Source organism: Enterobacter sp. K510, assembly GCF_055804875.1.
In genome coordinates this window covers 115,344-346,029 of record NZ_JBNRLQ010000002.1, presented here as the reverse complement: position 1 = coordinate 346,029, position 230,686 = coordinate 115,344, and the positions used below count along the sequence as shown (strand labels likewise).

At 54.4% G+C, this 230,686-nt stretch carries 208 protein-coding genes, 5 tRNA genes, 4 pseudogenes, 1 riboswitch and 1 other annotated feature (2 of these 219 only partly in view); of the genes and pseudogenes, 97 read left to right on the top strand and 120 right to left on the bottom strand.

Annotated elements, in window-relative coordinates; all coding sequences use genetic code 11:
- The 4 genes in view from ACQUTD_RS04140 to ACQUTD_RS04125 are tightly spaced (at most 3 nt apart) and all read left to right on the top strand, a layout consistent with a single transcriptional unit that may run on beyond the window.
- On the top strand, nt 1-853 hold the 3' portion of the coding sequence (locus ACQUTD_RS04140; protein ID WP_473273825.1) for a transketolase C-terminal domain-containing protein. It extends 110 nt beyond the left edge of the window; the window shows 853 of its 963 coding nt (coding positions 111-963); its start codon lies off the left edge, out of view; it ends in the stop codon at nt 851-853.
- Nucleotides 854-856: 3 nt separating this feature from the next.
- A complete protein-coding gene (locus ACQUTD_RS04135) occupies nt 857-2,236 on the top strand; it encodes an AMP-binding protein (RefSeq protein ID WP_473273823.1) in 1,380 nt (459 codons plus the stop codon).
- Nucleotides 2,220-3,305, top strand: coding sequence for a LuxE/PaaK family acyltransferase (locus ACQUTD_RS04130; protein ID WP_473273822.1), 1,086 nt, complete (start codon nt 2,220-2,222; stop codon nt 3,303-3,305). The genes ACQUTD_RS04135 and ACQUTD_RS04130 overlap by 17 nt, the downstream gene beginning before the upstream one ends.
- Nucleotides 3,289-4,485: an acyl-CoA reductase gene (locus ACQUTD_RS04125; protein WP_473273821.1), complete on the top strand. Its 1,197-nt coding sequence runs from the start codon at nt 3,289-3,291 to the stop codon at nt 4,483-4,485. The genes ACQUTD_RS04130 and ACQUTD_RS04125 overlap by 17 nt, the downstream gene beginning before the upstream one ends.
- A 4-nt stretch (nt 4,486-4,489) precedes the next feature.
- Here the strand turns inward: ACQUTD_RS04125 and ACQUTD_RS04120 are convergent, their stop codons facing one another.
- On the bottom strand, nt 4,490-5,641 hold the full coding sequence (locus tag ACQUTD_RS04120) for an aminotransferase class I/II-fold pyridoxal phosphate-dependent enzyme (protein WP_473273820.1): 1,152 nt from the start codon (nt 5,639-5,641) through the stop codon (nt 4,490-4,492).
- Between the two features lie 215 nt (nt 5,642-5,856).
- Here ACQUTD_RS04120 and ACQUTD_RS04115 point away from each other — a divergent pair, with 215 nt between their 5' ends.
- A complete protein-coding gene (locus ACQUTD_RS04115) occupies nt 5,857-9,423 on the top strand; it encodes a glycosyltransferase (RefSeq protein ID WP_473273819.1) in 3,567 nt (1,188 codons plus the stop codon).
- 39 nt (nt 9,424-9,462) lie between these two features.
- On the opposite strand, the gene ACQUTD_RS04110 is transcribed toward ACQUTD_RS04115, so the two are convergent.
- Nucleotides 9,463-13,119: a glycosyltransferase gene (locus ACQUTD_RS04110; RefSeq protein WP_473273817.1), complete on the bottom strand. Its 3,657-nt coding sequence runs from the start codon at nt 13,117-13,119 to the stop codon at nt 9,463-9,465.
- Between the two features lie 310 nt (nt 13,120-13,429).
- Here ACQUTD_RS04110 and ACQUTD_RS04105 point away from each other — a divergent pair, with 310 nt between their 5' ends.
- Nucleotides 13,430-14,572 (top strand): GT99 family glycosyltransferase N-terminal domain-containing protein, encoded by a 1,143-nt coding sequence (locus ACQUTD_RS04105; protein WP_473273816.1) that lies wholly within the window; start codon nt 13,430-13,432, stop codon nt 14,570-14,572.
- 101 nt (nt 14,573-14,673) lie between these two features.
- Here ACQUTD_RS04105 and ACQUTD_RS04100 read toward each other — a convergent pair whose 3' ends face one another.
- Together ACQUTD_RS04100 and ACQUTD_RS04095 are read right to left on the bottom strand one after the other, a co-directional pair.
- Nucleotides 14,674-15,615, bottom strand: a complete 942-nt coding sequence (locus tag ACQUTD_RS04100) for a flagellin N-terminal helical domain-containing protein (protein ID WP_473273815.1) — start codon at nt 15,613-15,615, stop codon at nt 14,674-14,676.
- Nucleotides 15,616-15,807: 192 nt separating this feature from the next.
- Nucleotides 15,808-16,749, bottom strand: coding sequence for a flagellin N-terminal helical domain-containing protein (locus ACQUTD_RS04095; RefSeq protein ID WP_473273814.1), 942 nt, complete (start codon nt 16,747-16,749; stop codon nt 15,808-15,810).
- Between the two features lie 242 nt (nt 16,750-16,991).
- Here ACQUTD_RS04095 and fliD point away from each other — a divergent pair, with 242 nt between their 5' ends.
- From fliD to amyA, 4 genes are all read left to right on the top strand, one after another.
- A complete protein-coding gene (gene fliD, locus ACQUTD_RS04090; RefSeq protein WP_318364688.1) occupies nt 16,992-18,404 on the top strand; it encodes a flagellar filament capping protein FliD in 1,413 nt (470 codons plus the stop codon).
- Nucleotides 18,405-18,424: 20 nt separating this feature from the next.
- Complete coding sequence (fliS, locus tag ACQUTD_RS04085; protein ID WP_072568913.1) at nt 18,425-18,835, top strand: flagellar export chaperone FliS; 411 nt, start codon at nt 18,425-18,427, stop codon at nt 18,833-18,835.
- Nucleotides 18,835-19,194 (top strand): flagella biosynthesis regulatory protein FliT, encoded by a 360-nt coding sequence (gene fliT, locus ACQUTD_RS04080; protein ID WP_072568914.1) that lies wholly within the window; start codon nt 18,835-18,837, stop codon nt 19,192-19,194. Before fliS ends, fliT begins: the two co-directional genes overlap by 1 nt.
- Before the next feature lie 102 nt (nt 19,195-19,296).
- Nucleotides 19,297-20,784, top strand: coding sequence for an alpha-amylase (amyA, locus tag ACQUTD_RS04075; RefSeq protein ID WP_473273813.1), 1,488 nt, complete (start codon nt 19,297-19,299; stop codon nt 20,782-20,784).
- Between the two features lie 41 nt (nt 20,785-20,825).
- Here the strand turns inward: amyA and yedD are convergent, their stop codons facing one another.
- Nucleotides 20,826-21,239, bottom strand: a complete 414-nt coding sequence (gene yedD, locus ACQUTD_RS04070) for a lipoprotein YedD (protein WP_072568916.1) — start codon at nt 21,237-21,239, stop codon at nt 20,826-20,828.
- A gap of 187 nt (nt 21,240-21,426) precedes the next feature.
- Here yedD and yedE point away from each other — a divergent pair, with 187 nt between their 5' ends.
- Both yedE and yedF read left to right on the top strand, forming a co-directional pair.
- Nucleotides 21,427-22,632: a selenium metabolism membrane protein YedE/FdhT gene (gene yedE, locus ACQUTD_RS04065; RefSeq protein WP_318376186.1), complete on the top strand. Its 1,206-nt coding sequence runs from the start codon at nt 21,427-21,429 to the stop codon at nt 22,630-22,632.
- Nucleotides 22,629-22,862 carry a sulfurtransferase-like selenium metabolism protein YedF gene (yedF, locus tag ACQUTD_RS04060; protein ID WP_072568918.1) on the top strand — a complete coding sequence of 78 codons (234 nt, stop codon included), beginning with the start codon at nt 22,629-22,631 and terminating at the stop codon, nt 22,860-22,862. The genes yedE and yedF overlap by 4 nt, the downstream gene beginning before the upstream one ends.
- Nucleotides 22,863-22,901: 39 nt before the next feature.
- On the opposite strand, the gene ACQUTD_RS04055 is transcribed toward yedF, so the two are convergent.
- From ACQUTD_RS04055 to fliE, 3 genes are all read right to left on the bottom strand, one after another.
- The gene (locus ACQUTD_RS04055) at nt 22,902-24,161 is read right to left on the bottom strand and encodes a HipA domain-containing protein (RefSeq protein WP_473273812.1); all 1,260 of its coding nucleotides are present in this window, start codon (nt 24,159-24,161) and stop codon (nt 22,902-22,904) included.
- Nucleotides 24,154-24,471, bottom strand: coding sequence for a helix-turn-helix domain-containing protein (locus ACQUTD_RS04050; protein WP_072568920.1), 318 nt, complete (start codon nt 24,469-24,471; stop codon nt 24,154-24,156). Before ACQUTD_RS04050 ends, ACQUTD_RS04055 begins: the two co-directional genes overlap by 8 nt.
- A gap of 148 nt (nt 24,472-24,619) precedes the next feature.
- Nucleotides 24,620-24,931, bottom strand: coding sequence for a flagellar hook-basal body complex protein FliE (gene fliE / locus ACQUTD_RS04045; protein WP_072569474.1), 312 nt, complete (start codon nt 24,929-24,931; stop codon nt 24,620-24,622).
- Between the two features lie 227 nt (nt 24,932-25,158).
- On the opposite strand from fliE, the gene fliF reads away from it, so the two are divergent.
- The 14 genes from fliF to rcsA all read left to right on the top strand — a co-directional run bounded on the left by fliF (nt 25,159) and on the right by rcsA (nt 36,733).
- A complete protein-coding gene (gene fliF / locus ACQUTD_RS04040) occupies nt 25,159-26,844 on the top strand; it encodes a flagellar basal-body MS-ring/collar protein FliF (protein ID WP_072568921.1) in 1,686 nt (561 codons plus the stop codon).
- Nucleotides 26,837-27,832 carry a flagellar motor switch protein FliG gene (gene fliG / locus ACQUTD_RS04035; protein WP_072568922.1) on the top strand — a complete coding sequence of 332 codons (996 nt, stop codon included), beginning with the start codon at nt 26,837-26,839 and terminating at the stop codon, nt 27,830-27,832. The genes fliF and fliG overlap by 8 nt, the downstream gene beginning before the upstream one ends.
- A complete protein-coding gene (fliH, locus tag ACQUTD_RS04030; RefSeq protein ID WP_473273811.1) occupies nt 27,825-28,538 on the top strand; it encodes a flagellar assembly protein FliH in 714 nt (237 codons plus the stop codon). The genes fliG and fliH overlap by 8 nt, the downstream gene beginning before the upstream one ends.
- A complete protein-coding gene (fliI, locus tag ACQUTD_RS04025; RefSeq protein ID WP_072568924.1) occupies nt 28,538-29,908 on the top strand; it encodes a flagellar protein export ATPase FliI in 1,371 nt (456 codons plus the stop codon). Before fliH ends, fliI begins: the two co-directional genes overlap by 1 nt.
- Before the next feature lie 18 nt (nt 29,909-29,926).
- Complete coding sequence (fliJ, locus tag ACQUTD_RS04020; RefSeq protein WP_072568925.1) at nt 29,927-30,370, top strand: flagellar export protein FliJ; 444 nt, start codon at nt 29,927-29,929, stop codon at nt 30,368-30,370.
- On the top strand, nt 30,367-31,629 hold the full coding sequence (gene fliK / locus ACQUTD_RS04015; protein ID WP_473273810.1) for a flagellar hook length control protein FliK: 1,263 nt from the start codon (nt 30,367-30,369) through the stop codon (nt 31,627-31,629). Before fliJ ends, fliK begins: the two co-directional genes overlap by 4 nt.
- 105 nt (nt 31,630-31,734) lie before the next feature.
- Nucleotides 31,735-32,205 carry a flagellar basal body-associated protein FliL gene (gene fliL, locus ACQUTD_RS04010; RefSeq protein ID WP_072568927.1) on the top strand — a complete coding sequence of 157 codons (471 nt, stop codon included), beginning with the start codon at nt 31,735-31,737 and terminating at the stop codon, nt 32,203-32,205.
- A 4-nt stretch (nt 32,206-32,209) separates the two neighbouring features.
- Nucleotides 32,210-33,214, top strand: coding sequence for a flagellar motor switch protein FliM (gene fliM, locus ACQUTD_RS04005; protein WP_072568928.1), 1,005 nt, complete (start codon nt 32,210-32,212; stop codon nt 33,212-33,214).
- Nucleotides 33,211-33,627, top strand: coding sequence for a flagellar motor switch protein FliN (fliN, locus tag ACQUTD_RS04000; protein ID WP_072568929.1), 417 nt, complete (start codon nt 33,211-33,213; stop codon nt 33,625-33,627). The genes fliM and fliN overlap by 4 nt, the downstream gene beginning before the upstream one ends.
- A gap of 2 nt (nt 33,628-33,629) precedes the next feature.
- Nucleotides 33,630-34,004 carry a flagellar biosynthetic protein FliO gene (gene fliO, locus ACQUTD_RS03995; protein WP_072568930.1) on the top strand — a complete coding sequence of 125 codons (375 nt, stop codon included), beginning with the start codon at nt 33,630-33,632 and terminating at the stop codon, nt 34,002-34,004.
- Nucleotides 34,004-34,741: a flagellar type III secretion system pore protein FliP gene (gene fliP, locus ACQUTD_RS03990; protein ID WP_318376190.1), complete on the top strand. Its 738-nt coding sequence runs from the start codon at nt 34,004-34,006 to the stop codon at nt 34,739-34,741. Before fliO ends, fliP begins: the two co-directional genes overlap by 1 nt.
- Nucleotides 34,742-34,752: 11 nt before the next feature.
- Nucleotides 34,753-35,022, top strand: coding sequence for a flagellar biosynthesis protein FliQ (gene fliQ, locus ACQUTD_RS03985; protein ID WP_072568932.1), 270 nt, complete (start codon nt 34,753-34,755; stop codon nt 35,020-35,022).
- 8 nt (nt 35,023-35,030) lie between these two features.
- Nucleotides 35,031-35,825 carry a flagellar biosynthetic protein FliR gene (gene fliR / locus ACQUTD_RS03980; protein ID WP_072568933.1) on the top strand — a complete coding sequence of 265 codons (795 nt, stop codon included), beginning with the start codon at nt 35,031-35,033 and terminating at the stop codon, nt 35,823-35,825.
- 284 nt (nt 35,826-36,109) lie between these two features.
- Nucleotides 36,110-36,733 carry a transcriptional regulator RcsA gene (gene rcsA, locus ACQUTD_RS03975; RefSeq protein WP_318376191.1) on the top strand — a complete coding sequence of 208 codons (624 nt, stop codon included), beginning with the start codon at nt 36,110-36,112 and terminating at the stop codon, nt 36,731-36,733.
- Nucleotides 36,734-36,770: 37 nt separating this feature from the next.
- Here rcsA and dsrB read toward each other — a convergent pair whose 3' ends face one another.
- The gene (gene dsrB, locus ACQUTD_RS03970; protein ID WP_199775934.1) at nt 36,771-36,962 is read right to left on the bottom strand and encodes a protein DsrB; all 192 of its coding nucleotides are present in this window, start codon (nt 36,960-36,962) and stop codon (nt 36,771-36,773) included.
- 128 nt (nt 36,963-37,090) lie between these two features.
- On the opposite strand from dsrB, the gene ACQUTD_RS03965 reads away from it, so the two are divergent.
- Both ACQUTD_RS03965 and ACQUTD_RS03960 read left to right on the top strand, forming a co-directional pair.
- Complete coding sequence (locus ACQUTD_RS03965) at nt 37,091-37,315, top strand: DUF2525 domain-containing protein (protein ID WP_473273809.1); 225 nt, start codon at nt 37,091-37,093, stop codon at nt 37,313-37,315.
- A 313-nt stretch (nt 37,316-37,628) separates the two neighbouring features.
- Nucleotides 37,629-38,444 (top strand): mannosyl-3-phosphoglycerate phosphatase-related protein, encoded by an 816-nt coding sequence (locus tag ACQUTD_RS03960; RefSeq protein ID WP_473273807.1) that lies wholly within the window; start codon nt 37,629-37,631, stop codon nt 38,442-38,444.
- On the opposite strand, the gene dgcQ is transcribed toward ACQUTD_RS03960, so the two are convergent.
- Together dgcQ and ACQUTD_RS03950 are read right to left on the bottom strand one after the other, a co-directional pair.
- Entirely contained in the window at nt 38,423-40,093 is a 1,671-nt protein-coding gene (gene dgcQ, locus ACQUTD_RS03955) for a cellulose biosynthesis regulator diguanylate cyclase DgcQ (RefSeq protein ID WP_473273806.1), read from the bottom strand. The two genes, ACQUTD_RS03960 and dgcQ, sit on opposite strands and share 22 nt — an antisense overlap.
- Nucleotides 40,094-40,159: 66 nt before the next feature.
- A complete protein-coding gene (locus ACQUTD_RS03950) occupies nt 40,160-41,071 on the bottom strand; it encodes a DUF808 family protein (RefSeq protein ID WP_318364700.1) in 912 nt (303 codons plus the stop codon).
- A gap of 179 nt (nt 41,072-41,250) precedes the next feature.
- Between ACQUTD_RS03950 and yedA the strand changes: the two genes are divergently transcribed.
- On the top strand, nt 41,251-42,162 hold the full coding sequence (yedA, locus tag ACQUTD_RS03945; protein WP_473273804.1) for a drug/metabolite exporter YedA: 912 nt from the start codon (nt 41,251-41,253) through the stop codon (nt 42,160-42,162).
- Here the strand turns inward: yedA and ACQUTD_RS03940 are convergent.
- Nucleotides 42,152-42,622 carry a DNA mismatch endonuclease Vsr gene (locus ACQUTD_RS03940; protein WP_473273803.1) on the bottom strand — a complete coding sequence of 157 codons (471 nt, stop codon included), beginning with the start codon at nt 42,620-42,622 and terminating at the stop codon, nt 42,152-42,154. The genes yedA and ACQUTD_RS03940 overlap by 11 nt on opposite strands.
- A gap of 516 nt (nt 42,623-43,138) precedes the next feature.
- Here ACQUTD_RS03940 and ompC point away from each other — a divergent pair.
- Nucleotides 43,139-44,302, top strand: coding sequence for a porin OmpC (gene ompC / locus ACQUTD_RS03935; RefSeq protein WP_473273801.1), 1,164 nt, complete (start codon nt 43,139-43,141; stop codon nt 44,300-44,302).
- Between the two features lie 173 nt (nt 44,303-44,475).
- Here the strand turns inward: ompC and ACQUTD_RS03930 are convergent.
- Nucleotides 44,476-44,565 (bottom strand) — tRNA-Ser (locus ACQUTD_RS03930).
- A 93-nt stretch (nt 44,566-44,658) separates the two neighbouring features.
- On the opposite strand from ACQUTD_RS03930, the gene mtfA reads away from it, so the two are divergent.
- From mtfA to ACQUTD_RS03915, 3 genes are all read left to right on the top strand, one after another.
- The gene (gene mtfA, locus ACQUTD_RS03925; protein WP_072568943.1) at nt 44,659-45,456 is read left to right on the top strand and encodes a DgsA anti-repressor MtfA; all 798 of its coding nucleotides are present in this window, start codon (nt 44,659-44,661) and stop codon (nt 45,454-45,456) included.
- A 100-nt stretch (nt 45,457-45,556) separates the two neighbouring features.
- A tRNA-Asn gene (locus tag ACQUTD_RS03920) sits at nt 45,557-45,632 on the top strand.
- Nucleotides 45,633-45,894: 262 nt separating this feature from the next.
- Nucleotides 45,895-48,090 carry a TonB-dependent siderophore receptor gene (locus tag ACQUTD_RS03915; protein ID WP_473273800.1) on the top strand — a complete coding sequence of 732 codons (2,196 nt, stop codon included), beginning with the start codon at nt 45,895-45,897 and terminating at the stop codon, nt 48,088-48,090.
- A gap of 45 nt (nt 48,091-48,135) precedes the next feature.
- Here ACQUTD_RS03915 and cbl read toward each other — a convergent pair whose 3' ends face one another.
- Entirely contained in the window at nt 48,136-49,086 is a 951-nt protein-coding gene (gene cbl, locus ACQUTD_RS03910; RefSeq protein WP_072568945.1) for an HTH-type transcriptional regulator Cbl, read from the bottom strand.
- A gap of 99 nt (nt 49,087-49,185) precedes the next feature.
- Nucleotides 49,186-50,103 carry a nitrogen assimilation transcriptional regulator NAC gene (gene nac, locus ACQUTD_RS03905; protein WP_072569475.1) on the bottom strand — a complete coding sequence of 306 codons (918 nt, stop codon included), beginning with the start codon at nt 50,101-50,103 and terminating at the stop codon, nt 49,186-49,188.
- Between the two features lie 331 nt (nt 50,104-50,434).
- Here nac and ACQUTD_RS03900 point away from each other — a divergent pair.
- Both ACQUTD_RS03900 and ACQUTD_RS03895 read left to right on the top strand, forming a co-directional pair.
- A tRNA-Asn gene (locus ACQUTD_RS03900) sits at nt 50,435-50,510 on the top strand.
- A 161-nt stretch (nt 50,511-50,671) separates the two neighbouring features.
- A complete protein-coding gene (locus ACQUTD_RS03895; RefSeq protein WP_473273798.1) occupies nt 50,672-51,934 on the top strand; it encodes an integrase arm-type DNA-binding domain-containing protein in 1,263 nt (420 codons plus the stop codon).
- Nucleotides 51,935-52,398: 464 nt separating this feature from the next.
- Here ACQUTD_RS03895 and ACQUTD_RS03890 read toward each other — a convergent pair whose 3' ends face one another.
- From ACQUTD_RS03890 to ACQUTD_RS03880, 3 genes are all read right to left on the bottom strand, one after another.
- Entirely contained in the window at nt 52,399-53,283 is an 885-nt protein-coding gene (locus ACQUTD_RS03890) for an integrase domain-containing protein (RefSeq protein WP_473273797.1), read from the bottom strand.
- A gap of 827 nt (nt 53,284-54,110) precedes the next feature.
- Nucleotides 54,111-54,332 (bottom strand): helix-turn-helix domain-containing protein, encoded by a 222-nt coding sequence (locus ACQUTD_RS03885; RefSeq protein WP_473273795.1) that lies wholly within the window; start codon nt 54,330-54,332, stop codon nt 54,111-54,113.
- Nucleotides 54,329-54,790, bottom strand: coding sequence for a hypothetical protein (locus ACQUTD_RS03880; RefSeq protein WP_473273793.1), 462 nt, complete (start codon nt 54,788-54,790; stop codon nt 54,329-54,331). Before ACQUTD_RS03880 ends, ACQUTD_RS03885 begins: the two co-directional genes overlap by 4 nt.
- A gap of 377 nt (nt 54,791-55,167) precedes the next feature.
- Between ACQUTD_RS03880 and ACQUTD_RS03875 the strand changes: the two genes are divergently transcribed.
- The 3 genes from ACQUTD_RS03875 (at nt 55,168) to ACQUTD_RS03865 (ending at nt 63,621) form a co-directional block, all read left to right on the top strand.
- Nucleotides 55,168-57,114: a hypothetical protein gene (locus ACQUTD_RS03875; protein WP_473385608.1), complete on the top strand. Its 1,947-nt coding sequence runs from the start codon at nt 55,168-55,170 to the stop codon at nt 57,112-57,114.
- Between the two features lie 226 nt (nt 57,115-57,340).
- Nucleotides 57,341-62,197 (top strand): NACHT domain-containing protein, encoded by a 4,857-nt coding sequence (locus tag ACQUTD_RS03870; protein ID WP_473273790.1) that lies wholly within the window; start codon nt 57,341-57,343, stop codon nt 62,195-62,197.
- Entirely contained in the window at nt 62,194-63,621 is a 1,428-nt protein-coding gene (locus ACQUTD_RS03865) for a hypothetical protein (RefSeq protein WP_473273789.1), read from the top strand. Before ACQUTD_RS03870 ends, ACQUTD_RS03865 begins: the two co-directional genes overlap by 4 nt.
- Nucleotides 63,622-63,634: 13 nt before the next feature.
- Here ACQUTD_RS03865 and ACQUTD_RS03860 read toward each other — a convergent pair whose 3' ends face one another.
- The 5 genes from ACQUTD_RS03860 to ACQUTD_RS03840 form a co-directional block, all read right to left on the bottom strand.
- Nucleotides 63,635-67,477, bottom strand: a complete 3,843-nt coding sequence (locus tag ACQUTD_RS03860; RefSeq protein ID WP_473273788.1) for a hypothetical protein — start codon at nt 67,475-67,477, stop codon at nt 63,635-63,637.
- Between the two features lie 261 nt (nt 67,478-67,738).
- A complete protein-coding gene (locus tag ACQUTD_RS03855; RefSeq protein ID WP_473273787.1) occupies nt 67,739-68,071 on the bottom strand; it encodes a type II toxin-antitoxin system PemK/MazF family toxin in 333 nt (110 codons plus the stop codon).
- The gene (locus ACQUTD_RS03850) at nt 68,072-68,329 is read right to left on the bottom strand and encodes an AbrB/MazE/SpoVT family DNA-binding domain-containing protein (RefSeq protein WP_473273948.1); all 258 of its coding nucleotides are present in this window, start codon (nt 68,327-68,329) and stop codon (nt 68,072-68,074) included.
- A gap of 188 nt (nt 68,330-68,517) precedes the next feature.
- Complete coding sequence (locus ACQUTD_RS03845; protein WP_473273786.1) at nt 68,518-68,802, bottom strand: DUF2938 family protein; 285 nt, start codon at nt 68,800-68,802, stop codon at nt 68,518-68,520.
- 78 nt (nt 68,803-68,880) lie between these two features.
- On the bottom strand, nt 68,881-70,263 hold the full coding sequence (locus ACQUTD_RS03840) for a glycosyl hydrolase family 28 protein (RefSeq protein ID WP_473273785.1): 1,383 nt from the start codon (nt 70,261-70,263) through the stop codon (nt 68,881-68,883).
- Nucleotides 70,264-70,475: 212 nt separating this feature from the next.
- On the opposite strand from ACQUTD_RS03840, the gene ACQUTD_RS03835 reads away from it, so the two are divergent.
- The 3 genes from ACQUTD_RS03835 to ACQUTD_RS03825 all read left to right on the top strand — a co-directional run bounded on the left by ACQUTD_RS03835 (nt 70,476) and on the right by ACQUTD_RS03825 (nt 72,754).
- On the top strand, nt 70,476-71,651 hold the full coding sequence (locus tag ACQUTD_RS03835; protein ID WP_473273783.1) for an alpha/beta hydrolase-fold protein: 1,176 nt from the start codon (nt 70,476-70,478) through the stop codon (nt 71,649-71,651).
- Between the two features lie 55 nt (nt 71,652-71,706).
- Nucleotides 71,707-72,117 (top strand): ASCH domain-containing protein, encoded by a 411-nt coding sequence (locus tag ACQUTD_RS03830; protein WP_473273781.1) that lies wholly within the window; start codon nt 71,707-71,709, stop codon nt 72,115-72,117.
- A gap of 163 nt (nt 72,118-72,280) precedes the next feature.
- Entirely contained in the window at nt 72,281-72,754 is a 474-nt protein-coding gene (locus tag ACQUTD_RS03825; RefSeq protein ID WP_473273780.1) for a hypothetical protein, read from the top strand.
- Between the two features lie 123 nt (nt 72,755-72,877).
- On the opposite strand, the gene ACQUTD_RS03820 is transcribed toward ACQUTD_RS03825, so the two are convergent.
- A complete protein-coding gene (locus ACQUTD_RS03820) occupies nt 72,878-74,086 on the bottom strand; it encodes an MFS transporter (protein ID WP_473273779.1) in 1,209 nt (402 codons plus the stop codon).
- On the bottom strand, nt 74,083-74,610 hold the full coding sequence (locus ACQUTD_RS03815; protein ID WP_473273778.1) for a GNAT family N-acetyltransferase: 528 nt from the start codon (nt 74,608-74,610) through the stop codon (nt 74,083-74,085). Before ACQUTD_RS03815 ends, ACQUTD_RS03820 begins: the two co-directional genes overlap by 4 nt.
- A 98-nt stretch (nt 74,611-74,708) precedes the next feature.
- On the opposite strand from ACQUTD_RS03815, the gene ACQUTD_RS03810 reads away from it, so the two are divergent.
- Entirely contained in the window at nt 74,709-75,599 is an 891-nt protein-coding gene (locus ACQUTD_RS03810; protein WP_473273777.1) for a LysR substrate-binding domain-containing protein, read from the top strand.
- Nucleotides 75,600-75,742: 143 nt separating this feature from the next.
- Nucleotides 75,743-76,018, top strand: coding sequence for a hypothetical protein (locus ACQUTD_RS03805; RefSeq protein ID WP_473273775.1), 276 nt, complete (start codon nt 75,743-75,745; stop codon nt 76,016-76,018).
- A 174-nt stretch (nt 76,019-76,192) separates the two neighbouring features.
- On the opposite strand, the gene ACQUTD_RS03800 is transcribed toward ACQUTD_RS03805, so the two are convergent.
- From ACQUTD_RS03800 to ACQUTD_RS03780, 5 genes are all read right to left on the bottom strand, one after another.
- Entirely contained in the window at nt 76,193-76,639 is a 447-nt protein-coding gene (locus tag ACQUTD_RS03800; protein ID WP_318364712.1) for a GNAT family N-acetyltransferase, read from the bottom strand.
- Nucleotides 76,640-76,772: 133 nt separating this feature from the next.
- Nucleotides 76,773-77,234, bottom strand: a complete 462-nt coding sequence (locus tag ACQUTD_RS03795; protein ID WP_473273774.1) for a hypothetical protein — start codon at nt 77,232-77,234, stop codon at nt 76,773-76,775.
- A gap of 214 nt (nt 77,235-77,448) precedes the next feature.
- Nucleotides 77,449-78,198 carry a hypothetical protein gene (locus tag ACQUTD_RS03790; protein ID WP_473273773.1) on the bottom strand — a complete coding sequence of 250 codons (750 nt, stop codon included), beginning with the start codon at nt 78,196-78,198 and terminating at the stop codon, nt 77,449-77,451.
- Between the two features lie 187 nt (nt 78,199-78,385).
- Nucleotides 78,386-81,451, bottom strand: a complete 3,066-nt coding sequence (locus ACQUTD_RS03785; RefSeq protein WP_473273772.1) for an efflux RND transporter permease subunit — start codon at nt 81,449-81,451, stop codon at nt 78,386-78,388.
- Nucleotides 81,448-82,545 carry an efflux RND transporter periplasmic adaptor subunit gene (locus ACQUTD_RS03780; protein WP_473273770.1) on the bottom strand — a complete coding sequence of 366 codons (1,098 nt, stop codon included), beginning with the start codon at nt 82,543-82,545 and terminating at the stop codon, nt 81,448-81,450. Before ACQUTD_RS03780 ends, ACQUTD_RS03785 begins: the two co-directional genes overlap by 4 nt.
- A gap of 174 nt (nt 82,546-82,719) precedes the next feature.
- Here ACQUTD_RS03780 and ACQUTD_RS03775 point away from each other — a divergent pair, with 174 nt between their 5' ends.
- On the top strand, nt 82,720-83,046 hold the full coding sequence (locus ACQUTD_RS03775) for a hypothetical protein (protein ID WP_072568957.1): 327 nt from the start codon (nt 82,720-82,722) through the stop codon (nt 83,044-83,046).
- Here the strand turns inward: ACQUTD_RS03775 and ACQUTD_RS03770 are convergent.
- The gene (locus tag ACQUTD_RS03770) at nt 83,010-84,167 is read right to left on the bottom strand and encodes an MFS transporter (RefSeq protein ID WP_473273768.1); all 1,158 of its coding nucleotides are present in this window, start codon (nt 84,165-84,167) and stop codon (nt 83,010-83,012) included. The two genes, ACQUTD_RS03775 and ACQUTD_RS03770, sit on opposite strands and share 37 nt — an antisense overlap.
- Nucleotides 84,164-84,688 carry a TetR family transcriptional regulator gene (locus tag ACQUTD_RS03765; protein ID WP_473273767.1) on the bottom strand — a complete coding sequence of 175 codons (525 nt, stop codon included), beginning with the start codon at nt 84,686-84,688 and terminating at the stop codon, nt 84,164-84,166. Before ACQUTD_RS03765 ends, ACQUTD_RS03770 begins: the two co-directional genes overlap by 4 nt.
- Nucleotides 84,689-84,849: 161 nt before the next feature.
- Between ACQUTD_RS03765 and ACQUTD_RS03760 the strand changes: the two genes are divergently transcribed.
- Nucleotides 84,850-86,301 carry an AMP nucleosidase gene (locus ACQUTD_RS03760; RefSeq protein ID WP_072568960.1) on the top strand — a complete coding sequence of 484 codons (1,452 nt, stop codon included), beginning with the start codon at nt 84,850-84,852 and terminating at the stop codon, nt 86,299-86,301.
- Nucleotides 86,302-86,346: 45 nt separating this feature from the next.
- On the opposite strand, the gene ACQUTD_RS03755 is transcribed toward ACQUTD_RS03760, so the two are convergent.
- Both ACQUTD_RS03755 and ACQUTD_RS03750 read right to left on the bottom strand, forming a co-directional pair.
- Nucleotides 86,347-86,422 (bottom strand) — tRNA-Asn (locus tag ACQUTD_RS03755).
- 121 nt (nt 86,423-86,543) lie between these two features.
- A complete protein-coding gene (locus ACQUTD_RS03750) occupies nt 86,544-87,980 on the bottom strand; it encodes an EmmdR/YeeO family multidrug/toxin efflux MATE transporter (protein WP_099458771.1) in 1,437 nt (478 codons plus the stop codon).
- A 187-nt stretch (nt 87,981-88,167) separates the two neighbouring features.
- Between ACQUTD_RS03750 and ACQUTD_RS03745 the strand changes: the two genes are divergently transcribed.
- A tRNA-Asn gene (locus ACQUTD_RS03745) sits at nt 88,168-88,243 on the top strand.
- Nucleotides 88,244-88,298: 55 nt separating this feature from the next.
- Here ACQUTD_RS03745 and ACQUTD_RS03740 read toward each other — a convergent pair.
- Nucleotides 88,299-88,544, bottom strand: a complete 246-nt coding sequence (locus ACQUTD_RS03740; RefSeq protein ID WP_473273766.1) for a DUF2543 family protein — start codon at nt 88,542-88,544, stop codon at nt 88,299-88,301.
- Between the two features lie 86 nt (nt 88,545-88,630).
- On the bottom strand, nt 88,631-89,380 hold the full coding sequence (locus ACQUTD_RS03735) for a DeoR family transcriptional regulator (protein ID WP_473273765.1): 750 nt from the start codon (nt 89,378-89,380) through the stop codon (nt 88,631-88,633).
- An 84-nt stretch (nt 89,381-89,464) separates the two neighbouring features.
- Here ACQUTD_RS03735 and ACQUTD_RS03730 point away from each other — a divergent pair, with 84 nt between their 5' ends.
- Nucleotides 89,465-90,052 carry a GDP-mannose pyrophosphatase gene (locus tag ACQUTD_RS03730; RefSeq protein WP_473273764.1) on the top strand — a complete coding sequence of 196 codons (588 nt, stop codon included), beginning with the start codon at nt 89,465-89,467 and terminating at the stop codon, nt 90,050-90,052.
- Between the two features lie 43 nt (nt 90,053-90,095).
- Here ACQUTD_RS03730 and ACQUTD_RS03725 read toward each other — a convergent pair whose 3' ends face one another.
- Nucleotides 90,096-90,854 carry an SDR family oxidoreductase gene (locus ACQUTD_RS03725; protein WP_473273763.1) on the bottom strand — a complete coding sequence of 253 codons (759 nt, stop codon included), beginning with the start codon at nt 90,852-90,854 and terminating at the stop codon, nt 90,096-90,098.
- Between the two features lie 151 nt (nt 90,855-91,005).
- Here ACQUTD_RS03725 and ACQUTD_RS03720 point away from each other — a divergent pair, with 151 nt between their 5' ends.
- Nucleotides 91,006-91,890, top strand: a complete 885-nt coding sequence (locus ACQUTD_RS03720; protein WP_473273762.1) for an AraC family transcriptional regulator N-terminal domain-containing protein — start codon at nt 91,006-91,008, stop codon at nt 91,888-91,890.
- A 7-nt stretch (nt 91,891-91,897) separates the two neighbouring features.
- Here ACQUTD_RS03720 and ACQUTD_RS03715 read toward each other — a convergent pair whose 3' ends face one another.
- Both ACQUTD_RS03715 and ACQUTD_RS03710 read right to left on the bottom strand, forming a co-directional pair.
- Nucleotides 91,898-92,788: an oxidoreductase gene (locus tag ACQUTD_RS03715; protein WP_473273947.1), complete on the bottom strand. Its 891-nt coding sequence runs from the start codon at nt 92,786-92,788 to the stop codon at nt 91,898-91,900.
- A 73-nt stretch (nt 92,789-92,861) separates the two neighbouring features.
- Nucleotides 92,862-93,641, bottom strand: coding sequence for an SDR family NAD(P)-dependent oxidoreductase (locus ACQUTD_RS03710; protein ID WP_473273761.1), 780 nt, complete (start codon nt 93,639-93,641; stop codon nt 92,862-92,864).
- A 156-nt stretch (nt 93,642-93,797) separates the two neighbouring features.
- Here ACQUTD_RS03710 and ACQUTD_RS03705 point away from each other — a divergent pair, with 156 nt between their 5' ends.
- Entirely contained in the window at nt 93,798-94,358 is a 561-nt protein-coding gene (locus ACQUTD_RS03705) for a TetR family transcriptional regulator (RefSeq protein WP_473273760.1), read from the top strand.
- A gap of 20 nt (nt 94,359-94,378) precedes the next feature.
- Here ACQUTD_RS03705 and ACQUTD_RS03700 read toward each other — a convergent pair whose 3' ends face one another.
- Both ACQUTD_RS03700 and ACQUTD_RS03695 read right to left on the bottom strand, forming a co-directional pair.
- Nucleotides 94,379-94,765: a DUF4440 domain-containing protein gene (locus ACQUTD_RS03700; protein ID WP_473273759.1), complete on the bottom strand. Its 387-nt coding sequence runs from the start codon at nt 94,763-94,765 to the stop codon at nt 94,379-94,381.
- A complete protein-coding gene (locus ACQUTD_RS03695) occupies nt 94,762-96,141 on the bottom strand; it encodes an MFS transporter (RefSeq protein ID WP_473273758.1) in 1,380 nt (459 codons plus the stop codon). The genes ACQUTD_RS03700 and ACQUTD_RS03695 overlap by 4 nt, the downstream gene beginning before the upstream one ends.
- Nucleotides 96,142-96,265: 124 nt before the next feature.
- Here ACQUTD_RS03695 and ACQUTD_RS03690 point away from each other — a divergent pair, with 124 nt between their 5' ends.
- Nucleotides 96,266-97,165, top strand: coding sequence for a LysR substrate-binding domain-containing protein (locus ACQUTD_RS03690; protein WP_473273757.1), 900 nt, complete (start codon nt 96,266-96,268; stop codon nt 97,163-97,165).
- Here the strand turns inward: ACQUTD_RS03690 and ACQUTD_RS03685 are convergent.
- From ACQUTD_RS03685 to ACQUTD_RS03660, 6 genes are all read right to left on the bottom strand, one after another.
- Nucleotides 97,142-97,771, bottom strand: coding sequence for a transporter (locus ACQUTD_RS03685; protein WP_473273756.1), 630 nt, complete (start codon nt 97,769-97,771; stop codon nt 97,142-97,144). The two genes, ACQUTD_RS03690 and ACQUTD_RS03685, sit on opposite strands and share 24 nt — an antisense overlap.
- 298 nt (nt 97,772-98,069) lie before the next feature.
- Nucleotides 98,070-98,366: a 4-fold beta flower protein gene (locus ACQUTD_RS03680; protein ID WP_473273755.1), complete on the bottom strand. Its 297-nt coding sequence runs from the start codon at nt 98,364-98,366 to the stop codon at nt 98,070-98,072.
- A gap of 57 nt (nt 98,367-98,423) precedes the next feature.
- Nucleotides 98,424-99,911: a P-loop ATPase, Sll1717 family gene (locus tag ACQUTD_RS03675; protein ID WP_473273754.1), complete on the bottom strand. Its 1,488-nt coding sequence runs from the start codon at nt 99,909-99,911 to the stop codon at nt 98,424-98,426.
- A gap of 286 nt (nt 99,912-100,197) precedes the next feature.
- A complete protein-coding gene (locus tag ACQUTD_RS03670; RefSeq protein ID WP_473273753.1) occupies nt 100,198-100,659 on the bottom strand; it encodes a hypothetical protein in 462 nt (153 codons plus the stop codon).
- Nucleotides 100,610-100,798 carry an ash family protein gene (locus ACQUTD_RS03665; protein WP_473273946.1) on the bottom strand — a complete coding sequence of 63 codons (189 nt, stop codon included), beginning with the start codon at nt 100,796-100,798 and terminating at the stop codon, nt 100,610-100,612. Before ACQUTD_RS03665 ends, ACQUTD_RS03670 begins: the two co-directional genes overlap by 50 nt.
- A gap of 184 nt (nt 100,799-100,982) precedes the next feature.
- A complete protein-coding gene (locus tag ACQUTD_RS03660) occupies nt 100,983-101,867 on the bottom strand; it encodes a LysR substrate-binding domain-containing protein (protein ID WP_473273752.1) in 885 nt (294 codons plus the stop codon).
- A 99-nt stretch (nt 101,868-101,966) separates the two neighbouring features.
- On the opposite strand from ACQUTD_RS03660, the gene ACQUTD_RS03655 reads away from it, so the two are divergent.
- Nucleotides 101,967-102,692, top strand: coding sequence for an SDR family NAD(P)-dependent oxidoreductase (locus ACQUTD_RS03655; protein WP_473273751.1), 726 nt, complete (start codon nt 101,967-101,969; stop codon nt 102,690-102,692).
- Between the two features lie 36 nt (nt 102,693-102,728).
- Here the strand turns inward: ACQUTD_RS03655 and ACQUTD_RS03650 are convergent, their stop codons facing one another.
- The 3 genes from ACQUTD_RS03650 to ACQUTD_RS03640 all read right to left on the bottom strand — a co-directional run bounded on the left by ACQUTD_RS03650 (nt 102,729) and on the right by ACQUTD_RS03640 (nt 104,926).
- Complete coding sequence (locus ACQUTD_RS03650; protein WP_473273945.1) at nt 102,729-103,403, bottom strand: hypothetical protein; 675 nt, start codon at nt 103,401-103,403, stop codon at nt 102,729-102,731.
- Between the two features lie 235 nt (nt 103,404-103,638).
- Nucleotides 103,639-104,286, bottom strand: a complete 648-nt coding sequence (locus ACQUTD_RS03645; RefSeq protein ID WP_072568975.1) for an EcsC family protein — start codon at nt 104,284-104,286, stop codon at nt 103,639-103,641.
- Between the two features lie 193 nt (nt 104,287-104,479).
- Entirely contained in the window at nt 104,480-104,926 is a 447-nt protein-coding gene (locus ACQUTD_RS03640) for a winged helix-turn-helix transcriptional regulator (RefSeq protein WP_318363931.1), read from the bottom strand.
- 101 nt (nt 104,927-105,027) lie between these two features.
- Between ACQUTD_RS03640 and ACQUTD_RS03635 the strand changes: the two genes are divergently transcribed.
- Entirely contained in the window at nt 105,028-106,233 is a 1,206-nt protein-coding gene (locus ACQUTD_RS03635) for an MFS transporter (protein ID WP_473273750.1), read from the top strand.
- A 16-nt stretch (nt 106,234-106,249) separates the two neighbouring features.
- On the opposite strand, the gene ACQUTD_RS03630 is transcribed toward ACQUTD_RS03635, so the two are convergent.
- The 5 genes from ACQUTD_RS03630 to ACQUTD_RS03610 form a co-directional block, all read right to left on the bottom strand.
- Nucleotides 106,250-107,218, bottom strand: coding sequence for a helix-turn-helix domain-containing protein (locus ACQUTD_RS03630; protein WP_473273749.1), 969 nt, complete (start codon nt 107,216-107,218; stop codon nt 106,250-106,252).
- Nucleotides 107,219-107,234: 16 nt separating this feature from the next.
- Nucleotides 107,235-108,014, bottom strand: a complete 780-nt coding sequence (locus ACQUTD_RS03625; protein ID WP_473273747.1) for an MBL fold metallo-hydrolase — start codon at nt 108,012-108,014, stop codon at nt 107,235-107,237.
- Between the two features lie 120 nt (nt 108,015-108,134).
- Nucleotides 108,135-109,343, bottom strand: coding sequence for an MFS transporter (locus ACQUTD_RS03620; RefSeq protein WP_473273745.1), 1,209 nt, complete (start codon nt 109,341-109,343; stop codon nt 108,135-108,137).
- A 102-nt stretch (nt 109,344-109,445) separates the two neighbouring features.
- The gene (locus tag ACQUTD_RS03615) at nt 109,446-110,570 is read right to left on the bottom strand and encodes an MFS transporter (protein WP_473273944.1); all 1,125 of its coding nucleotides are present in this window, start codon (nt 110,568-110,570) and stop codon (nt 109,446-109,448) included.
- A 161-nt stretch (nt 110,571-110,731) separates the two neighbouring features.
- Nucleotides 110,732-111,868, bottom strand: a complete 1,137-nt coding sequence (locus tag ACQUTD_RS03610) for an alpha/beta hydrolase (protein ID WP_473273744.1) — start codon at nt 111,866-111,868, stop codon at nt 110,732-110,734.
- A 169-nt stretch (nt 111,869-112,037) separates the two neighbouring features.
- Between ACQUTD_RS03610 and ACQUTD_RS03605 the strand changes: the two genes are divergently transcribed.
- Nucleotides 112,038-112,922 carry a LysR substrate-binding domain-containing protein gene (locus ACQUTD_RS03605; protein WP_473273743.1) on the top strand — a complete coding sequence of 295 codons (885 nt, stop codon included), beginning with the start codon at nt 112,038-112,040 and terminating at the stop codon, nt 112,920-112,922.
- A 63-nt stretch (nt 112,923-112,985) separates the two neighbouring features.
- Here ACQUTD_RS03605 and ACQUTD_RS03600 read toward each other — a convergent pair whose 3' ends face one another.
- Nucleotides 112,986-113,474, bottom strand: coding sequence for a heme-binding protein (locus tag ACQUTD_RS03600; RefSeq protein ID WP_473273742.1), 489 nt, complete (start codon nt 113,472-113,474; stop codon nt 112,986-112,988).
- 6 nt (nt 113,475-113,480) lie between these two features.
- Nucleotides 113,481-113,891, bottom strand: a complete 411-nt coding sequence (gene uraH, locus ACQUTD_RS03595) for a hydroxyisourate hydrolase (RefSeq protein WP_473273741.1) — start codon at nt 113,889-113,891, stop codon at nt 113,481-113,483.
- A gap of 133 nt (nt 113,892-114,024) precedes the next feature.
- Between uraH and hprR the strand changes: the two genes are divergently transcribed.
- The 3 genes from hprR to ACQUTD_RS03580 all read left to right on the top strand — a co-directional run bounded on the left by hprR (nt 114,025) and on the right by ACQUTD_RS03580 (nt 116,575).
- Nucleotides 114,025-114,705 (top strand): response regulator transcription factor HprR, encoded by a 681-nt coding sequence (gene hprR, locus ACQUTD_RS03590; protein WP_473273740.1) that lies wholly within the window; start codon nt 114,025-114,027, stop codon nt 114,703-114,705.
- Entirely contained in the window at nt 114,698-116,053 is a 1,356-nt protein-coding gene (locus ACQUTD_RS03585; protein ID WP_473273739.1) for a heavy metal sensor histidine kinase, read from the top strand. The genes hprR and ACQUTD_RS03585 overlap by 8 nt, the downstream gene beginning before the upstream one ends.
- Before the next feature lie 66 nt (nt 116,054-116,119).
- Nucleotides 116,120-116,575 carry a GNAT family N-acetyltransferase gene (locus tag ACQUTD_RS03580; protein ID WP_473273738.1) on the top strand — a complete coding sequence of 152 codons (456 nt, stop codon included), beginning with the start codon at nt 116,120-116,122 and terminating at the stop codon, nt 116,573-116,575.
- Nucleotides 116,576-116,696: 121 nt separating this feature from the next.
- On the opposite strand, the gene ACQUTD_RS03575 is transcribed toward ACQUTD_RS03580, so the two are convergent.
- On the bottom strand, nt 116,697-116,876 hold the full coding sequence (locus ACQUTD_RS03575; RefSeq protein WP_199775936.1) for a VOC family protein: 180 nt from the start codon (nt 116,874-116,876) through the stop codon (nt 116,697-116,699).
- A gap of 350 nt (nt 116,877-117,226) precedes the next feature.
- Here ACQUTD_RS03575 and ACQUTD_RS03570 point away from each other — a divergent pair, with 350 nt between their 5' ends.
- From ACQUTD_RS03570 to ACQUTD_RS03560, 3 genes and pseudogenes are all read left to right on the top strand, one after another.
- On the top strand, nt 117,227-117,448 hold the full coding sequence (locus ACQUTD_RS03570; RefSeq protein WP_072568988.1) for a hypothetical protein: 222 nt from the start codon (nt 117,227-117,229) through the stop codon (nt 117,446-117,448).
- Nucleotides 117,449-117,519: 71 nt separating this feature from the next.
- Complete coding sequence (locus tag ACQUTD_RS03565) at nt 117,520-118,065, top strand: Imm42 family immunity protein (RefSeq protein ID WP_473273737.1); 546 nt, start codon at nt 117,520-117,522, stop codon at nt 118,063-118,065.
- 397 nt (nt 118,066-118,462) lie between these two features.
- Nucleotides 118,463-118,806: pseudogene (locus ACQUTD_RS03560) on the top strand (cupin domain-containing protein).
- 148 nt (nt 118,807-118,954) lie between these two features.
- Here ACQUTD_RS03560 and ACQUTD_RS03555 read toward each other — a convergent pair.
- Nucleotides 118,955-119,845: a LysR substrate-binding domain-containing protein gene (locus ACQUTD_RS03555; RefSeq protein WP_473273736.1), complete on the bottom strand. Its 891-nt coding sequence runs from the start codon at nt 119,843-119,845 to the stop codon at nt 118,955-118,957.
- Nucleotides 119,846-119,942: 97 nt separating this feature from the next.
- On the opposite strand from ACQUTD_RS03555, the gene ACQUTD_RS03550 reads away from it, so the two are divergent.
- On the top strand, nt 119,943-120,449 hold the full coding sequence (locus ACQUTD_RS03550; RefSeq protein WP_318363944.1) for a phenolic acid decarboxylase: 507 nt from the start codon (nt 119,943-119,945) through the stop codon (nt 120,447-120,449).
- Between the two features lie 117 nt (nt 120,450-120,566).
- Here ACQUTD_RS03550 and ACQUTD_RS03545 read toward each other — a convergent pair whose 3' ends face one another.
- Nucleotides 120,567-121,511 carry a LysR substrate-binding domain-containing protein gene (locus tag ACQUTD_RS03545; protein WP_473273735.1) on the bottom strand — a complete coding sequence of 315 codons (945 nt, stop codon included), beginning with the start codon at nt 121,509-121,511 and terminating at the stop codon, nt 120,567-120,569.
- 123 nt (nt 121,512-121,634) lie between these two features.
- Between ACQUTD_RS03545 and ACQUTD_RS03540 the strand changes: the two genes are divergently transcribed.
- Nucleotides 121,635-122,360: an SDR family NAD(P)-dependent oxidoreductase gene (locus tag ACQUTD_RS03540; protein WP_473273733.1), complete on the top strand. Its 726-nt coding sequence runs from the start codon at nt 121,635-121,637 to the stop codon at nt 122,358-122,360.
- Between the two features lie 30 nt (nt 122,361-122,390).
- Here ACQUTD_RS03540 and ACQUTD_RS03535 read toward each other — a convergent pair whose 3' ends face one another.
- From ACQUTD_RS03535 to fusA, 5 genes are all read right to left on the bottom strand, one after another.
- On the bottom strand, nt 122,391-123,014 hold the full coding sequence (locus ACQUTD_RS03535; RefSeq protein WP_473273732.1) for a glutathione S-transferase N-terminal domain-containing protein: 624 nt from the start codon (nt 123,012-123,014) through the stop codon (nt 122,391-122,393).
- A 35-nt stretch (nt 123,015-123,049) separates the two neighbouring features.
- Nucleotides 123,050-123,319 carry a hypothetical protein gene (locus ACQUTD_RS03530; protein WP_473273731.1) on the bottom strand — a complete coding sequence of 90 codons (270 nt, stop codon included), beginning with the start codon at nt 123,317-123,319 and terminating at the stop codon, nt 123,050-123,052.
- Between the two features lie 71 nt (nt 123,320-123,390).
- Nucleotides 123,391-123,825: a GFA family protein gene (locus ACQUTD_RS03525; RefSeq protein ID WP_318363948.1), complete on the bottom strand. Its 435-nt coding sequence runs from the start codon at nt 123,823-123,825 to the stop codon at nt 123,391-123,393.
- Between the two features lie 329 nt (nt 123,826-124,154).
- On the bottom strand, nt 124,155-126,041 hold the full coding sequence (locus ACQUTD_RS03520) for a hypothetical protein (protein WP_473273730.1): 1,887 nt from the start codon (nt 126,039-126,041) through the stop codon (nt 124,155-124,157).
- A gap of 162 nt (nt 126,042-126,203) precedes the next feature.
- Nucleotides 126,204-128,303 carry an elongation factor G gene (fusA, locus tag ACQUTD_RS03515; RefSeq protein WP_473273729.1) on the bottom strand — a complete coding sequence of 700 codons (2,100 nt, stop codon included), beginning with the start codon at nt 128,301-128,303 and terminating at the stop codon, nt 126,204-126,206.
- A 210-nt stretch (nt 128,304-128,513) separates the two neighbouring features.
- On the opposite strand from fusA, the gene ACQUTD_RS03510 reads away from it, so the two are divergent.
- Nucleotides 128,514-128,819 (top strand): ArsR/SmtB family transcription factor, encoded by a 306-nt coding sequence (locus ACQUTD_RS03510; RefSeq protein WP_072568998.1) that lies wholly within the window; start codon nt 128,514-128,516, stop codon nt 128,817-128,819.
- Between the two features lie 41 nt (nt 128,820-128,860).
- Here the strand turns inward: ACQUTD_RS03510 and ACQUTD_RS03505 are convergent, their stop codons facing one another.
- From ACQUTD_RS03505 to dacD, 11 genes are all read right to left on the bottom strand, one after another.
- Nucleotides 128,861-129,163 (bottom strand): helix-turn-helix domain-containing protein, encoded by a 303-nt coding sequence (locus ACQUTD_RS03505; RefSeq protein WP_321987706.1) that lies wholly within the window; start codon nt 129,161-129,163, stop codon nt 128,861-128,863.
- Nucleotides 129,164-129,167: 4 nt separating this feature from the next.
- On the bottom strand, nt 129,168-129,521 hold the full coding sequence (locus tag ACQUTD_RS03500; RefSeq protein ID WP_473273728.1) for a type II toxin-antitoxin system RelE/ParE family toxin: 354 nt from the start codon (nt 129,519-129,521) through the stop codon (nt 129,168-129,170).
- 209 nt (nt 129,522-129,730) lie between these two features.
- On the bottom strand, nt 129,731-130,786 hold the full coding sequence (gene cobT, locus ACQUTD_RS03495) for a nicotinate-nucleotide--dimethylbenzimidazole phosphoribosyltransferase (protein ID WP_473273727.1): 1,056 nt from the start codon (nt 130,784-130,786) through the stop codon (nt 129,731-129,733).
- Between the two features lie 20 nt (nt 130,787-130,806).
- Nucleotides 130,807-131,547, bottom strand: a complete 741-nt coding sequence (gene cobS, locus ACQUTD_RS03490; protein ID WP_473273725.1) for an adenosylcobinamide-GDP ribazoletransferase — start codon at nt 131,545-131,547, stop codon at nt 130,807-130,809.
- Nucleotides 131,544-132,089, bottom strand: coding sequence for a bifunctional adenosylcobinamide kinase/adenosylcobinamide-phosphate guanylyltransferase (cobU, locus tag ACQUTD_RS03485; protein ID WP_473273724.1), 546 nt, complete (start codon nt 132,087-132,089; stop codon nt 131,544-131,546). The genes cobS and cobU overlap by 4 nt, the downstream gene beginning before the upstream one ends.
- The gene (locus ACQUTD_RS03480) at nt 132,086-133,621 is read right to left on the bottom strand and encodes a cobyric acid synthase (RefSeq protein WP_473273723.1); all 1,536 of its coding nucleotides are present in this window, start codon (nt 133,619-133,621) and stop codon (nt 132,086-132,088) included. The genes cobU and ACQUTD_RS03480 overlap by 4 nt, the downstream gene beginning before the upstream one ends.
- The gene (gene cbiB / locus ACQUTD_RS03475) at nt 133,618-134,580 is read right to left on the bottom strand and encodes an adenosylcobinamide-phosphate synthase CbiB (RefSeq protein WP_473273722.1); all 963 of its coding nucleotides are present in this window, start codon (nt 134,578-134,580) and stop codon (nt 133,618-133,620) included. Before cbiB ends, ACQUTD_RS03480 begins: the two co-directional genes overlap by 4 nt.
- Nucleotides 134,581-134,712: 132 nt before the next feature.
- Nucleotides 134,713-135,048 carry a DUF496 family protein gene (locus ACQUTD_RS03470; protein WP_072569006.1) on the bottom strand — a complete coding sequence of 112 codons (336 nt, stop codon included), beginning with the start codon at nt 135,046-135,048 and terminating at the stop codon, nt 134,713-134,715.
- A 166-nt stretch (nt 135,049-135,214) separates the two neighbouring features.
- Nucleotides 135,215-136,273 (bottom strand): FUSC family protein, encoded by a 1,059-nt coding sequence (locus ACQUTD_RS03465; protein WP_473273721.1) that lies wholly within the window; start codon nt 136,271-136,273, stop codon nt 135,215-135,217.
- Between the two features lie 159 nt (nt 136,274-136,432).
- Nucleotides 136,433-136,906 carry a DNA gyrase inhibitor SbmC gene (gene sbmC / locus ACQUTD_RS03460; RefSeq protein WP_072569008.1) on the bottom strand — a complete coding sequence of 158 codons (474 nt, stop codon included), beginning with the start codon at nt 136,904-136,906 and terminating at the stop codon, nt 136,433-136,435.
- A 129-nt stretch (nt 136,907-137,035) separates the two neighbouring features.
- Complete coding sequence (dacD, locus tag ACQUTD_RS03455) at nt 137,036-138,193, bottom strand: serine-type D-Ala-D-Ala carboxypeptidase DacD (RefSeq protein ID WP_473273720.1); 1,158 nt, start codon at nt 138,191-138,193, stop codon at nt 137,036-137,038.
- Nucleotides 138,194-138,389: 196 nt separating this feature from the next.
- Here dacD and sbcB point away from each other — a divergent pair, with 196 nt between their 5' ends.
- Nucleotides 138,390-139,826: an exodeoxyribonuclease I gene (gene sbcB / locus ACQUTD_RS03450; RefSeq protein ID WP_473273719.1), complete on the top strand. Its 1,437-nt coding sequence runs from the start codon at nt 138,390-138,392 to the stop codon at nt 139,824-139,826.
- 89 nt (nt 139,827-139,915) lie between these two features.
- Here the strand turns inward: sbcB and ACQUTD_RS03445 are convergent, their stop codons facing one another.
- The 3 genes and pseudogenes from ACQUTD_RS03445 to ACQUTD_RS03435 form a co-directional block, all read right to left on the bottom strand.
- Nucleotides 139,916-141,277 (bottom strand): APC family permease, encoded by a 1,362-nt coding sequence (locus ACQUTD_RS03445; RefSeq protein WP_072569010.1) that lies wholly within the window; start codon nt 141,275-141,277, stop codon nt 139,916-139,918.
- Nucleotides 141,278-141,566: 289 nt separating this feature from the next.
- A pseudogene (locus tag ACQUTD_RS03440) lies at nt 141,567-142,454 on the bottom strand (LysR substrate-binding domain-containing protein); the annotation flags it as partial.
- A gap of 27 nt (nt 142,455-142,481) precedes the next feature.
- Entirely contained in the window at nt 142,482-143,324 is an 843-nt protein-coding gene (locus ACQUTD_RS03435) for an SDR family oxidoreductase (RefSeq protein WP_072569012.1), read from the bottom strand.
- Between the two features lie 174 nt (nt 143,325-143,498).
- On the opposite strand from ACQUTD_RS03435, the gene hisL reads away from it, so the two are divergent.
- The 9 genes from hisL (at nt 143,499) to hisIE (ending at nt 150,702) form a co-directional block, all read left to right on the top strand.
- Nucleotides 143,499-143,546, top strand: coding sequence for a his operon leader peptide (gene hisL, locus ACQUTD_RS03430; RefSeq protein ID WP_100396937.1), 48 nt, complete (start codon nt 143,499-143,501; stop codon nt 143,544-143,546).
- Nucleotides 143,522-143,645, top strand: a sequence feature (His leader region). Its footprint overlaps the gene before it by 25 nt.
- A 35-nt stretch (nt 143,646-143,680) precedes the next feature.
- Nucleotides 143,681-144,580, top strand: coding sequence for an ATP phosphoribosyltransferase (gene hisG, locus ACQUTD_RS03425; protein ID WP_072569013.1), 900 nt, complete (start codon nt 143,681-143,683; stop codon nt 144,578-144,580).
- A 5-nt stretch (nt 144,581-144,585) separates the two neighbouring features.
- The gene (hisD, locus tag ACQUTD_RS03420) at nt 144,586-145,890 is read left to right on the top strand and encodes a histidinol dehydrogenase (RefSeq protein ID WP_473273718.1); all 1,305 of its coding nucleotides are present in this window, start codon (nt 144,586-144,588) and stop codon (nt 145,888-145,890) included.
- Nucleotides 145,887-146,948 (top strand): histidinol-phosphate transaminase, encoded by a 1,062-nt coding sequence (gene hisC / locus ACQUTD_RS03415; protein WP_072569015.1) that lies wholly within the window; start codon nt 145,887-145,889, stop codon nt 146,946-146,948. The genes hisD and hisC overlap by 4 nt, the downstream gene beginning before the upstream one ends.
- Entirely contained in the window at nt 146,945-148,012 is a 1,068-nt protein-coding gene (hisB, locus tag ACQUTD_RS03410) for a bifunctional histidinol-phosphatase/imidazoleglycerol-phosphate dehydratase HisB (protein WP_473273717.1), read from the top strand. Before hisC ends, hisB begins: the two co-directional genes overlap by 4 nt.
- Nucleotides 148,012-148,602 (top strand): imidazole glycerol phosphate synthase subunit HisH, encoded by a 591-nt coding sequence (hisH, locus tag ACQUTD_RS03405; RefSeq protein ID WP_072569017.1) that lies wholly within the window; start codon nt 148,012-148,014, stop codon nt 148,600-148,602. The genes hisB and hisH overlap by 1 nt, the downstream gene beginning before the upstream one ends.
- On the top strand, nt 148,602-149,339 hold the full coding sequence (hisA, locus tag ACQUTD_RS03400; protein WP_321987718.1) for a 1-(5-phosphoribosyl)-5-[(5-phosphoribosylamino)methylideneamino]imidazole-4-carboxamide isomerase: 738 nt from the start codon (nt 148,602-148,604) through the stop codon (nt 149,337-149,339). Before hisH ends, hisA begins: the two co-directional genes overlap by 1 nt.
- Nucleotides 149,321-150,097, top strand: a complete 777-nt coding sequence (gene hisF, locus ACQUTD_RS03395; protein WP_072569019.1) for an imidazole glycerol phosphate synthase subunit HisF — start codon at nt 149,321-149,323, stop codon at nt 150,095-150,097. The genes hisA and hisF overlap by 19 nt, the downstream gene beginning before the upstream one ends.
- Nucleotides 150,091-150,702: a bifunctional phosphoribosyl-AMP cyclohydrolase/phosphoribosyl-ATP diphosphatase HisIE gene (gene hisIE, locus ACQUTD_RS03390; protein ID WP_473273716.1), complete on the top strand. Its 612-nt coding sequence runs from the start codon at nt 150,091-150,093 to the stop codon at nt 150,700-150,702. Before hisF ends, hisIE begins: the two co-directional genes overlap by 7 nt.
- Before the next feature lie 50 nt (nt 150,703-150,752).
- Here the strand turns inward: hisIE and wzzB are convergent, their stop codons facing one another.
- Complete coding sequence (gene wzzB, locus ACQUTD_RS03385; protein WP_473273715.1) at nt 150,753-151,733, bottom strand: LPS O-antigen chain length determinant protein WzzB; 981 nt, start codon at nt 151,731-151,733, stop codon at nt 150,753-150,755.
- Nucleotides 151,734-151,933: 200 nt separating this feature from the next.
- Between wzzB and ACQUTD_RS03380 the strand changes: the two genes are divergently transcribed.
- Nucleotides 151,934-152,938, top strand: coding sequence for an NAD-dependent epimerase/dehydratase family protein (locus tag ACQUTD_RS03380; protein WP_473273714.1), 1,005 nt, complete (start codon nt 151,934-151,936; stop codon nt 152,936-152,938).
- Between the two features lie 33 nt (nt 152,939-152,971).
- On the opposite strand, the pseudogene ACQUTD_RS03375 reads toward ACQUTD_RS03380, so the two are convergent.
- The 24 genes and pseudogenes from ACQUTD_RS03375 to fcl all read right to left on the bottom strand — a co-directional run bounded on the left by ACQUTD_RS03375 (nt 152,972) and on the right by fcl (nt 180,898).
- Nucleotides 152,972-154,288: pseudogene (locus tag ACQUTD_RS03375) on the bottom strand (IS4 family transposase).
- A gap of 105 nt (nt 154,289-154,393) precedes the next feature.
- A complete protein-coding gene (gene ugd / locus ACQUTD_RS03370) occupies nt 154,394-155,560 on the bottom strand; it encodes a UDP-glucose 6-dehydrogenase (protein WP_473273713.1) in 1,167 nt (388 codons plus the stop codon).
- Nucleotides 155,561-155,819: 259 nt separating this feature from the next.
- Nucleotides 155,820-157,226 carry an NADP-dependent phosphogluconate dehydrogenase gene (gene gndA, locus ACQUTD_RS03365; protein WP_072569024.1) on the bottom strand — a complete coding sequence of 469 codons (1,407 nt, stop codon included), beginning with the start codon at nt 157,224-157,226 and terminating at the stop codon, nt 155,820-155,822.
- Between the two features lie 94 nt (nt 157,227-157,320).
- On the bottom strand, nt 157,321-158,109 hold the full coding sequence (locus ACQUTD_RS03360; RefSeq protein WP_473385606.1) for a galactosyltransferase-related protein: 789 nt from the start codon (nt 158,107-158,109) through the stop codon (nt 157,321-157,323).
- 42 nt (nt 158,110-158,151) lie between these two features.
- A complete protein-coding gene (locus ACQUTD_RS03355) occupies nt 158,152-159,465 on the bottom strand; it encodes a glycosyltransferase family protein (RefSeq protein ID WP_473273711.1) in 1,314 nt (437 codons plus the stop codon).
- Nucleotides 159,462-160,250: a glycosyltransferase family 2 protein gene (locus ACQUTD_RS03350; RefSeq protein ID WP_473273710.1), complete on the bottom strand. Its 789-nt coding sequence runs from the start codon at nt 160,248-160,250 to the stop codon at nt 159,462-159,464. Before ACQUTD_RS03350 ends, ACQUTD_RS03355 begins: the two co-directional genes overlap by 4 nt.
- On the bottom strand, nt 160,250-161,251 hold the full coding sequence (locus ACQUTD_RS03345; protein WP_473273708.1) for an EpsG family protein: 1,002 nt from the start codon (nt 161,249-161,251) through the stop codon (nt 160,250-160,252). Before ACQUTD_RS03345 ends, ACQUTD_RS03350 begins: the two co-directional genes overlap by 1 nt.
- Nucleotides 161,252-161,268: 17 nt before the next feature.
- Nucleotides 161,269-162,519: an oligosaccharide flippase family protein gene (locus ACQUTD_RS03340; protein WP_473273706.1), complete on the bottom strand. Its 1,251-nt coding sequence runs from the start codon at nt 162,517-162,519 to the stop codon at nt 161,269-161,271.
- Between the two features lie 7 nt (nt 162,520-162,526).
- On the bottom strand, nt 162,527-163,405 hold the full coding sequence (locus ACQUTD_RS03335) for a glycosyltransferase (protein WP_473273705.1): 879 nt from the start codon (nt 163,403-163,405) through the stop codon (nt 162,527-162,529).
- Between the two features lie 7 nt (nt 163,406-163,412).
- Nucleotides 163,413-163,964 (bottom strand): dTDP-4-dehydrorhamnose 3,5-epimerase, encoded by a 552-nt coding sequence (rfbC, locus tag ACQUTD_RS03330; RefSeq protein ID WP_473273704.1) that lies wholly within the window; start codon nt 163,962-163,964, stop codon nt 163,413-163,415.
- 3 nt (nt 163,965-163,967) lie between these two features.
- The gene (gene rfbA / locus ACQUTD_RS03325) at nt 163,968-164,846 is read right to left on the bottom strand and encodes a glucose-1-phosphate thymidylyltransferase RfbA (protein WP_473273703.1); all 879 of its coding nucleotides are present in this window, start codon (nt 164,844-164,846) and stop codon (nt 163,968-163,970) included.
- A 54-nt stretch (nt 164,847-164,900) separates the two neighbouring features.
- Nucleotides 164,901-165,800 carry a dTDP-4-dehydrorhamnose reductase gene (gene rfbD / locus ACQUTD_RS03320; protein WP_473273702.1) on the bottom strand — a complete coding sequence of 300 codons (900 nt, stop codon included), beginning with the start codon at nt 165,798-165,800 and terminating at the stop codon, nt 164,901-164,903.
- A gap of 2 nt (nt 165,801-165,802) precedes the next feature.
- The gene (rfbB, locus tag ACQUTD_RS03315; RefSeq protein WP_473273701.1) at nt 165,803-166,885 is read right to left on the bottom strand and encodes a dTDP-glucose 4,6-dehydratase; all 1,083 of its coding nucleotides are present in this window, start codon (nt 166,883-166,885) and stop codon (nt 165,803-165,805) included.
- 379 nt (nt 166,886-167,264) lie between these two features.
- Nucleotides 167,265-168,155 (bottom strand): UTP--glucose-1-phosphate uridylyltransferase GalF, encoded by an 891-nt coding sequence (gene galF, locus ACQUTD_RS03310; RefSeq protein ID WP_072569038.1) that lies wholly within the window; start codon nt 168,153-168,155, stop codon nt 167,265-167,267.
- Nucleotides 168,156-168,327: 172 nt separating this feature from the next.
- Nucleotides 168,328-169,722 (bottom strand): colanic acid biosynthesis protein WcaM, encoded by a 1,395-nt coding sequence (gene wcaM / locus ACQUTD_RS03305; RefSeq protein WP_473273700.1) that lies wholly within the window; start codon nt 169,720-169,722, stop codon nt 168,328-168,330.
- Between the two features lie 11 nt (nt 169,723-169,733).
- Nucleotides 169,734-170,954: a colanic acid biosynthesis glycosyltransferase WcaL gene (wcaL, locus tag ACQUTD_RS03300; RefSeq protein ID WP_473273699.1), complete on the bottom strand. Its 1,221-nt coding sequence runs from the start codon at nt 170,952-170,954 to the stop codon at nt 169,734-169,736.
- Nucleotides 170,951-172,231 (bottom strand): colanic acid biosynthesis pyruvyl transferase WcaK, encoded by a 1,281-nt coding sequence (gene wcaK, locus ACQUTD_RS03295; RefSeq protein WP_473273697.1) that lies wholly within the window; start codon nt 172,229-172,231, stop codon nt 170,951-170,953. Before wcaK ends, wcaL begins: the two co-directional genes overlap by 4 nt.
- 45 nt (nt 172,232-172,276) lie before the next feature.
- Entirely contained in the window at nt 172,277-173,755 is a 1,479-nt protein-coding gene (locus tag ACQUTD_RS03290) for an MOP flippase family protein (protein WP_318363983.1), read from the bottom strand.
- A gap of 11 nt (nt 173,756-173,766) precedes the next feature.
- Nucleotides 173,767-175,161 carry an undecaprenyl-phosphate glucose phosphotransferase gene (gene wcaJ, locus ACQUTD_RS03285; RefSeq protein WP_072569043.1) on the bottom strand — a complete coding sequence of 465 codons (1,395 nt, stop codon included), beginning with the start codon at nt 175,159-175,161 and terminating at the stop codon, nt 173,767-173,769.
- 61 nt (nt 175,162-175,222) lie between these two features.
- A complete protein-coding gene (cpsG, locus tag ACQUTD_RS03280; protein WP_473273696.1) occupies nt 175,223-176,593 on the bottom strand; it encodes a colanic acid biosynthesis phosphomannomutase CpsG in 1,371 nt (456 codons plus the stop codon).
- A 194-nt stretch (nt 176,594-176,787) separates the two neighbouring features.
- On the bottom strand, nt 176,788-178,224 hold the full coding sequence (gene cpsB, locus ACQUTD_RS03275) for a mannose-1-phosphate guanyltransferase (RefSeq protein ID WP_473273695.1): 1,437 nt from the start codon (nt 178,222-178,224) through the stop codon (nt 176,788-176,790).
- A gap of 3 nt (nt 178,225-178,227) precedes the next feature.
- Nucleotides 178,228-179,451: a colanic acid biosynthesis fucosyltransferase WcaI gene (gene wcaI / locus ACQUTD_RS03270; RefSeq protein ID WP_473273694.1), complete on the bottom strand. Its 1,224-nt coding sequence runs from the start codon at nt 179,449-179,451 to the stop codon at nt 178,228-178,230.
- Nucleotides 179,448-179,924 (bottom strand): GDP-mannose mannosyl hydrolase, encoded by a 477-nt coding sequence (locus ACQUTD_RS03265; protein ID WP_473273692.1) that lies wholly within the window; start codon nt 179,922-179,924, stop codon nt 179,448-179,450. Before ACQUTD_RS03265 ends, wcaI begins: the two co-directional genes overlap by 4 nt.
- A gap of 2 nt (nt 179,925-179,926) precedes the next feature.
- A complete protein-coding gene (gene fcl / locus ACQUTD_RS03260; protein WP_473273691.1) occupies nt 179,927-180,898 on the bottom strand; it encodes a GDP-L-fucose synthase in 972 nt (323 codons plus the stop codon).
- Between fcl and ACQUTD_RS03255 the strand changes: the two are divergent.
- Nucleotides 180,839-182,023: pseudogene (locus tag ACQUTD_RS03255) on the top strand (hemolysin family protein); the annotation flags it as partial. The gene fcl and the pseudogene ACQUTD_RS03255 overlap by 60 nt on opposite strands.
- A 47-nt stretch (nt 182,024-182,070) precedes the next feature.
- Here the strand turns inward: ACQUTD_RS03255 and asmA are convergent.
- The 3 genes from asmA to udk form a co-directional block, all read right to left on the bottom strand.
- Entirely contained in the window at nt 182,071-183,927 is a 1,857-nt protein-coding gene (gene asmA / locus ACQUTD_RS03250) for an outer membrane assembly protein AsmA (RefSeq protein ID WP_473273690.1), read from the bottom strand.
- Between the two features lie 25 nt (nt 183,928-183,952).
- Complete coding sequence (gene dcd, locus ACQUTD_RS03245; RefSeq protein ID WP_072569061.1) at nt 183,953-184,534, bottom strand: dCTP deaminase; 582 nt, start codon at nt 184,532-184,534, stop codon at nt 183,953-183,955.
- Nucleotides 184,535-184,638: 104 nt separating this feature from the next.
- Nucleotides 184,639-185,280, bottom strand: coding sequence for a uridine kinase (gene udk, locus ACQUTD_RS03240; RefSeq protein ID WP_072569062.1), 642 nt, complete (start codon nt 185,278-185,280; stop codon nt 184,639-184,641).
- A gap of 344 nt (nt 185,281-185,624) precedes the next feature.
- Here udk and ACQUTD_RS03235 point away from each other — a divergent pair, with 344 nt between their 5' ends.
- Entirely contained in the window at nt 185,625-188,954 is a 3,330-nt protein-coding gene (locus ACQUTD_RS03235) for a diguanylate cyclase (RefSeq protein ID WP_473273689.1), read from the top strand.
- On the opposite strand, the gene alkA is transcribed toward ACQUTD_RS03235, so the two are convergent.
- Nucleotides 188,925-189,791: a DNA-3-methyladenine glycosylase 2 gene (gene alkA / locus ACQUTD_RS03230; RefSeq protein ID WP_473273688.1), complete on the bottom strand. Its 867-nt coding sequence runs from the start codon at nt 189,789-189,791 to the stop codon at nt 188,925-188,927. The two genes, ACQUTD_RS03235 and alkA, sit on opposite strands and share 30 nt — an antisense overlap.
- A 123-nt stretch (nt 189,792-189,914) precedes the next feature.
- On the opposite strand from alkA, the gene yegD reads away from it, so the two are divergent.
- Both yegD and bla read left to right on the top strand, forming a co-directional pair.
- On the top strand, nt 189,915-191,279 hold the full coding sequence (gene yegD / locus ACQUTD_RS03225) for a molecular chaperone (RefSeq protein ID WP_473273687.1): 1,365 nt from the start codon (nt 189,915-189,917) through the stop codon (nt 191,277-191,279).
- A 4-nt stretch (nt 191,280-191,283) separates the two neighbouring features.
- Nucleotides 191,284-192,138 (top strand): class A beta-lactamase, encoded by an 855-nt coding sequence (gene bla / locus ACQUTD_RS03220; protein ID WP_473273686.1) that lies wholly within the window; start codon nt 191,284-191,286, stop codon nt 192,136-192,138.
- Nucleotides 192,139-192,246: 108 nt separating this feature from the next.
- Here the strand turns inward: bla and ACQUTD_RS03215 are convergent, their stop codons facing one another.
- Nucleotides 192,247-194,220, bottom strand: coding sequence for an alkaline phosphatase PhoX (locus tag ACQUTD_RS03215; protein ID WP_473273685.1), 1,974 nt, complete (start codon nt 194,218-194,220; stop codon nt 192,247-192,249).
- Between the two features lie 215 nt (nt 194,221-194,435).
- Between ACQUTD_RS03215 and ACQUTD_RS03210 the strand changes: the two genes are divergently transcribed.
- The 8 genes from ACQUTD_RS03210 (at nt 194,436) to yegS (ending at nt 208,029) form a co-directional block, all read left to right on the top strand.
- Entirely contained in the window at nt 194,436-195,653 is a 1,218-nt protein-coding gene (locus ACQUTD_RS03210; protein ID WP_473273684.1) for an MdtA/MuxA family multidrug efflux RND transporter periplasmic adaptor subunit, read from the top strand.
- Nucleotides 195,653-198,775: an MdtB/MuxB family multidrug efflux RND transporter permease subunit gene (locus ACQUTD_RS03205; RefSeq protein WP_473273683.1), complete on the top strand. Its 3,123-nt coding sequence runs from the start codon at nt 195,653-195,655 to the stop codon at nt 198,773-198,775. The genes ACQUTD_RS03210 and ACQUTD_RS03205 overlap by 1 nt, the downstream gene beginning before the upstream one ends.
- Nucleotides 198,776-201,853 carry a multidrug efflux RND transporter permease subunit MdtC gene (mdtC, locus tag ACQUTD_RS03200; RefSeq protein ID WP_473273682.1) on the top strand — a complete coding sequence of 1,026 codons (3,078 nt, stop codon included), beginning with the start codon at nt 198,776-198,778 and terminating at the stop codon, nt 201,851-201,853.
- Entirely contained in the window at nt 201,854-203,263 is a 1,410-nt protein-coding gene (gene mdtD / locus ACQUTD_RS03195) for a multidrug transporter subunit MdtD (RefSeq protein WP_473273681.1), read from the top strand.
- A gap of 2 nt (nt 203,264-203,265) precedes the next feature.
- Entirely contained in the window at nt 203,266-204,669 is a 1,404-nt protein-coding gene (baeS, locus tag ACQUTD_RS03190) for an envelope stress sensor histidine kinase BaeS (RefSeq protein WP_318364001.1), read from the top strand.
- Nucleotides 204,666-205,388, top strand: a complete 723-nt coding sequence (baeR, locus tag ACQUTD_RS03185; RefSeq protein WP_072569072.1) for an envelope stress response regulator BaeR — start codon at nt 204,666-204,668, stop codon at nt 205,386-205,388. Before baeS ends, baeR begins: the two co-directional genes overlap by 4 nt.
- Before the next feature lie 136 nt (nt 205,389-205,524).
- Nucleotides 205,525-206,886, top strand: coding sequence for a prephenate-dependent tRNA uridine(34) hydroxylase TrhP (gene trhP / locus ACQUTD_RS03180; RefSeq protein ID WP_072569073.1), 1,362 nt, complete (start codon nt 205,525-205,527; stop codon nt 206,884-206,886).
- Nucleotides 206,887-207,129: 243 nt separating this feature from the next.
- Nucleotides 207,130-208,029, top strand: coding sequence for a lipid kinase YegS (gene yegS, locus ACQUTD_RS03175; RefSeq protein WP_473273680.1), 900 nt, complete (start codon nt 207,130-207,132; stop codon nt 208,027-208,029).
- A 109-nt stretch (nt 208,030-208,138) separates the two neighbouring features.
- On the opposite strand, the gene ACQUTD_RS03170 is transcribed toward yegS, so the two are convergent.
- The 7 genes from ACQUTD_RS03170 to fbaB form a co-directional block, all read right to left on the bottom strand.
- Nucleotides 208,139-208,912 carry an ATP-binding cassette domain-containing protein gene (locus tag ACQUTD_RS03170; protein ID WP_473273679.1) on the bottom strand — a complete coding sequence of 258 codons (774 nt, stop codon included), beginning with the start codon at nt 208,910-208,912 and terminating at the stop codon, nt 208,139-208,141.
- A gap of 10 nt (nt 208,913-208,922) precedes the next feature.
- A complete protein-coding gene (locus ACQUTD_RS03165; protein ID WP_072569485.1) occupies nt 208,923-209,786 on the bottom strand; it encodes an ABC transporter ATP-binding protein in 864 nt (287 codons plus the stop codon).
- The gene (locus ACQUTD_RS03160; protein ID WP_072569076.1) at nt 209,758-210,663 is read right to left on the bottom strand and encodes an ABC transporter permease; all 906 of its coding nucleotides are present in this window, start codon (nt 210,661-210,663) and stop codon (nt 209,758-209,760) included. Before ACQUTD_RS03160 ends, ACQUTD_RS03165 begins: the two co-directional genes overlap by 29 nt.
- Nucleotides 210,660-211,697, bottom strand: coding sequence for an ABC transporter permease (locus tag ACQUTD_RS03155; protein WP_072569077.1), 1,038 nt, complete (start codon nt 211,695-211,697; stop codon nt 210,660-210,662). Before ACQUTD_RS03155 ends, ACQUTD_RS03160 begins: the two co-directional genes overlap by 4 nt.
- Nucleotides 211,694-213,325: an ABC transporter substrate-binding protein gene (locus tag ACQUTD_RS03150; RefSeq protein ID WP_473273678.1), complete on the bottom strand. Its 1,632-nt coding sequence runs from the start codon at nt 213,323-213,325 to the stop codon at nt 211,694-211,696. The genes ACQUTD_RS03155 and ACQUTD_RS03150 overlap by 4 nt, the downstream gene beginning before the upstream one ends.
- A 36-nt stretch (nt 213,326-213,361) precedes the next feature.
- The gene (locus tag ACQUTD_RS03145) at nt 213,362-214,516 is read right to left on the bottom strand and encodes an enolase C-terminal domain-like protein (RefSeq protein ID WP_473273677.1); all 1,155 of its coding nucleotides are present in this window, start codon (nt 214,514-214,516) and stop codon (nt 213,362-213,364) included.
- 223 nt (nt 214,517-214,739) lie between these two features.
- Nucleotides 214,740-215,792, bottom strand: a complete 1,053-nt coding sequence (gene fbaB / locus ACQUTD_RS03140; protein ID WP_318376606.1) for a class I fructose-bisphosphate aldolase — start codon at nt 215,790-215,792, stop codon at nt 214,740-214,742.
- A 212-nt stretch (nt 215,793-216,004) separates the two neighbouring features.
- On the opposite strand from fbaB, the gene ACQUTD_RS03135 reads away from it, so the two are divergent.
- Genes ACQUTD_RS03135 through ACQUTD_RS03125 form a run of 3 tightly spaced genes read left to right on the top strand, consistent with a single transcriptional unit; the run spans nt 216,005 to nt 219,251 of the window.
- Nucleotides 216,005-217,294: a nucleoside permease gene (locus ACQUTD_RS03135; protein ID WP_072569081.1), complete on the top strand. Its 1,290-nt coding sequence runs from the start codon at nt 216,005-216,007 to the stop codon at nt 217,292-217,294.
- Nucleotides 217,291-218,295, top strand: coding sequence for an ADP-ribosylglycohydrolase family protein (locus tag ACQUTD_RS03130; protein ID WP_072569082.1), 1,005 nt, complete (start codon nt 217,291-217,293; stop codon nt 218,293-218,295). The genes ACQUTD_RS03135 and ACQUTD_RS03130 overlap by 4 nt, the downstream gene beginning before the upstream one ends.
- The gene (locus ACQUTD_RS03125) at nt 218,292-219,251 is read left to right on the top strand and encodes a PfkB family carbohydrate kinase (RefSeq protein WP_318364008.1); all 960 of its coding nucleotides are present in this window, start codon (nt 218,292-218,294) and stop codon (nt 219,249-219,251) included. The genes ACQUTD_RS03130 and ACQUTD_RS03125 overlap by 4 nt, the downstream gene beginning before the upstream one ends.
- On the opposite strand, the gene ACQUTD_RS03120 is transcribed toward ACQUTD_RS03125, so the two are convergent.
- From ACQUTD_RS03120 to thiM, 3 genes are read right to left on the bottom strand one after another with little or no spacing between them, the layout of a single operon-like run.
- Nucleotides 219,225-219,971 carry a GntR family transcriptional regulator gene (locus tag ACQUTD_RS03120; RefSeq protein ID WP_318376604.1) on the bottom strand — a complete coding sequence of 249 codons (747 nt, stop codon included), beginning with the start codon at nt 219,969-219,971 and terminating at the stop codon, nt 219,225-219,227. The genes ACQUTD_RS03125 and ACQUTD_RS03120 overlap by 27 nt on opposite strands.
- A 35-nt stretch (nt 219,972-220,006) precedes the next feature.
- On the bottom strand, nt 220,007-220,807 hold the full coding sequence (gene thiD, locus ACQUTD_RS03115; protein ID WP_318364010.1) for a bifunctional hydroxymethylpyrimidine kinase/phosphomethylpyrimidine kinase: 801 nt from the start codon (nt 220,805-220,807) through the stop codon (nt 220,007-220,009).
- Nucleotides 220,804-221,592: a hydroxyethylthiazole kinase gene (gene thiM, locus ACQUTD_RS03110; protein ID WP_473273676.1), complete on the bottom strand. Its 789-nt coding sequence runs from the start codon at nt 221,590-221,592 to the stop codon at nt 220,804-220,806. Before thiM ends, thiD begins: the two co-directional genes overlap by 4 nt.
- A gap of 35 nt (nt 221,593-221,627) precedes the next feature.
- Nucleotides 221,628-221,724, bottom strand: a riboswitch (TPP riboswitch).
- 238 nt (nt 221,725-221,962) lie between these two features.
- Here thiM and ACQUTD_RS03105 point away from each other — a divergent pair.
- The 7 genes from ACQUTD_RS03105 (at nt 221,963) to ACQUTD_RS03075 (ending at nt 228,652) form a co-directional block, all read left to right on the top strand.
- A complete protein-coding gene (locus tag ACQUTD_RS03105; protein ID WP_473273675.1) occupies nt 221,963-223,411 on the top strand; it encodes a hypothetical protein in 1,449 nt (482 codons plus the stop codon).
- A gap of 208 nt (nt 223,412-223,619) precedes the next feature.
- Nucleotides 223,620-223,823: a hypothetical protein gene (locus ACQUTD_RS03100; RefSeq protein WP_318364013.1), complete on the top strand. Its 204-nt coding sequence runs from the start codon at nt 223,620-223,622 to the stop codon at nt 223,821-223,823.
- Nucleotides 223,824-224,149: 326 nt separating this feature from the next.
- Nucleotides 224,150-224,905 carry a HalD/BesD family halogenase gene (locus ACQUTD_RS03095; protein ID WP_072569089.1) on the top strand — a complete coding sequence of 252 codons (756 nt, stop codon included), beginning with the start codon at nt 224,150-224,152 and terminating at the stop codon, nt 224,903-224,905.
- 24 nt (nt 224,906-224,929) lie between these two features.
- Complete coding sequence (locus ACQUTD_RS03090) at nt 224,930-225,664, top strand: methyltransferase domain-containing protein (protein ID WP_473273673.1); 735 nt, start codon at nt 224,930-224,932, stop codon at nt 225,662-225,664.
- Nucleotide 225,665: 1 nt separating this feature from the next.
- Nucleotides 225,666-226,925 (top strand): ATP-grasp domain-containing protein, encoded by a 1,260-nt coding sequence (locus ACQUTD_RS03085; RefSeq protein WP_473273672.1) that lies wholly within the window; start codon nt 225,666-225,668, stop codon nt 226,923-226,925.
- Nucleotides 226,926-226,932: 7 nt separating this feature from the next.
- Nucleotides 226,933-227,895 carry an EamA family transporter gene (locus ACQUTD_RS03080; protein ID WP_473273671.1) on the top strand — a complete coding sequence of 321 codons (963 nt, stop codon included), beginning with the start codon at nt 226,933-226,935 and terminating at the stop codon, nt 227,893-227,895.
- The gene (locus ACQUTD_RS03075) at nt 227,858-228,652 is read left to right on the top strand and encodes an AraC family transcriptional regulator (RefSeq protein ID WP_318376598.1); all 795 of its coding nucleotides are present in this window, start codon (nt 227,858-227,860) and stop codon (nt 228,650-228,652) included. The genes ACQUTD_RS03080 and ACQUTD_RS03075 overlap by 38 nt, the downstream gene beginning before the upstream one ends.
- Nucleotides 228,653-228,659: 7 nt before the next feature.
- On the opposite strand, the gene ACQUTD_RS03070 is transcribed toward ACQUTD_RS03075, so the two are convergent.
- The gene (locus tag ACQUTD_RS03070) at nt 228,660-229,265 is read right to left on the bottom strand and encodes a helix-turn-helix domain-containing protein (RefSeq protein ID WP_473273670.1); all 606 of its coding nucleotides are present in this window, start codon (nt 229,263-229,265) and stop codon (nt 228,660-228,662) included.
- 43 nt (nt 229,266-229,308) lie between these two features.
- On the opposite strand from ACQUTD_RS03070, the gene ACQUTD_RS03065 reads away from it, so the two are divergent.
- Both ACQUTD_RS03065 and ACQUTD_RS03060 read left to right on the top strand, forming a co-directional pair.
- Nucleotides 229,309-230,004 (top strand): phenylalanine--tRNA ligase beta subunit-related protein, encoded by a 696-nt coding sequence (locus tag ACQUTD_RS03065; RefSeq protein ID WP_473273669.1) that lies wholly within the window; start codon nt 229,309-229,311, stop codon nt 230,002-230,004.
- 112 nt (nt 230,005-230,116) lie between these two features.
- Nucleotides 230,117-230,686, top strand: partial view of a zinc-binding alcohol dehydrogenase family protein gene (locus tag ACQUTD_RS03060; RefSeq protein WP_473273667.1) — the 5' portion only. The gene runs 438 nt beyond the window's last position; 570 of the gene's 1,008 nt are visible here — the first part of the coding sequence; the start codon lies at nt 230,117-230,119; its stop codon lies off the right edge, out of view.

The following is a 230,686-nucleotide window of genomic DNA, read 5'->3' as shown; positions in this document are numbered from 1 at the left end:
ACTTTCCGGCGATCTGTGTAAATCCTCCGGTCTCGACCGCTTTAGCACCACCTTGCCTGCGCGTTTCTTTAACGCCGGGATCGCCGAGCAGAACATGGTCGGTGTTGCCGCAGGTCTTGCCGCCAGCGGCTTTGTCCCTTTTGTCACCTCGTTCCCCAACTTCCTGACCCTGCGGGCTGCCGAACAGGTACGCCTGAATCTCGGCTATATGCAGGAAAATGTGAAGCTGGTGGGTCTGGCCTCCGGGCTGGCAACCGGCATGTTCGGCGCGACGCATCACGGCATTGAAGAACTGGCGATGCTGCGCGCGGTTTCCAATATCACTATTTTTTCTCCCGCCGACTGTACAGCTACGGTGAAAATGACCAAGGCAGCCTTTGAACATGCGGGGCCGGTTTACCTGCGGCTGACGGGTGGGATGCGCGCACCGATTGTTTATAAAGAAGATTTTGAACTGATCCCGGGCAAAGCGATCACCCTGCGTGAAGGCCGGGATATCGCCATTATCGCCACCGGTAGTATGGTACATGTAGCGCTGACCGCCGCCGGGCAACTGGCGGATCAGGGTGTAGACGCCGCCGTGATCGACATGCATACCATCAAGCCGCTCGATGAGGCGACCCTCGCGCGACACCTTGATAAAAAACTGCTGGTCACGGCAGAAGAACACAGCGTGACGGGTGGGCTGGGCAGTGCAGTCGCAGAATTTCTCGCCGGCGAAGCGCATCGGCCAAAGCAGTTGATCGTCGGTATTCCTCAGGGCTATCCCCATGCAGGCGATTATGGCTGGATGCTGGAGCAAAGCGGGTTAACCGCGGCGCAGCTGACCACACGCATACTGGGTGCGTTGTAAATCATGGCGTTCTGGCACACTGAAACGGTTTCGCCCGATCATCCTGCACTGGTGGACGCCCGTGGGCTGACGCTTAGCTGGGGCAAGCTCACAGACCGCGTGCAGACACTGGCGCAGTCGATCCCGAACCGTGCGCTGGTCTTTGTTTTTTGCAAAAACCATTGCGACGCGGTGATCGGGTATCTGGCGTGCCTGAAACAAAATGCGGTCGCGCTGATGCTGGACAGCGATCTTGACGACACGCTGATGACGTCACTTATCGACACCTACCGCCCCGCGTTTTTGTGGCACGACAAAGGCGGCACTTACCAGCTGCATGCGACCGGCTTGTCCCCTTTCACACTGCATGATGATCTGGCGCTGCTGATGACCACCTCTGGCTCCACCGGCAGTCCTAAGCTGGTGCGCCTGAGTCAACGCAATCTGCAAAGCAACGCAACCCGTATTGCGTCCTGTCTCGCTATAACGTCCCGCGAACGCGGGCTGGTCAGCCTGCCCCTTAATTACGTGTATGGCTTATCGATCGTCAATAGCCACCTGAGTGCAGGGGCTACCTTGCTGCTGACGGGTGCCAGCGTTATGCAGCGTGAATTCTGGCAGTTCGTGCGCGATGAACGGGCGAGTTCACTTGCCGGTGTACCCTATACCTGGGAAATGCTGAAAAAACTGCGATTTATGCGTATGGATCTTCCCGAAATGCGCACGCTAACCCAGGCTGGCGGAAAACTGGCTCCCGCCCTGGTGAAGGAATTTACCGATTTTGCGGAACAGCACGGTAAGCGTTTTGTGGTGATGTACGGCGCGGCCGAAGCCACATCGCGCATGGCCTGGCTCGCACCGGAATTTGCACAACGCAAAAACGGCACTATCGGTCAGCCTATCCCCGGCGGGGAGTTTTTGTTGCTTGATGAACATGGCGGCATTATTACCAAGCCTGATACAGACGGTGAACTGGTGTATCGCGGTGAGAATGTGGCGCTTGGCTACGCGGAATGCGGTGACGATCTGGCGCTGGGCGATACCTTTAACGGGACGCTTCATACCGGTGATATTGCCCGCGTTGACCCCGAGGGTTTTTACACCATTGTCGGTCGTAAAAAGCGCTTTTTGAAAATTTTTGGCAACCGCGTCGGCCTCGACGAAATGGAAGCCCTGCTTAAATCCGCGTTTTCAGGGCTGGCCTGCGCCTGCGACGGGCGCGATGACTTGCTGTGTATCTTTATTACCGATGCCGCTTTTGAAGTGGCGGTGAAACAGCACGCTGCTCAGAAAAGCCAGCTCCATCATTCCGCGTTTCGCGTTATCACACTTAATGAGATACCCAAAAACGCTGCTGGCAAGACGCTTTATCACAGGCTGAAAGATCATGTCCCTTCCGTTTGAAGCGATTTTAGCGCAGGCCCCCTATTCACTCGCCCGCGATGAAAAACATGCCCTGCAACTCACCAGACTGCGTGAACTCACCGGGCATCATTACACCCATTGCGAAGCCTATCGCCGTATGCTCGACGCCCAGTCATTTGTCCCTGCGAAGCTCGACCATGTTACCGAATTACCATTTCTGCCGGTTTCACTGTTCAAAACCTTAACGCTGAAAAGCGTACCGGACAGCGATATTGTGAAAACCATGACGTCATCCGGTACCACAGGGCAGCAGGTTTCACGCATTTATCTGGATAAAGCCACTGCGACGCACCAGCAAAAAACGCTGGTTAAAATTGTCAGCCAGTTCACTGGGGCCGGACGTTTACCTCTGCTGATCATTGATTCACCCGCGGTGCTAAAAGATCGTCTGCAATTTTCTGCCCGTGGCGCGGGAATTTTGGGTTTTTCGCTCTTTGGTAGCGACCGTGCCTGGGCGCTGGACGAGGACATGGCGCTCAACCTGCCGGCAATTGAAGCCTTTTTACACAAGCACCAGGGTAAGCGGATCCTGCTTTTCGGCTTCACCTTTATGGTCTGGCAGCATTTTTATCAGCCCCTAAAAGCAAGCGGCAAGTCCCTTGATCTCAGTAATGCGCTGTTGATCCACGGCGGAGGCTGGAAAAAGCTGCAAAACGAAGCCGTCACGCCCGAGGTTTTTGCACAACGGCTGCATGACGTTTGCGCCTTGCCTGCGGTACATGATTATTACGGCATGGTCGAGCAGACCGGCTGCATTTACATGCAGTGCGAGCACGGGCATCTGCACACGTCGATTTTCTCGGAGGTTATTATCCGCGATCCGGTTGACTTCTCCGTCGCGCCACAGGGTCAGCCTGGCATTATTCAGGTGTTATCCCTGCTGCCAGAATCCTATCCCGGACATTCATTGCTCACCGAAGATGAGGGCGTGATTCTCGGGGAAGATGACTGCGCCTGCGGACGAAAAGGCAAATACTTCCGCATTCTGGGACGGCTGAAAAAAGCCGAATTACGGGGATGTAGTGATACCTATGCAGCACAATTTTAACGGACTTGATTTCGTACTGGGAGACGACGCTCTTTTGCGTGGTATGTCTGCGCTACAGGCACTGCCGCCTTTCGCACCGGACGTTATCGCTTTTCTTGATACGTTCTCACGCCTGACGCTGGGTGACAGCGACGCGAAAGCCTGGCCGGATGTGATTAGTCTGGGATTCTGGTGCCGTAGCGCGTCCATTACCCGTATGCAGACTGAGAGCATCCCCACCGCGTATCGTTACGGACGAGGCATGGCGATTCATATTGCGCCTGGCAACGTGGCGGTAAATTTTGCTTATTCGCTGATGGTCGGATTATTAACCGGTAATGCGAACGTTGTACGCTTACCGGGTCGCGATCACCCACAGACGGCGATAGCAGTACGACTGTTGAAAAGCGCGCTGGAGAAACATCCGATAATGCGTCCGCGCATTATTCTTGTGCGCTACGATCGACAGCAGCACATTAATGATGCACTTTCTGCCTTATGCGATACGCGCATCATCTGGGGCGGCGATGAAACCATTGCACAGGTGCGCCGCTCGCCGCTTTCTCCCCGTGCGCTTGATATTGCTTTTGCCGACCGCTATTCCATCGCGGTTATCAATGCTGACCGTTATCTGGAACATACTGAAAAAGCGCAACTGGCACAGGCGTTTTATAACGATACCCTGCTTAACGATCAAAACGCCTGTACCTCTCCGGCTCTGGTCGTCTGGCAGGGACAGAACGTCGAACAGGGACGCAAACTGTTCTGGCAACATTTTGAGGCGCTGGCCGCCAGCCGCTATACATCTGAACCCATCTCAGCAGTCAATAAACTGGCTCAACTGTACTTAGTCAGTTCACAGTTTGACGGTGCGAAAAATGTCTCCGGGGCGCAACATCGCATCATGCGGGTTGAACTGTCCACCCTGACGGAAAATACCCTCGACTGGCGTGGTAACTGTGGCTTTTTCATGGAGTATGTCGCGCAGTCTCTTGACGAGATTAACCCGGTTTGCCATAGCCGCTGTCAAACGCTGGCGACGTTTGGCGTCTCGCCTGAAGCACTGGATAACTGGCTGGCCACCGGACACCGGGGGGTTGATCGCATTGTCCCACTGGGTCGCACCCTTGATTTTTCACTGCACTGGGACGGCTATGATTTGGTCGCCATGCTGACTCGCGTCATAGCAACAAGACGGTAACCCCTTAGGCTACCTGCCGAGGGGACAGAGCAATAGACACTGGGTTTTGCGAATAATGCTTGATAAGCGCGATAACCCGTTCTTGATCTTCAATACTCAAATCTGGATAAATTGGCAGGCAGAGGATCCTATCTGCAAGGACTGTGGCAACCGGCAATTTATCTGGAGCGGCGGAGGGCAAATGGCGATACATCGCAAATGAACTGATAAGCGGATAAAAATATCGACGCGTATATACCTGGTCAGATTTTAACGCCTCATAAAGGGCATCACGACTTAATGGATAGTCACTTTCAATCAGCACAGGATAATAGGCGTAATTCCACTCAAAACTATTCTTTGCTTCAAAGAAAGCGATGCCTGGAATATCTTTTAACGCCTCGTTATAACGTTCTGATATGTCTGAACGTGCCGCCAGAGCACCATCAATATATTGCAACTGAAGCAGACCGAATGCCGCTTCGACCTCATTCATTTTGGCATTAATACCCGGCGCGACAACTCGCGTTTCACCGGCAAATCCAAAATTTTTAAGATAATCAATCCGTTGCTTGGTACGCTCGTCGTGGCAAATAATCGCGCCACCTTCAAAAGTATTAAATACTTTTGTCGCGTGGAAACTCAGTACCGACAGATCGCCATGATTGAGTATGCTTGTCTCGTTCTGACGCACACCAAATGCATGCGCCGCATCATAAATCACTTTTAAACCATAAATATCAGCGATTTGTTGGATCTTCTCCACGTCGCAAGGGATGCCATAACAGTGAACCGGCATGATAGCCGTTGTCTGTGGCGTGATTAGTTCTTCAATACGCTCAGGATTAATATTAAACGTACGCGGATCGATATCTGCAAACACCGGCGTTAACCCATTCCACAATAGCGTATGCGACGTTGCGACAAAGGAATATGGTGTGGTGATCACTTCCCCGGTAACGCGCAGCGCCTGCAATGCGGTCAGCAGCGCTAACGTCCCATTTGAAAACAGGCAAACATGTTTAACGCCCAGATAGCGGGCCAGCGCATCCTCCAGTTCCTGATGAAACTCCCCACCGTTGGTCAGGATCCGATTCCCCCAGATTCTCTCCAGGTAGGGCATAAACTCCTCAAGAGGGGGAAGTAAAGGACTGGTCACGAAGATGTTATTGCCCATGGTAAGCCTGCTGATAATGAGGAATACTTTATCATAGCGAGCCGGGCGGAGAGCTAATCGGTAAAACAACTGGCATTTTCAGTGCTAATTAAGCGCTATCCCCTAAACAGAGTGTGAAAAACGCGGATATTTCGCCACTGATTCTCCCCTTCACTATGGCAAATTTCTTACATTAACAGGCAATCATCCCTAGCGGACCTTAAAACGGACTAATAATGAACGAACATGCCCTGGTGAGTATAATCATCCCTGCTTATAACCCTGAATTTTTTGAAACCGCCTTAAGCAGCGCCCTCGATCAAAGCTGGCCAAACTGTGAAATCATTATCTGCGATGACAGCCGCGATGACACTATTCGACTGCTCAGTGAACGCATGGCTGCTGAGCCGCATTCAACCATCAAATATTTCAAAAATGAGAGGCGCCTCGGCGAGGTGAACAATGTTTTACGTTGCCTGCGTGAAACGCAGGGCAAATACGTAAAGTTTTTATATGATGATGATATTATTTATAAAAATTGTATTAGCCAGCTGGTGAACGCCCTGGAATCAGCCCCTGGAAATCGTCTTGCCTCATGCAGACGATTACGAATTGATGAACAGGGCCACCCGTTGTTCGACATTAATGCCACCGCCTTTCCTTTTGCCTGTGATGTCATCCTGAATGGTGACGACACCATTGCCTTTTTTGCCGACTACCTTATCAACTTCATCGGCGAACCCAGCACCGTTCTCTGTTATCGCGATGACCTGGTTGCATTTGGTGGCGAACTCTTCAAGTTGAAGGGTGAAGAAATGCCATTCCTTGCTGATATGACGCTTTACCTCAAACTTTTACGCAACGGTAATCTGGCATTCATTTCTGAAACGTTAGCGGAGTTTCGTGTTTCCGAAAATCAAAGTAGCCAGTTGGCAACTAATCCCCGCTACCAGGCGATGGTAAACACAACCTATACACGAATGCCGCAGGTGATACGCGAACTGGGCTGGTATAAAGGTAATAAAGAGCAAAATGTGCTGGTAAAAGTGGCCCCGATGAGCGCTCCTGACCAACTGGAGCAATACAATATTTTGCAGGGCATGCTCAACTCCACGCAGATTTCAAAGCAACGTTTTCAGTCGGATAAAATCAGCCAGTGGTTAAGTGGCCGAACATTGCCTGCCTTCCATCGCCCTTTGGTCGAAAGTTTTCAGCGTCAACGTGATACCCATCAAACATTGCTCGTTTTTATTACGCAACGTGGCGCAGATACCACTGCAACGCATAAAACAATTGCCAGCATATCAGCGTATCATGGTTTTGGCATTACGTTACGTCCTGTCATTCTCTGCGATGTCGAACTCCCTGCCATTGAGAATATCCCGCTTGTTTTCACCCCCTACGATCGCCGAATAGAGACTATTAATACTTTACTAACAACATTGTCTGGTGACTGGGTACTGTTTCTTGATGCAGGTGAAACTATTCTTGAAAGTGGAATGTTGATGTTCGACCTTGCGCTGGAAAACGCGTCAGGATGCGATGCTATTTATGGTGATGAATTTTATCAGTCTAATGATGAAATCGTTGGAACTGCCTTGCGCCCGGACTTCAACCTGGATCTGCTGTTAAGTTATCCAGCCGAAATGGCGCGCCACTGGATATTTCGACTTGATACTTTGCTTCAATCAGGCGGATTTAATACCCAGTATCAGCATGCGTGGCAGTTCGATTACATTGTCAGGCTGATAGAACAAAAAGGAGTCCAGTTCGCAGGGCATTTACCCGAGCCGCTAGTATTAGGTAACGCTCTGAATGTTATGACGCAGCCTGAGGAAATTAACATTCTGCGCCAGCATTTATTCAATCGTGGTTACCCGCAAGGCCAGATTGACGTTACGCAAAATGGAATTTATGCATTGCAGTATCAGCATCAGGAAAAGCCGCTGGTATCAATTATTATTCCAACCAAAGATCAGCTGGCTGTTTTAATTCCTTGCATTACCAGCCTGCTGGAAAAAACAAGTTATGCCAATTACGAGATTTTGATTGTCGATAACAATAGTGAAACGCCCGAAGCCCAACAATGGCTGGCTGGCATCGCCACCATCGATCCACAACGTATCCGGGTATTGAGTTATCCTCATCAATTTAACTATTCTGCTATCAATAATATGGCGGCAAAGGAAGCTCGTGGGGATTACCTGGTATTACTGAATAACGATACCGCAATTATACAAAACCTTTGGCTCGATAATTTACTTAATCATGGTATGCGTCCTGAGGTTGGCATTACTGGTGCAAAACTGCTTTACCCAAACGGTAACATTCAGCATGCAGGGGTGGTTATGGGGCTGCGTGGCCCAGCAGATCATCCCTTTATTGACTATGAAAATACACGTGCGGGTTATATGAACCGTTTACTTATCGATCAGAACTATATGGTTGTTACTGCGGCCTGCCTTCTGATAAGAAAATCGGTTTACGAGCAGGTTGGCGGTCTGGATGAGGAGAATTTCAAGGTTTCCTATAACGATGTCGATTTATGCCTGAAGGTTCGTGAAGCAGGTTATTTAACCGTCTGGACCCCTCACGCCGTTGTGATGCATGAAGGCAGTGTCAGTCAGAAAAAAGTCGACAAAACAACCCAGGAGAAAAAACGTCTGCGTTTTGCTGGTGAACAAGACGTGATGTATCAGAAGTGGCTGCCTATTATCGCCAATGATCCTTCCTACAACCCGAATCTCTCGCTGGACGGTGCAGGTTTTCAGTTTGCTGTTGAAGACCAGAATAGCTGGCAGCCGCTGCACTGGAAACCGTTACCCACGGTTATGACCTTCCCGCTCAGCCATCATCAACCCAGCCTGAAACGACTTGCCTGGCCTTTAACGTTGATGCGTGAGGCCACCGTTATTGATGGTCAGAATAATTTTCGCGCTTGTCATTATGCAGAAATAGCACGGTATGCGCCGTCATCCCTTATTTTGCAGCATCAAATCTCTCCTTTTGTACAGGAATGGCTCCAGCGACAACGCAAGATCACCGCTGCTTTCACCGTCTTTGACCTGGAAGATTTTTTACCCGCCCTGCCTGCCAGTGCTACGGCGCGCGCTACCCTGCCTAAAAATATTTTGCACGAGTTACGCGCTACGATCGCTCAGGTGGATCGGTTGGTGGTAAGCAGTGAAGTTATGGCTGAAAGTTGTGCCGGATTCCATACTGATATACGGGTCATGCCTGACAGGCTTTCTCCAACCCTTTGGAAGGGATTAACAAGCCTGCGTGGCAAAGGAAAAAAACCGCGCATTGGCTGGTCAGGTAGCGCAGAAAATAACGTTGATCTTGATATTATTCACAAACTCGTTAGTCAGTTACATGACCGTGTGGAATGGATATTTTACGGATACTGCCCCACCTCACTGCGTCCCTGGGTATCTGAATTCCATGCCGCAGTTACCCCGTTGAATTATCCGCGCAAATTAGCGTCTCTCAATTTGGATTTGGCGCTTATGCCGTTGTCAGACAGCCTGTTGAACCGCAATATGAGCCCTGTTCAATTACTTGAATATGGCATCTGTGGTATACCTGTTATTTGCAGCAACCTTATCAGCTTGCAAAATAGTCTCCAGGCAACTCGCGTCGATAACCGTCTGAAAAGCTGGCGAGAAGCCATTGAAATGCATTTAAGCGACCTGGAAGAAAATTATCGCCTGGGCGATCAATTGAAAGGTCAAGTCAGTGAATCAGGTATGCTTGAGGGTGAAAATCTTATCGCGCATGCGCGCTGCTGGTTGCCGAACTAAAAAAAACCGGATACCTGCCTGGTATCCGGTTTCATTCTCTTAATTCCTCGCGTTCAGCCACGCATCACGCCAGTCATTAAGCCCCTCATCCCGTAGATACCAGTTCTGGTGGACCGCGGCACGCAAAGCATCACCTTGCGCGTTACGCCAGCTGGCGTCGGCAAGGTGAGCCTGAATGGCCTTCATCCAGTCTTTAAATCGGTTCTCGACAAGCGTTACGGGTAATCCGCAACGATAGGGCTCAACATCTGTCGCAATAATTGGCACACCACACGTCCCTATTTCCAGCAAACGTAGATTACTTTTACATTCGTTAAACTGGTTAATTTCAAGTGGAACCAGCGCTAAGTCCAGATTAAGACTGGCAAGTTTTTCCGGGTACATTTCAAACGGCACGCCTGGATGAAATTCGCACTGTACATTTTGTGGTTTCATTCCCATAAATACCCACTCAACCTGGCCTTCAAGCGCTTTGATAAGCGGTATGAGTATTTGTAAATCACCAGCATGAGTGCTGCCGCCAGCCCAACCGACACGGGGTTTTTTACCACTGCCTCGCTGACTGAGCAAATGCCCCCACTGATCGGGTGCAAGTCGGTTTTGCGCAACGCGTATGTCATGATGAAAGCGGCTATATGCCTCGGCCAGCGGTGGGGTGGATACAACGATCCAGTCTGCGCTCTCCATCACTTTACGGAAACTCTTAATCATGTGCTGTGGAAAATCTTGCCGGTTACCGTTCTTAAGGGGCACATTGAGTAAATAGTCGTCATATTCCAATGCTATCCTGGCGTGGGTGACCTCACGTAATTGACTGACGATCTCAGGGAAGCGACTTCCGGTTATCAGCTGAAGTAAAATCACATCTGGCTGCAGCTGTGCCGCTTCCATAAATCCAGGAATACTGTTGATTAACCCGCCTTCCAGCATGCTGTGACTTTCCATCGCTTTGAAGGGTTGCACAACACGATGATGCCCGCCACCGTGCCAGTTCACATGGTGCGCCAGCATCACCGGTAAAGGTCTGCCCGGTAAAGGCGGATTAAAACGTGCGGTGCTGTCACTAAGCGTAAAAGGTTTACCGGCCTTTTGCATCCGCGGATGATAAGAAGGATCGCTCAAAAGCTGTTGCTGCCAGTCCCGACGCAGCGCAGCATAATCATGCCGCTCCGGACGTTCCTGCACATTGTATTTTTGCCCTAACAGCCGCGTGGCGCCCCCCATATGCTTGACGCGAGCATAGGGTGTCCAGACGTTGAGATAACCCTGCTGTTGCGCACGAAGACCAAAATCAACATCGGCAAAGTAAAGTGGATAGGTTTCCTGGGTGAAACCATTCAACGAAAAGAAGACCTCTTTCCTGACCATCATGCAGGATGCGCTAACCGCCGTAAGATTACGCGGTGTGTGCAAGTAATGCTGGAATACCGCGCTGTTGCTTGCCTGCCCTTCGAAAACCGCCTCCACGCCATTATGCACACCAGTCAAGTACCCACCATGCTGGATGCGACCATCATGATATTCGAGGCGTGCGCCAACCAGCGCGATTTCCGGGCGCAGCGCATGTTCAAGCATGGCATTGAGCCAGTCATTGTCGATAATTTCACAATCGTTGTTTAAAAATAGCAGCACGTCCCCCCGTGCCTGTTGGGCGGCTGCATTATTGATCTCGGCAAAGTTGAATGGCGCATCGTAACGAAGGATCCTGACCTGCTCCAGTTCCAGCGCGGCCAAATCGTTGAGGAATCGACAGGCATCGTCATCCACTGAGCCATTATCAACCACTAACAGTTCATAATGGGTATACCGGGTTTTCTCCATCAAACTTTCTATGCAGCGTTTAAGCAATGCAAATCGATCCCGGGTTGGGATAATAATTGAAATAAGCGGAGTAACGTCCCAGTGGTAGCGGACACGCTTTATAGCGGCGGTAAAACCGGTTTCAAGCGTGGCGGCAATACCTAATCGTTGCAGATGTGCAAGCAGGCTATTCTGGCAATCATTCTGTACCGCAGTAGACTCACTCCAGCGCGAGGGTAACGAAGGATTTTCCACCAGCACTTCTGGAATATGCGCAAGCGCAGCGATACCTCTTTGCTCAACGAAACGCCACACTAAATCTATGAAAGGCGCATGAAGATAACGTGCATCCAGACCTCCAACATGGCTGGCCATTTCACGCGAAAAGAGCAAGACCTGACCAATGTAAGGAGTGCTCCGAAGCAAATCAATATTTACCTCCGGACGCAGGATCATATCTGGCTCATCATCTTTTCCGCGAACCATTTCATCGCCGTACAACAGACAGGCCTCAGGAAAACGTATCTGGTGCTCCGCAAAGCGCAATAAAGCATCATCCTGTAGGATAAACCCGGCAGGGATAACCACCATTGCATCGGCTGTCGATGTAGCCAGTTGGTCGTTAAACCGCTGAATATCCGCTGCAGTCAGAGCCAGTGTCACCACACTGGCAGGCGCCAGCGATTGTGACTGAACAGAACGCAACGTTTTTTCACATTCTGATGCTTCTGCAGAGGTGTCCAGAATCACAACGCCGATACTTCCCACCGTAGGGTGAACATTAATCATCGCAAGTAAGGCATTACGGCGTGCTGGCGTCAGCTTTCGATCGTCGAGCCAGCGAGACATGGAATATAGAGGTGCTTGTTGAGCCAGAATCGCTTTGCTATGGAAATTCAGAGCGTAACGTTTCTTTTCATCAAGCTCACGTAATTTAGTGTGCAGAGGTGCATGGAGGATTTTTTCAAGAGCAAGATTCAGGCTCCACCGCTGTGCCACCATTTTCCGCTGCGCGCGACTCCAGGCGGAGGCGGCCGGAAAACCCTCTCGCAAAAGGGTGATCCACTCTTCTGCATCGGGGCAGTATCTTAACGTCACACCGCAAAAATGGTCATTTTCATGTATATCAAGGTTATCGTCATTCAGATAACCTTCCACATAGCTTCCATTGACTAAAAAAACTGGAATGCCAAGCGCCAGCGCTTTCGGAACGATGTCCTGATTGCCAATAACTACATCATAGTTTGCCAGCCAGTCCGGAAGAATATTTTGCAACGGATCAGAAAGGTCAAACCACTCAAACGCGATACCCGCCTTCTCTGCCTGTTGTTGCACTTCATAAATTTCTGACACCATCTCTTCAGCAACATACAGTACTCTGGTGGGCCTTTCAGCATGACGCACCACAGAAAATGTGCTGAAGCTATCCGGTACGGTCCACGGCAGGGTTTGTAATTGTGAAGGAGTTATGCCTGTCTGTAGTAAGATGGTGTTCGTTCGTGCTGATAACCCCAATGTAAGCGAAGCGAACGCATTTTCCAGTTGTGCGCCCCAGGGGATATACAGGTCGTTATAATCGCAGAAATGACGAAAGATCATCGGTCCGGCAAGCTGTCCGTCAGCAATAGCATTCAACAACTTATTGCTGAAATATCCACGGTAAATCCAGATCGCATCGTATTGTGCAGATAAATCGCCATGGGAATCAGTGATAAGAGTGAATCTTTCTGTCGCCCTAAATCGACTGATGTCCTGGGCTAATCGTTTACCTGCAACGGAACTTATGACGTCTACGCGCCAGCCTTTTGCCAGCAAAATTTCGATAATATCTATTGTTTCAATGGCATGCATAGACCATACATCAAACTTGTCCACGCTGATTAATATGCTTGGCATCTGTCATCCTCAATGCAGGCGGCAGGCTTATCCTGCTTTTACCCGCGAATAGGCAAAAAAGGTGATACTGCATTGTGCGGGATTGTGAGTTTTTTGAGGGAGAAAACAGATTGTGGAAATAGGCTTAAATCCAATGATTGCAGGACGCCTGGTCGGCATGAACCACCATCATCGCTGTACAGCAGCGTCACTATCCTAAAGTAACACAGCCAAAAAAGAGGTTATTTCGGGCTTTAGCGGGGCAGTAAGACACGTAGAATCGCTTTATTACTGTCACTTTGCCAAATAGTAAGGGATGCAACGCACGCCTATGATAGCCGTATTTTTATCTCCCTGGCCTTTCCGCGGTCATGAGGCACCGGATTTATGGTTTTTTTACAAGGTCTTATCCACGGTAAAAGAACCTGTACACTTCATTCTCAGTAAAGCTTATTTTCAACCGGTTTCTTACTGGGAACAAAAACATCGCTGGGAACCTAAAGCCCATAACCAGATAAAACATGGTTATACACTGCCAGAGAAGAGCCAACTGGATCAGTGCGAATTTACCCTGCTGGACGATGATCTCTTTGACTCACAGTTACAAGAATACCCCAATCCAACAGAATTCTACCGGGCATGGTTAACGGAAAATATTGATCCATTGCATGATAAAATCCATACGATTCTTTCTTCGCTTAACGATCTCGAAGCTGTGCTGATCTGGAACAACTGCGCCTCGCTTAATCATGCAGCCCAGGAACTTAATATTCCGGTGGTGCATTTTGAACAAGGTTCGTTGCGCCTACCTGATTATGCCCTGACCTTTTTTATGGATTTCAAGGGGGTTAATGGCTCGGCAGAAGCAGAAAGTCGTTATGAAATTGCCCCCCCGGAGTGCAAGCAGACGATGTCTGTTGACGAACTCAGGCGTTATTTTGCCCGTGGACTGCAATGTTCAGAGGCTGTACCTCAGTATGATATTGGCGTTGCCCTGCAGGTAGAAAATGATTCAAATCTTGTGGCCTACGGTAATTCTTATAATAATTTTACCTTGCTGGAATATATGCGGGTTAAATATCGTAGCGCGCCCGAAAAAATTCTCGTTCGACCGCATCCGTATGCATTGTTTACACCAAACCCAAAAGCCTCTTTTGCCCTTGATGTATCCCCTGACAGCACGCAATTTATTGCCAACTGCCGCCATATCGTGACCGTTAATTCTGGCGTGGGATTCGAAGCCCTTTTACATAACAAGACAATTACCTTGCTGGGCGAGAGTCCTTTCAGGTTCATCGCCGATGCGCCGGATGAAGATGAGAAGTGCAGACGCCTCTACTATTATTTATTTGCTTATCTGGTGCCTTACGCGCTATTGCTCGACATGGATTACTTACGCTTCCGGCTTTCTCGGCCTACGGATGTAGACATTATCAGTCGCCACAAAGCTTGCTATGAGAGTGGATCTCACTGACCACAAATGCAGCCATGCTGAGATAAATAAAAAAGCCCCGACCAAATTGGTAGGGGCTTTTTATCTTCCGGAGGCATCCACAGATGCCTCTTCCAATCAAATTAACGCAGCAGGGACAGCATGGTCTGCGGAACCTGGTTGGCCTGAGCCAGTACAGAAGAACCAGCCTGCTGCAGGATCTGCGCGCGGGACATGTTCGATACTTCTGTTGCATAGTCGGAGTCCTGAATACGGCTGCGAGCGGAAGACAGATTGCTCACGGTGTTGTTCAGGTTAGTGATGGTGGACTCGAAACGGTTCTGAGATGCACCCAGCAGGCTACGCTGTGAGTCAACAGATTTGATTGCCTCATCGATGTCTGCCAGCGGAGTTTTACCTGTTGCTACACCAGATACGCCGCCGGTCACTTTACCTTTCAGTACGTCGAAGCCAACAGCTTCAGTCGTACGGGCATTGCCGTTAACAGTATCGGTACCGGAAACCATAGCTTTGGTGTTCAGGGTACCCGCTGCGCCCGTCACGCCAGCAGATGCCAGGTTGAAGCTGTCGCTGGAGCTGATTTCGATACCAATCTGCTCGGCATCTTTAGAGCCAACCTGGAAGTTGTAGGTGCTGGAGCCAGAACCGGTGTTCAGCACTTTGATGCCGTTGAAGTCGGTCTGTTTGGTTACGCGGTCAACTTCTTTCATACGTTCGTTAACTTCAGCCTGGATGGAGTCAACGTCGGATGCGGAGTTGGAGCTGTTCTGCGCCTGAACGGTCAGGTCACGGATACGCTGCAGGTTGTTGTTGATTTCGCTCAGCGCGCCTTCAGCAGTCTGCGACAGAGAAATACCGTCGTTCGCGTTACGGGCAGCAACGGTCAGGCCGTTGATGTTAGAGGTGAAGCGGTTTGCAATCGCCTGACCAGCAGCATCATCTTTTGCGCTGTTGATACGCAGGCCAGAAGACAGACGTTCGATCGCGGAGCCCAGAGAAGACTGAGATTTAGTCAGGTTGTTCTGAGTCATCAGCGACAAGGTATTGGTGTTGATCACTGCCATGGTATTTATCCTTAATTAATAGTGTTAATGCTATTTCGGCATGTGCCCAACGGCCTCATCGCCTTCAATAATGTTATCGACACGTGATGCAGAAGCTTTAGCCTTTACGTCGATTTATTTTGATTATTTCTGCGCGTAAAAATAAAAAAAGCGCCGATAAACGGCGCTTTTTGCATAAAGCTAAATTGCGAATTAACGCAGCAGGGACAGCATGGTCTGCGGAACCTGGTTGGCCTGAGCCAGTACGGAAGAACCAGCCTGCTGCAGGATCTGCGCGCGGGACATGTTCGATACTTCTGTTGCGTAATCGGAATCCTGAATACGGCTGCGAGCGGAAGACAGGTTGCTCACGGTGTTGTTCAGGTTAGTGATGGTGGACTCGAAACGGTTCTGAGATGCACCCAGCAGGCTACGCTGTGAGTCAACAGATTTGATTGCCGCATCGATGTCTGCCAGCGGAGTTTTACCTGCTGCTACACCAGATACGCCGCCGGTCACTTTACCTTTCAGTACGTCGAAGCCAACAGCTTCAGTCGTACGGGCATTGCCGTTAACAGTATCGGTACCGGAAACCATAGCTTTGGTGTTCAGGGTACCCGCTGCGCCCGTCACGCCAGCAGATGCCAGGTTGAAGCTGTCGCTGGAGCTGATTTCGATACCAATCTGCTCGGCATCTTTAGAGCCAACCTGGAAGTTGTAGGTGCTGGAGCCAGAACCGGTGTTCAGCACTTTGATGCCGTTGAAGTCGGTCTGTTTGGTTACGCGGTCAACTTCTTTCATACGTTCGTTAACTTCAGCCTGGATGGAGTCAACGTCGGATGCGGAGTTGGAGCTGTTCTGCGCCTGAACGGTCAGGTCACGGATACGCTGCAGGTTGTTGTTGATTTCGCTCAGCGCGCCTTCAGCAGTCTGCGACAGAGAAATACCGTCGTTCGCGTTACGGGCAGCAACGGTCAGGCCGTTGATGTTAGAGGTGAAGCGGTTTGCAATCGCCTGACCAGCAGCATCATCTTTTGCGCTGTTGATACGCAGGCCAGAAGACAGACGTTCGATCGCGGAGCCCAGAGAAGACTGAGATTTAGTCAGGTTGTTCTGAGTCATCAGCGACAGGGTGTTAGTATTAATAACAGCCATGATGGTATTCCTTTGAAAAAGTTATCAGATTCAGGCTTCCGCCTACGGTTTTCTCACCGTCAACCTGATTATCGACAGCTCCTCCACAACCTTTAGAAAAAAAGATCATTTTTTTAAAGGCGCAAACTGCCGGTTAATGAGGGGCTTTATTCCGCCATTGTTTTTTCTAAAAGACTCTAATCTTTTCGCTGTCGCTGCCGATAGACCATCCAGTGATTGTCTAAATAAGAAAGGATGAATCAATGGCATCGATAAGCTCAATCGGCGCGGGTACCAACCTGAACCTGGATACTTTATATAGCAACCTGGAAACCGCCGAACAGACGAAGTTAACCCCTATTACTTCTCAACAAACGTCTTTTAAAGCCAAACTGACCGCATGGAACGTGGTGCAAACTGCGCTGAATAAAGTACAGACCGCTTCCGATGCGCTGAAAAATACCTCTGCTATCGCCTCGGCCAAAGTGTCCAGCACTAATACCGCGTTCAGCGCCGTGCTGTCTAATAGTGCCTCTGCGGGGACGTACTCTGTAGAAGTGACTGCGCTGGCGGCGTCACAGTCGCTGCTCAGCCCGAAAGTGGCCAGTAAAGATACCGATCTGGGCGATTCCAGCCTCGCCTCACGCACCATTACCATCGCGCAGCCGGGCCAGAAAGATCCGCTGACGGTGACGCTCGCGGCGGATAAAACCAGCCTCGCGGATGTGCGTGATGCGATTAACGCCAAACAGGGCAGCGTCACCGCCAGCATTATTAAAGCGGACGACAACAGCTATTACCTGGCGCTGACCTCCCGTGACAGCGGCACGAAAAATGCCATGACCGTCACCACCAATGACAGCGAGCTGGCAAAATACATTGGTTATGACGCCACCGGCGCTAACCCAAGCAATATGACGCAACAGGTTGCCGCTGCCGACGCGAAAGTGAAGATCAACAACATTGAGATCACCCGCAGCAGCAACAGCATCACCGATGCGCCGGAAGGCGTGACGCTGAACCTGACGAAACTTACTACCGGCACCCCGGAAACCCTGACGGTCGTTAAAGATAACGCCCCGATGACCGCAGCCATTAACGCCTTCGTTGATGCCTATAACTCGCTGCAAACCACTATCGGCAGCCAGACCAAATACACGGCGGTTGATAAAGGTACCGCTACCGGCCAGGACTCCAGCAACGGCGATCTGCTGGGCGACGGTACGCTGCGCAATATCCAGACGCGTCTGCGCTCCATGCTCTCCACGTCCCAGACTAACGACGGCACCCTCTCCGCCCTGTCGCAACTGGGGATCACCCAGGATATCAACGGCAAACTGACGGTCGACAGCACCAAGCTTGATAAAGCGCTGAACGAAAAACCGGCGGACGTGATCAGCTTCCTGTCCGGCGATGGCAAAACCACCGGCTTTGCCACCCAGACCAGCAGCCTGCTGAAAAGCATTCTCGGTACTGATGGCTCACTGAAAAATGCCACCGACGGTATCAACAAGTCGTTGAAACAGCTGGATGAGCAAAAAGAGCGTGTTACCGCACAGATCACCGCCACCATGGCCCGTTACAAAACGCAGTTTACTGCACTGAGTCAAATGGTCTCCTCCCTGACCTCCACCGGCAACTATTTGACCCAGCAATTTAACGCGATGAATTCATAAGTTATTTATTGAGGTTTGCTATGTATACAAAATCGGGAATTCAGGCTTATGCAACGGTCGGCGTGGAAAGCGCCGTCCTGAGCGCCAGCCCCCATCAACTTGTGGTACTGCTGTTTGACGGCGCGTTAAGCGCCATGAAAAAGGCGGCCATTCTGATTGAGCAGGGAGATATTCCCGGTAAAGGACAAGCGCTGTCGAAAGCCATCAATATCATCACCAATGGTTTGCGCGCGGGACTTAACCACGATGTCGGTGGTGAGCTCTCCGCAAACCTGGACAGCCTGTATGACTACATGACACGACGTCTTTTACACGCCAATCTGCACAATGACGTCAGCGCCATTGAGGAAGTCACAATTTTGCTCAACAACATTGCGGACGCCTGGAAAGAAATTGGTCCCAATAATCCTAATGCGCGAGAGTCCTTCTAATGGAAGCACATGTCGGGTTGCTCCACCACTATCAGCAGTTACTAATCGCCAGTTGCAGTATGCTTACTCTCGCCAGAGAAGGCCGCTGGGACGATCTGATTGAACATGAACTCAACTACATTGCGGCAGTGGAAAGACTGACGCAGTTTCAGGATGCCGGAGAGGTGGCACCTGCCGTCCAGGCGCAGGTCCGCCCGCTGCTCCGGCAGATCCTCGATAATGAAGTCGAGTTGAAAACGTTATTACATCAGCGCATGGAAGAGCTGCGCACCCTGGTGGGACAAACCTCCCGCCAGCACAACCTGAATTCAGCATATGGACGTCTTTCCGGTAATATTCTGTTCCCGAGCGAGCTGTAAGTTCCGCTTCTGACCGGCGGGTGACGTTTTTTATAAACTGCGCCCGCGTCATTTTTTGATTTTCACCCATACTTCGTTGATCCCCACACCGGAGCATGGAAGATGAAAAACCCCACCTTATTGCAGTGCTTTCACTGGTATTACCCTGACGGCGGAAAACTCTGGCCGGAAATCGCCGAACGCGCTTCAGGTTTCAATGACATCGGCATCAATATGGTCTGGCTTCCCCCGGCGTCCAAAGGCGCATCGGGCGGCTTTTCCGTAGGTTATGACACTTACGATCTGTTCGATCTGGGCGAATTCGAGCAGAAAGGCAGCGTCGCCACCAAATACGGAGATAAAGCTCAGCTGCTGGCGGCCATTGCCGCGCTGCGGGAAAATGATATCGCGGTACTGCTGGACGTGGTGGTGAACCATAAAATGGGCGCTGACGAAAAAGAGTCCATTTGCGTCAACCGGGTCAACGAGCACGACCGCACGCAAATTGATGACGCGGTGATTGAATGCGAAGCCTGGACGCGCTACAGCTTCCCGGTGCGTCAGGGCCAGTACTCGCGCTTTGTCTGGGACTACAAATGCTTCAGCGGCATCGACCATATCGAAAATCCTGACGAAGACGGCGTATTTAAAATCGTCAATGACTATACCGGCGATGGCTGGAACCATCAGGTGGACGATGAACTGGGGAACTTTGACTACCTGATGGGCGCGAACATTGATTTCCGCAACACCGCGGTGGCGGAAGAGATCAAATACTGGGCGCGCTGGGTGATGGAGCAGACCGGCTGCCAGGGTTTCCGCCTCGATGCCGTGAAGCATATTCCGGCCTGGTTCTATAAAGAGTGGATCGAGCATGTGCAGGATGTCGCGCCTGAACCGCTGTTTATGGTGGCGGAATACTGGTCGCACGACGTCGATAAGCTGAAACAGTATATCGATCAGGTGGACGGTAAAACCATGCTGTTCGATGCCCCACTGCACATGAAATTCCACGAAGCCTCGCTCCAGGGCAGCCATTTCGACATGAGCCAGATTTTCACCGGCACGCTGGTGGAAGCCGATCCTTTCCATGCCGTGACGCTGGTCGCCAACCACGACACGCAGCCGCTACAGGCGCTGGAAGCCCCGGTAGAAGCCTGGTTTAAGCCCCTCGCCTACGCGCTGATCCTGCTGCGGGAAAACGGCGTGCCCTCGGTGTTCTATCCGGATCTGTTTGGCGCAAGCTATGACGATACCGGCGGTGACGGCGAGGTGCATCATGTGGATATGCCGATCATCCACCAGCTGGATCAGTTGATCCTCGCCCGTCAGCGCTTCGCCCACGGCGTGCAAACGCTCTGGTTCGATCATCCTAACTGCATCGCCTTCAGCCGCAGCGGTACGCTGGAGGAGCCAGGTTGCGTGGTGGTGCTCTCGAATGGTGATGACGGCGAAAAAACACTGAGTCTCGGGGATAACTACGGCAACAAGGTATGGCGGGATTTTCTCGGCAACCGCGATGAAAGCGTCACTACCAACGCCCTGGGCGAAGGCACCTTCACCTGTAACGGCGGCAGCGTCAGCGTGTGGGTAATAGAAGAGGCTGCGTAACACAACGGGCAGCGCGGGGAACGCCCGCACTGCCCTGTCAGTCAGGGTAACGGCGACGGCAGAGGATTTTTCGCCAGCGCCTCGGCGCATTCGCTGGTCGGGCGTTCGACGCGTTTAAGCGTCATGCCCGCATACTCCAGCTGGTTGCCTTCCCGCTCCACACCATAAATTTCCAGCTTACGGGTGACGTTTTTCAGATCGTCGCCGCTCAGCATCAGTTTACCCGGTACGGCAATCACCCGCTGCCACTGACGGCAGTCGAGGGTATCGCCATCCTGGGTGACGATCAGGCTGGCCATCGCCTCCGGGCTGACCAGCGCGCTCTGTGGGCCGTTTGACTGCCAGTAACCGGCAAGCCCCGCCGGGGCGGGATGTTTTACCACCGCCTGATAATCTTCCACCTGCGCACAGCCGGCCAGCGCCAGCAATGCGCCAAGAATTGCTACTTTTTTCATCTGTTATCCTGCTCATGAAGAAAAAAAACAGTGTGGCATTAAAGCGTTGCCCCTGCCAGCCTTTCACCGATACGGCATAAAATTGATCTCTGCCAGATAAAAGGGTCTTTCTGCTTTGCAAACCCGCGTACGCGTGTAGTATCGCCTCTTCTTTTAAAACCTTCTGAGTTCAGAGGTCATTAATACAATGTCGTGGCAACAATTCAAACAGGCCTGGTTAATCAAATTCTGGGCCCCCGCCCCTGCCGTTATCGCCGCAGGGATCCTCTCCACCTACTATTTTGGCATTACCGGCACCTTCTGGGCGGTCACCGGCGAATTCACCCGCTGGGGCGGTCAGCTGTTACAACTGATGGGCGTACATGCCGAAGAGTGGGGTTACTACAAATTGATCCATCTGGAAGGGACACCGCTGACGCGTATCGACGGCATGATGATCATCGGCATGTTCGGCGGCTGCTTTGCCGCCGCGCTGTGGGCGAACAACGTTAAGCTGCGTATGCCGCGTAACCGCATCCGTATCGCGCAGGCCATTGTCGGCGGCATTATTGCCGGTTTCGGCGCGCGGCTGGCGATGGGCTGTAACCTGGCGGCTTTCTTCACCGGCATTCCGCAGTTCTCCCTGCACGCCTGGTTCTTCGCGCTGGCGACCGCCGTTGGCACCTGGTTTGGCGCGCGCGTCACCCTGCTGCCGGTCTTCCGCATCCCGGTAAAAATGCAGAAAGTCTCCAGCGCCTCGCCGTTAACCCAGAAACCCGAGCAGGCGCGGCGTCGTTTTCGTCTTGGCATGCTGGTATTTGTCGGCATGATCGGCTGGGCCTTGCTGACGGCGATGGATAAGCCAAAGCTGGGTCTCGCCATGCTGTTCGGCGTCGGCTTTGGCTTACTGATCGAGCGGGCGCAGATCTGCTTTACCTCGGCGTTCCGCGATATGTGGATCACCGGCCGCACGCATCTGGCAAAAGCCATTGTGCTGGGGATGGCGGTCAGCGCCATCGGCATCTACAGCTACACGCAACTGGGCGTGGAGCCGAAAATTATGTGGGCGGGCCCGAATGCGGTACTGGGCGGTCTGCTGTTCGGCTTTGGCATTGTGCTGGCGGGCGGCTGTGAAACCGGCTGGATGTACCGCGCGGTGGAAGGCCAGGTGCACTACTGGTGGGTGGGGCTTGGCAACGTGATCGGCTCCACGCTGCTGGCGTATTTCTGGGACGACCTGTCCGCACCGCTGGCGACCAGCTGGGATAAGATCAACCTGCTTAACACCTTTGGTCCGCTGGGCGGGCTGCTGGTCACTTACGCCATGCTGCTGGCGGCATTCCTGCTGATGGTGGCCTGGGAAAAACAGTTCTTCAAACGGGCGGCGCGCGTCGCCATTAAGGAGCCAGCATGAAAGCTATCGTGCCTGATTACCGTCTGGATATGGTGGGCGAACCCTGCCCCTACCCGGCTGTCGCCACGCTGGAGGCGATGCCGCAGCTGAAAAAAGGCGAAATTCTGGAAGTGGTCAGCGACTGCCCGCAGTCGATCAATAACATTCCGCTGGATGCGCAAAACCACGGCTATACCGTGCTGGACATTCAGCAGGACGGGCCAACCATTCGCTATCTGATCCAGAAATAGGGTTACGCCTCCCGTCAGACGGCGGGAGGCGTTTTTCCACTACAGACGGCTGAGATTGTCATCAATGCTGGCCTGAATATCGCGGAGCGTCTGAGGCGTTATTTCCCGCGCGAAACGGGCCTTCGCCCTGGCGGTAAAACCACTGGCCACGTCCGCAAACCGGGTAATGAGCGCGCTGATTTGCTCTGCCGTTAATTCCGCCTCCTGCATACCCAGGCGATCGATCTGCTCGCGACGGATAGCCAGCGCCTCGCCCAGCACATCCATCTGATGATAGCCGCCGGGGCCGTCGCACCAGGTAACGTCATAAGCGGGAGCGAGCGTCCATTTTCCGGAGGCTGACATCAGATAAGCAAAGTTCTTCGGATGATCGTCACGGTTATGAAAGATGATATTGAACAGGGCGCGTTCAAAAGCCCGCTGTTTTTCCCGCACATCGTTCGTACAAACTTGCGTGGCGCGCAGAAAGTTCACATAGTCCATCGATCCGGCAAGTTGGTAATTCGCGCCGGTAAAAGCCGCCAGGCTTTGCATCGGCACACGCATACCGTTTTTGCGATCAAAGCGTCGGCTGCCAAAGGCCGCCTGCCCGCCCGGAAGGGAAAAATATTCGGTATCAGGGGTGTCGATGCCGCATTCGCGCAGGCATTCGGCATAGAGCATTTCGATGGCGCACACTTCCGGATGTTCACTGCGGGCCGGGAATTTAATCAGCCAGGGTTGCAGATCGTCCTGTTGCGCCGTGGTGAAAAGGCCGCTGGCGGTATTACGGTAGACCAGAGCTTTAGGTCGTGCGCCGTGGGGAGAGCCGCCCATTTGCAGCAGACGGGCCAGAAACTCCCCGCCTTCGCCGTCCAGCACGTCCTGCACTTCACTGGCAAGCTGCGCCAGCGGAATATCCACATCCGCCGATGTAGCCTCCGCCTGATGAGGCACAAAAGACATTGCACCCATGGCGTTATCACCAATCCAGGTCAGCCGCTCCAGCGGCCCAATGCGCGCGGCATTCAAACCGCGCTGCCTGAACAGACGATCCATCAGCAACATGCCCCAGCCATCCGGCAGTGAATCATAAACCGGGCCGGGTAATCCCAGTTGATGTGCAGGAAAGCCCTGCCGCAGCCGCTCGCCCTTAAGAGGCAAGGTCCAGGCCGACAGCTCAAGGCCGCGTGTCAGCGCCGCCTGACTGTATTCGAAAAAGATCACCGGACGGGCGCTCAGCGCCGTCGTGGTAGCCAGCGTCCCCCACAGCCAGCGTTCACCCCAGCCTTCGTAGTAAACATCCACACGATCAGGCATGGTCGTTCCTCTTTTTGATGCGCTGGCGGCTGGTGCTTTCTTCGTAACGGCGTAAATCGTCCAGCGTGGTAAGCTGCGGTTTGAAAAGTTCTTCCAGCTCTTTACCCCGGCCAAGCACCATCGCGATACGCACCACGCTTTCAAAGGCGATATTACGCCCTGCTTCCATATTAGAAACCGTGTTGACGCTCACGCCTGCCCTGCCAGCCAGTTCGGCCTGGGTCATTTGTTGCGCGATACGCATTTGCCGTAAGCGCTCGCAGAGCAACTTAACGATCTCGTCGGGTTTGCTGAAGGTAAAGTCAATCATGTTATCGGTTACCGCCTGAGGTTGCGCTTAACTGAAAACATTATAGGAAATGCGCGGGAGGTGCGGTAGGAAATAATACCCAATAAAAAAGATTTACAGGCGTAAAAGCCTGTAAACCCCAATAAATAAGAATTATAAAAGCGGTGAACTACACCTGCATGGACATCACGTCCTGATAGGCGGCAACCAGTTTGTTACGCACCTGAATGCCCATTTGCAGGGACACGGACGATTTTTGCAGATCGGTCATCACGTCGTTCAGCGCCACGCCGGGTTCACCAAGGGTGAATTTCTCAGCCTGGGTGCGCGCCGCGTTTTGCGTATCGCTGATGCGATCCAGTGCCGCATGCAGCTGTCCGGCGAAGCTCACCGTCGGTTCGCTTTGCATACTTTGATTCTTCGCGATCCCCGCCGTTGCCTGCAACTGGCTGATGACCCCTTCAATACCCTGTACTGACATGGTTTTACCCCACATGATTTGATACCGGGTAAGACTAACAGCTTGTCAATAAGATAAAGGCGGCAAATAGCGATAAAAAACCAGGTTATTTGACCCATAGAAAATTCCGAATCATCAAATAATGACTCCGCCATCAACATGGAACTTTTGTCGTGTTTGCCGACCCGGGAGTCTGTTTTGCTTCATTACACGAATAACGCCGTCCACCCAGAGTTAAGAGGTGCGCAATGAGTGCGACTGCAACGACTGCATCACAAAATAAATCTCTCGAGTGGATGAACCGCCTGCGCGCGAACCCCAAAATCCCTTTAATGGTAGCGGGCGCTGCGGCTGTGGCCATCATCGTCGCCATGGTGCTGTGGGCGAAACAGCCGGATTACCGCACGCTGTACAGCAACTTATCCGATCAGGATGGGGGCGCGATCGTCACCCAACTGACGCAAATGAACATCCCCTATCGCTTCTCTGAAACCGGCGGCGCGCTGGAAGTCCCCGCGGACAAAGTGCATGAACTGCGCCTGCGCCTGGCTCAGCAGGGCCTGCCGAAAGGCGGCGCGGTCGGTTTTGAACTGCTCGATCAGGAAAAATTCGGCATCAGCCAGTTCAGCGAGCAGGTGAACTACCAGCGCGCGCTGGAAGGCGAGCTGGCGCGGACTATCGAAACCCTCGGTCCGGTCAAAGTCGCCCGTGTGCATCTGGCGATGCCGAAACCGTCGCTGTTCGTGCGCGAGCAAAAATCCCCCTCCGCCTCCGTGACCGTGAATCTCGAACCGGGCCGCGCGATGGACGAAGGTCAGATCAGCGCCGTGGTACACCTGGTCTCCAGCGCCGTCGCCGGACTGCCGCCGGGCAACGTCACCCTGGTGGATCAGGCCGGTCATCTGCTGACGCAATCCAACACCAGCGGTCGTGATCTGAATGATGCCCAGCTGAAATACGCCGGTGATGTCGAAGGCCGCATTCAGCGCCGCATCGAAGCTATCCTCTCGCCGATCGTGGGTAATGGTAACGTCCATGCTCAGGTTACCGCGCAGATTGATTTTGCCAATAAAGAGCAGACGGAAGAAAACTACCGTCCGAACGGCGACGCGGCGCAGGCCGTACTGCGTTCCCGTCAGATCAATGAAACCGAACAGTCCGGCGGCAGCGCCGGTGGCGTGCCGGGCGCGCTCTCTAACCAGCCTGCCCCGGCCAATACCGCACCGATCACCACGCCTGCGGCGAATAATCAGCAGAACGGTCAGCAGAATCAGAACGCGCAGCAGACCTCCACGGCAGCCAGCAGCGGCCCGCGTAACAGCTCGCGTAATGAAACCACGAACTACGAAGTGGATCGTACTATCCGCCACACCAAGATGAACGTCGGCGATGTCCAGCGTCTGTCGGTGGCTGTTGTCGTGAACTATCGCCAGCTGGCCGACGGCAAACCGCTGCCGCTGACGGCCGATCAGTTAAAACAGATTGAGAACCTGACCCGCGAAGCCATGGGCTACTCGGAAACCCGTGGCGACAGCCTGAACGTGGTCAACTCCCAGTTCAATGCCACCGATGATGGCCTGGCGGAACCGCCGTTCTGGAAGCAGCCATGGTTTATCGACCAGATGCTGTCTGCCGGTCGCTGGTTACTGGTGCTGATTGTGGCGTGGATCCTGTGGCGTAAAGCGATTCGTCCGCAGCTGACCCGCCGCGCAGAAGAAGTGAAAGCAGCCCAGGAAGCGACGCAGAATCGTCAGGAAATCGAAGAATCAGTTGAAGTACGCCTGAGCAAAGATGAGCAGATCCAGCAGCGCCGCGCTAACCAGCGCATGGGCGTGGAAGTCCTCAGTCAGCGTATTCGCGAAATGTCAGATAACGATCCGCGCGTCGTGGCGCTGGTCATTCGCCAGTGGATGAGTAACGAAGAACATGAGTAACCTTACCGGAACTGAGAAAAGCGTCATTCTGTTGATGACGATTGGCGAAGACCGCGCGGCGGAGGTGTTCAAGCACCTCTCCACCCGTGAGGTGCAACATCTGAGTACCGCCATGGCGGGTGTGCGTCAGATCTCCAACAAACAGCTGACCGATGTGTTACAGGAGTTTGAGCAGGAAGCCGAGCAGTTCGCGGCGCTCAACATCAACGCCAACGATTATCTGCGTTCCGTGCTGATCAAGGCGCTGGGCGAAGAGCGTGCTTCCAGCCTGCTGGAAGATATTCTCGAAACCCGCGACACCTCCAGCGGTATCGAAACGCTCAACTTTATGGAGCCGCAGACCGCCGCAGACCTTATCCGCGACGAGCATCCGCAGATCATCGCCACCATCCTGGTGCACCTCAAACGCGGTCAGGCAGCGGATATTCTGGCGCTGTTCGACGAGCGTATGCGTCACGATGTGATGCTGCGTATCGCCACCTTCGGCGGTGTTCAGCCGGCGGCGCTGGCGGAACTGACGGAAGTGCTGAACAGCCTGCTCGACGGCCAGAACCTCAAGCGCAGCAAAATGGGCGGCGTGAGAACGGCGGCCGAAATTATCAACCTGATGAAAACGCAGCAGGAAGAAGCGGTTATTACCGCGGTGCGCGAATTCGACGGCGAGCTGGCGCAGAAAATTATCGACGAGATGTTCCTGTTCGAAAACCTGGCGGAAGTGGACGATCGCAGCATCCAGCGCCTGTTGCAGGAAGTGGATTCCGAGTCGCTGCTGATCGCCCTGAAAGGTGCCGAACAGCCGCTGCGCGAGAAATTCCTGCGCAACATGTCGCAACGTGCGGCAGATATTCTGCGCGACGACCTCGCCAACCGTGGTCCGGTGCGTCTGTCTCAGGTGGAAAACGAACAGAAAGCCATCCTGCTTATTGTGCGTCGTCTGGCGGAAACCGGCGAGATGGTGATTGGCAGCGGCGAGGATACCTATGTCTAACGAACTGCCATGGAAAGTCTGGAAGCCGGAAGATCTGGCGATGCCGTTATCCGAATTCGTGCCCGCCACCGTGCGTGCTGACGCGAAAGAGGATGACGAGGACGTCGTCGAAGAAGAGATCTCCGAGGAGCAGAAACGTCAGCAACAGCTGGCGCAGATGCAGATGCAGGCCCATGAGCAGGGATATAACGCCGGTCTGGCAGAAGGCCGCAGGATCGGTCAGGAACAGGGTTATAAAGAAGGCCTCGCCCAGGGCCAGGAACAGGGTCTGGCGCAGGCCCATCAGCAACAGGCCCCGCTGCATGCCCGCATGCAGCAACTGGTCAGTGAATTTCAGTACACCCTGGACGCCCTTGACAGCGTTATCGCCTCGCGCCTGATGCAGATGGCGCTGGAAGCCGCGCGTCAGGTGATCGGCCAGACCGCCTGCGTGGATAACAATGCGCTGATCAAACAGATCCAGACGCTGTTGCAGCAGGAGCCGCTGTTCAGCGGTAAACCGCAGCTGCGCGTGCACCCGGACGATTTACAGCGTGTTGAAGATATGCTGGGCGCAACGCTCAACCTGCACGGCTGGCGTTTGCGCGCCGATCCGACCCTGCACCCTGGCGGCTGCAAAGTCTCCGCCGATGAGGGCGATCTGGACGCCAGCGTGGCGACGCGCTGGCAGGAACTGTGCCGCCTTGCGGCGCCGGGAGTTGTCTGATGACCGCACGCCTGACCCGCTGGCTGAACACGCTGGATAATTTTGAAAGCAAAATGGCGCAGCTGCCTGGCGTGCGCCGTTATGGTCGTCTGACCCGCGCCACCGGTCTGGTGCTGGAAGCCACCGGCCTGCAACTGCCGCTGGGCGCGACCTGCATTATTGAGCGTCAGGACGGTAACGAAACCCGCGAAGTGGAAAGCGAAGTGGTCGGTTTTAACGGCCAGCGCCTGTTCCTGATGCCGCTGGAAGAAGTGGAAGGCATCCTGCCCGGCGCCCGCGTGTATGCGCGTAACGCCAGCGGCGATGGCCTGCACAGTGGTAAACAGCTGCCGCTCGGCCCGGCGCTGCTCGGGCGCGTGCTGGACGGCAGCGGTAAACCGCTCGACGGTCTACCCGCCCCGGACACCACCGAAACCGGCGCGCTGATCACCCAGCCGTTCAACCCGCTGCAACGTACCGCTATTGAACACGTGCTGGATACCGGCGTGCGCCCGATCAACGCCCTGTTAACCGTGGGCCGTGGTCAGCGTATGGGGCTGTTCGCCGGTTCCGGCGTGGGTAAATCCGTGCTGCTCGGCATGATGGCCCGTTACACCCAGGCCGATGTGATCGTCGTCGGGCTTATCGGTGAACGTGGTCGCGAAGTGAAAGATTTTATCGAGAACATTCTCGGTGCCGACGGTCGTGCGCGTTCGGTAGTGATCGCCGCCCCCGCTGACGTCTCTCCCCTTTTGCGTATGCAGGGGGCAGCCTATGCCACGCGCATTGCGGAAGACTTCCGCGATCGCGGTCAGCATGTGCTGCTGATTATGGATTCCCTGACCCGTTACGCCATGGCGCAGCGTGAGATCGCGCTGGCGATTGGCGAGCCGCCCGCCACCAAAGGCTATCCGCCGTCGGTGTTTGCCAAACTTCCGGCGCTGGTGGAACGCGCGGGTAACGGCATCCACGGCGGCGGCTCGGTCACGGCCTTTTATACCGTATTGACCGAGGGCGACGATCAGCAGGATCCGATCGCCGACTCGGCGCGCGCCATCCTTGACGGCCATATCGTGCTGTCGCGCCGTCTGGCGGAAGCGGGCCACTATCCGGCCATCGATATTGAAGCCTCCATCAGCCGTGCCATGACCGCGCTGATTTCTGAACAGCATTACGCCAAAGTGCGCACCTTTAAACAGTTACTGTCGAGCTTCCAGCGTAACCGCGATCTGGTCAGCGTGGGGGCCTATGCGCGCGGCAGCGACCCAATGCTGGATAAAGCCATCGCCCTGTGGCCGCAGCTTGAAGCTTTCCTGCAACAGGGCATTTTTGAACGTGCCGGCTGGGAAGATTCGATTCAGGCGCTGGATCTGATTTTCCCGTCAGCATAAGCAACGTGAGGTTCCTTTATGACGCAACATAGCGCATTAGCGACGCTAAAGGATCTGGCAGAAAAAGAAGTCGAGGACGCCGCCATTACCCTCGGGGATATGCGTCGCGCCTGCCAGCAGGCTGAAGAGCAGCTCAACATGCTGATGGATTACCAGAACGAGTACCGTAATAACCTCAACGTTGACATGACCCAGGGCATCGGCAGTCAGCGCTGGCAGAACTACCAGCAATTTATTTCAACATTAGAAAAAGCCATCGAACAGCACCGTCTTCAGCTGACGCAGTGGGCCAATAAAGTGGATCAGGCGTTAACCTGCTGGCGTGAAAAAAAACAGCGGTTGCAGGCGTGGCAAACCTTACAGGATCGGCAATCCGCTTCAGCATTGCTGGCGGAAAACCGGCTTGACCAGAAAAAAATGGACGAGTTTGCGCAGCGCGCATCATTGAGGAAAATTGAATGATCTCTTTGCCAAAACTGGTAATGACCGATGCAGAAGCCCCGACTTCCGGGCTGATGACCGGGAAAGCGGACACCGGCGCGCAGGATTTTATGGCGCTGCTGACCGGCGCAATTTCCGGCACGCCGGTTGAGGGTGAAGGCGCGTCACTGTCGCTGGCTGATTTACAGGCAGCGGGCGCGACGCTTCAGAAAGGTTTGCTGAGTAAGGACACCGGCGAGGCGGATCTGCGCTCTCCGGCGGCTAAGCTTGCGGATATTCTGGCGCGTCAGACGGTACAGGAAGAGGCGCTGACAGAAGACGCCTCGCAGGCGCAGGGCGTAACGCCGCTGCTGACCAGCGGCCTGAAATCCGACAGCCTGGCGCTGCTCAATAAAACCGTGAAAGCCGACGACACAGAGACGGCAAATCTTAGCGAAGAAGAGATCGCCAGCCTTAGCGCACTGCTGGCGATGCTGCCTCATCAGCAAAATGCCCAGACCGCAGCACCTGTTACCACAACCGGCACCGCCGCTTCCGCCGCCGTGACGACCGCTGCCGGCAGCCGCACGCTGAACCTGGCCGCCGCCGATCCCCGTGGCAACGCGTTAACCGACACGGCGGATGCCGCAGCCGGTCAACCCTCCCATAAAGACGCGGGCGCGGCGCTGAACGCACAATTGCCAGGCGCTGACAGCGCGCAGCAAGCCGCCGCCCCGGTAGCCGCTAACGCCGCCAAAGCCGATGCGCAGGCGGCGATCCATGCCGTGAATACTACGGTCAGCGCTGCTCCGGCCGTCAGCACCGCCGCGCCAGCGCAGGCCAGCCTGCCGGTTGCCGCTCCGGTGATCAGCGCGCCGCTCGGCAGCAGCGAGTGGCAGCAGACCATCAGCCAGAACATCACACTCTTCACCCGTCAGGGCAAACAGAGCGCTGAACTGCGTCTGCATCCGGAAGATCTGGGCCAGGTGCAGATCAACCTGAAGCTGGATGATAACCAGGCTCAGATTCAGATGATGTCGCCGCACAGCCATGTGCGCGCGGCGCTGGAAGCCGCCTTGCCGACGCTGCGCACCAGCCTTGCGGAAAGCGGTATTCAGCTGGGTCAGAGCAGCATCAGCAGCGAAAGCTTCACCGGTCAGCAGCAGTCGTCTTCCCAGCAGCAGGCGTCCCGCGGCAGCAATCGCGGTGATTTCGGCGCTGAAGATGATGACGCTCTGGTGGTGCCTGCCAGCCTGCAATCCGCCGCGCGCGGCACGGGTTCGGTAGACATCTTTGCCTAAACGCAAAAGGTAGCGTGATTATCTCCGTCTTTTCCACCCTTTGACGGACGGCAGACACGGGATAATCACTCTATCAGCAGTACCGAAACAGGAAGCTTGTAACAGATGACTGACTCCGCCATTCCCAAAAAAAGTAAGCGTGGGATCTGGATCCCGCTGTTGGTGTTAATCACCCTCGCTGCGTGCGCCACCGCTGGATACAGCTACTGGCGTATGCAACAGCATCCGGCAGACGCCAGCGTAAAAGCAGAATTACCGCCGCCTCCGGCACCGGTCTTCTTTGCTCTCGATACCTTTACCGTGAACCTGGGCGACGCCGATCGGGTGTTGTACGTGGGGATCACCCTGCGTCTGAAAGATGACGCGACCCGTACCCGTTTGAGCGAATATCTTCCGGAAGTGCGTAGCCGCTTACTGTTACTTTTCTCGCGCCAGGATGCGTCACAACTGGCGACCGCAGAAGGCAAGCAGAAACTCGTGGACGCGATTAAAGATACGCTCTCTTCGCCGTTAGTCGCCGGGCAACCGAAGCAGGAAGTGACTGACGTTCTTTATACAGCTTTCATTTTGCGGTAAAGACATGGGCGACAGTATTCTCTCTCAGGCTGAAATCGATGCGCTGCTCAACGGCGACAGCGATAGTAACGATGCTCCAAAACCCGGTGAGGGTTTTGAGAGCGAAATTCGCCCTTATGATCCCAACACTCAGCGTCGCGTGGTGCGAGAGCGTTTACAGGCGCTGGAGATCATTAACGAACGTTTTGCGCGTCAGTTCCGTATGGGGCTGTTTAACCTGTTACGTCGTAGCCCGGATATTACCGTCGGCGCGATCCGTATTCAGCCGTATCACGAGTTTGCGCGTAACCTGCCGGTACCGACAAACCTTAACCTGATCCACCTGAAACCGTTACGCGGCACCGGGCTGTTTGTGTTTTCCCCAAGCCTGGTATTTATCGCCGTGGATAACCTGTTTGGTGGCGATGGCCGCTTCCCGACGAAAGTGGAAGGCCGTGAATTTACCCATACCGAGCAGCGCGTGATCAACCGCATGCTGAAGCTGGCGCTGGAAGGCTACAGCGATGCATGGAAAGCGATCCACCCGCTGGACGTGGAATATGTACGTTCGGAGATGCAGGTTAAATTTACCAACATCACCACGTCGCCGAACGATATTGTCGTCAATACCCCTTTCCACGTGGAAATCGGTAACCTGACGGGCGAGTTTAATATCTGTCTGCCCTTCAGCATGATTGAGCCGCTGCGTGAAACCCTGGTTAACCCGCCGCTGGAGAACTCCCGCAACGAGGACCAGAACTGGCGCGATAACCTGGTACGTCAGGTTCAGCACTCTGAGCTGGAGCTGATCGCAAACTTCGGCGATGTACCCCTGCGTCTGTCGCAGATCCTGAAACTGCAACCCGGTGACGTGTTGCCGATCGAAAAACCCGATCGCATCATTGCCCATGTGGACGGTGTGCCTGTGCTCACCAGCCAGTACGGCACGATTAACGGCCAGTACGCCCTGCGTGTAGAGCATTTGATCAACCCGATCTTGAATTCGCTGAATGAGGAACAGCCCAAATGAGTGACATGAACAATCCGTCCGATGAAAACAACGAAGCAATGGACGATATCTGGGCTGATGCGTTAAACGAACAGAAAACCACCACCAGCAGCAAAAGCTCCGCCGATGCGGTGTTCCAGCAGTTTGGCGGCGGCGATGTCAGCGGCACCTTACAGGACATCGATCTGATTATGGATATTCCGGTCAAGCTGACCGTGGAGCTGGGCCGTACCCGCATGACCATCAAAGAGCTGCTGCGCCTGACGCAGGGTTCCGTGGTGGCGCTGGAAGGTCTGGCCGGTGAGCCGCTGGATATTCTGATCAACGGTTATCTGATCGCACAGGGCGAAGTTGTGGTGGTGGCGGATAAATACGGCGTGCGTATTACCGACATCATTACCCCGTCTGAGCGTATGCGTCGCCTGAGCCGCTGAGTATGAAAACCCAGGCAACCGTTGCCCATCCTTCTGCCGTACCCGGTTCGCCGCTGCTACAGGTCAGCGGCGCACTGCTGGGCATTATCGCCCTGATCCTGGTGGCGGCATGGGTGGCGAAACGCGTGGGCTTTGCCGGTAAAACCGCAAGCGCACGCGGCCTGAAGGTCAGCGCCAGCACCACCGTCGGCCCGCGCGAGCGCGTGGTGATCGTCGACGTGGAAGACGCCCGTCTGGTGCTGGGCATTACCGCGTCGAACATTTCCCTGTTACACACCCTGCCGCCCGCCCAGCCGGAGCCGGAAGGTCTGAAAGAGAACACCCCGGATTTCCAGGCCGTGTTGAAGAATTTGCTCAAGCGTTCCGGGAGATCCTGATGCGCCCTTTGTTATCCCTTGCGCTGGCTGGCTTAGTGCTGGTTGCGCCCTCTGCGTTTGCCCAGCTGCCGGGTCTGATCAGCCAGCCGCTTGCCGGTGGCGGCCAGAGCTGGTCGCTGCCGGTGCAGACGCTGGTGTTTATCACCTCGCTCACTTTCCTGCCTGCCATTCTGCTGATGATGACCAGCTTTACGCGCATCATCATTGTGTTCGGCCTGCTGCGTAACGCGCTGGGTACGCCCTCCGCGCCGCCAAACCAGGTGTTGCTGGGTCTGGCGCTGTTTCTGACCTTTTTCATTATGTCTCCGGTGATCGACAAGATTTATACCGAGGCGTACCAGCCGTTTTCCGAGAGCAAAATCTCCGTCGACGTGGCGCTGGAAAAAGGCGCGCAGCCGTTAAAAGAATTTATGATGCGGCAGACCCGCGAAGCGGATCTGGCCCTGTTTGCCCGGCTGGGGAATACCGGCCCGTTACAGGGCCCGGAAGCGGTGCCGATGCGTATTCTGTTGCCGGCTTATGTCACCAGTGAACTGAAAACCGCTTTCCAGATCGGCTTTACCATTTTCATTCCGTTTTTGATTATCGATCTGGTTATTGCCAGCGTCCTGATGGCGCTCGGCATGATGATGGTGCCCCCGGCGACCATTGCGTTACCCTTCAAGCTGATGCTGTTCGTGCTGGTTGACGGCTGGCAGCTGCTGGTGGGATCGCTGGCCCAGAGCTTCTACAGTTAAGGAATGGCACTATGACGCCTGAATCGGTCATGATGATGGGCACCGAGGCGATGAAAATCGCCCTTGCCCTGGCTGCGCCGCTGCTGCTGGTTTCGCTGGTTACCGGTCTTGTGATCAGCATTTTGCAGGCGGCAACGCAGATTAACGAAATGACGCTGTCGTTCATTCCAAAAATCATCGCGGTGGTGGTGGCTATCGTGGTGGCCGGGCCGTGGATGCTGAATTTACTGCTCGACTATATGCGCGGTCTGTTTAATAACATCCCGTACATCATCGGATAACGCCTGAGATGCTGCACGTCACCAGCGACCAGTGGCTGCACTGGCTAAGTATGTATTTCTGGCCGCTGCTGCGCGTGCTGGCGCTGATCTCCACCGCCCCTATTCTGAGCGAACGCACCGTGCCCAAGCGCGTTAAGCTTGGCCTGGGGCTGGTGATCACCTTTGTGATCGCCCCCTCGCTGCCCGCAAACGACGTCACCATCTTCTCCGCCAATGCCCTGTGGCTGGCGCTACAGCAGATTTTGATCGGCATTGCGCTGGGTTTTACCATGCAGTTCGCTTTTGCCGCCATCCGCACCGCAGGGGAGCTTATCGGCCTGCAAATGGGTCTGTCCTTCGCCACCTTCTTTGATCCCGCCAGCAACCTGAATATGCCGGTGCTGGCGCGCTTTATGGATCTGCTGGCGCTGCTGCTGTTTCTGACCTTTGACGGTCATCTGTGGCTGATTTCGATGCTGGTGGATACCTTCCATACGCTGCCGGTGGGCAACAACCCCATTAATACCAACGCGTTTCTTGCGCTGGCACGGGCTGGCGGCCTCATTTTTATCAATGGTCTGATGCTGGCGCTGCCGGTTATCACCATGCTGCTGACGCTCAATATGTCCCTTGGCCTGCTGAACCGTATGGCGCCGCAGCTTTCTGTTTTCTCTATTGGTTTTCCCATCACGCTCAGCGTCGGCATTCTGCTGATGGCTTTACTGATGCCCCTTATCGCGCCCTTCTGCGAACATTTATTCAGCGAAATCTTCAATCTGCTGGCGGATATTGTTGGCGAGCTGCCGCAAAATACTAATCCATAATATTAGTGCAGTTTTCCTGAGGTTATTCCTAAAAATTTATTGCAGGCACATCTACCAGGATATAACTGGCGCGGCTTATTTGTTTTTACCCTCTTCACATAACTAAACATTTACTTTACTTTAAGATGATTCCTGGCAAATTATACGTAACTTTACGGGATAGTAAGTTCGCCTGAAAGTCTTGTGTTGCTCAAACGCTTTTTAGATTATTTTCATCCGGTTGGCTGATCGTACAGCATTCAGGCAGGGGTGAATTATCGTTACGCATTGAGTGAGGGTATGCCATGTCAACGATTATTATGGATTTATGCAGTTATACCAGGTTGGGATTAACCGGATACCTGACAAGCCGGGGAGTAAAAAAGCGAGAAATCAATGATGTACAGACTGTTGATGAGCTTGGATCTGCCTGCGAGGCGCTAAAACCCGCTGTGGTATTTATTAATGAAGACTGCTTTATTCATGACCAGGAACTGAGCCTGCAAATTAAGCAAATCATTAATCAGTATCCGAAAACAATGTTTATCGTGTTTATGGCAATTGCTAATATCCACTTTGATGAATACCTGCTGGTACGCAAAAACTTATTAATTAGTTCAAAATCGATTAAGCCTGAATCTCTGGACGACATCCTCGGTGGTTGTCTGAATACGGAGTCAAAGGGCGCGGGTTCCATTAATCTCCCTACACTCTCTTTAAGCCGTACTGAATCCAGTATGCTGAAAATGTGGATGTCCGGGCAGGGAACCATTCAAATATCAGATCAAATGAATATTAAAGCGAAAACGGTATCATCACATAAGGGTAATATTAAAAGAAAAATAAAAACGCATAATAAGCAAGTGATCTATCACGTGGTGCGTCTCACCGATAATGTGACCAACGGTATTTTCGTCAACATGCGGTGAGAGGGTAAGCGGGCGCTCCCCTCCCCCGCCGGAGGGTTTACTGTTCCTGCTTCTCAACAAATATCCCGTCCGGGTGCCCAAGTTCATTAAAGAACCAGATGCCTAACGGGTAGTCCTCAAGGGATACCAGATACATGGTGCCCTCACTGAACGGCTCGATGGCCAGAACCACTCCCGGACGGCGAGGACCCCCGTCCGTTTTCACCGTAACCTTATCGTTTACCTTCATTTTCATCCTCCTGAATGCATTTTTGCCAGTGTAGATCAAATCCGCTGTTCTGACAGTGTTCATCTGCCTTATTGCTGCTTTTCTCCACCGTCTATACTTAGGCTGTCGGGGTGAAAGAGGTAACGGCAATGAAAAGCGATCACGGCACTAAACCTTCTGGCGAAGGTGAAATCAACGTTGACGCTCTGCTGGCCGCCATCAATGAAATCAGCGAAAGCAATATTCATCGTATAGACAGCGATGACGGACAACGAGTGAGCGTTGACGGGCGCGATTATCATACGTGGCGGGAGCTGGCGGAGGCATTTGAGCTGGATATTCGTGATTTTAGCGCATCAGAACTGAACCGCTGACATCAGGATATAAAAAAACCCGGCCTGGGGAGGCCGGGTTAAAGCTTGCGATTGCAAGAAGCACTTGAAAATTCGTTACACCAGGAAATCTGATGCGGGAGAGACTGTATCTACTATTGATATAGCTGACAAGGATATATTTACATTGGTAATAATTCACTAACATAGAATTCATGAAGGTTATAATTGGCAATGTCGCGCGGCAGAAGACTTGCGGCGCTGCATCCCTGACAAAAAGCCTTACAAACCTTCACAGTATTTGAGAGTTTTCTTAGCCCTGCACCATTTTATTCTGACTACAGGAGCCGCTTTTATGCCAGCCCTTCACGACCCGCTACTGATTTTCACCGACCTCGATGGCACCCTGCTGGACAGCCATACCTGGGACTGGCAGCCCGCCGCCGAATGGCTGAGCCGCCTTGGACAGCAGCAGATCCCGGTCATTTTATGCAGCAGCAAAACCGCCGCCGAAATGATGGCGTTGCAGAAAAGTCTTGGCTTACAGGATCTGCCTTTTATTGCCGAGAACGGCGCGGTGATCCATCTGGATACGCACTGGCAGGATCACCCCGATTTCCCGCGACTGATTAACGGCGCGTCCCATGACGAGGTGGTACAGGTTCTGACCCGGTTACGCGAGCAGCATGGCTTCAAATTCACCCTGTTCAGTGAACTGGAAGACCGGGTACTGGCGGAGGTCACCGGCCTGACACCTACCCAGGCGGGCCTGGCGCGGCTGCACGAGGCTTCTGAGACGTTAATCTGGCGCGACAGCGATGAACGCATGAACGACTTCCGCAACGCCCTGGAAGGCCTCGGACTGCGTTTTATGCAGGGGGCGCGTTACTGGCATGTACTGGATCAGCGCGGCGGTAAAGACCAGGCCGTAAACTGGCTGACCAGTCAGTACCGTCAGCGCGATGGTCATCCCCATACCACTATCGGGCTTGGGGATGGCCCCAACGACGCCCCTTTGCTGGATAACGTCGATTTTGCGGTGGTGGTGAAAGGCCTTAACCGCGACGGCGTCACGCTCACGAAGGACGATCCCGCGCGCGTGTATCGTACGACGTTAAAAGGCCCGGCAGGCTGGCGCGAAGGGCTGGATCACTGGCTTGGCGATTCCTGATCTTCATCGCTGGCGCATACCTGATTGCGCCCGCTGCGCTTGGCACGGTAAAGCCGATTATCGGCGATGGACTGCAACATCTCAAAATTGGTCATCTCATCGGCCACGCCGCTGCTGACACCCAGCGACGCGGTCATCCTTAAGGTACGGCCTTTCGGCAGCAGGATCTCTTTCGCGGCGATGCGCGCCCGGATACGTTCAGCCAGGGCCTTCGCCTGCGCCAGCGTGCTGTCCGGCAAAATCACGCAGAACTCTTCTCCGCCCACGCGTCCCGCCGCATCAGCGGATCCCAGCGTGTTTTCTATCAGCCGCGCCACGTGCGCCAGCACCCGATCGCCCGCCTGGTGTCCGTGACGGTCATTGACCTGTTTAAAGTGGTCGAGGTCAATCTGGATCACCGATAACGGCTCGCCGGTTTGCTGGCTGTGCGCGGTAAGTTTTTTCGCCTGCTCAAACAGCCCACCGCGGTTGCTCAGGCGCGTCAGGGGATCGTGCCAGGCCTGCCATCGCAGGGAGTTTTGCATCTGGTACATATTGCGCACCATACGGCGGATCACCATCCATGACAGCAGCACCATGGTGGTGAACAGCAGCCAGAGCAGCGCAATCACAATGCTGATGGTGCCAAAATCGCCATCCAGACCGGCGCTCAGGGAGTGAATACGGATCAGTACGCCGTCGAAATGGCGGAGGTTTTGCCAGCTGACAAACTGGCTGCCGAGATGCAGATTACCGGTGGTCTCATGGGCGACTGCCTGTAACAGCTCATGCCGATCTGCCTCGCTGAACGCTTCCGGCGCGGCATCGTTATTCGTCGAGGCGGTGATTAACCTGAACTCGCTGTCATAGAGCTGATACTCGCCCTGGTCTTCATCGGTAAGGGAGTCTTCCAGTTGCTTCTTAAGCAGGACCACCGGGAACTGTAGCGCAATGGTGCCGTACCAGTAATCCTGATGGTCGAGCGGAATGCTGGCGGTGACGTAAGCGCCCTTATCGCCGGTATGGGCAAACCAGCGCACATTGCGTTCGTGATTATTATGTTGCGACTGACCGCTGAACCAGGACGAATTAATGATCCTCTGGTAGCGGGTAACGATATCATCGGTGCCTGGCGGAGCGCTGGTTGAAAGAAAATAGCCCGCGCGGGAGACGTACATCGCGCGTTCCGGCGCCACCGGATAGACCGAAGAGAGGCGCATCATATAGCCCATTTCCAGCGCGGCAGTCATTTCATAATTCAGGGCGGGAATATCGCGGCTCAGCAGCGGATGGCGGCGGACAAAGTCATCGCCCACGCCGTTCAGCGCCAGCGTACGCCGGGCGTCTACATCAATCTGCCAGAACGGCTGCTGGCGGACGGTGGAAAAATCATGTTGAACATTGTTGAGGACATCAAAAGCGAGCGGGGTTTGCATCGCGGTCTGCATACTGTTGCGATAGAACAGCAGCAGATTCACGCCGGTCTGCAACTGTCGATCCAGCGCAGAGGCGGCTTTATCCAGCGTGGTCTGCTGGCTGGCGGCATAGGCATCTTCCAGCACCACGGCCTCGCGCCAGGTGAGCAAGGTTGAGCTAATCAGCACGAAAGCAAAACAGAGGTTAACGATCCGCGCGGGATCAAAAGAGTGGCGCAACTTTTTTAACAGCACTACGAGTTTCCTGAATGTCATAAGTTGTGCCGGTAAATCTGCCCGGCAGCGCCGGGCAGGAGAGGATTAATGCGCCGCACCGCGTAACCGCGCGGCAGCTTTTACCACCGCCACAACGGCCAGGCCAATCACAAAGCCCAGCACTAAATTTGCCAGCATCGGTAAGGTTGCCTGCACCACCGCGCCGTGCGCGGCAGCCGCGTGTTCAATGGCATGGTGCAGCGGGGCGATACCGTGCACCACGATCCCGCCCCCCACCAGAAACATCGCCAGCGTACCGATGATGGAGAGCGCTTTCATCAGCCAGGGGGCAACCACCAGCAGGCCCTTGCCGACAGATCTTGCCACAGCACCGGGTTTCTCCGCCAGCCAGTAACCCACATCATCCAGTTTGACGATCACCCCGACGAGGCCATAAACGCCGATGGTGACCACCAGCGCGATACCCGACAGCACCAGAACCTGATTAAGCAGCGGCGCATCGGCCACAATACCCAGCGTGATGGCGACGATTTCTGCCGAGAGAATAAAATCGGTGCGGATCGCCCCTTTTACTTTATCGCGCTCAAAGGTTTTCGGATCCTGCGCGGCGATGGCGTCGAGACGCTGCTGTCGCGCTTCCGGCGTCTCTTTGTGCTTACGGGCATGCAGAGTATGCAGTACCTTTTCAACACCTTCAAAACATAAAAATGCCCCGCCCACCATCAGCAGCGGCGTGATCGCCCACGGAATAAAGGCGCTGATCAGCAGCGCCAGCGGTACCAGGATCACCTTGTTGAGCAGCGATCCTTTCGCCACGCTCCATACCACCGGCAGCTCGCGGTTAGCGCGCACGCCGGACACCTGCTGCGCATTGAGCGACAAATCATCGCCGAGCACGCCCGCCGTTTTTTTCGCCGCCAGTTTGCCCATCACCGAGATGTCATCCAGTAAAGTGGCAATATCGTCCAGTAAGGTTAATAAACTACTTCCCGCCAAAATACATTCCTTCTCTTTTTTGTTGATATAACAATGAGTATGGAGCATAAACGCCCGGCGCGAAATGCCCGGCGTAAAGTCAACAAAAAATTAACATTACCCTGACGAGTAAATGACTCGCCAGCTAACTACTTTTGTCGTTTACTGTAAGCCTTCTTACTGTTCCGCCGTGAGGGCGTATGCGTTTCAGGCTGCTTTTACCGCTTATTGGTTCTCTTTTCGCGCTTTATATTATCTGGGGTTCCACCTACTTTGTTATTCGCGTCGGGGTCGAAAGCTGGCCGCCGCTGATGATGGCGGGCGTCCGCTTTCTGACGGCGGGCGTGCTGCTGATGACCTTCCTGCTGATCCGCGGGCATCGACTGCCGCCGCTGCGCCCGTTGCTTAACGCCGCGCTGATCGGCGTGTTACTGCTGGCGGTGGGCAATGGCATGGTCACCGTCGCCGAGCACCAGAACGTGCCGTCGGGGATCGCCGCAGTGGTGGTGGCGACGGTGCCGCTGTTTACGCTCTGCTTCAGCCATTTTTTTGGTATCCGGACCCGCAAACTGGAGTGGCTTGGCATTGCCATTGGCCTGTGCGGCATTGTGCTGCTCAACAGCGGCGGCAACCTGAGCGGGAATCCGCTGGGCGCGGTCATGATCCTGATCGGCTCCCTGAGCTGGGCATTCGGCTCGGTTTATGGGTCGCGCATTGAACTGCCGGTCGGCATGATGGCGGGGGCGATTGAAATGCTGGCGGCGGGTGTTGTGCTGCTGGCGGCGTCTTTCTGTAGCGGGGAGACGCTGACCGCTCTGCCGACGCTGTCAGGCTTTGTCGCGGTGGGTTATCTGGCCATTTTTGGCTCGATTATCGCCATCAGCGCCTATATGTACCTTATCCGCAATACCACCCCGGCGGTGGCCACCAGCTACGCCTATGTGAATCCGGTGGTGGCGGTGCTGCTCGGCACCACTTTCGCCGGTGAAGTGCTGTCGCCGGTAGAGTGGCTGGCGCTGGGGATTATTATTCTTGCGGTGGTGCTGGTCACCCTCGGGAAATACCTGTTCCCTGCCCGGCCGGTGGTGGCCTCCTGTGAGATCAGGAAATAGTCTGTATTCCCTGCGTATCGATCTGCTCGGCCTCGCCGCCGCCGCAGATCCACTCCTCCAGCCGCACGCTTAACCTTTCATCGCTCAGCTTCTGCCGCCCGCGCAGGGCGCACTCCCACACCACCAGTACCCGCCAGCCGTCCGCGCGCAGCTGCGTCAGATCGCGCCTGTCGCGCGCAACGTTCTGGCCGATCTTCGCCAGCCAGAAATCGGTACGCGTCGCAGGGACTTTAAACAGATAACAGTTATGGTGATGCCAGAAACAGCCGTGGGTGAAGACAACGCAGTGGTAATCATCAATCACAAAATCCGGGCGGCCGGGCAGCGTGGCGTCCTGCACGTGAAACGCCAGCCCGAGGTCGGTGAGTAATGCGGCCAGCCGCTGTTCAATGGCCGTGTCATGCGTGCCGATGGCACGCATATTTTTACTGCGCGTCGCTTTGTCATGCACATCCGCCATCGCCCTCTCCTTTATTGTCGGCTATAGCGCCAGTTTAGCAGCCGCTGCGAGGTGGCTCACAAAAGATAAAGAGTATTGCGGGCAGGATTCTTTTTATGTCATTATTTCGCCGTTATTAACCTGCATGACTTTTAAATTCCTTCATTTCGTTATCATGCTAATGTCTTACATTGCCAGCCTGTCCGGGCTGGCTTTTTTTTCTTCAAACCTTAATATATTCTTTATATCAATTTATATATCAGCGTTTATAAACCTGATGAATAGCAATAACACAAAACACACATTAAATTAATCAGACTGCAATCATATAAATTCGGTGAATTATTATAGGTTATTGATATTCATAAGATAAATACCGCCCAACAGAGAAACAAATTGCAATATATAATATAATTTACTTACACCTTTCTTTTAAAAAAATATGAACTTTATAGAATAGTATCGGGACTGTGATTTAATCTGAAATCACATACATTCATATAAATTATTATTCATATGATGCAAAGGGATTAAATAATGAAAAGAAAAGTACTGGCAATTATTGTGCCCGCCCTGTTAATGGCTGGCGCGGCTAACGCGGCTGAAATTTATAATAAAGACGGCAATAAACTGGACCTGTACGGTAAAGTTGATGCCCGTCATACGTTCTCTGATAACCCGGGCGATGATGGCGATGAAACCATCATGGAACTGGGTTTCAAAGGCGAAACCCAGATTAACAGCGGCCTGAGCGGTTACGGTCAGGTGCTGCTGAAAACCATGGCAAGCGACACCGAAGGCCGCGACAACACCTTCGCTAAGCTGGCATTCGCCGGTCTGCGCTCCAGCGATTTTGGCTCCTTCGACTATGGCCGTAACTACGGCGTGGTGTACGACGTTGAAGCCTGGACCGATATGCTGCCGGTATTCGGCGGCGATTCCTACACCTGGACCGACAACTTTATGGTTGGCCGTGCCAACGGCGTAGCCACCTACCGCAACACTGATTTCTTCGGCGCGGTTGAAGGCCTGAACTTTGCGCTGCAATACCAGGGTAACAACGAAGGTAGCAACACGAACGAAGATCAGGAAGGCACCAAAAACGGTCACGATGATGTGCGCTTCCAGAACGGCGACGGCTTCGGTCTGTCTTCATCCTATAACTTCCAGGGCGCGCTGGAAGGACTGAGCCTGGGCGCGGCTTATGCTACATCTGACCGTACTAACGAGCAGGTTGCGGCGGGTGGATTGAACGATCGTTACAGCAAAGCTGCTGGCGGCGATAAAGCAGACGCCTGGACCTTTGGCCTGAAGTACGATGCTTATAACCTGTATCTGGCGATGATGTATGCTGAAACCCACAACATGACCCCTTACGGTGATGAGGGTATCGCAAACCACACGCAAAACTTTGAAGCGGTGGCCCAGTACCAGTTCGACTTCGGTCTGCGTCCGTCCCTGGCGTGGGTTTACTCCAAAGGTAACGACCTTGGCGGTAATAACACCAAACACGGCACTGACTATGTTGACCAGGATCTGGTGAACTACATCGAAGTGGGCGCGACCTACTATTTCAACAAAAACATGTCCACCTATGTTGATTACAAAATCAACATGCTGGATGAAGATGACAGCTTCTACAAAGATAACGGCATCGCCACGGATGACGTGGTCGGCGTTGGTCTGACTTACCAGTTCTGATAACCGCTTGTGCTAAAGCCCGCCCCTGTGCGGGCTTTTTTATGCCTGCAATTTGAGACTAAAGCGGTAGCAAGATATGGGCGGGCAGACTACTATCCGGGTTCTGCAGGAATAAAGGATTTTCTCAACGGGACGTCGGTCACTGAAACGAAACGGGATAAGTGATTGAATAATGGCGGAGAGAGGGGGATTTGAACCCCCGGTAGAGTTGCCCCTACTCCAGTTTTCGAGACTGGTCCGTTCAGCCGCTCCGGCATCTCTCCGTTCTGATGGTTGCCATCATGCCAGGTTCTTTGGCATTTTAACAGACCCTGTCCCTGCAATTGTGTTCAAGTGACGAGTTTGCGAGCAAAGCGATGATTAAATGGCCCTGGAAAGCAAATGAAACGGCACGGACTCTGGCGCTCCCCTGGGAAAATGCGCTTGCCGTCCCGATGTTATCGACTCTGACCCCGGAGGAACAAAACCGGCTGGTTCAGCTTGCCGATCGCTTTTTGCAGCAAAAACGCCTGGTCGCGCTGCAGGGGCTGGAGCTGGATGAGCTGAAAAGCTGTCGTATCGCCCTGCTCTTCTGCTTACCGGTGCTGGAACTGGGCATCGAATGGCTCGACGGTTTTCACGAAGTGCTGATCTATCCTGCGCCTTTTGTGGTGGACGACGAATGGGAAGATGATATCGGGCTGGTGCACAGTCAGCGCATGGTGCAGTCAGGGCAAAGCTGGCAGCAGGGGCCGGTGATCTTAAACTGGCTCGACATTCAGGATTCGTTCGACACCTCCGGCTTTAACCTGATTATTCATGAAGTGGCGCATAAGCTGGATACGCGCAACGGCGACCGCGCCAGCGGCGTGCCGCTGATCCCCCTGCGCGAAGTGGCTGGCTGGGAGCATGATCTGCACGCCGCCATGAACAACATTCAGGATGAAATCGACCTGGTGGGCGAAAGCGCGGCCAGCATTGATGCCTACGCCGCCACCGATCCCGCAGAATGTTTCGCCGTGCTGTCGGAATATTTCTTCAGCGCGCCTGAGCTGTTCGCTCCGCGTTTCCCGGCGCTGTGGCAGCGTTTCTGCCAGTTTTACCGTCAGGATCCGCTGGCACGGCTGCGCGGCAATAGTACTGCTGTTAACGATGAACCGCCTTATGTTCACTGAAACAGCAATTTGAGCTAATATTCGCCAGTTGAATCAGCAAGTTAAATTTGCTGTTGACACAAATATCGGGGGCAAGTAGTATTCGCCCCGTTCACACGATTCCTCTGTAGTTCAGTCGGTAGAACGGCGGACTGTTAATCCGTATGTCACTGGTTCGAGTCCAGTCAGAGGAGCCAAATTCGAGAGCCCCGCTCAGGGAAACCTGAGCGGGGTTTTTGCATTTCCGCCGCAGCCAATTCCTTGTTTTTCATTTTCTTGCCGTCGCCCGCAAAAAATTCACAAAATCTAACAATTCATATTGCTAATGATAACCATTATCGGCAAAATTCTTATTCTCAAAAAATAAATGTTCCCTTTCGTGCTGATTTTATTGATCTAATTCCGGCGTGATGCCGCCTGGCGTTCACGCGGATTATGTATAAAAACTAAGGAATGATAATGAACACCTGCAAAAAGACGCTCTGGGCGCTTAACCCGCTATTTCTGGCTATGATAACGCCCGCGCTGGCACAGCAAACCAGTGAACAGGATATGGTGGTATCCGCCAGTCGCACTCATCGCACCGTAGCCGAAATGGCGCAAACCACCTGGGTTATTGAAGGCGCAGAGCTGGAACAGCAGGTTAAAGGCGGCAAAGAGCTGAAAGACGCGCTGGCGCAGCTGATCCCTGGCATGGATGTCAGCAGCCAGGGCCGCACGAATTACGGCATGAATATGCGTGGCCGCGCAATTGTGGTACTGATTGACGGCGTGCGCCTGAACTCCTCGCGCACCGACAGCCGCCAGCTGGACGCCATCGATCCGTTCAACATCGAGCATATCGAAGTGATCTCCGGCTCCACCTCCCTTTACGGCGGCGGCAGTACCGGCGGGCTTATCAATATCGTCACCAAAAAAGGCCAGCCGGACACGCAGGTGGAATTTGAAGCCGGCAGCAAAACCGGATTTAACAGCAGTAAAGATCATGATGAGCGGGTGGCAAGCGCCATCTCCGGCGGAAACGACAAAATTTCCGGGCGCATGGCTGTGGCTTACCAGAAGTTTGGCGGCTGGTATGACGGTAACGGCGATGCCACGCTGCTGGACAATACCCAGACCGGCTTGCAGTATTCCGATCGTCTGGATGTGACGGGCACCGGCACACTGGCAATTGATGATACACAGCAATTGCAGGTCGTCAGCCAGTATTATAAAAGCCAGGGCGATGAAGACTACGGCCTGTTCCTCGGGGAGAATTTCTCGGCGGTAACGGGTAACGGTAAAGCGTACGCCAGTAAGGGTCTGAATTCGGACCGTATACCGGGTACCGAACGCCACCTGATCAGCATGCAGTACTCAAATACGGATTTCCTCGGCCAGGAGCTGGTGGGCCAGGTTTATTATCGCGATGAATCCCTGACCTTTTATCCGTTCCCGACTGTCGCAGGCAGCGCGGTGACCAGCCTCTCCTCCTCGCAGCAGGATACCGATCAGTACGGCGCAAAACTGACGCTGAACAGCAAACCGCTGGACGGCCTACAGCTTACTTATGGGCTCGATGCCGATCACGAGCGCTTTACCTCCAATCAGATGTTCTTCGATCTGGCAAAATCCAGCGCCTCCGGCGGTCTGAATAACCAGAGCATCTATACCACCGGGCGCTATCCGGGCTATGAGATCACCAACCTCGCCGCCTTCCTGCAATCCAGCTACGACGTCAACGATCTGGTTACCCTGAGCGGCGGCGTACGTTACCAGAAAACGCGTAATGCCATTGATGATTTCATCGGTTACACGCAGCAGCAGGCGATTGCCAAAGGCACGGCCCGCTCGGCTGACGAAATCCCTGGCGGCACCACCGACTATGACAACTTCCTGTATAACGCCGGGATCCTGTTGCATCTGACCGAACGCCAGCAGGCGTGGGTGAACTTCTCCCAGGGCGTGGAATTACCGGATCCGGGGAAATACTACGGCAACGGCACCTACCGCCTGGTCAACGGCCACTATCGTCTGCTGAACAGCGTCAACGTCGGACAGTCGAAACTCCAGGGGATCAAAGTCGACTCCTACGAGCTGGGCTGGCGCTATACCGGCGATGCCCTGCGCACACAGCTGGCCGCCTATTATTCCCTGTCGGATAAGTCCATCTCTATTAACCGCAGCGACATGACCATTAACGTCGATGACGATAAGCGCCGCATTTACGGTGTGGAAGGGGCGGTGGATTACTTTATTCCGGAAACGGACTGGAGCACCGGCGTGAACTTTAACGTGCTGAAATCCGAAACCCGCGTTGACGGCAAATGGGAAAAGTGGGATGTGAGTTACGCCAGCCCGTCAAAAGCCACTGCTTATGTCGGCTGGGCGCCGGATCCCTGGAGCCTGCGCGTGCAGACTACGCAGTCCTTTGATGTTAGCGACGCGAACGGCAATAAAATTGACGGCTACAACACCGTTGATCTGATCGGCGGCTACGCCTTACCGGTGGGGAACCTGGCGTTCAGCATTGAGAACCTGCTTGATAAGGATTACACCACCGTCTGGGGCCAGCGCGCGCAGATGCTCTACAGCCCGACCTATGGCGCATCCTCCCTCTATGAATACAAGGGTCGTGGACGCACCTTTGGTGTGAATTATTCCGTCCAGTTTTAAGTCCTGAACCCGCTGCCCGGCTTCTGCCGGGCAGATCACCCTTCGCTAAATCTGATAATCAATCGCCACGTCGTCCGGCTCCATCGCCTGACGTTTGATCTCATCCAGCGACAGCCCGGCGTTACACAGTTCGATAAAGCGCCAGACATAGTTACGCTGCAGCTGGCCGCGCTTCAGCCCCAGCCAGACCGTATTGGCGTCAAACAGATGACGGGTATCCAGACGCACCAGGCCGCCGGATTCCAGCCCGTCACCGGACTGCTCCGCCACCAGGCCAATGCCCAGCCCCAGCTCTACATAGGTGCGGATCACGTCGGAGTCCTGCGCACTCAGCACAATATCCGGCGCCAGCCCTTTGCGCATAAAGGCTTCGTCGATACGCGAACGTCCGGTGATCCCCTGACGATAGGTGATAATCGGCCAGCGGGCGATCTCCTCCAGCGTTAACGGATTGACGGTATTTAACGGATGATCCACCGGCAGCAGCAGATTGTGATGCCAGCGGAACCAGGGGAAGGCCACCAGCGCCGGATCGTTGCTCAGCCGCTCACTGGCGATACCGATATCCGCCCCGCCATTGTGCAGCAGAGTTTCAATTTCCTGCGGCGTACCCTGGATCAGTTCCAGACGCACTTCCGGGAACAGGGCGCGGAAAGATTTGATCACCGGCGGCAGGCTGTAACGCGCCTGGGTGTGAGTCGTGGCGATGGTCAGCACGCCGGTGGCATCGTTGGTGAAGAGATCCGCCAGCCGCCGCACATTGCTGGCCTCGTTAAGAATACGCTCGGCAATGACCAGCAGCGCCTTACCCGGCTCGGTCATGCCCAGCAACCGCTTGCCGCGCCGGATGAAAATCTCAATCCCTAATTCTTCTTCCAGTTCGCGGATATGACGGCTGACGCCCGACTGCGAGGTGTAAAGCATATTGGCGACTTCGGTGAGATTGAAATCCCGCCGCGCCGCCTCACGGATTATTTTAAGTTGCTGGAAATTCACCCTTCTCTCCCGGCCTTCAGACATAACGCTATTGTTAGAGTCTGAAGGCCGGCGGAACAAATAATAAAAACCTGCATCTTATGTCGAAAAGGAATAACCCTAGCCCACCAGCAGCAGCTCACGCGCCTCCAGCGACGGACGGCTGACCAGCGACATCAGGATCTCTTTCACGGCCTGGGCCTGCGGTGACAGCGGCCCGCGTGCGGAGCAGTTCAGCGACAGCGGCAGGCTCATGGAGGGCGAGGTGATCCGCGCCATCCAGCCGTTAGTGGCTTCGCACAGGGAACGGGCAGCGGATTCCGGCAACACGGTGCCGCCCATCCCGCTGGCGATGGCGGCGGTCAGCGTGCCGATGGACTCGATCTCGCCGATAATTTTCGCCGTCAGGCGGCGCAGGGAGAAAGCTTCATCAACGCGCAGGCGCACCGCGCTGTAATCCCGCGGCAGGAACAGATTCATATCCGCCACCGCCGCCAGATCGACGCTCTGACCCGGGCAATCACGGGTGCCCACCAGGTAAAGATCTTCTTTCAGCAGCGGCTGGCTGGTGATGCCCGCGCCCGGCGCGCGCTCATACAGCACCGCCATATCCAGCTGACCGCTCAGCAGTTTGTCATTCAGCGACATGCCGCTGTTTTCATGCAGATAGACGGTGACGTCCGGCAACTCCATACGCACCGCCTGCAATAACGGCATGGTGATGGACGAGGCCGCCGTGCCCGGCGCAAGGCCGATCGACACCTGGCCGCGCAGCGTCTGGCCGACATTATGCACCGCCAGCTGCGCCTGCTCGCACTGACGCAGAATGGTGCGCGCATGAGCATAGAGAATTTTGCCCGCTTCCGTTGGCGTGACGCCTCGTTTGGTACGGATCAGCAACTGCTGATCCAGTTCCCCTTCCAGGGTGGCAACTTGCTGGCTCAGGGCGGGCTGCGCGATATGCAGGACTTCTGCGGCCTGAGTCAGGCTGCCAATGTCGACGATTTTCACGAAGTATTTCAGTCGTCTAAAGTTCATATTGCCTCCGGTACGGAATAACAGTGCCACGCTGGCAGTCATCATGTCGGTGGAGTTGCAAGATGCTTGCCAGTTTTGGCAAAGCCTCTCCGGTCACTCGTAACTCACCAGATAATAAGAGATTCTGATTACCCGCTACGTTTTCATCACTGAAACAGCGGTTTGAAAGCGTTCCATCAGGAGGCACCCCTGCACTGTACTGGTGCACGGATACGGGTTTCGGTGAGGAAATCAGCGGATTGCTGAATTTGTCAGCAAACGGTTGTCGACAGGCAATCCACCCTTTGACAAGCCCGGATCGCGCCGCTACTATTCGCCCCGTTCACACGATTCCTCTGTAGTTCAGTCGGTAGAACGGCGGACTGTTAATCCGTATGTCACTGGTTCGAGTCCAGTCAGAGGAGCCAAATTCCGATTCTTACGCTTCCTTACGAGTCCTTATTCAATTGTAATTCAATAAGTTAGCGTGAAAATCCTTCCCGATGCGTATTCAGTTTTCCCTCCGCATCCGGTTAATTTGGTGGTCAGATTTGGGGTCAGGTTGGTTCGATTCTGGAGTGACCCCCAAATGTCTTTAAACGATTCTAAAATCCGTAACTTAAAACCCTCTTCCAAACCCATCAAACTGTCTGATTCACACGGTCTGTATCTGCTGGTCAATCCCGGTGGTTCGCGTATCTGGTATCTCAAGTATCGCTTCAGTGGCAAAGAGTCCCGTGTCAGTCTGGGCGCGTATCCGCTGGTTTCGCTTGCTGAGGCAAGACAACGGCGTGACGATATCCGTAAGCTACTGGCGCAGAATATCAACCCTGCCCACCAGCGCATGGCTGATAAAGCCGCAGCTTCACCGGAAAAGTGTTTTAAAGCCGTGGCGCTGGCATGGCACAAAACCAACAAAAAATGGTCGGCTGATTATGCCGCGCGTATTCTCGCCAGCATGGGAAATCATATCTTTCCGGCCATTGGTCATCTGCCCGTCACCACGCTGAAAACGCAGCATTTCACGGCGTTACTATGGGTTATCGAGGATAAAGGCTTTCTCGAAGTCGCGTCCCGAACCCGGCAGCAGCTTTGCAACATCATGCGTTATGCCGTTCAGCAGGGGCTTATTGAAAACAATCCGGCGCTGCATCTGGAAGGCGTTACCGCGCCGCCGGTTAAAAATCACTATCCCGCCCTGCCGCTGGAGCGGTTGCCCGAACTGTTTAAGCGTATCGGTGATTATCAGCAGGGACGGCAGTTAACGCGGCTGGCGGTGGTGCTGACTCTCCACCTGTTTATCCGCTCCAGCGAACTGCGCTTTGCCCGCTGGAGCGAGATTGATTTCAGAAACAAAATCTGGACCATCCCCGCCACCCGCGAGGCAATAGATAAAGTCCGCTTTTCGGGCCGTGGCGCAAAAATGCGTACCCCGCATATTGTGCCGCTTTCCCGGCAGGCAATCGCCATTCTGAAACAGATACAGGAAATCTCCGGCCATCTGGAGCTGGTGTTCCCCGGCGACCACAACCCGTACAAGCCGATGAGTGAAAACACCATCAACCGGGCGCTTCGTTTAATGGGTTATGACACCAAAACTGACGTCTGCGGGCATGGTTTCCGGGCAATGGCCTGTAGTGCGCTGGTGGAATCTGAACTCTGGTCGCGGGATGCCGTGGAGCGACAAATGAGCCATCAGGAGCGTAACAGCGTGCGGGCAGCGTATATCCACCGCGCTGAACATCTCGACGCCCGCAAGGCCATGATGCAATGGTGGTCGGATTATCTGGATGTCAGCCGCGAGGGCTACGTTGCGCCGTATATTTATGCGCGGCGGCATAAGGCGGCCTGAGTCAGCGACAACGTAATGTGTTGATAATGCAAAAAGCAGATCCTGATTGAATTCGGATCTGCTTTTTTTGCGCCGAAGGTCTGCACCAGTCAGTAAAGATCGTCGGTGACTGCACCAGCGCCCCGGTTGCCGTAATATTACAGCACTGCGCCAGCTATGGCTTTTAAGCCCTTTGGCCCTTTCCGGTCTGGCGCTGTTACCGTTAGTCTCCCTTTACCCTTTCCGGCCTTTTCCTTTTACTGGCGTAATCATCAGCAAAAGCTCCGTAAACACATTAATAGGTCATACCGTTCGGAAGGGTAGTTATTAAGAGGAAACCGTACAAAAAATTTCTACGTAGAAATTTTTTGTACGAAAACCGATGAATAACCCGAAATCAATAGGAAACAGCCTGATGATATTTGACCTCAAAAATCATCAGGAAGAAACCGATGAATAAAGTAATATTTATAAGGCAACGGCTATCAATTAACTTCACCATTCCGCCCGTACACCTGCGCCACATACCGCCCGCGCCCGTCACCGTGGCCCAGAGCCATCGCCGTTAGCGCCAGCGCCTCTTTCTCGCTGAATCCCAGCGCCAGATAATGGCGGATCGCGTCGTGCGTCCACGCATAACGTAATGAGTGCGGAGTGTAATCGCCCGTCAGCCCGGCATTGGCGATCTCTCCCCGCCAGTAATTCATCGCTTTCTGGAGACTGGGCTGATCAATCAGCCTGCCATTACGTTCTTCTGCCACAGCCAACGCGTTATCCAGCGCTTTTTTGACAGCTATAGCATCCAGAATAACGGTTTCACGGGGCCGTCCGCCCTTGGTGCCGAATACCACCGTCAGCCGGGTTTCACCGCGCTCCAGCGCCTGATTCCACGTTTTTAATGACTGACAACACTGTACCGCCTCCTGCGCACGCAGCCCCAGCAGCCTTGCCAGTTCCAGCGTCGCCGCCAGCCCTGCATCTTTTTCGCGGGCTGCTTCCAGCACCTGCTGATAATACTCTGGCGTGATGGCCCGGTTGGTGCCGTTACGGGATGCGCCAGCCAGCCCTAATACCTTATTGGTCAGTCGTTCATGTTCCGCCACCTGCTTACGCCCGGCCTGTTGCAGCACGCTACGCAGCGCGGCCATTTCGTTTTGCAGCGTCCGTTTGCCGATCTCCTGCGCCAACCGCGCCTGAATATAGCATTCGATATGACGAACCTTAATCTGCGCCACCCGCTGGATCTGGATATTCAGCGAACGTAAATGCTTACTGAACCGCTGCACTACGTGAATGCGATCATCCACCGTTTTAAAACTGCCCCCAGCCTTTTTCGCCAGCGCCTTCATTTCACTGCCTAATTTGCCCATAGTTCCCCCTTGCCGCGGTTAAAAGCACAATCTGGCCCCGGCGTATGCTTTTTGGCTACGCCAGAACGATACCTTCACGCCGGGGTGGCAGGTTGTTGAGGTGTAGGGAGTTTCAGACTGTACGCGGTACAGGCTGCCTGCCAAAGCAGGAAATTCTCCGGGGCGTCATGCCCTCCTCGGTATCGATCTTTTTCTCCTTTTCTGAACCGACAGCGGCCTGAAAACGGCGTGTCAGTGTGGGGGATTGAGAGCGCAGGCCAGATTTTCCGTGGCTTACGTCAGCGTGGTGGAACGGCGTCACTTGCGCCCGCGTTGCGGGACTCAAGTGACGCCCGGTCAGGTGTCGTGCCCTGAAAGAGCACATTCTGGTGCAGGTTTACGGTCACGCGGCCGCAAATGCCTTACGGCAAATGCAGGCCGCAGCCCGTTAGGTAAAAGGCGCTGATTGTCAGCAGGTGTGAACTGGCCGGGATAATTTCCGGCATGGTGCAGATTCAGGCCAGTAAACTGGCGCAGTGAAGGGGTGCATCGTGTGTCAATCTTAACCTCTGCCGCAGTATCTGCGACCCGGCATTTTTGCAGAGGCCCTGCCGGTAAAACGGAACGACCATCACCTGACGGGTCAGGCGCTTCTTTCAGGTCATGAAGCTTTGGGCGCTGTTTGAGACAGCATGGAGCAGGAGGGAGACTAGGCCAGTACCGCTGGCGCAGAAAGGAAAAATTGATTTTGCGTCAAAAAGTTTTTGGTGCGCCTGAACTGCCGCGCTTCGCTTGCCTTCTCCCGCACTTGTGACAACAAAGCAGTCAAAAGTGCGGGAGGGATTGTTTTAGCGGTTTTCCGGCTTACAGTAGCGGGAGGGCCAGATTTGCTCCGGCGCAATACCCAACGCTTCGGCAATCAGCCTTTCACCTTTGGGCCAGTGTCTAATCAGCGCGTTTGCCAGCGTGGAGGACGCCAGCCCCGCCTGACGGGAAACGGCGGCAAGCGACGTTCCCCTCTTTTTCAACCCGGCGATAATATCCGCCGGGTGCCAGTCCGGCTGTGTCATCCCGTCACCTCATCGATAAACTTCACGCCGTCGGCGGTGCGTATCCAGCGCGGCGCTTTCATCTCTGCGGTAAAATATTCTGTCAGCTCTGCCAACAGCCAGCGCAGTTGTTCTTCCTCCTGCGGCGAAAACATCCGGCAGAGTAAAAGCTGCGTCAGAGCTGAACAGTAGTCGCAGAGCGTGTCCGCGTCGGGAGCAAAACGGGGAGATGTTTCGGGCAGCGTATCGACGGTCAGACTGTCTTTCAGGTGCGGCGGGATGGGGTCTAACAGTCCCGGCTTCAGCAGCGCCAGCACAGCGGCAAGCCGTCCGCAGAGCGCCATTCTAAGCGCCGGATCGAGGCATTCCGCCTGAGCTTCGGCGAGTTTGTCGCAGTGGTCGGCCAGTACGGTGAAATCGGTATCCGCATTAAAGGAGACGGTCAGTAACGGGTGAGTCTGGTTGAGGGTCGTAGCCATAAAGGGCAGCCTCTGATGAGTGACATATATAACCACCACCAGAGGTTCCAATCTCATGGGTGGTGGAACCGGACAGGGTTGGAACTACCGGCCTCATCGACACCGGCGCGCTTTGCAGCGCCCCCGCCCGGCCCACCATTGAGATGTAGCCGTGCGCACGACACAAAAAAAGCGCTAACGCGCCTTGTGTCGTCGATGAAGTCAGTCAGGGTTCCAATCCCGGCGCCTGATTTTGCAGGCGCGGGTAAAAGATACTGCTTTAGGCTGAAAACGGCAAGGAGATATAGTTGAATACAGCTCGCAAATCGTTATAAAGGTAAGTATTAACCACTAAAGGATCATCTTTATAAATCTTACGGAGGGGACCAATGGATAACATGGAACAACAGATTGTAAAGCTGGGGCCGCCAGTAGGAAAAGCAGACGCTTATTTACCTCTGGAGCTTATGGAACCGAAAACGTTTGAGCTATTTTGTTGTGAACTCATAAAAAAACGGTTAAAAAATGAAGATGGCGAGATAATTGACGCCATGACAATTGGTATTTCCGGTCAATCGCAATTTGGCGCCGATATTATCTCACATCGTCGGTATGACCATCAGGATATTTACTCGCTATACGAAGTGAAACGTTATAAGAAATTTAGTGTCGATGACTACATTACCGCCGCTAACCGTTTTCTCGACAACCGGGATAAATGGCAGGTTCATATCAATGAATTTTATATTTTCCTCTGTGTAAAAGCCTCAGCAAAATTAATATCCGAATACAAAACACAAGAAAAATGGTTTAAAACGCTGAATATCACGCATCGTTTACTTGATAAAGAAATAATTCACGACTGGCTGAAAAATTTGTATTGTCCGGATCTGCTTTATCGCTTTTGCCATGAGAGTTGGGTGTCTCTCTTTTATGGCGAGCGGGCACTGTTGAATATCAAAAACTATGGCTTGTGGGACTATAATGAATCTTCTGCCTGGCGAAATTATACGCACCCATATGAATATATTAATGGTGATAGCTATAGACTTCAGAACGACCATGTTTTTATTCAGGGTTTTTTACCTAACTTGAAAGGTGACAACCTTTCTTGTTTTATTGATTTTCGCAATGGTCGCTATAGCCATGTATTACTAACGATGAGTCAGAGTAACCTGCTAAATTCAGCCTTCGAAGGGGCCGGTAGCCCACCGGAAGCGGGAGTCAGACCATGGGTTTTAAAAGAATCTCATGCCGAAAATTATTATTGCGATATTGGAAACTGCCGTCTTCTGCTTACCTTAAATGAAACCCGCTCGCTCTGTGAGGCTTTTGACAAATTCTGGAAATGCTACAAACAGCGTATGGAAAAGATTGACCGGATTTGCCGAACAGTTGATTTCTCAAACAGTACGCCACTCGGCGATAATATCCATCTCATTACCATTCCTTTCTGGCTATGGGGTCGCATCAACATCTTTTGTCAACATCATGACTATCTCGATACTGAAGGCGAGTGGTCGATATTTAACCCTGTGCGCGAGCGTATTATGGTCTTCACTCGGCATAAAGACGAGGTAATGAACGAAGGGCATCACGTCACACTATTAGCCAGCCGCGATCCCAATTGTCATCGCCTGACTAATCATCGCGTAGCGCTAATCTGGCAACCTCCCAGTCGCTATGAACTTGATAATATGGAAGAGGACGCCATCGGACCGCGTAATTACTGGGATGCGCTGACGACATATCGTTGGCTGATGGAGAAATTAATCCCTGTAGCGGATAGCTGGTTTTGCGCAAATTTTTTTCCAGAACGCAGAGGCTGGCAACGGCTGCCATTTCGCGCACCCCGCCATATTCCCTATACATCCGATGATATTTATTCCAACTACCAACCGGAAAGTAATATCTCTGTTGAACAGGTAGACAGCATACCGAGCCTACTGGCGTTGTTAACAGAGCTACAAGATTTTTTTAATATCTACACTCACCGGGTATACTTTAAGGCCAATGAGTTTGAGCAACTTTGCGACGCTTTTCTCTATTTGTTAAACAAGACTACCGTCAATTACTGGGGTTATATCCGCAGTAGCGTCGGCGCTTCGCAGGAAGACCATGAGTCCGTGGTAACAACATTGCAAAAGTATCGGACAGAAAGTACGGTTCATGAAAAGAATTCGTCACTGTATGACTATCTGTTTCGCGGCATGATGGCGCTCTTTCGCGATGGCGACTGCCATATTAACGAAGTGGAAGCGATGAAGGTTGCAATGTTGCTGCGCCCCTTTGTGGATAAGGTGTCAGAGGGACGTTTTTTGCGGCGCTGTCAGAGGCGGTTATAAACTATCCTGCCAATACGCTTTATCCACAGCCACTCTGCCATGGTTTCGTGTTGCTCGATTAGGCTTTCAGTAACGGCTGATTTTCTGGATTAAGGTGGCAAACAATGCTACCTGCTGTTCAGAGGTTTTTTATCTCTTTGTTTTACTAATAAACCATCCGTAAAATAAGCCGTAAGAACAGGTAGAATAGTGCTAAAGCACTGCATTCATTATATGAAGGTGAAACTTGTCTGATATCAATCTGAACGGTCCCGCAAATGGCGGTGGAGCAGCAACCAGTAGTGGTATTTTATTTCAGCAGCAGTTGGGGGCTCACTTTGCCGCGCAGATCCTGTCTGGTAGCAGACTCGATGCACGATTAGGGCTGGGCGAGGCGTCTCCCGTCTGGTTGCGCTTTGAAACCGAAGCGCCCGTTGACGATATACTGGTGGCGACATCCGTAGGTGGTTTTATCGCCATTCAGGCGAAAACAACGCTGCCGCTTTCAGATGATGAAAGAAACCCTTTTTATCGGACTGTGGAACAGTTTGTCCGACAATGGCTAACCTGCCGGGATGGCAATGGCTCTCTGGAGTGGAATCGACCTCTCGATCCGGATAAAGACCGTCTGGTTTTAGCCGTCAGTACCAAAGCTTCGGCTTCAATTCGCGATGATCTTCCTGTTGCCTTGTCTCTTTTTTCTCAGCACGGTAGCGGAGCGATGAATCAAAGGCAGGTACGAGCGTTTAGCATTTTTGAACGCTGCATTTTCACAGCATGGAAGAGCATAACCTCCGCGCCCCTACCGCCTCACCTTGTATCTGAACTTTGCCGTCTGGTTGTTGTTTTGGTGGTTGATGTTGAAAACATGGCTTTACTCGCCTGTTCACGGCTTACTCAGATCCTTGCTAAAGGCACGCAGGCAACGGCAGCATTGAGTGTTCTTACCGAAATTTGCGGAAAAATGATGTCCAGCCGTGAGGGCGGCGATCTGTCAACTTTTCGCAACGAGCTAGCAGGGAAAGGGATCGAACTCGCAGCACCTCCTCGCTACAAGGATGATATTGCCCGACTTCAACAGCATTCTCAGGAGATTGCTGCTTCCCTTAATCAATATGAGGCCATTGAAAGTCAGTCAGGCCAGCCAGTTACTCTCCGCAGGGAGTGTCAGAATGAAGTTGAGCAAGCCGTACAGTCAGGTTCGCTATTAATTATTGGTGAACCCGGAGCGGGTAAAAGCGGAGTGCTGAATGCACTGGCCCGCAGCCTGCGCGAGCAGGGAGATGATGTACTGGAACTGGCTATCGATCGCTATTCCGTTGAGTCACTTGAAGGACTGAGTCGTGAACTAAAGCTTGAGCATAGTTTAACCGACGTACTTCAAGCGTGGGATGGTCCATCTCAGGGCTGGCTGATTATAGATGCGCTGGATGCCACCAGAGGTGGTAAGGGAGAGGCCGTTTTTCGCCCCCTCATTGAGCAAGTGTTAGCTTGGGGTGGCCGTTGGCGAGTGGTTGCTTCAATACGTAGCTTTGATCTGCGCATGGGGGTAAAACTTCGTGATTTGTTTAAAGGTACCCCGCCTGTTGCTGAATGTGCTGATACTCTGTTCTCTTCAGTTCGCCACATAGTTATTCCACGTTGGTCAGATGAAGAGTTCCTTCAGCTACTGGAAAAATCGCCATCTCTATCCACGGCTCTTGAGGGGGCCTCTGACAAGCTTCGAGACCTTGCGAAAGTCCCGTTTAATACCAGACTACTGGCAGAACTGGTTTCCCAAGAGACGGGTGTCAGGTTAACTGATATTTCCTCCCAGTCAGAACTATTAAAACTGTACTGGCAATGTCGCGTTGAGGCACATGGACTTAACGCAACACGAAATATAAAAACATTAGTGGATGCCATGATTAATGCGCGTTCACTCAGTGTTTCATCCCTGCTTGCGAATACGGATGCAGACATGATCGATACACTCTGCCGCGAAGGAGTGTTGATTCGGGAACAAAATAACCGTCGGATACAGTTTCGCCATCACCTTTTATTTGACTACGCTGCGGCCCAGACATCATTCGATCCAGATACGCTAATTGCAGGGACATTACGTTTCCACAAACAACAGGCTCAGGGGCTAATGCTATCCCCGGCGCTCGGTTTTGTACTTCAGGAAATCTGGAGTTATGACAATAACCATCACCGTTTCTGGCAGGCAGTGAGTTATCTGGTCAACGATAAAGATGGCGATCCTATCATTCGTAGTTCGGCGGGCCGGATTGCGGCAGAGTATCCCACTGCTCAACATGACCTGCTCTGGCTTGCTGAACGCGTGGCTGCCGGTGATGAAAAGATGATAACCACGCTCAGTCATATCTGCGGAGCGCTGGCAATACGTTTTGAAGATGAAAAAGAGGTTGTAGCTCTTCCGTGGGTACATCTGGTAGCAGCGCTGACGCCTCAGGTTCATAAGGTCGCAGAAACATTACGTTTTCTGTTGTTCCCGCTTATCAAGCGAGTTACCGATAAACCCTTATGCGATATGTTGGGGACAGCCAGTCGCGCTGTGCTTTCCTATGCTCTTGCGCTGAGTGATCCAGATTATTTTGTCAGAAGCGCTATTCTTCTCGTTACAGATACTATCAATACCGATGTGCAGGCATCCTGCCATTTACTGGAGCAGCTTATTTCTTCCGAACGTCTCCAACATTTTGGTTCAGAAGAGATCCCCGTGCTCTGTTACAACATCAAGAAAATCGGGGATTGTGCGCCTGAGTTTGTAATTAAAGTATTCGAGTTTGTCTATAGCCACGATGTCACAGAAGAACGGGAAACAACGCTGGGAAACAGCCGAATTCTGTCTCTGAGGTCAAATTCCCGACAAGATTATGAATCGGCTCGTTATGCACTCGAAGAATATTTCTCCCGTTTTCTCGAGCAATATCCTAGTCTGGCTGTTGATGCCGCAGTGAGCGCAATAAACGGGTATGTTGCCCGACGTCATCCCTTAGATACCCCTGTGATGCATGTGTCCGTTCCGGGGCATGATATTTACCTTAAGGCCGATCGCAGCCACATCTGGGCACACGATCCTGATGGTAAACATGCTCATGACGGAGAAGTACTGGTTAAAAAATTATTTCAGCGCCTGCAAAGCGCGCCCGAACCCGACGCGCTCGTTCTGGCAAGACTGATCTGTGAAAAAGCTTCGCTGGCAATATTCTGGGCCAGACTCTTCCTGGCTGCAAATGAACGCAAAGATAGTTTAATTGATTTTCTCTGGCCTGTTGCTGCACAAGAAGCGTTTATCCAAAATGAAGATACCTGTAAAGACGCTATCGATCTGGTCGCTATGGGAATTACGTGTCGTTCAGAACATGAGCGGCAAGAACTGGAAAATTCCGCCTTTCAGTATGACTTCTCAGATTATTTTGACCCAGAGAAAGCAAAGAACTGTTTGTTGTACCGGCTGTTCGTTACCATCGGCTCAGAGAATCTTCAGACTGTACAAGCCAGAAACTTCCTGAATAACACCTCAAAGGATGGTGAAACAGCTGGTAATAAGAGGCTTTTCAACATTTCCCCGGTGACAGTCCGCACCGATATACCTTACGATTTTATCGATGGTCTGGATCGAAACGAACCAGACAACGTCACGCTTATTAATGCAGTCACGACCGCTAAAACTGCATTAGGGTTAACAATCAATAATACGCTTTCATCCGAATTATCGCTGGAGAATGTTTTTAGCATTCTCGAACCGCTACATAAACAACTCAGTCTGGAAAACGTCCATAACTATGTACGTACAACCGCAGAGGATGTCATTGTCCGGGCCTGCGCCGCTGCTGTTGAAAAGAAATTGCTACCAACGGTAAACGACGATCGGGCTGATAAACTGACATCTCATTTTTTAGATTTAGTTCATCTTGCTTCCTGTGCAACGGCTCCGATCCTATATGATGATACAGAAAAAAACTTTGAGGATGATGTTAGCTGGGGCTCTCCTGCACCGAGGATTAATGCTGCACAGATTATTCTCGATGTTGTTCCATTACGCCCCGATCTATATAAGCGCCTGAAACCAGACATTGAAAGAATGTTGGTTGATCCTCATCCAGCCGTTCGGCTACAGGCATCAGTACGCCTGCTACGGTTGTGGAATGTCGATCGGGATAGCGTATGGCGTTACCTGAGTGAACGGCTGGAGCAGGAAATCAATACCGGCATAATAGAGCATACGGTTGGGGATGGAATAAGAAATTTGTTACATATCGATCCAACGCGTTCTTTTTGCCTTATTCAGAAGCTATTGGGCCGCTTTAATGACCATCCTGAACGCCAGAAACGTATTCGCACTATGATCAGTGGCGATCTGGCAATTCTCTGGGGAGTCCATGAAGTCAAAGAAGCGTACCATATTCTTCAAGGTTGGATTAACGATCCCTCCGTTTATCATGATGAGCTTAATCAAGTCCTGTTTACATTAAGGGAAGGATTTGTTCTTGGCCTTGCCGGACAAAGTAAACCGAAGGATACAGAAGTCAGGCTTCGGGCGCTGGATATGGCCTATAGCATAATTGATGCTGCTAGTAAAAAACTGGAACAATACTCCACCCATACTGACCTGACAGAGGCCGAACGGGAAAACGTAAAACACTGCTTTACAATTATAGACAGGGCATGTCTACAACTTCGTTTCGTTTGTGAAGGGAAGCATAATTCTGATAAGACATCATTAGAATATGAAGAACTTAAGCAATTTCTGAACGAAACTGAATTGCACATGCGCCGTATTGGTGATTGCAGCACGCCACATACTGTTTATTATCTTCTGCAGTTGCTTGAAACGCTTGTTCCTGTCGATCCTGCCAAGTGTTTCGATCTGATGGCTCATGCGTTAAGCCGTGGAGAAACGTCCGGTTTCCTGAACGAAACGCTGGGAATGGAACAGTTGGTAAAAATGATGGGCGTGTTTCTTGCCGATTATAAAACCATCTTTGAGGATGAAAACAGACGAGCTCGTTTGATAGAGAGTCTGGATATTTTTCTGGCAGCCGGTTGGCCCGCAGCCAGACGCCTGCTTTACCGGCTGCCGGAATTGATTCAGTGAACGAACGTCAATTGCGTAATCAGTTTCGCGGCGATCTATCCCTATTAATTGAGGATATGACACAATCTCTTCAAAATGAGGAGCTTGATCCCTATTTGAAAGAGCGCAAAAATACGCTGCTTGAACATCATACGCGCATCCTGTTCTTCGATCGTCTTTTGACAATTCTGGGTTGGCGTCTGGGTGCAAAAGGTAATGTGGCGGAAGAAGCCAGAATAAAGGCCGAAACGACACGCTTTATGGATTACGTTGGCTTAAAGGAAGAAACAAAAGCGCCTTTAATGATTTTTGAAGCAAAAGCCTGGGATAAACCTTTTGTTTCCGCCCGTAATCCCGAAACCAGAGCCACGGACGATGATCTTATTGCCGACGCAATCCGCCATATTCTGGATGATAAGCCTGAAGATGAATCACCTGTTACAAAACAATGGCATGACTATCTGAAACAGATCATGGGTTACGTGTGTACCATGAAAAAGGAAAACGAGCATAACACCCCTTGCGCTGTTCTCTCCAGTGGGCAATGGACGGTAGTATTTACGAACCCTGTCCTTACGTTTGTTGATGGCAGGGTAAGTACAAGCGATATTAAAATTTTTAAGCTGGAAACCTACAAAAGCGATGTCGAGGCTTTATTTAATCTTTTGCATTGTTCAGTGCTGGCACAAGAAATTCCGTTTCCTTTGCGTCCTGCGCAAGTAAAAGAATATGTTGATATTGATTTATTGAACTCCGCATTTTATGCCTTACACGTTCATTATGAAGAAACAGGCAGCCATTTTTTTAGAGTAAAACCACAAGTATTGATTTATCCGGTACTCATTCTGCGACGCCATGATGACGTTTTAGCTGTTGTAGCAAACAAAGGGGAGCATTACACTCTCGAATACACACAAAATAGCGCTACAGATACAGGCGATCTCACTGCGCATTTAGATTCTATTACAGCTTGTTTTCATGAGCTTCATACTGCCTGCGAAGAAGAGTTAGGCCACAAACTGACGGTTTCCTCTATCGAAGATTTTCCGGGCTTTCCATCAGCACCTTCTACTACTAATAATTTCCCTTTGATGGTTAAAAACATAAAAAACTATCATACTGAATGGTTGGTAGTTACAGGGACCGAAAATCATTATCTTCGTAATACCCCATTGATAGATTCATGCCGTTTTCATTCATGGGCAGAATGCCATTCTGAAAATTGTGCCATTGGGATTTCCGCTATTAATATTCGTTCTACCGATCCTAAAGTTATTTTTACCGATAAGGAGATACATCATTGCGCTCATCAAGTTGTTTACGATCGTAGAAACAGGAAATGTCATCTTTTACAAATTGATGAAAGAGTCTGCTGTCAGACATGTCACTACCTCAACTTATGCTGGTCACCGACAGAACAAGAAAAGTTGCCCTGTGGTAAATAATATGCGCTCTTTATTATTCAAAGCTAAGATTCTCGCTGTTGTTTCTCTCGTTTTCACTACGCCTTTCTGAAGCTATCCATGTCATTACTTTCTTTTTAGCTTCTTCAACTGCTGAGTTAGTGATTTCATCACCTGCAATGATAAAATCGTCAAGTAATGGCAAGTATGACTCCAAAATATTTGCTAATGACCCAGACCATGAACTGGGGAAAAAACGCCCAATAAAGCACGACACTATTTTGGATTTATTTGAAGAAAATTTCAGGATCTTGATGGCTGTGTCAGATATATAGCTATCGCCATCTTTGAATGATTCGATTAACTTACATCCATCAGCAACAAATTCCAGACGGGATTCAGGATATTTATCTTTATTGCACCATTCAATAAGAATTTCAGCCGAGACTGACTCCAGAGCCCCACCTTGTTCTCTTTCTATGATAGATGCTGAAGTGAGTTCGCTTGCAATGCTATATTTACCATCTTCATCAGGTTTACATATTATATCCAATGACAATACTGGGTAATGTTTAAAGAACATTCTTATTGCGCTTTTTAGTGTTTCATCAAAACGATACCAGCAGCCTGATATAGTGGCCATCATTCTATTCAATATATCAGCAATAAAACTTTCTGAATTTTTATCAGTTAAGAAAAAATGGAGCATTTCACAAACGTCATGAGACATCAGGGGATCATCCCGGTCAACTTTCCCCCAGTCCATGCACGATAAAATATTACCTATGGATATCACCAGTTCAAGCTTATATTTTTGGTCATGGTTTTTTGCATTATGAACCATAATAAATAAAATATTTAAAGCTGAAATAATGCCAGCATTGTCTTGCTTTAAACATAACTTACGAATTATTATCTCAATTTGTGCCACAGTGAAATAATTAGTAACTCCTCCACTTGCAAGGTATGAAAATTGGTAAGATGGACACTCACCTAATTCTAATACATTGACTAAACGCTTAAATGCGTTTGCATTAAGAAATGTTACCCCTTGAATTTCAACAAATCGTTTGTTCCATACTGAATCATAGACAGCCCTGTCTAGAAATTCCTCAACTTCAAACATAGCCCGAAGTTTCCAGTTATTAATAATCCCTTTTAATAAACTTAAGTTAATTTGCTCATCATTGTCATTGGCTAAATAAACTCTTATTTCCTGTAATATCCAGTCAACATCACAACCAGACTTTCCAATTCCTAGCCCCAACTCATATAAACCGCTTTTATTATGTTCGCATAACTCGGGCAGTAGCTGTTTTAAGATAGCCTTATCCTCAGCTAATCTTAAACCTAAAAGCTCTGTGTTCTTGATACATAAAATTCGTTTTTCTTCATAGGAAAGGTTGTTCATTCCCTCTTCAAGGTGTTCGACCATCCCCCCTCTAGCGGCAATTCTGGCTCTGACTTCAGATATAAGGTCATCAGGCCTAAGAATCATCTCGAATTTTTTCAGATTTTCTAACGACTTATCAGACCATGTATTCTTTCTGTTTTTTAATAACACTTTTGAAAGCAGCCACGCTTCCGGCCAGCCATCAATTATTCGAAATTTTTCTGCTAGATGGATTAGCATAGTTTCAATTTTGGATACACCCCATACAACACGTAAAGATTTGCTGATCTCCTCTCTAACTCTTTTTCCGTCAACAGAATTTTGCTCGCCAATTGAGAGTGCCCGTTCAAACCAAATGCAAAACCATAATTCAAAATCCTTTTCAGACCTAGGGGACCAACCGTAATCTCGTCTTCTAGCGCCAAAACTGAAACTGTAATGAGTATTAAAGCCCTGCGTTTTTAGACCGGTGATCAACAAATCGATACCCAGCTCATACTCATCTTTATTGGTACTACTCAGAAAAGTATTCACAATATCTAGACGTTCAGCCGGTCCAACTTCTGTTCCTGATAAATGACAATAAAATAGTGATGATATTATTTTTCTTATTTCATTCTGCTTTTTCTCGTTTAACTCAGAGAGATAAAGCTTTTTTAGTATCAAAACAGCATCATTAAAATATAGAGTTTCATACGCAATAGACTTGGCCAAACGTGCAAAATACTCTCTAGAACTGTTCCCATGAGTCTCTGAAGTTGACTCATCACACAGCCGGGAAATTGCATCAAGGGTGACAGACGGATTCACTGGAGCCAAATTTGCAACCATCTGTTCTTCATAAGACCCGAGTTTTGAAAAATCGCCAAGATAGCCAGAAGCTGACATCATCTTTTCGGCTATTTTCATTGCTTCCTGACAATTATGCAGAAATGAAAGCCGTCGGGTAAATGATCGTGCAATACGCTTACTGCCCTGTTTTATGAATACCTGAATCAAATGTTCAGCAGGAACCGTTTCCAAAACCCGCACAACCAATCTATTCGCCACGGCATGAGGTAAAAGCGCTCGCCATTCCGCCCGGGATTGTAATAAACCTCTACGTTTCAGCTCAACCATGTGTCTTGAAAACGTTAACGGACTTACTTCAGCCAGTTCTGCCAACTTAGCCAGTTCTCCGTTATTTGATAAATCTTCCCCATCAAATGAATACAGAATACTGGCGGCTTCAGCACATCTCAGTAAACTATCATCATGGTCATTTTTTTGCCGAAAAAGTCTTTCGAATAACTCTCTTTCCCGTAGCTGGGATAAGTCGTTTCCAGATTCAACAGTAGATGCCAAAGCAAAAGCAACACGAGCATTACCATCAGAAAAGTCGGCAATACGTGCTATGTCATTAGTTGAAAGCTGAGAAAATTTTTTCTTCAAAAGTTTAATAATAACTTCAGAAGTAGTGCCTTCCAGCCGATAGCATGATGTTCTTTCAGGTATATCGTCCTGAATATCGTATTCAATTGTAATGAGTTTGATATTGACCGTTTTATTTTTAAGATAACTAGTCAGCTTATTATGTGTCGCAATACCGCAGTTATCCACTACAACAATGGTACTAGAATCGATACTCACTAATTGTTCCAGCACAATTTGTGGCGCAGGGTCTGGCTCATCACCTAAATCAGTATAAACAACATGATCTGGATGGGGACAAACCACATCCGGACATACCCTTGCATCAAAAAGTGCCTGAACAAGCCTTGTTTTCCCCACTCCCGATAATCCGACGATTCGAATTGAGGCTGTTTCGTATCTGCTTAATTGACTACGTAATGTCGAAATCGCTTCAGAAACATTACTACCTTCATCTTTATCAGGCATAAATACGCGTGTTCTATCATCAAGCAAATATTCAGCTTCAACATTTTCTTCGTCATACGCCCACGGTCCATAAGGACGCCATCCACGCAACGGTTGATTGATACTGTATCGCAGCCATGTCATAACTGACGGATGTTCTTCAACCCAATCAGCGATTCGGCGGCTATCATAAAAATCAAACGTAACAGATGAGATCAATCCATGCTGTGCTAAACATTCCTGAATTGCCTTCCTACGCGTTCGCAATCCTTCATCCGAAATATCATCTTTGGTTGAGACAATGACATAAGCACCTGAAGCCTGACTAATTTCCTGAAAAATAGCGCGAATATCTCCACGAGGTGCCATTTCTTTCGTAATTTTTGCTGGAGGAAACTTTTCAGCTTTAACCTGAAATATGGTCTGACTTGCTTTGATAAAATTAGGAGAAATTAACGCGGTCGCACAATCAACCCTGACATCAACTCCACCATCTTTGGCCCGTTGATCACCACCCCAAGTAACACAGGAATCAGGAAGTGATTGCTTTCGGAGCTCAGCACGACAAAGCCTTGCTATCAATTCACGAGCTATTTTGTCATCAAGTGATTTTATAATTGTTTGATCTATTTGAAAAACACCAGACATAGCTCGCTCACTTGCTCCATATATAAGTGTGATAGCTATATTACCCGACTTGATTACAAGAAGGAAAAGATAGACAAAAAATGGTGGTCGACTTGGTGGTCTTGACAAACTCAAATTTTTCTTTTAGCTTACCAATCAGCCAGTTAATGGCAAAGGCGATCCCAGTCAGAGGAGCCATATTTAAGAAGCCCGCTTTTTAGCGGGCTTTTTGCTTTCTGTTAGTTACGATCCTGTCAGCGCCCGCTTCCGAACACCTAACGATCAGCTCAGAATGGCTTCCACTCTGGCCAGCACGTCATTTACGATTGCCGTCGGGATCCGCTCCAGACGCTTACCTTCACGGGCGGCCATATCAATCGTTCGCGGCTGGTCGCAGCGAATAACGCCCGTGGTTTTCGTTCCGGCATCATCCAGAGATACCGCAAAACCAGCTGTCCGGACAAAACTTCCGCCGCTAGTGATCGGCACAACAACGGGCAGACGGGTCAGTCTGTTGAACGGTCCCGGAGAAATGATAAGCACCGGACGTTTTCCACTTTGCTCGTGGCCGGTAGTCGGATCCAGCGACACCAGCCATATTTCGCCTCTGTCCATCTACAGCAGCTCCTTCCCTGACGCTGGCGCATCAATCCACTGTCGATCCTCCTCGCTCATGTCGATGTGCGAATCGCATTGCGCAAGCAGATCTTCAAGGGAATAACGGGGCCGATTTTGTGGTTCAATAATCAGGCGACCATTATCAATAGTCAGGCCGACTTCGCTATCCGTTGCCAGTCCAAGCGTTTTCAGAACAGCGGGAGGGATCGCCAACATAACGGATCCACCTACTTTTTTCAGACGAGTGGTAAACATAAAACACCTCCATGAGTTATATTTTAATATAACATCGAAGAGGGAAGCGCGGCAATTTTCAGCCAGGTTCATTGTCACATCCTTATTGTAATGGGCTATGTCGTACCGACAGGTGCCGACTTCGCAACAAGTTATGCTAATCAGGACGCGATTGTTATTGTTCGCAGGAATAATGAGGTTCAGATTTTTTAAAATGCGGCCTCGCTTCCGGATTTTCGGGATAAAGAATGCCCCGTCACCCCTTCCCTGATACGCCCGGTGCCACAACATACAGCCTCACCCCACAGGCCAGATGCGTAAGCAGACTCAGCCCACGCGCCAGCGAGGCGAGGCGTGTGGAAAGCTGCGATGCCGAAACCGGGCGCGGGTTGCAGGATGAGGAACGGTGCAAATACAGTCAGCACACCTGCCAGTAAGGCGACTGACAGGGAAGGATCGCGAAGCCTGCGTCCACCCTTCAGCCACAGTGGCACAACGACAATAATTACCCCGTCAGGTAATGGTGTATATGTGCGCAGGCGATTAGCCGCCTGCGCTGCGGCCTGGAATGCTTATTCGCGCACGATAGCTCCTGCATCCTTTTTGATTGCCGGCCCCTCTTTCACTTCCAGGGTCAGCCCCCGGGTTTCCAGCTCTGCATTGCGAATGCGTAGCCCCTCAACGGCTTCAATATTCACATTACTGAAATGGAATCCGCTCAGCGGCGCTTCCGGCGTACCTATGATAAAGGCAGCCGCTTTGCTGTCGCCGGTGGATATTAAATTCTCCACTGTGATATTGCGAAAGTGCGGCGTTTTGTGTTTGTCGAAGGGTTGTTTCGGATCGCTGTCCGGCGGATAAATCTGCTCGCCAAGGGTAAATCCGCCCGCCTTAAGCAGCTTCGTAACTTCCGCTTCGACAATAGGCGCTGCTTTATAGTACGCAGAGAAGACCAGCGGCACCTCGACATCATGCATGGTGGTATTGCGGTAAATAATATTTTTTACCTCACCGCCCTTCCCGCGCGGGCTTTTAATACGGATGCCATACATCGAACCTTCGAAGGTATTATTTTCCACCAGCACCTTATTCACGCCGCCTGCGCTTTCACTGCCGATGGAAATGCCGCGCCCCTGTTTCAGGGTATTGTTGGCAATATAGATATTCTCCACCACGCCGTCCGGGAAACGCGGATCGGCTTTTTCCGCTTTAATGGCGATATGATCGTCATTGCAGTCGATGTAATTATTGGTGATGCGGACATTCTGACTGTCGATAGGATCAATGGCATCCGTATTGGGAGCATGCCAGGGTGAAAGAATGCGCGTACCGTTAATATCCACATCGTGCGCATAGCGGGTCACTATATGGAAGCTTGGCGAATGCGTCAGGGTGACGCCGTCAATCAGCACGTTGTTCGAGCGCGTAATATAGATCAGCCGTGGCCGGTCAGTGCCGCCCTTTTTCCCGGTAGCGCGGATATTTTCCCGCCAGCGCTCCCACCATACCGCCCCCTGACCATCAATTGTCCCCTCGCCGACAATCGCCACATTTTGGGCATCTGCAATACTGATAAACGGCAGCCAGCCGTTTTCCGCTTCAGCATATTTCGTTTTATTACCGGCGCGATAAGCGGCCTCTTCCGTAGAAGCCACCAGCGTGGCGTCTTTCTCAAGTTTCAGCTGGATATTATTCTTCAGAAAAAGCGGATTGGTTAAGAAATTGCCTTTCGGTATCAGTACCGTTCCGCCGCCCGCTGCCGCACAGTCATCAATGGCTTTCTGTATGGCATCGGTATTAAGCGCGATCTGTAAACGGTGGCCTTCAGCGCCATATTCAGTGATGTTGCAGACCTTATCGGGAAATTTTACCGCGCTTGCCGCCTGCGCAGCATGAAGCGGTAAGATGCCCGCCACCACAGCGACGGCCCACAGAGGCAGAGTACGAGGAGACATAGTGTTGTCCTTTTTATCTTATGGTGAGTTGTTTTGTAAAATTAGCACCACTGTTTCTTTTTATTGAGTGTGGGGATCACGCTTTATCGCTTGTCGTTCTTTTGCCAGAAATCAGGGTTGATTTTTTGTGCAAATGACTGAATTGTAGCCCATCGTCATCAGATATTGTTCAGAATGACGGGTACCGACAACATAACAACGAGGGACTGAATATGAAAAAGAACATCGCCCTGGCACTTGCCATCACTGCTCTTCTCGGCGGCGCGGCGGCACCGGTTGTTGCCGCGCCCTTCCCGGCCACGCCGGATCAAGCCATACCGGTCAGCCAGTATGTGACCCAGGTGAACGCCGATAAAAGCATCACCTTCCGCCTGTTCGCTCCGGACGCAAAGCGCGTATCGGTGGTCACCGGCTCCAGCCCGGACAGCCTTGCTTCCCATGATATGAGCAAAGGTGAAAACGGCGTCTGGACGTGGAAAAGCGACGTGATGACCCCGAACCTGTATGAATATTACTTTGATGTGGACGGCTTCCGCTCCGTTGATACGGGAAGCCGCTTCCAGAAGCCGCAGCGCCAGGTGAACACCAGCCTGATCCTCGTGCCGGGCAGTATTCTGGATGATCGCGCCGTGCCGCATGGCGATCTGCTGACGGTGACGTATCACTCCAGAGCCCTGGCATCTGAGCGCCGGATGTATGTCTGGACACCGCCGGGTTATAGCGGCCAGGGCGAACCGCTGCCGGTGCTCTATTTCTATCACGGCTTTGGCGATACCGGGCTTTCCGCTATCGATCAGGGGCGTCTGCCGCAAATCATGGACAACCTGCTGGCGGAGGGCAAAATCAAACCAATGCTGGTGGTGGTAGCGGATACTGAAACGGACATCACTGACGCGATCCCGGAAAATTACCCGCCGAAAGAGCGTCGCAAGACCTTCTATCCGCTGAATGCAAAAGCCGCCGATCGCGAACTGATGCAGGACATTATCCCGCTGGTGGATGCGCGCTTTAACGTGCGCAAGGACGCCAGTGGCCGCGCGCTGGCGGGGTTATCCCAGGGCGGCTTCCAGGCGCTGTTCTCCGGCATGCACCACCTCGACAATTTCGGCTGGCTGGGCACCTTCAGCGGCGTCACCACCGCCACCGTGCCGGATGCGGGCATCAGCGCGCAGCTTAACAAGCCGCAGGAGGTGAACAAACAACTGCATAACTTCACCGTGGTGGTGGGCGAAAAAGACGCCGTCACCGGCGAGGATATTGCCGGACTCAAACGCGAGCTGGAGGCAAAAGGCATCAACTTTGAATATAAAAACTATCCTGGCGCAGGCCATGAGATGGACGTCTGGCGTCCGGCCTATGCCGAATTTGTGCAGAAACTGTTTAAGTAAGTAAGAAGAATAAACGGGTATGACATTTTTTATCTATGGTTAAGAAGGGATTTAGATGACTGCGGTTGAAGCATTAAAAGTGAAGTATCCGGGCGCAGAGGCCTGGCAAATGGGTGACAGCCCTGAACTGGCCAGCGAGCTTGCCGACCTGATTAAAAGAGGTATCAAAACGGCCTCCTGTGGATCGTTTTCCTCTTACCAGCAGGAAGCCTCTGCCCCGCGGATTGGGAGCTATAACATCATCCTCGATGGCCAGAATGTCCCGGTCTGCGTAACAAGGCTGATGTCGATGCGACTGGTACGTTTTTGTGATGTGACAGAGGCGTTTGCCCGCAAAGAAGGTGAAGGCGATTTAAGCCTTGAATACTGGCAGAAAGAGCATCAGCGGTTTTTCACCGGGGAAGGCCATTTTTCTGAGGATATGGAGCTTATCGCAGAAGAGTTTGAAGTGGTTGAGGTGCTGTGAGGTGAAATCAACGGGGCAGCGTGTCATCACCTGCCCTTTATAGCCATGTTCGCGATGAGTGAGGAGCGGACGTCCGGCATGAGTTCTTTCTGGTAAACAGTCATGTCAGTCAATGAAGTAAGTACGTAGCCGCTACAATTTTTATTTATCCAGGAGATAACCAATGAAAATAACCGATTTTGTTTATTCCGCCTTAATTGGCGTTGTCGCCAGCTGCCGTTCCATGACGCCGATGGCGACCCTCGCTGCAGCACGCATTGCCGGACGCGACACTTCTGGCCGTCTCCTGCTGCTGGACCGTCCGCTATTTAAATTTGGCGCGTTAGCGATGGGTATAGGGGAAATATTTGGCGACAAGATGAAGTCAGCGCCAGACCGCACTGTGTTTTTGGGCATGTCAGCACGTGTGGCCAGTGCAGGGATTGCGGGCGCCGCGTTGGCACCCCGCGGAGAGGAAAAAACCGGGGCAGCGATCGCTATCTCTGCCGCTGTGCCACTTGCTTATGCCACGCTCGCGGCACGCAAAAAGGCCATGACCGGGATGGGGCAGACCAGGAGTGGCCTGATGGAAGATACCCTCATCGTCGCTATCGGAGCAGCGGTGGTCTTCTTCGCCACGCGCCCGAATCGTATGTAAACGCACTTTGTCTTTAAAGGGTTATCCCGATGAACAATCCTGAAGGGTCAGAGACGGCTTCTGGTACAGATCGCTCCGCGCCGGTTTCGCCTCATGGATAAACTCAGCCGTTTTCACATTAAATCAAAGCTGCCTGACACAGGACTTTTTCAACGTAACCGGATCCGGATGGCGAAGCCAGAGGATCACGGAAATCATCGTGACAAGCAGACCCAGAACAACAGAGACAAGCAACGTGCCGGGAATGCCAGCGCGCTCGAGCAGAAAGGCATACGCCGAGGGTGCCAGAGCCGCAAGAAAAAATGCCGGGGACAGCAGGATGCCTGTTTTCCGGGCATAGTGCTCTGAACCGAACAGAGTAAGGGGAAGTGCAGCCTTTACTACCGTGCTCAGCCCGTTCACGGCGCCGTAACCCAGAACAAACACCGCCGTTGCTGCCGGGGTAAAAAGCCCCGCCAGGCCTGTCAGAAAACAGAGCGGCAAGGCGATACCGGTAATGAGATTCAGGCGTAGCGCACTGATGCGTGCACCCGACACCACATCCAGCAAGCGGGCCCCGACCTGGCCTGCGCCCCAGAGCATCCCCGCCAGGGCTGGCATTCCATAAGCGGCCAGTATCTGTGGAAAGTGCGTGGACACACCGGTTGACACAAAGCTCAGCAGGGCAATCAACGTCGCGTACCAGAATCCGCTGATCATCGTCCGCCGGTTTTCCGTTGCCCTTCCCTCTCCGGCATCTGACGGAGCGGCAACGGGAAGCGCAGGCCTGCCGTTTGAGGGAACAGCGCAAAGAAAAAGCAGGCTAACCAGCCCTGCGCCAGCGTAAATGAAAACGGCATGCCGCCAGTCGGTGATGCGCAACAGGGCCGCACCCACAGGCCAGAACACCGCTGACGCGAGGCCGCCCAGCAGGGTGACCAGTGAAATGGACCGGCGGGCGTGGACTCCTGCCATTGCCACCAGTAGTGCAAACGCAGCGTCATACAGGGCAAAGCGCATCCCGGCACCTGTCAGGACCCAGGCGGCAATCCACATCGCGGCAGAATGCGTTAAAGCCATCAGGAGGCATCCGCCAGAGATGCAAAGTGTTCCTGCCATCATCATCGTACGCCCACCAGCGCGCGCCATAAAAAGGCCGGTCAGGGGCGATACCAGTCCCATAACCAGCATGGCCACCGTCAGCCCTGAAAACGTCACCACCGCAGACCAGCCCGTCTCCGCTATAACCGCCGTGCCGAACGCTCCTGGCATGTAGAAGGTAATTCCCCAGTTAATCAGCTGCGTCATGCCGATGCAAAAAACGGTGCGGCCCGTCAGCCGTCCGCCACTCAATCTGCACATTCCGGAAAGGTGGCGTCGCCCTGCCCGAGGGTTCGCTGCATGATAACCGTATCCAGCCAGCGCCCGTGTTTGAATCCCACCGATCTGAGCGTGCCCGTGATGCTCAATCCCGCGGAACGATGCAGAGCAAGAGAGGCGGTATTCTCGCTGTTACCCACCACCGCCACGAGCTGGCGAAAGCCACGGGTTTCAGCCCAGGTTATTGCACGGGACAACAGCTGTTTGCCGATCCCCTGCCCCTTAAACAAGGGGTCAATATATACGGAGTCTTCCAGGGTGAAGCGGTAGGCATAGCGTTCCCGGTAAAAAGACAGGTAGCAGTAGCCCCGAACCTGCCCTTCATCAATCGCCACAAACCAGGGCAGCCCTGCGGCACGCACCTTATTCAGACGGGCCATCATTTCAGTTACATCTGGCGGTCTGGTTTCAAAAGTGGCGGTGCCATGTAATACGTGATAAGCATAAACCCGCTGAATGCCGGGAAGATGTTGTTCATCTGCTTCAGTTATTTTCATCGGTACGGCTCCTGTTCCGGTCAGAAACGGAGACTAACCCGGATAACTATATTCAGACAGATCGTGGGACTTATCAGCGGTATAAGGAAAACTTTGGCATGGCAATCCTGAATCTCGACCACCTGACTACCTTCAGACTGGTAATCAGCCGGGGCACCTTCTCCGGGGCGGCAGAAGCGCTCGGGCTGTCGCAGCCCGCCGTCAGCCTGCAGATAAGGCAGCTGGAGCAGGCGCTGCAGGTCCGGCTGATAGAGCGAACCAGCCGGGGGATAAAGCCCACGCCAGCCGGGATCACTCTCTGTGAACACTGCATAAAAATTGACGCTGCTGTCGGTGCAGCGGTGGAATCCGTGTCCCTGCATTCAGACGATATCACCGGTACCGTGACTGTGGGGACAGGCGCAACGGCCTGCATTCATCTCCTCCCCCCTTTATTGCAGGAGCTGCGACAGACGCATCCCCTGCTGAAAGTGGACGTACGTACCGGTAATACGTCAGATATCGTGCGGGGTGTGGAGGAAAATCGTATAGATATTGGCCTGGTAACCCTGCCGGCGGCAGGCAAATGCCTGAGTATTACTCCTCTCGGAACGGAAGAGTTTGTGATCATCCTGGAAAAGGATCCCGCAGAGCGGGATATAAAAGCGCTGTCTGCGGAAGACCTTTTGTCTCTGCCGCTGATTATATTTGAACCCGGAAGCGGAACCCGTTTCCTGATTGATGGATGGTTTCGGGATGCCGGACAGGTTGCCCGCCCCGTGATGGAGCTGGGCAGTATTGAAGCCATTAAAAGGATGGTCCGCGCCGGTCTGGGCTACAGCATCGTTCCCCGTATGTCTGTTGAAAGTCCGGAAGAAAGCCGGGGGCTGAGTGTGTATTCAATGGCACCTGCCCTGCATCGCACGCTCGGGACGGTAATACGGGAAGATCGGATTGTCAGCAGGGGAATCAAAGCAGTACTGAAAAGACTGAGCGCCAGTTTCACTTAAATATATCTGGAAACGTTGATCGGCTCCCTGCATTGTGCGGGAAGGATCGATTGCCGTTTAGTCCTCTGAGATATTTATGGTGGAAATAATTAATAACGATGCCTTTGCGACTTCAGAACCAGGAACATACCAGAGAGGTTTAAATGAAAGTAACAGCTAAAAATGAAAATGGGACGACACAACAACTTGAAGTCTCATCATTGATTATCACCCTGGACAATGGCGAAACTATTGAGATCAGCGATGAAAACAAAAATCGTCCGGGTGAAGTACCTGAAGGTGTGACAGTGTGGGGAGGTAAAATGCCTGAGGAAGGGGCGACTTTAGATGAACTTAAAAATACAACACGCGGGCTTGGGGTGTATCCACTGGCAGCCAACATGGTGCACATTCTTCCCTATGCTCTGAGGAAGTCATAGTCCCTGCTGAAGTCTGGTTTTGGTAAGCGAAGAGCAACGTTTACAGCCTGAACCGGGTGGCTGTCAGGTGAGCTGATAACATACAAAATGTCCGCTTCTGCCATAGAGCAGACAAACCCGAATGGCTGGATTTCTGCTATGAGCGAGAAGCGGACTTTGTTGTGTCTGGAACGTTCAGGTATTTGATAGCTTCATATGCAATAACGGGTATGGCCTGCCTTGCCCGTCAACTTCAGAACGACCGACGGTAAAGAAACCATTCTTTTTATAAAAGTTAACAGCTTGAGGATTCTGTTCGTTTACATCGAGTTCGTCAGCCCCCAATTCGTTAATAGCATGTCGTAAAAGTAACTTTCCAATACCTTTGCCGCGCTGTTCTGCGCGCACAAAGAGCATTTCAATGCGTTTTTCACTAACTCCGATAAAACCCTGGATAGAATCGTCACAGCTAAGACGAGCTATCTTAATAGTCAGAACGGGAAAATACGCATGCAACAACAAAGGACGTAGCGCTTGTATATCCTGCTCTTGTAAAAAATCATGCGTAGCACGCACGGACGATTCCCAGACCTCCAGCAAAACCGGGTAATGAATTTGCGTTCCTGCTTCAAGCGTTATCATGGTTTTCCTTAAGCGTTAATTGCTTTGCAGCATCATGATAGGGGTAAGGTAGCATTTGTCACTATGCGGCATGGAGTGTCCGCTTCTGCCACAAAGCGGACATTCCCCTAAGTTACGCCACCTGCCTGATACGTTATGCCGTTATCTCATCAATAAACTTTACCCCGTCCACGGTGCGTATCCAGCGTGGCGCGTTGATTTCTTCCGTCAGGTACGCCATGAGATCCGCCAGCAGCCAGCGCAACTGCTCTTCCTGCTGCGACGATAACATCCGGCACAGCAAGAGCTGGGTCAGCGCGGCGCAGTATTCGCCAAGGGTGTCCGAATCGGGTGCAAAACGGGGAAAGGCGGTGGGCAATGTATCGACGGTAAAACGCGCCTGCTGCGCGGGCGGGATTGGCTCGTTCAGCTGTGGTTTTAGCAGCGCAAACACGGCGGAAAGACGTCCGCTGAGCGCCATGCGCAGCGCCGGATGGCGGCATTCCGCCTGCGCTTCGGCAAGCTGATGGCAGTAGTCGGCGAGTACGGTGAAATCGGTGTCGCCATCAAAAGGAACGGTAAGTAACGGGTGAGACGGATTGAGGGTCGAGGTCATGAGTTATCCTCCTGAAACGGATTAAATATGACGCTGAAGCGTCACGTATCGTCGATGAGGAATTTCAGGAGGCCACGCCCGGCACCTGATTTTGCAGGCGCGGCAGCACGATACCGCTCTCACTAGAGAACGGCAAGAGGGCGAGGTTACGAATGAAGGAAAATGCGTAGAGGCTCGCAAAACCTGGTTCCGCAGGCTGAAAAAAACGTATTGTTTAATTTTTTAAAAATGCCCTACAGGTTTCCGACTGTGCGAACACATCATCATCTCTGCATGCCGTCTGGATGGCATTGACAACGTTGCCATTACTAATCGGCGTCCAGTAATTATCTACTATCAAATATTTTTGCCGCTGCTTCGGCTCCCGGAGATGTAAGCGAGTCAAAAATGACGCTATTTTCTTCATATAAACGTTTTTAGGGCTGGTTTTGTATTCAGCAAAAACCACAATATATTCCGGAACCATATAATCCCTTGCCACCAGCGGCGGGATGCGAAAATTCACTTCAGACTTAACGCCCAGCTCATAACCATCCATCTCTTTATATTCATAGGCTGGCATATAGGTTGTATTACCACCTGGTATTGTCACGCCGCCATTGTGCACGTTGGCATGAATATCTTTGGTAATTTTGAAAATAAATTGTTGATCCGGATCGGGCGTTATCCTGAATTCATCTATCACCTGATCAACAGAGTTATTATTGCTTAACTGAAATTCATAACCTCTGCCGGAAGGCCTGAGGTATTTAACCTGCACATCGCCCGTCAAAAAATCATATGCAAAGCTGGCCAGCACGGTAAGCGCACCCGTTGCCAGCAAAAGCTGACCGGCACGCTTAGCAAATTTCACTATACCGCCGGAGAGTTTTTTATGTGCCGCCTGATTAGTCCTTTGCGTACTGCCCGGACCATTTTGTTTATTCCGTTGGGTTCTGCTTTTATTGTTTTTCCTGCCTGCCATGTCAAAACCCATATTTTCTGATTTTCATTATTGAACGTAAAAGATCATCCGCAGTTACTGATTACCTGCGAATGATCTTTCCAGGCGATGGTGATGCTAATTAATCGCCGTTTTTTCCTCCATCTTATCATGTGAAATTTTTCATAAAGCCCTACTAAAAATAGTAATATTTTCCCATAACGGCCCATCAGCCCGTCGTGTCAGGGCGGATCCTGAACCAGATGGCGTACATGGCGGGCAGGAATACCAGCGTGATAATGGTGCCGCCAAAGGTGCCGCCGATCAGGGTGTAGGCCAGCGTGCCCCAGAACACCGAGTGCGTCAGGGGAATGAACGCCAGAATGGCGGCCATCGCCGTCAGCAGGACGGGCCGGGCGCGCTGCACCGTGGCTTCCACCACCGCATGGAACGGGGCCAGCCCTTCCTGCTCGTTGTGATGGATCTGACCTATCAGGATCAGCGTGTTACGCATCAGGATGCCGGAGAGTGCAATCAGCCCCACCAGCGCGTTAATGCCAAACGGCTGGTTGAACAGCAGCAAGGTCGGCACCACGCCGATCAGCCCCAGCGGTGCAGTAAGGAACACCATCACCATCGCCGACATCGAGCGCACCTGGAGGATGATGATCAGCAGCGTCAGGGCGATCATGATCGGGAACAGCGGTGCCATCGCTCTGGTGGCCTTGCCGGACTCTTCGATGGAACCCGCCTGCTCAATACGGTAGCCGGGCGGCAACGTGTCGATGATCGGCTGCAAGGATTTCAGGATGGCGGTAGAGACATCCGGCGGTTGCAGATGTTCGGCGATGTCGCCCCGCACGGTCAGCGTTGGCATCCGGTCGCGGCGGCGCAGCAGCGGATCTTCCATCTGCACCGTGACTTCACCAATCTGCGACAGCGGAATGCGCTGGCCGTCTGCGCCCACCAGCGTAAAACCGGCGATTTTGGCCGGATCGAGGCGAATATCCCCCGCCGCGCGTCCCGTCACCTGCACCGAACGAATATCTTCCCGCACGCTGGTGATCGGCACGCCGGAGAGCAGGAACTGTAACTGTTGCGCGACGGCGTTCGACGTCAGCCCTACCGCCTGCAGGCGGTCCTGTTTCAGGGTGAAATGCAGCGTCGGCACGCGCTGGCCCCAGTCGGTATTGACGGTGCGCATCATCGGGCTGGCCTGCATCACCTTTTCCACCCGTCCGGCGATATCGCGCAGCGTGGCGGTGTCCGGGCCAACCACGCGGTACGCCACCGGATAGGGGGAGTACGGGCCGAATACCAGTTGAGTGACGCGCACGCGGGCTTCCGCTGCCAGCCCGGCGGCGACCGCGTCACGCAGGCGGAATTTCAGCGCTTCACGGGCTTGCTGGCTGTCGGTCAGCACCACGATTTTGGCAAACGACGGATCGGGCAGCTCAGGGGCCATCGCCAGATAAAAGCGTGGCGATCCCTGGCCGATGTATGAGGTGACAATTTTCGCTTCCGGCTGTTGTTGCAGCCAGGCTTCAATTTTCGCGGTGGTGGCGCTGGTCTGCTCAATGGCGGTGCCATAGGGCAGCTGCACTTCCACCAGCACTTCCGGGCGGTCGGAGGTGGGGAAGAACTGTTTTTTCACCAGCCCCATGCCGAGGATCGCCACGGTAAAGATGGCGATCACCGCACCGGCGACTATCCATTTGCGGGCGATGACGCGGGTGAGTACGCGGCGGAAACGGTTGTAATGGCGGGTGTTATAGATGGCGGCATGTCCGCCCGCCACCGTTTTGATCTCCGGCAGCATTTTCACCCCGAGGTACGGCGTAAACACCACCGCCACCACCCAGGAGGCGATAAGCGCGATGCCGACGATCCAGAACATGTTGCTGGTGTATTCCCCGGCGGTGGACTGGGCAAAGCCGTTCGGCATAAAGCCCACGGCGGTAACCAGCGTCCCGGCCAGCATAGGCGCGGCGGTATGGCTCCAGGCATAGGCCGAGGCTTTGATGCGGTCATAGCCCTCTTCCATTTTCACCACCATCATTTCGATGGCGATGATAGCGTCATCCACCAGCAGCCCGAGCGCGAGGATCAGCGATCCCAGCGTGATGCGGTCGAAGTTTTTGCCGGACGCCTCCATCACCACAAAGACAATCGCCAGCGTCAGCGGCACGGCGGCGGCCACCACCACGCCCACGCGCCAGCCCATACTGACAAAGCACACCACCATCACCACCAGCAGCGCGACGAAGAATTTGATCATGAACTCGTCAACGGCGGAGCTGATGTTTACCGACTGATCGGTGACCTTGCTCAGCGTCATGCCCAGCGGCATTTCAGCGTTGATGCTGGCGGTTTCCGCGTCCAGCGCTTTTCCCAGATCGAGGCCGTTCCAGCCTTCACGCATCACCACCCCCAGCAGCAGCGCCGGTTCGCGCTGATGGCGCACCATAAAGGTGGCCGGATCTTCATAGCCCCGCTCCACCGTCGCCACGTCCGACAGCTTCAGCGTGCGCCCCTGCGCCACCAGCGGCGTGTCGCGGATCTTCTGCAACGTGTCGAACGCGCCATCAAGGCGGATGTTGACCTGCGGCCCCTGTGTATCGATGGATCCGGCAGGCGTCAGGACGTTCTGGTTATTAAGCGCCGCGAAAATCGCCTGCGGCGAAATGCCCAGCGTGGCGAGGCGATCATGGGAGAAAGAGACGAAGATCCGCTCTGCCTGCTCGCCAATAATATTGACCTTCTTGACGCCCGGCACGTGCAACAGCCGCTGGCGCAGGGATTCGGCGTCGCGCACCAGCAGGCGTTGCGGCTCTCCTTTCGCCTTCAGCGCGAACAGCGCAAAGGTCACGTCGGAGAATTCATCGTTAACCATCGGGCTGATAACGCCCGCGGGCAGGTTTTTAGCTTCGTCGCCGAGCTTTTTACGCGCCTGGTAAAATTCCTCCTGCACCTGCGAAGGCGGCGTACTGTCCTGTAAAGAGAGGGTGGTAAAGGCCATACCCGGACGGGTGAACGTCTCGGTACGATCATACCATTTCAGCTCCTGAAGACGTTTTTCCAGCGGCTCGGCCACCTGACCCTGCATTTCCAGCGCAGTGGCTCCCGGCCAGGCGGTGATGATGGTCATCTGCTTGACGGTAAACGGCGGATCTTCTGCGCGCCCCAGTTGAAAAAACGACAGTATCCCCGCCACGGTGATGAGCAGGATGAGGAACAGCGTGATGGAGCGCTCGCGCACTGCCAGCGCCGACAGGTTAAATTTTCCCTGACTCATTTTTGGCTCCCGGCAGCGCCCGCCGCGATGCGCACGGTTTGGCCTTCATGCAGCTGATGCACGCCGAGGGCCACCACCTGCTCCCCTGCCGTCAGGCTGCCGCTGACCTTTGCCGCGTCATCCCCCAGCCCCCGCACCTGTACCGGTTTCCAGCGCACAGTGGCGGGCTTACCGGCAATCTGCCAGACGCCCGGTCCTTTTCCGGCATCGTAAATCGCCGCCAGCGGCACCTGCATAAGCGCATCCCGGGCTTCGCCTTCGGCAATGTGCAGCGTCACGGTGGAGCCGAGCGGTGCCGCGGCCAGCGCGCCGTTCAGCACGTAACGAGCTTCAAAGGTGCGGGTGACGGGATCGGCGGCATCCGAGAGCAGCCGCAGCGTGGCGGGCACCGGCGGATTTTTACTGGCGTAGAGGCTGGCCTGCGCCTCGCTGCCGATGGCCGGACGCAGGGTTTCCGGCAATTGGACGATGGCTTCCCGCTGCCCGGCACGGGCGAGTCTGACCACCGGTTGCCCGGCGCTCACCACCTGGCCGGGTTCCGCCAGGGTTTCCATCACCACGCCGTCGGCGTCCGCCAGCAGCACCGCGTAACCGGTGCTGTTCTGCGCCACATTCGCCTGCGCCCGGGCCGCGCTCAGGTCGGCGCGGGCGCTGTCGGCGGCGGCTTTGATCTGATCGTATGCCGAAACCGACACCGCGCCGGTTTTCACCAGGCTGCGATAGCGGGCTTCATCGGCGGCGGCCTGACGGGCGCGGGCGCGGGCCGCAGAAACCGCCTGTTGCTGCGCCTGCGCCGTCAGGTTCAGATCCACGGGATCGAGGCGCATCAGCGGCTGACCCCGTTTCACCGTCTGGCCGGTATCCACCAGCCGCTCGAGGATCTTGCCCTGCACCCGGAAACCGAGATCGCTCTGTACGCGGGCGACCACCACGCCGGTAAAGGCGCGGGACTGCCCGGCAGCGCTCACCACCGTTGCCGCCCGCACCAGGGGTGGCTGAGTGCGCGGATCGTCCTGACTGGCGGTGTCACCGCAGGCCGCCAGGGCCAGCGGCAGGAAGCAAACAGCAAGGGAGACAGGTTTAAGCCTGAACATGGGATACCTGATTACGTGAAGGAAACAATGCCGGCATTTTTAAACGAGTGACCAAAATTGTCAATGGTCACAAAGCGCGTGATAGAAACTTCTTTTGTGCGTCCAGGGCCGGTTGACAGCAAGTGACCGTTTGATAATGTAGTCACATTTGCACCGTGGCTGAACGGGGGAAGGATGAAAAGGACGGGTATTCTCGGGTTAGATGCGCTGACCGAAGCGCTGGTCAGGGATCTCTTTCTGGCGGATCCGAATGCGCAGGTGTTTCTCTCCCCCGGCACCGGCGAGCGGGCGCAACGGTTGTCGCAGGAATTTCCCTGCTGGACGCTGGACGATCCGCAGGCGCTGGTGGATGAAGTGGACGTGCTGATTATCAGTTCTGACGCGGCATCCCGGCCAGAACTTTATGATCGTGTGCAGCTGCGCCGCGCGTTGAACCTGGTTTCACTGGTGCCGGAGGTGTCGTCTCAAGCTTTGCGAAAACGCTTCCGCCAGGCGGAGTGAAGCGGCACCGTACCGCTGAACCCGGCGCACAGGGTCAGCGTGGCGAAGAACGCCACGGCATAACCCGCCGACAGCCGATCCATGATCAGCCCGAACAGCGGCGATCCGGCAGTCTGCCCCACCGCCAGCGTCAGAAAACAGATCATCAGCCCCGTCGCCGGGCGGTCCGGCAGCGCCGAGACGCCCCACACCAGATAAATGCCGGACAGCGTAATATAGGCCGCGCCGAACAGCGCCCCGCCAGTTAGCGTCAGCACAGGCGTGGTGCGCTCAAAGCCTGTCAGCAGAATGCCCGCCGCCATCGCCAGCAGAAACAGCCGGTGCATGAGATCCATACCAAAGCGCGCCACCAGCGTCCCTGCCGCCGCACCGGCAATGCCCGCCGCGCCCGTCACCATCCACAGCACGCCCGCGCCGGTATCGCGCCACTCCAGCCGCAGCGCCACCAGCTGGCTGCCGAACGACCAGATCGCCGTGCTGCCCGCGCCCATTAAAAACGAGGCGACGATCAGCCGTTTCAGGGACGGGCTGATTGACGGCAGACCGCCCGCGCTGTTGCTGGCGGCAGATGAATTGCGCGGCACAAAACGCGCGGCAGCAAGCGCCATTGCGAACGCCACCGCGGCAAAAATCCCGAACGCCAGCCGCCATTGTCCGCCCATCGCCAGCGCCACGGGGCCTGACAGCACCACGCCCGCGCCGGTCCCGGCATTAATGATGGTGTTAGCCGCGCCCTGGCGATCCGGCTGCACCGCAGCCGACACCGCGGCCGCCAGCGGCGGCGAGACTAACCCCGTACTGGCCCCGGCGAGCATCACCGCCGCCGCCAGCCACAGCGGGGATGACGCCAGCGCAATGCCGGTCATGCCCAGCGCCGCCACCAGTGCCGCCCCCAGCGCCACCGCGCGGGGACCGATGCGCTCCGTCAGAAAAGCCGCCAGCACAATGGTCAGGCAGTAACCCAGAAACGAGCCGCCGGAAATCAGCCCGCTCAGCGTCGGGGAGAGGGACAGGTCAGCGTCGATGCGCGGCAAAAACAGCCCGAAGGCGAAACGGGCGAAGCCGTAGCAGACGGCGATCAGACTGAAGCCGGTGGCGATAAGCCAGGCGTTTTTACTCATGATTTAGCCCCCGCCAGCAGCATCGCCGCCGTATCACGCGCGGCAGCCACGGTGCCCACGCCGCGGTAAATGGCCGCCGCCGTCGCGCCCTCAAAGAGGATAAGGATCTGCTCCGCCAGCCGGTCGTCCTCATGGCCGATTTCGCCCGCCACCAGCCTGCGGATGGTCTGCCAGGTCTTTTCTTTATGGGCGCGGATCACCGCCGCGATTTCGGGATTGTCGCCGCCGGTTTCGCCGTACGCCCGCAGAAACAGACAGCCCAGACAGCCCTCCTCCCGCAGCCAGTTATCCAGCGCGTCGAACAGCCCTTTGATGCTCTGCTCCTCCAGCTGCGCGAAAAAGCGCTGATCCCGCTCCTCCAGCACCCGCACGATGAGCGCCGTTTTGCTGCCGGCATGTTTATAGAGCGTACGGCTCGACATGCCCGCCGCCTGCGTGAGCCGATCCATCCCGGTGGCATTAAAACCATGCCGGTAAAACAGGGATCCTGCGGCTGAGATGAGTTTGTTTTTAATGTCCATACATTAAAAGTAAAACGATCGGTTTACTCTGTCAAACTGACCGCCTCGCCTGATACCGGAGGACGCAGCGCTGCTTTTCAGCCTTATCCCCACACTTTTGTTTCACAATCCTGTGACATACTATCGGTATGGCAGTACATGTGTGAAACAAGGAGATAATTATGGATAACAAGGCGAGCCTTACCCCGGAACAGGCCCTCGACCGGCTCGAAGCGCTGTATGACCAGGCGGTCAGCGACTTACGCGATGCCATTGCGCAGTACATCGATAAGGGCACGCTTCCCGACACGCTCGCCCGTGCACAGGGGAAATTTGTGTACCCGTTGTTGTCGGTCAGCTGGGACGGTAACGCGCCGAATGCCCGGAAAACCCGCGCTTATGCCCGCTTTACGCATCCCGGCAGCTATCGCACCACCATTACGCGCCCGGCGCTGTTCCGCCCTTACCTGCTGGAGCAGCTCACCATGCTGTATCTGGATTACGGCGCGCAGATTGAAGTGGGTCCGTCTGAACACGAGATCCCTTATCCCTATGTGATTGACGGCTCGGCGCTGACGCTGGATCGCTCGATGAGCGCGGACTTAACCCGCCATTTCCCGACCACCGAGCTGTCACAGATTGGCGATGAAACCGCCGACGGCATTTATCACCCGGCGGAATTCTCGCCGCTGTCGCACTTTGACGCCCGCCGCGTGGATTTTTCCCTGGCGCGTCTGCGTCACTACACCGGCACGCCGGTGGAGCACTTCCAGCCGTTCGTGCTGTTCACCAACTACACGCGTTATGTGGATGAGTTCGTGCGCTGGGGTTGCAGCCAGATCCTCGATCCGGACAGCCCGTACGTGGCGCTCTCCTGCGCGGGCGGAATCTGGATCACCGCCGAAACCGAAGCGCCGGAACAGGCCATTTCCGATCTGGCGTGGAAAAAACACCAGATGCCCGCCTGGCACCTGATCACCGCCGACGGTCAGGGGATCACGCTGGTGAATATCGGCGTCGGCCCGTCGAATGCCAAAACCATCTGCGATCACCTGGCAGTGCTGCGCCCGGATGTGTGGCTGATGATCGGCCACTGCGGCGGCCTGCGTGAGAGTCAGTCGATTGGCGATTACGTGCTGGCACATGCTTATCTGCGCGACGACCACGTGCTGGATGCGGTGCTGCCGCCGGACATTCCGATCCCGAGCATCGCCGAAGTGCAGCGCGCGCTGTACGACGCCACTAAACAGGTCAGCGAGATGCCCGGCGAGGAAGTGAAACAGCGGCTGCGTACCGGTACGGTGGTCACCACCGATGACCGTAACTGGGAGCTGCGTTATTCGGCGTCGGCGCTGCGCTTTAACTTAAGCCGCGCGGTGGCCATTGATATGGAAAGCGCGACCATCGCGGCGCAGGGTTATCGCTTCCGCGTGCCGTACGGCACCTTGCTGTGCGTGTCCGATAAACCGCTGCACGGCGAGATCAAGCTGCCGGGCCAGGCCAATCGTTTTTATGAAGGGGCGATTTCGGAGCATTTGCAGATCGGCATCAGGGCGATTGATCTGCTGCGCGCGGAAGGTGAACGTCTGCACTCGCGTAAACTGCGTACCTTTAACGAGCCGCCGTTCCGCTAACGGCAGAAAAGCAAAAAGCCCGCTAAAAAGCGGGCTTCTTAAATTTGGCTCCTCTGACTGGACTCGAACCAGTGACATACGGATTAACAGTCCGCCGTTCTACCGACTGAACTACAGAGGAATCGTGTGAACGGGGCGAATATTAACGGCGCTCTGTGGCCTTGTCAAAGCCTGATTTCAAAAAAACGCGCGATTGCCGAATTATTCCGCACCCCGTTCAAAAAGAGCGCAGCTTCAGGCCGTCACTCCGCTTTTTTCTGCATGGCGCGCGGATATTTCCACAGCCAGCGGCCGCTGACCATACGCCAGTAGAACAGCGCCCCGCGTACCGCCCAGTCGAGGAACATCCCCAGCCAGACGCCAATCACGCCCATGCCGAGCACGATCCCCAGCGTATAACCGGCTACCACACGGCAGCCCCACATGCCGAGCATCGACACCCACATGGCAAAGCGGGCATCGCGCGCGCCCTTCTGCCCGGCGGGCAACACCCAGGAGGCCGCCCAGATCGGCATAAAGGCGGCGTTCAGCCACAGCAGGATCTTCACCACTTCCTGCACGTCCTGCTCCGGCGTATAAAACGCGGCCAGCAGCCCGGCGAAGGGCGCGGTGCCCCAGGCAATAATCGTCAGTCCGATGGTCGACAGCCAGAACACATGGCGCAGCTGGCGTTCCGCCTGGCCGATCTGTCCTTTACCAAGACGTCTGCCGGTAATAATGGTGGACGCCGAACCCAGCGCGTTACCCGGCAGGTTGATTAATGCCGCCACGGAGAAAGCAATAAAGTTACCGGCGATGACGTTGGTGCCCATCCCGGCCACAAACATCTGGGTTAATAATTTGCCGCTGTTAAACAGCACCGATTCAATACTGGCGGGAATGCCGATGCCCATCACTTCCCAGATAATGGCGAAGTTGAGCGGCTTAAAGTAACTTTTCAGCGTGATGCGCAGCGCCGGGTTAAAGCCAATCATCAGCACCCAGATGATCGCCAGCGCGCCGATGTAGCGGGAAATGGTCAGCCCCAGCCCTGCGCCGGCAAAGCCAATGCCCGGCCAGGAGAACAGGCCATAGATCAGGAAGCTGCTGATAATAATGTTGAGAATGTTCATGCCGCCGTTAATCAGCAGCGGAATTCTGGTATTACCCGCGCCGCGCAGCGCCCCGCTGCCGATCAGCGTAATGGCTGCCGCCGGATAGCTCAGCACCGTTAATTCGAGGTAAGTCAGCGCCAGGGCTTTCACCTCTGCCGTGGCTTCGCCCGCCACCACATCAATAATTTGCGCGCCAAAATAGTGGATCACCGCCGCCAGCAGCGCGGCGAACAGCGTCATGATCACCAGCGATTGCCGCGCCGCCGAGCGCGCCCGCCGCCGGTCGCGTTTACCGAGGCTGAAGGCCACCACCACCGTGGTACCCAGATCGACCGCCGCAAAAAAGGCCATCACCACCATGTTAAAACTGTCGGCAAGGCCCACACCCGCCATCGCTTCTTTGCCCAGCCAGCTCACCAGGAAGGTACTCAGCACCCCCATCAGCAGTACGCAGGTATTTTCGAGGAAGATAGGCACGGCAAGCGGGGTGATTTCACGCCAGAAAAGAACACGGTAACTTTTTCGTTTAGCGTACCAGGGCGTACGGGCGACAGCCTGGCGTAAAGCGGCAGTGACGTTCAAAATGGACCTTAGTGAGAAAGTGAAACTTCATTTCAAATGATGATGGAGAAATGCTAATCCTGCAAAGTATTTCCCACAAATTTTGCTGGTATTTCCGGCAAATCGGCGACGGGATCGCCAGACGAACGTTCGGGCGTAAAATGCGGTTTGACAAAAAGTTTTTCGCCGCTAAGATTAGCTCCCACACGATTCCTCTGTAGTTCAGTCGGTAGAACGGCGGACTGTTAATCCGTATGTCACTGGTTCGAGTCCAGTCAGAGGAGCCAGATTTAAAAAGCCCGCTATTTAGCGGGCTTTTTGCTGTCTGGAATTCGGTGGGCCTTACTCGTTGCCCCACTGATTCAGGAAATTGGCGATCTCATCAATGCGCTGTTCATTGATACCCGCTTCTGCGGCCATCTCCTGCTGCGCTTCCTCGCTGATCTCTTCGCCATTCATTAAGCGGGTGATCAGTAACTCAAAATAACGCGCCAGCGCATCGCGTTCGCTGTCGCTGACCGGCGTTTCCGTTTCCGTCGCGTACTCGTCGGCGATGTCATAATATTTGATTGGTACTTCATTGCTCATATCTGGCCCTCAGGAGTTTTCGCATTAAGCGTATTATTATATCGCACGTGGCGGGCATAACCGCAGCGTTCGTTTACGCGCCGCGCTCAGAGCACGGTAATATCCATGCTGTTAATTATCCGGCGCATATTCTCGTCCAGCTCGCCATCAATGACCAGCGTACTGGCAAGGCTCAGATCGCCAATGGCAAACGCCGAGGCCGAGTTTATTTTTTCCGGCGAGGCCAGCACCACGGTTTCTGCCGCCCGTTCTGACAGTGCGCGTTTTACGCAGGCTTCTTCGTAATTGCCGGTGGTGAAACCGGCACGTTCGTGAACGCCAGTGACGCCCATGAAAAACAGATCGGCATTGATGCGGCGGAGGGATTCCATCATTGCCGCGCCCACGGTGACCATCGAATGCTTATACAGCTGGCCGCCGAGGATAATGACATCCACCAGCGGCAGATTAATCAGCGCGGCGGCGATTGTCGGGCTGTGTGTCACCACGGTGAACGCCAGATCCGGCGGCAGCAGTTTAACCATCTCTTCCGAGGTGGTACCCCCATCCAGAATGACGATACTCCCCGGCTGGATCAGGGTAATGGCTTTACTGGCAATATTCTTTTTTGCTGCCATATGCACGTTTTTTCGCGTTTCCAGCGAGCCGGTCGCCGCCGACACCGCCAGCGCCCCGCCGTGCACCCGTTGCAGTAATCCTTCTGCCGCCATCTCCCGCAAATCCCGGCGGATGGAGTCTTCTGAAATGTTAAACCGCTGGCTTAAATCGCGGGACAGCACCTGCTTGTCCCGCGCCAGCATATCGAGGATCAGTTGTTTACGTTGCCCTGACAGCATGTTTACACCTTTCACGAATGATCTTGATTATGCACGATTGTGCATGATAGCGTATTTCCTGTCACCTTTTAAAAAGGAAATAACATGTCTGCACAACCGAATATTCGCCATCTTCGCGAAGAGCTGCTGTCCGATAACTGGTACACGCTTAAAAAATACACCTTCGAACTGCAACGTCGCGACGGCACCTGGCAGGCGCAAAGCCGTGAAGCCTACGACCGCGGCAATGGCGCGGTCATTCTGTTATATAACCGCAGCAAAGGAACGGTAGTATTAACGCGCCAGTTCCGCCTGCCGGTGTATATCAACGGCCATAACGGTTTGCTGATTGAAGCGGCGGCAGGTTTACTGGACCAGGCCTCGCCGGAAACACGCATTATCGCGGAAGCAGAAGAAGAAACCGGCTTTAAGGTTGCCGCCATCGAGAAAGTGTTTGAAGCCTATATGAGCCCCGGCTCGGTCACGGAAAAACTCTACTTTTTCATCGCGCAATATTCGGATGCGGATCGCAGCGGCACGGGCGGCGGACTGGCGGACGAAGGGGAAGATATTCAGGTACTGGAATGGCCCTTTGAAAAAGCGCTCGCCGCCATTCGCAACGGCGAGATCCAGGATGCTAAAACCATCATGCTGATCCAGCACCTGGCGCTAAAGGCGGTTTTTGAGGACTAACAATCACAGCGGGGTGTGATCACCCCGCCGGGGGTCAGCAAAACTACAGCAACTGGCCGCCGGAAATATCAAAGGTGGTGCCGTTCGCCCAGGCCATGTCATCCGACAAAATGGCGGCAACGGCGCTGCCGATATCATCCGGAGAACCCACCCGCCCCAGGGCGATCCCCTGCGCGACAAAATCATTCACCGCTTGATTATCCCGCACCACGCCGCCGCCAAAATCTGTGGCGATCGCGCCCGGCGCAATGGCATTCACCCTGATCTGGCGCGCGCCAAGCTCAACGGCCAGATAGCGGGTCAGCACTTCAAGCGCCGCTTTCATCGCGGCATACAGGCTGTATCCCGGCAGCGTAAAGCGGACAAAACCGGACGAGACGTTAAGGATGCGCCCGCCGTCGTTAATCTGCGGTAATAATTGCTGCGTCAGGAATACCGGCCCACGCAGATGTGTGGCGGCAAGGGAATCAAATTGTTCCATTGTCGCCTCCGTAAAGTTCGCGAACAGGCCGTTACCGGCATTGTTGATCAGGAAATCGAAACGCTCGCCGCCAAAAGTGTTCCTGAGCGTATCCGCCACGGCCTCTGAGAATGCCGCAAAACCGGTCGTCTCTGTGATATCCAGGGGCAGCATCACCGCCCTGCCACCCAGCGCGGCGATCTCCTGCTCCAGGCTTGCGGCTTCCGCCGCGCCGCTGCGGTATGTCCCGATAATATCCACGCCGCGTCGGGCAAGATGAAGGGCCATATTACGTCCGAGGCCACGGCTTGCGCCGGTGATTACTGCAATTTTATTCGTCATGGGCTGTCTCTCGTCAGGCGCACCGGCTGGTGCAGGGTTGAGCCGCCATGATAAGTAACCCCCGGCGTCTGACCCACGCCTGAAACGCTCAGTTTATTGCCTGATTGTCTCAGTGGCTTGTGCCTCCTGCGGGCGCAGGTATAATCGCCCGATGAAAAACACCCTCGCCCCGCATCTGGATCTCGCCCTGCGGCATGCCTCGCCGGGCACGCCCGCGACCCGCATTCCACGCCTTGAACTGACCATCGGCCAGGGCTCTGGCGAACGCGCGCCATGCCTGTACCGGGCGATGATCTGCTTTATTTTGCAGGGCGCAAAGCAGGTGGTCATTAACGATCAGATCCTGAGCTACGGCAGCGAACACTATCTGATCAGCGCGCTGGATCTGCCGTTGAGCGGGCACATTTTCGATGGAGAAGACAGGCAGCCTTATGCGGCGGTGTCGCTGGTGCTGGATGCAGCGATCCTCGCGGAGTTAGCGGCCAACATGCCGCCGGTGCGTGAGCGGGAGCAGAGTGGCATCGGCATTATGATCAACCCGCTCAATAATGTGCTGCGCGATGCCCTTCTGCGCCTGATGGCGCTGCTGGATACCCCCGCTGATATCCCTGTGCTTGCGCCTATGGCGGAGCGTGAATTGCTTTATCGTCTTTTGCAGGAGCCGCAGGGACAACTGCTGCGGCAGATCGTCCGGCCAGAGGGCGCACTGAACGGTGTTCGTCGCGCGGTGGCGTGGATCCGCGATCACTCCCGTGAGCGCCTGCGCATTGAGGATCTGTGTGAGGTCAGCGGCATGAGCCGCGCCAGCCTGCACCGCCATTTTCTGACTATTACCGGCAGCAGCCCGCTCCAGTATCAGAAGCAGCTCAGATTACAGGAAGCCCGCCAGCTGTTACTCACCGGCGAGCATCGCGCCGCTGACGTGGCATTTATTGTCGGCTATGAGAGCGCCTCCCAGTTCAGCCGCGAATACCAGCGGCAGTTCGGCGCGCCCCCGGCACGGGACGCGCGTCAGATCCGCCAGACCATCACCTGACCCAGACTCAGCCCGGCCCTTCGCTGCCTGCCGCCAGCAGCGGCACCAGCACATCGCTGATCGGCGTAGCAATGCCCTTCGCCCTGCCGTAACGCTGGATCACACCGTTGCGGATGTCCCACTCCAGCGGACGATTGGCCTGGCGATCCGCCAGAATGGAGGTGCCCAGATCGGCGGGCGCACCCTGAAAGCCCGCGAGGATCTCCTGCGGCACCTCATCGCCCAGCACCGCCCCCTGCGCCCGCGCCACCGTCAGACATTCATTCAGATAGGCCAGCGTCAGCGCGGCAATATCGTCGCGTCTGAACATTCCGGCACGACGATTCGCCAGCACCATCAGCCCCGCCGCCGCGTTCTGCAACAGCTTGCGCCAGGCAATGGAAAGAAAATCCCCGGACAGCTCCACCGCGCAGCGCGTGCCGCTCAGGGCATCGGCAATGCGCCTGGCCGCAGGCACGTCCGGCAGGGTCAGACGCGGTTTAGCCCGCAGCCAGACGGAGGCATCCGCTTCCCGCTGCGCCGGAAACCATACCACCGAGGGCACCACGGTTGCGCCGTTGACATAAGGTTCAAGCTGGCTTTGCTGCTCAACGCCGTTTTGCAGCGCGCACACCACGGTGTTTTCATCGCACAACTGCGCCAGCCACCGCGCGCTGTCGGCGTCCTGGGTGGTTTTCACCGCCACGAACAGCAGATCGACCGGCTGGCTGACCGCCGCCGGATCGTTAAGCACCGGGCCGGGCACCACCACCTCCCCGTCGTCATCGCGCAGAATTAACTGCGGATGGGCGGTGCGCCCGCACAGCAGCGGCGTACGTCCCGCTTCATGCAGCGCAGCCGCGATAGTGGTGCCAATAGCGCCCGGACCAAGCAGGGCAATTGCAGGACGATCGGACATCATGTGCTCTCCTGTTCTGGTTAATTACCCCACAGTGTATCAGCAGCCTTGCAAAGCGATCAGTCCTGAATCTTCAGCCTTTGTAGCGCGCGGCGGCTTCCGCCTGGTTGATGTCGGCCATCAGCGCCTGTCGACTGGCGTCGAGGGCATCCCAGCGGGCGGCGTTGCGTAAGGGAGGAATGGTCACAGGCTCACGGCGATCAAACCCGACCAGCGCGGCATCCACCAGCGCCCCCGCGTCCATAAATTGTGTCGAGTGAGCGATGTCGATCCCGGCGCGCGCCCAGATCTCGGTGTAGGTCCCGGCTGGCAGCACCGCCTGCACATACACGCCGGCAGGGGCGAGTTCGACCTGCAATCCCTGCGACAGAAACAGCACAAAAGCTTTGGTCGCGCCATACACGGACATGGCAAATTCCGGTGCCAGCCCGACCACGGAACTGATGTTAACGATAGCGCCCTCACCCGCCTGGACAAATCGTGGCGCGACGGCGCTGGCCAGCCTGGTGACCGCCGTGACGTTCAGCGCGATAAGGCGCTCAATGGACGCCGGGCTCTGATCCGCCAGCCTGCCTGTCTGCGCAATGCCCGCATTGTTAACCAGAATGCCAATCTGTTTGTCCTCGCGCAGGCGCGCTTCGACACGGGTTACGTCATCGGACTGAGTGAGATCGGCGGCAAGCACATCGACGCTCACGCCGGTTTCCTGTTGCAGGCGCGCGGCCAGCGCATCCAGTCGGGCTTTGTCACGCGCTACCAGCACAAGATCGTGGCCGCGACGGGCGAAACGTTCAGCGTAAACGGCACCAATTCCTGAGGAAGCGCCGGTAATGAGGACGGATGGAGTGGTCATAACATACCCTTCTTGAATGCGTTAACGGTTTCCGGCGTGCCGGGTGATGGTGCGGGTTAATGATGATGATCGTAATCTATCCTGTCAACGTTTTTGATTATGGTCATCATCAATGTATACTTGCCGCAGGAATGTTCAGCATTGAAGGCGGTAACAATGAAAGTGTCGAAAGAGCAGGTTCGTGAAAACCGCATGCGGATTGTCGAAACGGCGTCGGCGTTGTTTCGGGAACGGGGTTATGACGGCGTGGGCGTGGCGGAGCTGATGGCCGCCGCCGGGCTGACCCACGGCGGGTTTTATAAACATTTTGCCTCGAAAGCGGATTTGATGGCGGAGGCCATGCAGTGCGGTTTTGCGCATTCAGCAGAGAAATTAGCCGGGACAAGTCGTGAGCAGTTTATTGCCGGTTATCTTTCGCGCCAGCACCGTGATAACAAGGGCCAGGGCTGCGTGATGTCGGCGCTGGGGGCGGACGCCTCCCGCCAGTCTGAGACGATTAAAGCCACCTTTGCGGCAGGGCTTGAACAGCAACTGGCACAGCTGAGTCAGGAGCAGGATGCGGACGGCAAGCGGCGTGCCGATGTGATCGACACGCTGGCGCATCTGGTCGGTGCCATGGTGTTATCCCGCGCCTGCCCGGACGACTCGCCGCTGGCGGATGAAATCCTCGCGGTCTGCCGCGCCCGCCTTCTGGATGAGAACACGCCGGAGCAGTAAGCTTCCCGGCGGTGTCATTATCAGAGCCAGGTTTCGTGCAGATGTCGCCACATCACCCGGCCATCTGCACCGGTTTCGAACACCGCCGTGGCAAAGCGCAGCGTTTCCCCCTGCCCCGGGATCGTCTGTCGCTCCTGATAAGTGACGGTAGCGCCGTTTTCGCTTTCCGCTATCAGTTGCAGATCTTCAATGGCGATCGTCAGCCCCGCCCGCACACCGCGCTGGGTGCGGAACAGATTATCGACTGCGGTAAAATCCATGATGGCACCGCGCGGGGTCACCATCGAGAATGCCGGGCAAAAGCGTGATAATAATTCGTCGCACACCGCGTCCGGCGTGTGTGCATCGCCCAGACAGTCGCGGATCAACGCGTGGGCATCCCGTACTTCCTGAAAATAACGATTCATTGTTGCTCCTGATTAAGTTGTAAAACCACATGCTGATTGGCGATCCGCAGGCAGCACAGAACAGGGATTAACGCACTACCCGCCGCTATCGCAAAGCACAGATGATACGCCTGCATCACCGGCAGCCCGCCTGCCGCCAGTAAGCCATACAGCAGGCTGATGACGGTCACGCCGCAGCAGAAACTGAGCTGACGATTGATGTTCCACAGGGCGCTGGCATCCGCCAGATCCGCTCCGTTAATCTGAATAAACGCCGCACTTTGCGCGGTACTGCTGCACAGACTGCTGCCAAAGCCCATCAGGGTGAAGGCCAGTATACACAGCGGCACATCCGCCGCACTGGCCGTCAGTGCCAGCAGGCCGATCCCTGCCCCATGCACCAGACAACCGGTGATAAACAGCGGGCGCGGCCCCAGGCGGTTGAAGGTTCTTCCCGTCAGGGCGATCGCCACAAAAGAGGCCAGCGCCCAGGGCAGCATCATTGCGCCGGTGACGGTGGCTGGCATCGTTAACAGGTTTTGCAGATAAAGCATGGCGACGAGACTGACGCCGGTAAAAATGCCGGGCACGAACTGATAGATCAGCATCGCAATCTGCAACAGCGGATCTTTCATCAGCCGCAGGTTAAGCAGCGGCGCGGGTTTGTTCAGGGCATCCCGCACATAGCCTGCCATCACCACAAGCCCGAGCGCGAACAGCAGCGCCCCCTGCCACAGATAAAGCCGCTCGCCTGCAAAGGTTAAGCCGGTGAGGATCAGGATCAGCGCCACGCCGCCAATGAGTAACCCACGCAGATCCAGCCGCTCATTCGCCGCTGAAGGCGCATCTGTTTTAATCCAGCAGCCTGCCAGTATTAACGCCACCAGCGCCAGCGGCAGGCTCGCCAGAAACACCCCGCGCCAGTGACCACTTTCCACAAAAAGTCCGCCGAGCGCGGGCGATAACGCTGGTGCCAGCAGCGCCACCAGCATCACCGCAGACGACAGTTTTGCCCGTTCATGGCTGCGATAAAGCGCGTAGGTCATTGTCTGCCCGATGGGGATCAGCAGCCCGCCGCCCAGGCCCTGCACGCCGCGCCAGGCAATCAGCGAATAAATGGATGACGCGCTTCCCGCACCGCAGGTGCCCGCGATAAAAATCCCCAGTGACAGCATAAACACCCGCTTCGCGCCGATGCGCCGCGCCAGCCAGCTGCTGAGCGGGATCACCAGCGTGAGCCCTAAAATATAGGCGTTACTGATCCACGCCAGCTCGCTGACGCTGGCCGCGAACTGGCGGCCAATCTGCGGAAAGGCCACGCTGGCGATAAACATGTTCACCAGATCGATAAAAAAACCCAGCAGATACACACAGGCCACACGCACACGATACGTCATGTTTTTCTCAGCATTAATAAACAGAGCGCGCACTATAAGCGCCGTACGGCGGCGGATAAATTCCCTTCCCGTGGTTTTACTGTCAAAATAATTTTGACAATCAGGATGCCTGAAGGAATTAACGATGGTGAATATGCAGCGGCTGGGGATGTTTGTGGCAGTGGTGGAGGCCGGCAGTTTTACCCGCGCCGCGCAGACGCTGGGGCTGACGAAAGCGGTGGTGAGCGTCAATATCAAACAGCTGGAACAGGAGCTGGGCGTGGCGTTACTCACCCGCAGCACCCGCAAAGTGGCGGTGACCGATACCGGCGAACGCTTTTACCATCGTTGCCAGCAACTGCTTCAGGACGCCGAACAGGTGCTTGACGAGGTGCGCGGCGATCACGGTGGCCTGCGCGGTTTACTGCGTATCACCACCACCCCGGAATATGGCGCGCGCGTGGTGGTACCGGCGCTGGCAGACTTTGCGGCCCTGCACCCGCAGTTGCGCATCCAGCACGTCGCCTCCTCGCAAAATGACGATCTGATCGCCGGGCGTTTTGATGTGGCGATCCGTCTCGGACAACTGGCGGATTCCACCCACCACGCGAGGCTGATTGACCAGTTCGATATTTACCCGGTCGCCTCCCCTGCTTATCTGAGCACGCTTCGCGATGGCGGTATCAGGACGCCCGAACAGCTTGCCGGGGCGACGTGGATCGCCCACAGCCGCCTTTACTCGCCGCTGAACTGGCAGGTCGTGAAGCCCGATGGCGATACGCTGCTGTTTGCGGCAAGCCAGCCGCCTTCCATTATGGCTGACAGCGCGGCGGCATTGCTGGCATTCGCGCTGAGCGGCGCGGGCGTGGCGCTGCTGCCGTCATGGCTGGTACAGGACGCGCTGGCGGCAGGAACGCTGATCGCCGTGCTGCCGGATCACCGTTTTCCCCGCCAGGGCATTTATGCGCTCTACCCGAATACCCGCCACGTGCCGGAGAAGGTCAGAGCTTTTATTGATTTTTTACACGCCCGCGTCAGCGTGTGAGGATTTCCGGGAAGCAATCCTGAGGAAATTACAGTAATAGCCGATGGAGGCGGTGAGGCAGAGCATATAGCCGAAGGATTCGCTGCCCTCCTCCACGGCGTTTTTCACGATGCGCACGTAGCCGTCCGCGAGGACCGCATGCCATATCGCCTGCATACCAAACAGCCGGGAGAAGACCAGCACCGCCAGCAGACCGCTCAGCATTACGCCGTACCAGGGCGAACGGATGTACTGCGTCAGCTGTGCCAGCGTCTGGCGATGATGTTTGAGCGGAAGAATGACCGCACAGAGTGTCGCCAGCAGCGCAAACCATACCCAGCTGCCGTGGGAAATCAGATCAAAGACCGCATCCAGTTCGCGGATCAGCATGGTCAGGAAGAAGCCGCCGACCAGAATATTGCAGTAGCGCAGCAGCTCATGCTTTTTCGCCAGCAGGAAATGAATGGCGACGATGCTTGCTAATACCAGCTCCTGCACGATTTCAGTCAGCGAAACTTCCGGAATATCGTGGTCAAAAATAGCGATATCGCCCCACAGGCAAAGTACGGCAACAGAGCTGAGCGCCGCCGCGCCAAGAAAGAAAAGAAAGGTTCTGAGTACAGCCATTACTACCACCCAAAATGTACAAAGGCAGTATGTTAGGTTATGGGAAGGGGAAATTCCTGTTCAGTTTGTGCGATATAGGGGCGGGGATTTAGCGGATCAGGCTGTTAGAGGGGGATGTGGGGAATGGGTTTGTGGCGAGAGTTTTGTACGCATTCCCTGCTTGCAAAACAAACTGGGCGAGAGTTTAGATGGGAATCTTTTTTCTGAGACTGGCTGCGGTTAGTAGCGGCGGGATTTGTGATTGAAAATAACGGCGGCTTTGAGCGAGAAGCTGAGGTTCTCAGCGCTCTCACAACTATTAGCCAAAAAGATCAATTGATACATCAGGGAATCCATAATTACGCGCCCCCCTATTACCTGGATTACCCGGGCTTCCCGGATTACCTGGATTTCCTGGGTTTCCTATGTTTCCTAGATTCCCCATGTGCTTGTTAAGGATCATACTTTCATAAAGTTCACCAACGTATTGACCAGAAAGTTTATGCACATGCGTGCCGTGAAGTTGTCCTACAGCGCGGCCGTTCATACTATGAATGTATTTCCCCCGGATAAAACCTACAGCGTTTCCTTTTGAATCATAAATGTAACATGTCATTTCCCCACCTTTATTAATTATTGCACCTTCACTTTAGAAAGTGAAGGTGCGGTTGAATTATATATTCTGACTCGGCCTACTTTCTATTAAATGTAATCTATACTTTAATGCGTGATGTGTTCTAAATTCATTCTGAAGGTTGATTTTGAGATTAGGCAAACTACTTACGTATTCCCATCTGCCTTGTTTTTTTTGTCCAATGAGAGAGTTGTCAAAGAGGAAATTTATATAATGACGTATCGTTCCGTCAGATACATCGGTAAACTCATCACGACACTTCGCAGAAAAATCATTAAAATCAAACGTCTCTACTTGAATTGTTTGAAGGACAGTTAATAGATTCTCAATTTCTGGAAACTGATTGGACCATTCATCAATGACCTCATTATACACACTAATAGAGGCCTCACGGTCTGCTTCATAAAGCTCGCCAGAAGTGTAAAGGCCAGAACTATTACTCTTGTGACAGGCCCTGATTTTATTAAAATAGACAATAATATCTCGTGGCCTGAAGAAAGAACGACGACATACATACTTAAAGGGTGGAGTACCCTGCCTCACGAATGACACTTCAAATAGTTTGCCGGCTCTATCCTTCTCTTCGCCTAAATGAATATCCGCAGGCTTATATTTTTTTATTCTCTCGTAATACATATCATTGAGATTATTTTCATCCCATGAAATTATGATTGCACTATCTTGTAATAACTTATTTTTATCATTAAACCTTAAGGAGTGATATATATCCGTCCGTAAAAATGGAATTACTTTTAATTTATCATTCAAACGTTCATCTGACGCTATATTCCTGCAGACATTTAGAAGATTTATCAGAACTTTACTATACTCTTCAATTTGTCCTTCCAGCCAATTTTCATCTAACTGGTCAAGAGCAATGAGTATTTTATTATTGCCGATATTATCTTTAAATACTCTTTCAAAATGCGTAAGCAGGGTGAATGCATTTGCTCTGAGCTTCTGTTTTAACTGGGCGTTTTCAGCTACTTCCTCTAAGGAAATCTCACCAGAATCCAGATTTATCTCATCGAGTTCTGCACTGGGGCCTTTTATGACTTTTAACCTAGCGATTTTTGAAAATAAAACCTCTCGCAGAGATGGGTCAGGACTACCAAAAATGGTTTTAATATACTTGTCAGCCCACTTAAGCTCTTTATTTAAAGGTTCTCCGTTACTATTTTTTATTTCAATAAGTTTAGATAAGGCTTTAATATAAAAAAGATACATCCAGCTCTTCTGATAAGCTGATAGTTCCCCAGCCATTGCATCCTTGTAGAGCTGATGGGCTGGCCATGGATAGTCACTAAAGTTCAGGCATACGGAGTTAAACCCATTAAGATTGACAGAATTTCCTCGCCTAAGGTGTTCATAAATCGCTGTTTTGCCTGTGCCTTTGCGACCAAGAACTAACCAAGCCCTGCTTTCAATGATATCCTTGATCGCCGGTAGCTTGAAAAAATAGGTCTGTAAATCTCGATCTGTTTCTGCTGAAACTTGAAATTCAGGAAGCCAGTCTTTTATGTCCATTGAGTCTCTTTACCGTTTAATTAACTACATTTATCACGAAGTTAAGCCCATGCCAAAGGGTGAATCAAGGTTTTTCTTGCTTATCTATAATCAAGATCTCAAATATTACTTCGTCTCATTTTTTTTCGATGCTCATTCATAGTTATTACTTAACTTTGATAAAACTCGTTTAAGCGTTAACAATTTGCCACGCTGGCCATGTCCGCTATTGACACAAAATACCCTCTCCCCCTTCAAACTTTACCCCAGGTGCCACGCCATCCCGCGCAGCACCTGCCCTTATCCCCTACCCCCTCACCTCATCAATAAACCTCACCCCGTCCGCGGTTCTTACCCAGCGCGGGGCGTTGATTTCCTCGGTCATAAACGCCATCAGATCCGCCAGCAGCCAGCGCAGTTGTTCTTCCTGCTGTGACGTCACGCTCCGGCACAGCAAAACCTGCGTCAGCGCGGCGCAGTATTCGCCAAGGGTATCGGAATCAGGTTCAAAACGGGGAACGTGGGTCGGCAGCGTATCCACCGTAAACCTTTCCTGCTGCGAAGGCGGGATCGGCTCGTTCAGCTGCGGTTTGAGCAGCGCGAAGACGGCGGAAAGGCGTCCGCATAATGCCATGCGCAGCGCGGGATCAAGTGACTCGGCCTGTGCTTCGGCAAGCTGATGACAATAGTCTGCAAGCACGGTGAAATCCGTGTCGTCGTCAAAGGGAACGGTGAGTAACGGGTGAGTCTGGTTGAGGGTCGTAGCCATAATGGCAGCCTCCAGTATGTGATGTTTTAATGCCGCCACTGGAGAGGCTAATCTCACGGGTGGCGGACCGAACGGGGTTAGCCTTACCGGCCATACTGGACACCGGCGCGTCTTGCGACGCCCCCGCCCGGCCCGCCATTGAGGTGTAGCCGTGCGCACGACATAAAAAAGACGCTGGCGCGTCGTATGTCGCCTGTAACATATTTCAGGAGGTCAATCCCGGCACCTGATTTTGCAGGTGCGGCTGCACGATACCGCTTTCAGATAAAAACCGCAATATCAGGGCGTTACCGGTAAATAAATTTGCGTAGCGGCTCGCACCGTTACATCCGTACATGCTCAATAAACGCCCGCAGCTTTGGCGGCATATGCTTTCTGCCGGAAAAATAGAGGTAAAAGCCCGGAAAGGTGGGCAGGAATTCATCCAGCACCGTCACCAGCTCGCCGCGGGCGATATAAGGCGCGTAGGTCTCCTCCATGCCAAAGCTGATGCCGCCCCCGGCGCAGACGGTGCGGATCATCACCCCCATATCATTGGTGGTCAGCTGCGGATTAACATCCACATCAAATTCCTGCCCCTGCCAGGCAAACTCCCAGCGATAGGGCGACACGCCGGGGGATTTTCGCCAGCCGATACAGCGATGATCCAGCAGATCCTTCGGGTGCTGCGGCGTGCCGTACTGCGCCAGATAGTCAGGCGAGGCGACGGCGATCTGCCGCTGCATGGCGGACACCGGCACTGCGATCATATCCTGGGCGATCACCTCCCCCAGTTGCACGCCCGCGTCAAACCCCTGCTCCACAATGTCAAACGCCTCATCGGTGATGGTGATGTCCAGTTCGACATGCGGATAAGCCGCGATAAAGGACGCCAGCATCCTGCCGTCGATAATGCGTTCGGCAATGGACGACACCGCCAGCCGCAGCTGGCCGCGCGGCGCCGCCAGCTGATCGGTAATATCGCTCACCGCGCCGTTCAGCTGTTCGATGGCGGGCGCAACCTCCGCATAAAGCCGCTGGCCCGCTTCGGTGAGGTTGATGCTGCGCGTGGTGCGCTGCATCAGGGAGATGTTCAGGCGATCTTCCAGCCGACGCAGCGTCTGACTGATGGCCGGGCGCGTCACCCCCAGCCGTTCGGCGGCAAGACGAAAATTGCGCGTCTGCGCCACGATCACAAACACCTCAAGCGCGTTTTTATCCACTGTCATTGGTTAGCCACCGTTACCAGTCTGTTAAGTAATGAGCGGATTATCTTTATAGTCTGCCGGGCGTAAGATCACCAGCGTTAACCGAACAGGAGAAGACCCATGACGAATAAAGTGATCTTAATTACCGGCGCATCCAGCGGTATTGGTGCAGGCATCGCCCGCGAACTGGCAAAAACCGACGCGGTGTTACTGCTGGGCGCACGACGCGAGGATCGCCTCGCCGCGCTGGCGGAGGAGCTGCGTTTTAACGGCGCAGAGGTGGACGTGAAAGCGCTGGACGTCACTGACCGTACCTCTGTGGAGGCATTCGCCGCCTTCGCGCTGGAAAAGTGGGGACGCATTGATGTGATCGTTAATAACGCCGGTATTATGCCGCTGTCGCCGATGGCCTCGCTGAAGGTGGATGAGTGGGATCAGATGGTGGATGTGAACATTAAGGGCGTGCTGTATGGCATCGCGGCGGTGTTGTCGTCGATGCTGGCGCGGGAAGCGGGCCATATCATTAATATCGCCTCCATTGGTGCGCTGGCGGTATCGCCGACGGCGGCGGTCTACTGCGCCACCAAGTTTGCGGTGCGGGCGATTTCCGATGGTTTGCGCCAGGAGAACAGCCAGCTGCGCGTCACCTGTATCCATCCGGGGGTGGTGGAAAGTGAACTGGCGGGCACCATCACGGATCCGACCGCCGCCGAAGCCATGAAAAGCTACCGGGCGATTGCCCTGCAACCGGATGCGATTGGCCGCGCGGTGCGCTACGCCATTGAGCAGCCGGATGAGGTGGATGTGAATGAGATCGTGGTGAGGCCGACACGCACCACGGCGTAGTAAAGCGAACGGCCTGCATCGCAGGCCGTTTGGTCGTTATTTTTTCAGCAGGCGCGGCAGCTGGTTGTCCAGCTCCAGCAGGCAGGCGTCCATCATCTTCTGCGTTTCCTGGGTGACCTTCGCATAGTTACTGGCTTTCCAGTCATTGAGCGGTGCGGTCACGCGCGTCGGGGCGCACTCTGATATCACATAGGCGCTCAGCATGTTGCCGCCTTCCGGACGTTTATAGAATTTCACGCGGTAGGTTAAATCATAATTGCTGTTGCTGGCGGACATGTCGGTATAGACCAGTGACCACTGCGCGGCGGCAATAAACAGCGGCTGTTTGTACGCATAGCCGTTACCGTTTTTATTCAGCCAGTCGCGGATTTTTAATTCTGCTTTCGGGCCGAAATACGCTGCTGTCGGCTCCGGCATGGTGTCAATGGATGTGCCTTTATAGCCATCCTTATCAAAAGAGTTACCGCCAATTCCGCCACCGAGGGCGGCCGTCAGCACCGCCAGCCCCATGCCCGCGCCGGAGTGGACCGGTGTGACTTCGCGCAGTTTCACGTCCGGATAGCGGTTATCGTTCATATCAACGGGTGCAAAGATGGTGGCAACCTCGAGCGAACTGCCGTTTGTCGCCTGCACTTTGTGTGAGTTGAGGTTCCCTGCGCAGCCGGTTAAGACGGTTAAAGACAGTGCGCCTGCCACTACTACTTTATTCATCATTGGTTTTATTCCCTGTAAGTAAATTGCCCTTGCCCGGACATGGTTATCTGAACTTACAACGGACAAAGCAGGAAAACCTTTAGGGATTTTTGAGGATGCTTCTGCGGGGGCTTAATGCAGAGCGCATAGTGTTAAGACGATAAAATTTCACGCTTTTGCCAGTCATACGGTCTGTACAGGACGTTACGATACAACTGTAACGTCCTGCAGCATTGTCGGCGAATGCGGCAAGTTACAGCTCAGTTACAGCACTACCTTCTACAAAGGTTTTACGGGCAACGTTACCAACGACATTCGTTGAAATGCCATCAAATGCCCCGCCTATTACACCGCCTACCAGTGGGATCATTTTGCCCAGGTTGATCGCCCCTTTTTCACCAAACTTGGTTAATAATCTAAAACCAACCAGTTTGTTAATAGCAAAAATTGTTTCTTTCGAAATGCTCTTAATTAACTGGGTAGACATCTTCGAGCCAATGACTATGCCGGTTCCTTTAAGGATATCTTTTGCGGCATTACCGGCAAGGCAGGTATAAACCAGTGCTTTAACACGATCGTCTTTTACATCGTACCCGCCCATGATAGCGATAGCGGTGATCATACGGATCTGAACATAAATTACGGTCGCGATGCTCGCCGGGATGGCGACCGGCATGGTAATAATTCCGCCAAGCCCGGATACAAAGCCGGTAGTGACGGATTTTGTATTTTGCCATCTAATCAGAGAATTCACTTTCTCTGTTAAATCGCCCTCTCCTTTCAGGTAGTTTTCGGCCATTTCATAGGCTGAATCTGTACCCGGAATACTTCCGTCTAAGGCTTTATCGTAAGCCCAGTTAAGGGCTTGCATGATTTTTCCTTCACTAAGCTTTTCTGCCATTCCCCTGACCCTTTAAAAAGTGAAAACCTAATCTGTATCGACACTGATAAAATTTTCTTTAAGGTTAAGGGCGGTTTTATAAGATTACCTACCAGAAAAGGGGGTATTGTTTTTGCTGCCTGTCCCGCTTCCCGAATACGATGGCGTTTTTCAGGCGCTGCTGCGGAAAATCTCAGGCATTCAGGCCGTGGCGTCAGCTCACTTTCCGCACTTCGGTATCTTCCGGCGATACCGCCGCACCATCCTTGCCCTGCACCTTCATCGGCGGCAGGGGTTTACCTGTGCGCCTGTCGATAAGCGTTGAATGCGGTTCGCCAGGCGCAAACAGATGCTGCTCGCCCCACTGACGCAGCGCCACCACCACCGGAAACAGGCTTTGCCCCTGCAGCGTCAGCACATAGTGCTGGTAAGCCGATCCGTCCGGGGCGTCTTCACGGGCCAGAATGCCCGCCTCCACCAGCCCGTACAGCCGATCGGTGAGAATGTTTTTTGCCACCCCGAGGCTGCGCTGGAAATCGCTGAACCGCCGCATACCGTCAAACGCGTCGCGGACGATCAGCAGCGACCAGCGATCGCCAATCAGATCAACGGTGCGTGCCACCGGACACGGGGCGCTGCTCAGCGCAGTACTGGATTTCATGATCACTCCTGAAATGGGTGGGACTTGCATTGGTTGCATTTTAAAACTACTTTAGCTGACATACAATCGGTTTTGTTTTGCAACCAGAATAGGAACATCCTGTGACCGCAAATGCATGTACTGCTCCTCCCGGAGTCGCCCCCCTGTCACGCGGCCTGGTATGGCTTTTTGCCATCGCCAGCGGCCTGAGCGTGGCGAATGTCTATTACGCCCAGCCGTTGCTTGATGCCCTGGCGCGGGATTTCAGTATCAGCCACGCGGCGGTGGGCGGCGTGATCACCGCCACGCAGATCGGCTGCGCGCTGGCGCTGCTGTTTCTGGTGCCACTGGGGGATTTGCTGGGGCGCCGTCGCCTGATGGCGATCCAGTTGCTGGCGCTGATTATCGCGCTGGTGGTGGTCGGCCTTGCGCGTTCGGTCCCGGTGCTGCTGGGGGGCATGCTGGCCGTCGGGATGCTCGGCACGGCAATGACGCAGGGGCTGATCGCCTGTGCTGCCAGCGCCGCCGCGCCCGGTGAGCAGGGCCGCGTGGTGGGGGCGGCGCAGGGTGGCGTCTTTATCGGGCTGTTGCTGGCGCGGGTGTTTTCCGGGGCGGTGAGCGATCTGGCGGGCTGGCGCGGCGTCTATTTCAGTGCCGCGCTGCTGATGCTGCTGATCGCCCTTCCCCTGTGGCGACGGCTACCCGTGCTGTTACCGGCTACGCATGGCTTAGGTTATCTGCCTCTGCTGGCCTCAATGCTGACGCTTTTGCGCGAGGAAAAGGTTCTGCGCGTCAGAGGTATGCTGGCGCTGCTGATGTTTGCCGCGTTTAACATTTTCTGGAGCGCGCTGGTGCTGCCGCTGAGTGCGCCGCCGTTCAGCTTTTCGCACACGGTTATCGGCGCGTTCGGGCTGGTGGGGGTGGTCGGCGCGCTGGCAGCGTCCCGGGCCGGGAAATGGGCGGATCAGGGCCATGCCCGGCGCACCAGCGCAATGGCGCTGGTGGTGCTGGTGCTTGCCTGGGGGCCGTTGTCGATGATGGAAAGTTCGCTGCTGACGCTGGTGATCGGCATCGTCCTGCTGGACCTGGGCGGCCAGGCGCTGCACGTCACCAGCCAGAGCCTGATTTTCCGTCTGCGTCCGGAAGCGCACAGCCGTCTGGTCGGGATTTATATGCTGTTTTACGCCGTCGGCAGCGGGCTGGGGGCGATCAGTACCACCCTCACCTGGGCTGGCGCTGGCTGGGCGGGCGTGTGCCTGCTGGGCGCGGTGGTCAGTCTGCTGGCGCTGGGGTTCTGGTGGATAACAGACAAAGCGGCCGCGGCATGAAACCGCGCCGCGAGATTTACACGCGCTCCACCGGCTCCGGGCCGCGAAAGGCCCTGCGCCATTCGCTTGGGCTGACGCTGAATCTTGCTTTAAAGCTTTGCCGGAACGAGATCGGCGACTGAAAGCCTGCCATCGCCGCGACGCTTTCAATACTCTTGTCGGTGGTTTCCAGTAATTCCTGGCTGCGTTGCAGGCGCTCGGCGGTCAGCCATTCGCCAATAGTGGTGCCGGTGGCTTTGAAAAAATGACGCGTCAGGGTGCGTCGGCTCATGCTGACAAACCCCGCCAGCGCGTCGAGATCGTGCGGCTTATCCAGATTGCGACGCAGGTAGTCCATCAGTTCGTTCATTTTGCTGTCGCGCGTGGACCCCGGCACCGGGCGCTCAATAAACTGCGCCTGACCGCCTTCCCGGTGCGGCGGCACAACCATACGGCGCGCCACGCGGTTGGCAATCGCCGAGCCATAATGGTCGCGAATGATATTCAGACAGCAGTCAATCCCGGCGGCGGTACCCGCCGAGGTGATCAGGCGCTCATCACTGGTGTACAGCGAGTTGCGATCCAGATGAACCTCGGGAAAGCGTTCGGTGAAATCTTTTTCGAACTCCCAGTGGGTTGCGGCGCGATGGTGATCCAGTAACCCTGCGTAAGCCAGCACATAAGTGCCTAAACAGAGCCCGACCACTTCAGCGCCACGCTGCCAGGCGCTGATAAGTTTATCCAGCAATTCCTGAGCGGGTTTTTCGTCGGGTTTATTCCAGAAGGGAACAATAATGATGTCTGCCCTGTCCAGTTGCTCAAGGCCGTGCTCAACGTTAATCGACAGCCCGATATCAGACAGCACCACGCCAGGTTTTTCCGCACAAATTTCAACGCGGAAGAGATCCGGCTGCGGCATCGCCTGTCCGAATAAAATACAGGGTACCGAAAAATGGAAGGGACTGAAGCCGGCCGTGGCAATCACGGCAACCGTAAGAGCAGACATAACCTTTATCCTGTGATCAGAAAGTCAGCGTTTCACCGTCGGCGGGAATAAGTACCTTATCCTGAATCCCCTGTTCAAGCGTAAATTCACGCAGTTCGGCACGGGTCAGCAGACAGTGATTTATGGATTCCATGTGCGAGGCCACAATAGTCGCAGCAGGCAACATCTTATGCGTGCGCAGCGTGTCTTCTTTGCCCATGATAATCGGCCCGTAAAGATCGTTAACAGCATAACCGGTATTCAGTACCACCACATCCGGCTGGAAGCGCTGCAAACTGCGGACATAGGGTTTGACCCACACGGTATCCCCTGCGATGTAGAGCGTTTTTTCATGGTGATGTTTGAACACCAGCCCGCACGCATCGCCCAGTAAATCACCCCACAGCGGATCGGCATACAGATCGTTGCTGCCGTGCTGACCGTCGGTTTTATAAATGGTCAGGCCATCAACAAAAGCGTTTTCTTCCCGTAATACCCGCACGTTCAGGAAACCTTGGGAGCGTACCAGCGCGGCGTCACTCTCATTCTGTGTATAGATAATCATCTCTTTAGGTACGAGCTGTTGTGCGGCTTCATCCCAGTGGTCGGCGTGTGTGTGCGTCAGGATCACCGCATCGACTGCCAGCAGTTCTTCAACCGGTACCGGCAACTCCACCATCGGATTGCGCAGGTGCGGACGCGCGTTCCCGGCAAAGCCTTCCCAGGCCTCTTTTTCCGCCAGCATGGGATCGATGAGGAATTTTTTTCCGGCATAGTCCAGCACGAGGGTGGCATTACGGATTTGCGTTAATTTCATTTATGGCTCCAGTGATTAGTCAGATTCAGGCTTACTATACGAGGAGCAGTAAAGGATACGTGACAGGCTCTGGGGTCATTCGCCGATGAAATCAGGTCAATATCAACCGGCGTATCCCGCCTACGGCAGCGGAATAATCGCCTTTTCCTTCGCGAGCCGGCGACGCTTATTCTGCAAGGCAAGCCACAGTAGCGGCACGGCCAGGCTCACCACCCAGGGTAATAAAATGAAGTGCATGGTTTTCCAGCCAAAAATATTCAGCAGCGGACCTGCGCCCAGAGAACACAACAGGCTAATGATAAAAACGCTCATATCATTTGTCGCCTGGGCAACGCCCTTTTCTTCTGCGCGGTAGGTGGTGGCAAGCAGGCTGGTGCCACCGATATAGAGAAAATTCCAGCCCAGCCCCATCACTATCATTGCCGCAGTAAATATCCCCCAGGAGACCCCGGAACAGGCGACAACAATATAAACAAGCATGAGAACAATCCCGGCGAGCATAATGTTAATGACGCCGAACCGGTCGATCAGTTTCCCCGTGAAAAAGGAGGGTATGAAGCGCCCCAATATATGAAGCTGTATCACCACTGCAATTTGTGAGAGATCAAAACCAAAATGTTTCATGGCAACGGGGGTGGCGGTAAGGCCCAGCACCATTATTCCAAATCCGGAAGCGCCACAGAGTAAAGCGACAAGATAAACAGGCTGAGAAATCACCTTTTTCCATGGGCGGGCCGCCTCTTTATCCGGGGTTTCACCTGGCTGCGCGGACATCTGCAATTGCGACAAGAGCAGCAGGCCGACCGACGCCATTATGCCCATAAAGAGAAATGAACCTACGTAGGGCACCGTAAACAGGTTACTGCCATGACTGGCCAGAAAGGGTCCGAGCAAGGCAGCAACGACGCCGCCCGCCAGTACCAGAGAGATCGCTTTTGTAAGATATGTTGGCGGGACAACTTCGCCCGCCGCAAAGCGATAAAACTGTGCAAATGCCTGGTATATGCCCAGAAAGAACATACCAACACACAGCAGCAAAAATGAGTGCTGGATCATCGCCAGCATAGAAATAATCGCCGCCGCAATTCCGCTTACCGCGCCGGCGAGGAACCCACTTTTTCGTCCTGCCCGGCTCATCCACAAAGACGCCGGGAACATCACTATTACTGTGCCAAGGCTCGCCATGGATAAAGGCACGGTGATCAGCAACGGACTGGAGGTTAGCAGTGCACCAGCCAGCCCACCAATCGTCATGATCAGAACTGAAATTGACTGAAAGATGGCCTGCGATCCCGCCAGTATCAGCACCTGTCGATGCATATTTCTCATGTAATGGCACTCCGGAGAATATAATCCAGCTGCCAGTATAGGGAGTCAGAACAGGTGAACGTGAGCCGCCCGCCAGCCAATAAGCAATGACATCAGGCCAATTTATCCGCGACCATGCTGGCGGGAGGCCAGAAACGTCATCGCACCCGCAGACAGCAGTAATACGCCGCTCAGCCCGAAAGCGCTTTGCCATCCGAGGCTGTCAAACACCAGACCACCTGCCGTTGAGCCAAGCGCAATCGAAAGCTGTATGACGGCGACCATCAGACCACCGCCTGCTTCGGCATCCTCGGGCAGCGTTCGCGCCAGCCATGTCCACCAACCCGTCGGCGCGGCTGTCGAAAGCATGCCCCACAGACTTAACAGCACAGCGACAGTCCAGGTCTGTTGCCCTGTCAGCAGTAACGCTCCGGCGATAATGGCCATCAGCAATGGGATCATAATTAGCGTCAGGTAAAACCGGCGATTCAGGAGGATTGTTACGGTCAACGTGCCAATAAACCCCGCGATCCCCATGGCGAGCAGAATAAAAGACAGCCCCGATGCGTCCACTCGGGTGACGGTTTCAAGGAAGGGTCGCACATAGGTAAACAACGTAAACTGGCCCATAAAGAACACGCCGCAAGCCAGCAGTCCTGTTGCGACGACAGCGCGTCTGAGCAGGCGAAGCACAGAACCGCCGGATTGTTGCGCTTTGCTGGTTTCCATCGCGGGCAAACTGACGCATTGCCAGATGAAAGCGGTCACCGCAAGGGGCACCAGGCATAAAAAAGCCCCCCGCCAGCCTACTGTGGCCCCCAGATAACTGCCGAGCGGAGCCGCCACCACCGTGGCCAGTGCGTTTCCGCCGTTAAAGATAGCCAGCGCCCTGGGGACCTGATGTTGCGGAACCAGACGGATGGCGGTTGCCGCCGACATTGACCAGAAGCCACCGATGGTGATGCCAATCAGCGATCTTCCCGCCATATAAGCCCAGTAGCTGGACGCGAGGGCGATAATCACGCCGGATATGGCCATCAGGAAGGTCAGCCCCAGCAGCAGATATTTTCGATCCAGATCACCGGCAAGCCTGGAAATAGTCAGGCTGGTCAATACTGCAAAAGCGCCTGAAATAGCGATCCCCTGACCGGCAAGCCCCTCGGAAACCTGCAAATCTTTTGCTAGCGGCGTCAGCAGACTGACAGGTAAAAATTCAGAGGCAATAAGCACAAAAATGCACAGCGTCATGGCAAAGACACCGCCCCAGTGCGAGGATGATGTTGTGTGTGAGGCATCAGAATTCAGTACAGACATGACAATATCTCTTAATTTTTTCCCGGCCAGACGGAAACAGATAAACGCCACCTGCGCGTCGCAGGTGGCTTTTCTGGAATAACTGGCTCAGCGTGTTACTTTAAATTGGTTTTGAAGAACTGCTCGAATTTCGCGAAGGGTATTTTTCCGGCCGCGTTGTCATATAAATCAACGTGATTTGCCCCCGGAACAATCACTAACTCTTTCGCTTTACTGCCAACGGCGTTAAAGGCATCTTCCGCAAAATAGCGTGAGTGTGCTTTTTCACCCGTAACAATTAGTGCAGGAATGGTAATTTCCCCGGCATAACTCAGCAGCGGCAGATTCATAAACGACAACGGCATTGTCGCATTCCATGCACCGGTGGAATTGACAGAGCGACTATGGAAACCACGCGGCATCCGGTAATAGTCATAAAACTCTTTCAGTACCGGATGTGGATCGGCGGGTAAAGCCTCCGGCAGGATCCGCCCGGCGGCACTGGCTTTGCCATTCTCATCGACATAAATATCATGCCCGCCCGGCGCGGCAGTACCGCTTTCCGCATCCTTCCAGCGCTGTTCGTTCAGATACTGCAATACCGCACGGCGGTCGGCGGTTGAATAGCGGTCTTTGCCCTCGCCCACACCATGACCCATGGCGCGACTCATGTCGTACATGACACTGGTTGCAACCGCCTTAACGCGGGTATCCATCGCTGCGTCACTCAACGCCATGCCGCCCCAGCCACAGATCCCGAGCAGACCAATACGGTTGCGATCCACCTCTTTTTGTAAGCCCAGAAAATCGACCGCCGCGCTGAAATCCTCGGTATTGATATCAGGAGACGCGACATTACGCGGGTAGCCGCCACTTTCGCCGGTATAAGAGGGATCGAATGCCAGAGTGACAAATCCCTTTTCAGCCAGCGTCTGCGCATACAGGCCGCTGGATTGTTCTTTGACCGCACCGAAAGGGCCGCTAACTGCAATGGCCGCCAGTTTGCGATCTCCCCGATCTTTTGGAATATAAAGATCCCCGACTAAAGTGATCCCATAACGGTTCTGAAAGGTCACTTTGCGGTGATCAACCTTCGCGCTTTCCGCAAAAATTTTATCCCACTTTTCAACCATCGACACGGGCGCATTGGGATTCGTTGTTTGTGCATAGCTCATGGTCGTGACTCCGCTTAATGATGCGCATAGCAGCATGGCAGGTATGGAGAGTGACAGTTTTCTGGTGAAAGCCTTCATGACATGTTTCCCCTAACAATAAGGTGTGGTTTGTAGTGGTCTGATACGGGCAATGCTGCTGTGCTTTATTGCCATGCGCTCATTGTAATGAGCTGTTATTGTGATGATTAGAGGGGTATAAATGCTAAGATTAATATCATATTGTTATAAATAGCGACGAGGCAGACCGGTGGCGAAACGGGAAAACTATAACGATCTCTATCTGTTTATGCTGGTGGTGCAGGAAGGGAGTTTTACCGCTGCGGCACAGCGACTTGGACTGGCGCAGTCCGGGATCAGTCGTTCAATACGTGAGCTTGAAGAGAGACTGGGCGTCCAGCTTCTGGTTCGTACCACGCGCAAATTATCCTTAACCCAGGCTGGCGAACAACTCTACCGGACGGTGCAGTCCGGGTTTGACGCGCTGGATAAAGGGCTATCCACCCTGGCCTATTATCGCAATACGCCTTCCGGCACGGTGCGTATCAACGCCAGTCTGCACGCTATTGATAAAGTGCTGCTTCCGAAGCTGGCGATATTTAAAGAGCGCTATCCTGATATCAGGCTCGAACTCATCAATGAAAGCCGGTTTGTCGATATTATCGCGGAAAGGTTTGATGCGGGAATACGACTGGGGCCGCAGGTCGCCAGCGGCATGGTTGCAGTGAGGATCACACCTGACATGGAGATGGCGGTAGTAGGTACACCGGAGCATTTTCGTCGCTACGGTTTCCCGCAAACGCCCGCGGATTTGGTGATACATCCCTGCATCGCTTACCAGTTTGGCGATGGCAATCTTTATGCCTGGGAACTGATTCAGGACGGGAAAAAAATCACCCACAGGCCGCAGGGGCAGTGGGTGTTTGCAGACAGCTATATGGAAGCAAAAGCGGCCAGGCTTGGTCTGGGCCTGGCATATGTCCCGGAGGAGCTGGTGGCCGAAGACTTAGCGCGAGGCACGCTTATCAGAGTCATGCAGCGGTACAGCCTGCGCCTGGACGGTTCGTTTCTTTATTACCCTCACCGCAAGGTGTCCCCTGCTTTGCGGGCAGTGATCGATACGCTTAAAATGTAAGCGTGGTTTTGCTGAACTACACGTAAAAGCGGGGAAAAAACACCTCCCCGCTTTTCAGCACTATTACTGCTGCTCGTTACCAAGCACATTACGAATAGCGTCAGCGCCACAGCGATCGTCCGAGTCTCCGCCGCCGGTGCCCGCAAGGCCAATGGCTCCGATCACCTGGCCGCGGTATTTCACCGGCACGCCGCCGCCGAGCAGCAACAACTCATTCACGGTGTTCAGGTTAACCGTATCCGGAGAGGACTGCGCTTTTCTGGCAAACTCTTTGGTTGGCGTTTTGGTGGACAGCGCTGTGAACGCCTTACGCCACGCCGCCTGGGTATTATGCGGCCCGACGTTGTCATCCCGCATCAGCGATACCAGGTTGCCGCCGCGATCCACCACGGCCACCACGCCCTGGCGATCCATGCCGTGACAGACCGCCAGCGCCTCCGTTGCCAGTTTATTACTCAGCGCCTGTGTCATGTCATAAACCGTGGCAGGCCCGGCGGCAAAGGCCATGACCGGCCCCGTCGCCAGCGCCAGGGCAAGCATAAGACGTTTCATTTATGCTCAGCTCCCGCGGTAGGTGGAGTAACCGTACTGGCTCAGCAACAGCGGAACGTGGTAGGTGGTGCTGGTATTGCTGATATGAAATTCCACCGGGATTTCCGGGAAGAAGCTTTCCTGTTTCTGATCCGCGAAGTATTTGCCGGTTTTAAAGGTCACGCGATAGTCGCCCGCTTCGAACGGTTTGCCCGGCCACAGCGCCGCCACGCGACCATCTTCGTCGGTGCTGGCGGTGTTCAGTACTTTCCAGTTTTCACCCTGTTTCTGCTCAAGCGTCACCGCCACGTGCGGCGCCGGCAGGCCGGTTTGCTGGTTCAGCACGTGCACGCTGATCGGGTTTTTACTGGCGGCAAAGGTCACGCCTGGTGCGGCCAGCAGCATTGCGAGGGATAAAGCAGCGATGGAATTTTTCATGGTTGATCTCCTTGTTAATCACCGTGCTGTTATACCCCCGTGGCCGCGCCGTTTGCCTGTCAGGAAGATGACCATATTGTCATCTGCGGCTGAAACGCTGGGGCGACCTGAAATTTCGTGGCAAACTGATTTCATGAAACTGTTACTGATTGAAGATAACCAGAAAGCCAGCGCCTGGGTGCGAAAAGGGCTTGAGGAAGCGGGCTATATTGTGGATCACGCGGCGGACGGGCGGGACGGCCTGCACCTGGCGCTGGAGCACCCTTACAGCCTGGTGATACTCGATATTATGCTGCCGGGCATGGATGGCTGGCAGGTACTGAAAACCCTGCGCACCGCCAGCAACACGCCGGTGATTTGCCTTACCGCCCGGGATTCGGTGGAGGATCGCGTGAAAGGCCTGGAACTGGGGGCGAACGATTACCTGGTCAAACCCTTCTCCTTTGCTGAGCTGCTGGCGCGGGTCAAAAATCAGCTGCGTCAGCATCAGCCGCACAGCACCACGCTGCGCGTGGCGGATCTGGTGATGGACTCGGCGCGCTTTCAGGTGACGCGCGACGGCATACCGGTGACGCTGACGCGCAAGGAGTTCATGCTGCTGTGGCTGCTCGCCAGCCGCCACGGTGAGATCCTGCCCCGCACGCTGCTCGCCAGTGAAATCTGGGGGGTGAATTTTGACAGCGAAACCAACATTGTGGATGTCGCCATTCGCCGCCTGCGCCGTAAGGTTGACGATCCCTTCCCGCAGAAGCTCATCACCACGGTAAGGGGCATGGGCTATTGTTTGTCCGATCAGGAGCCAGGCCGTGTATAGCCCTTCCCTCACCCTGCGGCTGACCGCCATTTTCACGCTGATCATGGCGCTGGCCTGCGGCGGTATCAGCCTGATCCTGTATAACGCGTTACGCAGCGAACTGGTGTGGCGCGACGATCAGACGCTGATCAACCGCGCCGCCCAGTTACGGCAACTGCTGGAAGACGGCGCGCATCCGGCGTCTTTGCCGCTCTATTTCAACCGTATGGTGGATATTCGTCAGGATATTCTCAGTATCCGCACACAGCATGAGCAGAACGTCAGCATTAACCATACCGGCGTGACGCTGCCGGCGATGTCTCCCACCCCGGTCAGCACTCCGCCCGATGAGCAGCAGTTGCACCGCTGGGTCAATGCGGATCAGACCGAAGCCTCGGCGCTGAGCCTGCAGGCCCGTTCGCAGGAAGGGCCGGTGACCATAACCCTGGCGCGGGTTGCCCGGGAGCGGGCGATGATGCTGGAGCAATACCGCCAGAAAAGCATTCTGGTGTCGCTGGCGGCAATTTTGCTGTGCGCTGCCATTAGTCCGTTGCTGATCCGCCGCGGGCTGCGGGCCATTGGCCGCCTGAGTCAAATCATGGCGGAAACCGGCAGCGATCGCTTAACCCACACCGTGCCGCTTCAGGCGATCCCCAAAGAGCTGTTGCCCCTTGGCGAGGCGCTGAACGCCATGCGCCAGCGCCTGTCGACGGACTTTATCCGTCTGACCCAGTTTGCCGACGATCTGGCCCATGAGATACGCACGCCCATCAACGTGTTATTAGGCCAGAATCAGGTGGCGCTGGGCCATGCGCGCTCCACAGAGGAATATGAGGCGCTGCTGGAAGGCAATATCGAAGAGCTGGAGGCCCTGTCGCGGCTGACGGAAAACATTCTTTTTCTGGCGCGCGCCACCCACCACAATATTAAACTCAATAAAGAAACCTTCTTACTGCATGACGCACTGGAAACCATAATCGATTTCCTGGAGCCGCTGGCAGAAGAAAGGGAAATGGTGATCGAACTCCACGCTGAAGGCAGCCTCACCGCCGATAAGATGCTGTTCCAGCGGGCAATCACAAACCTGCTGGTCAATGCCATCCGCTATGCGCCGGACAGGGGCACGATAACCATTAACACCGTTCATCGCGGCGATGTCATCGCTATCGAAGTGGCAAACACGGGCGAAGAGCTGGCCGAGCCGGAGAAAGTATTCGAACGGTTCTGGCGCGGCGATAACGTCCGCCACACCGCCGGCAGCGGCCTGGGGCTGTCGCTGGTGAGCGCTATCGCCGCATTACACGGCGGCAGCGCGTATTACCGTCACGAGCATGGGAAGAATATTTTTGGGGTACGACTGGGTGGCTGAATAAGAGCTAATAGCGGACGTTCTGTCCCTGTGCTAAGGGTTGAATGCTGAAATAAGGGTATGAGAATGAGCATTACAGCGATACGTGAATGGCATATGAATGAGTATATGATTAGCACAGACCCGGAAAAACTGGATGTGCAGGCGGTGCATCAGTATTTAACGAGATCCACATGGGCTAAAGGAATCGATCTGGAAACCGTTGTGGCCTCCATCGGCAACAGCCTTAACTTTGGCCTTTATCATAATGACTCCCAGACAGGCTTTGCTCGTCTGATAACAGATTATGCCACTTTCGCCTATCTGTGCGATGTCTATGTACTTGAGCAATATCAGGTCGAAGGTCTGGGAAAATGGCTGATGGCGTGTATTCATGACCACCCGGTTTTCGAAAAATTACGCAGAATTATGTTGTTCACTACCACTGCGCCCTGGCTATATGAGAAGTTTGGCTACGAACCCGTTAACAGGGAAAATTATGCGTGGACCATTACACGGCCTGACATATACCTTCACAGATAAAAGTGGAACCGGCATGACATTAGCCAGTGTTCAGGCGTTGCATAGCGTGTCGGCATCAGGGACAAAAGAGAAAAACAGGCAGGCTGCGTATCCACGGTAAAGCGCGCCTGTTTGTATTATTTTAGAAACCACGTGTTATAAGCCCGGACCTGATATTAGAAAAATTCCATCTGGTCGCAGGGATGTTCTCTGCACGCGCCCATTTCGCCGCAGGAGTAAAGCCAGGCGTTTTCACATAAAAATCAAAGCTTCTGGATACATTACTCACCGCGAGCGTGATGTGATTGAGGGCTTGCAGCATAACGGATCTCCTCAGCGGGTGCATGGAGTTATAACGCCAGCATAAAAGCGCGTCGCGCAACGAATGAGCGAGAAGCGGTTATGTTAGCGATGGAATACTATCTGTATGAAAACAAACGTATAGCTTGATCGCCCTTGTTCATGATTGTGCCCCGGCGCTAAACACGCGAGGTAAAATCCTTAAGATCGGGGCGTCAGATGTCTGCTTAGAGCGAGAAGCGGACGTTTGCACCTCATGAACGGACTTCAATATAAAATTTTTCCAGTTATGCACTGGCTATGAGGGTATCTATTGACATGAAATCTATGCCAAAATGAATTAAATTAATCATTTATGGAGTATTGTAAATCATGGCTATTGTGTTTATTCCTGCCCTTGTTGCGCTACTTGAAGCCAAAGAGAAGGACTTCGGACGAGAATTGACCCGAGAGGATGTTGAGTCGATACGAGATAATGCTACTGCTATTGAGTTACCTGCAGAGATTGCCAGAGACATGATCAAAAGCCGAGGCTATCTCGATATTGATGCGCAAAATGCTTGGGATGAGTGGTTACTCCATAAAAAACTATGAATTTTTAAGAGCATTGATATGCTGCGAATAGAAGTTCTCTAAATCGGCAAACTACTCTGTAAAGGAATTTTATGATTTTCGGTGATCCCTATCGCTTTGCAATCTGGATTGAATATATTCCGCAGTGGGGCGATTCTATAAAGAATGGTTTCTTTTATTTCTTTTTGAACGGGAGTATGTACCCTAATGACATCCGCACATCGACCTTATTCGTTGATTATGATGACATTATTGATCCTGAAAATGCTCTTATAGCTATGCCATGTGATGATGAAATATTTAATGCATCAACAGATAAAGCTTTTGAATATCTGTATACAATAGCTTACCCACAGCCCACGCCAGAGGATGAATATCCTGATGGAATTTGTAAGTTCAATGCTTCACCCACGATCATTATAGAATCTGGAGCATGTTTTTTTGCCGTTTCGAACAAAGACTTCGTTAGAATCTTAGGCGGTAAGGTATCAGAATTAGTTGATCATGGAGAGAGGCGCGTTTGGCAAGACATAAAGTGCCCTATTATAGAAGATATAACTATAGAAAAAATTGAAATGAATAAAATAATTTCAAGCTTCAGGGAGTATACCAATTCTTTATTACAGATAGATCGTTAATGACGTTCAAGGGCCAAGAGTTTTGAATTTAAAACATTTATATCCTCATCTTAGAAAATTACAACAAGGGCGTTTGTAACGTCCAGCATTCAGCTTAACTATGCAAGAATTTCTCCTACTCAATAAGCATAAAACATGTTGCAAACTTCCGCTTTTGGCACAAAGCGGACATTCTTATTGAGTCGAAGGTCCGCTATGAGCGAAAAACGGACCTTCTCGTTCTTACAAGCTAGTAAAGTAATGTTATTTACTTCTGCTTTGCTTGTTCCTCTCCTGACAAGCCATTTAAAACAGTGCGGTCAATCCTAAATATGGTGGTAGTGCTCTCTGCACTGTCGCGTTAATCTGCCTGTCTCTAATGAATACCAGCAAGAAAATTACACACAGGAGAAAAACGGTGATTTCAAAAGACAATGCTGAGCATTATACCTGGGGTGATGATTGCGACGGTTGGTATCTGGTAAACCGGCAGGATATGCTAATTATTCACGAAAAAATGCCTCCAGGTACGCACGAGAAGCGACACTTTCACTCTGTTTCCAGACAGTTTTTTATGTCCTTGAGGGTACTCTGATGATGGAACTGGAAGGTGATAAACATGAAATCACCTCCCGGCAGGGAATTGAAATCCCGCCGGGGGCAAAACATCAAGCCCGGAACGACAGCCATCAACCCGTCGAATTTATTGTCATCTCTCATCCGACAACCCGGGGCGATCGTTCTGATCTCTCTTCCTGTTGATAAAAGCTCTGCGACAGCGGTTTTGAAGGAATACCCATAATTATCCCGCACCTGCCCGGCTCGGCTGGCGGGCCTGACCAGATGTGAAGGCCTGTTTGATATCTATCAGGACGTTCAGTCGCAAGGGGTAAAGCCTGAAATCAGGTGCTTACCGGGGCGCCGCATCTGGCGGTGTGGTGTCCAGCGCCATTTTCAGGGCTGATATCAGGAAACTGACCGGTTCATCCGGCGGAACATCCTGACGCAGGATGATATGTAAAGGCGTGACCCGGTGAGTGCCGTGGCTGAGGGGCAATGGTTGCAGTATGCCCGCCGCCAGTTGTTGCTGAATATAGGCCTGCGGCAGCCAGCCATATCCCAGACCGGCCACGACAGCGCCTGCCGCCGCATCCAGAGTAGAGAAATCCCAGTTGTGGCTATCCCCTGCGGCAGTGTCACCGCCATCTGTTATTTGTATGCGTGGCCAATTACCAAGCAGTGCTTCGGTCAGGGGGCCGGATACCGACAGCAGCGGATGATCGCGATGGGCCACGGCTATAAAATCCACGTTCATCAGCCACTCTCCCCGGCCAGCAATATTTTGCCGGTCGGTCACGATCATCACATCAGCATCGTCCACCGCAGGCATGGAGGGGAACATGCTTTCTGTGACTTCCGTCAGCTTCACCCGAATATGCGGCCAGCGTTGCTGGAATTGTTGCAGGGCAGAGAAAAGGCGCTCCCGGGGATAGATAACGTCCACCACCACATTAAGCTGCGACCGCATCCCATCCTGCAACGTCGCAGCCTGTGCCTCCACATAACTAAACGTTTTCAGGAGTGGGCGTACCTGGCGCAGCAGAGTAGCCCCGGTAGGGGTTAATACAGTACGGCGCCCTTCCGGCACCAGCAACGTCACGCCCAATAGCGTCTGGAGTTGCGCGAGATTGTAGCTAATCGAAGACTGGCTGCGGTGTAGCGTTTCGGCGGCGCGGGCAAAGCTGCCAGTGGTGAAGACACAATCCAGGATTGCCCATTGTTCTAGGGTGGTTCTGTTCATAATGATTCAATTATTAGATTAAATTCATCATAATTTAGCGCTATTAACCCAAATATTAAAGCATTAGACTGGCTTTATCGAACAGAGGAGACCTGATATGAGCAACTTTGATAAACATGATTTAAGCGGTTTTGTCGGTAAACATCTGGTGTACACCTACGATAACGGCTGGAACTACGAAATTTATGTCAAAAACGAACAAACTCTGGACTACCGTATTCACAGCGGCCTGGTAGGAAATCGTTGGGTCAAAGATCAGCGGGCTTATATTGTCCGCGTGGGTGAGAATATTTATAAAATCTCCTGGACCGAGCCAACCGGGACGGATGTAAGCTTAATTGCCAACCTGGGCGATAAACTCTTCCATGGCACTATTTTCTTCCCGCGCTGGGTGATGAATAACCCTGAAAAAACGGTTTGTTTCCAGAATGACCATATCCCGCTGATGAACCAGTACCGTGATGCCGGTCCGGCTTATCCGACGGAAGTTATTGATGAATTTGCCACCATCACCTTTATTCGTGACTGCGGTGCGAATAATGACAGTGTGATTGCCTGCGCGGCGAGTGAACTGCCGGAAAATTTCCCCGATAACCTGCGTTAAATAAGAAAGCGTTAAATTTAAAAGAAACCGGTCACGACGACGGTTTCTTTTTTTTGCTACCAGACCGCAACGTTGCCATTAAAACGTAAGTTTGACCGCCGTTCTCCCACTGCTTACTCAGCATGAAGCAGAGCCGGATGCCCCCAAATCCTTTTCCCGCTCCTCTCTGAGAAAATCAATAAAGGCGCGTAACGGCGCAGACATGAACCGGCTGGAAAAATAGAGCCAGGGGCCTTCAAACGGCTGCCACCATTGCGGTAAGACGGGTTCAAGATCCCGCGAGTTGAAATGGGGCTGTAGCCAGTTTTCAAACGTGGCGATAACACCCTTGCCGCGTCGTGCAAGGTCGATGGCCGCAGAGGCACCGTCAACGCCAATAGTGATATAGCCCGGCGGATCAACAGTGATGGTTTCACCCTGGCGCTCAAACTGCCAGGGAACCAGCGCACCGCTCGAAAATTTCATGCGTATACAGTTATGCTCAAGGAGATCGGCAGGATGAGCGATCGCGCCCTTTGATGCGAGATACGCGGGGGCGGCCGCCAGGGCTAATCGCTGTAATCTGGGACCTATGGGGACGGCAATGACATCTTTCGCCAGATGTTCGCCATAGCGTATACCCGCATCGCAGCCCGCGGCTATGGCATCCACCAGACGGTCTTCGACCATAACTTCCACCCGTATTTGCGGATGTTGCGAGAGAAAACGGTCCAGCAAAGACGGCAATATGTCCACCATGACGGCCCCCGTCACGTTCAGCTTAAGCTCACCGCGCACACATTGCCGGGTACTGGTGACATCATTGAGGGCAGCTCTCATTTCCATCAGTAAAGGCGCAATACGCCCGGCCAGCGCCTGACCTGCCTCTGTCGCCGTGACGCTGCGCGTGCTGCGGGTAAAAAGCGGTACGCCAAGGCTCATTTCCAGCGCGGATATTTTTTCGCTGACTGTCGATGGCGATAAGCCAAGTTGCTTCGCCGCCGTGCGAAAACTCCTCTCCTTAAATACCGCCATAAAAACCGACAGATTATCCATCCCCGTCGCACTGCTATTGTTCGCCATGTCGATCAGCCTGTTCTCATTATGCCTGATTATCAAACACTATCAGGCAGGCTATAAATGCAAAACACAAAAGCCGCTTTTTACTAAAAAAAGCCACACACAACCGATCATCAGGAAGCGAACATGAAAAACAAAAACGTTCTTATTACTGGCGCAAACAAAAGTATTGGTTTTGAGACCGCCAGGGAGCTGGGTTTACTGGGATATAAGGTCTGGCTGGGCAGTCGTGACCAGGATCGGGGCCAACTGGCTGTGAACAGGTTGACGAAAGACGGTATCGACGCACAGCTTATTATTATCGACGTGACAAATATGCTGAGCATAAAAGAGGCCGCTCAGCGGATACAACATGAAGACGGTAAACTGGATGTGCTGATTAACAATGCCGGTATTTTAGGCTCGCATGATGTTGCCCCTGGCGAGCAACCTATTGACGACATAATGGCCGTCTATGATACGAATGTATTTGGTCTTATCAGAGTGACCCAGGCGTTTATTCCCCTGCTTAAATGCGCGCCGAATGCCAGAATCATCATGGTCAGCAGTGGTCTGGGTTCGCTGGAATGGGTGTCTGATTTAAATCATCCCTACTCCCGGGTGCAGGCAATGGGGTATACCAGCTCTAAAAGTGCCGTTAATGCCATTACGGTGGCTTTCGCTAACGCGTTGAAGGCTGAGGGTATCAGCGTGAATGCCGTTGATCCCGGTTACACCGCTACGGATTTTAACGGGCATACGGGCTACAGAACGGTGGCGGAAGCGGCCAGAGGTATTGTCTGGCTGGCAGAAGAGGCAAAATCAGACATGACTGCGGGCTTCTATTTTGATCAGAACAGAGCGCCATGGTAACAGGAACTGACGGTTACTTGCCTGGCACGCTCACAGCATCCCGTTATTGCCATGGCGTAAAAACGCCGGACGTTCATTGAGCCGCGCGAACCAGGCTTCAATGGCTGGCACATCAGGCTTTGCGAACGGCGTCATTTTCCAGCGGTTCACCGACAGCCCGAGCACCACATCGGCCAGGGTAAAGGTCTCGCCCGTCACCCAGTGATGAGTGCGCTGTAATTGCTGTTCAAGAATGCCGATACAGTGGTTCCACTGGTTAATGCCTGCGGCAATGGCAGCCGGATCGTTAAAGGCCGGATCCCTGCGCCCCAGCGCCGGGAAGACATAACGCCACGCGTTGTTAAACTCCGTCGCCTGCCAGTCCATCCAGCGCTCGACATCTGCGCTGGCACGCGGTTCGCCGGGTAACAGATCGTCACGCCCGGCTTTGCGCACCAGATAACGGCAGATGGAATTTGATTCCCACAGCACAAAATCGTCGTCAATGATCACCGGCACCATGGCATTCGGGTTCAGGGCGCGGAACTCATCCGTTTCCGTCGGGGTAAATCCGCTGCCGTAATCTTCCTGCAGATAGTCCATTCCGATTTCTTCGCAGGTCCACAGCACTTTGCGCACGTTAATGGATGTCGTTTTGCCCAGTATTTTCAGCATGCCTGGCACCGTTCAGTAAGGAGTTATTATCCGGGCTACTTTTTGCAAAATAGCTTAGTGGCGGCCGCGGCCATAAGCCCAATAAACGGCATGGTGGCGGCACCGGAGATGAAATTATGCTGATCGATCTCCTTTTCCCGACGAATATCGGCAAAGCGAGCCAGCGCCTGGTTTTTATCAGGGGCGCAGACTTCTTCAAACTGTTTTTCATATCCCTGCTCAGATAACTGCAACGCGCCCCGGGCGTCCGTTCTTTCGAGCACCACCATTTGCTTACCCTTTTGATAAAAACAGTAATCCGGCATGAGATATTCCTGAAAGAAGAAGGTGATAAACCACTATAACTGCATTGATTTAATTCTGTACAGGGTCAGTTTTAAGCCGGGTCGTCGGCATTCTGTTTTCCGTTAGCGTGGTAGGTAAGGATCCCCGCCACCCCACCGCCGCCATCGGCAGGATGAGTAATACCGTCCATCACTTGCACGGTTTCAAAATCAAAGGGAGATACCCCCTCCAGACAGGCAACGTTGATGCCATACTGCTCAGGATTAGATCGCCGTTGATGGAAGGTATAAATGCCACAGATGGAGCAAAAATAATGCGCCGCTTGTCGGGTATTAAAACGGTATTCGGTTAAGACGTCTTTGCCGCTTAATATCTCCAGTCCTGCGAGCTGAGCGGAGACAGCCACCGCCCCCCGCATGCGGCATAAAGAGCAGTTACACCGGCGAATCGTATTAAAGCCATCGGATAATTCAACGGCGAATCGCACTGCTCCGCAATGACAACGCCCTGCAATTTTATCAGTCATAAAGCCCCCGTGAGGCAAACATAGTCTGCCGCGAATGAAAAAACGAAAAAAGGGACGCCATATGTGTGCCAACAAACCCTGACAAATCGTTAGTGAAATCTGTTTCCGGAGCGGTGCTCATAACCCATCCTTTTCACAGTGGAGGAGCTTTAACAGTAAAAGACAATTGCGGATGCTGCCAGGATGAGACCAGCTAAGTGAGGTGAAGTCGCATATACCCGTGTTTTACCCTGTATTGGTAAACATCGGTCATAAACGCGAAGTTTCCTGGATTGTAATATGAGTGGCCCCATTCTGACTAAGAACGGGGCGAAGAAGCGGCTTAAAAATTAACGAACAAAGAGATCGCCCCATTTACGCTGGATAGCCAGCTCATCTTGCAGCCAGGCCGCGACTAACTTCTCGCTCCAGGCTTCAGCCGACTGGTTGGCTTTACGCAGCAACAGCAACATATCTTCTGGGGTAAAAATCGTTGACGAGGTGAACGTGGTCCCTCCATCAATAATATTTCTGATCATCTGGTTCAATTGATCTTTTGACGCACACTTCATCAGTGCGAAAGATAAGGTCATCGCTTCATCTGGATCGGTATATTCCCCCAGGTATTTCGCATAATTCTCCATAATCATCATCATGCCCATAATGTAGAGCGTAGCCAGCGTATTTTCCTCATCGTCTTCAATCATAAACGCGGGCAATTTGTGATAGGAAAACGCCTGCATAATAACCAACGCAAAAATAACCTCCTCCCCGCCTGCCTCAATATGAGCCTTATGCGAGCGTTCGAGGTGATCCAGTACCGCCGCAGCCATTTTAAGAGAATGGCCCACTAACAGAGTTAAATCAGGATCGCCACGGCATTCATTAACCAGATCCTGCATAGCAAGACGTAGCGCTTCATGGGGAGTGACTCCTCGCACTGGCGCCATTCCATGCTTAGGTGCGTCGTCGTCCTGGAATAACGCATCCAGCTGCTCATTAATAGACAGCGATGTCTGAGGAACAATGTTAGCTTCCGCGCCCTGACGAGCCGGGAAAAGCGCGACGACTAATTTGTCGCGATGCGTCAGCAGGAAATTAATTACTATCTGCTCTTTGACGGCAAATCTAACAAATCCTGGCAGGAAGGCATAAATCAGATTCGCTACTTTCTCAACGTTTCTGTCATCTTCCAGCGCTGCCTGGGATAACGCGCCGCCTTTCGATTTAAGTAATGGCAGGATTTTATCTTTATTTTTATCGATAGCGGAAAATACATAGCTGGAAATATTTTTCTTCGCATCATTTTGCGGCGTAAGAGTAATCTCATCAACCGGTTCAATCCAGACTTCCTCGTCCGGGGTATCCCTAAATGGAGCCGGTAAAGACGTTATCTCCGCTGCCGTATTTCCATCAGATAAACCGTCATTAATCAGCTTGAAAATACCACCAAGTTCTTTCTCGGTAACAAGGGTGAACTGACAAATCTTACGCTTATTGATATAGAGTACGCGTTTTTCAATGGCGATATGTTTAATATCGCGTAGAGAAAAAAGAAATGCAGACTCCATCATGACTTTGATAGCAATAAAATGCTCAGTGATCAGCATTCCTTCTTTAGCGCCACCAAATGCCGTATCGTCAACGAGAACCATCACATCCTCAGCCCTGACATGCTGACCACCGTAGGCATCCACTGCCGCATTCAGTTTTTTTAGCGGGATTGCTGGTGCTGAGTAAACGTCTTTGATATCTCTGTTTTTAAGGTAATGTTGTAATGCTTCGACCAACGGCTGATTTTGTTGTTCCTTAGCCTCCTCTACAGGAGCGGAGCTGTTATCCTGAGCCGATATTTCAGGTCGCAGGTGCCAGTCGCTGAGCAGGGAAAAAAGACGCTGTACATCCTTTTTATCAGGCATGCTGAAGGAAATCACTTTCTTATGATTCAGGTAAAGCTTCGTACCTTCCACAGCAATACTGTTCAGCGCTGAGAAAGGGTAAAAACGCGGATCGTCGAATGCATCGCGAACAACGATTCCTTGCCGGCAGATGAGTACACCATCCTTGCCGCTGCCCATCATTGTGTTGTCTAACATGACAACGATATCTTCCGCCGGAAAATTCAATTTAAAGGTATCCAGCGCATTATTGATTTTTTTAAGCGGTATATTTGGGGAAATATGTATGCGATTGCAGTCAAAGAAATTCCGGCTATGTAAATATTCAGCAAGCATCATGCGCTTATTCCTTGAACAGGGATTGTCCCTGAAAGTGTGTGATTTGTGATAAGTCAGAAAAATAAGATATTTATAGTTTATTCCTATAGTAATTCATAATTCCCACAAAAAAACCCACCATAAATAATGGTGGGTTGTCTCGTTAAACCTAATAACGACTCATCACTTCGCGCGGCTGGCGATGATCGCCTCCGCCACGTTGCGCGGCGCTTCAGCATAGTGATGGAACTCCATGCTGTAGGTCGCGCGTCCCTGTGACATCGAGCGTAGCGTGGTGGCATAGCCGAACATTTCCGCCAGCGGCACATCGGCGCGGATGATCTGGCTGCCGAAACGCTCTTCCATGCCCTGCACCAGACCGCGCCGGGAGCTGAGATCGCCCATGATATTACCGGCGTACTCTTCCGGGGTTTCCACCTCGACATGCATCATGGGTTCGAGGATCGCCGGATCAGCGCGTTTCGCCCCCTCCTTAAAGCCGAAAATCGCCGCCATGCGGAACGCCATCTCCGAAGAGTCGACGTCGTGATAGGAGCCAAAGGTCAGCGTCACTTTCACGTCCACCACCGGATAGCCCGCCAGCACCCCATTATTCAGCGCTTCACGGATGCCCTTTTCCACCGACGGAATGTATTCCCGCGGTACCACGCCGCCTTTGGTGGCGTCTTCAAAAACGAAGCCCTTGCCCGCTTCCTGCGGCTCGAGCGTCAGCACCACATGACCGTACTGGCCTTTGCCGCCGGACTGGCGCACGAATTTGCCTTCCACCTCTTTAACCGTTTTGCGCAGCGTTTCGCGGTAGGTCACCTGCGGGCGACCGATGTTCGCCTCAACGCCGAATTCACGTTTCATGCGGTCAACAATGATCTCGAGATGCAGCTCGCCCATACCGGAAATAATGGTCTGCCCGGACTCTTCGTCGGTGTGCAGACGGAACGACGGATCTTCCGAAGCCAGTCGTTGCAGGGCAATACCCATTTTTTCCTGATCCGCTTTGGTCTTCGGCTCAATAGCCAGCGAGATCACCGGGTCCGGGAACTCCATGCGCTCAAGAGTGATCACCGCCGCCGGATCGGTCAGGGTATCGCCGGTGGTCACGTCTTTAAGCCCGACGCAGGCGGCGATATCGCCTGCCCGCAGCTCGTCCACTTCCAGCCGGTCATTGGCCTGCATCTGCACGATGCGGCCGATGCGCTCTTTTTTGCCTTTCACCGGGTTGTACACCGCGTCGCCTTTTTTCAGCACGCCGGAATAGACGCGGATAAAGGTCAACTGCCCGACGTAGGGGTCAGTCATCAGCTTGAACGCCAGCGCCGAGAAGGGTTCATTGTCGTCCGCATGACGTTCGATGGTGTCGCCCTTCTCATCCACGCCTTTGATGGCGGGAATATCCAGCGGCGATGGCATCAGTTCAACCACCGCATCAAGCATGCGCTGTACGCCTTTGTTTTTAAAGGCGCTGCCGCAGAGCATCGGCTGGATCTCACCTGCGACGGTGCGGGCGCGCAGCCCGGCGATGATCTCCGCTTCGCTGAGATCGCCGGTTTCCAGATAGCGATCCATCAGGGTTTCAGTGGCTTCCGCCGCCGCCGAAACCATTTTTTCCCGCCACTGCTGCGCGGTTGCCAGTAAATCGTCCGGCACCGGCGCATAGCTGAAGGTCATGCCCTGGGTGGCGTAGTCCCACACAATGGCGCGCATTTTGATCAAATCGACCACACCGCTGAAGTGCTCTTCGCTGCCGATGGGGATAACAATGGGCACCGGATTGGCTTTCAGGCGGTCGATCATCATCTGCACCACGCGGAAGAAATCCGCGCCGGGGCGGTCCATTTTGTTGACGAAGGCAAGACGCGGCACATGGTATTTGTTGGCCTGCCGCCAGACGGTTTCCGATTGCGGCTGTACGCCGCCCACCGAGTCATAGACCATAACCGCACCGTCGAGCACGCGCATGGAGCGTTCCACTTCTATGGTGAAATCAACGTGCCCCGGGGTGTCGATAATATTGATGCGATGCGGTTCAAAGCTGTGATCCATGCCAGGCCAGAAACAGCTGACCGCCGCTGAGGTAATGGTGATCCCGCGCTCCTGCTCCTGCGCCATCCAGTCCGTAATTGCAGCGCCATCGTGAACCTCACCCAGTTTGTGGCTCACGCCGGTGTAAAACAGGATACGTTCGGTAGTGGTGGTTTTCCCCGCATCGATATGGGCAGAAATACCAATATTACGATAGCGTTCAAGGGGGATGGGTCGGGGCATGATGCGTCCTTAGTCAGTTTGACAGTAAGCGACCGGCATGGTCGCGGGAGTTAACCAGGATCATCATAGTCCAATTGTACGAGTATATTCGAACTATTTTAGCTATAGTTATAGTTGATAATCTGGTGCGCCTGGCGCGTGGTATTGCCCGCCGCCTTCCAGTATATTACCCGGCCTGCTGTACCCTTTGTCTGAACATTACGGAGCGCTATGATCGCCAATCACCCTGAACGTGAACAAATCCGCCTTGAAAATGTGCTTTTCGCGCTGGGCAATCCCCTGCGGCTGGACATTGTGAAAACCCTGGCTGATGAGGGCGAACAGGCTTGCGGCGCGCTGCGCAGGGATGTGGCCAAGTCCACCATGACTCACCACTGGCGCGTACTGCGCGACAGCGGCGTGATCTGGCAGCGCCCGCAGGGGCGGGAGAATTTAATTTCCCTGCGCCGCGAGGATCTGGATGCGCGCTTTCCGGGCCTGATGGATATTTTGCTGAACGTGATGCATACGGAATAAACCATCATGACGGGCACAGACGCCCGTCGGCAGGCCGGTAATCAGAGACTGAAGCCATAATGAGAACCGTCGGGCAGCTCAATATCCAGACGCAGCTTACCGCCCGCCGCCTCAACATAGCGTTTTAACGATGAAAGTTTTAAATCGCGACCTGGTTTTTCCATGCCCGCCACCGTTGGCTGTTTGACGCCCAACGCCTGTGCCATGTCATTCTGGGTTTTGCGCACTTTTTCACGCAGCTCAGCAAGATGAATATTAAGCAGAATGTCCGCCGCCTGCGCTTCGGCGTTTGCCACGACGGCAGGATTTTCTTGCGCCAGAATTTGCGTCAGCGTTCTTCCCATCAGATTACCCCTTACGGTTAATTTTTTTCAGATGTTCGGCATACTCTTGTTCGGCAAGCGGCAGCATCACATCATAAAAGCGTTTCTCATTGCCCACTTTACTGCCTGCGCACAGGACGATCCCGGTGCGCATAACATCGAAGGCAAAAAAAGCACGGATCGGATCGCCGCGACTCTGGATACGCAGCTCCTTCATATTGGCGTAGCGTGAACCTTTGATGGTGTCTGCATAAGGCCTGGGCAGATGCGGCCCTTTGGCCCTCAATACCAGCAGCGACGCCAGAATGCATTCCCGATCGGTATCATTTTGCATGCTGTACCAGGTATCGAATCTGTCCGTTGTTTCAATTACCCACATCTGCGCCCCTCAATAATATAGGTCAAAAGTTATATAGGTGCAAACCTATAAAAGAGAATGTGCACAATAAAATGCCGCATTACAGCCAGACAGTTGTCACGCCGGAAGGCGCCTTCAGAAAAATCGATGGTTGTTGCAGAGCATGCGGAATAAATGCGGTGAGGATCGGAAAGACGGATGCCGGGCGGCATATGCCCGGCGCTCGTATATCAGGTTTCCGGCAGCTCAATATGGCTGTCAGCGAGCGTACCCATCTGGTGATGCATGGCACAGGCGGCGTCGATAAGGGGCATCGCCAGCGCCGCGCCGCTGCCTTCGCCGAGCCGCATTCCCATATTCAGATACGGCTCCAGCCCCAGCTGCGCGAGGGCGATTTGCGCGCCCTTCTCCGCCGATAAATGTGAGGGAATGAGATAGGGCTTCACCGCTGGTGCGATACGGCAGGCCGCCAGCGCCGAGGCGTAAGAGAGATAACCGTCGAGCACCACCGGCAGGCCGCAGGAGGCCGCGCCGAGCATGACGCCGGTCATGCCCAGCAGATCGTAGCCCCCCAGTTTCGCCAGCACGTCCAGTCCGTCCTGCGCATCAGGCTGATTCACTGCTATTGCCCGCCTGACCACCTCCGCTTTATGGGGCAACTGCGAGGGCGGCAGATTCGCGCCTATGCCGACCACGTCTTCAGGCTGCGCGCCGGTAAATACGCTGACCATCGCCGCGGCTGGGGTGGTATTCGCCATACCCAGCTCGCCGACGCCGAACACCGTCACGCCCCGGGCCGCCAGTTCGCGGGTATAACGGATGATGTCAAGCAGCAGCGCCTGCGCCTGTTCGCGGGGCATTGCCGGGCCAGCCGCGATGTTGCCGCTGCCGCGCGCCATTTTCATATTGAGGATGCCGGGAATGGGATCGCTGTCGATCCCCACGTCCACCACCAGCACTTGTGCCCCCGCCTGCGCTGCCAGTACGCAGACGCCGGTATTGTTGCGTGTCATGTTGGCGGCCTGGATTGCGGTGACAAACTGCGGCGAGAAGGTCACCCCTTCCTGCCAGACCCCGTGATCGGCGCACATCACCACAATGGCTTTATCCGGCAGCGCGGTTTTGCCTTTCAGCCCCGGCAGACCGGCGAGCTGTACCGCCAGCGCTTCCAGCCGCCCGAGGCTGCCCGGTGGTTTAAGCAGCCCGTCGATATGCCGTTGTGCGGCGACCATGGCCGCGTCATCAGGAGCCGGGATCGGCGGGAATAGATCGGTCAGTGTCTGCATGATGGTTCTCAGTGTGCGGGCTAGCGAAGCAGCGCCAGCATAAAAATGACTTCACCCAGTTCGATGGCGGCACCGAGCGTGTCCCCGGTCTGCCCGCCAAGCGTGCGTTTGAGCATCAGGCCGAGCAGGTAAATGGCGACGAGCGTTATCGTCAGCGCCAGCAGTCCCGTTATGCCCAACAGCATCGCCGCCAGTAAAGCGGTGATACCCAGCGTGATCAACGTCTGCGCCAGACTGATTTTGCCGATAAACAGGTTGCCGAGTCCCTCCTCGCGCGCATAGCGATGCCCGTACATCAGCAGCACGGAACCACCGCGTCCGGCGGCGCAGGCGGCGATCAGCACTGTCAGCACTGGCATATCGCGCAGGGCCAGTTCGGCGATGACCAGCATTTTCGCCAGCAGCACGACGATCAGCGCCAGGCCGCCGTGGGTGCCCAGCCGACTGTCGCGCATGATCGCCAGCATCCGCTCCCGCGTACGGGCGGAAAATACGCCGTCGCAGGTGTCCGCCAGCCCGTCGAGATGGAAACCGCCGGTGAGCAGCGCCAGCGCCAGCACGCTGAACAGCGCCGCCAGCGGGATGCCGCACCAGCCGTCGAGCAGGATAAACACCAGCCCGCCAAGCGCGCCGAGCACCACGCCCACCAGCGGAAAGGTGACGATACCGCGCACGTACTGCTCTACCGCCAGTCCCTGCATAAAGCGTTCCGGCACCGGGATGCGGCTCATAAAGGCAAGCGTTGCCAGAAAGAGTTTCATTTGATTTTGACTCCAATACCGGACACCACCAGCCAGACGTCATCGGCGGCCTGCGCCAGCCGCTGATTCACCCGCCCGGCGATATCACGAAAATGCCGCGCCAGCCGGTTTTCCGGCACAATTCCCATCCCCACTTCGTTAGTGACCAGTACCACCGACGACGGGCAGCGCTGACAGGCGACAATCAGCGCCTCGATCTGCTGCTGCACGCTGGCTTCCAGCGCCTGAAAATCCCAGCTGTCGGGATCGCTGACGCCGCCCAGGGCAAACAGCTGGTTGGTGATGAGCGTGGTGATGCACTCCAGCAAAATCGCCTCCTGCGGATCGTTATCCGGGGTAATGATATCGTCCAGCTGCTGCCAGCGCTCCTCGGTGCGCCAGTGCGCCGGGCGGCTATCACGGTGATGCTGGATCCGGGCGGCCATCTCCTCATCAAAAATCTGTGAAGTGGCGATATACAGCACGCGTGGTGATGCGCTGAGCAGTGATTCCGCATGGAGGCTCTTGCCGCTGCGCGCGCCGCCGGTGACAAGGGTGATCATGCTGGCTCCTTATGCTCGCGCATAATCTGGTAGATTTTTTCGATGTCGATATGGCTGCGCATGGTCTCCGCCAGCCGGTCAAACTGCTGCGCTTTGTGATCCTGCCAGCTGAAGCCTGACGCCAGCGGCGGCAGATTTTTGCGCTGGCGCAGGCCGTTGATCACCGCGCGGGTAAAGGCATCGCTGTCGAACAGGCCATGCAGGTAGGTGCCAAACACCAGACCGTCGTCGCTCACCGCGCCATCTGCCACGCGTTGCCCCTGTTTTTCCAGCCACAGCGCCGGGCGGCAGCCTTCGTGCCGCGTGGTGTCGCCCATATGGATTTCATAGCCGCTGAGCGGCATATCGCGGGCTCCCGCCAGCCAGCCGGGAAGCGTTGTGCCGCTGCGCGCTGTCACTTTTGTGGTGGTTTTCTGCGGCGCAAAGATCGTCTCCACCGGCAGGAAGCCTAAGCCCGGTTGCCTGCCCATGTGTGACTCCACGTCATCGGTGATGGTTTCGCCGAGCATCTGATAGCCGCCGCAGATGCCGAACACCGGCACCCCGGCGTGATGTAACTGCACCACCGCCTGCGCCAGCCCGCACTCCCGCAGCCAGTGCAGATCGCCCAGGGTATTTTTACTGCCCGGCAGGATCAGCAGATCGCAGTGTTCCAGCTCATCGGAATGACGCACGTACCGCAGCCGCACGTCCGGCTGTGCCGCCAGCGCGTTAAAATCAGTGAAGTTAGAGATATGCGGCAGTTGCACCACGGCGATGGTGATCTCCCGTTCGCCGGTATGCCGGTATTTGCCGCGTTGCAGGGCCACGCCGTCTTCATCTTCCAGATCGATGTCCAGCCACGGCATCACGCCCAGCACAGGCACGCCGGTTAAGGCTTCGATTTGCCGCAGGCCGGAGGTCAGCAGCGCCACGTCGCCGCGAAATTTATTGATGATCACCCCTTTCACGCGCCAGCGTTCGTGCTCCTGCAACAGCGCGAGGGTGCCGTAGATGGCGGCAAATACGCCGCCGCGATCGATGTCCGCCACCAGGATCACCGGGCATGCGGCCATTTCCGCCATACCCATGTTGACGATATCACGGTCGCGCAGGTTGATCTCCGCCGGGCTGCCCGCGCCTTCCAGCACCAGCACCTCGTACTCCTGCGCCAGGCTCCGGTAAACGCCGATAATCTGCTCACGCAGTTGCGGCTTGAAGTCGTGATAGCTGACGGCGTCCATGTGGCTGGCGACTTTACCCATCAGCACGATCTGCGCATGGCGGTCGCCGGTGGGTTTTAACAGCACCGGGTTCATGCGCACATCAGGCTCGATACCTGCCGCCTCCGCCTGAAAAATCTGCGCGCGGCCCATTTCGTGGCCGTCCGGCGTGATGCCGGAATTGAGCGCCATGTTCTGCGATTTGAACGGCGCGGTGCGCAGGCCGTCCTGGCGGAAAATCCGGCACAGCCCGGCGACCAGCATGCTTTTACCCACATCCGAGGCGGTGCCCTGCACCATAATGGCTAAGGGTTGCGGTGATTGATTCATAATTGCCATCCGGAGAACGCCAGATGCACCAGCGCGAACAGTACCAGCGCCAGGGTAGAGGCGACCCACATCAGTTGTACGGCGCGGGGAATGTCATCCACATGGATCTCACGACGCGCGTCGCCAATCCAGGGTTTGTCCACCCGCTGACCAAAATAGTTATTCGGACCGCCCAGGCGAATACCCAGCGCACCGGCGACGGTGGCCTCCGGCCAGGCGCAGTTGGGGCTGCTGTGATTACGGCGATCCCGGAAACCAATCCGCAGGGCGCTGGCGGCATCCTGACGGCACAGCCAGGCCGCAAGGCTGAACAGCAGCCAGCTGAGCCTGGCGGGAATAAAATTCGCCACATCGTCCATGCGCGCGCTGACCATACCGATGGCGCGGTATTTTTCGTGCTTGTAGCCGACCATCGAATCCAGGGTGTTCACCGCTTTGTAGGCCATCGCCAGCGGCGCGCCGCCGAGCAGCAGAAAGAACAGCGGGGCTATCACGCCATCGACGGTATTTTCCGCCACGGTTTCCACCACCGCGCGCTGGATTTGCGCAGGCTGAAGTGCGGAGGTGTCGCGCCCGACGATCCATGACAGTTTTTCCCGGCTTTCTTCCAGCGTGCCGTGACGGAGGGCCTTTTCCACGTCGCGGGCGCTGTCGTCGAGGCAACGCGTCGCCAGAATAGTGTAGATCATCCATACCTCCACCAGCCAGCCGACCCACGGGTGCAGCGCCGTTGCCAGCGTGATGACGCCAGAGGCAACGCCCCAACTTATCCCCACCACCAGCAGCCACATGATGCCGCCGCCGATGCGCAGGGTAATATCCTGCCTGCAAAGGCGGCGCACCTGCCGCTGGGCGATCGTAATGAGCGCGCCGATCCAGCGTACCGGATGCGGCCAGTGCGGCGGATCGCCAAGCCAGCGGTCAAGCAGCCAGGCGGCACACCAGGCAAGCAGCGTCATGGCCTTTGCCTTAGGGAAAGGGAAAACTGAACGATCATAGATAGCCGGTAAAAGTGGAGGTTTGTCATCACTTTACACGGATGCGCGACGGGGGAACAGAACGGTGAGGGAGAGTCCCTCACCGCAAAGGAATTACTCGGCTTTAGGTTCGTGGGTTTTCATTTCACCCATGGTCTTGAGCTTTTTGGAGATCTCGCGACGCTCTTTGGAGATCTCGGCGTTTTTGATGATGTAGTCATCAACGCGATCTTCGTAATCGCTTTTCATGCTGGCGATGATGCCCTGGATGGCTTCAACGCTCATGCCCGGCTTGATGTAATCGCTCAGGTTATCCAGCAGCAGCACGCGTTTCTGGTTATCACGGATCTTTTTCTCAACGTCCTGGATTTCACGCTGGAGTTTGTTTTTACGACGGAACAGACGAACAAATTCCAGAACATCCTGAAACGAAGGCTTAGTAGTTTCCATTTTTACACCCCTGCTAATATAAGATTCGGATTCGTAAAAGCACCCACCCCGGCTCAACACTACTTTCAGCGGCTGCTAATGACAATGCTTTTGTGCCTGCGGGTATCATAACCCTAATTTATGCTGAATCGAAACAACACGCACGCATCCCCTGCACAGGTGGAGCTTATTTGCGCAGTGCGCGACAAATCAAATGCGACAGCAGTTCAAGCTGACGCGCCAGTTCCATACTTAACCATACATAGCCGTGCATCGGCGTTTCCGCCAGGGTTTCCCCCTGATGCGCCTGAATAAGCTCCCGCAGTTCACGGGTGATGTCGTTAAGCTTTTCGCTGTTCGCCACTATCGGCTGCGGGTTACCCTCGTAGAGCGCATGGGCAATGGTCAGCAGAGTCTGCTGCGTCATGTTTTGCATGTCACGCAGGTTATGGGCATTCAGCATCACCATATGGCTGGCGCGCGAGGCCCAGTGGGCATTGATTTGCAGCTCCAGTATGCACACCATATTGCGGCTCACCGTCTGGATCGCCTCAAAGATGGATTTTTGAATACGCGTCTCTTTGCTGGCGGGCGTGATAAGCCCGCGCATTTTCACCACGTCGTTAAGGATGGTTTGCAGGTGCTTTTCCAGCCGCGGACGTTCCACCAGGTTCGGTGAAAACCCCGCCTGATAGACGCGGTTAAAGGCGGTGACATAATTCGCCATCTGAATGCGCCAGTGGATAAAGGCGCGCTGCGGCCAGATACTGGTAAAAAGCATCGCCAGCAGGGAACCGAGAATGACATCGCCCCCGCGCCACAGCGCCGTATGCATATCCCCCGCGGGGGCACCCACCACCACCGCCAGGGTGATGCCGATCAGCAGCGCCTGATAGGGCTTTTTGCCGAGCGCCAGCCAGCCGCAGAGGAACATGGCCGCTGCGCACCACAGCAACATCACCGGCAGCGAAATCAACTCCAGCTTTAACGCCACCAGCCCCAGCGCCGAGCCAAAAATAGTGCCGCCGATGCGCTCCCAGGCGCGCGGTACCACGTTGCCCAGAAAAGAGATCGGCCCCATGATCACCACCAGCGTGATCAGCGGCCATGTGCCTTCGGGAACCTGAAGTAAGCGCACCAGTAAGAACGTCAGAATAAACGCCAGCGCGATCCGCACCCCGTGGACAATACGATAGTGACGGTAGAGACGAATTTCAAAAGGGCTGAGTGATTTGTCGGGGCGCACACCCGTTCTCCGGCTAAAACAACAAAGGCGCAATTGTAGCGGCTTTTTACCAGGCGATTTCCGCGTTATGGCCTGAATGATGGCAAAAATGACGATTTACTCGCCAGTCGCGCCATAAACGCCTCCAGGATCAATTCTGAAGGCTGGGCCAAAACGCCGTCAGAGCACTTTTGGCTCGACGGGGATATGCATGTCGATCTCCCAGTGCCCTTCGCCGCTGTCGACATTAAGATAGATCTCAAAGCACGGACCCCGTGCAATCTGGTAATTCTGATCCGCTAACAGCGTGTCGAAGAATCCGTCCCAGGCCTGCTGGAAATCCTCGTTTTCAACGCGCGCGCGGGCTACCGCATAAGCGCCGCCGGGCAGTTCGGTGAGCATCACACCTTCGCTGTTTTCCGGCAGGACAAAGTCTTCATCCACCGCGATCACCACATCGGCACGCAGCTTTTCAGCTGGTACTTCATCGGGATTGTCGTAATAGGCCGCGATCCACTCTAGGGGCTGCAGCTGCTTACTCTTCACCCACAGGGTCAGCTGTTCGAAGCCCTGCTTTACGGTTTTTTCCCACGGCCCCACCAGATGAAAACCGGCAATCTTACGCGAATCAACGTCTTTGATTTGATAGTCCATTGCTGCCTCCGACGAATTTAACTGTATGGATACACACTATAAGTGATGCAAAATCACTCTACACCCACCAGTTTGTCAGTATGCGAGCAGGCTCGCATACTCGCCAGTCAGTCAGCTGAATGCTTAAGATTAATGATGGAACCAGTCGTTTATGCGCGAGAATACCCCGCCTTTACCGACGCTCTCCAGGGTGTACAGCGGCCAGTGGGCGATGACTTTGTCGCGATCGTAAAGCGCGATCTCCCCCACCTGCTGATGCGCCGCTATCGGCGCCTGTAAATCTTTGTTGGTCAGGGTGTATTTTGCCTTAATGTAAGGCACTTCTGATTTGGGCAGCGCCAGCCAGAAATCCTGCCCGGTGCCAACCGCCACCTGTTTTTTATCGCCGAACCAGATGCGCTCGCTGCCGACCTTCTGACCCTGGCGCAGCACCTGCACCGTATCAAAATTCTGCTGGCCCCAGTGCAGCAGTTTACGCGCCTGGTCTTCGCGTCCTTTCGGACTGTCGGCACCCATGATCACTGAAATCAGGCGGCGCTGCCCGTCGACGGCAGAGGCAACAATGTTGAAGCCTGCGCCGGAAGTGTGGCCGGTTTTCAGCCCATCCACATTGAGCGTTTTATCCCACAACAGGCCATTGCGGTTCTGCTGGGTAATGCCGTTCCACGTCAGGCTTTTCTCACTGTACATATGATAAAACTGCGGTTCCCCGTGGATAATAGCGCGGGAGAGTACCGCCAGATCCCAGGCGGAGCTGTGCTGCCCCGGCGCATCGAGGCCATGCACGGTTTCAAAATGGGTGTCGCGCAGGTGCAGCTTCTGCACGTAATCGTTCATCATCTTCACAAACTGCGGCTGGCCGCCCGCCACATGATCCGCCAGCGCCACGCAGGCGTCATTGCCGGAATCGACGATCAGCCCGCGGCTGAGATCGCGCACCGTGACGCGGTCGCCCGGTTTGATAAACATCAGCGAGGAGCCGTCAAACACCGGATTGCCTTTCGCCCAGGCGTCCGGACCGACCGTTACCACGTCGTCCGGGGTGATGCGGTGGCTGTCAATGGCGCGATCGACAACGTAGCCGGTCATCAGCTTGGTCAGGCTGGCCGGGTTGCGCTGTTGATGTTCATTGCCCGCGGTTAATACCTGGCCGGTGGTGTAATCCATTAAAACCCAGGACGCGGCCTGGATTTGCGGTGGCTGAGGGGTGACGGGTAAATCGGCAGCCAGCGCAGAATTCACGCAAACAGCAATACATGATGCGGCAATAAACAAACGGCGTTTCAACGGGAGATCCTCTGATTCAGGTAAATGGCTGACCTTTTTACGGAATTTCTTATGTCGTTACTCCGTTTAATTGCAAAGAAATGTGACAGCGACGGCGGCGGGCCTGATGACTGCTCGCAAAATCAGCAGCCGGATGGCATTTATTTCGGAAGAACGGGCGGGATGGTTTACCATAGACAGGTCACTTCAAAACAGGATGAACTCACTGGTGTCTGATTCCGCTCCGCAGCCAACTTTTTTATTTCACGATTACGAAACCTTCGGCACCAGCCCGGCGCTGGATCGCCCTGCGCAGTTCGCCGCTTTGCGTACCGATGCGGATTTTAACGTTATCGGCGAGCCGGAGGTCTTTTACTGCAAGCCGGCTGACGATTACCTGCCCCAGCCGCAGGCGGTGCTGATCACCGGGATCACACCGCAGATCGCGCTGGCGAAAGGCGATAACGAAGCCGCCTTCGCCAGGCGTATCCACGCCCTTTTTACCGTGCCGGAAACCTGCGTGGTGGGCTACAACAATGTGCGCTTCGACGATGAAGTGACGCGCAATATTTTCTATCGCAACTTTTACGATCCCTATGCCTGGAGCTGGCAGAATCACAATTCCCGCTGGGATCTGCTGGATGTGATGCGCGCCTGCTATGCTCTGCGTCCCGACGGCATCAACTGGCCGGAAAACGATGACGGGCTGCCGAGTTTCCGCCTGGAGCACCTGACCCGCGCCAACGGCATTGAGCACAGTAATGCCCATGACGCGATGGCGGACGTTTACGCGACCATCGCCATGGCGCAACTGGTGAAGGCGAAGCAGCCGAAGCTGTTCCAGTATCTTTATGAGCACCGCAGCAAACATAAACTGACAGCGCTGATTGATGTGCCGCAGATGACGCCGCTGGTGCATGTCTCCGGGATGTTTGGCGCGTGGCGCGGCAATACCAGTTGGGTGGCCCCGCTGGCCTGGCATCCTGAGAACCGCAATGCGGTGATCATGGTTGATCTCGCCGGGGATATGTCGCCGCTGTTGAACCTTGAAGCCGATGCGCTGCGTGAGCGCCTTTACACCGCGAAAGAAGATCTTGGCGATGACACCGCCGTGCCGGTGAAGCTGGTGCATCTGAATAAGTGTCCGGTGCTGGCGCAGGCCAATACGCTGCGCGCCGCCGACGCTGACCGACTGGGGATTAACCGCCAGCACTGTCTCGACAACCTTAAACTGCTGCGTGAAAACCCGCAGGTGCGGGAAAAAGTGGTGGCGATCTTTGCCGACGCCGAGCCCTTTGTGCCGTCGGAAAACGTCGATACCCAGTTATATAACGGCTTTTTCAGCGATGCCGATCGCGCCGCGATGAAGATTGTGCTGGAAACGGATCCGCGTAATCTGCCGGCGCTGGATATTACTTTTGCTGATAAACGCATCGAAAAGCTGCTGTTTAACTACCGGGCGCGTAACTACCCCGGCACGCTGGATGAGGCTGAGCAACAGCGCTGGCATGCGCACCGGCAGAGTATCTTCACAGAGGAATTTTTGCAGGCGTGGGTGCAGGAGCTGGAAATGCTCTACAGCCAGCATGAAGGAGACGCTGAGAAGCAGGCGTTACTGAAAGCGCTGTTCCAGTATGTGCAGGAAATTGTCTGACCACCCTCTTCTTCTGGCGGTACAGAAAGCAAAAAACCGGAGGCGTTAACCTCCGGTTTTTTTTATACGTCATTTAGCGGGTGCTGCTTTTACTGCGGGATATCTTCGTACTGCGGAACCGGATTGCGGAAGCTTTTGGTCACGCAGGCCAGATACAGCAGACCGATAGCGCCCCAGATGAGGCCAAGGATCATGGAGCTTTCTTCCAGATTCAGCCACAGTGCGCCTACCGTCAGCGCGCCACACATTGGCAGCACCAGGTAGTTGAAGTGATCTTTCAGCGTTTTGTTACGCTTTTCACGGATCCAGAACTGGGAGATCACCGACAGGTTAACGAAGGTGAAGGCCACCAGCGCACCAAAGTTAATCAGCGCCGTCGCGGTCACCAGGTCGAAGTTAATCGCCAGCAGCGCAATCGCGCCCACCAGCAGCACGTTCCATGCCGGAGTACGCCATTTCGGGTGCACGTAACCGAAGAAACGGGTCGGGAACACGCCGTCACGGCCCATCACGTACATCAGACGGGATACGCCAGCATGCGCCGCCATACCGGATGCCAGTACGGTGATGGTGGAGAAAATCAGCACGCCGAACTGGAAGGTTTTACCCGCCACGTAGAGCATGATTTCCGGCTGTGACGCGTCCGGATCTTTAAAGCGCGAGATGTCCGGGAAGTACAGCTGCAGGAAGTAAGAGGCTACGATAAATACCAGGCCGCCAATCAGCGCGGTCAGGAAGATGGCACGCGGGATCACGCGCTCGGCGTCTTTCGTTTCTTCAGACAGCGAAGAGATACCATCGAAGCCCAGGAACGAGAAGCACAGGATGGTTGCGCCGGTGATCATCGGCACCACGTGCGCGCCTTCGGACCAGAACGGACGAGTGCTGGTCAGCGTACCTGCGCCTTCACCGTGCGCCACGCCATAGACGATCAGGCCAATGATAGCCGCCACAATCCCCATCTGCAGGATCACGATCAGGGTGTTGAAGTTCGCCACTGATTTGATGCTGCGCAGATTGGAGATAGTCATAAAGGCTACCAGCGCGACTACGAATATCCAGGATGGCACGCTCGGCACCAGCGCTTCGAAATAGATTTTCGCCAGCAGGATGTTGATCATCGGCATGAACAGGTAGTCCAGCAGCGATGACCAGCCCACCATAAAGCCAACAGCCGGGCTGATGGATTTCTGGGCGTAAGTATAGGCGGAGCCCGCAGACGGGAAACGGCGAACCAGTTTACCGTAGCTGAGCGCAGTGAACAGGATCGCCACCAGCGCAAAGGCGTAAGCCGTCGCGACGTGACCATCAGTCAATCCAGAGACAATGCCGAACGTATCGAACAGCGTCATCGGCTGCATATAGGCAAGACCCATCATAACAACCGGAATCAGCGTAAGGGTTTTACGCAATTCCACGCGAGAGGTTTTTGGAGTAACGTTATGCGACATGGTGAACCCCCATTACGGCAGATGCCATCGCAAATGCAAAAAATTGCCCCATCTGTTTTCTTTCCTCAGCGACAACGACTGTCGTTTTTTAAATGTGTATCTATCCGGTACGAAGCCCGGCCTCTTTGATTAAATGACGTTTTTATTGCAAAAAAAATAACCGACGCGTTTAACGTCGGTTAATCTCATTTTTTGCAGGCGGCGTATTTTGCCCCAAATCCGGGCGCGATGACAAGACTGTGAAAGGCCTGTCATGCGAATATTTTTACGATTGCCCGCCGTGACGGGCATCAGCAAAATTGTAAACGCCGGTAATAGCACTATTTGCCACTATTTCCCTGCACCACCACGCGCTGGCGAGGCCTGCGGTTTGCTCATTCCAGCCCAGCCAGACGGGTTCCCCAGACACCTCGTCAGTGACGCGTTTTTCAATCAGCGCGCCGCTGTCGAGAAAGCGCTGCGCCAGATAGCGCGGTACCCAGCCAAAGCCGAGGCCGCCCCGTAGCAACTCAAGTTTAGTCTTAAAATCGAAAACCGCGATCGCTTCATGATCGTCCGGCATGGCCTGCTTACCGCTGGTCACCACAATGGCGCGATGGCGTTTGATGTCATGACGGGGTATGGGCTCTGCTGCTTTCGCCAGCGGATGATGCGGGGCAACGGCGAAAACCTGTTCAAGGCTGCCCAGTCGGGTAAAGCCAAAGCCGCTGAGATGAGGAGGTTCATGCAGCGCGCCGACGATGATATCGGCCTCGCCGTTAATGAGCGCCTGCCAGGAGCCTGACAGCACGCCATTGATAAACTTCAGACGGGTGACACTATGATCCCGATAAAAGGCGTCAATAAGCGGTAACAACAAGGAAAACGGGAAGGTGTCGTCAACGCCTATCACCAGCTGGCTTTCCCAGCCCTGATGAAGCTTCACCGCCTGCTTTTCCAGTTCCCGGACGGCGTGTAGTACGTCGCGCCCTTTCTCCAGCAGCATCTGTCCGGTGCGGGTGAATTTCGCCCGGTGCCCGCTGCGGTCGAGCAACTGAATATTCAGATCGCTCTCCAGCTTATGCACGGTGTAACTCAGCGCAGAGGGCGTTTTATAGAGCTTTGCGGAGGCTGCTGCAAAGCTGCCCTCTTTTTCCAGCGCATCCAGGATCACCAGCACATCCAGCAATGGTTTCATGCTCGCCCCCTCAGGGTGTGCGACCAGTCAATCCCTGCCAGTCGCCGTGTCCATCGGCATGAGCAGCGGATCGGGGTATTGATAGTCAAATCCCAGCTCTTTGGTGATGCGGCTGCCGTCAACGATTTTGCCTTTGTCAGCAGTCGGCGCATCATGAAACTGCGGCACCGGCAGATCCAGCTGCCGTGCCATGGCGGGATAAAATGTCGATCGCGCCGGGTGGGCAGGCGCACAGATATTATAGATGTGCCCGCCTTTTGGAGCCTGCAACAAAAGGGTGATTGCGGCGACGACATCATCCAGATGGACGAGATTGACGCCATGCTGACCGTTGGGCGCGGTTTTACCGGCAAAGAAGCGGCCCGGATGACGCCCCGGCCCCACCAGCCCCGCCAGACGAAGGATGTCCACCGAGGTGCCCGGCAGATTATGCAGCCAGTCTTCCAGATCTTTGAGAACGCGCCCGCTGGCGGTCACCGGCTGGCGAGGACTGTCCTCTTTTACCGTACCGGCAACGTCGCCGTAGACCGAGGTGGAGCTGGTAAAGATAATACGCGGGATGCGGTGCGCCAGCGCGCTGTCGACAATTTCCTGCATCGCCTGCATATAGAATTCGTCCCCTGGCCCGCTGCGGCGGGCAGGTAGTGTAATAACCAGCGCGTCGACGTTCATCAGGGCGTCGAGATCGTCGGTGTCGCACATCAGCTCCGGGGTGAGTTGCAGCAGATAGCTGTCAATGCCGCACATGCGCGCGGCCTCAACGCCGTCCTGAGTTGTTTTACTGCCGGTTACCTGCCAGCCCCGCGCCGACAGCGCTAATGCCAGCGGCATCCCCAGCCAGCCCAGTCCGACAATTGCCACCTTCTTCATGCCTTTCTCCTGACGTTCACGCATCTGCAGTAAGGCTACGCCAGGGTGAGAGAACTGACAATTCATAGAATCAATATGAAATGATTTAATGATGGAAAAAAGCCCTTGCCTTACAGGGCTAAACTGGTTTAGGTTAATCGCAAGCAGTTGAATATTCATTCATCGAGAAAATTTATGACACGCGTTCAATTTAACCACCACCATCACCATCATCCTGACTAGTCTTTCAGGCGATGTGTGCTGGAAGACATTCAGATCTTCCAGTGGTGCATGAACGTATGAAAAAGCCCCCGGAAGATCATCTTCCGGGGGCTTTTTTTTGAACCAAATTCAGGCAGGAACAGAGGATAATCCGAATGTTAGACAATACCCGTTTACGCATAGCTATTCAGAAGTCCGGGCGCTTAAGTGATGATTCACGCGAACTGCTCGCCCGCTGCGGCATTAAAATTAACCTGCACACGCAGCGTCTGATCGCGCTGGCAGAAAACATGCCGATCGATATTCTGCGTGTGCGTGACGACGACATTCCGGGCCTGGTAATGGACGGCGTGGTCGATCTGGGCATTATCGGCGAGAACGTGCTGGAAGAAGAGCTGCTGACCCGCCGCGCCCAGGGCGAAGATCCGCGTTACTTCACCCTGCGTCGTCTGGATTTCGGCGGCTGTCGTCTGTCGCTGGCGACCGCGGTGGATGAGGTCTGGGACGGCCCGGCGGCGCTCAACGGTAAACGCATCGCCACCTCTTATCCGCACCTGCTGAAGCGCTATCTGGATCAGAAAGGCGTTTCCTTTAAATCCTGTCTGCTCAATGGTTCTGTTGAAGTGGCGCCCCGCGCCGGTCTGGCCGATGCGATTTGTGACCTGGTCTCCACCGGCGCCACCCTGGAAGCTAACGGCCTGCGCGAAGTGGAAGTGATTTACCGCTCCAAAGCCTGTCTCATCCAGCGTGATGGTGAGATGGACGATGCCAAACAGCAGTTGATCGACAAACTGCTGACCCGTATTCAGGGCGTGATCCAGGCCCGTGAATCCAAGTACATCATGATGCACGCGCCAACCGAGCGTCTTGATGAAGTGATCGCCCTGCTGCCAGGTGCGGAACGTCCGACCATTTTACCGCTGGCAGGCGATCAGCAGCGCGTGGCGATGCACATGGTGAGCAGCGAGACGCTGTTTTGGGAAACCATGGAAAAACTGAAAGCGCTGGGCGCCAGTTCGATCCTGGTACTACCGATTGAGAAGATGATGGAGTGACGGCGATGAGCTTCAATACTGTAATCGACTGGAACAGCTGTAGCCCGGAGCAGCAACGTGAACTGTTGCAGCGCCCGGCGATCTCCGCCTCGGAAAGCATCAGCCGCACGGTCGCTGAGATCCTGGATAACGTGAAAGCCCGGGGTGACGATGCGCTGCGTGAGTACAGCGCGAAGTTTGATAAAACCGAGGTTGGCGCGCTGAAAGTCACCGCGCAGGAAATTGACGACGCCAGCGCCCGACTGGGAGAGACGCTGAAGCAGGCGATGGCCGTGGCGGTCAAAAATATCGACACCTTCCACATGGCGCAGCAGCTGCAAACCGTGGATGTCGAAACCCTGCCGGGCGTGCGCTGCCAGCAGGTGACCCGTCCGATCGATTCGGTCGGCCTGTATATTCCCGGCGGCTCCGCTCCGCTGTTCTCGACAGTATTGATGCTGGCGACACCGGCGCGCATCGCCGGTTGCCGGAAAGTGGTGCTCTGCTCACCGCCGCCGATTGCCGATGAAATTCTTTATGCCGCGAAGCTGTGCGGTGTGCAGGACGTCTATAAAGTGGGCGGCGCGCAGGCGATTGCGGCCATGGCTTTCGGCACCGATTCCATCCCGCAAGTTGATAAAATTTTCGGCCCCGGCAACGCGTATGTGACCGAAGCCAAGCGTCAGGTCAGCCAGCGTCTTGATGGCGCGGCCATTGATATGCCTGCCGGGCCTTCTGAAGTGCTGGTGATCGCCGACAGCGGCGCGACGCCGGATTTCGTGGCCTCCGATCTGCTTTCCCAGGCCGAACACGGCCCGGACTCGCAGGTTATTCTGCTGACGCCGGACAACGCCATGGCAGAAGCGGTGGCGCAGGCCGTTGAACGTCAGCTGGCGGATTTACCCCGTGCTGATACCGCCCGCCAGGCGCTGGCGGCCAGCCGTCTGATTGTGGCGCGGGACCTGGCGCAGTGCGTGGCCATCTCCAATGCCTACGGTCCGGAGCACCTGATCATCCAGACCCGCGAAGCGCGTGCGCTGGTTGACGACATCACTAGCGCCGGTTCGGTATTTCTGGGTGACTGGTCACCGGAATCGGCGGGGGATTACGCCTCCGGCACCAATCACGTGCTGCCGACCTACGGTTATACCGCCACCTGCTCCAGCCTCGGGCTGGCGGATTTCCAGAAACGCATGACCGTGCAGGAGTTGTCCCGCGACGGGTTCGCCGCCCTCGCCTCCACCATTGAAACCCTCGCCGCCGCCGAACGCCTGCACGCGCACAAAAATGCCGTGACGCTGCGCGTTAACGCCCTTAAGGAGCAAGCATGAGCATCACCGAACTCGCACGCGAAAATGTGCGCAACCTGACGCCTTATCAGTCTGCGCGCCGTCTGGGCGGTAAGGGCGATGTCTGGCTGAATGCCAATGAATTCCCGACGCCGGTAGCGTTTCAATTTACACAGCAGACGCTGAACCGTTACCCGGAGTGTCAGCCGAAAGCGGTGATTGACGGCTATGCCACTTACGCCGGGTTGAAACCGGAGCAGGTGCTGGTGAGTCGGGGCGCTGATGAAGGTATCGAACTGTTGATCCGCGCCTTTTGCGAGCCGGGCAAGGATGCGGTGCTGTTCTGCCCCCCAACCTACGGCATGTACAGCGTCAGCGCCGAAACCTTTGGGGTGGAAACGCGTACCGTGCAGGCGCTGGACGACTGGCAGCTTAACGTGCCCGCCATTGCTGAAAAGCTCGACGGCGTTAAGCTGGTATACGTGTGCAGCCCGAACAACCCGACCGGGCAGATCGTCAACCCGGCGGATCTGCGGGCGCTGCTGGAGATGACCCGCGGTAAAGCGCTGGTTGTCGCCGATGAAGCCTATATTGAGTTTTGCCCGCAGGCGACGCTCACCGGCTGGCTGGCGGAGTATCCGCATCTGGTAGTGCTGCGTACCCTGTCGAAAGCCTTCGCGCTGGCGGGTCTGCGCTGTGGCTTTACGCTCGCCAATGAAGAAGTCATCAGCCTGCTGATGAAGGTGATCGCCCCCTACCCGCTTTCCACGCCGGTGGCGGACATCGCCGCGCAGGCGCTGACCCCGCAGGGTATTGCCGCAATGCGCGAGCGCGTGGCGCAGATCCTGGCGGAACGTCAGTATCTGGTGGCGAATCTGCGCGATATTCCCTGCGTCGAGCAGGTTTTTGATTCGGAAACCAACTATATTCTGGTGCGCCTCACCGCCTCCAGCGCGGTATTTAAATCGCTCTGGGATCAGGGCATTATCTTACGCGATCAAAATAAACAACCCACTTTAAGCGGCTGCCTGCGCATCACTATCGGCACCCGGGAAGAAAGCCAGCGCGTCATTGACGCCTTACGTGCGGAGCAAGTATGAGCCAGAAGTACCTCTTTATTGACCGTGATGGCACGCTGATTAGCGAGCCGCCGAGCGACTTTCAGGTCGATCGTTTTGACAAGCTGGCCTTCGAGCCGGATGCCATTCCGGTTTTGCTAGCCTTACAAAAAGCCGGTTTCAAACTGGTGATGATCACCAATCAGGACGGACTGGGCACGTCAAGCTTCCCGCAGGCTGATTTCGACGGCCCGCACAATCTGATGATGCAGATTTTTACCTCTCAGGGCGTGGTCTTTGACGAGGTGCTGATTTGCCCGCACCTGCCGGCGGACGAGTGCGACTGCCGTAAACCGAAAACCCGCCTTGTGGAACACTATCTGGCGGAACAGGCGCTGGATAAAGCCAACAGCTATGTTATCGGCGACCGTGCTACCGACATCACGCTTGCCGACAATATGGGCATCACCGGCCTGCGCTATAACCGCGAGACGCTGAACTGGACGATGATCGGCGAGCAGCTGACCCGCCGCGATCGCTACGCGCACATTGAACGCAATACCAAAGAGACGCAGATCGACGTTAAGGTGTGGCTGGATCGCGAAGGCAGCAGCAAGATTAATACCGGCGTCGGCTTCTTCGACCACATGCTGGATCAGATCGCCACCCATGGCGGCTTCCGCATGGAAATCGCCGTGAAAGGCGATCTCTATATTGACGATCACCACACGGTGGAAGATACCGGCCTCGCGCTGGGCGAAGCGCTGAAGCTGGCGCTGGGGGACAAGCGCGGCATCAACCGTTTCGGCTTTGTGCTGCCGATGGACGAATGCCTGGCGCGCTGCGCGCTGGATATTTCCGGCCGCCCGCACCTCGAATACCGCGCGGACTTTACCTATCAGCGCGTGGGCGATCTGAGCACTGAGATGGTCGAGCACTTCTTCCGCTCCCTCTCCTATACCATGGCGGTGACGCTGCACCTGAAAACCAAAGGCAAGAACGATCACCACCGCGTGGAGAGCCTGTTCAAAGCCTTTGGCCGCACGCTGCGCCAGGCGATCCGTGTGGAAGGCGATACCCTTCCCTCCTCTAAAGGGGTGCTGTGATGAACGTGGTGATCCTTGATACCGGCTGCGCCAACCTGAATTCGGTGAAATCCGCAGTGATGCGCCACGGTTATACGCCGCTGGTGAGCCGCGATCCGGATGTGGTTCTGCGCGCCGACAAACTGTTTCTGCCAGGCGTGGGCACCGCCCAGGCAGCGATGGATCAGATCCACGAACGCGAGCTGAGCGATTTGATCAAAGCCTGTACCCAGCCGGTGCTGGGGATCTGTCTGGGCATGCAGCTGCTTGGCAGCCGCAGCGAGGAGAATAACGGCGTCGATCTGCTGGGCATCATTGAGCAGGACGTGCCGAAAATGAAAGATGTCGGTCTGCCGCTGCCGCATATGGGCTGGAACCGCATTTATCCAAAAGCGGGCAATCGCCTGTTCCAGGGCATTGAAGACGGATCTTACTTCTACTTTGTGCACAGCTATGCGATGCCGGTCAATACCTGGACTATCGCTCAGTGTCACTACGGCGAGGCGTTTACCGCCGCGGTGCAGAAAGATAACTTTTATGGCGTGCAGTTCCACCCTGAACGCTCCGGTGCCGCAGGCGCGCAGCTGCTGAAAAACTTCCTGGAGATGTAATGATTATTCCGGCATTAGATTTGATCGACGGCACGGTAGTGCGTCTGCATCAGGGTGATTACGGCCAGCAGCGCGATTACGGTAACGATCCGCTGCCTCGTTTGCAGGAGTATGCCGCGCAGGGGGCAGAGGTGCTGCATCTGGTGGATTTAACCGGCGCAAAGGATCCGCAGAAAAGGCAGATCCCGCTGATTAAATCGCTGGTGGCGGGCGTGAACGTCCCGGTGCAGGTGGGCGGCGGCGTGCGTAGCGAAGATGACGTGGCGGCGCTGCTGGAGGCTGGCGTGGCGCGGGTGGTGGTGGGCTCCACGGCGGTAAAATCCCCGCAGCTGGTTAAACAGTGGTTCAGCCGTTTTGGCGCTGATGCGCTGGTGCTGGCGCTGGATGTGCGCATTGACGAGGCGGGCAACAAACAGGTGGCGGTCAGCGGCTGGCAGGAAGATTCCGGCGTGTCGCTGGAAGCGCTGGTGGAGATGTATCTGCCGTCAGGCCTTAAGCATGTGCTGTGCACTGATATTTCCCGTGACGGTACGCTGGCAGGCTCGAACGTCTCTTTATATAAAGAAGTCTGCGCCCGTTATCCGCAGGTGGCGTTCCAGTCATCCGGCGGCATTGGCGATCTGGAAGATATTGCCGCCCTGCGCGGCACGGGCGTGCGCGGCGTGATTGTCGGGCGTGCGCTGCTGGAAGGTAAATTTAACGTAACGGAGGCCATCCAATGCTGGCAAAACGGATAATACCCTGCCTGGACGTACGTGACGGCCAGGTGGTGAAGGGCGTGCAGTTCCGTAATCATGAGATTATCGGCGACATCGTCCCGCTGGCAAAACGCTATGCCGAGGAAGGCGCGGATGAGCTGGTGTTCTACGATATTACCGCCTCCAGCGATGGCCGCGTGGTGGATAAAAGCTGGGTGACGCGCGTGGCGGAAGTGATCGACATCCCCTTCTGCGTGGCGGGCGGGATTAAATCCGCAGAAGATGCGGCGCGCATTCTCACCTTCGGCGCGGATAAGATTTCCATCAACTCCCCGGCGCTGGCGGATCCGGAGCTGATCACCCGTCTGGCGGATCGCTTTGGCGTGCAGTGTATTGTGGTGGGTATTGATACCTGGTTTGATGACGCCAGCGGCAAATATCACGTTAATCAGTATACCGGCGATGAAAGCCGCACGCGCGTGACGCAGTGGGAAACCCTCGACTGGGTGCAGGAAGTGCAGAAGCGCGGCGCGGGAGAAATCGTCCTTAATATGATGAACCAGGACGGCGTGCGTAACGGCTACGATCTTGCGCAGCTGAAAAAAGTCCGCGAGGTCTGCCACGTACCGCTCATTGCCTCGGGCGGCGCGGGCACCATGGAACATTTCCTCGAAGCCTTCCGCGACGCCGATGTGGATGGCGCGCTGGCAGCCTCGGTGTTCCACAAACAGATTATTAATATTGGTGAATTAAAAGCGTACCTGGCAGCCCAGGGCGTGGAGATCAGGGTATGTTAACAGAGCAACAACTGGCCCGACTGGACTGGGAAAAAACCGACGGACTGCTGCCCGCCGTGGTGCAACATGCGGTATCCGGCGAAGTGCTGATGCTGGGCTATATGGATAAAGCGGCGCTGGCGAAAACGCAGGAGAGCGGCAAAGTGACGTTTTATTCACGCACTAAGCAGCGCTTATGGACCAAAGGTGAAACTTCAGGACACTTCCTGAACGTGGTCAGCATTACCCCTGACTGTGATAACGATACCCTGCTGGTGCTGGCCAATCCTATCGGCCCTACCTGTCATAAGGGCACCTCAAGCTGCTTCGGCGAAGCGAGCCATCAGTGGCTGTTTCTGTACCAGCTTGAGCAGCTTCTGGCGGAACGTAAGACAGCGGATCCTGAAAGTTCATATACCGCGAAGCTGTACGCCAGCGGCACCAAGCGCATCGCGCAAAAAGTCGGTGAAGAAGGCGTGGAAACGGCCCTTGCCGCCACGGTTAACGATCGTGAAGAATTAACCAATGAAGCGTCCGATCTGATGTATCACCTGATGGTACTGTTGCAGGATCAGGAACTGGATATGACGACAGTGATTGAGAATCTGCGTAAGCGGCATAAATAAGACGAAAAAAAACCGGGCTGCTAAGTGCCCGGTTTTTTTGTGCCTGAATTTTAGTATTTAGGCTGGTAGTTACGGATGGCGTTGCGGGCCAGTACTACACCTGCACCAGCGATCGCACCCAAGATAGCGGCCAGCACCAGTGCCAGCGAGCGTTTCGGGCTGTCGCGGTAAAGTGGCTCGGTGGGTTTCATCACGTAGCGGTAAGCGTGCATATTCGCCGGATCTGGCTTAATACGCTGCATATCAAACAGACTTTGTCGGGTGCGATAATAGTCTGCCGAGAATACCAGCGGGCGAGTGGCTTCATTCTTGATCATGGACTCCAGCGCATCACTACCCAGCAGGAATAAAGTATCCTGGGTGACATCCTGAGTTTGCTGGACCTGAGGTTGCTTAACCCCAGAGTCTTTAGCAAAAGTTAGCGCCTGCGTAATTTGCTGGATACGCAGATCTTTTTGCTCCTGCGCCACTTTTTCCTGGGTTGCCAGGGAGTCCTGAAGCTCCTTCATCCGTGATTTGATATTGGTCGCCAGATCCTGATCCAGCTCATCGGCAATTTCCTCATCAACTTGCTGAATGTATTTAGCCAGCACCTGCTGCGCGTTTTTAGCAGAATCGCCCTGATAAGTGACTTTCAGCGGTAAAGGCTGGCCTTTGACAGCGGTATCAATGGTTAAATTTTCTGGCTCAGCCTGGTTCTTCAGTGTTTCCGCCAATGCTGAAAATGCGCCACTAAAACGAGTAATTACCCGTTGCTGAATTTCAAGGTTATCAACCTTTGTGTCACCATAAATCAGCGTCATCGCATTGGTATAGCCTGCGATTTGCCCAGCATCTGGCATCGTGATGACCGCTGTTGAGGTCCATTTTTCTTTGGCAAAGGTGACATAAAGCCCGGCTATAATGACCGCAAGCACGACAAAAACAGCGATCACCCACTTACCACGCCACAGCTGCATAAAAATATCAATTAAATCAATTTGTTCAGAGTCATTATAACCTCTGACAAGATTATTATCGTTGTGCGTCATAGCAACCTTAAGAAGAAGATTCCAGTCTAAGATTAAAAAATTCAGTGTAGTGTACACTTTCCATAAAATCCTGGAATCAGAATCCGTTTAATTTTGTTACTGTCTGAAACTACAGATAAAGGTCACCTGCACCGGTAGCCTTGCTGATGGCATCGGCATACAATAGCGGGCATGTTGCACCGCAGGTGAAAAGGACAAGTATGAAATTTTTAGTGACTGGCGCTGCCGGTTTTATTGGTTATCACGTTAGCGAGCGCCTGTTACAGGCAGGACATCAGGTTGTGGGCATCGATAATCTTAATGATTATTACGATGTCAATCTCAAGCTGGCGCGTCTGAATCGACTGTCATCACCGAACTTCCAGTTCAAAAAACTGGACCTTGCCGATCGGGAAGGTATGGCACAACTTTTTGCCGATGAGAAATTCGATCGGGTGATCCATCTCGGTGCCCAGGCTGGCGTACGTTACTCACTGGATAATCCCCTCGCCTACGCGGACTCAAATCTGATTGGCCATGTCAACGTACTGGAAGGCTGCCGTCACAATAAGGTCAAGCATCTGCTGTACGCATCATCCAGTTCGGTCTACGGCCTGAACCGTAAAATGCCGTTCTCTACGGACGACTCTGTGGATCATCCGGTTTCGCTGTATGCAGCGACGAAAAAAGCCAATGAATTGATGTCCCATACCTATTCACATTTATATGGTTTACCGACCACCGGCCTGCGCTTCTTTACGGTTTATGGCCCATGGGGTCGTCCGGATATGGCGCTGTTTAAATTCACCAAAGCGATGGTGGAAGGTAAAAGCATCGACGTTTATAACTACGGTAAGATGAAGCGTGACTTCACGTATATTGACGATATCGCCGAAGCCATCATCCGTTTGCAGGATGTTATTCCGCAGGCTGACGCCAGCTGGACAGTGGAATCAGGTTCACCTGCTACCAGTTCGGCTCCGTATCGCGTTTATAATATCGGCAACAGCTCTCCTGTAGAACTGATGGATTACATCACTGCTCTGGAAGATGCTCTGGGCATTGAAGCGCAAAAAAATATGCTGCCGATCCAGCCGGGTGACGTACTGGAAACCAGTGCAGATACTAAAGCGTTATATGATGTTATCGGCTTCCGTCCGCAAACCTCGGTTAAACAGGGCGTGAAGAACTTTGTTGACTGGTATAAAGCATTTTATAAAGTGTAAAAAAAGGCCCTCATCTGAGGTAATGCTTGTCAGTTAAGTTTTTAAAGGAGGCCTTAGCGCATAGCGTTGAGGCCTCTTTTTTACTGCCCTCGGGTAGTGTCTTTCCCTTCTGCCCGGCAGCACGAATGCCGGGGCCATCTCCATTATTTCTTTCATTATTCGTGGTACTTTACCTGGAGCAACCCCGGGCAGGATGCTCAGATGGCTTTTCAGATACAGCGCTGACTGCTTAAAACTCATCTGATAAGGCTCCACGCCTTTCAGGCTGCAGGCCATCTGTGCCATCATAAAACGCAGCAGATTGTATGCCAGTACCACGCCCCACAGCTCCTGGCGTACCAGTTCCGGCTTTTTACTTCGCAGCGTCAGTTCATTATTCAGCAGATGCTGTTTCATCTCCCTGAAGCCATGCTCTATTTCCCACCGGTGACTGTACAGGTCAACGATATCTGCTTTCGGGTACCTGAGCGGATCGCACATGGATGTCAGTATCCGGACGATTTTGCCGTTAACTTCTTTACTGACCAGTCTTGCTGTCAATATGTCTGCCGCATCCGGCCATTTCTTTTTTGCCTGCGGGGACAGCTGTAACTCCACCAGTTCCTGTCCGGCACCCAGTTTTCTCACCACCCGGTACTGCGCCCCTTTACGCAGCGGGATCAGCCAGTGCCTTTCAGTGCCTGCTGACTGCCAGGTATGCAGCAGGCCCAGTGCATAAAAACCTTTATCCAGCAGTGTCAGTGAGTGGTCGGGGGTCTGCGTGACAAGCTGCGCTGCAAGGTCGGCCTCGCCTGCGTCAGAGACACCGGCAAAAGCCGCTGCTGACAGCAGATGGCTGGTCACTTCCATCTGGCAGACCATACGCACCTGCGGCCACTCAGAGCATTTGCAGACGTTAGCTGTTCGCCCGAAGGCAGCATCATTTTCAGGGGTATCAGGGGTTCGCCACACTGTACCGTCCACCGCCATCAGCGTAAGCCCGTTCCAGTGCGACAACGTCGTTTTTTCGAACCACAAACGCTGTGTTTACACGAACATCAGGCGAATAACCTCTTCCCCGAGTCGCTGGCGGGCCTGGACAACGGCACCGGGTGCAACAAAAGGGCGGTTACCGGGCAGAAGAATGTCCATATGGGAGACCAGCTGGCTCATGGAATAAGAGCGGAACAGGGCCATGCCGGTAACTGCCCAGACCATCATTTCCATGGGAAGCCGATGCTTGCGCAGGGTAACGGTGCCTGTGTCAGCCAGGCACTGATCAATCAGTTCAGGAGAAAGCAGGTCTGCAAGTGCAGCAAACTCCTGTGGCGTGAATTTTTGTACAGTATCAAGAGCCTGGCTGAGTAACATAAAAAAATCCGTAATCCCTGAGAGATTACGGATTCTTACACAGCCACAGGATCGTTCAACCGATCCTTAACTGATCGGCATTACCGCAGATGAGGGCCTTTTTTATCAGTCGCTGCCGAACAGGTCGCGGGTATAAACTTTATCCGCCACATCCGCCAGCTCTTCCGCCATGCGGTTTGAAATGATGACATCCGCTTCTTTCTTAAATGCATCCAGATCGCGTACAACGCGGGAATGGAAGAATTCATCTTCTTTCATCACCGGTTCATAAATAATAACCTGCACGCCTTTGGCTTTGATGCGCTTCATAATCCCCTGAATAGAAGAGGCGCGGAAGTTATCTGAGCCACTCTTCATAATCAAACGATAAACACCCACAACTTTAGGTTTGCGGGAAAGAATGGAATCCGCGATAAAATCTTTACGCGTACGGTTTGCATCAACAATGGCTGAGATCAGGTTGTTGGGAACGGACTGATAGTTCGCCAGTAATTGTTTAGTATCTTTCGGCAGGCAGTAACCGCCATAGCCAAAGGACGGATTGTTGTAATGGCTGCCGATACGCGGATCGAGGCAGACACCATCAATGATCTGACGGGAATCCAGACCAAGGCTTTCGGCATAGCTGTCCAGTTCGTTGAAATAGGCCACGCGCATTGCCAGATAGGTATTAGCGAACAGTTTAATGGCCTCGGCTTCTGTAGAGTCCGTGAACAGCACCTGAACGTCCTTCTTAATAGCACCTTCCTGCAACAAGGACGCGAAACGTTCCGCACGTTCTGAACGCTCGCCGATAACGATACGTGACGGATGCAGATTATCATAAAGCGCTTTACCTTCACGGAGAAATTCCGGAGAGAAAATGACGTTATCAGTACCAAGCTGGTCTTTGATCGACTGCGTGAAACCTACAGGAACAGTAGATTTGATGACCATAACTGCCTGCGGATTTATCGCCATTACGTCGCGGATCACCGCTTCTACGCTTGAGGTATTAAAGTAATTCGTTTTTGGATCATAGTCAGTTGGCGTGGCAATAATCACAAATTCCGCATCGCGATAGGCATCCTGCTTGTCGGTGGTTGCACGAAAATTAAGCGGTTTTGTCTGCAGATATTCCTGAATCTCTTTATCAACGATAGGAGAGATTTTCTGGTTAAGCATATCGACTTTGGCCTGGATGATATCCAGCGCGACCACTTCGTGATGTTGGGCGATCAAAATACCATTCGAAAGACCAACGTAACCTGTACCGGAGATTGTTATTTTCATTCGCTAAGCAACTTCTTCAAGTTTGAGTGTCTGGAGATGGCAATACCACCACCACTGAAATTTGTTAACTGAGGGGGTTTTACCTCTTACCGTTATCGCCTGTCAAGACGACTACCGGAACCTAGTTTTGTCCGGAAAAAAGCTTTTAGGAAATTACTCACCCCTTCAAACGTGACTACGCCCGTAACAGGTGCATTCCGCATAAAAAAACGCCCGGTGTTGCAGACCGGGCGTTTAGTAGTTTTCAGGTTAAATCAGATTAATCCAGCCATTCCGTATGGAATACGCCATCTTTATCGGTGCGCTTATAGGTATGTGCGCCGAAGTAGTCACGCTGTGCCTGGATCAGGTTTGCAGGCAGTACGGCAGCACGGTAGCTGTCGTAATAAGCCACAGCCGCGCCGAAAGTCGGCACCGGAATGCCGTTTTGTACGGCATAGGCAACCACGTCACGCAAAGCCTGCTGATAATCATCGGCGATTTGTTTGAAGTAAGGTGCCAGCAGCAGGTTGGCGATGGCCGGAGTTTCGGCGTAAGCATCGGTGATCTTCTGCAGGAACTGGGCGCGAATAATGCAACCTGCACGGAAAATCTTCGCGATTTCACCGTAGTTCAGATCCCAGTTGTACTCTTCGGAAGCCGCGCGCAGCTGAGAGAAGCCCTGAGCATAAGAGACGATTTTACCGAGATACAGTGCACGACGTACTTTCTCAATAAATTCTGCTTTATCGCCAGCCGGTTTAGCCTGCGGTCCAGAGAGCACTTTCGATGCTGCAACACGCTGCTCTTTCAGAGACGAAATGTAACGCGCGAACACGGATTCGGTGATCAACGACAGCGGCTCGCCAAGATCCAGAGAACTCTGGCTGGTCCATTTCCCGGTGCCTTTGTTGGCTGCTTCGTCCAGGATCACATCAACCAGGTATTTACCCTCTTCATCTTTTTTAGTGAAGATGTCTTTAGTGATGTCGATCAGGTAGCTGCTCAGTTCACCTTTGTTCCATTCGGTAAAGGTCTGCGCCAGCTCTTCGTTGGACAGATTCAGACCGCCTTTTAACAACGAATAAGCTTCAGCGATAAGCTGCATGTCACCGTATTCGATGCCGTTATGAACCATCTTAACGTAGTGACCTGCGCCATCGGCGCCGATGTAAGTCACACAAGGCTCGCCATCTTCAGCAACGGCAGCGATTTTAGTCAGGATCGGCGCAACCAGCTCATACGCTTCTTTCTGGCCGCCAGGCATGATGGACGGCCCTTTCAGTGCGCCCTCTTCGCCGCCAGACACACCGGTACCGATGAAGTTGAAACCTTCAGCAGAGAGTTCGCGGTTACGACGAATAGTGTCGTGGAAGAAGGTATTACCGCCATCAATAATGATGTCACCTTTGTCCAGATACGGTTTCAGGGAGTTGATAGCAGCATCTGTACCCGCGCCTGCTTGCACCATTAACAGGATACGACGAGGCGTTTCAAGGGATTCAACAAACTCCTCAACGCTATAAAAAGGAACCAGATTTTTGCCCGGATTTTCAGCAATGACTTCCTCAGTCTTTTCGCGGGAACGGTTGAAAACGGAAACGGTATAGCCACGGCTTTCGATGTTCAGCGCCAGGTTGCGCCCCATCACGGCCATACCAACAACGCCGATCTGCTGTTTGGACATTACATACTCCTGTCAGGTGAAACTTATAATGTACTAAGAAGGTCAATAATACTATATTAAGTTTTTATTGGAAGTCTTAGAAAGACAATTAAGGTCATATCCTTCTTTCAGTATGGATTGTTCGTGGTTGCGAAAATTTTGTCTTACATAGAAAACGGATTGTACTTTTCACATGCCAGTAAAAATGCCGAGAATATATTTTCTTATTTTTATGTTGTGCCAAATGAATTGCCTTAACATTTGGATAATACTTTACCTTAACCCCATTAATGAATGAACGATGACAAATATCAATATCCTCACAATACATAAAATAGCGCTCATCAAACCCGCCCAACTCCTTATAATAACTAACTTTGAATGCCATTAATGCTCCTGAGCACCATTCAATTTCACAAGGCTCATTTATACTCATTTTATCAAGGCAAGTTTTATTTTTGAAGCCAAGAAAGGAACCCAGGAAATCTTTGAAAGCAGGAAAATTACGAATTGAATCATCAGATACCGTCATATCAGCATTTTTATATAGATTCACCGTGGAAAATACGCACTGATCATTTCTCATACTTTCAACAAGATGCATAATATCTTCATAACTGATAATGACATCGGGATTTACAGCAATAAAATAATCATCATTTTTAGCCTTTAGTTCATTAATTGCAAAAGCAAAATTAAGATTGTTATTTTTTGCAAAGCCAGACCCTTTACAACTATCCACTACGTAAATATTATGCCGACAAAAATCAGAAAAACTTTCATTTGTATTATTTTTAATAATTACTTGAACATTTGCCTCTTTTGAGAGTTTTTCAATACTCCCTAAATCTCTAATCATAGACTTATGATTATGAGAAACAACCGAAATAAAAATTGTCATCATCCATCCTTAACTGTTATTAAGTTAAACAACAATTGGACATTATTAAATATTTTTAAGATATTGATAAAAGTCTTTTGCAACTCTTTGTCGGGAAAGAGATGAAATATACTCGACATCAGGTGAAATAGTTATTTTTTTGAGATTTTCCTTGTCGAGAATCCTCTCGTAATCAATATCACCATCAATAGTATGTATCAATAATCCACTTTTAGTTAAAATTTCCACCATGTCTGAATTTTTGTTAACTACGGCAATTATCGGCCGCAAAGCTGCTAAATATTCATAAACTTTGGTTGGAATTAAGCCACGGTTTGACATAGCTTCTCTATCTTCAGCCTCCGCGACTAAATTTATCATAGAGCGCTTCATTTCCTGCGAAGCTTGCAAATAACTCACAGTACCACAAATCTTGACTTTATTCTTTAAAACAGGATGCTGATCAACATACTCTTCAATTAATCCACAACTGCCGAAGAATTTGATGATAATATTTTTCTTAGTGGTTTTTAAAAACTCCAGCAAACTAAGGGGCATTCTTGCATAGTTTTCAATTGTTCCAAAATAGCTTAGTATTAAAGTATCCTGCGATGCTAAAACGACACCCTCATCCCGCACTTCTGTTTTCAAATCGAATATTTTTTCATCGAATCCATTTCGTAATAAGAGAACTTCATCTTTGTAATTTCGATAGTAATTCTGCCAGGATGGTGAAACTGTTATTACTGCATATGAGTTATTCGCTACCCATCGGTCAATTCTTTCCTCAATAAAACTAAATTTAGAAGAAAAGACGTGATTATTAGAAAATGGGTCACGGTAATCCGCCAAAAGTGCGTGCTTATATTTTTTCGAGAAATGAACACCTAATAGGTGTGATGGCCAAGGAGGCACCGTGCTAATAAATATGGTTTTCTCAGATGACTTCAAAAAACCTAGATACTTTGTTGTCATACCTAACTTTGAGCGTACAATCAAACTCATTACTGGGAATAAACGGTGATCAATTAACTGTCCCAAAATAGGATTGACGATACGTCTTTTTATTTTTAATAAAATTTTTATAGCAATATTATTGCTGTTAGAACTATGTTTTTTATCAACTGGTACTAATTGTTGCGGGAATTCTTTTTCAACAACGTTCGTTCTTGAAACTTCATTCAAAGAAAAGAAACCATATTCAATAACTTTAACTTTTGTATCAATAACTTTATACAAATTTTCCGAGTTATTTTTTTTTGTCGTAACAACCGTTACCTCATGCCCTTCCTCGGAAAAGAAATTGGCCCAAAAGCTAACCCTGCGTACGCCAACGTTGTCTTGTGGTGGAAAATAATGACATATAAAAATTATTCTCATAAACCCTTCTTATGATTTGGATGTCGGCCTTTAATCAAAATATGGAAGAACATAACTACATATACAATTTTTAAATTAAAAATCATTTGGCATAAAAACTTTATTCCTGATCGGAGCGTTTTTTGAGAAGTATAATATCGATTCTGCAATGCCAGATCAGCACATCTTTCTTTCAGCCTGAAAGCATTGTTTTTTGACTTTTTATCCAATCGAGATAATGAATGATTTATATTGCCGATGTTAAGCAGAGACGTTACTTCAAGCGCATTCACTCGATAGAAAAAAGTAACATCAACGCCATAGAACAAAAACCTCTCATCAAATACAGTTCTATATTTGTTTTTCATTACTTGAGCCAACTCACGACTTAAGCAAATCCCAGAACCTATCGAAATATACTTTGGCGGGTTAAGTTTTAAAACAATAGGATAAATTTTGGAGTCATTTGCGATTATATTAGGTAATAAAAGTGAAAATTTTTTATTATAAACAGCTTGAATATAATTTTCTGCAATTTCAGTATCATCATCAAGTATGACGTACTTATCTGCAATAATATTGTCAATGAATTCATTATAAACTTCCGATAACGAGCGATTACTTAAGTCCTGCTTAATCGTATACGGGACATCGATAATATCTTTATTGACAACATTTGGACCATTATTCCATACGAGCATTTCAAATTCAAAATCGTGTCTCGACATAAGCTTCGAAAAAGAGTTTATAGTCGAGCTTTCATTTACTCTTTTGTTATATATAACTACTAAAAACGCCACTTTCATCAACTTAACCCCTGCCCAAACGGTAAATAACCGTCCCCTTGCATAACAATTCTTAAGTAATTCATTGAGTAAAGGAAACCAATAATGAAAAATAACAGACTCGGTATATGTCTTCTGGATTGTATTAGCATAGGAGAAACAGATAAAATTATAATTATCAGTTTCAATAGGCGCATAAACCCAATGGAATACATAGCACCTATGTACAGAACAGCACTAAACAAAATAGCAAGAAGAACATCTAGAAAAAATTCAATGCCTAAGGTTCTATTATAATAACTTGATAATATCAGTAAGCAAAAAATGACAAAAATATCTGACAACCCACTTAAGCTTGATTGAGTCTTAAAAGTATCATATTGGGTTAGTTTATCCTGAATGCGTGGGAAATAAGATATTATCAATTCAAACTTAGAAAGCAGTATGAAAATAAAAATAAGTGAAAAAAGAATAAGTAGCACATTTTTAATACTTACTTTTACTTTTATTCTTTGAGAAAAACATTGGCCCGCAATAAGAATTAAAGCAGAGACATGACTTAAAAAGGCAAGCATCCAATAGAGCCAGTACTTTCGATTTTTAAAGGCAACAAGAAAAAAGAAGTAGGCCAGCGTTACCCTTACCGTATTAACAAGACCATCGATTAATAATACAGGGCCAACAGTAAGTAAAAAAACTCTATAAAGATAGTATCTATTAACTAGAGAGCAATAGAATAAGCTAATAATTACAGCATATATCAAACAGAAAAGCAGCCAATCATTTCCAATAAGCAACGAAAAATGCATCATTAAATACGTGACAGGTTCGCCTGTAACTGATAAGTGGTCAGATATAGTTTCTCCAATATTTAGGTATTTGTGATAATAACTTAAAGTATCTGGTCCACTCGCTCCTCGAAAGACACTGAAACAAATCAATGGGATAATAACAAACAACCTAAGAGCCATAGGTAGCTTATGCTTAAAAATAAGCAAAATATAAGCCCACACGATTGCCATTATATATATATGCATGTTTATGAGTCTTTTAAAAGTTTTTTATTTATAACAATAGAACCAAAAGTTAGCAAAACTAATAGTTCAATAATAAATGATGAATAGACCGCACCTCTGACACCAAAATTAATGAGCATGGGATATATTATAAAACAATTTAAAACTCCAAAAACAATAGTTAAAGAGCTAAACATTTTTTTGTAACCATGCAGAATCAGTGTTTGCACACCTAGAATATTATTTACGGCGGAGATTATTGGTAAAAAGCAAATAACCTGCACTAGCGATATAACAATATACTCATGATGTCCAAGAACGTTGTTAACAACTAAGTCAGAGAATAATGATACGCATAAAGCAATTAATGTGAAAATAAGCATTGTAAAAAACAATGATTGCTTAATAAGTTTATAGGCTTTTTTAGGATTCTCAGTATATAAGTTATTTATTCTTGGAAAAAGGGACTGTGAAACAGGATTAAATAACCCTTGAAGAGCATTTCTAATAGTCAGCGCAACATTATAGTATGCTACACTTACATTCCCAAGAACCACTCCGATAACAATTGCTGGCAAAGTTGTATAAAGATTAACTGAAAAAACTGAAATGAAAAAAGGAAAACTATATCTATAATTCAATATAACATCATTTATATTTACTTTTTGAACTGAGATTGTTTTTTTATTAAAACAGTAAAATAACGAAATTATTGCAGTGAGGGTGAAAGTGCTACTTTGCAAAAATGCGGCAATATATATATCTGATTTATCTTTTACAACTAAAAAGATTAATACAGAAGTAATAATTCGACTAAATATGGTACATAAGGCTAAAACTTTAGTTTTCTCAAGCCCTTGAAATAGCCATGCTGGAGTCAATGTGACTCCGAATAACTGCGGAATAAAAAATATAAATAATAAATAATCATTTCTTTCACTAGCAAATGATACAAAATAAACCAATGAAACAAGAGAAATAACTATAAAAAGACAAAATTTACTTAAGATTGTACAATTAAAAACTTTACTTACAAAATTTTTATTATCTTGATTCCTTGCAATATCTTGGGTTGACGAAAAATTAAAACCAAAATCAATAACCACGCTCATATACGTGACTATAACTTGGTAGAAAATCATTCTTCCATAAGATTCTGTTCCTAAAGCTTTAATTAGAAATGGCAATAATAATAGAGGGATAAGAAAAGAACTTCCTTGTATAAGCCCTAGATAAAAAATATTCCTTATTAAGGTAGATTTAAATGGATTCATATTTTAGTTAACTCACAAGTACAAATTTTATGATTTGTTTTAATCTTACAAAGTACTTATAGCGAGCAGCTATGTACCGACCATAAAAAATAATGACAAAGATTTTTTTTAGTCGGCTTTTTTCGAGATCTTTAGTTATGTGATAAAGCTTCTCAAGCTTACCATCTGCTATTATTTCATCATATGATCTCCTTATAACTTCATAAGGAAAAAAATTTTTTTTAATTTTGATATTATCTTTTTTTATCTTTAGCGAAAGATTATTATCATGTAAACGATAGTAAAACAATTTCTTATTAACGTATTTAACACCTTTATTTATGGCCGCGTGTAATACTATCCATTTATCATGATTATAACCATTATCATATATCGGCAAAATTTTACGCACCAAATCCTTTTCAAACATTATTGAACAACCTAAAATGAAAGAATTGAATAATGCGTATATTTCAAAGCATCTAGTCGATGAATCTTGCGTATGCAGTTTATTAATATATTTATTTGGCTCAAGAATTTTATTTCCCCAAGCATCAATAAATTCATAATCACTATAGACAAGTGAATACCCTTGTATGGATGAGAGTAAAATCTCAAGCTTTTCTCTATTCCAAATATCATCTTGGTCGCATAAAGCTATATAATCACCTTTACAATTTTCTATTGCTTTTTGAAAAGCCGCAGTACATCCACTGTTTTTATCATTTTCAATAAAAATAATTCTTTCATCTGGATAGCTTTGAATAATTTCTTGCGTTCCATCATTAGAACAGTCATCAACGATTACAATTTCAATTTTAGAATATGTTTGTTGAGCTATAGAATCTAACTGCTCTTTAATATATTTGGCTCCATTATATGTGGCCATGGCGACTGAAATTAACATGCTGACCTTATTTAAATAAATGTGCTGCTTCAATCAAGTTTGGCTGTATTTTATCTTTATTAGATAATAACAATCCGCTTAAAATTGGCCATTCAATTCCAATAGTAGGATCATTCCATATTACTCCCCTATCACTTTCTGGATGATAATAGTTTGTAGTTTTATAAACAAACTCAGCAGTATCACTCAATACTAAAAATCCGTGAGCAAACCCTTCAGGTATCCACAGCTGACGCTTATTTTCTGCTGACAGGTTAACACCTACCCATTTACCAAATGTGGCAGACGATTCACGAATGTCCACTGCAACGTCAAAGACTTCTCCCGCCACACAGCGAACCAACTTTCCCTGAGCGTATGGCTCAAGTTGATAATGCAGGCCACGCAATACCCCTTTGGCTGACTTTGAGTGGTTATCCTGTACAAATTCAACCTTCCGGCCAACCGCCTCTTCAAATACACGTTGGCTAAAGCTTTCGAAAAAGAACCCACGATCGTCACCAAATACTTTTGGTTCAAAGATTAATACGTCAGGGATTTCAGTTTTAATAATATTCATATTTTAGTAACCTTTAATCATCTTCAGCAAATACTGGCCGTACTCATTTTTTGAAAGAGGCGCAGCCAGTTTTTTAACCTGCTCTGCATCAATAAACCCTTTACGATAAGCAATCTCTTCCGGACAGGAGACCTTCAAGCCCTGACGCTGTTCAATCGTCGCAATAAAGTTACTGGCCTCAATCATGCTCTGATGGGTACCGGTGTCAAGCCAGGCGTAACCGCGTCCCATCATGGCTACTGAGAGATTACCCTCATCCAGATAAAGACGATTGATATCGGTGATTTCAAGTTCACCGCGCGCAGACGGCTTGAGGTTTTTAGCCATCTCGATGACACGGTTATCGTAGAAGTACAGCCCGGTTACAGCATAATTGCTTTTTGGTTCAAGTGGTTTTTCTTCAAGTGAGATGGCAGTGCCATTGCTGTCGAATTCCACTACGCCGTAACGCTCTGGATCGTTAACATGATAGGCAAATACTGTAGCACCGCTTTCTTTAGTGATGGCGCTTTCCAGCTGCTTAGGAAGATCGTGTCCGTAAAAGATATTATCGCCCAACACCAGCGCACAGTTATCATCGCCGATAAATTCCTCGCCAATAATAAAGGCCTGAGCCAGTCCATCCGGACTCGGCTGCACTTTGTATTGCAGCTTCAGGCCCCATTGACTACCGTCCCCCAGCAACTGTTCAAAACGCGGGGTATCCTGCGGTGTACTGATGATGAGAATGTCACGAATACCAGCCAGCATCAGCGTGGTAAGCGGGTAATAAATCATCGGCTTATCATAAACGGGTAACAGCTGTTTGCTCACCGCCATGGTCACAGGATAAAGACGGGTGCCGGATCCACCAGCAAGGATAATACCTTTACGAGTTGTCATCTTATATTCTCTACATACAGAAAATGCCCGTTTAAGGGCATTATTGAATTTATTTTATATTGACGTTGTGGTGAATAATTCATTCAGCATACGTTTTACGCCAACATCCCAGGCAGGCAGTACCAGTTCAAAATTATGCTGGAACTTCTCTGTATTAAGGCGTGAGTTTAGCGGGCGACGTGCGGGTGTCGGGTACGCGCTGGTATCAACGGCGTTGAGCGTTTCAATCGCCAGAGCGATACCGGCAGCACGCGCCTCTTCAAACACCAGTGCCGCATAGTCATGCCAGGTCGTGGTGCCTGAAGCCACCAGATGATACAAGCCCGCGACTTCCGGCTTTTGCAGCGCAACGCGAATGGCATGTGCCGTGCAATCGGCCAGCAATTCAGCGCCGGTCGGCGCACCAAACTGATCGTTAATTACCGACAGCGTCTCACGCTCTTTCGCCAGTCGCAGCATGGTTTTCGCGAAGTTGTTGCCTTTGCCGGCATATACCCAGCTGGTGCGGAAGATAAGATGTTTTTCGCAGTTCTCTGCAACAGCCTTCTCCCCTGCCAGCTTGGTTTCGCCATAAACATTCAGCGGCGCCGTTTCGTCAGTCTCTTTCCACGGCGTCTCGCCGGTGCCCGGGAAGACATAATCGGTGGAATAATGGACTACCCATGCGCCCAGTGCCTGCGCTTCTTTAGCAATAGCGGCTACGCTGGTCGCATTCAGTAATTCGGCGAAATCGCGTTCGGATTCCGCTTTATCGACGGCAGTATGCGCCGCCGCGTTAACGATCACATCCGGACGCACACGGCGCACGGTTTCAGCCACGCCCTGCGGATTGCTGAAATCGCCGCAATACTCCCGAGAATGCACATCAACAGCGGTAAGCTGGCCTAATGGCGCCAGCGCGCGCTGCAATTCCCAGCCCACCTGACCTGTTTTACCGAACAGAAGAATATTCATGATTAACGGCTCTCGTAGTTCTGTTCAATCCAGCTCTGATAAGCGCCGCTTTTGACGTTCGCCACCCACTGCTGGTTATCCAGATACCATTGAACGGTTTTACGGATCCCGGATTCAAAGGTTTCCTGCGGTTTCCAGCCCAGCTCGCGGCTGATTTTATCCGCATCGATAGCATAACGGCGATCGTGTCCCGGACGGTCAGCCACGTAAGTGATCTGATCGCGGTAAGAGGAGTCTTTTGGCACGATTTCATCTAACAGATCGCAGATGGTGTGCACCACATCGAGGTTCTGTTTTTCGTTATGACCGCCGATGTTGTAGGTTTCGCCCGGCTGACCTTGTGTTACCACGATGTAGAGCGCGCGTGCATGATCTTCAACATACAGCCAGTCGCGGATCTGATCGCCTTTGCCATAGACCGGTAAGTTTTTACCTTCCAGCGCATTGAGGATCACCAGCGGGATCAGCTTCTCCGGGAAGTGATAAGGACCGTAATTGTTGGAGCAATTAGTTACCAGCGTCGGCATACCATAGGTACGACGCCATGCGCGCACCAGATGATCGCTGGAGGCTTTGGACGCGGAGTATGGGCTGCTTGGCGCGTAGGCCGTTTGCTCCGTAAAGAGCGGCAATGCTTCGCCTAGTGGATGCTCGTCCGGATGCGGCAGGTCGCCATAGACTTCATCAGTAGAAATGTGATGGAAGCGAAACGCGGATTTTGCCGCGTCCGAAAGAGTCGACCAGTATGCGCGGGCAGCTTCCAGCAGCACATAGGTGCCAACAATGTTGGTTTCGATAAAAGCGGCAGGGCCAGTGATTGAACGATCCACGTGGCTTTCGGCTGCCAGGTGCATGACGGCATCCGGCTTGTGCTGATCAAAAATACGCGCCATCGCTGCGGCATCGCAAATATCAGCATGTTCAAAATGATAGCGCTCGCTTTCAGCGACGTCACTGAGCGATTCAAGATTACCGGCGTACGTTAATTTATCAACATTCACAACTGAATCTTGAGTGTTTTTAATAATATGTCGGACAACTGCAGAGCCAATAAAGCCAGCGCCACCGGTAACAAGAATTTTCACGCTATCCATTCCGTTTAGTAAATTGAGAGGAAGTTCGACACGACAGAATTGTCGCGGCTTTAGCCCGCAGGCACGCTACCGCCCCTGGCTCAACAGCTACCAGTGGACTGAGTAAGGTCATTTTGTAGGGCAACTGCGAAATGTAGCGGGCGTACGCCCGTTTTCAACCGCTAATTGTCATCCTTATTTCACATTGAAACAAGGAAAATTCTTATGGATCACCGGCCTTCGCATATTTTTTAAGCCGTTGATCTACAAGAACTTGTAGTTGAAAATAAAAAAAGCAGCAGATAATCATCAGAGGCAAATATTCGCCTCTGAGATCATCTACTGCTCTGTGTTCACTTACTCGTAAACCGTCCGGAACATCAGCCAACCGTTAACGTAATAGTTTAGCAATGCTTTCGCGGAATTTTTGACCTTCTTTCAGATTACGCAGACCATAGCTGACAAATGCCTGCATATAGCCCATTTTTTTGCCGCAATCGAAGCTGTCGCCGGTCATCAGCATCGCGTCTACCGACTGTTTTTCTGCCAGTTTAGCAATGGCATCGGTCAGCTGGATACGCTCCCAGGCGCCCGGTTCGGTTTTTTCCAGTTCCGGCCAGATGTCGGCAGACAGTACATAGCGCCCCACAGCCATCAGATCGGTATCCAGCGTTTGCGGCTGATCCGGTTTTTCGACGAAGTTAATAATGCGGCTGACTTTACCTTCGCTGTCCAGCGGCTCTTTGGTCTGGATCACACCGTATTCAGACAGATCGCCCTTCATACGTTTCGCCAGCACCTGGCTGCGGCCGGTTTCTTTAAAACGTGCCACCATTGCGGCGAGGTTATAACGCAGCGGATCGGCGCTGGCGTTATCAAGAATAATATCCGGCAGCACAACCACAAACGGGTTATCGCCGACGATAGGACGCGCGCAGAGAATGGAGTGACCCAGTCCCAGCGGCTGTGCCTGACGTACGTTCATAATGGTTACGCCCGGCGGACAAATAGACTGTACTTCCGCCAGCAGCTGACGCTTAACACGCTGTTCAAGCAGCGCTTCCAGTTCGTACGAGGTGTCGAAATGGTTCTCAACGGCGTTTTTTGAAGAGTGGGTTACCAGAACGATTTCTTTGATCCCTGCAGCAACAACCTCGTCAACAATGTACTGAATCATTGGCTTGTCGACGATCGGCAGCATTTCTTTTGGAATGGCCTTGGTGGCAGGCAACATGTGCATCCCAAGTCCGGCTACCGGAATAACTGCTTTCAAATTAATCATTATTAATTCCACCTATAAATGGTTGATGAATTATAGCTATTTAGCCTGCTTTATCCAGCAGGTTTTCACCCTCTGGTTGAGGCAAATCATGTTACGCCGGTTAATATCCGTATGCAGTAGATGTAATCCGAAGCTGCCTCCTGGCGCACCAGGAATGTTCGCAAACTTGTTTTTATGTGCGTTTATCAGGCAGACGGAAGTTCAGTTTATCGGTATTGACCACATGCTGATCCACCCGGTCGATGTCCACCGAGCTTTGGCCTTTTTCATTTACCGCATGAATGTTGGCCAGTGAAAGTAGCGTGTCCTGCTTCGCCATAAAGCGACCGCGCACGTCTTTGCGCAGATCAAACTGCATTTTCAGCGCCGGTCCGGTGGCGGCTTCCTGCATGATATTAATGTTACGCAAAAACAGGTGCTGCGGCTTATTGTGCAGGGCAAGGGTCGCGCGCTTCATCGTCAGATTGGTGATCGCCACAAAGGATGTCGCGTTGCCGGATGAGATCTGTATACCACGCAGTTTCAGTTCACTGTTGCTGTTATCCAGATGCACGTCGTTGAGCTTGAAATTTTGCGGGATAGAGAGGTAATTACCTTTGATCACGCCGTAACCAATCAGCATACCGGCGCTGTTGGTCATGCTGACGTTATCAATCACAAAGTTATCGCAGCCGTAAATCGCCACGGTGGCGTTATCAATGCCGGCTTTCTTACTGTACTCCGGCGTAATATCGGTGGCTTTGATATTGCGGATCACGAAGTGCTTGCCGTTCTCCACATGCACCAGCTGTCGGCAGTGGCTGCCGGTAATGTTCGCCACAACAAAGTTTTTTACCGCCTGATGTTCCGGGTAATCATTGTCATAGGTGCTGCCCGCGAGGCCAATACCAATGCCCCAGTTGATCTTGCCATTGGTGCAGTCAATATGGTCGATGACGTGATCGGAGATAAGAATATTGCTGTCGTTAATCGCCACGTTCCACTCGATGGCATCGCCCTGCAAATAGCTGAAGCGGCTGTTGGTGATACGCGCGCCGTCGATACGATTATGGAAGCCCTGACGCAGGATCGCATAGTTGGCTTTGGTTACCGTGATGTTATCGATGAGCAGATTATGCATTACACGTTTGTTCTTACCGCCGATGTAGATTTGCGTCACCGGCCCGTAGCCGCTCATCGCCAGTCCCTTGATCACACAGTCCGATCCCCGCACGTCGAGGGTGATGTTATACAGGCTACCGCCCTTCTCACCTATGACCTTACTGCCATCCTGTAACACAAAACGTCCGCGACCATTCCCCTTAAGGGCACCACGCACCAGCAGGGTTTTCCCTTCCGGGATAAAAATGCCGGTATTGATGTTTTCACAAACGAGATCGGCAGGTACTTCCACCGTCTCGCCGTCGGCGAACGCCTGTTTAAACGCGGCGATCCAGTCGTTTTTCTGGTAGTCGCGTACATCAACGGTGGATTTACTGCCCTGTGCGAAAGCGGCGGCAGGCAGAAGCGGAAGCGAGGCCAGTACGGAACCGGCCTTAATAAAGTGTCGACGGGAAAATGCTGTCATAAAACCTCAGTTCAGAGCGTCTGGAGCAGCGTCGCCAGACGCTGATTGATTTTCTGCTGATTAAAGTCCGTTTCGACTTTTTCACGCGCTCGGGTAACCACCGGCACCAGCTGCTGGCTCTGCATGCTGCTAAAGGCGGCCAGTTTGTCAGCCAGCGCCTGGGGATCGTTCTCAGGGACCAGCCAGCCGGACTGGTCAGCGTCGATCAGTTCCGGAATACCGCTGTGCACCGTGGAGACCACCGGGATCCCCACCGCCATCGCTTCCATCAGCGCTACCGGAATGCCCTCCATATCGCCGTCAGCGCCGGTCACGGATGGCAGCAGGAAGACGTCGGCCTCATCGAGCATCGCCTTCACTTCATGGCTGGGCTTAAAGCCCGGCATCTCGATCACGTCCTCAAGCTGGAACTGTTCGATCAGGGTGCGCAGACGGCGCTCCCAGGGGCCGATGCCGAGAATGCGATAGTGGAAATTAACACCGCGCGCCTTCAGCAGGCGACAGGCTTCGATGGCGACATGCAGCCCTTTTTTCTCCGTCAGGCGCGCCACCGAGATTATCTGCAACGGTTGTCCGGGCGCTTTCACCTCACGCAGGGTAAAGCGCGACATATCCACGCCCATACGCGAAACGGCGATCTTCTCCGGCGGGCAGCCCATATTTTGCAGGCGACCGGCCCACAGATCGCTGATGGGCAACATCAGATCGCCGCGGCGGAACAGCTGCTGATACTCCGGCGTATAGTGCGCCAGTACGTCCCGGTGCGAGACGTCGATACCGTGGAAGACGGTGGCGATTTTGCCGCGGATCACCCCCAGTTCACGCAGTTTTGCTGCCGTCACGCCTGCCGGACCAAAGTGGGCGATAAACACATCGGCGCTGAAAGTGCGTGGTGCCAGGCCACAAATGGCGGCGAGGATCAGGTTACGGGCTTCATCGCCGTAGCGGCGTATATTCAGCGCCTTCCAGGTGGATGCGCGCCCCGCGCCCCGCAGGATCGCCTGCGCCCGGTAGCGCAGTTTTGCGGCTTTGCCCTGCGGCTCATCCAGCAGCCAGTGAGTTTTCTCCGCCAGCTTGTATTCGGTATAGGCCGCATGGGTATTGCTGAGATCGCCCTTATGCAGGGCGATAATCTCCACGTCAAACCCCATATCGATAAACGCCGTGATCTGGTTTAACACGAAGGTTTCGGACGACAGCGGAAACTTCAGCAGGAAAAAACTGACCTTCATTGCTTACCCCGCACTCTGTCCATCACCGATTTCACCATCTGCAATCCGTTATTCCGTTCTGCGGCCACCGCCGTTGCCAGTTGCTGATTAATAGCGGGCAGCTGGCCGAGGGTATCCGCCACCATCGCGGCGAGCGAGCCGTCGAGCAAATGACGAATATCAATCGCCATCTCCGGCATGCCGAGCTGCTGCATAATGCCTGCTGATTTGTGCTCGTAGTTAATGGCGATGGCCGGTGTGCCGAAGTTCATGGAGATGATCGCTGAATGCAGACGGGTGCCGACGGTCAGATCACAGGCGGCAAAGATTTTGCCCATCTCCAGATCGTTAAGCTCATCCATCACCACGTGATAGCGGGACGGATCGCTGACATGCTGACGCAGATTGAGCGCCACCATGCGGTCATCTTTGTTATAGCTGTCGATGCCGGTGCAGGTGGAGAGCGCCATTACCTGCCAGCCCGCATCCAGAATACGGTTAACCACGTCGGCGAAGGCTTTTTCGTAGGCCTGCTGCGTGGTGCCGAGGCGTTTATCGAAGGGCGCCAGTTCGCGCAACGTAATGGCGACGGTTTTCTGCGAGGCCGCCACGTCCAGCCAGTGCTGCACCGCATAGCTGGGGGTAAAATCGCTATCGTGATGATCCACCAGCCAGGCGGTGTCGACGCCCTGCTCCACCTTATCAGTGTTGATCTGGCTCTTTTTCATCAGATCGAGGCTCACCCGCTCACGCAGGATCAGCGCATCGCAGTGCCCGAACGCATAGTTCGCCAGCTGGTTAAACTGCGCGTCCTGGAACGGCCCGACGCTGTGGCCAATCATATACAGCGGTTTTTTCGCCATAAAGGTGCAGAGCGCATGCTCAAACTGCGGCACGCCGTAAAGATCGACAAAGAAAGATCCGCCCACCTGGATAATGGCGTCATAGCCTGACAGCAGGCGGACAAAGTCGGTAAAGCCCTGGGCAATAGCGATATTGCGCAGCTTGCCGCTGTCGGTCACGCGGGATAACAGCACCTGGTGCTGATAACGGCGACGCAGGACTTTTTTCACCCGCCCGACCAGACCGGCGGCGGTGTTGTGCTGTTTCATCTGACTGTACAGCGGATCGCCCATCACCGGACGATTTAACAGCCAGGAGGAGCTCACCGGATAGCGGCTCATGACATCCACTTCAGCGTCAGGCTCAAGCACCGTAATGGCATCCAGTAAGCCGCGTAAAATCGCGCTGTCCCCACGGTTTCCACAGGTATGGTTACCTAAAATAAGTAGTTTCATTACAGTTTCACCTGAATTATTGATGTCGTAAATTTGTGAATAAAATCAACCTGCGCGCAGCAGCATTCTTAATTTTTCATTGCGGCAAAACTGACGTTTCAGCTCCACCACCAGCGCATTACGCGACAGCACAATCATCACCGCGAACGCCAGCCCACCGGCCAGGATCTGCACAGCCAGCAGCGTGGCAAGTGACAAATGTCCGTCCAGCGCCAGCCCCAGGCCGTAGCTCACCACCAGCGTCGGCAGCGACAGGTAAAACGGCAGCCACAGGCTCAGAATGTACTGGCGATAGCTGGAACCAAGCACCGGCTTAATCATCACGAAATAGCTCAGAATGGTGTTGATGATCTGCACCAGCAGGAAGCCCAGCGTCACACCCAGCGCGCCGCCCAGATGCCCACCCGCGATAATCGCCGGGACGAACAGGCAGGTTTTAAAGACGTTAAATTTGAAGCTGATATCGACACGGGCTTTCGCCATCAGCAGCGATCCAATGGGATTGCCCACCGCGCGCAGCAGGCCGACGATGCACAGCAATTGCAGAATGGGGATGATGCTGTTCCACTTCTCGCCAAACACCAGCGGCACCACGTTATCGGACACCACCATCAGGCCGAGCAGGATCGGGAAGTTGATGATCCCCACCACCGACAGCAGTTTGTAGAAGTTGAGCCGCAGCTTTTGCGTGTCGTCCTGAATTTTGGCGAAGGCCGGGAACAGCACGCGGGTGATAATCGGGTTGAGCTTCATCGGCGGCACCACCGCGACGTTGTACGCCAGGTTATAGCCGCCCGCGACGCTGGCGCCAAGAATACGCGCCAGCACCAGCGTGGAGAGGTTAGTGTTGACGTAGTTGATCACGCTGTCCGCCGTCAGCCACGCGCCAAAGCGCAGGTTGGAGTTGACGGAAGCCAGCGAAAAGCGCAGACCCGGACGGTAAATTTTGCGGCCGAAGAAGCCGAAAAGCAGCGTACGCACCGCGGTGTTGACCAGATAACCGAGGATGGCGGTCATCGCCAGCGGCCAGTACCAGGCGCTGATCACCGTAAAGGTGAAGCCCGCCATCACCGATACGGTTTCAATCATGCCGATCTTGCTGAACTCCAGCTCTTTCTGCATCAGGGCGCGGAACTGCTGGCCGTGGGGGATCAGCACAAAGGCCACCGACAGCGTTTTGATCAGCGGCGCCAGATCCGGGTTATTCAGTACCCCGGCAATCACGTCGCTTAACAAAAACATCGCCGCGCAGACCACCAGCCCCAGCCCGACGTTCAGCCAGTAGAGGGTGGTCAGTTCGAGATGGCCGATCTCTTTGCGCTGAATAATTGAGTTGGCGATGCCAAAATCCGACAGCGTATCCGCCAGGGCGATGATCACCAGCGACACGGTGAGCAGACCGAACTGGTGATTGTCGATGATGCGCGCCAGCCAGGTCATCTGCACCAGCCCAAGGCCGATGATGATCAGGGTGGCCATGGCTGACCACTTTGCGCCGCTGATGGTTTTTTCTCTCAGGCTCATGATGTGCTCGCTTAATACGCCGCTTTGTTCACAAAGCCTTTAAAGATGGTGAGAAAAACAATCTTGATATCGAACCAGAGGCTCCATTCACGGATGTACTCCAGATCGAATTCAATACGTTTTTCCATTTTTTCCAGCGTGTCCGTCTCGCCGCGCCAGCCGTTGATTTGCGCCCAGCCGGTGATGCCCGGTTTCACTTTATGACGCAGCATGTAGCCCTGGATCAGGGTGCGATACTGTTCATTGTGCGCCACCGCGTGGGGACGCGGGCCGACAATCGACATGCCGCCGGTCAGCACGTTGATAAACTGCGGCAGTTCGTCAAGAGAGGTACGGCGCAGGAAGTTGCCCACTTTGGTGACGCGGGGATCGTTCTGCGTCGCCTGGGTCACCACTTCGGCGTTTTCCATCACCTTCATGGATCGGAATTTCCACACTTTGATCGGCTTACCGTCCATGCCGTAGCGGGTCTGACGGAAAATAATCGGGCCAGGGGAACTGATTTTCACCGCCGCCGCGATGCACAGCAGCACCGGGGAGATAAGCAGCAGGATCAGCGAGGAGAGCACAATGTCTTCCAGACGCTTCAGCACGCGGTTCATGCCGGAGAGCGGCGTGTCATACAGTGGCACCACCGGCACGCCGTTCATCTCTTCGATGCGCGAATGCAGGATATTGAAGGTAAACACATCAGGGATGAGGATCACCGAGCAGGTGGTGTCCGCCAGCTCACGCACCAGGCGTTTAATGCCGGACTCTTCGCTCATCGGCATGGCGATGTAAACGTTATGAATTTTGCCCGCTTTCGCGTCTTCCAGCAGTTGGTCGTAATTGCCCGCCCAGTCAGCGGTTACGCCGCCCGGTCTGGCATCGTGATAGACGCCCACCACTTCAAAGCCCAGCCAGGGCTCATGGCGGAAACTGTCCAGCAGCACCTGGCCTACCGGCAGATCGCCTGCCACCGCCACGCGGCGGGTGTTATAGCCATGATGACGCAGCCAGCCGGCGAAAAAGCGGATCAGCGTGCGGCAGGTCACCAGCCCCACGCTGCTTAATACGTACCAGGCAAAGAAAACGCTGAAGGTATTATCAAAATCGGCGTTGAAGGCCATCAGTCCGGCGCTGAAAATCAGGCTCAGCGTCCAGTTTTGCAGCAGCAGCGCCAGCTCGGTCGAGATCTTCACGCCACGCCAGGAACGGTAGAAATCGGTCATACCACCGATCATCTGGAACACCACCAGCGTGATCAGGGCCATCAGCAGATGCAGGTAAAAAAAGGGTAACGCGTGTAGCTTGCAGACGATCCATAGCCCACCGAACATGATGGTGATGTCTGAAAAACGCTGCACCATAGAGATTAACGATGCATTCGTTTTAGCTCGCTCGCGCTTTTTTAGATTTATCATCGTTGTTCCTGTTCTTAAGTCCCCTCGCCCCTTCCCGCGGGCGAGGGGAAACCAAGCTCGACTACTGGTTCAACAGCGCCAGGATGTCCTGTGTTCGTGCCTCCATCAGCGCCACGTCACCCCGCGATTCGACGTTCAGACGCACCACCGGCTCGGTATTGGACGAGCGCAGGTTGAAGCGCCATTCCGGGAACGCCATGCTGATGCCGTCGGTATGGTCGACTTCCAGCGCGCTGGCGGCATAGTGCTGCTCCACGCGGGCAATAGCGGTGGCCGGATCCGCCAGCTTGCTGTTGATTTCGCCGCTGGCCGGGAACGCCGTCATGCGATCGCGTACCAGTTCCGCCAGCGACTGCCCTTTCACACACAGCAGTTCCGCCACCAGCAGCCAGGGGATCATGCCGCTGTCGCAGTATGCAAAGTCGCGGAAGTAGTGGTGGGCGCTCATTTCGCCGCCGTAGATGGCGTCCTCTTCGCGCATACGCTCTTTGATGAACGCATGGCCGGTTTTCGACATCACCGGCTTACCGCCTGCCGCCTTCACCACATCCACGGTGTTCCAGGACAGACGCGGGTCGTGAATGATCTTCGCGCCAGGGTGTTTTTCGAGGAAGGCTTCTGCCAGCAGGCCGACAATGTAATAGCCTTCGATAAACTGGCCGTTGCCGTCGAACAGGAAGCAGCGGTCAAAGTCGCCGTCGAAAGCGATACCCATATCGGCCTTATGCTCGATCACCGCATTGCGGGTGTCATCGCGGCATTCCGGCAGCAGCGGGTTAGGAATACCGTTCGGGAAGTTGCCGTCCGGGTTGTTGTGCACCTTGATAAAGGTCACCGGCACGTTCAGCGCCTTAAAGCGCGCTTCGATGGCGTCCACCACCGGCCCTGCCGCGCCGTTACCGGAGTTGATGACTAACTTCAGCGGGGTGAGGTTGGTGGTGTCGATGTAACCGAGCAGGTGGTCGATATAGGAACCACGCAGATCGATCTGCTTATAGCTGCCGCGTTTTTCCGGGTTCACCGGCGGGAAGTCATTGGCTTCCGCCAGACGCTGCACGTCGCGCAGGCCGGTATCGCCGCTGATGGGGCGCGCGCCCTTGCGCACCAGCTTCATACCGTTATAGTCCATCGGGTTATGGCTGGCGGTCACTTCGATACCGCCGTCCACGCCAAGGTGGAAGGTGGCAAAATAGATCTCTTCGGTACCGGACAGACCGATGTCCAGCACGTCAACGCCCGCGTCCTGTAACCCCTTTGCCAGCGCCAGTTTGAGCGCTTCACTGGTCAGACGCACATCACCGCCGAGCACAATGGTCTGCGGCTTCAGGTATTCACCGTAAGCGCGGCCAATGCGCCAGGCGATGTCTTCGTTCAGCTCTTCTCCGAGCTTGCCGCGAATATCGTAGGCTTTGAAACAGGTTAATTTTTCCATGATTACCTCGTTTTCAGGCGACACACAGCCTGGGCCCGTTGGGGCAAATTTGTTATTTGTTCTTGCCCGGTGGCGTTTAGCTTACCGGGCCCGGTGATGCGAACTTTCCTTGCCCGGTGGCGCTTCGCTTACCGGGCCTACAATCATTCACCTGTAGGCCCGGCAAGCCTGCGCCGCCGGGCAACGTTCATTCACTACACCCGACCGTAACGATCCTCAAACCGCACGATGTCATCTTCTTCAAGATACGAACCGGAGCGGACTTCAATCAGATCCAGCGGGATCTTGCCCGGGTTTTCCAGGCAGTGCGTGGCACCGAGTGGGATATAGATCGACTCGTTTTCGCCCAGTAACTTGATCTCGTCGTTAATGGTCACTTTGGCGGTGCCCGCCACCACGATCCAGTGCTCGGCGCGGTGATGATGCATCTGCAAGGACAGCCCTTCCCCCGGCTTCACGGTGATGCGTTTCACCTGATAGCGTTCGCCGGAATCAATGGAGTCATACTTACCCCACGGACGGTACACTTCCCGGTGAATGTGATGCTCGTGACGACCCTCGGCTTTAATTTGCTCGACCACTTTTTTCACGTCCTGCACCGCATTACGATCGGCGATCAGCACCGCGTCTTTGGTCTGCACCACCACCAGATCCTTCACCCCCACGGTGGTGACAAGACCGGATTCGGCATAGACATAGCTGTTTTCGGTTTTATGGCTGATCACATCGCCGTGATGCACATTGCCTTCCGGCGTATGAGCGCTGATTTCCCAAAGCGATGACCAGGAGCCGACATCGCTCCAGCCCGCGTCCATCGGCACTACCACCGCATCAGCGGTTTTTTCCATCACCGCGTAATCCACCGACTCTTCCGGGCAGGCAAGGAAGGCTTCTTCATCCACGCGGATAAAATCGAGATCCGGATCGACGCCGTCCATCGCTTTGTTGCAGGCCTGCAAAATATCCGGACGGAATTTTTTCAGCTCTTCCAGGTAACGACCGGCGCGGAACAGGAACATGCCGCTGTTCCAGTAATACTCGCCGCTGGCAACGTAAGCCTGAGCAGTATCGAGATCCGGTTTTTCAACGAACTGCGCCACTTCGAAAGCCACTGCGTCCACCTGCCCCTGGCTGACCGCGCCGCGGCGGATATAGCCATAGCCGGTTTCCGGCAGATCCGGCACGATGCCGAAGGTCACCAGTTTGCCGCTTTCGGCGTACGGCATGGCCGCACGTACCGCCTCGCGGAAGGCTTCTTCGTTCTGGATCACATGATCCGCCGCCAGCACCAGCATCAGCGGATCGCTGTCCGGGCTGTTGCGCTGCGCCGCCAGGGCAGCAAGGGCGATGGCCGGGGCGGTGTTACGCCCGGCGGGTTCAAGAATGATGTTCTCCGTCAGCTTGTTGAGCTGGCGCAGCTGTTCGGCCACGATAAAGCGGTGCTGCTCGTTACAGATCACCACCGGGCTTTCGCACTGCACGCCGTTCAGACGACACACCGTCGTCTGCAACATCGTCAGCTCGCCCTTCAGGCACAGAAACTGTTTTGGATAGAGTACGCGGGACAGCGGCCACAGGCGGCTGCCGGAGCCACCGGCCATTACTACCGGATAGAGCGTTGGTTGACTCATTGTTTAATCCCGAATATCTGCAATAAATTGGCTTAACACGTTCTCTTTTTCGAGCGTGCGTTCGGCATATTCACGTGCCACCGTGTTGGATTTGGGCATCAGCAGCGCCTGGCCAATGCCGTCGATCAGCGCGTCCACCGATTCCGGCTCCACGCAGACCGCGATGCCCGGACAGGTGTCGCACAGTTGCCCCAGTTCGGTGTGGCGTTCGGCGGTGATCACCGCATTGCCGCCCACCGCAAGAATATTGGTCAGCTTCGACGGTAGTACCGCGTCAGCCGCGCCGCGCTTCTGGATCACCAGATGACAGTCCGCCAGTTTCAGCAGCGCGGGCAGCGCGTCATAGGACTGCAACGGATGGAAAATCACGTTGCTCAGACCGCGCTCGCGGGCCATTTTTTCCAGTCGCGCTTTGCCGCCGCCCTGGCCGACAATCACGAACAGCCACGGCTGGTCGCGCAGACGATCTGCGGCTTCAATCATGCTCTCCAGCCCCTGCTTCTCGCCAATGTTGCCGGAGTAGAGAATGATTTTTTTATCCGCCGGCAGGGCGAGTTGCTGGCGAAGCGTTAATGCATCGGCGTCGGTGACGTCGCGAAAACGCGCCACTTCCGACCAGTTGGGGAAGAAAATCACCCGCTCAGCCGGTACGCCTTTTTCCTGCGCTTTTTTCATCATCGAGCGCGAAATCGTCGATACGTTATCGACGTTGTGCAGGCCGCTGCGCTCAAAGGCGCTGGCAAGCCGGGCCACACGCCCGCCTTTGCCTTTACCGGCCATGCCGAGGCCAAGCATGGCATCGACTTCGTAATCCTGAATGTGCAGTACGGTACGGGCGCCGGACAGTTTTGCCAGCAGGCGCATGCCCGGCGTACAAAACAGCGTCGGCACCACGCCGATAATGCGATCCGGCTTCCAGCGGCGCTGCGCCATCAGCGGGAAAAAGCTGCTCAGCGCAAAGCTGCCGAGATGGATCAGGCGCTTTAAGGTGGTCGGGGTTTTGGGCACATATAGAGGACAGCGCCAGACGGTCGCCGCCCCCTCTTCACGACGCCAGCGCCAGGCCGAGTAAGACTCGCCCACTTTCCACTCCGGATAGTACGGCGGCGCGGTAATGACGCGAACGTCATGGCCCTGACGGGCCATCCATTCCACCATCTCGCCGGTGTACTTACCGATCCCGGTCAGCTCCGGCGAGTAGTTAATTCCGTACACCAGAATTCTCATAAGCCCGGCACTCCGGACTTATCAGTACGGAAGTAGGCGCGGCTGTTGTCGTGCACGTTCTCGCTGTTCACGATGGCGTCAGGCGTCATCCAGCGCCACGCTCCGTGCTGCTCGGCGGGCAGCGTCAGGGTGCTTTCATCCACACGGACGCGGAAACCCAGCACGATGTAGTGCGTGGAAAAATCGCGTCCGGAGAAGTTGTCGTCATAGAAGTGTTGCCAGACGCCGTAAAACTCGCCTGCCGACATCGGCAGACGGGTTCCCAGTTCCGCCAGAGTCAGGCGCTCGAAGGCGCTGGCCAGCGGCTCATCCTTTTGTACGCGTCCACCAGGAACAAACCAGTATCCCTGTGCCGGTCGGTTGGTGCGTTCTCCCAGCAGATACTCACCGCGCGAGTTTTCCACGATCAGATCGATGGAAATCAGCGGCGTTGAGCGCACTACCGTGGCGAAGTCTTCTTGACTCAAAAACATGCTTACCCCCGGAACCGGTGCTGGTTTTCAAGGAACCACTGATAGGTGCTTGCCAGCCCCTGCTCCAGTGACACCTCGTGATACCAGCCAAGCTGATGCAGACGCGTCACATCAAGCAGCTTGCGCGGAGTACCGTCGGGTTTGCTGGCGTCGAACACCACGCGGCCTTTAAAGCCGGTGACCTGCGCGAGGGTTTGCGCCAGTTCGCGAATGGTGCAGTCCACGCCGGTGCCGACGTTAATATGCGACAGCATCGGTTCGGTGTTTTCCTGCCACACTTCCGGATCCAGCTCCATCACATGAATGCTGGCAGCCGCCATATCATCCACATGCAGGAATTCGCGCATCGGCGTACCGCTGCCCCACACCACCACATCAGTGGCGTTTTCCTGGGCCGCTTCATGGAAGCGACGCAGCAGCGCCGGGATCACATGGGAGTTGCTCGGGTGGAAGTTATCGTTCGGGCCGTACAGGTTAGTCGGCATCACCGAACGATAATCACGTCCGTACTGGCGGTTGTAAGATTCACACAGCTTGATACCGGCAATCTTGGCAATCGCGTACGGCTCGTTAGTCGCTTCAAGCGTGCCCTGCAACAGCTCGCTTTCCGCCATCGGCTGCTTCGCCATTTTCGGGTAAATGCAGGATGAGCCGAGGAACAGCAGCTTGTTCACGTTGTGCGTATGCGCCGCGTGAATGATGTTGCTCTCGATCATCAGGTTCTCGAAAATGAACTCCGCCGGGTAGGTATTGTTCGCCACAATACCGCCCACTTTCGCCGCCGCCAGATACACCTGATCGATGGATTCAGTGGCGAAGAAATCATTTACCGCACGGGCATCCAGCAGATTGAGTTCATCACGGGTACGCAGGACGAGCTCAACGTCCCCGCGTTGCTCAAGCTGTCGTACGATATTCTTGACGCCGTCTTCTCGCTGGATTCCGTGATCACCGCCGTCGGTATGGTGGAGCATCTGGCGGTAATGATGGCGGCAGTGATCATCGCCATTTCCCTGATGCTGCTGGCGAGCAAAGCCCTGACCCGCTTTGTGAATAATCACCCGACTATCGTCATTCTCTGCCTCAGCTTCCTGCTGATGATAGGCTTTAGCCTGATCGCCGAAGGCTTTGGCTACCACATCCCGAAAGGGTATCTGTATGCCGCCATCGGCTTCTCGGTAATGATCGAAGCGCTTAATCAGCTGGCGATTTTCAACCGCCGCCGCTTCCTGTTCGCCGACAATACCCTGCGTCAGCGCACCACCGAGGCGGTGATGCGCCTGCTCAGCGGCCGCAAAGAAGATGCCGAGCTGGATGTTGAAACCGCCTCCATGCTGGCCGACCATGATAATGCGCAGATCTTTAAACCGCAGGAGCGGCTGATGATCGAGCGCGTACTCAACCTGAACCAGCGCACCGTCAGCAGTATCATGACCTCCCGCCATGACATCGAACATATCGATCTCACCGCGCCGGAAGAGGTGATCCGCGAGCTGCTGGACAAGAACCAGCATACCCGCGTGGTGGTCACCGGCGGCGATGCGCAGGAAGATCTGCTGGGCGTGGTGCATATTCTTGATCTGCTGCAACAGGCGCTGCGCGGCGAGCCGCTGAACCTGAACGTGCTGGTGCGTCAGCCGCTGGTGTTCCCGGAAGGGTTGCCGCTGTTACAGGCGCTGGAGCAGTTCCGCAATGCCCGCACGCACTTTGCCTTTGTGGTGGATGAATTTGGTTCCGTGGAAGGGGCGGTCACGCTCAGCGACGTGATGGAAACCATCGCCGGTAATCTGCCGAACGAAGTGGAAGAGATCGACGCCCGCCACGATATTCAGAAAAACGCCGACGGCAGCTGGACGGCGAACGGCCATATGCCGCTGGAAGATCTGGTGCAGTTTGTGCCGCTGCCGCTGGACGAGAAGCGCGAATATCATACTATCGCCGGGCTGCTGATGGAGTATCTGCAACGTATTCCACAGGTCGGGGAGGAAGTTGAGGTGGGCGATTACCGGGTGATCACCCTGCAGGTGGAAAGCCATCGCGTGCAGAAAGTGCAGATCGTGCCGTTACGCACAAAAAGCGAGCTGGATTACGAAGTCTGATCCCGTTTCTGCCCTCTCCCTGTGGGAGAGGGCTAATCACTGGGCCGCTACATCTTTTCCAGCAGCTTCTTCACATCTTCGCTGTATTTACTGTCCTTATTGCGATCCGCCCACTTGTTAAGGCGGCGCTTCGCCTCGCCCTGTAAATGGTCGCGCAGCACCTGATCGACTTTCAGGCTGTATTGCAGCGCATCCCATTTGCCGTATACCCGTAGCGGGATGGGCGTATCGCGCAGGAAAGCGATCAGCTCGCTGTTGCCACCGTTCCAGCCGGAGAGTACGCGCACGTTAAACTGGGTGTCGCTCTCTTCTTTGATCAGATCCAGGGTTCCCTTGCCGTCCAGCGCCAGCAGCGGCGACTGCCCCTGCATATCGCTCAGCGTTACGCTGCCGTGATCCAGTTCCAGATCGGTACTCAGCGCATCCAGACGGGTGCTGTTGTCATAATCCTGCTCCACCTTCACATCGCTGCTGCGCGCCACGGCCTGCTGGATCAGCTGCTGGAAGTTAAGCCCTTCCATGCGAACATTCGCCATTTCCAGATGCGCGTTGCCCTGCCAGTCGCGGCGGAACGCCTCCGCATCCACCAGACCGCCGGAAAAATCACCGCTCATGGAGAGCGCGCCGGTCAGGGCAATAGGATAATTAAAGGCTTTCAGGATGGTGCCGATTTCCACGTTCTCAAGCTTTGGCTGGAACAGGCTTTTCGGCGTTCTGCCCCGCACGTCGAGACGGCCGGGCAGCGAAAGCGTACCGTTGCCCATTTTGCCCTCTAAGGTGGTGAGGGTTAACAGTCCCGCCTGGTTGGTCATCTGGCTTTTGACGTCGGTGAAATCCATCCCACGCCAGCGGATCTGCCCGGCGCTGAGCGCAACCTGAGCGCTAAACCCGCGCAGGCTGTTGTACTCCGGCTCGCTGCTGTCGCGGGCGATCACCGGGCGCGGCAACAGCTTAGGCTGCGCCTGGGCTTTCTGCGCCGTATCGCTGCTGGCGGCGGCCATAGTCGCGCCGCTGAATAAGTTTTCCAGATTGAGCTTGTCAAAATGCAAATCGAGCGCCCATTCCGGGGCGTCGTTAAGCACCACGCTGCCCTGCCCGCTCATGGCGCTGTCGTTGGCAGTGACATTAAGGTTGCTGAAAGACAGGCGTTTTTGCGCCTCCTGCCACTGGGCGTTTAGCGTCGCCGTACCGCTGATCCCCTGCGGGGACACATCGCCGCCCTTCAGCTGCCAGTCGAACTGCTCAATGGCGGCGGTCAGGCTGTGCGGGTAATCCGCGGCGTCAATTTTTGCTTTCATCGCCAGCGTCAGATCGCGCTGATCGCGGTTGATACGCCCGGAAAAATCGAGCGTGGCGTGGTAAGACGCATCCTGATCCATCTTCAGACGGATATCGCGCACCGTTACCTGTTCTTCGTCTTCATGCTGGAACACCAGCACGCTGTCGGCGACCTCAAGGCGGGAAATGGCATAGGACCAGCCTTTATCGGCTTCTGCCTGCGGCATTGGATTATCATCCGGCGCAACAGGCTCGTCTGGCTTGCGCGCGGCTTTGGTTTGCGGCGTTAACTGGATCACCGCCCCTTTCAGCATCACCTGTTTAACGTGCAGTTGATGCGAAAGCAGCGGCCAGAGTTCCACGTCAAGGCGCATATTCGCCGCCGACACCAGCGGCGTGGTCGCCCCCGGCGCGGTCAACGACATGCGCCCGGAGAGAATGCTGAGCTGCGGCCAGACATGCCAGCGCAGCGGCTCGTCCAGCTCCAGCTGATAGCCGCTTCGCGCCTCCACCTGTTGCACCATATAGGCACGGAAATCGTTGGGGTTGACCAGCAGTACCAACGCAGAGATGCCGGCAACAAGCACGACAAGCAGAATCATCAGCGTGGTTAACACTCTTCTCATGGCATCCTCAGCGAGCGGTTAATACTCAATCTTTATCAATACGGCTGGCGACCGCGCCCTGCTGGTCACGATATTTCGCGTCCTGGCGACGGTTGTAAGGACGGGCTGCCGGGCCGGAGAGCGGTTCAAAGCTCAGCGCGCCGATAAGCATCCCCGGACGCAGCGCCAGCGGCAGTTTGCCAGAATTATAGAACTCCAGCACGATACAGCCTGACCAGCCGGGATCGATACGGTGCGCGGTAACGTGCACCATCAGGCCCAGACGCGCCAGCGATGAGCGACCGTCCAGCCAGCCCACCAGATCGGCAGGCAGGGTCACGGATTCATAGGTGACCGCCAGCGCCAGTTCGCCCGGATGCAGGAAAAAGGCATCGCCGTCCGGCAGAACGATTTCATCGCTCATCACACGCTCAAGAGAGGCGGCGACTTCATCCTTCGGACCGCTGAGATCGATAAAGGCCGCAGTATGACCGCGGAAGGTGCGGAATTTATTCCCCAGACGGACATCGACGGTGGCGCCATTGATGCGTTCAACGGGTGGACGCGGGGTAATAGACAGACGGCCTTCATCCAGCCAGGCTTCAATATCTCGGTCACACAAACGCATGCGTTTTCTCCTTAGATACAGCATCCCCCGGCAAGTGTTCTCGCCGGAGGTTAAGCATACTACTTTGAACGGTACACAATTCGCGCAGATTATTCAAAAGCAGACTATTCAAAGAACTGGCTGATTTTGGCTTTCAGAATGTCGATCGCAATTCGGTTTTTGCCGCCGCGCGGCACAATGATGTCGGCGTACTGTTTGGATGGCTCGATAAACTGTAAGAACATCGGGCGCACCGTTTTCTGGTACTGCGCCATCACGGAATCCATAGAGCGGCCGCGCTCGTTCACGTCACGCTTAATACGGCGCATCAGGCAGATGTCCAGCGGGGTATCAACGAAAATAGAGAAATTCAGCGCGTCGCGCAGACGGGCGTCGGTCAGCAACAGGATGCCTTCAAGGATAATGACTTTCTTCGGCTGAATATGAATGGTTTCCTGCGTGCGGGTATGTTCTACATAACTGTAGACCGGCAATTCAATGGGGCTGCCGTTTTTTAAGGTTTGCAGGTGCTCGAACAGCAAGCTGTGATCCATCGCGCTCGGATGGTCATAATTGGTCTTTACCCGTTCTTCCATGGACAGATGACTTTGATCTTTGTAATAGCTGTCTTCCGGGATGACGCCAATATGCTCATCACCAACCTGTTCGCGCAGCTCGCGATAGAGGGTGCTGGCGATGAGACTTTTACCTGAAGCGGATGCACCGGCAATGCCGATAATGACGCACTGATGAGACTTATCAGTCATAAATTTTTGCGACCTGGTTAACCTGGATGTTAAGGAAGGACGACGCCGAAACGCCAAACGCGGCAATTATAGGGATTTCGCCGCCGTGATACCAGTTGAATAGGTCATCGAGCAAATCCTGCGGTCATAAAGAGGAATATCGCCTTTACGCAAATTAAAATGCTCACTTTTGCGGCGATGATCGGGGATTTAGCATCAGGTAAGTAATTAATAACACTGTGATGTCAAATTATGAGCGCCCACGATAGGAATTGTAAATTGTTTGTACTAGCATAATCCAAATTTCAAATTTAACTCGCCCCGTGAATGTATCGGGCGGCTCAGGGTCTGCGGATAAAGCGGTAATGAATAAACAATACCAGCGCGTTTTGGTGGCCACTCCGAATCCTTTACTGCGATTAATCAGTTTAGGACTGGTCACCTTTATCTTTACCCTGTTCTCCCTTGAGTTAGCTCGTTTCGGCAACATTCTTGCTCCGCTGTGGTTCTCCACGTCCATTATGATGGTGGCGTTTTATCGTCATGCAGGCCGCCTGTGGCCGGCGATTGCGCTGGCCTGTTCGCTGGGCAGCATCGGCGCGTCACTGGTGTTATTCCCGCCCGAGGCCATCAATCTATGGTACCCCGGTATTAACGTTATTGAAGCGCTGATCGGGGCCATACTGCTGCGTAAAATGCTGCCCTGGTACAACCCGCTGCAAAACTTAAACGACTGGATCCGTCTGACTATCGGCAGCGCCGTGATACCGCCGGTGATTGGCGGCCTGCTGGTGTCTCTGCTGGTCGGGAACGACAACCCGCTGCGCGCCTTTACGCTCTGGACGCTCTCGGAATCCATTGGCGCGATGGCGCTGATCCCGCTGGGTCTGCTGTTCAAAATGCATTATCTGCTGCGCCACCGTAAGCCGCAGTTGCTGCTGGAAACGCTGCTGACGCTGGCGGTTACGCTGATGCTGAGCTGGCTGTCGATAAAATATCTGCCGTGGCCCTTTACCGCGGTGATCGTGCTGCTGATGTGGAGCGCGGTACGCCTGCCGCGGCTTGAAGCCTTTCTGATATTTCTCTCCACCGTGATGATGGTGTCGCTGATGATGGCAGCGGATCCCTTTGCACTGACGCCGCACAATACGCCCGTCATGCTCAACGCGCCCTGGCTGCCCTTTATGATGATGCTGCTGCCGGCCAACGTCATGACCATGGTGATGTATGCTTTTCGCACCGAACGCAAACACATCACCGAGAGTGAAGCGCGCTTTCGTAACGCCATGGAATATTCCGCCATCGGCATGGCGCTGGTGGGCACCGAAGGCGAATGGCTTCAGGCTAACAAAGCGCTGTGTAAATTCCTTGGCTATACCCAGGAAGAGCTGCGCGCCCTCACTTTTCAACAGCTGACCTGGCCGGAAGATCTCAACAGCGATCTTGAACAGCTGGAGATGCTGGTGCGCGGCGAGATCAACAGCTATTCCATGGAAAAGCGTTACTACACGCGCAATGGCGACGTTGTCTGGGCGCTGCTGGCGGTATCGCTGGTGCGGCACGGTGACGGCACCCCGCTCTATTTCATCTCGCAAATCGAAGACATCAACGATCTCAAACAGACGGAATGGGTTAACAAACGCCTGATGGAGCGTATTACCCTCGCCAACGAAGCGGGGGGCATCGGCATCTGGGAGTGGGAACTGGCGACGGACATCATCAGCTGGGACAAACGGATGTTTGAGCTGTATGAAATCCCGCCGCACGTTAAACCGACCTGGCAGCTGTGGTATGACTGCGTGATACCGGAAGACCGCGCGATGACCGAGCAGGTGGTGCGCGATTCGCTGGTGTCGCGCCTGCCGTTTAAGCTGGAATTTCGCGTGCACGTGAAAGAGGGTGTGCGTCATATCCGTACCCTCGCCAACCGGGTGCTGAACAAAAATGGCGAAGTGGAACGCCTGCTCGGCATCAATATGGACATGACCGAGGTGAAGCAGCTTAACGAGGCGCTGTTCCAGGAGAAAGAGCGTCTGCATATTACGCTGGACTCCATCGGCGAAGCGGTGCTCTGTACCGATGTGAATATGAATATCACCTTTATGAACCCGGTGGCGGAAAAAATGAGCGGCTGGCCGCAGGAGCAGGCGATGGGCCAGGCGCTGCTCAATGTCCTGCACATTACCTTCGGCGATAACGGCCCGCTGATGGAAAACATTCATAGCGGCGATATGTCCCGCTCCGCCATTGAACAGGATGTGGTGCTGCACTGTCGCAACGGCGGCAGCTACGATATTCACTACAGCGTGACGCCGCTCAGCACCCTGGACGGGCAAAACATCGGCTTTGTGCTGGTTATTCAGGACGTGACCGAATCGCGCAAAATGCTGCGCCAGCTCAGCTACAGCGCCTCCCACGACGCCCTCACCCATCTGGCCAACCGCGTCAGCTTCGAAAATCATCTCAAACGCCTGTTGCAGGGCGTGCAGGAAACCCAACAGCGGCATGCGCTGGTGTATATCGATCTCGATCGCTTTAAAGCGGTGAACGACTCCGCCGGACATGCGGCGGGGGATGCGCTGCTGCGGGAAATTTCATCGCTGATGCTCAGCATGCTGCGCACCACCGATATTCTGGCGCGGCTGGGCGGCGATGAGTTTGGCCTGCTGCTGCCGGACTGCAATATCGAAAGCGCCCGCTATATTTCCGGGCGGTTGATTGCCGCGATCAACGACTACCAGTTTATATGGGAAGGCCGTCTGCACCGCATCGGGGCCAGCGCGGGCATTACGCTCATTGACGAAACCAACTATCTGGCGTCAGAAGTGATGTCGCAGGCGGATATCGCCTGTTATGCCTCGAAAAACGGCGGACGCGGGATGGTCACCGTATATGAGCCGGAGCAGGACGACATGCACGAAATTCGTCTGCAGATGTCCGCGGAAGAGCAGTCGCGGATGATCAATGACAATCCGCTGCTGCTGATTGCCCGCGGCGTGGCCTCGCCCCGCGTGCCGGAAACCTGCAATTTCTGGCTGCTGTCGCTGCGGCTGTGGACCAGCAACGGCGACATCATGGAAGAGCACGCGTTTCGCGCCTCCCTGAGCGATCGCAAACTTATTCGCGCCCTTGACCGCCGCGTGTTCCAGGAATTTTTCCGCAACAGCGCCGCAGCCGTCACCCGTAAAGGCTTAGGGGTTGCCCTGCCGCTCTCCACCACCGGTCTTGCCAGCAAAACCCTGGTCAGCGAACTGCTGGACAGCCTGGCGCAGAGCCAGATGCCCGCCCGCCTGCTGCATCTGGTGATCCATGCGGATGCGCTGATGCGCGACGACGCCAGCATCAACGACGGGCTGCACAAACTGCGCGAAGCGGGCTGCCAGGTGATCTTAAGCCACGTGGGCCGCGACCTGGAGCTGTTCAGCCATCTCACCCCGTACGTTGCGGATTACATTCTGCTCGACCAGGAATTGATCGGTAACGTACACGGCAACCTGATGGATGAAATGATGGTCACTATTGTGCAGGGCCATGCCCAGCGTCTGGGCATGAAAAGCATCGCCGGGCCAACGCACCAGCCGATGGTGATGGACACCCTCTCCGGCATCGGCATCGACTACATCTACGGCGATACCATTTCTCCGCCGCAGCCGCTGGATTTGATGCTAAACACCAGCTATTTCGCCATCAACTGACGGCTGCCAGCCGTCGGTATACCAGATATGCAGCAGCGCGTAAGAGCGCCACGGCTGCCAGCGGGCGGCGTAGTGACGGATTTGCGCGGGCGTCATGCCGCTAAAACGCTGCTTGATCAGATAATCGTCCGCCAGAAAGACATCTTTTGCCTGCCAGCCGCGCAGGGCCAGATAATTGGCCGTCCAGCGCCCGATGCCCGGAAAGGTCTGTAAATGCTTCACCCCCTGTTCCACATCCGCCGGGGCGATGAGGGGAAAGCGCCCGTCAAGGGTCGCCCGGGCAAAATGCACAATGGCCTCCCCGCGTTTTAACGGCATGCCCAGCGTTTTTAACTCTGCCGGATCGGCATTCACCAGCACTTCCGGGCGCGGAAAACAGACAAAACCTGGTTCGCCGTTCAGCGGCTCGCCGTAACGGTTTGCGACATAGCCGGTGAGCTTTGCCGCCATCGCCACGCTCACCAGTTGGCCTAAAATCGCGCGGATCCCCTGTTCGAAGGCATCCATTGATCCCGGCAGCCGCAGCCCCGGACGCGCTGCGCCCAAATCGCCCAGCGCGCCATTAATCATCTGCGGATCGCAGGCCAGATCGAACAGCCGCCCGACGCGCGCCAGACATTCATCCGCCACCGGCAGCAGGCCATCGCTGAGCGTCACCCGCAGGGTGTGATTCTGCTCATCCGGTTCGGCGGTGATCAGCCCCTGGTGTTCGCCGAGCGCCAGGCTACGCACATAGCGCCCCTCGCTGACGACTTCCACCCCGCTTACGGCACGGGCGCGAAGAAAGCCCAGCATCCACGCCCAGTCATAAGGCGGTTGCCAGTGAAGTGTGTACATAGCCTCTCCTGCTGTAATTAACTTTCTTATAACAGACTAACCGCCCCCGGCACTTTTTGCTTTGCTTTCAAATCCCATTCCGCTAAAGTCGCCCCCCTTCTGCACCGGCCCGGGGAATTCAACATGTTTATTGGTTTTGACTATGGCACCGCCAACTGCTCTGTGGCAGTAATGCGTGACGGCTCGCCGCAGCTGTTAAAAATGGAAAACAATAGCTCGCTACTGCCCTCCATGCTGTGCGCCCCGACGCGCGAAGCGGTCAGCGAATGGCTGCACCGTCATCATGCCGTTCCGGCGACAGAGGGAGAAACCCAGGCGTTGCTGCGCCGGGCGATGAATTATAACCGCGACGAAGATATCGAGGTGCTGCCGGGCAGCGTGCAGTTCGGCCTCAGTTCCCTGCATCAGTATGTGCAGGATCCGGAGGAGGTCTATTTTGTTAAATCGCCCAAATCCTTCCTCGGTGCCAGCGGCCTGAAGCCGCAGCAGATCGCGCTGTTTGAAGATCTGGTGTGCGCCATGATGCTGCACATCCGTCTCCAGGCGCAGACGCAGCTGCCGGAGGCGATCGACCAGGCGGTGATTGGCCGTCCGATTAACTTCCAGGGTCTCGGCGGGGATGAGGCTAACGCCCAGGCACAGGGGATACTTGCGCGCGCGGCAAAACGCGCCGGATTCCGCGATGTGGTGTTCCAGTATGAGCCGGTGGCGGCGGGTCTGGACTTTGAAGCGACGCTCAGTGAAGAAAAACGCGTGCTGGTGGTGGATATCGGCGGCGGTACCACCGACTGCTCGCTGCTGCTGATGGGGCCGCAGTGGCATCACCGCAGCGACCGCGATTCAAGTCTCCTCGGGCACAGCGGCTGCCGCGTCGGCGGTAACGACCTCGACATCGCGCTGGCGTTTAAAAACCTGATGCCGCTGCTCGGCATGGGCGGCCAGACCGAAAAAGGCATTGCGCTGCCGATCCTGCCGTGGTGGAACGCTGTGGCAATTAACGATGTTCCGGCACAAAGCGATTTCTACAGCACCGCCAACGGTCGGCTGTTAAACGATCTGGTGCGCGATGCCCGCGATGGCGATAAAGTGGCGCTGCTGACCAAAGTCTGGCGTCAGCGCCTGAGCTACCGGCTGGTACGCAGTGCCGAAGAGAGCAAAATCGCCCTGTCGGAAACCGATGAGGTCACGGCGCGTCTGCCCTTTATCAGCGACGATCTGGCGACCGCCATTACCCGCGACGGCCTGGAAGCAGCACTCACCCAGCCGCTGGCGCGTATTCTGGAACAGGTGCAGCTGGCGCTGGACAGCAGCAATGAAACGCCGGATGTAATTTACCTCACCGGCGGCAGCGCCCGTTCGCCGCTCATCAAACGCGCGCTGGCGGAAAAGCTGCCGGGCATTCCCATCGCCGGTGGCGATGATTTCGGCTCGGTAACCGCCGGTCTGGCACGCTGGGCACAGGTGCAGTTCGGCACAACGGGGAAATAACGCCATGAAACGCTTTTATCTGATCGTCATGCCGCTGTTAGCGGCCCTTACGCTGCCGGGATCCGCCCGCGCCGACACGCTTTCTACCGTCAAACAGGCGGAAACTACGCTCGCGGCACGCGTGGGCTATGCAGAGCTGGATCTGGCTTCCGGCAAGGTGCTGAACAGCTATCGTCAGGATGAGCGTTTTCCGATGATGAGCACCTTTAAGGTGCTGCTGTGCGGCGCGGTGCTGGCGCGCGTTGACGCCGGACAGGAGCAGCTTAATCGCCGCCTGACCTGGCAGAAAGCCGATCTCATCACTTACTCGCCGGTAACGGAAAAGCATCTGGCGGACGGCATGACGGTGGCGGAACTGTGCGATGCCGCCATCACCCTGAGCGATAACACGGCGGCCAATCTGCTGCTCTCAACGCTGGGCGGCCCGCAAAAGCTGACAGATTTCATCCGCAAAACCGGCGATGAGACGACGCGTCTTGATCGCGTGGAGCCGGAGCTGAACGAAGCCCTGCCGGGGGACGTGCGTGACACCACCACCCCGGCGGCGATGGCGAAAACCCTGCGTCAGCTGTTAACGGGCGATACCCTGACGGCGGCTTCACGGCAGCAGTTAGCGCGCTGGATGGAAGAGGATAAGGTCGCCGGGCCGCTGCTGCGCTCGGTCCTGCCTGCGGGCTGGTATATCGCCGATAAAACCGGGGCCGGTGAACGCGGATCCCGCGGCATTGTTGCAGCCCTGGGGCCGGACGGCATGCCGTCGCGCATTGTGGTGATTTATGTGACGGGCAGCAAGGCCACCATGGATGAACGTAATAAAGCCATCGCGGCGATTGGCGAAGCGGTGATCAGGCAGTGGTAACGATTATCCATTGCCATTGCCCGGCGGCGCTACGCTTGCCGGGCCTGGAACGGCATATTACGTATTACGTAGGCCGGGTAAGCGTCAGCGCCACCCGGCACAAACATACTACGATCCGATAATCCCGCCGTCCGCTTTGGTGATCACCACTGTTGACGAGCGCGGACGTCCGTCCGGGCGGTTATCCGGCCAGTTCGACACCGCGCGCGGGTTCGCCGGATCGGTCACATCATCCCCGCCTTCTCCCGGATGCTGAATATTAATAAACAGCGTGCGGTTGTCCGGCGTAAAAGCGATGCCGGTGATCTCACAGCCGCGCGGCCCGGTCAGGAAACGGCGGTAATCATTGGTGCCGGGAATGGTCGCCAGCATCTGGTTATTCCCCATCCCCTCGTAAGCTTTCTGGTTGATGGTGCTGGAGGAGACGTCCGTCTGGATCCACAGCACGCCCTGATGGTCGAATGACAGGCCGTCCGGGCTGCCGAAGGCCGCGCCCTGCATATTGCCTTTCGCGTCCGGCTTATCGCCATCGTTACGCCCGGCGAGCACCAGAATATCCCATTTAAAGCGGGCCGCTGCCGGATCGGCATTGTCTTCGCTCCAGTGCATAATATGTCCATACACATTATTGGCGCGCGGGTTCGCCGCATCCACCGGCGCTTTGCCCTCTTTGCCGCGATCGCTGTTATTGGTGAGCGTGCAATAGACGCTGCCGGCAGCGTGAGGATCGACGGCGATCCACTCCGGACGGTCCATTTTCGTCGCGCCCACCGCGTCCGCCGCCAGACGGGTTTTGATCAGCACATCGCCCTGGCTTTCAAAGCCCTTGCTCTGATCAAGCCCGTTCTGCCCGAAGACCAGCGGCAGCCAGTCGCCGGTACCGTCTTCATTAAAGCGGGCGACATAGAGCGTGCCTGACTCCAGCAGTTGCATACTGGCGTCACGGTTGCCCGCATCATATTTTTTATCCGAGACGAACTTATAGATGTACTCGAATTTCTGATCGTCGCCCATATAGACCACGACGCGTTTGTCCGCCGCCAGCGTCACCGCCGCGCCTTCATGCTTGAAGCGGCCCAGCGCGGTGTGTTTGCGCGGTGTGGAGGTCGGATTGTACGGGTCGATTTCAACCACCCAGCCAAAGCGGTTCGGTTCGTTTGGGGTTTTATCGACGTTAAAGCGTTCGTCCACTTCGCTCCAGCGGTAGGACTCGTCGCTGTCGGCGATGCCATAACGTTTTTCCAGCGCGTTGCGGTCGGCTTGTTTAACAAAAATATCTGACCAGTTTTCTTCACAGGTGAGATAGGTGCCCCAGGGCGTATGGCCGTTGGCGCAGTTCTGCATGGTGCCGAGCACGCGCTCGCCCTGCGGATCGGCGGCGGTTTTCATCAGCATGTGATGACGCGCCGGGCCGGACAGCTCCATCGGCGTATTAACGGTGATACGGCGGGCATAGTTTGACGGGCGCACCACCTGCCAGTCGCTGCCGCTCTTTTTCACCTCGATCACCGACACGCCCATGGCGTTCTGCCCTTTACGGACTTTATCGGCGTTCCAGTCTGCGGTGCCGTCTTTAAACAGCATGCCGTTATCGATGTATTCGTGGTTCATCGCCAGCAGGCCGTGGGCGGCATTATCTTCACCGCGCGGAAGGCTGAACCAGGCCATGCCGTCATGGTGCATACCCGCCTGCGCCGCCTGTTCTTCAGTGGTGTTGCTGGCGTCGAATTTGAATTCCGGCATCATGCCTTTGATGCCGGTGGCGTCGCCCCAGCGATAGAATGGACGTGCGATGTAGCCTTCCGGCACCGTTACGGTGTCCGCAGTGGAAACAGGAATGCTGGTAAAGCCCAGCGACACCGCTTTCGCCAGCGCCGTCGGCTGCGTCATGGCCGCAAAAGCGCTTTCCGCGCGCATCAGCGCCGGGAAAGACACCGCCGCGCCCGCGACCGCCCCCATCTGCAAAAAGCGACGGCGTGACAGAAAGACGTCCTTGACGTCCGAAAATACCGGGTTGGCGCTGGTGTTGCTGATCTCTTCACTGTGTTCTTGTTTGAAGACGGATTTTAATGGCCTGCTCATAATGACTTCCTGTTACCAGAGGACGGGAAAATAACAATGCTGAGCAGTCTATAAACTATTTATTACATTTTTATAACAGTCGCAGGCAGAGCATCCGCCCCTTGTCATTCGGACAAATCCACACAGTGTTTCATATTTCCTCCATTTTTCTGCGGCCTGGCATTACTAAACTAGTATCATTCTGCTTAATGTTTCAGGAAGAGATACGAATAACGATGAAAGGCCGTAATAATACCCGCTGGATGCTTCTCGCAGGAGTGGTCATCGCCGCCCTTGCCGCTGCCTGGTACTGGCACGCTCATTCTGCCGCCCCCGCCGGACAACAGCGCCAGGCCGGAGCCGGACGTCACGGCGCGGGCATGCGCGGCCCTTCCCTTGCGCCGGTGCAGGCGGCCACCGCCACCCGCGAGGCCGTGCCCCGTTATCTGAGCGGTCTTGGCACCATTACGGCCGCGAATACCGTTACCGTGCGCAGCCGTGTTGACGGTCAATTGCTGGCGGTGCATTTTCAGGAAGGCCAGCAGGTGAAAAAAGGCGATCTGCTCGCCGAAATCGATCCCAGCCAGTTTAAGGTCGCCCTTGCCCAGGCCCAGGGGCAACTGGCCCGCGATAAAGCGACGCTGGCTAACGCCCGCCGCGATCTGGCCCGCTATCAGCAACTGGTGAAAACTAATCTGGTGTCCCGTCAGGAGCTGGATGCCCAGCAGGCGCTGGTCAGCGAAAGCGAAGGCACCATCAAGGCCGATGAAGCCGCCGTCGCCAGCGCGCAGTTACAGCTGGACTGGAGCCGCATCACCGCGCCGATAGACGGTCGCGTTGGCTTAAAACAGGTGGATGTCGGCAACCAGATTTCCAGCGGTGATACCACCGGTATTGTGGTGATCACCCAGACGCACCCCATCGATCTGATCTTCACCCTGCCGGAAAACGACATCGCTACTATTGTGAAAGCGCGCAATGCCGGGCAGATGCTGAGCGTCGAAGCCTGGGATCGCACCAACAAGCAGAAGCTGAGCACCGGCACCCTGTTGAGTCTGGATAACCAGATCGACGCCACCACCGGCACCATCAAACTCAAAGCCCGCTTTGAGAATCAGGACGACGCCCTGTTCCCCAACCAGTTCGTCAATGCGCGCATGCTGGTGGATACCGAACAGGACGCGGTGGTGATCCCGGCCGCCGCCCTGCAAATGGGTAACGAAGGCAATTTCGTCTGGGTGCTGAACGATCAGAACACCGTCAGCAAACACACCGTCACGCCGGGCATTCAGGACAGCCAGAAAGTGGTGATCGCCGCCGGGCTTTCCGCCGGGGATCGTGTGGTCACTGACGGTATCGACCGTCTGACCGAAGGGGCGAAAGTGGAAGTGGTGGACGCGCACGATGCCAGCGCCGCACCGGCCAAAAGCACCGCTAAAGGAGCGAAATCCTGATGCAGGTGTTACCGCCCAGCCGCACCGGCGGCCCGTCCCGCCTGTTTATTTTACGTCCGGTCGCCACCACGCTGTTGATGGTGGCGATTTTACTGGCCGGGATCATCGGCTATCGGTTTCTTCCCGTGTCCGCCCTGCCGGAGGTGGATTATCCGACCATTCAGGTGGTGACACTCTATCCCGGTGCCAGCCCGGATGTAATGACCTCGGCGGTGACCGCGCCCCTTGAGCGCCAGTTCGGGCAGATGTCCGGCTTAAAACAGATGTCGTCGCAAAGCTCCGGCGGCGCGTCGGTGGTGACGTTACAGTTCCAGCTTTCGCTGCCGCTGGATGTCGCCGAGCAGGAGGTGCAGGCCGCCATTAACGCCGCCACTAACCTGCTGCCGTCGGATCTGCCGAACCCGCCGGTCTATAACAAAGTGAACCCTGCGGATCCGCCGATCATGACGCTGGCCGTAACCTCCAGCGCCATGCCGATGACGCAGGTGGAAGACATGGTGGAAACCCGTGTCGCGCAGAAAATTTCCCAGGTGGCCGGCGTCGGTCTGGTGACCTTATCCGGCGGGCAGCGTCCTGCGGTGCGGGTAAAACTTAACGCCCAGGCCATTGCTTCCCTCGGCCTGACCAGCGAAACCATTCGCACCGCCATCACCAGCGCTAACGTTAACTCCGCCAAAGGCAGTCTCGACGGCCCGACGCGGGCGGTGACGCTGTCAGCCAACGACCAGATGCAGTCCGCCGAGGAATATCGCAGGCTAATCGTCGCCTACCAGAACGGCGCGCCGATCCGCCTGGGGGACGTCGCCACCATCGAACAGGGGGCGGAAAACCGCTGGCTTGGGGCATGGGCCAACAAAGAGCAGGCGATTGTCATGAACGTGCAGCGCCAGCCGGGGGCCAATATTCTCGATACTGCCGACAGCATCCGCGCCATGCTGCCGCAGTTAACCGCCAGCCTGCCGAAGTCGGTGGAGGTGAAAGTCCTTTCCGATCGCACCACCAATATTCGCGCCTCGGTATCCGACACCCAGTTTGAGCTGATGCTGGCCATCGCACTGGTGGTGATGATCATCTATCTGTTTTTGCGTAACGTTCCGGCGACCATTATTCCCGGCGTCGCGGTGCCGCTGTCATTAATCGGCACCTTTGCGGTGATGGTGTTCCTCGATTTTTCCATCAATAACCTGACGCTGATGGCGCTGACCATCGCCACCGGCTTTGTGGTGGATGACGCCATTGTGGTGATCGAAAACATCTCCCGCTATATCGAGAAAGGCGAAAAACCGCTGGCGGCGGCGCTGAAAGGCGCGGGGGAGATCGGCTTTACCATCATCTCCTTAACCCTGTCGCTGATTGCGGTGCTGATCCCGCTGCTGTTTATGGGCGATATCGTCGGGCGGCTGTTCCGCGAATTTGCCGTCACCCTGGCGGTGGCGATTCTGATTTCCGCCGTGGTGTCGCTGACGCTGACGCCGATGATGTGCGCCCGTATGTTGAGCGCCGAATCGCTGCGCAAGCAGAACCGCTTCTCCCGCGCATCAGAGCGCTTTTTTGAACGGGTGATCGCCGCTTACGGGCGCGGGCTGGCGAAAGTGCTCAACCATCCGTGGCTGACGCTGGGCGTGACCTTCGCCACCCTGCTGCTGTCGGTGTTGCTGTGGGTGATGATCCCGAAAGGTTTCTTCCCGGTGCAGGATAACGGCATTATTCAGGGCACCTTACAGGCGCCGCAGTCGGCGTCCTTTGCCAGCATGGCCGAACGCCAGCGCCAGGTGAGCGATATTGTGTTGAAAGATCCGGCGGTGGAAAGCCTGACGGCCTTTGTCGGCGTTGACGGCACTAACCCGTCGCTGAACAGTTCACGCCTGCAAATCAACCTTAAACCGCTGGACGATCGCGACGACCGCGTGCCGGAGGTGATCGAGCGATTGCAAAACGCGGTGGCAAAAGTGCCCGGCGTGGCGCTCTACCTGCAACCGACCCAGGATCTGACTATCGACACCACCGTCAGCCGCACGCAGTATCAGTTTACGTTGCAGGCAACGTCGCTGGAGGCGCTCAGCACCTGGGTGCCGCAGCTGATGAGCAAGCTGCAAACGCAGCCGCAGCTGGCGGATGTGAGCAGCGACTGGCAGGACAAAGGCCTGGCGGCTTATATCAACGTCGATCGCGACAGCGCCAGCCGCCTGGGCATCAGCATGGCGGATGTGGATAACGCCCTCTATAACGCCTTCGGGCAGCGGTTGATCTCCACCATTTACACCCAGGCGAATCAATACCGCGTGGTGCTGGAGCACGACACCACCCAAACGCCAGGACTGGCGGCGCTGGACACGGTGCGGCTGACCGGCAGCGACGGCGGCGTGGTGCCGCTCAGCGCCATCGCCAAAGTGGAACAGCGCTTTACCCCGCTGTCGATTAACCATCTCGATCAGTTCCCGTCCACCACCATCTCCTTTAACGTGCAGGACGGCTATTCGCTGGGCGAAGCGGTGCAGTCGATTCTGGACACGGAAAAAACCATCAGCTTCCCGACGGATATTACCACCCAGTTCCAGGGCAGTACGCTGGCCTTCCAGGATGCCCTCGGCAGTACGGTGTGGCTGATCGTCGCGGCGGTGGTGGCGATGTACATCGTGCTCGGCGTGCTGTACGAAAGCTTTATCCATCCGATCACTATTCTCTCCACGCTGCCCACGGCAGGCGTTGGTGCGCTGATGGCGCTGATGCTGGCAGGGGCGGAACTGGATGTGATCGCCATTATCGGCATCATTTTGCTGATCGGTATCGTCAAGAAAAACGCCATCATGATGATCGACTTTGCGCTGGCCGCCGAGCGCGAACAGGGCATGTCGCCGCGGGAGGCGATTTACCAGGCCTGTCTGCTGCGTTTCAGGCCGATCCTGATGACCACCCTCGCCGCCCTGCTCGGCGCGCTGCCGCTGATGCTCAGTACCGGCGTCGGCGCGGAACTGCGCCGTCCGCTCGGTATCGGCATGGTGGGCGGTCTGCTGGTGAGCCAGGTGCTGACGCTCTTTACCACGCCGGTGATTTACCTGCTGTTCGACCGGCTGGCGCTGTCGCTGCGCCGCCGTTTCCCGGCGCGTAATGAGGAGGCGTAAGTGAAGTTTTTCGCCCTCTTCATTTATCGTCCGGTGGCGACGATCCTGATTTCGCTGGCCATCACCCTGTGCGGCATTCTCGGTTTCCGTATGCTGCCGGTCGCGCCGCTGCCGCAGGTGGATTATCCGGTGATCATGGTCAGCGCCTCGCTGCCGGGCGCGTCGCCGGAAACCATGGCGTCGTCGGTGGCGACGCCGCTGGAGCGGGCGCTGGGACGCATTGCCGGGGTCAACGAGATGACCTCCTCAAGTTCGCTGGGCAGCACACGCATCATTCTGGAATTCAAATTTGACCGCGACATCAACGGCGCGGCGCGGGATGTGCAGGCGGCGATCAACGCCGCGCAGAGTCTGCTGCCGAGCGGAATGCCAAGCCGTCCCACCTACCGCAAAGCCAACCCGTCCGACGCGCCTATCATGATCCTGACGCTGACCTCGGACACCTGGTCGCAGGGGCAGCTTTACGATTTCGCCTCCACCCAGCTGGCGCAGAATATTGCGCAGATCGAAGGCGTGGGGGATGTCGACGTCGGCGGCAGTTCGCTGCCCGCGGTGCGCGTCGGTCTCAATCCGCAGGCGCTGTTTAATCAGGGCGTATCGCTGGACGATGTGCGCACCGCCATCAGCAATGCCAACGTGCGACGTCCGCAGGGGGCGGTGGAAGACGACACCCATCGCTGGCAGTTGCAGACCAACGATGAGCTGAAAACGGCGGCGGAATACCAGCCGCTGATCGTCCATTACCACAATGGCGCGGCGGTGCGGCTTGGCGATGTCGCCAGCGTCACCGACTCGGTGGAGAATGTGCGCAATGCCGGGATGACCAACGCCAAACCGGCCATTCTGCTGATGATCCGTAAGCTGCCGGAAGCCAATATTATCCAGACCGTCGACAGCATTCGCGCGCAGTTGCCGGAGATGCAAAAAAGCATTCCCGCCGCCATTGATTTACAGATCGCCCAGGATCGCTCGCCGACCATTCGCGCCTCGCTGGAGGAAGTGGAACAGACGCTGATTATCTCCGTGGCGCTGGTGATCCTCGTGGTGTTCCTGTTCCTGCGCTCCGGTCGCGCAACGCTGATCCCGGCGGTGGCGGTGCCGGTGTCGCTGATCGGCACCTTCGCCGCCATGTATCTGTGCGGATTCAGCCTTAACAACCTGTCGCTGATGGCGCTGACCATCGCCACCGGTTTTGTGGTGGATGACGCCATCGTGGTGCTGGAAAATATCTCCCGCCATCTGGAATCAGGCATGAAGCCGTTGCAGGCGGCGCTTCAGGGCACGCGGGAAGTGGGCTTTACCGTGCTCTCGATGAGCCTGTCGCTGGTGGCGGTATTCCTGCCGTTGCTGCTGATGGACGGGCTGCCGGGCCGTCTGCTGCGTGAATTCGCCGTGACGCTGTCGGTGGCGATCGGGATTTCGCTGGCGGTATCGCTGACCCTGACGCCGATGATGTGCGGCTGGTTGCTGAAAAGCGCGAAACCGCGCAGCCGCCCGCGCGAGCGGGGTTTTGGTCGCCTGCTGGTGGCCATGCAGCAGGGTTATGGCCGTTCGCTGAAATGGGTGCTCAGGCACACGCGGCTGGTGGGCGCGGTGCTGCTCGGCACTATCGTGCTCAACGTCTGGCTCTATATCTCGATCCCGAAAACCTTCTTCCCGGAGCAGGATACCGGCGTGCTGATGGGCGGCATTCAGGCGGATCAGAGCATTTCCTTCCAGGCGATGCGCGGCAAGCTGGAGGATTTCATGAAGATCATCCGTGACGATCCGGCGGTGGATAACGTTACCGGTTTTACCGGCGGTTCGCGGGTGAACAGCGGCATGATGTTTATCACCCTCAAATCCCGCGATGAGCGCCATGAAAGCGCCCAGCAGATCATTGACCGGCTGCGTGTGAAGCTGGCGAAAGAGCCGGGGGCGAATTTGTTTTTGATGGCGGTGCAGGATATTCGCGTCGGCGGACGCCAGTCTAACGCCAGCTACCAGTACGCCCTGCTGTCGGATGATTTAAGCGCCCTGCGCGAGTGGGAACCCAAAATTCGCAAAGCACTGGCGGCATTACCGCAACTGGCGGACGTGAATTCGGATCAACAGGACAACGGCGCGGAAATGAACCTGATCTACGATCGCGAAACCATGTCGCGGCTTGGCATCAGCGTGCAGGCGGCTAATAGTCTGCTGAATAACGCTTTCGGCCAGCGGCAAATTTCCACCATCTATCAGCCGCTGAACCAGTACAAAGTGGTGATGGAAGTCGATCCGCGCTACACCCAGGACATCAGCGCGCTGGATAAAATGTTCGTGATTAACAACGACGGCAAAGCCATTCCACTGTCCTATTTCGCGAAATGGCAGCCCGCCAATGCGCCGCTGTCGGTGAACCATCAGGGCTTGTCGGCGGCCTCGACCATCGCCTTTAACCTGCCCACCGGCGTGTCGCTGTCAGAAGCGAGCGACGCCATTAACCGCACTATGACGCAGCTCGGCGTGCCCTCCTCCGTGCGCGGCAGCTTCGCGGGAACGGCGCAGGTGTTTCAGGACACCATGAGCTCGCAGGTGATCCTGATCCTTGCGGCCATTGCCACTGTGTATATCGTGCTGGGGGTGCTGTATGAGAGCTATATTCATCCGCTGACGATTTTGTCGACGCTGCCCTCCGCCGGGGTCGGCGCGCTGCTGGCGCTGGAGCTGTTCGGCGCGCCCTTCAGCCTGATCGCGCTGATTGGCATTATGCTGCTGATTGGCATCGTGAAGAAAAACGCCATTATGATGGTGGATTTCGCCCTTGAGGCGCAACGTAACGGCAACATGACGCCGGACGAGGCCATTTTCCAGGCCTGTCTGCTGCGTTTTCGGCCGATCATGATGACCACCCTGGCGGCGCTGTTCGGCGCGCTGCCGCTGGTGATCTCCGCCGGGGATGGTTCGGAACTGCGCCAGCCGCTCGGCATCACCATCGTCGGCGGGCTGGTGATGAGCCAGCTGCTGACGCTGTACACCACGCCGGTGGTGTATCTGTTCTTTGATCGTCTGCGGCTGCGCTTTACACGTAAAAACCAACAGCTGATAAGTGAGTAAATGACCGACCTGTCCAGGAACGTACGCTGGCAATTGTGGATCGTCGCCGTGGGCTTTTTCATGCAGGCGCTGGATACCACCATTGTGAATACCGCCCTCCCCTCGATGGCGCAAAGCCTCGGGGAGAGTCCGCTGCATATGCATATGGTGATCGTCGCCTATGTGCTGACGGTGGCGGTGATGCTACCCGCCAGCGGCTGGCTGGCGGATAAAGTCGGCGTGCGTAATGTTTTTTTCAGCGCCATCGTGCTGTTCACGCTTGGCTCGCTGTTCTGCGCCCGCGCCGCCACCCTGGATGAGCTGGTAATAGCCCGCGTATTACAGGGCGTCGGCGGGGCGATGATGGTGCCGGTCGGACGGCTGACGGTGATGAAAATCGTGCCCCGCGCGCAGTATATGGCGGCGATGACCTTCGTCACCCTGCCCGGCCAGGTGGGGCCGCTGTTAGGCCCGGCGCTGGGCGGCGTGCTGGTGGAATATGCCTCCTGGCACTGGATCTTTTTGATTAATCTGCCGGTGGGCATTCTCGGCGCCATCGCCACGCTGTGGCTGATGCCGAACTACACCCTGCAAACCCGCCGTTTCGATATGTGGGGGTTTGTGCTGCTGGCCCTCGGCATGGCGGCGCTGACGCTGGCGCTGGACGGGCAAAAAGCAGACGGACAGTCTCCGCTGTTGCCGATCCTGCTGGTGGCGGCGGGCCTCGTGGCGCTGCTGCTCTATCTGCGTCACGCCAGAAACAATGAGCGCGCGCTGTTCCGGTTAACGCTGTTTCGCACCCGCAGTTTTTCCCTCGGCCTGCTCGGCAGCTTCGCCGGACGCATCGGCAGCGGCATGTTGCCCTTTATGACGCCGGTGTTTTTGCAGATTGGCCTCGGTTTTTCGCCGTTTCACGCCGGGCTGATGATGATCCCGATGGTGCTCGGCAGCATGGGCATGAAGCGGATTGTGGTGCAGGTGGTCAACCGTTTCGGTTATCGCCGGGTGCTGGTGGGTAGCACGCTCGGGCTGGCGCTGGTCAGCCTGCTGTTTATGACCACCGCGCTGCTCGGCTGGTACTACCTGCTGCCGGTGGTGCTGTTTATGCAGGGCATGATCAACTCGATGCGCTTTTCATCAATGAACACCCTGACGCTGAAAGATCTGCCCGACGAGCTGGCGAGCAGCGGCAACAGCCTGCTGTCGATGGTGATGCAGCTGTCGATGAGCATCGGGGTTTCCGTCGCCGGGCTGCTGCTCGGCCTGTTCGGTCAGCACCATCTGACGGCGGACAGCGGCGTGGCGCATCACGTCTTTATCTATACCTGGCTGTGCATGGCGGCGATCATCGCCCTGCCCGCGCTGGTGTTTGCCCGCGTACCCAACGACGCCAGTAAAAATGTACTGATTGCCCGGCGCAAAAGGAGATAACAATGAAACTGTGGCGGCCGGGTATTACCGGCAAACTGTTCCTCGCGATTTTCGCCACCTGTATTGTGCTGCTGATCAGCATGCACTGGGCAGTGCGCGTCAGCTTTGAGCGCGGCTTTATCGACTACATCAAGAACGGCAATGAACAGCGGCTACAGATGCTGAGCGATGCGCTGGGGGAGCAGTATCAGCTGCACGGCGACTGGCGTTTTTTACGAAATAATGACCGTTTTGTGTTCCAGATCCTGCGCTCGTTCGAGCACGATGGCGACGATGACCGGCCAGGGCCGGGAATGCCGCCCCACGGCTGGCGCACCCAGTTCTGGGTTATCGATCAGGACAGGCATGTGCTGGTCGGCCCGCGCTCGCCGGTGCCGCGGGAAGGCACGCGCCGGGCGATTGTGGTGAACGGCGCGAACGTCGGCTGGGTGGTGGCCTCGCCGGTTGAACGCCTGACGCGCAATACCGACATTAACTTTGATCGCCAGCAGCGGCGCACCAGCTGGCTGATCGTCGGCCTGGCCACCCTGCTGGCGGCGCTGGCGACCTTTTTACTGGCGCGCGGCCTGCTGGCGCCGGTCAAACGCCTTGTGGAAGGTACACATAAACTCGCCGCCGGGGATTTCTCCACCCGCGTCACCCCCACCAGCCCGGATGAGCTGGGCAAACTGGCGAACGACTTTAACCAGCTCGCCAGCACGCTGGAGAAAAACCAGCAGATGCGGCGGGATTTTATGGCGGATATTTCCCATGAACTGCGCACGCCGCTGGCGGTGCTGCGCGGCGAGCTGGAGGCGATCCAGGACGGCGTCCGCCAGTTCACGCCGGAGTCGGTGGCCTCTTTGCAGGCGGAGGTGGGCACCCTGACCAAACTGGTGAACGATCTGCATCAGCTGTCGATGTCGGACGAAGGCGCGCTGGCCTATCAGAAAGCGCCGGTGGACGTCATCACCCTGCTGGAGATGGCGGCGGGCGTGTTCCGTGAACGCTTCGCCAGCCGTCAGTTATCCCTCAACGCCTCCTTAACTGAATCCGCCACCGTGTTTGGTGACCGCGACCGGCTGATGCAGCTGTTTAATAATCTGCTGGAAAACAGCCTGCGTTATACCGACGCGGGCGGGCAGCTGCTGATCAGCGCCCGCACCAGGGGCAACGCGGTGCTGCTGACCTTTGCCGACAGCGGGCCGGGCGTCACCGACGAACAGCTCGCCCGACTGTTTGAACGTTTTTACCGTACCGAAGGCTCCCGCAACCGCACCAGCGGCGGTTCGGGACTGGGACTGGCGATCTGCGTGAACATCGTCGAAGCCCACGGCGGTGCCCTTCATGCTGCCCATTCGCCTTTTGGTGGGGTAAGCATTACAGTTGAACTACCGCTGGAACGCGACAAAACGAGAGATGTATGACTGAGTTACCGATAGACGAAAACACCCCACGCATTCTGATTGTCGAAGACGAGCCGAAGCTCGGCCAGTTGCTGATTGATTACCTTAAAGCTGCGGGCTACGCGCCGACACTGATCGGCCACGGCGACCAGGTGCTGCCTTACGTGCGCCAGTCGCCGCCGGATCTGATGCTGCTGGATCTAATGCTGCCCGGCACCGACGGCCTGACACTGTGCCGCGAGATCCGCCGCTTTTCCGATCTGCCCATTGTGATGGTCACCGCCCGCATCGAAGAGATCGACCGTCTGCTGGGGCTGGAAATCGGCGCGGATGACTATATCTGCAAACCCTACAGCCCGCGGGAAGTGGTGGCGCGGGTGAAAACCATTCTGCGCCGCTGCAAACCGCAGCGTGAATTACAGACGCTGGATGCGCAAAGCCCGCTGGTCATCGACGAAGGCCGTTTTCAGGCGAGCTGGCACGGCAAAATGCTGGATCTCACCCCGGCAGAATTCCGCCTGCTGAAAACCCTCTCCGGCGAGCCGGGAAAAGTCTTCTCCCGCGAGCAGCTGCTGAACCACCTGTATGACGACTACCGCGTGGTGACAGATCGCACTATCGACAGCCATATCAAGAATCTGCGCCGCAAACTGGAGGCGCTGGACGAAGCGCAGTCGTTTATCCGCGCGGTGTACGGCGTTGGCTATCGCTGGGAAGCGGATATGTGCCGCGTGGCCTGAGCCTTCACGGGGCGGGGAAACACACCGGTTTACTCCCCCGCCCCACAGCGCTACAATTCCCGCCCTAAAATTAAGGGATCTCCCCGACCGTCTCACCCCGTGAGCGGATCTGACCTGTCATCAGAACGAGAAAATCATGTTTAAACCGGAACTCCTCTCCCCGGCGGGAACGCTGAAAAATATGCGTTACGCCTTTGCCTATGGCGCCGATGCGGTATATGCGGGCCAGCCGCGCTACTCCCTGCGCGTGCGCAATAACGAATTCAACCACGAGAATTTACAGCTGGGCATCAATGAAGCCCATGCGCTTGGTAAAAAATTCTACGTGGTAGTGAATATTGCGCCGCACAACGCGAAGCTGAAAACCTTCATTCGCGATCTGACGCCGGTGGTGGAAATGGGGCCGGACGCGCTGATCATGTCCGATCCGGGATTAATCATGCTGGTGCGCGAGCACTTCCCGCAGATGGATATCCACCTGTCGGTGCAGGCGAACGCCGTCAACTGGGCGACGGTGAAGTTCTGGAAAAGCATGGGCCTGACGCGGGTGATTTTATCCCGTGAGCTGTCGCTGGATGAAATCGCCGAGATCCGCGCCCAGGTGCCGGATATGGAAATCGAAATCTTCGTGCACGGCGCGCTGTGCATGGCCTACTCCGGGCGTTGCCTGCTGTCGGGCTATATCAACAAACGCGATCCGAATCAGGGCACCTGCACCAACGCCTGCCGCTGGGAATATAACGTCCAGGAAGGCAAAGAGGACGACGTGGGTAATATCGTGCACGTGCATGAGCCGATCCCGGTGAAAAACGTCGAGCCGACGCTGGGCATCGGCGCGCCGACCGACAGCGTATTTATGATCGAGGAAGCCAAACGTCCGGGGGAATACATGACCGCCTTCGAAGACGAGCACGGCACCTACATCATGAACTCGAAAGATCTGCGGGCCATCGCCCACGTGCCGCGTTTGACGGAAATGGGCGTACACTCGCTGAAAATCGAAGGCCGCACCAAATCCTATTACTACTGCGCCCGCACCGCGCAGGTATACCGTAAAGCCATTGATGACGCCGCCGCCGGGCTGCCGTTCGATGAGAGCCTGATGGACACGCTGGAAGGCCTGGCGCACCGCGGCTATACCGAAGGTTTCCTGCGTCGTCATACCCATGATGATTACCAGAATTACGAATACGGTTTTTCCGTTTCCGAGCGCCAGCAGTTTGTCGGCGAATTTACCGGCGAGCGCAACGGCCATCTTGCCGCCGTACAGGTGAAAAACAAATTCAGCGTCGGCGACAGCCTGGAATTGATGACGCCGAAAGGGAACGTTAATTTCACGCTGGAGCATATGGAAAACAGCAAAGGCGAAGCCATGCCGGTAGCGCCGGGCGACGGCTATACCGTCTGGCTGCCGGTGCCGGAAGATATGGCGCTGGAGTATGCGCTCCTGATGCGTAATTTCAACGGCGAAAACACCCGCGCGCCGCACGGTAATTAGTTCAGCAGGGTTATTTTTACGGGAGATTAGAATCGGATCACATACCGCTTCGTTCTTTATGGGTAATATCGCGCCTGCTGAAAAACATAATCCATAAATGCTAGCTGTACCAGGAACCACCTCCTTAGCCTGCGTAATCTCCCTTACGCAGGCTTATTTTTTCCCCGCCTTTCAGTTTCTTCTTACGCGCTCTGCTTCCGCCTGAGATACACTTCTCTCATTGGTTCTTTTCGAGGTAGCAGGATGAGCACCTATACATCCAGTTTGATGATTTTGAATGGCAAAAACGCCGGTGACGAGACGCTGCGCGAAGCCATCACCTTACTGCGTGATGAAGGCATCGATATTCAGGTCAGAGTCACCTGGGAAAAAGGCGATGCGGAGCGCTATGTGCGGGAGGCGGTGCAGCTTGGCGTGGCGACGGTGATCGCCGGCGGCGGCGATGGCACCATCAACGAAGTGGCGACGGCGCTGTATAAAAACGGCGGCGAAAACGCTCCGGCGCTGGGTATTCTGCCGCTCGGCACAGCAAACGATTTCGCCACCAGCACCGCGATCCCCGAATCGCTGGACAAAGCGTTGCAGCTGGCGATTATCGGCAAGGCGGTACCGGTGGATCTGGCGCAGGTTAATGACGATACCTGTTTTATCAATATGGCGACCGGCGGCTTTGGCACGCGCATCACCACCGAAACGCCGGAAAAACTGAAAGCTGCCCTCGGCGGCGTTTCTTATCTGATCCACGGTCTGATGCGCATGGATACGCTGAAGCCGGACCGCTGCGAGATCAAAGGCGATAACTTTCAGTGGCAGGGCGATGCGCTGGTGATCGGTATCGGTAATGGCCGTCAGGCAGGCGGCGGACAACAGCTCTGCCCGGACGCGCTGATTAACGATGGCCTGCTGCATCTGCGCATTTTTACCGGTGAGGAACTGCTGCCTGCGCTCTTCACCACCCTCACCCAGCCGGAAGACAGTCCGAATATTATCGACGGTAAATCGGCGTGGTTTGAAGTGACCGCCCCGCACGATATTACCTTTAACCTCGACGGCGAGCCGCTCAGCGGGCAGCATTTCCGCATTGAAGTATTGCCCGGCGCACTGAAGTGCCGTTTGCCGCCGGATTGCCCGTTATTGCGTTAATGGCGTTGATAATGCCGGGTGGCGGCTGCGCCTTACCCGGCCTACAACGCGAATAGCGAGTAGGCCCGGCAAGCGTAGCGCCGCCGGGCAAGGAGCAATGAGCAAACCATTAATACGCCGCCACCTCACGCGCCATCTCCCGGCTGTACTGCTGGCTGGCGCTGACCAGCATCTGCGTGTAGTCGGTTTTTGCGCCGCCGCTGACCAGATCGTCCACCGTCAGGGTTTCGAGGATCTTACCGTACTGCATCACCGCCACCTTCTGGCACAGATGGGCGATCACCCCCAGATCGTGCGTCACCATCAGATAGGTCAGCTTCGACTCCTGATGCAGCTCCGCCAGCAGATTGAGAATTTCCGCCTGCACTGACACATCCAGCGCCGAGGTGGGTTCATCCAGCAACAGCACCTGCGGTTCAAGGATCAGCGCCCTGGCAATGGCCACGCGCTGGCGCTGGCCGCCGGACAGCTGATGCGGATAGCGGTCGCGAAACGCGCGGTTCAGTCCAACCTTATCCAGCAGCGAATTAATGCGCCGGTCTCGGTCAGGAATGCCGTGGATTTGCAGCGGTTCTTCCAGAATATCGCCGATAGTGTGACGCGGATGCAGCGAACCGTAGGGATCCTGAAACACCATCTGCACCAGCCGACAGCGCTGCTGATTGATGCGGTGATCGAGCTTCTGGCCGTTAATCGCCAGCTCTCCCTGCCAGTGGGTAAACAGCCCCGCCAGGCATTTCAGTACCGTGGTTTTCCCGGATCCTGACTCCCCCACCAGGCCGTAAATCTCCCCCGGCTGCACGCTGAAATTGACGTCAAACAGCACCTGATTGCGCTTGTCGCCTTCGCCGAACTCCAGACTTAAGTTTCTGACATCGATCATAATCTGCCCCTTATTCGTGAAGCCAGCTGGCCTGGCGCTGTAACACCGGCAGCACCGGGCGGCGATGGTGAATTTCCGGCAGCGCGTTGATTAACCCCTGCGTGTAAGGGTGCTGCGCGTTATCGAGATCTTTCGCGGCGATGGATTCCACCACCCGCCCGGCGTACATCACCAGCACCCGATCGCAGAAGCTGCGCACCAGGTTGATGTCGTGGCTGATAAAAATCAGCCCCAGCCCGCGGGAGGCCACCAGATCGTCCAGCAGCCCGAGCACCTGCAAACGCACCGACACGTCCAGCGCAGAGGTGGGTTCGTCGGCGATCACCAGTTCCGGATCGGTGATCAGCATCATGGCGATCATGATGCGCTGCCCCTGGCCGCCGGAGATTTCGTGGGGATAGAGACTGTAAACCCGCTCCGGCTGGCGAATACGCACCACATCCAGCATCTCCATCACTTTCACTTTCGCCTCGGCTTTACGCCCCGGATGGTGCGTCAGCCAGGCCTCGGCGATCTGATCCCCGACGCACACCACCGGGTTGAGGGAGTATTTCGGATCCTGCATGATCATCGAAATACGTTTGCCGCGCACGGTGCGCATCTGCGCTTCGCTGACGTTGCGCAGATCGATATCGCCAAAATGCATGCGTTCGGCGGTAATGCGTGCTTTAGCCGGATGCAGACGCATCAGCGCGCGCCCGACGGTGGATTTACCGGAGCCGGACTCGCCGACAATCGCCAGCTTTTCCCGGCCCAGCTGGAAGGAGACGCCGCGTACCGCGTTGGTCACCGTGCGCCCGTTAACAAAATCGACGTGCAGATCGCGCACGTCAAGCAGGGGCGAATTATTCGCTGCGAGGATCGAGGATGTCACGTAGGCCATCTCCTAAGAAGTTGAACGCCAGGCTGTTGATCAAAATCGCCAGCCCCGGAATAGTCACCACCCACCAGCACTCCATCATGTAGGTACGACCGCTGGAGATCATCGCGCCCCACTCCGGCTCCGGCGGCTGTGCGCCCAGGCCGAGGAATCCCAGACCGGCGGCGGTCAGAATGATGCCCGCCATGTTCATGGTGATACGGATGATCACCGACGGCAGGCACAGCGGCACCACGTGACGCCACAGTACGCGCACCGGCGAGGCGCCCTGCAAACGCACCGCCGAGATAAAATCCGCCTGTCGCAGCGACAGGGTTTCGGCGCGGGCCAGACGGGCAATCGGCGGCCAGGCGGTGAGCGTAATGGCGATCACCACATGCTCCAGCCCCGGCCCGAGGGCGGCGACAAAGGCCAGCGCCAGCACCAGGCTCGGGAAGGAGATGAAAATATCGGTCACGCGCATCAGGACCATATCCACCTTGCCGCCGAAATAACCGGCGCAGACGCCGAGCAGCAGACCCAGCGGGCCAACGGTGACGGATACCAGCAGCACGATATACAGCGTGATGCGCGAGCCATAGACCAGGCGGCTGAAAATATCGCGGCCAAACTCGTCGGTGCCGAACCAGTGCTGCGCCCCCGGCGGTTGCAGGGCGTTATTCAGATCCTGCACCAGCGGATGATAAGGGGCGATCCAGGGCGCGAACGTCGCCACCACCAGCAGCAGGAAGATGATGCCGCCGCCGATGGCGGTCAGCGGATTACGCGCCATTTTGCCAATAAAGCCTCCGGTGCGGCTGAACAGGCGTTTCACACGCGCGCCCTGCTCGCTGGCTTTGCCACCAACAGGCGGATCCAGATAAACCGTCATGATTTCGTCCTCGGATCAAAGAGTTGATACAGCATGTCGGAGAGCAGGTTGAGCATCACGAAGATCACGCCCACCACTAACACGCAGCCCATCACCGCATTCATGTCACCCAGCAACAGGCTGCTGGTGAGATAGGAGCCGAAGCCCGGCCAGGAGAAGACGGTTTCGATCAGCACCGCCCCTTCCAGCAGCGAGCCGTAGGCCAGCGCCACCACCGTCAGCAACTGCACGAGGATATTGCGAAACGCGTGGTTCCAGATCACCTGCCGTTCGGTTAAGCCTTTCACCCGCGCAGTGATGATGAACTCCTGGGAGAGCTGCGCCAGCATAAAGCTGCGGGTCATACGGCTGATGTAGGCCAGCGAGTGAAAGCCGAGCAGCGAGGCGGGCAGCACCAGATGATTAAGCGCATTCCAGAACACCTGCATGTTGCCTGCCAGCAGCGCGTCTATGGTCATCAGCCCGGTACGGCGCGGCACAATGCCGTCCAGCCCCAGGTCAATGCGCCCGGCGCCGCCCACCCAGCCAAGCCAGGCGTAGAACAGCAGCAGCCCCATCATGCCGACCCAGAAAATCGGCGTCGAATAACCCGCCAGGCTGATAATACGCACCACATAATCGGAAATGCTGTTACGCCGCGCCGCCGCCAGCACGCCCAGCGGAATGCCGAGGCCCGCGCCGACGATAATCGCCATAGTCGCCAGTTCAAGCGTGGCCGGGAAGACGCGGATAATGTCATCCAGCACCGGTTTACCGGTCAGCAGCGCATTGCCCAGATCGCCATGCAGCAGATTGCTGAAGTAGATGCCAAACTGCGACAGCAGCGATTTATCAAAGCCCAGCTGCTGATAGACCTGGTTATAGGTGCTCTGGTCGGCATCCGGGCCGACAATCGCCAGCACCGGATCGATGGGCATCACGCGGCCAATAAAAAAGGTCAGCAGCAGCAGGCCGAACAGCGTGATCAGCACCTGGGTCAGACGTTTCGAGAAGCGCCGGGCGCGGGAGCCGGGCGCTAAAATTGCCGTACTCATCCTTTATCTCCTTCGCTTTTCAACGGGGCTTTCCAGACTTCCCGCAGGTGCGTGGTGGCGGAGGGATGCGACTGGAAGTTTTTAACTTCATTACGCACCACCACCGAATCCACCATCTGGGAAATCGGCATCAGGGCGGGAATAAGCTGGTCGTAACGGGTCTGGATCGCCTGATACTCCGCCTTTTGTTTTTCCGGATCGCGCTCCAGCAGGGCGCTGTCGATCATCTCGTTCAGCGCTTTGTCATAAAAGCCGGTGCGCCAGCCCTGGAAATTGGTCAGCCGCGCTTCGTCGCTGTTGTCCGGGTTATAGACCAGCGCGCGCAGGCTGGAGTGCGGGTGCGGCTCGACGCCGCTGCCGCCGCGCCCGACCAGCAGATCAAATTTACGCTCGCGCATGGCGCCGTAGATCTGGTTGCCGGTGCCGGTGATGATTTTGGCGTTAATGCCCGCCTGCATCAGGGTGGACTGCACGGCGATGGCGATATTGAGGAACGGCTGGTCGGCCAGCACGCGCAGGGTGGTGTCAAAGCCGTCCGGGTAGCCCGCTTCCGCCAGCAGTTTTTTCGCCCGCGCCACGTCAAGCTTATAGCCCGGATCCGGCAGCGTGGACGGCATTCCCGCTTTAATGGGGCGCTGGTGCAGCACGCCATAGCCCGGCATCAGCGCTTTGTTGATGCCCTGGTAATCCACCAGATAGCGCACCGCTTCCCGCACTTTCGGATTGGCGAAGTGCGGCTCTTTCATGCTCATCGCCACGTAATAGACCGTGCCCTTCTGTACCGCTTCGACGGTGAGATCGGGGTCGCTACGCAGCGCGTTGATGTCCGATACCGCCATATTATTCGCAATATCCAGATCGCCTTTGGCGATCATCAGGCGCAGGGTTTGCGACTCCTGGAAATGGCGCAGCACCACGCGGTTCATTTTCGCCGCCTCGCGCCAGTAGTCCGGGTTGCGCTTCATGCGCAGCACGTCCTTGGCCTGCCAGGTTTCCAGGGAAAACGGCCCGGAACCCGCTTCATTGGTGGTCAGCCAGCGGTTGCCCCAGTCGTTATTCTCTTCGTGGCTTTGCACGGTTTTGCGATCCAGCACGCCGAGATTGCCGAGCGCGCCGAGAGAGTAGATAACCAGCTGTGGATCGTTGGCTTTCGGCAGACGAATTTGTACGGTGTGGTCATCCGGCGCGCTCACCTGCTCATCAATATTTTTCTTGCTGAAGCCGTAGGATTTCCATACCGATGCCTGCGCCAGATTGAGGTGCAGCAGGCGGCGCATCGACCACACCACGTCGTCGGCGGTCAGCGGGTTGCCGGAGTGAAATTTGACGTTTTTACGCAGATGGAAGGTGAGCGTTTTACCGTCGGGGCTGATGTCCCAGGACTCCGCCAGCGCCGGTTTGACGTTGGTCAGCTGATTGGGATCCAGTTCGACCAGCGAATCATAAAGATTCACCACGATGCCCACCACCTCGTTGCCGGTCATCGCCGCCGGATCGAGGCTCAGCAGGTTATTCATATTCATGCCGATGATGAGCTGATCGGGGGGCGTTCTGGCTGTCGCCGCCCCGCTCCCCATCAGCAGCGACAGCGCCAGCAGGCACGCTCCCGCCAGTGAGGTTTTTTTCATGTATATATCGCCTGTAGGGTAAGAAGTTTTTATAGGTCAGTCGTGGCTGACGGTATTGGCTTCGATATATGCAAAATTAATGTCTTCACCCAGACCCGGGCCTTGTGGCAGATGAACAAATCCCTCTTCATCCATCGGATCGACAATGCTGTGCAGATAGGCCGCCGGGACGTCGTAATCGAGGAACGGGTGCAGCAGGCCGCGCTCATACCAGCGACAGTTTTTGATCGCCCCGACCACCGCCAGGCTGGCCGCGCCGTTGCCGTGCACTTCGCAATCCATGCCGAAAGATTCCGCCAGGCTCGCCACTTTCATGGTCGGCCAGATGCCGCCGACGCCGTTAGAACCGGCGCGCAGAATGTCGCAGGCCCCCGCTTTCACCCAGTCGGCGCGGCTGTGATGTTTACCGCCAAGGCTTTCCGGTCCGACAACGGGAATGGAGAGGTTTTCCGCCAGCCAGGCGTAAGAGGCCATGCTCTCTTCTTCCATCGGCTCTTCAAACCAGGCGAAGTTGAGTTTTTCCAGTTCCTTACCGATGTACAGCGCTTCGCTGCGGCTGTACCAGTGGTAGCCGTCGATCATCAGATCGATGTCCGGGCCGACCGCTTCGCGCACCGCGGCGCAGGCTTTGACGTCCATTTTCGGGTTCGGCGCAAAGGACACCGGCGGCATCCAGGTGTGCAGTTTGATGGCCTTATAGCCGCGCGCCACCAGCTTTTCCGCGAAGTCGGCGTACTCCTGCGGGGTGGAGAGGCCGCCTTCCAGATCGTCGCCGCACATGGTGCTGCCGTAGGCGGGCACTTTGTCACGAAAACCGCCCAGCAGCTTGTAGACCGGCATATTGAGCTTGCGGCCCATCAGATCCCACATCGCCTGCTCCACAAAGGAGAGCGCGCGCTCGGTCAGCTGATGAGCGCTGCCGCGCTGCCAGTGCGCCAGATCCTGCCAGATACGCTCCCGGTTAAAGGCGTCCTGACCAATCATCACCTTGCGGAAGAAGGTGTTCACCACAAAGGGACGCACCACTTCCGGCGGCGCGAATGAGTACCCTTTGGTGCCATCGTCTGCGGTGATGGTCAGCATCGCCATTTTCGCGAGGTTCTCCGGGCCGGGGTGCGAATGCCCGGCGGTATCGGATACCCGCCGCGTGGGATACTGAAAGACGGTGACGTTTACGGATTCAATTTTCATGACAAGTCCTTGAGGCAGAGGTGAAGTAAGCTTTTGAAAAGCTGTTTCAGTAATCAATGTATGCAGAAAAAACAGCCAGTGCCTCGGACAAATTACGTTAAGCAGAGGTTAAATGTTGTGCAGATGCACGAAGGGATGTGAGGTTTTCCACAAAAGAATGGTGAAATGTGAAGTGGATCGGTACTCCTCTCCCGCCGGGAGAGGAGCCATTACATAAGGACGATCAGGCGATTGTCACTTTGCTGTCGAGATAGACATCCTGCACGGCGTTAATCAGCTTTACGCCGTCCGTCATGGATTTCTTAAAGGCTTTGCGGCCCAGGATCAGCCCCATACCGCCCGCGCGTTTGTTGATCACCGCCGTGCGTACCGCATCGCTCAGGTCAGTGTCGCCCCCTGACGCGCCGCCGGAGTTAATCAGCCCGGCGCGGCCCATATAGCAGTTCGCCAGCTGGTAGCGCACCAGATCGATAGGGTTATCGCTGGTCAGTTTGCTGTAGACGCGCTCGTCGGTATAACCGTATTTCACCGCGTTATAACCGCCATTATTTTCTGCCATTTTCTGCTTCACAATATCCGCGCCAATGGTGGCCGCCAGATGGTTGGCCTGGCCGGTTAAATCGGCGGAGGCGTGATAATCGACGCCGTCTTTCTTAAAGCCGCTGTTGCGCAGATAGGCCCACAGTACCGTCACCATGCCCAGCTCGTGCGCCCGCTCAAAGGCGGCGGAGATCTCCTCGATCTGGCGACGGGACTCCGGCGACCCAAAATAGATGGTCGCGCCCACGGCCACCGCCCCAAGGTTAAACGCCTGCTCGACGCTGGCATACAGCGTCTGATCATAGGTGTTGGGGTAGCTCAGGGTTTCGTTATGGTTAATTTTTACCAGGAACGGAATACGGTGCGCGTAGCGTCGGGAGACAGACGCCAGCACGCCATAGGTGGAGGCCACACAGTTACAGCCCGCCTCGATAGCCAGCTCAACAATATTTTTGGGATCGAAATAGAGCGGATTCGCCGCAAAGGATGCGCCAGCGGAGTGCTCCACGCCCTGATCGACGGGCAGGATAGATAAATAGCCGGTGCCCGCCAGGCGGCCGGTGTTGTAAAGCGTCTGCATGTTGCGCAGTACCGCAGGCGGACGGTTGTTATCCATCATCACGCGGTCAACGTAATCATGTCCAGGAAGATAAAGCTGATCGGCCGGAATGGTCATACAACGATGTTGCAGCAGGCTGTCGGCGTCGTTGCCCAGCAATTGCGTAATATCAGTCATAGCGATGCTCCCGTAAGTTGATAAGCAGAGTAAGCCTGGTACCGACCTTTGCGGAACGCCACCCTGGAAAATTTATTCAGCACAATCTGATGGCACGATCCATAACTCAAAAAAATGTTATTCTGATCAAAGATCCAGCACAAAGGTATCTAAAAGGTATTATTAACTGGTATGGTCACACCGTACCCTTTGCTTGTCATGAAGGAAGACCGATGAAAACAACTGCTAAGCTGTCGTTCATGATGTTTGTGGAATGGTTTATCTGGGGAGCGTGGTTTGTCCCGCTGTGGCTGTGGTTAAGCAAAAGCGGCTTTACCGCCGGGGAGATTGGCTGGTCCTACGCCTGTACCGCCATCGCCGCGATCCTCTCGCCTATTCTTGTGGGTTCGCTGACTGACCGCTTCTTCGCGGCGCAGAAAGTGCTGGCGGTGCTGATGTTTGCCGGTGCCGTTCTGATTTACTTCGCCGCCCAGCAAACGGAGTTTGCTTACTTCTTCCCGCTGCTGCTGGCCTACTCCCTGACCTATATGCCAACCATTGCGCTGACCAATAGTATTGCTTTCGCGCATGTGAAGGATGTCGAGGCTGACTTCCCGCGTATCCGCGTGATGGGTACCATTGGCTGGATCGCCTCAGGGCTGGTGTGCGGCTTTCTGCCGCAAATGCTCGGCTATGCGGATATTTCCCCGACCAATATTCCGCTGCTGATCACCGCCGGCAGCTCTGTGGTGCTGGGTGTCTTCGCGCTGATGCTGCCGCATACGCCGCCGAAAAGCACCGGCAAGCTGGACGTCAAAGTTATGCTCGGGCTGGACGCGCTGGTGCTGTTGCGCGACCGTAATTTCCTCGTCTTTTTCTTCTGCTCCTTCCTGTTCGCCATGCCGCTGGCGTTCTATTACATCTTCGCCAACGGTTATCTGACCGAAGTCGGCATGAAAAACGCCACCGGCTGGATGACGCTGGGGCAGTTCTCTGAAATCTTCTTTATGCTGGCGCTGCCGTTCTTTACTAAGCGTTTTGGTATTAAAAAGGTTCTGCTGCTGGGCTTACTGACCGCCGCTATCCGCTATGCTTTCTTCGTCTATGGCGGGGCGGATCACTACTTTACCTATGCCCTGCTGTTCCTCGGCATTTTGCTGCACGGCGTGAGCTACGACTTTTACTACGTCACCGCATATATCTACGTCGACAAAAAAGCGCCGGTGCATATGCGTACTGCCGCGCAGGGTTTGATCACCCTTTGCTGCCAGGGTTTCGGCAGTCTGCTGGGCTATCGTCTGGGCGGCGTGATGATGGAAAAAATGTATGCCTACAAAGAGCCGGTTAACGGCCTGACCTTTAACTGGGCAGGTATGTGGGCGTTTGGCGGCATCATGATCGCCGTCATCGCGGTGCTGTTTATGCTGTTCTTCCGTGAATCGGATAGAGAAATTACCGCGATTGTGGTGGACAACGATAAGAGCCCCACTCGCGGAGAGGTCCCACAAGGAGAGGTAAAATGAAATCAGAACGTATTCTCGGTGCGTTATACGGCCAGACATTAGGCGATGCGATGGGGATGCCGTCAGAGCTGTGGCCCCGGTCACGGGTGAAGGCGCATTTCGGCTGGATCGACCGTTTCCTGCCAGGTCCGGCGGAAAACAACGCCGCCTGTTATTTTGATCGCGCCCAGTTCACCGATGATACGTCGATGGCCCTTTGCCTTGCCGATGCCATTTTCGAATGCAACGGCAGGATTGACGCCGAGGTTATCGCCCGGCATATCCTGCACTGGGCCGAAGATTTTGATGCCTTTAATAAAAACGTGCTTGGCCCCACCTCAAAAATCGCCCTGCGGGCGATCCGCGAGGGGCGCCCGGTGAGCGAGCTGGAGAACAATGGCGTGACCAACGGGGCGGCGATGCGCGCCTCCCCGCTGGGCTGCCTGTTGCCGACGCACTCCCTCGATCAGTTTATCGATCAGGTGGCGCTGGCCTCCAGCCCGACCCACAAGTCCGATCTGGCGATTGCCGGGGCGGTGGTGATTGCCTGGGCGATTTCCCGCGCAATTGACGGCGATCGATGGCAGGATATTGCCGATGCTCTGCCCGCCGTGGCCCGCCATGCGCAGGAAAAACGCGTCACCACCTTTAGCGCATCGCTGGCGGCACGCCTCGAACTGGCGTTAAATGTGGTGCGCAATGCGTCCGGCGTGGAGTCTGCCAGCGAGCAGATTTATCAGCTGGTCGGCACCGGCACCAGCACTATTGAATCGGTGCCTGCCGCCATTGCGATGGTGGAGCTGGCGCAAACTGACCCGAACCGCTGTGCGATCCTGTGCGCGAATCTGGGGGGCGATACGGATACCATCGGTGCCATGGCTACCGCCATCTGCGGCGCGCTGCACGGAGTTTCCGCCATCAATGCCGCCTTTAAGCAGCAACTGGATGACGTCAATCAGCTCGATTTTTCGCATTACAGTGAAAAGCTCCTGGCTTATCGTCAGGAGCGGGAGGAAGCATGAAACCAGGCTATCTCGTCAGCCTTCTGCACCGGCTTGAAACCCGGCGTCCGGTGACGGTGTTAGGGGGCGCGGTGATCGACGTTATCGCCAGCGCCTATGCGCTGCCATTTCGCGGCTGCGACATTGAACTGAAACAGCAAAGCGTCAATATCGGCGGCTGCGCGCTGAATATTGCTGTCGCCCTGCATCGTCTGGGCATGCGCGCGCAAAACGTGCTGCCGGTAGGACACGGCATCTGGGCAGACATGGTCAGCAACGCGCTCAATTCCCACGGCATTGAAAGCGTGCTGAACGTGGATGAAGGGGATAACGGCTGGTGTCTGGCGCTGGTGGAGCCGGACGGCGAGCGCACCTTTATGACCTTTTCCGGCGTCGAAACCCGCTGGGCGAAGGCATGGCTGGATCCGCTTACCGTGCCGCCGGGCAGCCTGATTTCACTGTCGGGTTATCAGCTCTCCGCCGCCTGCGGCGAAGTGCTGGTCAACTGGCTGGAAACGCTGCACGACGTGACGCCCTATATCGATTTCGGTCCGCGTATTGAAGACATTGATCCGGCGTTGCTGGCGCGTATCCTGGCGCTGAAACCGATCGTCACCTTAAACCGCCGCGAATCAGAGATCGCCGCGCAGCTGCTGGACGTGGAGCCGGAACTTTTAGGCCCGGCGTGGCAGAAAGCGTACGGCGCGCCGCTGATTATTCGTCACGATCGCGACGGGGCCTGGTACTATGATGGCGATGAGCAGGGCTTCGTACCGCCCTTCCCGGCTACCATGGTGGACACCATAGGCGCAGGGGACAGCCATGCGGGCGGCGTACTGGCGGGGTTATCCTCCGGCCTGTCGCTGGCGGATTCAGTCTGCCTGGGCAACGCCATTGCGGCGATGGTGGTCAGCAAGCGCGGCGGCGACTGTGCGCCGACGCGTGAGGAATTACTCCTCGCATACAAAGACGTATAAATCGCTGCGACAGGTACTGATACTGTACTCAATGGGCCGGTTTTGTTGATCAAGCGCCACCTGGCTTATCACCAGAACCGGCACCATGTTTTCCAGCTGAATATGCGTCTGAAATTCAGCGTCCGGCATCCGGGCGCTGACCCGCGATTTTGTGCGCTGGGGATAGATGCGCTGGCTGCGGAAATAGTCATACAGCGAAACGCCAATGGCATCCACATCCTTGATGAGCGGCGCGGGCACCCAGGATTCTTCAATGGACACGGCGTCCTCATCCACATAGCGAATGCGCTTAAGCAGAAACACGTCGGAATCGGTGTCGATGGCGAGTTTTTCCGCCACCTCCGCCGGGCAGGGAACAATGCGTTTGTTCACCCACAGGGTATCCGGCTTCTTACCGCGCAGCACCACCTGCTGGGAAAATCCCCGCGCTTCTTTCAGTGAATATTCGAAGATGTTGTTGATTTGCGTGCCGTAGCCACGTGAACGCGTGACCACGCCTTCATCCTCCAGCATCTGCATCGCCTTGCGCACGGTAATGCGCGAAATCCCCGTTAATCCGCTGAAATCGCGCTCGCCCGGCAGAATATTGCCGTGGGCCAGCAGCCCGCTCCGCACGGCGTCTTTCACCGTCCCGGCAAACTTCAGGTACAACGGCATGTTGTCCGCGGCGGCAATCCGCTCTTTCAGTTGTTCGATTAACTGGATATGCGCTTGTTCCATTTCGGGTATCCTGGCAAAAAAGTCCGGTGGTTATACTACCACCACTCATGGAAATGATGCACCGGCCCGATCCCCTCCCCCACTTCCAGCGTGTCGGCCTGCGCCAGCGCGGCGCTGAGCCAGCCTTTGGCATGCTCCACCGTGGTCGCCCAGTCTGTATGGCGCGGGCGCAGCGCCGCCAGCGCCGCCGACAGGGTACAGCCGGTGCCGTGAGTATTTTTGGTGTGAATACGCGGTGCGGTAAAACGCGTCGCCCCGTCGCGGGTAAACAGCCAGTCCGGGCTTTCGGCATCCTCCAGATGACCACCTTTCATCAGCACCGCTTCACAGCCGAGCGCCAGCAACGCGCGGCCCTGCTCGTGCATCTCCTGCTCGTTGCGGGCGTGAGGGGCGTCCAGCAGCGCGGCGGCTTCCGGCAGGTTGGGCGTGATCAGCGACACCTGCGGCAACAGATGCCGACGCAGGGCGTCAACGGCACCGGGGGAGAGCAGCGCATCGCCGCTTTTGGCGAGCATTACCGTGTCCAGCACCACATTCTGCACCTGATAACGCCGCAGCCGCTCCGCCACGGCTTCGACAATGTCAGTTTCGGCAAGCATACCGATTTTGGTGGTGTCGATACGGACATCGCTGAACACCGAGTCCAGCTGTGCGGCGACAAACTCCGGTTCGATGCGGTACACCGACTGCACGCCGCGGGTATTCTGCGCCACCAGCGCGGTAATAACTGAACAGCCATAGGCGCCCAGCGCCGAGAAGGTTTTCAGATCTGCCTGGATACCCGCGCCGCCACTGGGATCGGTACCTGCAATGGTCAGGGCATTGATACGTTTCATGCCAGCGCCTCCCCGTCCAGACGATACAGCGCATCGAGAAACGCCGGGATAAACGACCCCGGCCCCTGACTGGCAGCGACGGCACGGCTGCCCGCCTGCGCCATAATGCCGCAGGCCGCCGCCACATTAGTCAGGCGATCCCCCGGCAGCGCACAGCTGGCAGCCACCACCGCCGAGAGCGCGCAACCGGTGCCGACCACCCGCGTCATCAAAGGATCGCCCCCCGGCACCGCGAGCACACGCTTGCCGTCGGTGATGTGATCCACCTCCCCGCTCACCGCCACCACCGCCCCGCTCTGCCGTGCCAGCGCCACGGCGGCAGGCAGCGCCGCGTGAATGGTATCTGTGGTATCGACGCCGCGACCGCCCGCCTGCATGCCCGCCAGCGCGAGGATCTCCGACGCATTGCCGCGAATAGCCGCCGGGCGCAGGATCAGCAGTTCCCGGCAAAAATCGGTGCGGAACGTCAGGCCGCCAACCGCCACGGGATCGAGCGTCCAGGGTTTTCCCGCCTCGCGGGCGCTGTTAATGGCCGCGTGCATGGCTCCGGCGCGATCTGCCGTCAGGGTGCCAACGTTAACCAGCAGCGCATCGGCGATAGCGCTGAACTGCACGGCCTCTTCCGGCTCGATTACCATCGCCGGGGACGCGCCGAGCGCCAGCAAAACGTTAGCGGTAAAGCTCTGCACCACGTCGTTAGTCATACAGTGGACAAGGGGGGAATGGCGGCGGAAGTGTTGTAACAGAGTGGCGATATGCGCCGGATTTAGCAGGTCAGGTTGCATTTTTTGCTCCTGCCAGACTGCGAAGAAGGGACGCCGGCAGAGGCATCTGACTTCCCTACGCTGGCATTATCCAGATCAGGTGGTACGGGTATTTCTCAGCCTTCACGCAGAAGGGCACCCCGAGTCATTTGAATCAAAATCAATTATTTACAGTTAACACTGCAACAGAATTTAGTGTAGCCGCGGGCTGTTATCGGGCACAAGGAATTTCATAAAGTTTCTGCCGTCCGGCTATTAGCCTGCTTAAGGTATTCGTGCTTAGTGTGATCTGGATCAACATTTACAAATCTTGACAGGAGGATAGTAACGGCGCTGAACTAATGCGTCTCTTTTATAGATACAATCTTTACTATTCACGAAGTCAATCAATATGAAAATCTCTACTCTCGCCGCGGTCGTATTAGCGGCAATTGCCTTTAACGCAGCGGCAAATGAAAGCGTTTCCATTATGAACAATCGCCTTTCAAGCGCCATGCAGGATCAAGCCAATAACCATAATGATGCAACAGCAAGCCGTGTACATGATGCGTACAACGCGGTTAAGCAAGCTGAAAATGGTTCAATGGATAACTCGCACATGGGGAGCACGACGCAGTCTGCACCAACCGCAGCCAGCTATGGTTTTAACGCGTACTCCGGATACTCAACCCGCCCCGGCACCTTCGCGCCAACGGCAGACGATCGCAATAATCATATTCCGGACGCCATACCCTCTGTGAAAACAGATGGCGTTCCGCAGGCAACGCCGCAGCGCGTGCCCGGTTTGCAGCTGACTCCGAAAGCGGTTGAACAACGTACGCCTGTGCTGAATCTTACGCCTGCAGCCATTGCGCAGAAAACACCGCAACTTACCAACGCTGTGCCCACACAGCTCACGCCACAGCGCGTGCCCGCTTTGCAGCTGACTCCGAAAGCGGTTGAACAACGTACGCCTGTGCTGAATCTCACGCCTGCAGCCATTGCACAGAAAACACCGCAACTCACCAACGCTGTGCCCACGCAGCTCACGCCGCAGCGCGTGCCCGCTTTGCAGCTGACTCCGAAAGCGGTTGAACAACGTACGCCTGTGCTGAATCTTACGCCTGCAGCCATTGCGCAGAAAACACCGCAACTCACCAACGCTGTGCCCACGCAGCTCACGCCGCAGCGCGTGCCCGGTTTGCAGCTGACTCCGAAAGCGGTTGAACAACGTACGCCTGTGCTGAATCTTACGCCTGCGGCCATTGCACAGAAAACACCGCAACTTACCAACGCTGTGCCCACGCAACTCACGCCGCAGCGCGTGCCTGGCGCTATTCCGGCACAGCTTTATCAAAAAGTGCCTGTTGCCAATTTACAGGCGCCGGGCACGCTAACGCCTGTAGCTACCTATTCTGCACCCGCGCAGGCAATCAGCTATAGCGGTGCTTCTCGCCGACCGGGCACTTATCAACCTTCTGTGACCGCTCCCGCCATGGTGAAAGGTATTATGCAGTCTCCTGCAGTCGCCACACCTGAGCAGGTTGACAGCATTAATGTCAGCGTTAACAGCCTGAAACCAGATACACAGGTTAACGTCACTGTCGAAGGCAAAACCTTCACCACAACGGCGGGCGCTATTGCTAAGGTCGATCCTCAGGCGCAAATTAGCGTGCCACATATGCCGGTACTGGTTCGCACCCAATATAACGGGGCTAATCACGGTAACAATGGCGCACGGAAAGGCGAGTCTAATGGTCGCGGTGCAGATAATGCCCATTCCCATGCCTTTGGCGGACATGGCTATGGTCATGATAATAGCCGATCAGAAGGCTTCGGCGGCCATTCGCATTTTCATTAATAACCTTAGTCTGTATTTGATAAGAATACAGCAAATTACCGGGTTGATTCATAATAATCAACCTGCTCAATATAAAAAATGCTCAAATACATTTTATGTAGCGCCCTGCTCTATCTGTCCTGTTTTGTCATTGGTTTTACAGGCGGCATGGAGTATATAAAAATATTTACCGACTCATGTGATATTTATAAAATAAGCGATAGCAATAATGAAAAAGTTAATGATGATAGCAATCATAACTGGATTAGTCACTTCTAATGCCTATGCCATAAATGCCAGCTTTCGTAAGCAACTTGAAAAATCAGGCTGCACACAAGTTACTGAAGCTAATGGTACATGTGACATAAATAAAACAAAGGCACAAAACAAGAAAAGTAAAAGCGAGGGGACTCAGAAAATCAGTAATAAATAATTAACGTCACTGCCGCCCATTCTGCACAACGGGCGGCAGTGACAGCTTGCCGCAAAAGTTTTACTTATGCCCACGCCCCGCCGATTAAACTTACTTAATGCGAAGTGAAAATTTCTCACTTTGTCACCCTCTCTTACACGCCAGCATGATTAATGTAGATGTTTATCAAACACTTAAATTTAATATTTACTTACCTGACTAAGCGTTCCGCATCCGGTTAGCTCATTTTTTAATCAAATCCTGAAATCTCATACAAGAGATATTCTGCCTGCCATGCAAAATGAAGTTCGACTACAGACGCATTAACTTTTGGGCAGGAGAGAACCGTGAGTATCGAAGAAAAAATTGAAAATCATATACGTCAGTTTCCGGTATCGCTGGTGAATTACCTTAAAAGCGATTACCAGGAAGATCTGATGGTGGTGATAGATGATTTGCTGCCGCATGACGTTCGTGAAGGGATGGAAACGGAAGCGCGCCGCCTGTTGAGTGAAGAAGCATTACGGCGTGAAGTGATAATTGCCCAGAGCGGCAATACGCCGCGCGCTTACGACAGCGTTGGACGGAATGTCATCCGCGAACAGGGGGAATATATTCCCGCGTTTTTTGACAGCCCAAGCATTCTCAATTTTTTCAGCCGCATTACCGGCGAAACGCTTTATCGGGTGCCTTACGCCCCGGAAGAATTCATTATTAATTCACAAAACAAAACCGGCGACACCCACGGCTGGCACTGGGATGACTACTCCTACGCCTTAGTCTGGGTGATCGACGAGCCGGATGTATTCGCCGGCGCGCGCGTGGAGTTTATTCCCCGTGTCCCCTGGAAAAAAACCGCCACCCGGGAATGGATAAAAGATGTGCTGACGGAAAACACCATACGTAGCCGCCATGTCTCGCAGGGACAATGTTATCTGCTGCGCGCCAGAGATGCGTTACACCGTATTTCCCCGTTAACCAGCGCGTCCCGCAGAACCGTGATCGTCTTCACTTATGCGAACGATTTAGATCTTAACGATCCTGAACTTACCCATGACTCCATGGAAACTATTTATCCGCAGGACACTCAGGCGCAGCTGTAAATAATAACGAAGAAGGAAGACACCATGAGTATTAATGAATGTGCGGGCGGGATGAATGACCAGGGCGGATTCCCGGTATTTTTTACTGAAATCTCTGACGATCTGGGTCGCTATGATGAATATACCGACGCCGCCCGGGCAATTTCACAGGCTTTTCCTCCGGCTTCTTATCCCGCCGCGCTCGATATTTGCTGCGGCATTGGCAAGATGAGTAAAGCGCTCCATGAGTGTGGCTATCGCGTCACGGGACTGGATTTATCCGCCGCGCAGCTGGAGATTGCCCGTCAGATTTCCCCTGGCCCGCACTATATCCGCGCCGACATGGCAACGCTGCCTGCCGGAGAGTTTGATTTATTACTGAACGTTTATACCAGCTTTGGTTATTACCAGAGCGAAGAAGAAGATCTCAACGTGCTGCCCGCCTGGTTCGCCGCGCTGAAGCCCGGCGGCGTGCTGATCATGGAACTCGCCGACATGGATCGGGCGCGTAACCGTATCGATACCTCAGGTCTGCTGGTACGTCACCATAACGGCGTACAGGAGACATTAACCATGGACTGGGAAAAACGCATTCTTACCGTTGCCTATGAAAAAAATAACAGTCAGTGGACCTGCTTAACGCGCCTGTATGAAAAAGAGTATTTGCGGGAGGCGTTACTGGCCGCCGGGTTTATTGATGTCGGGATCTTCGGCAGCTTCGATCTTAAATCGAAAGAAGTTGACGACAACCTTGTTCTTATTGCCACCAAAGGTAAATAACATGTCTAAAACAATCTGCATTGTTGATGGTTATTCCACAGGCGCGGAACTGGCGCCGCTGTTCAGAAAAGAAGGCTGGCGCTGCGTTCATATTCAAAGCAATCCGGTGATCCCTGGGGATTATCTTTTATCGTATCGCCCTGAGACTTTTGATAAGCATTTAATCTTGAGAGACCACTCCGTTGCGGCGATGCGGGAACTGGCAGTAAGCCTCGCGTTTTATGGCCCGACGGTTATTATTCCCGGCACGGAAACGGGCGTCGAACTTGCCGATTTTCTCTCAACCGAGCTTGGCACCGCGGGCAATGACTATGCCACCAGCGCATTACGCCGCAATAAATTCAAAATGCAGGAAGCGCTGCGCCAGGGTGGTTTACGCGCCATCCCGCAGATGGTGACGGATTCGCTGGCCGATGCCTGGATTTGGGTGAAAACCTCCGCCTGCTGGCCGGTGGTGGTAAAACCGGTCGACAGCGCAGGGGCCGATGGCGTGCGCTTTTGTCATAATTTTGAAGAGCTGAACGAGGCCTTCACCGATATTCACGGCAAAACCAACCGCCTGGGTTTACACAACAGCGAAGTACTGTTGCAGGAGAGATTAATTGGCCGCCAGTTTATCGTGAATGCCGTCAGTATTGACGGCGAGCATTTGATCAGCGAAATCTGGTCTGACGATAAAAAGCAGGTCAGAAATGCTTCACTGATTTGTGAAAAAGAGGTGCTGCTGCCCTATCAGGGTAAAGAGCAGGAGGCGTTAATCGCCTATGTGCAAAAAGCCCTGACGCTGTTAGGCATTAAAAACGGCCCGTCGCACAGTGAATTAATGATGACCGCCAAAGGCCCGGTATTAATCGAAACGGCAGCCCGTATGCAGGGCACTATTATGCACAACGCGGTAGTGGCAGCCCTGGGTTACAGCCATGTGACCTTAACCGCTGAGCGTTATCTTAACCCGCAACGCTTCACCGCCCGGCTACAGCAGCATTATCAGCTCATGAAAACGCTCTATTGCGTCACGCTGGCGTCGGATGTGGATGGCGTGGTTAGACAAAACCGTTGTCAGGAATTGCTCGCGCAACTGCCCTCTTTTTATGGCGTTATGCATACGCCGGATGCGGGTGAAAAAATCTACCGCACCACCGATCTGTTTACCAACCCTGGCATTATTTATCTGTGCCATGAAAGCCAGCAGCAGATCGAAGCGGACTATGCGCAGATCAGAGAGTTTGAAAAAAATGGCGTCTTATTTGAATTAGCCTGAGATAACTATGAATAATTATAGTGGTGCAGTGTTCGGTTTTATTATGGTTTTCATTTACAACTTTCTGGACGCCGGAAAAGAGGTCTATTCGGGATTCCTGGTACAGTCTGCGCATCCGATGATGGTCACCTGTATTGTCTTCTCAACCGTGCTGGTATTTTTTCAGATCTTCTGCCTGCTCCGCTTGCGAAAGGAATACCTGCGTCCTTACAGAACCTGGAAGCCTCTGGTTGCGCTTAATATGACAACAGCGGGATCGTGGATCACGTTCTTCTACTGTTTAAAATATTTAGAGCCTGCCAGCGCGTCGGCGATTATCACCGGCGTTGCACCACTTTTAATGGTTATGATTGTGCCGTTCTTTTTCAGAACCGAAAAACGGGAATATCGCTGGTTGCTGCTGACAGGCATTGCCTGTAGCTCATTATGGCTGGGGGTTATCAGTCTGCAGGAGGGGCGTAATACCTATAATTTATCCGTACAGGAAGTGATCATTGGTATTGCCCTTTCCATCGGCTGCGCCCTGTTCAGCATTTTCTCCAATATCCTCAGTAAGAAACTCAGTGAGGATGAATGTCGTCCGGAATCTATTATGGCGCACCGCTTTTACCTGACGGTGCTGGTGACGCTACTGTTTAGTTTTCAGCTACAGGATGTGCAAAGCGATATGCAAAACCTGTTTCCCGGCGTGCTGCTGCTGGCAGTCCTGGGGTTGATTATTCCGCTATGGTGCCTGCAATATGGCATAAAATCCTTAGCGCCTTCGCGGGTGATGGTATTAATTTCTGTCAGCCCGGTCTTTACCTTTGGCTTTCAGATTTTTGACCCCCGACTGTCGCCGACAGCGTCCTCCTTTGTTGCCATTCTGTTAATATGCTTCTTTTCTCTGGCTGCGGAAGTGTGGCGTATTCAGCATACAGGACGGGTGAACGATGGCTATCACAGGGTATCGGAAGACAGGAACGGTTGAGATCACGCTTTCTGACAGCACCAACCATGTTTTTCCCCGGCACTCCCACGATGAATTTTATCTGGGCGCAAACCTGGCCGGCAGGGAGAAAATCTGGCTTGACGGTAAACGTTCTGAAGCCAGTATTGCGGATATTACCGTTTATAATCCCGGCCAGGTACAGGCCGCCACGCCCACGCCTTATAACTGGGTTTATTACAGCTTTTACATTCCACCTCAGGTGCTGGCCGAACTTACCGGCCTGCCTGAGGATGATGAATTCCGAAAGAGCGTCTTCACCGCGCCCGATATTGCCGACGACATTATTAAAACCGGGGCGTATTGCCTGGATTACGCGCATTCCGATGATGAAGTGCTGGAACGCCTGGCAGTATTATTAAAAAAGGTGCTGCAACGTACCGGTTGCCGCACCAAACTTATTCTGTTCGATCAGGACGCGGTGCTGGCCGCGAGGATCGCCGCCCAGCTGAAAGATGAACTGCTCGAACCGCCGTCGCTCAACGACCTCTCCGCGCAGTACGGACTCAGCGCCGTGCAGTTGGTGCGTATTTTTTCCGCCTCTTATGGCCTGCCGCCCTTCGCCTGGCTAAAAGTGGAAAAGTTAAAAATAGCGAAAAATTTATTATTACGCGGCCTGAGCTTATCGGATATTGCCGCCGGTCTTAATTTTGCCGATCAATCCCATTTCACCCACAGCTTTAAGGAAATGTTTAATATTACTCCCGGCCAGATGTCGCGTTTATATAAAGGGATCTGATCGCTTTTTATTTGCGGGCCAGCTCAGCCACCGTCATGGTAAATATCACTTTAGCCTTAGACTCATTCGCATAGTGGTGCGGCACGTCGGTTTTTGCCACAGCGGAGTGGCCTTTTGGCAACACAAATTCATGCGCATCAATGTTGATGGTCAGTTGCCCCTGCTCGACATGAAACAGCTCAAAGGTGCCCTGCGGATGGCCTGCCGACGTAAAACGTTCTCCGGGGAACATCTCCCAGCGCCAGAGCTCCACCATGTCCGGGCCGCTGGTGCCCGCCAGCAGGCGCGCAGAACCGCCCTTTTCACCCGTCCACAGCGTCAGGATTTCATTTTCAGGGATGACATGCACGCCGGGTTTGCTGGCCACATCGACAATATCCGCCACCGATACGCCCATGGCGGCAGACAGTTTACAGAGAATAGCGATGCTGGGATTGGCTGCGCCTTTTTCGATTTCCACCAGCATGCCTTTGCTGACGCCCGCCCGCCGGGCAAGGGTGTCTAACGACAGTTTTTGCTGCTGGCGAAAGGCGCGGATGCGTTCCGCGAGCGCTTCGCTCACCCGGTCAACATCGGCTCCCTGACTGGTCAATATATTGACTTTATTAGTCACTGGTCATTACCATGGTCTGAAATAGTCATTAAAGGATTATCCAATGTTAACTGTGACACCGTCAATCGATCCTGCCGTGGCAGCCCTTGCGCCCGGATTCCGCGCCCTGAGCGTGGTTGTGGAAGCCCATGCGCTGGCACATCCTGAATCAGGCGCACACGCCCTTGCACGGGCCTGTGAATCCGTCAGCGCGCAGGATGTTCCCTGGGCCGACGCCCACCTGGCCGCCTGGGCCACGGTATTCAAAGCCTTTGGCGCAAAACCTAAACGCACTCCCTGCTCGGCGGAAGCGCTGCGTAAACGTGTGTTGCGCGATGGCACGCTGCCCGCCATAGACCCGGTCGTGGATCTGTATAACGCTATCAGCATTCAGTATGCGATCCCGGTGGGAGGAGAGAACATCGCCGCCTACAACGGGCAGCCGCGGCTGGTTATCGCTGATGGCAGCGAGGATTTCGATACCGTTAAAGAAGGTGAAACCGTGCTGGAACATCCGGAGCCGGGGGAAGCGGTCTGGCGGGACGATACCGGCGTCACCTGCCGACGCTGGAACTGGCGTCAGGGCGTGCGCACCCGTCTGGATGCCAGCGCTACGCAGATGTGGTTTATCCTCGAAAGCCTGCCGGAAATGCCGCTGGACGCGCTGCACGAAGCCGGGGACGCCCTGATTGCCGGACTTCAGGCGATGATGCCGGAGGCGAAAATCTCGAAGCAGCTGATTAGCGCAGAACGGCTATGAATGCTGCGCTGATTTTCACTCCCGGAGGATAAGTCCTGCTTTTTACGCCGGGTGTTTCCCGCGCCGGTGGGCGGCTATGCTGAATACATTCGCTCAACGCTATGGAGTAGTTATGAAAGCAATCGCCATTACCGCCGCCGCGCAGAACGGCAGCAACCTCGATTTCCTGCGTGATATCGACACCGAAAAACCTGTCGCCCGGGGCCACGATCTGCTGGTGCAGATCCAGGCCATTTCCGTCAATCCGGTGGATACCAAAGTACGCGCGGGCTTTAACGCTGACACGCCGCGTATTCTGGGCTGGGATGCTGTGGGCGTCGTGAGTGAGGTGGGCGAGTCCGTGACCCTGTTTAAGCCAGGCGATACCGTCTGGTACGCCGGGGCGCTGACCCGTCCGGGCAGCAACGCCGAATATCAGCTGGTGGACGAGCGCATCGTGGCCCATAAACCGGCATCGCTGGATAATGCCTCTGCGGCCGCGCTGCCGCTCACCGCCATTACCGCCTGGGAGATGCTGTTCGATCGCCTTGGCGTCGCGGAAAACGGCAACGAAGGCGATGTGCTTTTGATCGTCGGCGCGGCGGGCGGCGTGGGTTCGATCATGACCCAGCTGGCGCGTAAGCTGACAAAAATGACGGTGATCGGCACCGCCTCACGACCGCAAAGCCAGCAGTGGGTGCGC

Coding starts and splice junctions, on each gene's coding strand:
- ACQUTD_RS04135 (WP_473273823.1), top strand. CDS start 857: ATGGCGTTCTGGCACACTGAAACGGTTTCGCCCGATCATCCTGCACTG.
- ACQUTD_RS04130 (WP_473273822.1), top strand. CDS start 2,220: ATGTCCCTTCCGTTTGAAGCGATTTTAGCGCAGGCCCCCTATTCACTC.
- ACQUTD_RS04125 (WP_473273821.1), top strand. CDS start 3,289: ATGCAGCACAATTTTAACGGACTTGATTTCGTACTGGGAGACGACGCT.
- ACQUTD_RS04120 (WP_473273820.1), bottom strand. CDS start 5,641: ATGGGCAATAACATCTTCGTGACCAGTCCTTTACTTCCCCCTCTTGAG.
- ACQUTD_RS04115 (WP_473273819.1), top strand. CDS start 5,857: ATGAACGAACATGCCCTGGTGAGTATAATCATCCCTGCTTATAACCCT.
- ACQUTD_RS04110 (WP_473273817.1), bottom strand. CDS start 13,119: ATGCCAAGCATATTAATCAGCGTGGACAAGTTTGATGTATGGTCTATG.
- ACQUTD_RS04105 (WP_473273816.1), top strand. CDS start 13,430: ATGATAGCCGTATTTTTATCTCCCTGGCCTTTCCGCGGTCATGAGGCA.
- ACQUTD_RS04100 (WP_473273815.1), bottom strand. CDS start 15,615: ATGGCAGTGATCAACACCAATACCTTGTCGCTGATGACTCAGAACAAC.
- ACQUTD_RS04095 (WP_473273814.1), bottom strand. CDS start 16,749: ATGGCTGTTATTAATACTAACACCCTGTCGCTGATGACTCAGAACAAC.
- fliD (WP_318364688.1), top strand. CDS start 16,992: ATGGCATCGATAAGCTCAATCGGCGCGGGTACCAACCTGAACCTGGAT.
- fliS (WP_072568913.1), top strand. CDS start 18,425: ATGTATACAAAATCGGGAATTCAGGCTTATGCAACGGTCGGCGTGGAA.
- fliT (WP_072568914.1), top strand. CDS start 18,835: ATGGAAGCACATGTCGGGTTGCTCCACCACTATCAGCAGTTACTAATC.
- amyA (WP_473273813.1), top strand. CDS start 19,297: ATGAAAAACCCCACCTTATTGCAGTGCTTTCACTGGTATTACCCTGAC.
- yedD (WP_072568916.1), bottom strand. CDS start 21,239: ATGAAAAAAGTAGCAATTCTTGGCGCATTGCTGGCGCTGGCCGGCTGT.
- yedE (WP_318376186.1), top strand. CDS start 21,427: ATGTCGTGGCAACAATTCAAACAGGCCTGGTTAATCAAATTCTGGGCC.
- yedF (WP_072568918.1), top strand. CDS start 22,629: ATGAAAGCTATCGTGCCTGATTACCGTCTGGATATGGTGGGCGAACCC.
- ACQUTD_RS04055 (WP_473273812.1), bottom strand. CDS start 24,161: ATGCCTGATCGTGTGGATGTTTACTACGAAGGCTGGGGTGAACGCTGG.
- ACQUTD_RS04050 (WP_072568920.1), bottom strand. CDS start 24,471: ATGATTGACTTTACCTTCAGCAAACCCGACGAGATCGTTAAGTTGCTC.
- fliE (WP_072569474.1), bottom strand. CDS start 24,931: ATGTCAGTACAGGGTATTGAAGGGGTCATCAGCCAGTTGCAGGCAACG.
- fliF (WP_072568921.1), top strand. CDS start 25,159: ATGAGTGCGACTGCAACGACTGCATCACAAAATAAATCTCTCGAGTGG.
- fliG (WP_072568922.1), top strand. CDS start 26,837: ATGAGTAACCTTACCGGAACTGAGAAAAGCGTCATTCTGTTGATGACG.
- fliH (WP_473273811.1), top strand. CDS start 27,825: ATGTCTAACGAACTGCCATGGAAAGTCTGGAAGCCGGAAGATCTGGCG.
- fliI (WP_072568924.1), top strand. CDS start 28,538: ATGACCGCACGCCTGACCCGCTGGCTGAACACGCTGGATAATTTTGAA.
- fliJ (WP_072568925.1), top strand. CDS start 29,927: ATGACGCAACATAGCGCATTAGCGACGCTAAAGGATCTGGCAGAAAAA.
- fliK (WP_473273810.1), top strand. CDS start 30,367: ATGATCTCTTTGCCAAAACTGGTAATGACCGATGCAGAAGCCCCGACT.
- fliL (WP_072568927.1), top strand. CDS start 31,735: ATGACTGACTCCGCCATTCCCAAAAAAAGTAAGCGTGGGATCTGGATC.
- fliM (WP_072568928.1), top strand. CDS start 32,210: ATGGGCGACAGTATTCTCTCTCAGGCTGAAATCGATGCGCTGCTCAAC.
- fliN (WP_072568929.1), top strand. CDS start 33,211: ATGAGTGACATGAACAATCCGTCCGATGAAAACAACGAAGCAATGGAC.
- fliO (WP_072568930.1), top strand. CDS start 33,630: ATGAAAACCCAGGCAACCGTTGCCCATCCTTCTGCCGTACCCGGTTCG.
- fliP (WP_318376190.1), top strand. CDS start 34,004: ATGCGCCCTTTGTTATCCCTTGCGCTGGCTGGCTTAGTGCTGGTTGCG.
- fliQ (WP_072568932.1), top strand. CDS start 34,753: ATGACGCCTGAATCGGTCATGATGATGGGCACCGAGGCGATGAAAATC.
- fliR (WP_072568933.1), top strand. CDS start 35,031: ATGCTGCACGTCACCAGCGACCAGTGGCTGCACTGGCTAAGTATGTAT.
- rcsA (WP_318376191.1), top strand. CDS start 36,110: ATGTCAACGATTATTATGGATTTATGCAGTTATACCAGGTTGGGATTA.
- dsrB (WP_199775934.1), bottom strand. CDS start 36,962: ATGAAGGTAAACGATAAGGTTACGGTGAAAACGGACGGGGGTCCTCGC.
- ACQUTD_RS03965 (WP_473273809.1), top strand. CDS start 37,091: ATGAAAAGCGATCACGGCACTAAACCTTCTGGCGAAGGTGAAATCAAC.
- ACQUTD_RS03960 (WP_473273807.1), top strand. CDS start 37,629: ATGCCAGCCCTTCACGACCCGCTACTGATTTTCACCGACCTCGATGGC.
- yedA (WP_473273804.1), top strand. CDS start 41,251: ATGCGTTTCAGGCTGCTTTTACCGCTTATTGGTTCTCTTTTCGCGCTT.
- ACQUTD_RS03940 (WP_473273803.1), bottom strand. CDS start 42,622: ATGGCGGATGTGCATGACAAAGCGACGCGCAGTAAAAATATGCGTGCC.
- ompC (WP_473273801.1), top strand. CDS start 43,139: ATGAAAAGAAAAGTACTGGCAATTATTGTGCCCGCCCTGTTAATGGCT.
- mtfA (WP_072568943.1), top strand. CDS start 44,659: ATGATTAAATGGCCCTGGAAAGCAAATGAAACGGCACGGACTCTGGCG.
- ACQUTD_RS03915 (WP_473273800.1), top strand. CDS start 45,895: ATGAACACCTGCAAAAAGACGCTCTGGGCGCTTAACCCGCTATTTCTG.
- nac (WP_072569475.1), bottom strand. CDS start 50,103: ATGAACTTTAGACGACTGAAATACTTCGTGAAAATCGTCGACATTGGC.
- ACQUTD_RS03895 (WP_473273798.1), top strand. CDS start 50,672: ATGTCTTTAAACGATTCTAAAATCCGTAACTTAAAACCCTCTTCCAAA.
- ACQUTD_RS03890 (WP_473273797.1), bottom strand. CDS start 53,283: ATGGGCAAATTAGGCAGTGAAATGAAGGCGCTGGCGAAAAAGGCTGGG.
- ACQUTD_RS03885 (WP_473273795.1), bottom strand. CDS start 54,332: ATGACACAGCCGGACTGGCACCCGGCGGATATTATCGCCGGGTTGAAA.
- ACQUTD_RS03880 (WP_473273793.1), bottom strand. CDS start 54,790: ATGGCTACGACCCTCAACCAGACTCACCCGTTACTGACCGTCTCCTTT.
- ACQUTD_RS03875 (WP_473385608.1), top strand. CDS start 55,168: ATGGAACAACAGATTGTAAAGCTGGGGCCGCCAGTAGGAAAAGCAGAC.
- ACQUTD_RS03860 (WP_473273788.1), bottom strand. CDS start 67,477: ATGTCTGGTGTTTTTCAAATAGATCAAACAATTATAAAATCACTTGAT.
- ACQUTD_RS03855 (WP_473273787.1), bottom strand. CDS start 68,071: ATGGACAGAGGCGAAATATGGCTGGTGTCGCTGGATCCGACTACCGGC.
- ACQUTD_RS03850 (WP_473273948.1), bottom strand. CDS start 68,329: ATGTTTACCACTCGTCTGAAAAAAGTAGGTGGATCCGTTATGTTGGCG.
- ACQUTD_RS03840 (WP_473273785.1), bottom strand. CDS start 70,263: ATGTCTCCTCGTACTCTGCCTCTGTGGGCCGTCGCTGTGGTGGCGGGC.
- ACQUTD_RS03835 (WP_473273783.1), top strand. CDS start 70,476: ATGAAAAAGAACATCGCCCTGGCACTTGCCATCACTGCTCTTCTCGGC.
- ACQUTD_RS03830 (WP_473273781.1), top strand. CDS start 71,707: ATGACTGCGGTTGAAGCATTAAAAGTGAAGTATCCGGGCGCAGAGGCC.
- ACQUTD_RS03825 (WP_473273780.1), top strand. CDS start 72,281: ATGAAAATAACCGATTTTGTTTATTCCGCCTTAATTGGCGTTGTCGCC.
- ACQUTD_RS03815 (WP_473273778.1), bottom strand. CDS start 74,610: ATGAAAATAACTGAAGCAGATGAACAACATCTTCCCGGCATTCAGCGG.
- ACQUTD_RS03810 (WP_473273777.1), top strand. CDS start 74,709: ATGGCAATCCTGAATCTCGACCACCTGACTACCTTCAGACTGGTAATC.
- ACQUTD_RS03805 (WP_473273775.1), top strand. CDS start 75,743: ATGAAAGTAACAGCTAAAAATGAAAATGGGACGACACAACAACTTGAA.
- ACQUTD_RS03800 (WP_318364712.1), bottom strand. CDS start 76,639: ATGATAACGCTTGAAGCAGGAACGCAAATTCATTACCCGGTTTTGCTG.
- ACQUTD_RS03795 (WP_473273774.1), bottom strand. CDS start 77,234: ATGACCTCGACCCTCAATCCGTCTCACCCGTTACTTACCGTTCCTTTT.
- ACQUTD_RS03790 (WP_473273773.1), bottom strand. CDS start 78,198: ATGGCAGGCAGGAAAAACAATAAAAGCAGAACCCAACGGAATAAACAA.
- ACQUTD_RS03785 (WP_473273772.1), bottom strand. CDS start 81,451: ATGAGTCAGGGAAAATTTAACCTGTCGGCGCTGGCAGTGCGCGAGCGC.
- ACQUTD_RS03780 (WP_473273770.1), bottom strand. CDS start 82,545: ATGTTCAGGCTTAAACCTGTCTCCCTTGCTGTTTGCTTCCTGCCGCTG.
- ACQUTD_RS03775 (WP_072568957.1), top strand. CDS start 82,720: ATGAAAAGGACGGGTATTCTCGGGTTAGATGCGCTGACCGAAGCGCTG.
- ACQUTD_RS03770 (WP_473273768.1), bottom strand. CDS start 84,167: ATGAGTAAAAACGCCTGGCTTATCGCCACCGGCTTCAGTCTGATCGCC.
- ACQUTD_RS03765 (WP_473273767.1), bottom strand. CDS start 84,688: ATGGACATTAAAAACAAACTCATCTCAGCCGCAGGATCCCTGTTTTAC.
- ACQUTD_RS03760 (WP_072568960.1), top strand. CDS start 84,850: ATGGATAACAAGGCGAGCCTTACCCCGGAACAGGCCCTCGACCGGCTC.
- ACQUTD_RS03740 (WP_473273766.1), bottom strand. CDS start 88,544: ATGAGCAATGAAGTACCAATCAAATATTATGACATCGCCGACGAGTAC.
- ACQUTD_RS03735 (WP_473273765.1), bottom strand. CDS start 89,380: ATGCTGTCAGGGCAACGTAAACAACTGATCCTCGATATGCTGGCGCGG.
- ACQUTD_RS03730 (WP_473273764.1), top strand. CDS start 89,465: ATGTCTGCACAACCGAATATTCGCCATCTTCGCGAAGAGCTGCTGTCC.
- ACQUTD_RS03725 (WP_473273763.1), bottom strand. CDS start 90,854: ATGACGAATAAAATTGCAGTAATCACCGGCGCAAGCCGTGGCCTCGGA.
- ACQUTD_RS03720 (WP_473273762.1), top strand. CDS start 91,006: ATGAAAAACACCCTCGCCCCGCATCTGGATCTCGCCCTGCGGCATGCC.
- ACQUTD_RS03715 (WP_473273947.1), bottom strand. CDS start 92,788: ATGTCCGATCGTCCTGCAATTGCCCTGCTTGGTCCGGGCGCTATTGGC.
- ACQUTD_RS03710 (WP_473273761.1), bottom strand. CDS start 93,641: ATGACCACTCCATCCGTCCTCATTACCGGCGCTTCCTCAGGAATTGGT.
- ACQUTD_RS03705 (WP_473273760.1), top strand. CDS start 93,798: ATGAAAGTGTCGAAAGAGCAGGTTCGTGAAAACCGCATGCGGATTGTC.
- ACQUTD_RS03700 (WP_473273759.1), bottom strand. CDS start 94,765: ATGAATCGTTATTTTCAGGAAGTACGGGATGCCCACGCGTTGATCCGC.
- ACQUTD_RS03695 (WP_473273758.1), bottom strand. CDS start 96,141: ATGACGTATCGTGTGCGTGTGGCCTGTGTGTATCTGCTGGGTTTTTTT.
- ACQUTD_RS03690 (WP_473273757.1), top strand. CDS start 96,266: ATGGTGAATATGCAGCGGCTGGGGATGTTTGTGGCAGTGGTGGAGGCC.
- ACQUTD_RS03685 (WP_473273756.1), bottom strand. CDS start 97,771: ATGGCTGTACTCAGAACCTTTCTTTTCTTTCTTGGCGCGGCGGCGCTC.
- ACQUTD_RS03680 (WP_473273755.1), bottom strand. CDS start 98,366: ATGACATGTTACATTTATGATTCAAAAGGAAACGCTGTAGGTTTTATC.
- ACQUTD_RS03675 (WP_473273754.1), bottom strand. CDS start 99,911: ATGGACATAAAAGACTGGCTTCCTGAATTTCAAGTTTCAGCAGAAACA.
- ACQUTD_RS03670 (WP_473273753.1), bottom strand. CDS start 100,659: ATGGCTACGACCCTCAACCAGACTCACCCGTTACTCACCGTTCCCTTT.
- ACQUTD_RS03665 (WP_473273946.1), bottom strand. CDS start 100,798: ATGGCGGGCCGGGCGGGGGCGTCGCAAGACGCGCCGGTGTCCAGTATG.
- ACQUTD_RS03660 (WP_473273752.1), bottom strand. CDS start 101,867: ATGACAGTGGATAAAAACGCGCTTGAGGTGTTTGTGATCGTGGCGCAG.
- ACQUTD_RS03655 (WP_473273751.1), top strand. CDS start 101,967: ATGACGAATAAAGTGATCTTAATTACCGGCGCATCCAGCGGTATTGGT.
- ACQUTD_RS03650 (WP_473273945.1), bottom strand. CDS start 103,403: ATGAATAAAGTAGTAGTGGCAGGCGCACTGTCTTTAACCGTCTTAACC.
- ACQUTD_RS03645 (WP_072568975.1), bottom strand. CDS start 104,286: ATGGCAGAAAAGCTTAGTGAAGGAAAAATCATGCAAGCCCTTAACTGG.
- ACQUTD_RS03640 (WP_318363931.1), bottom strand. CDS start 104,926: ATGAAATCCAGTACTGCGCTGAGCAGCGCCCCGTGTCCGGTGGCACGC.
- ACQUTD_RS03630 (WP_473273749.1), bottom strand. CDS start 107,218: ATGTCTGCTCTTACGGTTGCCGTGATTGCCACGGCCGGCTTCAGTCCC.
- ACQUTD_RS03625 (WP_473273747.1), bottom strand. CDS start 108,014: ATGAAATTAACGCAAATCCGTAATGCCACCCTCGTGCTGGACTATGCC.
- ACQUTD_RS03620 (WP_473273745.1), bottom strand. CDS start 109,343: ATGAGAAATATGCATCGACAGGTGCTGATACTGGCGGGATCGCAGGCC.
- ACQUTD_RS03615 (WP_473273944.1), bottom strand. CDS start 110,570: ATGACGCTGTGCATTTTTGTGCTTATTGCCTCTGAATTTTTACCTGTC.
- ACQUTD_RS03610 (WP_473273744.1), bottom strand. CDS start 111,868: ATGAAGGCTTTCACCAGAAAACTGTCACTCTCCATACCTGCCATGCTG.
- ACQUTD_RS03600 (WP_473273742.1), bottom strand. CDS start 113,474: ATGAAACGTCTTATGCTTGCCCTGGCGCTGGCGACGGGGCCGGTCATG.
- uraH (WP_473273741.1), bottom strand. CDS start 113,891: ATGAAAAATTCCATCGCTGCTTTATCCCTCGCAATGCTGCTGGCCGCA.
- hprR (WP_473273740.1), top strand. CDS start 114,025: ATGAAACTGTTACTGATTGAAGATAACCAGAAAGCCAGCGCCTGGGTG.
- ACQUTD_RS03580 (WP_473273738.1), top strand. CDS start 116,120: ATGAGCATTACAGCGATACGTGAATGGCATATGAATGAGTATATGATT.
- ACQUTD_RS03575 (WP_199775936.1), bottom strand. CDS start 116,876: ATGCTGCAAGCCCTCAATCACATCACGCTCGCGGTGAGTAATGTATCC.
- ACQUTD_RS03570 (WP_072568988.1), top strand. CDS start 117,227: ATGGCTATTGTGTTTATTCCTGCCCTTGTTGCGCTACTTGAAGCCAAA.
- ACQUTD_RS03565 (WP_473273737.1), top strand. CDS start 117,520: ATGATTTTCGGTGATCCCTATCGCTTTGCAATCTGGATTGAATATATT.
- ACQUTD_RS03555 (WP_473273736.1), bottom strand. CDS start 119,845: ATGAACAGAACCACCCTAGAACAATGGGCAATCCTGGATTGTGTCTTC.
- ACQUTD_RS03550 (WP_318363944.1), top strand. CDS start 119,943: ATGAGCAACTTTGATAAACATGATTTAAGCGGTTTTGTCGGTAAACAT.
- ACQUTD_RS03545 (WP_473273735.1), bottom strand. CDS start 121,511: ATGGCGAACAATAGCAGTGCGACGGGGATGGATAATCTGTCGGTTTTT.
- ACQUTD_RS03540 (WP_473273733.1), top strand. CDS start 121,635: ATGAAAAACAAAAACGTTCTTATTACTGGCGCAAACAAAAGTATTGGT.
- ACQUTD_RS03535 (WP_473273732.1), bottom strand. CDS start 123,014: ATGCTGAAAATACTGGGCAAAACGACATCCATTAACGTGCGCAAAGTG.
- ACQUTD_RS03530 (WP_473273731.1), bottom strand. CDS start 123,319: ATGCCGGATTACTGTTTTTATCAAAAGGGTAAGCAAATGGTGGTGCTC.
- ACQUTD_RS03525 (WP_318363948.1), bottom strand. CDS start 123,825: ATGACTGATAAAATTGCAGGGCGTTGTCATTGCGGAGCAGTGCGATTC.
- ACQUTD_RS03520 (WP_473273730.1), bottom strand. CDS start 126,041: ATGATGCTTGCTGAATATTTACATAGCCGGAATTTCTTTGACTGCAAT.
- fusA (WP_473273729.1), bottom strand. CDS start 128,303: ATGCCCCGACCCATCCCCCTTGAACGCTATCGTAATATTGGTATTTCT.
- ACQUTD_RS03510 (WP_072568998.1), top strand. CDS start 128,514: ATGATCGCCAATCACCCTGAACGTGAACAAATCCGCCTTGAAAATGTG.
- ACQUTD_RS03505 (WP_321987706.1), bottom strand. CDS start 129,163: ATGGGAAGAACGCTGACGCAAATTCTGGCGCAAGAAAATCCTGCCGTC.
- ACQUTD_RS03500 (WP_473273728.1), bottom strand. CDS start 129,521: ATGTGGGTAATTGAAACAACGGACAGATTCGATACCTGGTACAGCATG.
- cobT (WP_473273727.1), bottom strand. CDS start 130,786: ATGCAGACACTGACCGATCTATTCCCGCCGATCCCGGCTCCTGATGAC.
- cobS (WP_473273725.1), bottom strand. CDS start 131,547: ATGAAACTCTTTCTGGCAACGCTTGCCTTTATGAGCCGCATCCCGGTG.
- cobU (WP_473273724.1), bottom strand. CDS start 132,089: ATGATCACCCTTGTCACCGGCGGCGCGCGCAGCGGCAAGAGCCTCCAT.
- ACQUTD_RS03480 (WP_473273723.1), bottom strand. CDS start 133,621: ATGAATCAATCACCGCAACCCTTAGCCATTATGGTGCAGGGCACCGCC.
- cbiB (WP_473273722.1), bottom strand. CDS start 134,580: ATGACGCTGCTTGCCTGGTGTGCCGCCTGGCTGCTTGACCGCTGGCTT.
- ACQUTD_RS03470 (WP_072569006.1), bottom strand. CDS start 135,048: ATGGAAACTACTAAGCCTTCGTTTCAGGATGTTCTGGAATTTGTTCGT.
- sbmC (WP_072569008.1), bottom strand. CDS start 136,906: ATGGACTATCAAATCAAAGACGTTGATTCGCGTAAGATTGCCGGTTTT.
- sbcB (WP_473273719.1), top strand. CDS start 138,390: ATGAACTCACTGGTGTCTGATTCCGCTCCGCAGCCAACTTTTTTATTT.
- ACQUTD_RS03445 (WP_072569010.1), bottom strand. CDS start 141,277: ATGTCGCATAACGTTACTCCAAAAACCTCTCGCGTGGAATTGCGTAAA.
- ACQUTD_RS03435 (WP_072569012.1), bottom strand. CDS start 143,324: ATGAAGAAGGTGGCAATTGTCGGACTGGGCTGGCTGGGGATGCCGCTG.
- hisG (WP_072569013.1), top strand. CDS start 143,681: ATGTTAGACAATACCCGTTTACGCATAGCTATTCAGAAGTCCGGGCGC.
- hisD (WP_473273718.1), top strand. CDS start 144,586: ATGAGCTTCAATACTGTAATCGACTGGAACAGCTGTAGCCCGGAGCAG.
- hisC (WP_072569015.1), top strand. CDS start 145,887: ATGAGCATCACCGAACTCGCACGCGAAAATGTGCGCAACCTGACGCCT.
- hisB (WP_473273717.1), top strand. CDS start 146,945: ATGAGCCAGAAGTACCTCTTTATTGACCGTGATGGCACGCTGATTAGC.
- hisH (WP_072569017.1), top strand. CDS start 148,012: ATGAACGTGGTGATCCTTGATACCGGCTGCGCCAACCTGAATTCGGTG.
- hisA (WP_321987718.1), top strand. CDS start 148,602: ATGATTATTCCGGCATTAGATTTGATCGACGGCACGGTAGTGCGTCTG.
- hisF (WP_072569019.1), top strand. CDS start 149,321: ATGCTGGCAAAACGGATAATACCCTGCCTGGACGTACGTGACGGCCAG.
- hisIE (WP_473273716.1), top strand. CDS start 150,091: ATGTTAACAGAGCAACAACTGGCCCGACTGGACTGGGAAAAAACCGAC.
- wzzB (WP_473273715.1), bottom strand. CDS start 151,733: ATGACGCACAACGATAATAATCTTGTCAGAGGTTATAATGACTCTGAA.
- ACQUTD_RS03380 (WP_473273714.1), top strand. CDS start 151,934: ATGAAATTTTTAGTGACTGGCGCTGCCGGTTTTATTGGTTATCACGTT.
- ugd (WP_473273713.1), bottom strand. CDS start 155,560: ATGAAAATAACAATCTCCGGTACAGGTTACGTTGGTCTTTCGAATGGT.
- gndA (WP_072569024.1), bottom strand. CDS start 157,226: ATGTCCAAACAGCAGATCGGCGTTGTTGGTATGGCCGTGATGGGGCGC.
- ACQUTD_RS03360 (WP_473385606.1), bottom strand. CDS start 158,109: ATGATGACAATTTTTATTTCGGTTGTTTCTCATAATCATAAGTCTATG.
- ACQUTD_RS03355 (WP_473273711.1), bottom strand. CDS start 159,465: ATGAGAATAATTTTTATATGTCATTATTTTCCACCACAAGACAACGTT.
- ACQUTD_RS03350 (WP_473273710.1), bottom strand. CDS start 160,250: ATGAAAGTGGCGTTTTTAGTAGTTATATATAACAAAAGAGTAAATGAA.
- ACQUTD_RS03345 (WP_473273708.1), bottom strand. CDS start 161,251: ATGGCAATCGTGTGGGCTTATATTTTGCTTATTTTTAAGCATAAGCTA.
- ACQUTD_RS03340 (WP_473273706.1), bottom strand. CDS start 162,519: ATGAATCCATTTAAATCTACCTTAATAAGGAATATTTTTTATCTAGGG.
- ACQUTD_RS03335 (WP_473273705.1), bottom strand. CDS start 163,405: ATGTTAATTTCAGTCGCCATGGCCACATATAATGGAGCCAAATATATT.
- rfbC (WP_473273704.1), bottom strand. CDS start 163,964: ATGAATATTATTAAAACTGAAATCCCTGACGTATTAATCTTTGAACCA.
- rfbA (WP_473273703.1), bottom strand. CDS start 164,846: ATGACAACTCGTAAAGGTATTATCCTTGCTGGTGGATCCGGCACCCGT.
- rfbD (WP_473273702.1), bottom strand. CDS start 165,800: ATGAATATTCTTCTGTTCGGTAAAACAGGTCAGGTGGGCTGGGAATTG.
- galF (WP_072569038.1), bottom strand. CDS start 168,155: ATGATTAATTTGAAAGCAGTTATTCCGGTAGCCGGACTTGGGATGCAC.
- wcaM (WP_473273700.1), bottom strand. CDS start 169,722: ATGACAGCATTTTCCCGTCGACACTTTATTAAGGCCGGTTCCGTACTG.
- wcaL (WP_473273699.1), bottom strand. CDS start 170,954: ATGAAGGTCAGTTTTTTCCTGCTGAAGTTTCCGCTGTCGTCCGAAACC.
- wcaK (WP_473273697.1), bottom strand. CDS start 172,231: ATGAAACTACTTATTTTAGGTAACCATACCTGTGGAAACCGTGGGGAC.
- ACQUTD_RS03290 (WP_318363983.1), bottom strand. CDS start 173,755: ATGAGCCTGAGAGAAAAAACCATCAGCGGCGCAAAGTGGTCAGCCATG.
- wcaJ (WP_072569043.1), bottom strand. CDS start 175,161: ATGATAAATCTAAAAAAGCGCGAGCGAGCTAAAACGAATGCATCGTTA.
- cpsG (WP_473273696.1), bottom strand. CDS start 176,593: ATGGAAAAATTAACCTGTTTCAAAGCCTACGATATTCGCGGCAAGCTC.
- cpsB (WP_473273695.1), bottom strand. CDS start 178,224: ATGAGTCAACCAACGCTCTATCCGGTAGTAATGGCCGGTGGCTCCGGC.
- wcaI (WP_473273694.1), bottom strand. CDS start 179,451: ATGAGAATTCTGGTGTACGGAATTAACTACTCGCCGGAGCTGACCGGG.
- ACQUTD_RS03265 (WP_473273692.1), bottom strand. CDS start 179,924: ATGTTTTTGAGTCAAGAAGACTTCGCCACGGTAGTGCGCTCAACGCCG.
- fcl (WP_473273691.1), bottom strand. CDS start 180,898: ATGCTCCACCATACCGACGGCGGTGATCACGGAATCCAGCGAGAAGAC.
- asmA (WP_473273690.1), bottom strand. CDS start 183,927: ATGAGAAGAGTGTTAACCACGCTGATGATTCTGCTTGTCGTGCTTGTT.
- dcd (WP_072569061.1), bottom strand. CDS start 184,534: ATGCGTTTGTGTGACCGAGATATTGAAGCCTGGCTGGATGAAGGCCGT.
- udk (WP_072569062.1), bottom strand. CDS start 185,280: ATGACTGATAAGTCTCATCAGTGCGTCATTATCGGCATTGCCGGTGCA.
- ACQUTD_RS03235 (WP_473273689.1), top strand. CDS start 185,625: ATGAATAAACAATACCAGCGCGTTTTGGTGGCCACTCCGAATCCTTTA.
- alkA (WP_473273688.1), bottom strand. CDS start 189,791: ATGTACACACTTCACTGGCAACCGCCTTATGACTGGGCGTGGATGCTG.
- yegD (WP_473273687.1), top strand. CDS start 189,915: ATGTTTATTGGTTTTGACTATGGCACCGCCAACTGCTCTGTGGCAGTA.
- bla (WP_473273686.1), top strand. CDS start 191,284: ATGAAACGCTTTTATCTGATCGTCATGCCGCTGTTAGCGGCCCTTACG.
- ACQUTD_RS03215 (WP_473273685.1), bottom strand. CDS start 194,220: ATGAGCAGGCCATTAAAATCCGTCTTCAAACAAGAACACAGTGAAGAG.
- ACQUTD_RS03210 (WP_473273684.1), top strand. CDS start 194,436: ATGAAAGGCCGTAATAATACCCGCTGGATGCTTCTCGCAGGAGTGGTC.
- ACQUTD_RS03205 (WP_473273683.1), top strand. CDS start 195,653: ATGCAGGTGTTACCGCCCAGCCGCACCGGCGGCCCGTCCCGCCTGTTT.
- mdtD (WP_473273681.1), top strand. CDS start 201,854: ATGACCGACCTGTCCAGGAACGTACGCTGGCAATTGTGGATCGTCGCC.
- baeS (WP_318364001.1), top strand. CDS start 203,266: ATGAAACTGTGGCGGCCGGGTATTACCGGCAAACTGTTCCTCGCGATT.
- baeR (WP_072569072.1), top strand. CDS start 204,666: ATGACTGAGTTACCGATAGACGAAAACACCCCACGCATTCTGATTGTC.
- trhP (WP_072569073.1), top strand. CDS start 205,525: ATGTTTAAACCGGAACTCCTCTCCCCGGCGGGAACGCTGAAAAATATG.
- yegS (WP_473273680.1), top strand. CDS start 207,130: ATGAGCACCTATACATCCAGTTTGATGATTTTGAATGGCAAAAACGCC.
- ACQUTD_RS03170 (WP_473273679.1), bottom strand. CDS start 208,912: ATGATCGATGTCAGAAACTTAAGTCTGGAGTTCGGCGAAGGCGACAAG.
- ACQUTD_RS03160 (WP_072569076.1), bottom strand. CDS start 210,663: ATGACGGTTTATCTGGATCCGCCTGTTGGTGGCAAAGCCAGCGAGCAG.
- ACQUTD_RS03155 (WP_072569077.1), bottom strand. CDS start 211,697: ATGAGTACGGCAATTTTAGCGCCCGGCTCCCGCGCCCGGCGCTTCTCG.
- ACQUTD_RS03150 (WP_473273678.1), bottom strand. CDS start 213,325: ATGAAAAAAACCTCACTGGCGGGAGCGTGCCTGCTGGCGCTGTCGCTG.
- ACQUTD_RS03145 (WP_473273677.1), bottom strand. CDS start 214,516: ATGAAAATTGAATCCGTAAACGTCACCGTCTTTCAGTATCCCACGCGG.
- fbaB (WP_318376606.1), bottom strand. CDS start 215,792: ATGACTGATATTACGCAATTGCTGGGCAACGACGCCGACAGCCTGCTG.
- ACQUTD_RS03135 (WP_072569081.1), top strand. CDS start 216,005: ATGAAAACAACTGCTAAGCTGTCGTTCATGATGTTTGTGGAATGGTTT.
- ACQUTD_RS03130 (WP_072569082.1), top strand. CDS start 217,291: ATGAAATCAGAACGTATTCTCGGTGCGTTATACGGCCAGACATTAGGC.
- ACQUTD_RS03125 (WP_318364008.1), top strand. CDS start 218,292: ATGAAACCAGGCTATCTCGTCAGCCTTCTGCACCGGCTTGAAACCCGG.
- ACQUTD_RS03120 (WP_318376604.1), bottom strand. CDS start 219,971: ATGGAACAAGCGCATATCCAGTTAATCGAACAACTGAAAGAGCGGATT.
- thiD (WP_318364010.1), bottom strand. CDS start 220,807: ATGAAACGTATCAATGCCCTGACCATTGCAGGTACCGATCCCAGTGGC.
- thiM (WP_473273676.1), bottom strand. CDS start 221,592: ATGCAACCTGACCTGCTAAATCCGGCGCATATCGCCACTCTGTTACAA.
- ACQUTD_RS03105 (WP_473273675.1), top strand. CDS start 221,963: ATGAAAATCTCTACTCTCGCCGCGGTCGTATTAGCGGCAATTGCCTTT.
- ACQUTD_RS03100 (WP_318364013.1), top strand. CDS start 223,620: ATGAAAAAGTTAATGATGATAGCAATCATAACTGGATTAGTCACTTCT.
- ACQUTD_RS03090 (WP_473273673.1), top strand. CDS start 224,930: ATGAGTATTAATGAATGTGCGGGCGGGATGAATGACCAGGGCGGATTC.
- ACQUTD_RS03085 (WP_473273672.1), top strand. CDS start 225,666: ATGTCTAAAACAATCTGCATTGTTGATGGTTATTCCACAGGCGCGGAA.
- ACQUTD_RS03080 (WP_473273671.1), top strand. CDS start 226,933: ATGAATAATTATAGTGGTGCAGTGTTCGGTTTTATTATGGTTTTCATT.
- ACQUTD_RS03075 (WP_318376598.1), top strand. CDS start 227,858: ATGGCTATCACAGGGTATCGGAAGACAGGAACGGTTGAGATCACGCTT.
- ACQUTD_RS03065 (WP_473273669.1), top strand. CDS start 229,309: ATGTTAACTGTGACACCGTCAATCGATCCTGCCGTGGCAGCCCTTGCG.